This window comes from Methylobacterium sp. 2A, from assembly GCF_009806555.1.
Taxonomy (GTDB): Bacteria; Pseudomonadota; Alphaproteobacteria; order Rhizobiales; family Beijerinckiaceae; genus Methylobacterium.
Genome location: NZ_VUOK01000058.1, coordinates 1 through 226,005, shown reverse-complemented (window position 1 = coordinate 226,005; position 226,005 = coordinate 1). Strand labels below are relative to the sequence as shown.

Below are 226,005 nucleotides of genomic sequence, written 5' to 3'. Positions count from 1 at the left end.
AACGGCGCCATGGCGGACCGGACCTTCATCGAGTGGGACAAGGACGACATCGACGCGATCGGCCTGATGAAGGTCGACGTGCTGGCGCTCGGCATGCTGACCTGCCTCAAGCGCGGCCTGGACTTTTTGGAGAAGGATCACGGCACCTTCTACGCGACGCTCGCCGACCTGCCGCAGGAGGATTCCGAGACCTACGCGATGCTGGCGAAGGCCGATTCCGTCGGCGTGTTCCAGGTCGAGAGCCGGGCGCAGATGTCGATGCTGCCGCGCCTGAAGCCGAAGGAATTCTACGACCTCGTGGTGCAGGTGGCGATCGTGCGCCCCGGCCCGATCCAGGGCGACATGGTCCATCCCTACCTGCGGCGGCGCTCCGGGATCGACCCGGTGGAGTATCCCTCGCCCGATCCTGCCCACGGCGACCGCGACGAGCTGAAGGAAGTCCTTCAGAAGACTTATGGCGTGCCCCTCTTCCAGGAGCATGCCATGCAGATCGCCATCACGGCGGCGGGCTTCAGCCCGGCCGAGGCCGACGGCCTGCGCCGGGCCATGGCGACCTTCCGCCATGTCGGCTCGATCGGCGGCTTCGCGGACAAATTCGTGGGCGGCATGACCCGCCGGGGCTACCCCCAGGACTTCGCCGAACGCTGCTTCGCGCAGATCCGCGGCTTCTCGACCTACGGCTTCCCGGAAAGCCACGCGGCGAGCTTCGCGCTCCTCGTCTACGCCTCGGCCTGGATGAAGTGCCGGCACCCCGACGTCTTCCTGGCCGCGATCCTCAACGCCCAGCCGATGGGCTTCTACCAGCCGGCCCAGCTCGTGCGCGACGCCCGCGCCCACGGGGTCGAGGTGCGGGGCGTCTGCGTCAATGCCAGCGACTGGGACTGCACCCTGGAGCCGGCCGGGGATCCGGAGAGGCACGCCGTGCGGATCGGCCTGCGCGTCGTGCGCGGCCTGCCCGAGGCCGCGATGCGCCGGCTCGTGCGGCTGCGGGCCAACGGCTATGCCAGCATCGAGGGCCTGCAGGCGTCCCTCGCCCTGCCCCGCAACGCCCTGGAGCGGCTGGCCGAGGCGGATGCGTTCCGCTCGCTCGGCCTCGACCGGCGCGCCGCCCTGTGGATGGTCCGCACCCTGGAGGGGACGTCATCCCGCAAGGCCGCCAAGGGGGATCTTGCGGCCGACGGCTCCAAGCGCCGCGCCCATCTCCTCGACGCGCCCCTGCCGCTCTTCGCGTGGCACGCCGATGACGGCCTGTTCCGGCACGAGCCGGCGGTGGACCTGCCGGCCCTGGCCCCGTCCGAGGCGGTGGCCGAGGATTACGCCGCCACCGGCCTGTCGCTCCAGGGGCACCCGGTCGCCTTCTTCCGCGGCCGCCTCGCCCGGATCGGCGCGATCCCGGCCCGGGCCCATTGCGATCCGTCCCTGCCCCAGGGCGCGCGGGTGACGGTGGCGGGGCTCGTGCTGATCCGCCAGAGGCCGGGCACCGCCAAGGGCGTGGTCTTCCTGACGCTCGAGGACGAGACCGGCATCGCCAACGTGATCGTCTGGAAGGCGGTGTTCGAGGCCAACCGCCGGGCCGCCATGCAGGCGAGGTTCCTCGCGGTGCGCGGCCGGATCCAGCGGGCGGGCGGGGTGGTCCACCTCGTGGCCGAGGGGTTTCGCGATCTCACCGCATCGCTCCGCGACCTGCGCGAGGCCGGGATGAAGCTGCCGCCCGAGAATACGGATTTCGGCGTGCCCCCGGACCGGCGGGTGTATCGCAGCCGGGATTTTCATTGATCCTCACATCCTGGCCGAATCGGCCGGAATCGGTGGCGGTGCGGCACTCTGTCCATCGAAGTTCGTCAGGAAAGCGCTTCAGGTCCGAACTCTTGCCGCAGCTGACCCGTTAAGGTCGTGGTCTGCGGCAACGCGGCCAGGATTCGATTGCCGGAGGTGACGAACGCCGGGCAGGAGAGAGCAGGTTCCATGGAACAGCCCGACGCTTGGCATCAGACGGACCGGCTCGACGCCGAACAGGGCAAGGGCGATCCGTTCGCCGCCGCGGTCCGCGCCACGCGGATGCCGATGATCATCACCAATCCCCGGCTCCCCGACAATCCGATCGTCTACGCCAACGACGCCTTCCTGCGGATGACCGGCTACGGCCGGGACGAGGTGATGGGCCACAATTGTCGGTTGCTCCAGGGCAAGGATACCGACCGCGGCGCCGTCGCGCTGATCCGCCAGGCGGTCGAGGCCCGCACCGACATCTCGATCGACATCCTGAACTACCGCAAGGACGGGACGCCGTTCTGGAACGCGCTCTACCTGAGCCCGGTCTTCAACGAGGCCGGCGAATTGCTGTTCTTCTTCGCCTCGCAGCTCGACGTCACCGACCGGGTGGACGCCCATCTGCGGGTCCAGCAGGAGAAGGACCGGTTCGAGACCGAGGTCGCCAACCGAACCCGCGACCTGACCGAGGCGCTCGCCACCCAGACCATGCTGGTCCACGAGGTCGATCATCGGGTCAAGAACAACCTCCAGATGATCGCGGCGCTGCTGTCCATGCAGACCCGGGCGATCACCGATCCGGCGGCACGCACCGCCATGGAGGCGATGCTGACCCGGGTCGAGGCCCTGGGGACGGTCCATCGCCGGCTCTACCAGTCCAACAACGTCGAGCGGTTCGACGTGGCCGAGTTCGCCCGCGACCTCGCCACCGACCTCGTCCGCGGCTCCGGCGACCGGATCCGCCTGCACCTGGACCTGGAGGCCGTGGAGATCCCGGTCGCCAAGGCGCCCCCCGTGGCGCTGATGATGAACGAGCTGATCACCAACGCCCTCAAGCACGCCTTCCCGGACGACCGGCCCGGCCGGCTCTCCGTGACGGTGGCGCCGGACGAGGGCTATTTCACCATCAAGATCGCCGATGACGGCGTCGGCATGCCCGTTCAGGTGATGGAGCAGCGCTCCTTCGGGAAGCGCCTGATCGGCACGCTCTGCCGCCAGCTCAGCGCCAGCATCGCCTGGATGACCAACGATCCCGGCACGATCGTCAGCATACGCCTGCCGCGCGAGATGGCCGGCGGTCTGGAGGCCCCGTGACCGAGCCGCTGAGGATCCTCGTCGTGGAGGACGAAGCCCTCATCCTGATGCAGATCGAGATGATGCTGGAGGAGGCCGGCCACCACGTCGTCGGCACGGCCATGACCGCCCGGGAGGCCATCGCCCTCGTCCGCGAGACCCGGCCCGAGCTGGTCCTGATCGACCTGCGCCTCGGCGACGGCTCCTCGGGGCTCGACGTGGCGCAGGCCGTGCGCGACCTCGGCGGCATCACGGCCGCGTTCATGACCGCCAACGGTCAGGCGCTCAGCGACGACATGGCGGGGGCGACCGCGGTGATCGCCAAGCCGTTCACCGGCACGGTCCTGGAGGAATCCCTGACCTATCTGGAGGATTGCGTGCGCCGACCGCCGCCGGCCGAACTCGTCCCCCCGGGGATGCGCGTCGCTCCGGCGTGGCTCGCGAGCTTCGCCCAGATGCGGGCTGCCGCCCCTCGACAGTAGCCGCGCCGCAGCTAGAGTGCCGCCATGCCGAGCTCGACCGTTCCGCGGCTCCTCGCCGCCCTGGCCTGCCTGCCGCTCCTGGGGGGCGCGGCCCACGCCGATACCTGCGACGACCTCGCCCGCCAGATCGCCGGGGCGATCGGCGGCAAGGTCGGCAAGCGCGCCGGCCCCAGCATCGACCTCCGCCTCGCCGGGCCGATCAAGTTCGACGTGACCTGCCGGGCCGAGCCGATCGTGCAGGCGACCTCGGCCGAGCCCGCCCCCTCGGCGACCTTCTTCCGCGACCTGTCGGTGGCCTCCGAGATCCTGATCGGCGAATCGGCCTCGACGGTCGAGCCGATCATCGCCAACGCCTACCGGACGTCCCTGTCGGAGCGGCGCAAGTCGTTCATCCAGCAGAACGGCTGGTCGGCCTCCTGCTACACCGATCCGGGCAGCACCACGATGCGCACCCTGTGCTCGGTGGGACGCATCCCGCCGGGATAGGGCGCCCTTGACCGGGTGGGGCGCCAGCGGAATAGTTGAGTTCACGTCGACTCGGCCCGGGCTGTCCCATGACGATTCTCGAGACGACACGCGCTCCTGGCATTGATCCCCATCGGAACTTCTGGGACTTCATCGGGACGCGACCCGATGAGGAAAAGTGGGAGCTCGTCGAGGGCCAGATCGTGATGCAGGCCCGGCCGAGCCTCATCCATCAGGTCGTGGTCGTGAATCTCCAGCGCCTGCTGAACGAGTCTCTGGAGCGGTCGGGCTCGTCGTGGATTGCCATCCACGATCCCGCCATCGACCTCAGGCCGTTCATCACCGGCCACACCTACGTCCCGGATGTCGCAGTCATCGATGCGGCGTCCATAGAGCCTGATCAGAACGTGGTCGAGGGCTGTTACCTTGCCGCCGAGATCCTCTTGCCGAGCGACCATCGGAAGCTGCCCGGCACGCGCCGGACGAAGATCGACGTCAAGCGTGACGGCTACGAAGCGCTGCCGCTCTGTCAGGCCGTTCTCCTGATCGAGCAGAAGCGCCCCGCGCTGACCCTTTCGGTGCGAACCGGCGAGACCTGGACCCGCACCCGCCTGACCGGGGATGACCGTCTGGTCCTCCCCGGCTTCGGCCTCGACTGCGCCGTGGCCGACCTCTACGCCCGCACGCCCGTGGCGCGCGGCTGATCAGTACTCGATCACGCCGTCCAGCGCGTAGTGCTTCACGGTCTTCCGGTTGGCGATCAGCTCGTCCACCGTCGGCTCGCCCCTGAGGGCGCGGGCGATGGCGAGCTTCGTCGCCTCGTAGTTGGTCCGGTAGAGGTCCTTCTGGTCGAGGTCGTCGTCCTCGGCGCAGCGCGGGTCGAGCCAGATCATGATGATCATGCACAGCTCGTCGAGCCCGTCCTTGGGCAGGATGCCTTCGATGATGCAATCCACGATCGCGTCGCCGGTGGCGGCCTGGACCACGCCGCCGAGGAGCTCGACATACTCGGCCGTGTGGATCGTGGCCTTGGTGGTCATCATCGTGGCCGGACGCACCAGCTGGTTGAGGTCGCGGACCACGAACATCCGCGTATGGCCCTGCACCTGCCCCATCATCGATGCGAAGGCCTGACCCACCGGCCCGCGCACGGAGCCGATCAGCACCTCCGGCATCGCGTCCGTGTACTGGCCCTCGGCCGCCAGCACCGTGGCCTCGCCCGTGCGGAACCAGATCTCTTGCATGTGTCGACTCCACCTGATCGGAGCCCGCGGGAGACATCATCGCGCCGCCCGCGTCAATCGCTCAGAGCAGGCCGACCCCGTCGAGCACGCCGACCAGGGCGAAGGCGATCGTGACGCCCGAGACCGCGTAGACCACCCACTTGTAGGCGCCGTCCACGCGCTTGCCCTCCGGCAGGGCGCGGGTGGCGAGCAGGATCAGGAGGCCGAGCGCGAGCGGCAGGAGCAGGGCGTTCATCACCTCGACCGCGATGTTGAGCGCCACGAGGTTCGGCACGAGCTGGACGGAAGCGGCCCCCGCCACCACCGCCAGCGCGAAGGCGCCGTAGAAGGCCGGCGCCTCCCGGGGCGACTGCTCCAGCGAGTGCGCCTTCCCGGTCACGTCGCCAAACCCCCAGGCCAGCGCCAGCGCCACGACGTTGAGCGCCACGAAGGCCGCCGCGATGATCCCGATCCCGAAGACCGCGTGGCCGAGCCAGGGTCCCAAAGCCGGCGTGAAGGCGCCCGCGAGGTCGCCCACGGTCTCCAGCCCGGTCTTGGTCCCCTGCCCGGCCTTGCCGATCGTGGCGGCGGCCGCGATCAGGATCGCCCCCATCACGCATTGCGAGACGACCGCGCCCGCGATCGTGTCGAGCCGCGAGGTCCGCGCGTGGTCCCAGCCGAGGCCTTTGTCGACGATCGCCGATTGCTGGTAGAAGATCATCCACGGCATGATCACCGCGCCGATATTGGCGGCGATCAGCACCCGGAACTGGCCGTCGCCGAGCGGCATGTGGGCGAAGGACGCCACGATATTCGAAGGGTTCGGCCGCGCCGCGATGGCGAGGCCGATGAAGACCAGTTCGAACAGGCCGACGACGATCGCGACCCGCTCGACGCGCCGGTAGCTCCCGGTGAAGACCAGCCCGAGCAGCAGGAGCGCCGGCAGGCCGAGGCTCACGAGCCGGGGCACCCCGAACAGGTCGCCGATGCCGGCGATGCCGGAAAATTCGGTGACGATGGCGCCGATCCCGGCGACCACGAGGCCGCCATAGGAGATCCAGGCCCAGACCGGCCCGTAATGCTCCCGGATCAGTTCGCCGTGGCCGCGGCCGGTGGCGGTGCCGAGCCGCACGGTCAGCTCCTGGACGACGTAGAGGATCGGGATCAGCAGGATCTGTAGGAGCAGCAGTGAATAGCCCCAGCGGGCGCCGCTCTGGGCCGCCGTGATCAGGCTGCCGACATCCGTATCGGCCAGCATCACCACCAAGCCGGGGCCTGCGGTCTTGAGGAACGTCGCGAGGCGGGGCAGGGAAGCGCTGGGCACGGCTCGGGAACAGTCCCGGGTGCAGGCGGTTCCGGCGGGGGCCTGCGGCGTTTTCCCGTGTGCGGAAGGGGTTGAACGATGGCGGAGAGCGCGGAGCGGGGGCCCGGCTGGAGCCTTCAGGCGAGCGCCGTCCCCGAGGGGGTGCGGCTCGAACTCGCCCTGTCCGACCTCGGCGGCGGGCCGGTCACCGCCGCGATCGTGCTGGAGCGGGCCGAGGCCCGCGCCTTCGCACGCGCCCTCCTGGCGGCGGCCGGCGACGCCACCGAGCGCACCTTCCCGAAGCCCGGGACCTGAGCCGGCCTCAGCGCTGGGCCGGGCCCGGGTTGCGGCCCGGCAGGCGCGGCACCACCGTCCCGCGCTTCTCGATCGGCGCGTCGCAGGCGTAGGCGAACTCGGATTTCAGCGGATCGAACACGGTCTCGCCGGTGATCCGGCAATCCTCCCGCACGGTCTCGTCCAGATAGGCCCGGGCGGCCGTGCGGAAGCGCGTCACCCGGGTCGCCCCCGGCTCCGGATCGAGGCGGACTTCGCTCAGGTTGCAGCCGGCATATTCGCGCAGGGCGTTGGAGACGATCAGCATCCGCCGCAACTGCCGGTTGTCGTAGACCTCGTAGGGCTCCTTGCAGCCGATCGTGACCACCTGCGGCGTGAGCGCCACGTAGTTCCGCGAGATGTAGGAAAATCCGGTGGCCGTGCAGCCGGCGAGTGCCGAGCCCAGGATCAGGGCGCCGAGCGGGAGCCGGAGGGGCCGGAGAGCCGCGCGCTGTCGCATCCTCGTCATCTCAAGCCCGATACCGCTCCGCCGCGCTCCCCGGCGGGGCACGGGACGCATTGAAACGGCTCCGCTTGTGCCGTCAATGCGTTTGTGATCCGCCTCATCCGGACCGCAATCAGCGTGGCCATAACGCGCTTGCGGAACACTTCCGGAACGTTTAACCTGTTCGCGATTTGTTTCAGAGGCCGCCCCCGGGGCAGCCCGCCAAGCCGCGAGACCCCCGTCGATGCTCACGCGCAAGCAGCTGGACCTCCTGCGGTTCATCCAGAGCCGCATGCAGGAATGCGGCGTTCCCCCCTCCTTTGACGAGATGAAGGATGCCCTCGACCTCAAGTCGAAGTCGGGCATCCACCGGCTGATCACGGCCCTGGAGGAGCGCGGCTTCCTGCGCCGCCTGCCGAACCGGGCGCGGGCGATCGAGGTGATTCGCATCCCCGAGAGCCTGTCGCAGACGGCGCCCGCGCCGGAGCCGCGCCGCTTCACCCCGAGCGTGGTCGAGGGCGGCAAGTCCCGGCAGCCGGCCGCGCCGCCGATGCCGGCGAGCGCCCGGATGATCGACGAATCCGGCCGGGCGGTCTCGATCCCCGTCATGGGCCGGATCGCGGCCGGTACGCCGGTCTCGGCGATCCAGAACCAGAGCCACGCCATTACCCTATCGCCGGACTTCCTGGCGGGCGGCGAGCACTACGCCCTGGAGGTGCGCGGCGATTCGATGGTCGAGGCCGGGATCCTCGACGGCGACCTCGTGGTGATCCGCAAGCAGGACACGGCCAATACCGGCGACATCATCGTGGCGCTGATCGACGACGAGGAGGCGACGCTGAAGCGCCTGCGCCGCCGCGGCTCCTCGATCGCGCTCGAAGCCGCCAACCCGGCCTACGAGACCCGCGTCCTGGGTCCCGATCGGGTCCAGATCCAGGGCCGGCTCGTCAGCTTGGTGCGCCGCTACTGAAGCGGCTCGGCCGGAGCTTCGGCGGCATCCGCCGGGGCCCGGGGCGCTTCGGTTGAGGCCATGCCGCCGGCCGCCTCGGCGGCGGGATCCGCTTTGGGTGCAGGCCGCGGGCGCCAGGGGACAGACCGGCCGTCGCCATGGGCTGACTGGATCCTGAATCCGGTCCCGTCGGCCCGCAGGGCGACGGCCCCGTGCGCGGCCAGCACCCGGCGGTCGATCACCAGCGGCCCCGTACAGGTCGGCGGTGCGGTGAGGCTCGTGACCAGCACGGCGGCGCGGGCGCAATCCTCCGGGAAGGCACGCCGGTCGCGGACCAGGGCGACGGCTCGTCCGTCCGGCAGGAGGGCGGTGCAGCCGAGCCGGTCGCAATTGCCGCCGGGCGCCGAACCGGACCCGCGCTCGGGCCGCCGCCCGTCGCCGTCCGCCTTCAGCCATTGCTCCAGCACGAAGCCCGAGGGGCTGCCGAGGACCGCGAGGCTTCCGTCCGGGCCTCGCACGGCCGCACCCCAGCCCTGGCGGTCGACGTAGAGGTCGTGGCGCTCCGGCCGGGCCAGCAGGCCGAGCCCGAGCAGGGCCGGCGGCAGGGCGAGCCAGCGCAGCCGCGAGACGGGCAGCGTCGCCAGCAGCAGGGCCGCCGTCAGGGCGGCGAGCGCCCCGGTGCCGAAGGCCGGCACCACCAGGCTCGCCCGCTCGAATCCGGCGATCCAGTGCGAGATCGCCAGCATCCCGCCCACCGCCTGCCCCATCAGCCACCAGACCGGCCGGTCGAGGGCGAAGGGATAGGCGAGGCACCCGATCACGGCCGCGGGCATCACCACCAGCGAGACGAGGGGCAGCGTGAGGGCGTTGCCGACGAGGCCGAAGGGCTGGATCGTCTGGAAGTGGTAGGTGGCGAAGGGCGCGGTCGCGATCTGCGCCACCAGCGTCGTCGCCAGGGTGCCGGTGACCGCCGACAGGCCGGTCCCGACGAGCCGGCCGATCCGCCCCGCCCCGGGCCGCACGAACAGGCGCCCGTCGATCAGCCGGGCGCAGGCGATCAGCCCCGCCACCGCGCCGAACGACATCTGGAAGCTCGGCCCGAGCAGGCCCTCCGGCTCGCGGGCCAGCGCGATCAGGGCGGCCAGCGCGAGGTTGCGTATCGACAGGGCCGGCCGGTCGGCCAGGATCGCGCCCAGCATGATCAGCGTCATGATCAGCGAGCGCTCGGCCGCGATGTCCCAGCCCGAGAAGGCGCAGTAGGCGGTGACGCCCACCATGGCGAAGCCCGCCGCGATCTTCTTGATCGGCCAGAACAGCGCGCAATGCGGCACGAGGGCGAGGCCGGCCCGCACCAGCCAGAACACGACGCCTGCGGCCAGCACCATGTGGAGGCCCGAGATCGAGACCACGTGGTAGATGCCGGCGGCGCGCAGCGCGTCGTTGGAGGCCGGGCCGATCAACCCGCGCTTGCCGGTCACCAGGGCGGCCGCCACCGCCCCGGCCTGTCCGCCCTCAGCCTCCGCGATCCGGCGGGTCAGGGCGTTGCGGGCCTCGTCCAGCAGCGCGGCGAGGCGCAGGGGCAGGGGCGGCGGTTCGGTCGGCGCCCGGACCGTGACCGCGCCGAGGAGCGAGCCGACAGCGCCGATCCCCTGGAAATACGCGTCCCGGGCGAAGTCGTAGCCGCCCGGCCGGGCCGCCTCCGGGGGCGGCAGCAGCCGGGCGGTCGCCGCGACGGTCTCGCCGGGCCGTGGGATCGGTGTCTTGCGGAACGAGACCCGCGCCCGGGCCGGCCGCGCCTCGGGCCCGAGGCCGGCAAAGCTCTCCACCCGGATCACCAGCCTCGCGCCGACCTCGCGCTCATCGAGCGCTTCGACCGTCCCGATGAGCGGCCCGATCGTGGTCCGGGCCAGGATCGGCGCGGCGACCTGCGAGACCCGCCACGTCGCCGCCGCGAAGCCGAGGAACGCGAAACCCGCCGCCAGCGCCAGGGCCGTCGCCACCGGCCGCGCGCCCAGGAACGGCACCGGCGCGAGCGCGAGGGCGGCTCCGATCAGCGGGGCGGCCAGGGCCGGCGTGCCGTCGGCCGCCCCGAAATAGACGAGGATCCCGGCCCCGAACGCCACCGCCAGCCAGGGGAACAGGCGGCGCTGCTCCGCCTCCCGGGCGAGGCCCTCGGCCACCCAGTGACGGAGAGCCGGCAGCGCGGGCACGCGTGGGCCGGCGAGCGCCAGGGCGCCCCCCGTCAGCCTCGCGCCGATCCGCCGCATTGCCCCTGCCCCGATCCGCGCGACCTGTCGTCGGCGGCCGGGCGATTCCTTGGCCGATTCTTAACGCATCCGTGGCCTCGTGCTACAGGCGGCGCTTCGTGCTACGGGCGCCTCCATCGGGCACCCTCGTCGAGCCCGCCCTTTCCGCGCTCCCCGCCTCGCCCCGAACACACCGGACCGATGTCCTCAGCCGTCGTCACGCGCTTCGCCCCCTCGCCCACCGGCTACCTGCATATCGGCGGGGCCCGCACGGCTTTGTTCAACTGGCTCTACGCCCGCCACACCGGCGGCAAGATGCTGCTGCGCATCGAGGATACCGACCGGGAGCGTTCGACCAAGGGCGCGATCGACGCGATCCTCGACGGCCTCACCTGGCTCGGCCTCGATTGGGACGGGGACGTGGTGTTCCAGTTCGCCCGGGCCGAGCGGCACCGCGCGGTGGCCGAGGAACTGCTGGCGGCGGGCCGCGCCTATCATTGCTACGCCACCGCCGAGGAACTCGCGCAGATGCGCGAGACCGCCCGCGCGGAAGGGCGCGCGCCCCGCTACGACGGCCGCTGGCGCGACCGCGACCCGTCCGAGGCGCCGGCCGGCGTGAAGCCGGTGATCCGCCTGCGCGCGCCGACCGAGGGCGAGACCGTGGTGGAGGATGCCGTCCAGGGCCGGGTGACCTGGGCCAACAAGGATCTCGACGACCTCGTTCTGCTGCGCTCGGACGGCACGCCGACCTACATGCTCGCCGTGGTGGTGGACGATCACGACATGGGCGTCACGCAGGTGATCCGCGGCGACGACCACCTCACCAACGCCGCCCGCCAGACCCAGATCTTTTCCGCCTTGGGCTGGGACGTGCCGAAGATGGCCCATATCCCGCTGATCCATGGGGCCGACGGGGCGAAGCTCTCGAAGCGCCACGGGGCGCTCGGCGTCGAGGCCTATCGCGACCTCGGCTACCTGCCGGCGGCGTTGCGCAACTACCTCGTGCGGCTCGGCTGGAGCCACGGCGACCAGGAGGTGTTCTCCACCGAGGAGATGGTCGCGGCCTTCGATCTCGGCTCGGTCGGGCGCTCGGCGGCGCGATTCGACTTCGCCAAGCTCGCCAACCTCAACGGCCTCTACATCCGCGGCAGCGCGGATGCCGACCTCGTTTCGGCGATCGAGACCATCCTGCCGCAGGTCGGTCCGGAGCGCGGCCTGTCGGCGCCGCTGCCGCCGGATCTGAAGGCCAAGCTCACCCAGGCCATGCCGGGCCTGAAGGAGCGCGCCAAGACCCTGATCGAACTCCTCGACAGCGCCTACTACCTCTACGCCCAGCGCCCGCTGGGGCTCGACGACAAGGCCCGCGCCCTGCTCTCCGACGAGGGCCGCGCGCGCCTCGCCGGGGTGAAGCCGGCCCTGGAAGCTCTTCCTGACTGGAGCGCGGCCTCGACCGAGGGCGCCGTGCGCCAGTACGCGGAGGAATCGGGCTGCAAGCTCGGGCAGGTGGCCCAGCCCCTCCGGGCGGCGCTCACCGGCCGGACCACCTCCCCGCCCCTGTTCGACGTGATGGCGGTGCTCGGCCGGGACGAGACCCTGGCCCGCCTCGGCGATCAGGGGCCGCAGGGCTGAGGTCGCCGGCCGGGCCGGGAACCGCCGGCTCCGGCCCGGATTTCGCTTGGTGGCATTCATTTAACGATTTCGCTTGGCGTCGGGGGCCGGTTGTCACCGACGCCGTTGCTGCTGCAGTGCCGTTTGAGTAACCCATGCCTGTGAGCACCCGCAGCATAACACGGGTGCTTGAGGCCCCCGGGGCCGTTCGGCGCAGCCCGGGGCCCGCACCCGCCACGTCGCCAGAGAAGGGTCCACGATCCATGAGCGCACCCAGCACCATCACCGTGGGCGGCAAGACGATCGATTTGCCGGTGAAATCCGGCACGATCGGGCCGGACGTCGTCGATATCGGCAAGCTCTACGCCCAGACCGGTGCCTTCACCTTCGATCCGGGCTTCACCTCGACGGCGAGCTGCGAATCGAAGATCACCTACATCGACGGCGACGAGGGCGTGCTGCTCTACCGCGGCTACCCGATCGAGCAGCTCGCCGAGAAGGGCGACTTCCTCGAGACCTGCTACCTGATGCTGTTCGGCGCCCTGCCGACCGCTGCCCAGCGGGCCGATTTCGAGTACCGGGTCACGCGCCACACCATGGTGCATGACCAGATGAACCGGTTCTTCACCGGCTTCCGCCGCGACGCGCATCCGATGGCCGTCATGGTGGCCTCGGTGGGCGCCCTCTCGGCCTTCTACCACGACTCGACCGACATCACGGACGAGAGCCAGCGGATGATCGCCTCGATCCGCATGATCGCCAAGATGCCGACGCTGGCCGCGATGGCCTACAAGTACTCGATCGGCCAGCCCTTCGTGTATCCGAAGAACGACCTCGACTACACCTCGAACTTCCTGCGCATGTGCTACGCGGTGCCCTGCGAGGAATACGAGGTGAACCCGGTCTTCGCGCGCGCCCTCGACAAGATCTTCATCCTGCACGCGGACCACGAGCAGAACGCCTCGACCTCGACGGTGCGGCTCGCCGGCTCCTCGGGCGCCAACCCGTTCGCCTGCATCGCGGCCGGCATCGCCTGTCTGTGGGGCCCGGCCCATGGCGGCGCCAATGAGGCGGCGCTCAAGATGCTGATGGAGATCGGCACCCCGGAGAACGTCGGCAAATACGTCGCCAAGGCCAAGGACAAGAGCGACCCGTTCCGCCTGATGGGCTTCGGCCACCGGGTCTACAAGAACTACGACCCGCGCGCCCGGATCATGCAGAGCACGACCCACCAGGTGCTCAAGGAGCTCGGCAAGACCGACGACCCGCTGCTCCACGTCGCCATGGAGCTGGAGCAGATCGCCCTCAAGGACGAGTACTTCATCGAGAAGAAGCTCTACCCGAACATCGATTTCTACTCGGGCATCACCCTCAAGGCGATGGGCTTCCCGACCGACATGTTCACGGTGCTGTTCGCGGTGGCGCGCACGGTCGGCTGGATCGCCCAGTGGGCCGAGATGATCGAGGATCCGTCGCAGAAGATCGGCCGCCCGCGCCAGCTCTATGTCGGCCCGGCGCAGCGCGACTACGTGCCGGTGGACCAGCGCGGCTGAGGCGGGACCTGTCCCGGGACACGATCAGCGGGGCGGCCGGGAGGCCGCCCTTCGCGTTTGTGGGGGCGTGCGATCTCCGCCTCTCCTACCGGCCGCCCTACGACTGGGCGGCGATCCGCGCCTTCCTGGCCAAGCGGGCGATCCCGGGCGTCGAAGCGGCGGACCCGGCGGCCTACGCGCGCACGGTGAGCCTCGCGGGGCGCCACGCCATCCTGATCGTGCAGCCCGGGGCGGCGGGCCTGCAGGTCGGGCTCCGCGGCGTCGATCCGGGTGATGTCCCGACCGTGACCGCGCGCCTGCGCCGCCTGTTCGACTGCGATGCCGACCCGGCCGCCATCGCGGACCGCCTCGCCGGGGACCCGGTTCTGGCGCCCCTCGTGGCGGCGCGGCCGGGCTTGCGGCTGCCCGGCGCCTGGGATCCGTTCGAGACCGGCTGCCGGGCAATCCTCGGCCAGCAGGTCTCGGTGGCCGCCGCGATCGGGCTCGCGGGCAAGCTGGTCGCGGCCTTCGGGACGCGGCTCGCCGAGCCTGTCGGCGGCCTGACCCATGTCTTCCCGGCGCCGGCCGATCTCGTCGAGGCGGATGTCGCCCTGGCGCTCAACATGCCCCGCGCCCGCGGCGCGGCGATCCGGGCGCTGGCGGCGGCTGCGCTCGCCGATCCGGACCTGTTCGCCCCGGCCGAGTCGCTGGAGGACGCGGTGCTGCGCTTCACGGCGATCCGCGGGATCGGGCCCTGGACGGCGCAGTACATCGCGATGCGGGCGCTCAAGCTGCCGGACGCCCTGCCGGTGGGCGATGTCGGGCTGCTGCGGGCGCTGGAGGACGGCACCGGGCGACCGAGCGCGGCGGCGCTCCTGGACCGGGCCGAGGCGTGGCGGCCGTACCGGGCCTACGCGGCGCAGCACCTCTGGGCGGCGGACGAGGCGGCCGTGAAGGGGCGGTGAGGCGAGGGGCGTCGTTCATTCCCCGCATCGCCAGGGTGGGTTAATTCCATGGCCGGGGGGCTCGGATTCGATGTCGGACGGGGACGAGGACGCGCGCGACAAGCTCGTCGCGAACGAGCGCATCAAGTTCTCCGCTACCTATGCCAACGGTCTCGCCGTCGCGATCTTTGCCGTGGGCGGTTTCGCACCGTTCATATCAACCGCTCTATCGGACCGGCCGCATTTCGAGCCCGTGCTCTTCGCTACGGTGGTTTGTTGGATCATGAGTGGCGCCAAACATTGGGGTGTGCGGCACGCGCTTCGGGATCTTCGCCCATGACGACAGCCCAGTTCCTCCTTCTGCTTTCGGTTCCAGTTGCCGGAGGCGTCCTGGCCTTTGGCGCGCTTTGGCTCAATCAGCGTTCGCACTGAAACAGGGTTTGCCCCCCCCGCGCCCTCATTCTGAGGCGCCGGAGCGTAGCGGAGGCCTCGAAGGAGGGCTCCAGGAACCGCGCGGCCGGCTGGAGGGCTCCTTCGAAGGCCGCTGACGCGGGCACCGCAGGACGAGGGAACGAGGGCGCGGGCTGGATGCCCGTCACCCACCCGCCCTCCTTCAGCGCCCGAACCGCTCGAATTTCGGGAAGCTGCGCGCCATCATCAGCCCAACCTCGGCCCGATGGCCGAGCCACTTCTCCAGCACCGCCGCGTTGGCGAGCCGGCCTTCCGGAGAGCCGTCCTGCCAGGGCAGGCCGTCGGCCAGCTTGAACACATGCGCGTCGAGGAGCCCGCCGCTGCGGCACCGCTGGAGCCGGACCCCCTTGCCGCGGGCGAGTTCCGCCACCTCGGAGATCGGGAAGATCAGCAGCAGCTTCTCGGTGTTCACCACCGCCACGTGGTCGCCCTCGGCCGGGACCAGCACCGCCGCTTTGGCGTCGCCGTCGAGGCCGAGCACGCTCTTTCCCTTGCGGGTGTTGGCCACCAGCGCGTCGGCGGGCGCCACGAAGCCGCGGCCGTCCGAGCCCGCGATCAGCAGCTTGGTCTCCGGCCGGTAGGGCAGAGCCGCCACGATCTCGGTACCGTCGTCGAGGTCGGCCATCAGCCGCACCGGGTCGCCGAAGCCGCGGCCGCCCGGGAGCTTCGAGGCCTCCAGGGTGAACACCTTGCCGTTCGTGGCGAGCAGCAGGATCTTTTGCGTGGTCTCAGTCGGGAAGGCGATCTTCAGGGTGTCGTCGCCCTTGAAGGCCACGCCGGAGAGATCGGCCACGTGGCCCTTCAGCGCCCGGATCCAACCCTTGGTCGAAACGATCACGGTGATGGGCTCGCGCTCGACGAGCGCCGCGGTGAAGTCGATGCCGCCGACATCCGGCGGGCTCGCCAGCTCCGTGCGGCGCTTGCCGAGCTTCGTCTCGGGTCCGAAGGTCTTCTTCACGGCGCGGATCTGCGCCTGGATCGCCTTCCACTGCGCCGGCTCGGAGGCGAGGAGCGCATCGATCTCGGCCTTCTCGGCGGTGAGCGCATCGAACTCGCGCTTCAGCTCCATCTCCTCCAGCTTGCGCAAGCTACGCAGGCGGGTATCGAGGATGGCGTTCGCCTGGATCTCGGTCAGCTCGAACCGGGCCATGAGGGCGGGTTTCGGCTCGTCCTCCTCGCGGATGATGCGGATCACCGCGTCGAGGTCGAGATAGACGATGAGCAACCCGCCCAGGATCTCCAGGCGCCGGTCGATCTGGCCGAGGCGGTAGCGCGAGCGGCGCTGAAGCACCACGCGGCGGTGGTCGACCCATTCGCGCAGGCACTCGGCGAGCCCGATCACCTTCGGCACGAGGCCGCCGACCAGGACGTTGAGGTTCAGGGGGATCCGCGCCTCCAGTTCGGTGAGCCGGAACAACGATTCCATCAGGATCACCGGATCGACCGTGCGGGAGCGCGGCTCCAGCACGATGCGCACGTCCTCGGCCGATTCGTCGCGCACGTCGGCGAGCAGCGGCAGCTTCTTCTCCTGCAGCAGCTCGGCCATCTTCTCGATCAGCCGGCCCTTCGGGATGCCGTAGGGGATCTCGGTGACGACGATGTTCCAGGTGCCGCGGCCGAGATCCTCCTTGGCCCAGCGGGCGCGGACCCGGAAGGCGCCGCGGCCGGTGCGGTAGGCCTCGGCGATCGACTCGGCCGAGTCCACCAGGATGCCGCCGGTGGGGAAGTCCGGCCCCTGGACGAACTTGGCGAGCTGGCCCGAGGTCGCCTCGGGGTGGTTGATCAGGTAGAGCGCCGCGTCGCACAGCTCGGCGGCATTGTGCGGCGGGATCGAGGTCGCCATGCCGACCGCGATGCCCTGGCTGCCGTTGGCCAAGAGGTTCGGGAAGGCCGCCGGCAGCACCACCGGCTCCTCCTTCTCGCCGTTGTAGGAGGGCCGGAAATCGACCGTGTCCTCGTCGATCCCGTCGAGGAGCAGGCGCGCGACCTCGGTCAGCCGCGCCTCGGTGTAGCGGTAGGCGGCCGGGCCGTCGCCGTCGATGTTGCCGAAATTGCCCTGTCCGTCGACCAGCGGGTAGCGCTGGGCGAAGTCCTGGCTGAGCCGCACCAGCGCGTCGTAGATCGCCTGGTCGCCGTGCGGATGGAAATCGCCCATCACGTCGCCGACGATCTTGGCGCATTTCTTATGCGCGGTGTTCGGGTCGAGGCGCAGCAGCCGCATCCCGTACAGGATGCGCCGATGCACGGGCTTGAGCCCGTCGCGGGCATCCGGCAGCGCGCGGTGCATGATCGTGGAGAGCGCGTAGGCGAGATAGCGCTCCTCCAGCGCGGATTTCAGCTCGACGCTCTCGATCCCGTCGCCGGACGGCGGCTCGAAGGGCTGGCCCATGACGGCTCCTCAAATTCCTATCGCCTTTGCCGGCCGGGCCATCGGTCCCGGGTGCGGCGGGGCACGAGGTCCGATCGCACCGCCTGCGCCGAACGATGCCGGGGCATCGCGCGCTGGAGGAATCCGGATCCCGGGCTTCGCCTGCGGCCCCGGACCGATTGCCGGCGGTGCGCAGAACATAACGCGAACATTACCCGGCCTCGCGGCCGAGCGCAACGAATCGCGCCCGCTCCTCGGGCATTCCGAGGCCGCGGGGGCCCCAGACGTGCCGGTCGAGGAAGTACCCCGTCAAGGTAAACCCTTGCGCAACGCCGTCGGGCCCGGGGGATCCGCCCGCATGCAGGAAGGTCGGCAGCGCCAGCAGCCGGTCGCGGTAGGGCTCGCCCGCCGAGGCGCTGACCGCCCGCCCGCTCTTCGGCGAGACATAGGCCAGGGCATCGTTGCCGCCGGTCGCCGCGCAGGCGGTGAGATCCAGCCCGAAGCCGAGTTCCGACAGGATCGCCAGTTCGAACCGCACCATCAGGGGCGGCGCGATGGCCGGATCGTCGAGATGTTCGATGAGGATCCCCGCGGCTTCGTAGAGTTCCGGATGCGGATCGCGCTCGGGAAGCAGCCGCAGCAAAGCCGCGAGATGCCCGATGCCGTACAAAGCGAGGCTCGACCCGATCAGCCGCGAGACTTGCGATTCGAGGGGCTCCACCGCGAAGGCGCCGAGCCCCTCGTCGAGCCGCGCCCGCCAGGTCAGGCGGACCCGGTTGCCGGGCTGGAGCACCGGCTGCATCCGGCGCGAGCGCCCGCCATGCACGAGGCCGAGATGGCGCCCGTGGGATTCGGTCATCGCCTCCAGGATGACGCTGCTCTCCCCGTGCCGGCGCAGGCCGAGCACCAGGGCATCGTCGGTCCATTGCATCGAAAGTCGCGTCGCGGGGGTGTGAGGGGCGCGGTTGGCCGGGATAGCCTCATATAGGCATTCGCGCCGCCCGGCGCTCCAGCCTCGGGCAGCCTTGTCCGGGTAGCGTTGGCGGATGCCGCCCCGTGCCGCCCTCGCCCTTGTGCTTCTCCTCGCCGCCGCCGCGGCACAGGCCGCCCCGCGGAAGGCGGCGGCCGGCTCGGAGGATGCGCCCTCCCCGGCCCTGCTCCAGCGGATCGCCGCTCTGGTGCTGAAGCAGGTCGAATTCGGCTCGGTGTCGCTGCTGCCGGTGCGGTTCGAGGGCAGCCGGATCGCCGGGCCGATCGAGGAGAGCGGCAAGGTGATCTACTGCGTGACGGGCCACATGTACGGCCGGACCTTCGGCAAGCCCGAGAAGCCGAGGGTGGCTCTGCGCTACGAGGCCGACCGGCTCACGGTGCTGGACGACGACGAGGTCTGCACCGGGCACCGCACCCGCCCCTTCCCCGAGCTCGACGCCCTGGGCAACGCCCGGTGAAGCCGCCGCGTTGAGGGCCCATGCCCTCTGACCAGCCCCTCGCCCGCACCCTCGATCTCAACCTCGACCTGATCGCCCGCGCCCATTCCGTCCCGGTGCCCGACGACCCGAGCGCCCTCGACGTGCTGTCGGACGCGGAGCTGCGCCCGGGTCTGGAGGAGATCGTCGCCGGCCGCGAGGGCGGCGCCGTCTGGGTCTTCGCCTACGGCTCGCTGATGTGGAATCCGGAATTTCCGGTGGCCGAGCGCCGGATCGGGACGGTCCGCGGCTTCCACCGGCGCTTCTGCCTGCTCCAGCGGCGCTTCCGCGGAACGCCGGAGCGGCCGGGCTTCGTCCTGGCGCTCGACCGGGGCGGCCTCTGCCGGGGCGTCGCGTTCCGCCTGCCCGATTCGGAGATCCGCGCGGCGCTGATGCCGGTCTGGCGGCGGGAGATGCGCGGCCGGGGCTACGTCGCCCGCTGGCTGCCGGTCGCCACTGAGGCGGGCACGGTCTCGGCGCTGACCTTCCTGGCCAACCGCGCCAGCGACCGCTACGCCGGCCGCCTCTCGGATGCCGAGATCGCGGACAAGATCGCGGCCGCCTGCGGTCATAAGGGACCGAGCGCCGAGTACCTGTTCCGGACCGTGGAGGCCTGCGAACGCCTCGGCATCCATGACCGACACCTCTGGAGCCTCCAGGCCCTCGTGGCCGAGCGGCTGAGGGCCTGCGCGCCTGAACCGTGAAGCTCAGGCCCAGGCGCGCTTCATCACGACGGCGACGCGCCCGCCCGCATGCTCCGCATCCGGGTTGCGCGGCTCGCGGATGCCGGGGGCGCGGCCGGTCGTGACGTAGACGACCAGGGTGAGGACGAGCAGGATCTTCGTGCGCATCGCGACGCTCAAGCTTGAGCGAGCGTGCATAGGATCGATCGGTTTTTACGGAGTTGCTGCAACGTACGCGGGTGCTGTCGCGGTGCAGTTCGCGTGATCATGGTGAAGGAAGGGTTGCGGCGAGGCCGCGATCGTCTATGCCGCCGGCCCGGGATCTCCACAGGCGAGGACAGGATGCGGCTTCGGATCGGCGTGGGCTTGGGCGTCGTGATCATCGCGGCCGTGGCCCTCCTCGCGGGACCGTTGAGCCGTGGCGAGCGGCTGTCCGACATCCTCACGGGGCAGACGCCGCTGTTCGGCGGCAACCGGGCGCCCGGCGGCAGCGCGGACCTCACCGGCGCCGCCGATCTGGGGACGGATCAGAGGTCGGCGACCCTGCATCTCGCCTGCGATCCGGGCGGAACCGGCCTGTCGGCGGCGCTGATCGTGCCGCGCTTCGCCGAGCTGGCGCCGCGCTTCGACTTCGCCGGGCTCGAAGGCTCCGCCAGCGAGACGCCGCTCACCGGCATCCTGGTCTCCAGCGCCGGCAGCGTGCGCTCGGTGCGCATGCCGGTCCGGGGGGCTGCGGCCGGCGCGGATTCGGGCTTCACCCTGACGGTGACCGGGGCCCGCCGCGGCGAGGATCCGCTGCGCGGGGTCGCGCTGGCGCTGACCCAGCCCGGCACCAAGCTCACCTGGACGCAGGCGAGCCCGCGCAGCGGCGATCCGGCCCTGACGGCGGTGTTCACGGTGGCGGAGGGCGACGCCGCCGCGCTGAAGGGTGCGCTCGGCGGGTGCCTCGCGGCACCGTTCTGACCCGCCGGCCGGGCGGCTGCCCCGTGTCAGGCGGTCGGGCTGATCCCCTCCACGGCGCGGATGCGCGGCACGGCAAAATCCGTGAAGGCCCGCACCGCCGGGCGCATGTGGCGCACCGACGGATAGACCAGATAGGCGTCCGTCGAGCGCAGCGCGTAGTCCGGCAACACCCGGACCAGCCGGCCGGCGGCCAGATCTTCCGCGACCAGCAGGTGCTGCACCGGCCCCATCAGCCGGCCCTCGCGCAGGGTCGCGAGCAGGATCTCGGCGCTGTTGGTGCGCAGGGCCGGGCGGACCGGGACGCTCACCGTCTCGCGCCCACGCTGGAGGACGAGGAGGTCGCGGCTATCGGCGGCCGCATTGGTCACGACGCGGGCGGTGGTGCTGGCGGCGAGCGGGACGGCGCCTCTGGTCCTGTAAGCCTCGCCCTTTCCCGGACAGGTGGAGCGTCAGCGGAACCTGATCCGGGATCCAGCACAGGAAGCGCCGCGCAGGCGGCACGAGTTTATCCAGTTGGACGCTTCCCGGGGTCCCGTGCTGGGTCCCGGGTCGCATTCCGCTGACGCTGCATGCGCCCGGGAAAGGGCGGGTGCGCCGCCCCTCAGCTCACCTCCACCTGCACCACCCCCGGCACGGTCCGGAGCTGGCCGGCCAGCGCCGGGCTCGCCTGGAATTTTCCGGGCAGCCGGATCTCCACTTCGCGCTCGCCGCCGTCGAGCTTGAGGATCAGCGAGACCTCGCTCTCGCCGCGCATCGACAGCCGCTGCTGCACCGGCGCGACGCCGCGCGGGTCGCTCAGATGAATCCGGATCCCCTTCTGGTGGCGGGCCACCGCCTGATCGAGGGGTTCCGCGGTGAGGATCCGGGCGCGCACGTCCTCGCCCTCGAGGTTCGCCTGGAGCTGGAGCACCAGCGGCCGGCCCGGCTCCAGGATGTCGCGGTACTGGCCCAGCCCCTCGGAGAAGATGATCGCCTCGAAATGCGCGGTCCGGTCCGACAGGGTGACGATGCCCATCTTGTTGCCGGTCTTGGTCCGCCGCTCCGCCCGGTCGAGCACCGAGGCCGCCACCCGGCCGACGCTCGAGGTCCCGGCCCGCACCGCGCGGCAGAAATCCGTCCAGCTCTGCACCCGCAGCTTGTCGAGAAGGTCGCCGTACTCGTCGAGCGGATGGCCCGAGATGAAGAACCCGATCGCCGCGTATTCGCGCTTGAGCGTGTCGGCCATCGGCCAGATCTCGTGGGGCGGGATGCGCAAGCTCACGTCATCGGCCACGACGCCGCCGAACATGTCGGTGACGCCGGCCGATTCCGCCTCCGCCGCGCTGGCGGCGAGCTTCATCATCGGCTCCACCGCCGCGAAGGCGCGCGCCCGGTCGGGCTCGATGCAGTCGAGCGCCCCGGCCTGGACGAGGCTTTCGAGCGTCCGCTTGTTGATCATCCGCGGATTGAGCCGGCGGGCGAGGCAGGCGAGGTCCTTGAACGGCCGGTCGCCCCGGGCCTCCACCAGCGCCCGCACCGCCTCGCGGCCGACGCCCTTGATGGCGGCCAGCGCGTAGAAGATCTTGCCGTCGCGCACTTCGAACACCTCGCCCGACGTGTTGATCGAGGGCGGCTCGACCACGATCTTCAGGCGCTGCGCGTCCTGGCGGAATTCGGCGAGCTTGTCGGTGTTGTCGATGTCGAGCGTCATGGCGGCGGCCAGGAACTCGACCGGATAGTTCGCCTTCAGGTAGGCGGTCTGATAGGTCAGCAGCGCGTAGGCCGCCGCGTGGCTCTTGTTGAAGCCGTAATCGGCGAACTTGGCCAAGAGGTCGAAGATCTCGTTCGCCTTCGCCTTGGTCAGGCCGCGCTCGGTGCAGCCCTTGAGGAAGCGGTCGCGCTGCGCATCCATCTCGGCGCGGATTTTTTTACCCATGGCGCGCCGGAGCATGTCGGCCTCGCCGAGCGAGTAGCCCGCCAGGACCTTCGCGATCTCCATCACCTGTTCCTGGTAGACGATGATGCCGAACGTCTCCTTCAGCATCGGCTCCAGCTTCGGGTCCGGATACCAGGACATCTCGTTGCCGGCGTCGCGGCCGAGCTTGCGCTCGCAATAGACCGGGATGTTGGCCATCGGGCCCGGCCGATAGAGCGCCACCAGGGCGATGATGTCCTCCAGCCGGTCGGCCTGCATCTCGCAGAGCGCCTTGCGCATGCCGGCCGATTCCACCTGGAACACACCGACCGTCTCGCCCCGGCCCATCGGCCCGTAGGTGTTCGGGTCGTCGAGCGGCAGGCTCGCGAGGTCGATGTCGATGCCGCGCTGCTTCAGCAGATCCGTGCAGCACCGCAGCATGGTCAGGGTCTTGAGGCCCAGGAAGTCGAACTTCACCAAGCCGGCCTGCTCGACCCACTTCATGTTGAACTGGGTCACCCGCATCCCGGTCTTCGGGTCTCGGTAGAGCGGCACCAGCTCTTCGAGCGGCCGGTCGCCGATCACCACGCCGGCGGCGTGGGTCGAGGCGTGGCGGTGCAGGCCCTCGAGCTTCTTGGAGATGTCGATGAGCCGGGCGACGACCGGCTCCTCCTCCATGGCCTGCTGGAGCTTCGGCTCGCCCTCGATCGCCTGGGCGAGGGTCACGGGGTTGGCCGGGTTCTGCGGCACGAGCTTCGTCAGCTTGTCGACCTGCCCGTAGGGCATCTCCAGCACGCGGCCGACGTCGCGCAGCACGCCGCGGGCGAGCAGCGTACCGAAGGTGATGATCTGCCCGACCTGCCCCTCGCCGTAGCGCTGCTGCACGTAGCGGATCACCCGCTCGCGGCCCTCGACGCAGAAGTCGATGTCGAAATCCGGCATCGAGACGCGCTCGGGGTTGAGGAAGCGCTCGAACAGCAGGCCGAAGCGCAGCGGGTCGAGGTCGGTGATGAGCAGCGACCACGCCACCAGCGAGCCCGCGCCCGAGCCGCGGCCCGGACCCACCGGGATGTCGTGGTCCTTGGCCCACTTGATGAAGTCGGAGACGATCAGGAAGTAGCCCGGGAACTTCATCTTGACGATGACGTCGAGCTCGAATTCGAGGCGCTTGCGGTAATCCTCCTCCGAGAAGCCCGGCGCCGTGCCGTGCTGCTTCAGGCGCAGCTCCAGCCCGGCCTCGGCCTGCCGGCGCAGCTCGGTCGGCTCGTCGGCCGAGACCGCCTGCACGCCGGCAGCCGCCCCCTCCGCCAGGGCGTCGGCCATGGGCGGCGCCGCGCCGGCCGCCACCGCGCCGAAATTGGGCAGGATCGGCTTGCGGGTCCGCGCCCGCACGGCGCAGCGCATGGCGATCTCGACCGAGGCCTGGAGCGCGTCCGGCAGGTCGCGGAACAGATCGGCCATCTCGGCGCGGGTCTTGAAGGCGTGGCTCGGCGTCAGCCGGCGGCGGCGCTCGTCCGAGACCAGGCGGCCTTCGGCGATGGCGAGCAGGGCGTCGTGGGCGTCGTAATCGTCGGGCTTGGCGAAATAGGGCTCGTTCGTCGCCACGATGCCGAGGCCGTGCCGCCCGGCGAGGTCGAGGAGCGCGGTCTCGATCCGCCCCTCCTCCGGCAGGCCGTGGCGCTGCAGCTCGACATAGAGCCGATCCTCGCCGAACGCGGCCTTGAGGCGCTCGAGGCGGGCCAGCGCCAGCTCCGGCCGGCCGGCCCGGAAGGCGGCGTCGAGGGGACCGGACGGGCCGCCCGTGAGCGCGATCAGCCCGTCCGAGGATCCCGCGAGCGCGGCCGCATCGAGCCGGGGAGACTCACCCAGCGCCGTATCGAAATAGGCCCGGCTCGCCAGCCGCAGCAGGTTGGCGTAGCCGGCCTCGTCCTGCGCGAGCAGCACGATACCGTGGCTCGTCGGCGCCTGCCGCTGATGCGGATCCGCCGCCTCGAACCCCACCGAGAGCTGCACGCCGGCGATCGGCTGCACGCCTTCGCCTGCCGCCTTCTCGGAGAATTCGAGCGCCCCGAACAGGTTGTTGGTGTCGGTGAGCGCCAGCGCCGGCTGCCGGTCGGCCACCGCGGCCTTGATCAGGGAGCCGACCTTCAGGGCACCTTCGAGCAGGGAATAGGACGAGTGGACGTGGAGGTGGACGAATCCGACCTCCTTGAGCTGGCGTGGCATGGCCGACCTTGTTCCGGGGACGGACACCATCCCCGCTCGACCGGCCGGAGTCGACGGATCAGGAGCCGTCTCGGCATGATATCCACCGGTCGTGCCCCGGGGGCATCAGTTCAGGCCACCTCTGTGGACAATCGACCTCAGCGGGCCGATCGGCTGTGCATAACCCCATCCCGGCGGGAACCGGCACGGAATCCGCAGCTGCGGGCTAATGAACCGGTGCCAAGGCTATCGCCCAGGCGCCCAAAGCCGCGAACAGCATTCCGAACGCCATGAACTCGACCATGAGCTCGACCATCCCGGTCAGGACCAACCGCTTCAGCATCGTCGTGCCTCCGTATTGCCGCTCCAGTATGTTCATGTTTTGTTCTAGCGAAAGGGGGCAGGCGCGATCGGCGGCGGCGTCTTTTTCAGTACAGTAAAAAGTGTCTTGATACCGGCCCAACGGGCTGGCATGCCCCGCGCTCAGACGCACTCGTCACTGGGGTCGGGGGGTCGAAGGAGCAGGCTATTCCCGCGCAACGGACCGTCGAACGGCAGCACGTCGCCCTCGTGGCTGTCGGTACGCACGGTGACGTGCTGCCGTTCATCGCGCTGGGCCACGAACTCCTCGCGCGCGGCCACTGGGTCTCGCTGGCCGCGCCGGCGCCGTTCGAGTCGATGGCGCGCCGGGCCGGCCTCGACTTCCAGCCCCTCGGGACGGTGGCGGATTACGAGGCGGTGATCCGCAGGCCGGACCTGTGGGATCCGCAACTGGGCTTCCGGCCGATGTTCGACTACGCCCTGCAGGTGGCCGAGCCCGCCTGCCTGTGGCTCGGTGCGACCTGGGCGCGGGGGCTCGACGTGCTGGTCGTGGCCTCGCCGCTGGCCTGGGGGGCGCGGCTCGCCCAGGATCTCTACGATCTCCCGACGGCGACGCTGCACGTGATGCCGTTCCTGATCGAGAGCCGGTTCGATCCGCCCGTCCTGCCGGGCCTGCCGCTGCCGCGGTTCCTGCCCGCCGCGTTCCGCGCCTATCTCAACCTCGGCGCCGACGCGGTCGCGGTGGGACCGTTCACGCTGCCGCCGTTGAACGCCCTGCGCGCGCGCCTCGGCCTCGACCCGGTGCGCCGGCTCCGGCACTGGTGGAACAGCCCGACGCGCCTTCTGCTGATGTTTCCGGACTGGTACGCCGCGCCGCAGCCGGACTGGCCGGCCCAGGCGATCCAGCTCGGCTTCCCGCTGGTCGATCGGTTCGGCGATCTGCCGGCGATGCCGCCGGAACTGGAGACCTTCCTGGCCGCGGGTGAGCCGCCGCTGGTGTTCACCTACGGCTCGGCCATGCGCCAGGGGGCGAATTTCTTCGGCACCGCGGTGCAGGTCTGCCGCCGGATGGGCCGGCGTGGGGTGCTGCTCGCGCCGCAGGGCGGCCAGATCCCGCAGCCGCTTCCGCCCGGGATCATCCATCTGCCCTATGCACCCTTGAGCGCGCTGCTGCCCCGGAGCGCCGCCCTGATCCATCACGGCGGCGTCGGGACGGTGGCGCAGGCGCTGGCCGCCGGGATCCCGCAGCTCGTGGTGCCGGTGGCGTTCGATCATTTCGACGAGGGGCGGCGGCTCAAGGACCGGACGCTCGGCACGACCTTGAGCCGCCGCGCCTTCCGGCCTGCCCGGGCGGCGCGCGTCCTCCGGCGGTTGCTCGCGGATCCGGCGGTCGCCCGCGCTTGCGCCGAGGCCCGAGACCGCATGGCCGTAGCGCCCGACGCCATCACGGAGGCCTGCGACCATGTCGAGGCGCTGGTCCGCGGCGTCGCGGACGGCCCGCACCGGGCGGTGGCCGGTCGCCGGCCGGGGCGCTGATCCCCGGCCGGGCACGGCAGTATCATGGGCCGAGCAGCACGCTCGCGGAGCCGACCAGGGTCATGAGGAGGCCGCTCACGAAAGCGCCGATCATGACGTACGAGAGGGGCTTGAGCTTCATCCGTCGTGAGATCGGATCAGCAGCGGTAGCCACCGGCGGTCTGGCCGTACTGCTTGAACGGGCGGGTCTGCTGATTGGCATTGCCCTCGGCGGCCGAGCTCATCGGGCAGCCCTCGTAGAAGGGCGCATCGTGGACCCCGAGGCCGATCGCGCCGGTGGTCTCGGGCGCGTAGGTGCTGAAGCCGGTCCAGCGGCCCTCATGGGGCGCGACATTGCCCGCGAAGGCCGACGACAGGGGCGCGGCGACAAGGACAAGCGCAGCGATGGCGGCGGGAATGCGGTTCTTCATGCGTTGGCTCCTGTATTGTTCTGAAAGATCGGGCTGATCTGCCTCGGCTTGTCTTTCACAAGACCAATATAGGAACCGAAGATGTCTCAGGACGTGATGCGGCGCACGCGGCGCAAGGGATTAAAAGATTGTCCGCGTCGGGGCGCACCGTACCGGTCAGACCGCCGAGAACGGCGCAGGTGATCGGCCGGCCGATGTGCCGCGAAGATGTGCCGATGCGAGGGCTGCCGCTCAGTCGAGCTGGGTGATCAGCCCGTCCCGGATGGTCACCCGCCGGTCCATGCGGGCGGCGAGATCCAGGTTGTGGGTCGCCACCAAAGCGGCGAGGCCCGAGGCGCGAACCAGGGCCATCAGCACCGAGAAGACGTGGCCGGCCGTGCCCGGATCGAGATTGCCGGTCGGCTCGTCGGCGAGCAGCAGCCGCGGCCCGTTGGCCACTGCCCGGGCGATGGCGACGCGCTGCTGCTCGCCCCCCGACAGTTCCGCCGGGCGGTGCGGCAGCCGCTCCTTGAGGCCGAGGAAGCTCAGGAGCTCGGTGGCGCGGGCTTTCGCCTCCGGGGCCTTCAGGCCGCGGATGAGCTGGGGCATCACCACGTTCTCCAGGGCCGAGAATTCCGGCAGGAGGTGGTGGAACTGGTAGACGAAGCCCATCTCCTCGCGCCGCAGGCGGGTGCGCTCGGCATCCGCCATGCCGGCGGTGGGCTGGCCGCCGATATAGATCTCGCCCCCGTCCGGCCGCTCCAGGAGGCCGGCGAGGTGCAGCAGGGTCGACTTGCCGGCGCCGGACGGCGCGACCAGCGCCACCAGCTCCCCCGGCCAGATGGCGAGGTCGGCGCCGCGCAGGATCTCCAGCGCGCCCTCGGCCTGGGCGTAGCGCCGCTCGACGCGGGAAAAGAACAGGGCCGGCACCGGCTGGCCGCCGGCTGTCTGGCTCGAATCGGTCATGGGGTCGGCCCGTCAGCCGTAGCGGAGGGCCTGCACCGGATCGAGCCGGGCGGCGCGCCAGGAGGGATAGAGCGTCGCCGCGAGCGACAGCAGCAGGGAGGTGACCACCACGGCGGTGATCTCCTTCGGGTTCATCTGGGCCGGGATCTCGGCGAGGAAGCGCACGGTCGGGTCCCAGGCGCCCGGAAACAGCACGTGCTGAATCGGCTTGATGTTGAGGGTGATCAGGATGCCGAGCAGCAACCCGCCGAGCGTCCCGACGACGCCGATCAGCGCGCCGTTGATCAGGAACACCCGCATGATCGTGCCGGGCGTCGCCCCCATGGTGCGCAGGATCGCGATGTCGCTCGACTTGTCGCGCACCAGCAGGATCAGGCCGGAGACGATGTTGAGCGTCGCCACCACGACGATCAGGCTGAGGATCAGGAACATCACGTTCCGCTCGACCTCCAGCGCCCCGAAGAAGGTCCGGTTGCGCTGGCGCCAGTCGGTCAGCAGGATCGGGCGCTCGGCCGCCATCTCCAGGGGCTCGCGCATGTCGCCGACATGGTCGGGATCGTCGACGTAGATCTCGATCATGCTGACGTCGCCGTCCTTGTTGAAGAAGGCCTGGGCCTCGGCGAGCGGCATGAACACGAAGGTCTGGTCGAACTCGGTCATGCCGACTTCGAAGACCGCCTTGACGGTGTAGCTCTTGGTGCGCGGCGCCGTCCCGAAGGGCGTGGACGAGCCCTTGGGCGTCACCAGCGTGATCGTGTCGCCGGCCTGCAGGCCCAGCGTGTCGGCGAGCCGCCGGCCGATCAGCACGCCGGTGCCGTCGTCGAAGCCCTCCAGGGTGCCGCCGCGGATCGAGGAGGAGACCGCCGCGAGCGCATCGAGATCGGCCGCCCGCACGCCGCGGATGATCACGCCCGAGCCGCCATATTGCGACGAGGCGAAGGCCTGTCCTTCCACCAGCGGCACCGCCGCGCGCACCCCCGCCACCTTGGACAGGCGGTCCGACAGGTCGGTCCAGTCGTTGAACGGCCGGTCGATCGGCGTCGCGAACAGGTGGCCGTTGATGCCGACGATCTTCGAGAGCAGTTCCGCCCGGAAGCCGTTCATCACCGACAGCACGATGATCAGGGTGGCGACGCCGAGCGCGATGCCCAGCACCGAGAAGAACGCCACCACCGAGACGCCCCCGCCCCGGCGGCGCGCCCGCAGGTAGCGGCCGGCGAGGATCCACTCGAACGGCGCGAAGGGCGCGGTCCCCTGGCGGAACGAGGCTGCGAAGTCCCTCACCCGGTCGATCGCCGCGGATGCCGCCATGTGGGGTCTCAGGCGCGCTTGATGCGCGCGAGCAGGTCGACGACCGCGAGGCTCTCGCGCTCGCCGCCGGCGCGCCGCTTCAGCTCGACCTTGCCCTCGGCCAGACCCTTCGGGCCGACGATCACCTGCCAGGGCAGGCCGATCAGGTCGGCGGTGGCGAACTTCGCGCCGGGCCGCTCGTCCCGGTCATCGTACAGCACCGACAGGCCGGCATTCTCCAGATCCGACTGGATCTGCGCGCAGGCGGCGTCGGTGGCGGCATCGCCGGTCTTGAGATTGATCAGCGCCACGTCGAAGGGCGCGACGGAATCCGGCCAGATGATCCCGGCCTCGTCGTGGCTCGCCTCGATGATCGCGGCGACCAGCCGGCTCGGGCCGATGCCGTAGGAGCCCATATGGACCGGACGCTCGATCCCATCCGGCCCGGCGACCTTGGCGCCCATCGGCTCGGAATACTTCGTGCCGAAGTAGAAGATGTGCCCGACCTCGATGCCGCGGGCGGCCAGACGGCTCTCCTCCGGCACCTCGGCGAAGGCCTCCTTCTCGTGCATCTCCTCGGTGGCGGCGTAATGCGAGGTCCAGGCATCGACGATGCCCTGGAGGCCGGCCACGTCCTCGAAATCGACCGTCTCCGGCGGGATGGCGAAGTCGAGATAGGCCTTGTCGCAGAAGACCTCGCTCTCGCCGGTCTTGGCCAGGATGATGAACTCGTGGGACAGGTCGCCGCCGATCGGGCCGGTATCGGCGCGCATCGGGATCGCCTTCAGGCCGAGGCCCGCGAAGGTGCGGAGATACGCCACGAACATCCGGTTATAGGCGTGGCGGGCGCCGGCCTGGTCGAAATCGAACGAGTAGGCGTCCTTCATCAGGAATTCGCGCGAGCGCATCGTGCCGAAGCGCGGCCGCACCTCGTCGCGGAACTTCCAGGAGATCTGGTAGAGGTTCTTCGGGAGATCCTTGTACGACCGGACGCTCGCACGGAAGATCTCGGTGACCATCTCCTCGGCGGTGGGGCCGTAGAGCATCTCGCGGTCGTGCCGGTCCTTCAGGCGCAGCATCTCCTTGCCGTAGGCATCGTAGCGGCCGGATTCCCGCCACAGCTCGGCGGATTGCACCGTCGGCATCAGGATCTCGATGGCGCCGGAGCGGTTCTGCTCCCGCCGGATCACCGCGCAGACGCGCTCCAGCACCCGGAGGCCGAGCGGCAGCCACGCGTAGATGCCGGCGGCCTCCTGGCGGACGAGGCCGGCACGCAGCATCAGCCGGTGCGAGACGATCTCGGCTTCCTTGGGCGTCTCGCGCAAGGTCGGCATGAAATAGCGGGAGAGACGCATGTCGTGAGGGTCTTGGACGTGGGGCAGCCGGGAGGAGCCGCGGCGCGCGGTCACACAACACGCCGGAGACGCAAATTACAAGCACTGCGCGACCACGGCGCGGCGTAATCGCGGCGAAGCCATGGCGCGGGAGCCGTCAAGGTCCGGTTGTGCTCGGCCCGAGAGCGGTCTGCCCATTTGCCGGCAAGAAAGCGCAGTTTTTTCTCACAGACCCGGTGACAACACGAATTGTTGTTCCTATAAGCATCCGGCGATGTTTGCGACGCCCGGAAGAGGTGGCGCAAGGTCCGAGTCTCGGGAGGAAAAACGACCGCCCCGCAAGCAATGCGGCGGATCTTCAAGGTCGAGCCACTGAAGCTTGAAAGCAAGGCCTCGGGCCTTGCTTTTTTTATGCGCGCCTGCGGACCGTGACATCGTGGGTCCCTGTGAAGAGCGTTGATAGCGCGGATAACGGACCGGCCGGCCGGGTTTTCGCCCCCCGCGGGCAACGCTTTAACCGGTCCGGGTTTTTGTGCGGCGCAGGGTAGTCCGGTCCAGCCCGGGTGAGCCCGCCATGCATTTCGAGATCCGCCGGGCCGACGCGCGCTGGGCCTGGGTCCTGCTCAACGACGTCAACGAGACGATCGCCGAGTCGGACCAGACCTATCCGTCGGCCGCACAGGCTTCCGCGGCGGCCCTGGCCTTCGCCCATCTGGTGGCGCGGGCGGGCAAGTCCCTGACCGTGGCACCGCCCTCCGGCACGCTGCTCTGAGCGCGCTACAATCCGGTCAAGGGGAACACCGCCAGCGCGATCAGGAACGCGGCCCCCGCCACCAGCGTCGTCCAGATCGCCTTCTCGCGGAGCCGCGGCGCCGCGGGCGCGCCGGGATCCTGCCCCGGCACGACATGGGTCGGCCGCGTCTCGGGCTGGTTGCGCAGCGGCAGGACCGCGAAGAGCAGCGTCCACCACACCACGAAATAGAGGGCGATGGCGCCCCCCACGGTCAGCCCGAACAGGCGGACCCCCGCCGCCACGAAGGCGGCGACCAGCAGCGTGACGACGGCCAGCGTCCTCGGCGTCGAGCGGACCAGCGCGGGCATCATCCGGGTCAGACCTGCTCCAGCTCGACCAGGGTACCCAGAAAGTCCTTCGGGTGCAGGAACAGGACCGGCTTGCCGTGGGCGCCGATCCGCGGCTCGCCCGTGCCGAGCACCCGGGCGCCCTGCTGTTTGAGCTTGTCGCGGGCCGCCAGGATGTCGTCGACCTCGTAGCAGACGTGGTGGACGCCGCCGCCCGGGTTGCGGGCCACGAAGGATTCGATCGGCGAGTTCTCGCCGAGCGGCGCCATCAGCTCGACCTTGCTGTTCGGCAGTTCCACGAACACGACCGTGACGCCGTGCTCGGGCTGCGGCAGGGGCGGCGTGACCGTGGCGCCGAGCGTATCGCGGTAGATCGCGCAGGCGGCGTCGAGATCCTGCACGGCGATGGCCACGTGGTTGAGACGGCCGATCATTCTCTCTTCCTCCCCGTTCGCGCACCGATCGGCAGGCTGCGGATCCCAAGAACAACCTCATCCTGAGGTGCCGGAGCGCAGCGGAGGCCTCGAAGGAGATCTCCAGGGATCGCGCGGCCGGCTGGAGGGCTCCTTCGAGGCCCGCTGACGCGGGCACCTCAGGATGAGGGTCTGGATTGGACCTGCCGTGGTCCGTTCTTCAGTCTTCGTACCCTAAACCTCCACAACCTGCACGTGGCAGGCGGGCTTCTTGCCCCAGACCTCGTTGACCGCGGTGCGCACCGCCCGGTCGACCGTCTTCTCGACGCCCTCCGAGTCCTTGAGCTTGCCCCGCGACATCCCCGACAGGGTCCGGGTGACCGCATCCACCACCGTCTCGATCAGCGGCTCGCCGGACCGGCCGCGGTTCGGCAGGCCGATGATGTCCACCGCCGGCTCGCCCAGTACGACGCCATCCTCGTCGATGGCGATCGCCACCGAGACGAGGCCCGCCTGCATCAGCTTGCGCCGCTCGGGGATCGCCCGGTCCTTCTCGTCGATCAGGACATCGCCGTCCTTGTACAGACGGCCGGCCTTCACGTAGTCGATCACCTCGGGCTTGCCGGGGCTGAGGCGGATCAGGCTGCCGTTGCGCGCCTTGACGATGTTCTGCACGCCCTGGGCGCGGGCGAAGCGGGCATGCTCGTCGAGATGGAGCGCCTCGCCGTGGACCGGGATCGCGGTGCCCGGGCGCGTCCACTTGTACATCTCGACCATCTCGTCTCGGCGCGGATGGCCCGACACGTGGACGAGGGCGGTGCGGTCGGTGATCACCTCGACGCCCTGCTCGATCAGGTCGTTGATGATCGCGCCGACATCGCGCTCGTTGCCGGGAATGGCGCGGGAGGAGAAGATCACCCGGTCGCCCGCGGTGAGGCTGATATCCGGGTGGTCGCGGCGGGAGACCCGGGCGAGCGCCGCCCGCGGCTCGCCCTGCGAGCCGGTGAGCAAGGCCACGACCCGCTCGCGCGGCAGGCTCTTCCACGAATCCGACCGGCGGAATTCGGGCAGGCCGTCGAGGTAGCCGCATTCGCGGGCCACATCGATCACCCGGTCCATCGCCCGGCCGACCGCCACGATCTCGCGGCCGCAGGCCACGGCCGCCTCGGCGACGGCGCGGATACGGGCGACGTTCGACGCGAAGGTGGTCACCGCCACCCGGTGGGGGGCGTCGGCGATCACCGTCTTCAGGGTCTCGGCGACCTCACGCTCGCTCGGGGAAAAGCCCTCGCGGACCACGTTGGTGGAGTCGCAGACGAGCGCCAGGATCCCCTCGTCGCCGAGTGCCGTGAAGGCCTCCGGCGAGGTCACCTCGCCGGCCACCGGCGTCGGGTCGATCTTCCAGTCGCCGGTGTGCAGCACGAGGCCGGCGGCCGTGCGGATCGCGATGGCGTTCGACTCCGGGATCGAGTGCGAGACCGGCACGTATTCGAGCTCGAACGGGCCGACGGTCACGCGGCGGCCGGGCTTGACCTCGCGCAGGTCGACCTTGGGCGCACCCGGATCCGAGAGCCGCCGGGTCTCCAGCAGGTTCTTGGCGAAGCGCGTCGCGTAGACCGGCGCCTTGAGGCGCGACCACAGCTCCGAGATCGCCCCGATATGGTCCTCGTGCGCGTGGGTGATGAAGATCCCGAGCAGGTCCTTGCGCTTCTCCTCGATGAAGGAAAGATCCGGGAACATCAGATCGATGCCCGGCATGTTCTCCTCGCCGGCGAAGCCCATGCCGCAATCGATCATGATCCACTTGCGGCCCTTCTCCGGGCCGAACCCGTAGAGCGCCGCATTCATCCCGATCTCGCCCACGCCGCCGAGCGGCAGGAAGACCAGCTCCTCCTGTCCTAGTGCCATCTGTGTCGTCGTCCAAACTCAGGCCGCCGTCGCGGCCGATCCGAAATGCACCTCGCCCGCCGTCACGGTATGCCGGTTCCCGTCGGGGGCGAGGATCACGAGCCGCCCCCCCTCGTCGATCGTCTCGAACACGCCCTTGAGGCTATGTCCGCCGCTGCGCACCGCGATCTCCGATCCGAGACCCGCGGCCCGCGCCAGCCAGTCGGCGCGCAGGGCAGCAAAATTCTGTCCCCGGTCCCAGGCGCGCGCCCGCGCTGCCATCCGGTCCGAGAGGTGTTCCAGTAGCGCTTCGGCGTCCGCGGCGTAACCCATAGCCGCCAAGCTTGTGGCGGGGAGGCCCTCCGGGGCTGCCGCCACGTTGACGCCGAAGCCGATCACCACGGCGCGCCGGCCGCCCGGCAGCGTCTCGGCTTCCAGCAGCAGGCCCGCCAGCTTGGCGCCGCCGAGCAGCACGTCGTTCGGCCATTTCAGCCGGAAAGATCGGGCGCCGTCGGCGGATCCGGTATCCGGCAGGGTGCCGCAGGCCGCCTCCAGCGCCTCGATCAGCGCGAGACCGGCCACGAAGCCGAGTTCGGCGAGGTGATCGGGCGCGACCCCGGCGACCGGCCACAGCACGCTCGCCGCGAGGTTGCCCGGCAGGGACGACCAGCTGTTGCCCCGGCGGCCCCTCCCCGCCTCCTGGCGGTGCGTCGCGACCCAGAGCGGCCCGGTCTCCCCAGCCCGCGCCTGCGCCATCGCCTCCGTGTTGGTGGAGCCGAGGCTGTCGTGGACATGCAGGCGGTGGCCCGCGGCGCGCGCCGCAGGCCCGAGGCGGTAGCTCAAGGCCGTCCTAGAACAGCGACCTGGCGGCCCGGCCGGCGGCGCCGACCAGCGGGCCGGGCAGCAGGAAGAACAGCACCACCACGACGCTCGACAGGGCGAGCACGACACGCAGGCCCGGCGCCATCGCCTCGTAGGGCTCCTTCGGCTCGTCGAAATACATGATCCGCACCACCCGCAGGTAGTAATAGGCGCCGACCACGCTGGTCACCACGCCGATCACCGCGAGCGTCACGAGGCCCGCCTTGATGGCGGCGGCGAAGACGTAGAACTTCGCGAAGAACCCGGCGAGCGGCGGGATGCCGGCCAGCGAGAACATCATCGCGGCGAGGCAGAAGGCCAGCCACGGATGAGTCCGGGACAGGCCCGACAGGTCCTCGATCTTCTCGAACATCACGTTCCGGCGCCGGAGCGACAGGATGATTGCGAAGGAGCCGAGCGTCATCGCGAGGTAGATGATCATGTAGGTGACGAGCCCGCTGATCCCCTCCTCCGAGCCGCAGGCCAGCCCGATCAGCGCGTAGCCGATATTGGCGATCGACGAGTAGGCCATCAGGCGCTTGATCGAACTCTGGCCGATCGCCGCGAAGGAGCCCAAAGCCATCGACACGACCGAGACGAAGATGAAGATCTGCTGCCAGACCGCCGTCACGTCCGGGAGGGCGCCGATGAAGACCCGCACCGTCATCGAGACGGCGGCCATCTTGGGCGCGGTGGCGAAGAAGGCCGTCACCGGGGTGGGCGAGCCCTCGTAGACGTCGGGCGTCCACATGTGGAACGGCACCGCCGACATCTTGAAGCAGACGCCGGCCGCCACGAACACGATGCCGAGCACGATGCCGAGGCCCGCATTGGCGTTCAGCGCCGAGACGATGCCGGGGAACGAGACCGTGCCGGTGAAGCCGTAGATCAGCGAGGCGCCGTAGAGCAGCATGCCCGAGGAGAGCGCGCCGAGCACGAAGTACTTCAGGCCGGCCTCGGTCGACTTGATGTCGTCCCGGTGGAAGGCGGCGATGACGTAGGCGGCGAGCGATTGCAGCTCCAGGCCGAGATAGAGCGCGATCAGATCGTTGGCCGAGACCATCACCATCATGCCGATGGTGCAGAGCACGATCAGCACGGGGAACTCGAACCGGTCGATGCGCTCGCGCTTGAAGAAGTCGTGCGCCAGCAGGATCGTCGCCGCGGAGCCGAGCAGCACCAGCGACTTCATCACCTTCGAGAAGGAATCGGACACGAAGGCGCCCGAGAGGGTCGTGATCCGGCCGTGGACCGGCTGGGAGATCACCACCGAGAGGGCGACGAGCAGGAGCGCGAGCGCGCCGATGCTCACGGTCTCGGCCGAGCGGTCGCCGCGCCACGCGCCGTAGAGGATCAGGAGCAGGACGCCGACGCCGAGGATCAGCTCGGGCAGGAGCGGCGCCAGCGAGGGCAGGACGGAGTGGACGGTTGTCATGGTGTCCGCCTCAGCGCGGGATCGGCAGCGCCGCGGCGGCCGTCTGGGTGTTCGAGAGCGCGGTCTTGATGCCCGCCATCAGCGCGTCGGTCGAGGGCGCGAACACGTCGAGCACGGGGGCCGGATGCACGCCGTAATAGATCGTCAGCGCCACCAGCGGGGCCAGGATGATCTTCTCGCGCAGATCGAGATCCAGGATGCCCTGGAGATTCGGCTTCTCCAGCTTGCCGTAGATCACCCGGGCGTAGAGCCACAGGGCGTAGGCCGCCGAGAGGATGATGCCGAAGGTCGAGAAGAAGGCGACGTTCGGGTTCGCCTTGAAGGCGCCGAGCATCGACAGGAACTCGCCCACGAAGCCCGAAGTGCCCGGCAGGCCGACATTGGCCATGGTGAACACCATCATGGCCACCGCGTAGAGCGGCATCCGCTTCACGAGGCCGCCATAGGCGGCGATCTCGCGGGTATGCATCCGGTCGTAGACCACGCCGACGCAGAGGAACAGCGCGCTCGCCACGATGCCGTGGGAGACCATCAGGAACAGCGCGCCCTGGATGCCCTGCTCGTTCAGGGTGAACAGGCCGAGCGTCACGAAGCCCATATGGGCCACCGACGAGTAGGCGATCAGCTTCTTGATGTCGGTCTGCATCATCGCGGTGAGCGACGTGAAGATGATCGCGATCACCGACAGGGCGAAGACCAGCGGCGCGAAGTCCTGGCTCGCCACCGGCAGCATCGGCAGCGAGATCCGGATGAAGCCGTAGCCGCCCATCTTCAGGAGGATGCCGGCCAGGATCACCGACCCGGCGGTCGGCGCCTCGACGTGGGCGTCCGGCAGCCAGGTATGGACCGGCCACATCGGCATCTTCACCGCGAAGGAGGCGAAGAAGGCGAGCCACAGCCAGGTCTGCATCTGCACCGGGAAGCGGTACTGCAGCAGGGTCGGGATGTCGGTGGTGCCGGCCTGCCAGTACATCGCCATCACGGCGAGCAGCATCAGCACCGAGCCGAGCAGCGTGTAGAGGAAGAATTTGAAGCTGGCATAGACCCGGCGCGCCCCGCCCCAGATCCCGATGATCAGGAACATCGGGATCAGGCCGGCCTCGAAGAACAGGTAGAACAGCAGCAGGTCGAGGGAGGCGAACACGCCGATCATCGTCGTTTCGAGCACGAGGAAGGCGACGAAATACTCCTTCACCCGGACGTTGATCGAATGCCACGAGGCACCGATGCAGAACGGCATCAGGAAGGTGGTCAGCAGGACCAGCGGCATCGAGAAGCCGTCGACGCCGAGCTTGAACCGGATCGTGTCGGTCAGCCACGCATGGCTCTCGACCAGCTGGAAGCTCGACGAGGCCGCGTCGTAGCGGCTCCAGGCCACCAGGGACAGGAGGAAGGTGACGATCGTGGTGGCGAGCGCGGCCCAGCGGCTGTTGCGCGCGACCGAGGCCTCGTCGCCGTTCAGCGTCAGGATGAAGGCCGCGCCGCAGAGCGGCACGATCAGCAGGCCGGAGAGGATGCCGAGGCCGAACATCAGTGAGCACCCTTGGGCAGGCCGGACATCAGGTACCAGCTGATCAGGCCGGCGACGCCGATGAGCATCACGAAGGCGTAGTGATAGAGGTAGCCGGTCTGGAGGCGGACCACGCCGCGGGTCACGTCCACGACGCGCGCCGCGATGCCGTTCGGCCCGAGGCCGTCGATGATCCGTCCGTCGCCCTGCTTCCAGAGGAACAGGCCGAAATCCTTGGCCGGGCGGACGAAGATCCGATCGTAGATCTCGTCGAAGTACCACTTGTTGAGCAGGAACCGGTACAGCGACGGCTGCTGCGCGGCGAGTTCACCCGGCAGTTCCGGCCGGCGGATATACATCCAGTAGGCCAGGACGAAGCCGAGGATCAGCATGATCAGCGGCGAATAGGAGACCAGCGCCGGGACCTCGTGGATCTCGTGCATGATGTGGTTGTGCGGCCCGTGCGCCAGGGCATGGCCCCAGAACGCGTCCATCCCTTCGCCGATGAAGCGGTTGTGGAAGATGATGCCGGCGAACAGCGCGCCGAAGGCGAGGATCGCCAGCGGGACCGTCATCACCAGCGGGCTCTCATGGGGCGTGTGGTCGCCGTGGTGGCCGTGCCCGTGATGGTCGTCCGCGACCACGTCGCTCCTGTGGGCCGGCTCGATGTCGTGGCCCTTGTCGTCGTGGGCGACGCCCTCGGTGTGACCGGGAGCCCCATCCGCCTCGTGCGCCATGGCGGCGTGTGCGACCGCGGGGGCGTCGTGATGGTCATGGGCCGCGTGATCGTGTGACCCATGGGCGCCCCAGCGGGCCGGACCCTCGAAGGTCATGAAGAACAGGCGCCAGGAATAGAACGAGGTGAAGAACGCCGCCACCACCACGCACAGGAAGGCGAGCGTGTGGCCGGGCCGGGTCGAGGCGTAGGCCGCCTCGATGATCGCGTCCTTCGAGTAGTAGCCGGCCGTGTAGGGGAAGCCGATCAGCGCGAGCGAGCCGATCGCCATCATGGCGCTGGTATAGGGGATGTAGCGGCGCAGGCCGCCCATGTTCCGCATGTCCTGCTCGTGGTGCATCGCGTGGATGACCGAGCCGGCGCCGAGGAACAGCAGCGCCTTGAAGAAGGCGTGGGTGAACAGGTGGAACACGCCGGCCGAGTAGGCGCCGACGCCGAGCGCCACGAACATGTAGCCGAGCTGCGAGCAGGTCGAATAGGCGATCACCCGCTTGATGTCGTTCTGCACCAGCCCGATCGTGGCCGCGAAGAAGGCCGTGATGCCGCCGATCACCGTCACGACGATCAGCGCGTTCGGCGCCTCCTCGAACAGCGGCGACAGGCGCGCGACCATGAACACGCCGGCGGTGACCATGGTGGCGGCGTGGATCAGCGCCGAGACCGGAGTCGGGCCCTCCATGGCGTCCGGCAGCCAGGTGTGCAGCAGGAACTGCGCCGACTTGCCCATGGCCCCCATGAACAGCAGCAGGCAGGCGAGCGTCAGGGCGTTCCAGTCGTAGCCGAGGAAGTGGAAGGTCAGCGTCTTGATCGCGTCGACCTTGCCGAAGATCGCGTCGAACGCCACCGAGCCGGTGAGCACGAAGGTCAGGAAGATGCCGAGCGAGAAGCCGAAATCGCCGACCCGGTTGACGATGAACGCCTTCATGGCGGCGGCGTTGGCCGAGGGCTTCTCGTACCAGAACCCGATCAGCAGGTAGGAGGCGAGGCCCACGCCCTCCCAGCCGAAGAACATCTGCACGAGGTTGTCGGCCGTCACCAGCATCAGCATGGCGAAGGTGAACAGCGACAGGTAGGCGAAGAACCGCGGACGGTGCGGATCCTCGTGCATGTAGCCGACGGAGTAGAGGTGCACGAGGGTCGAGACCGTCGTCACCACCACCAGCATCACCCGGGTCAGGGTGTCGACCTTGAAGGCCCAGTCGACCTGGAGGTCGCCGGCCGAGAACCAGGAGGCGACCTGCACCCGCTCGGCATGGCCGCCGTCGATGAATACGCCCCAGGCGATCAACGCCGTGAAGGCGAGGAACGCCGTGGTGATGTACTCGCAGGCCCGCGCCCCGATGTACCGGCCGAACAGGCCGGCGATCAGGAAGCCGATCAGCGGGAAGAAGACGATCGCGTGATACATCGCTCTCTTGCAGTCCGTCCTCCGGGCCGGCCGCGGGGCGGCGGCGTCCGGATGTGAATCGGGGCGGCGGGGAAGGAGGCCCTAGCCCTTCATCATGCTCACGTCCTCCACCGCGATCGAGCCGCGGTTGCGGAAGAACACCACCAGGATGGCGAGGCCGATCGCCGATTCGGCGGCCGCGACGGTCAGCACGAACAGGGCGAAGACCTGTCCGGTGATGTCGTTCAGCTGCGTCGAGAAGGCGACGAGGTTGATGTTGACCGAGAGCAGGATCAGCTCGACCGACATCAGGATGACGATGATGTTCTTGCGGTTGATGAAGATGCCGAGCACGCCGAGCGTGAACAGGATCGCCGCGACGGTGAGATAGTGGCTCAGGCCGATCATCGTTCGAAACCTCCGGCGGACATCAGACCTCGACACCCTGGCGCGACGGGACCTTGCGGGTCTCCACCGCCATCGCCTGGGTGCGGGCGTTCTGGACCGCGATGTTCTGGCGCTTGACGCCGGGCCGGTCGCGCAGGGTCAGCACGATCGCGCCGATCATGGCGACCAGCAGGATCAGGCCGGCGAGCTGGAAGAAATACGCGTAGTCCGTGTAGATCACCCGGCCCAAAGCCTGGGCGTTGGTCAGGTTCTCGGCCGAGGCGACGTTGCCGAGCGGCGCCTGGACGAGGCCCGGATCGATGCTCCAGGAGCCCACCACCAGCAGCAGCTCGACCAGGAAGATCGCGCCGATCAGGGCGCCGACCGGCAGGTATTGCTGGAAGCCCTGGCGCAGCTCGGCGAAGTCCACGTCGAGCATCATCACGACGAAGAGGAAGAGCACTGCCACCGCGCCCACGTAGACGACGACGAGGATCATCGCCAGGAACTCGGCGCCCATTAGGACGAACAGGCCGGCGGCGTTCACGAAGGCGAGGATCAGGAACAGCACCGAGGCGACGGGATTGCGCGAGGCGATCACCATGAAGCCTGACGCGACCGTGATGCTCGCGAACAGATAGAAGAAGGCGGCTGCTGCGGTCATGCGCTGGTCGGGATCGGCCGCCGGAGCGGCCCCTTCTGCCGTGCGTGGAGACGGTCCGCAGCGGGCGGGCCGTCTATAGAACCCGGTCGGCGGGGGCACAACAGCGCCCCCGGCATGAGTCAGCGATAAGGCGCGTCCATCGCGATGTTGCGGGCGATTTCGCGCTCCCAACGGTCGCCGTTCAGAAGAAGCTTTGCCTTGTCGTAGAGAAGCTCTTCCCGGGTCTCTACCGAGAATTCGAAGTTCGGACCCTCGACGATGGCGTCCACCGGGCAGGCCTCCTGGCACATGCCGCAATAGATGCATTTCACCATGTCGATGTCGTACCGAGTCGTGCGACGCGTGCCGTCGTTGCGGCGGGGACCGGCCTCGATGGTGATGGCCTGGGCCGGGCAGATCGCCTCGCAGAGCTTGCAGGCGATGCAGCGCTCCTCGCCGTTGGGATAGCGGCGCAGAGCGTGCTCGCCCCGGAAGCGCGGGCCGCGATGGCCCATCTCGAAGGGATAGTTGATCGTGGCCTTTGGCTTGAAGAAGTAGCGCATGCCGAGGATCATCCCCGACACGAATTCCTTCAGCAGAAGGCTTTTCGCAATCTGATCGAGCTTCATGCCGCGATCTCCGGTTTCATATGTCAGGCGCCCGGGGCCAGGCCGGTGAGCTTCAACACGAAGGCCACGACCACCACCGAGACGAGCGAAATGGGCAAAAACACCTTCCAGCCGAGGCGCATGAGCTGATCGTAGCGGTAACGCGGCACGATCGACTTCACCATCGCGAACAGGAAGAACAGGAAGCTCGCCTTCAGGACGAACCAGATCACGCCGGGCACCCAGGTGAAGGGCGCGAACGGGATCGGCGAGAGCCAGCCGCCCATGAACAGCACGGTGCCCAGCGCGCACATGCTCATGATGGCGACGTACTCGCCGAGCATGAACAGCAGGTACGGGGTCGACGAATACTCGACCATGTAGCCGGCCACGAGCTCCGATTCGGCCTCCGGCAGGTCGAAGGGCGGGCGATTCGTCTCGGCGAGCGCCGAGACGAAGAACACCACGAACATCGGGAACAGCCACAGCCAGTACCAGCCGAAGATCCCGAGGCTGGTGTCCTGCGCCATTACGATGCGCGAGAGGTTGAGCGAGCCGGCGCAGAGCAGCACGCAGATGATCACGAAGCCGAGCGAAACCTCGTAGGAGATCATCTGCGCCGCCGAGCGGAGCGCGCCGAGGAACGCGTATTTCGAGTTCGACGCCCAGCCGCCCATGATGACGCCGTACACGCCGAGGGACGAGATCGCGAAGATGTAGGTGATGCCGACATTGATGTCGGCGATCGCCCAGCCGTCGGCGAGCGGGATCACCGCCCAGCTCGACAAGGCGAGCATCGCGAAGACCAGCGGTGCCAGCAGGTAGATCGCCTTGTTGGCGCCCGCCGGGATCACCGGCTCCTTGAGCACGAACTTGATGAGATCCGCGAAGGATTGGAACAGGCCGAAGGGTCCGACCACGTTCGGGCCGCGCCGGAGCTGCACCGCCGCCCAGATCTTCCGGTCGGCGAGCAGCGCGTAGGCGATGAAGACGAGGAGCGCGGCCAGGAGCACGAAGCTCTTCAGCACGATCAGGAGCACGGTCCCGAGGATTTCGAGCGGCGTCATCGGTCAAAAAGCTCCTACTCGGCCGCCGCGAGGGGCCGCGCCTCGGCGGCGCGCTCCCGGGCGAGGCGCGAGCACTCCGCGAGGATGCGCGAGGCGCGGGCGATCGGGTTGGTGAGATAGAAGTCGGTCACGGGCGACGCGAAGGCCGGCCCGGTCAGGGTGCCGCCGAGGCCCGCGAGCCTGTCCACCGCCTCCGCGACATGGCCGGGCTCCACGGTTCCGACGGCCGCCAGATGCGGGTGGGCGGCGTAGAGCGCCCGGCGGAGCGCGCTGAGCGAATCGAACGGCAGGCGCTTGCCAAGCACGTCCGACAGGGCGCGCAGGATCGCCCAATCCTCGCGGGCATCGCCCGGCGGGAAGGCGGCGCGGTTGCCCATCTGGACCCGGCCTTCGGTGTTCACCCAGGTGGCCGACTTCTCGCTGTAGGCGGCACCCGGCAGGATCACATCGGCGCGCGAGGCGCCGCGGTCGCCGTGGCTGCCCTGGTAGACCACGAAGGCGCCGGGAGCCACGTCGCGCTCGTCCGCGCCGAGGTTGAACAGGACGTCCAGCGCCCCCGGCTCCAGCATCTGCCCGAAGGTCAGGCCGCCCGCCCCCGGCACGAAGCCGAGATCCAGCGCGCCGACCCGGGCGGCGGCCGTGTGCAGCACGCCGAACCCGTTCCAATCGCCCGAGACGGCGCCGATCTCGTCGGCGAGCTTGGCCGCCGCGGCCAGAATGCCCGGCTCGGCATTGGCACCGACGATCACGAGCGGCGCCTTCGCCTCCTTGAGGATTTCCAGGAAGCTGTGCTCGCCCCGCGCCAGTGCGGTCAGAGAATCGGGGCCGGCGCCGATGTAGTGGCTCGGGTAGGTCAGATCGACCGGCTCGCCGATGACGCCGACCGCCAGGGGCGCCATGCGCCAGCGCTTGCGGATGCGCACGTTCAGCAGCGAGGCCTCGGTGCGCGGGTTGGCGCCGACGATCAGGATCGCGTCCGCGGCCTCGATGCCGGGAATCGTCGGGTTGAAGATGTACGACGCGCGGCCGAGCGCCGGATCGAGGCCGGCATCTGTCTGGCGGCAGTCGAGATTCGGCGAGCCGAGGCTCCTGATCAGCTCGCGGAGCGCAAAGATCTCCTCGACACCCGCGAGGTCGCCGACGATGGCGCCGATGCGCTTCGGATCCGCACCCCTCACCTTGGTGGCGATGGCCTGGAAGGCCTCACCCCAGGAGGCGGGCCGCAGCCGGCCGTTCTCGCGCAGGTAGGGCCGGTCGAGGCGCTGCATCCGCAGCCCGTCGATGTGGTAGCGGGTCTTGTCGGAGATCCACTCCTCGTTGATCTCCTCGCTGATCCGCGGCTCGATCTGCATGACCTCGCGGCCGCGCGTATCGATGCGGATCGCGGAGCCGACCGCGTCCATCACGTCGACCGATTCGGTCTTGTTCAGCTCCCAGGGGCGCACGTTGTAGCTCTGCGGCCGGTGCACGAGGGCGCCCACCGGGCAGAGGTCGGCGACGTTGCCCTGGAGCTCCGAGGCCATCGACTGCTCGAGGTAGCTCGTGATTTCCATGTCCTCGCCGCGGCCGATGGCGCCGAGGTCGGGCACGCCCGCCACCTCGGCGAGGAAGCGCACGCAGCGGGTGCAGTGGATGCAGCGGTTCATCGCCGTCCGCACCAGCGGGCCGATATGCTTCTCCTCGACCGCCCGCTTGTTCTCCTTGTAGCGGGTCGAATCGACCCCGTACGCCATGGCCTGGTCCTGCAGGTCGCAATGGCCGCCCTGGTCGCAGATCGGGCAGTCGAGGGGATGGTTGATGAGGAGGAACTCCATCACCCCCTCGCGGGCCTTCTTGGTGCCCTGCGAGCGGGTCAGTACCTCCGGCGGCTCGCCGTTCGGGCCGGGGCGGCAATCCTTCACCGCATAGGCGCAGGAGGCCACCGGCTTCGGCGCGCCCTTCAACTCGACGAGGCACATGCGGCAATTGCCTGCGATCGACAGGCGCTCGTGGAAGCAGAAGCGCGGGATCTCGGCCCCCGCGGCCTCGCAGGCCTGGAGCAGCGTGTAATCGGCGGGGACGTCGACCTCGGTGCCGTCGACGAGAATCTTTGTCATCGGTGCAATCTCAGTGCGGGGCGTCGGCGAGATCGAGGCTGTGCTCGATCCGTTCGATGCGAAGCTCGACCCTGTCGATCCGCCGGTGGACGCCGGCCGAGTTCTCTTCGACCGCGGCCATTCGGCCCTTCAATTCACGGACATCATCGCCGAGGCGATCGACCTTCCCGTCGATCCGCCGCAGGTACACGAGCATCAGGTTGTCAGGCTGGCTCGTCATCGGATCACTCCGCGGCCATCGGCACAGGCTCGCTGTGCGGGTTCGCGGTGTAGCGGTCGATCCGCTTCTCGATCTCGGGCCGGAAATGCCTGATCAGGCCCTGGATCGGCCACGCCGCCGCGTCGCCCAGCGCGCAGATCGTGTGGCCCTCGATCTGCTTGGTGACCTCGAACAGCATGTCGATCTCGCGCTTCTGAGCGCGGCCCTCGGTCATGCGCTGCATCACCCGCCACATCCAGCCGGTGCCCTCGCGGCAGGGCGTGCACTGGCCGCAGGATTCGTGCTTGTAGAAGTACGAGATCCGCGTGATCGCCGCGACGATGTCGGTCGACTTGTCGAGCACGATCACCGCCGCCGTGCCGAGGCCGGAGCCCAGGCCGCGCAGGGTGTCGAAATCCATCTTGGCGTCGATGATCTGTTCCGCGGGAACAAGGGGAACCGAGGATCCGCCGGGGATGGAACACAAAAGATTGTCCCAGCCGCCGCGCATGCCGCCGCAATGGCGGTCGATGAGCTCGCGGAAGGTGATGCCCAGCTCCTCCTCGACGTTGCACGGCTTGTTGACGTGGCCGGAGACGCAGAACAGCTTCGTGCCGGTGTTGTTCTTGCCGCCGAGCCCCGCGAACCACGCGCCGCCCCGCCGCAGGATCGTGCCGGCGACCGCGATCGACTCGACGTTGTTGACCGTCGTGGGACAGCCGTAGAGGCCCATATTGGCCGGGAAGGGCGGCTTCAGCCGCGGCATGCCCTTCTTGCCCTCCAGGCTTTCGATGAGGGCCGTCTCCTCGCCGCAGATATAGGCGCCGGCGCCGTGGTGGACGTAGATGTCGAACGGGTAGTCGTGGATGTTCGACTGGCCGACGAGGCGGGCCGCGTAGGCCTCATCCACGGCTTTCTGGAGCGCGTGCTTCTCGGCGACGTACTCGCCGCGGATATAGATGTAGCAGGCATGCGCGCCCATGGCGAAGCAGGCCAGCATGCAGCCCTCGATCAGGAGATGCGGGTCGTGCCGCATGATCTCCCGGTCCTTGCAGGTGCCTGGCTCCGACTCGTCGGCGTTGACCACGAGGTAATGCGGCCGCCCGTCCGACTTCTTGGGCATGAACGACCACTTGAGGCCGGTCGGGAAGCCCGCGCCGCCGCGGCCGCGCAGCCCCGAGGCCTTCATCTCGTCGATGATCCAGTCGCGGCCCTGCTCCAGCAGGAACTTGGTCCCGTCCCAGGCGCCGCGCTTCTTCGCGGCTTCGAGGCCCGGGGAGTGCAGCCCATAGAGGTTGGTGAAGATGCGATCCTGATCCGACAGCATGTCAGGTCCTCACTGAGCCGGCGCCGACAGGGCCTTGGCCTGCCCCACCCAATCCTCCCGGTCGATGCGACCCGGGAACGCGAGGTAGGTGCCGACCCAGGTGATTTCGTCGCGGGTCCAGGCGGCGATCTGGTCGAAATGGTAGATGCCGAGCCCGTTCAGGCGCTGGCTGTTGCCCGGCCCGACGCCCTTGATCCGGGTCAGGTCGTCCGGCTGGCCGGCGCGGGCGGCGTCGAGCCCCGGCGGCCGGGTGCCGACCGCGTCAGCCTTCTGCTCCGGGCTCGCATCCTTCGGCAGGGCGGCCAGCGCCCCGGCGACCCGGGCCTCCTCGGCCTCGGCGGCCACCTCGGCGTCGCTCGCGCCGGAGGCCTCGGGCTGCTGCGGGACCGAATCGCGGTCCGGCCCATCCTGCTTCCCCTGCTCGCCCGCGGTGGGCTCGCCCTCGGCCACGCGCTTGGCCGGCGAATCGAGCACGTCAGCATCGCCCTGGCGGGCGCCGCCGGCCTTGGCGGTGGACCGGCCGCGCTCGGACGCGTCGGCGCGATCCTCGGGCTTGACCGGCGTCTCGCCATCAGCTGCGCGCTGGGCCGGCGCGTCGCTCACGGTCCGCTCGACCGGGCGTCCGGCATCGGGCCGGGCCGGCTTCGGGTTCGTCGCCGCCTGCTGGGCGCCGGCCGCCGCCTCTCCGGTCTGGGCCGCCGGCGCCTCGGTCTTCCCGGCCTCCTCGAAGCGCTTGCGCCACGCGCCGACCCGCGAGCCGTCGAAGAGCGTCGGGTCGGTGAGCGTGTTCACGGCGCCCTGGGGCTCGGAGGAGACGCGCCCGGTCTGCGAGCCGACCTTCACGGGCCGGCCGGCGGCGAGGTCGTCCATGAGCTGCCCGAGCGATTCGGGCGTCAGATCCTCATAATAATCCTGGTTGATCTGCACCATCGGCGCGTTGCAGCAGGCACCCAGGCACTCGACCTCGAGCCAGGAGAAGTTGCCGTCGGCCGAGACGTGGCCGGGCGGACCGAGCCGGTCCTGCAGCATCTCCTTCAGCCCGCGTGCGCCGCAGGAATCGCACGGCACCGTGCCGCAGACCTGGATCCAGAACCGGCCCACCGGCTCCAGGGCGAACATCGTGTAGAAGGTCGCCACCTCCAGCACGCGGATGTTCGGCATGCCGAGTTCGGCCGCGACCGCCTCGATCGCCGCGCGCGGCAGCCAGCCGCCGTTCTGCTCCTGCGCCTTCCACAGGAGCGAGATCACCGCGGAGGCCTGACGGCCCTCCGGGTACTTGGCGATCTGGGTCTTCGCCCACGCGGCGTTCTCGGGTGAGAACGCGAAGCTCTCGGGCTGCTCGGAGGCGGGGGCGAGTCTGCGGTTGGCCATCGCTCTGTCTTACCGATCCACTTCGCCGAACACGATGTCGAGCGTGCCGAGCACGCAGGAGACGTCGGCGAGAAGGTGCCCGCGGCACATCCAGTCCATCGCCTGCAGATGCGCGAAGCCCGGCGCGCGGATCTTGCAGCGATACGGCTTGTTGGTCCCGTCGGACACGAGATAGACGCCGAACTCGCCCTTCGGCGCTTCCACGGCGGCGTAGACCTCGCCCTCGGGCACGTGAAAACCCTCGGTGTAGAGCTTGAAGTGGTGGATGAGCGCTTCCATCGAGCGCTTCATCTCCCGGCGCGGCGGCGGCGCGAACTTGCCGTCGATCGAGGCGATCGGCCCCTGGCCGGCGGGCTCGCGCAGCTTGGCGATGCACTGCTTCATGATGCGCACCGACTGGCGCATCTCCTCCATCCGGATCACCTGGCGATCGTAGGTGTCGCCGTTCTTGCCCACGGGGATGTCGAATTCCATCTCCTCGTAGCACTCGTAGGGCTGCGCCTTGCGCAGGTCCCACGGGATGCCGGAGCCGCGCACCATCACGCCGGAGAAGCCCCACTGCATCGCCTCGTCCACCGACACGATGCCGATATCGACGTTGCGCTGCTTGAAGATCCGATTCGCCATGACGAGGTCGTCGAGATCCTGCACGACCTGCAGGAACGGGTCGCAGAACGCGTCGATGTCGTCGATCAGCTTCGGCGGCAGATCCTGATGGACACCGCCCGGCCGGAAATAGTTGGCGTGGAGCCGGGCGCCCGAGGCCCGCTCGTAGAAGATCATCAGCTTCTCGCGCTCCTCGAAGCCCCAGAGCGGGGGCGTGAGGGCGCCGACATCCATCGCCTGCGTGGTGACGTTGAGCAGGTGCGACAGCAGCCGGCCGATCTCGCAATAGAGCGTGCGAATCAGCTTGGCCCGGCGCGGCACCTCGATCCCGGCGAGCTTCTCGATCGCCAGGCAGAAGGCGTGCTCCTGATTCATCGGCGACACGTAGTCGAGCCGGTCGAAATAGGGCGTCGCCTGCAGGTAGGTCTTGTACTCGATCAGCTTCTCGGTGCCGCGATGGAGCAGCCCGATATGCGGATCGACCCGCTCGACCACCTCGCCGTCCAGTTCCAGCACGAGGCGCAGCACGCCGTGCGCCGCCGGGTGCTGCGGGCCGAAGTTGATCGCGAAGTTGCGGATGTTGTGTTCGGTCATCGGCCGGCTCCGCCGGAGAGCGAATAGGGAGTAGCGAATAGCGAGTAGGGATATGGGCTCATCGTCTACCCCTTTCGGCTCGCATCGTTTTTCTGGACCGCGCGGATCAGCGCGCGCAGCATCTTCCCGATCTCTTCACCACGTCCGAGAAGCGAATCGGCTGCCGCTGCTGAGACGAATCCGAGGCGGCTCGACAGGATGATATGTGTCTCAAGCTCCTTCAGGGAGCCTTGTGCGATGCGCAGGAATCGAACGAAGGCGCCACCGGTCTCCCGCCCGTGACCTTCCGCTATGTTGGCGGCGATCGACGTAGCGGCGCGGCGAATCGGTGCGGTCAGACCGAACATCTCCTCGCGCGGGAACGCCCGCGTCTCCCTGTAACATGCCTCAGCCAGCACCATGGCGTCCTGCCAAACCTTCAAATCCCGATAGGAGGCGATCGCAGACCGATCCACGACCGTACCCTATTCGCTACTCGCTATTCACTATTCGCTCTCATGCACTCTTCTTCTCGTCGCCCGGCAGCACGTAGTCCGTGCCTTCCCAGGGCGAGAGGAAATCGAAGTTCCGGAATTCCTGCGTCAGCTTCACCGGCTCGTAGACGACCCGCGCCTGATCCTGGTCGTAGCGGACCTCGACGAAGCCGGTCAGCGGAAAGTCCTTGCGCAGGGGATGCCCCTCGAACCCGTAATCGGTCAGGAGGCGGCGCAGGTCGGGATGGCCCGAGAACAGGATCCCGTAGAGATCGTAGGTCTCGCGCTCGTACCAGTTGGCGGCCGGAAACACCTCGATCACCGAGGGGACGGGCGTCACCTCGTCGGTCTGCACCTTCACGCGGATGCGTACGTTATGGCGCAGGGACAGCAGGTGGTAGACCACGTCGAAGCGCTTCTCGCGCTGCGGGTAGTCCACGCCGCAAATGTCGATGAAGTTGCGGAACGCGCAGGACGGGTCGTCGCGCAGGTAGGTCAGCGCGTAGACGATGTCGGAGGCCTGGACCTCCAGCGTCAGCTCGCCGAACGCGATTTTGTGCGCCACCACCGCCGGGCCGAGCGCGCCGACGACCCGCTCGGCCATCGCCGAGACGGCGTCCTCGCCGTAGGCCGGCTGGGTGTGGGGGAGGATCGAGATGCCGTTCGTCATGGCCGCCCCTCAGCGCTCGATCGTGCCGGTGCGGCGGATCTTCTTCTGGAGAAGCAGCACGCCGTAGAGCAGCGCCTCGGCGGTGGGCGGGCAGCCGGGCACGTAGATGTCCACCGGCACCACTCGGTCGCAGCCGCGCACCACCGAATAGGAATAGTGGTAGTAGCCGCCGCCATTGGCGCAGGAGCCCATCGAGATGACGTAGCGCGGCTCCGGCATCTGGTCGTAGACCTTGCGGAGCGCCGGGGCCATCTTGTTGGTCAGCGTGCCGGCGACGATCATCACGTCGGACTGGCGGGGCGAGCCGCGGGGCGCGAAGCCGAATCGCTCGCAATCGTAGCGCGGCATCGACATCTGCATCATCTCGACCGCGCAGCAGGCGAGACCGAAGGTCATCCACATCAGCGAGCCCGTGCGGGCCCAGTTGATCAGCTCGTCCGTGGTGGTGAGCAGGAAGCCCCGGTCGGCCAGCTCGTCGCTGATCGACAGGAAGGTCGGATCGTCCGCGCCGATCGGGCGGCCGGTGTTGGGATCGATGATCCCCTTCGGCTGGGGCGCGATCGCGGGGGCGCGGTTGGTTTCGGTGATCAGGGCCATCGGCGACTCAGGTGTTCGGTGCGGGCGGGGGCTGACGGGGCTCAATCCCACTCGAGGGCGCCCTTGCGCCACTCGTAGACGAAGCCGACGGTCAGCACGCCCAGGAAGACGATCATCGACCAGAAGCCGAACCAGCCCAGATCCCCGAAGGTGATCGCCCAGGGGAACAGGAATGCGACTTCAAGATCGAAGATGATGAACAGGATCGCGACGAGATAGAATCGCACGTCGAACTTCATGCGGGCATCGTCGAAGGCGTTGAACCCGCACTCGTAGGCCGAGAGCTTCTCCGGATCCGGGCTCTTGAACGCGACGAGGAACGGCACGACCAGCAGCGCCGTGGCGATGAACAATGCCACGCCGATGAACACGATGAGCGGCAGGTAATCCGCCAACAATCCGGTCATGCCAGGGCCTCGCGAGACAAGGAAAACCGCGGTGCGACGCTGACCCGGATTCGCCCGTGGAATTGTTCTTATGCCAGGATGCGCGCGGCCGGAGGCTTAGTCGAGCCGCCGGCCCGTGACAATGGCTTGCCGCGACGCACAAAGCACGCTGTCAGCGCTCCCCAGAGATGGGATCGCGCGGCGCGCCTGCAACACGACGGAAGCGCGCAGCCCCCCGGGTCGGGGTCCGTGCGAATCCGCGCCGGATGCGCTTGACAGGGCCGGGAGCGCCCCATAAACCCCGCCCCGTCGCCGGGCGAAACGCCCCTTCGAGGCGACCACGCCGTGCGGGCGTAGCTCAGTTGGTTAGAGTGCCGGCCTGTCACGCCGGAGGTCGCGGGTTCGAGCCCCGTCGCCCGCGCCACTTCACTGCATCTCCCCAAATGCGATCTGCAGGCTCCAGGCAGCTTGCCCGGGCCGCTCGGACTTCATGCCGCGCGGACATGGTCGATCCCGCGATCCTGCCGAGTCTGGAAACCCTGACGCCGCCGCTACCGCCCGTACGGTGCAGGAGCGGGTTTGGTTGTCGCCGCTCGGCAGCGCGGCGCAGCGTGTCTCGCAGAGGCTGATCGACGATTAGCGCGCGAAGGTCGCCGCATGGTCGCGTCAGGTCGATGCCTTCAAGGCACAGATCCAGGCGATCCGGCGTGCCGCACCGGAAAGCGCGGAGACCTTGGCGATCCTCGACCGCTTGATCGAGGACTACGAGGCCCAGGGGGATATCCGGGCTTTGCTGAGCGCACGCCTCGCCAAGCGGATCCGGCGCGACGTGACGGCGCTCTTCAAGATGGATCCATCGCTGGGAGCCGTCTGCCGAACCATCGGTGATACGCTGATCGCAACCGACAAGGGGATTGTCGAGCGCCTGCTCGGTTGTGCCCTCGTCCTGCGCGTCCTTCGCGCTGCAGCCTCAAGCGGGGATCGAGGCGCCCCGGCATGCGATGATCCCGGGGCGCTGAGACAGTACCTCGACGACCTTGCTGCGTGAGCATCCGGATCACGGGGGAGCCGGGTTATGCCCGTGGGCTGAAGGCGCTGCCGCCGGATCGCAGGAAGGCGGCCAACCAAGCGCTTCGTGTATCGCTGCTGGGGCCGGCAAATCTGTGCGCCCTGTGCCTCTGCGGCGAGGGTGAGGCGGCTCCTGGCTTGTGCGGAAGTGACGGCCGCTCCAGCAGCGCAGCCCGTGCGGCCTGCGCCTCGTCCGGGCAACCGCAGGGCGGCGCCGGCCCGCTCACCAACGCCATGTCGACCCCCGCGCGCTGCGGCGCTCCTCGCGGCGGCCGTTCAACAGGCCGACGGCATCGGAGACGCCCGGCCCGCAGGCATCCGCCACGTCCTGACGCGAGAGCCCGATATCCTTCAACTCGCGCTCCGACAGCGTCGAAAGCCGATGCAGCACGCGCCGATTCATCGCCGCACGTGACAGCCCGGTCCGGATCTCCGCGGCCGCCTCGACGATCGCCTGCGCCGCACGGACGATCCATTGAGGCCGGGCGCCGGCGGTCTGCGAAAGGCACTGGTCCATGATCCCCTCCTTCTCTCTGGGACGGGGCGATCCTGGCTTGGCAGGGCTGGCGGCGACAGGAACACTTCGGTACGGTTCGGACAAATTGTCCGGTCGGTCGAGCAGTACGGATGTCGGTCGCAGTCAGAAGCCCCGGGACGCGCGTCGAGGCCGTGGTCGGGGAGATCCGCGGGCGGATCGCGGCCCGGCAGCTCGTGCCCGGCGTCCGGATCCCGTCGGTGCGCGCCTTCGCGGAGGCGATGGGCGTGTCGAAATCCACCGTCGTCGAGGCCTATGAGCGGCTGGCTGCCGAGGGGGCGGTCGTGGCCCGGCCGGGCTCCGGCTTCTACGTGGCCGGCAAGACGCGGCCGCTCTCGCTCCAGGCAATGGGGCCGCAGCTCGACCGGATCGTCGACCCGCTCTGGATCACCCGGCAGGCGCAGCAGGCAGGCTCCGACCAGCTCAAGCCCGGGGCCGGCTGGCTGCCCGATTCGTGGATGCCCCATGAGGCGATCCGGCGGGGCCTGCGCCGGGTCGCCCGGGCCGACCTCGCCGAGATGACCAATTACGACCGGCCGCTCGGCTACGAACCCCTGCGCCGCCAGATCGCCCGCAAGATCGGCGAGAAGGGAGTCGGCGCCGAGCCCGATCAGATCGTGCTGGTCGAATCGGCCACCCAGGCGCTCGACCTCGTCTGCCGCTTCCTGCTCCAGCCCGGCGATACCGTGCTGGTGGACGATCCCTGCTACTTCAACTTCCTGGCGCTGCTGCGCGCCCAGCGGGTCACGGTGGTCGGCGTGCCGATCACCCCGGAGGGGCCGGACCTGCGGGCGCTCGCGAGCCTGCTGGAGCAGCACCGGCCGCGCTTCTACCTGACCAATGCCGCCCTCCAGAACCCCACCGGGGCGAGCCTCGCGCCGACCGTGGCGCACCGGCTCCTGAAGCTGTGCGAGGCGCACGACACGCTGATCGTCGAGGACGAGATCTTTGGCGATCTCGAGCCCGACGCGGCGCCGCGTCTCGCGGGCTTCGACGGGCTGGAGCGGGTGATCCAGATCGGCAGCTTCTCCAAGACGCTCTCGGCCGCCGCGCGCTGCGGCTGGATCGCGCTTCGGGCGGACTGGATCGAGCCGCTGGTCGATCTCAAGCTGGCGCTGAGCCTCGGCAACGGCCACGTCACCGCGGCCCTTGTGCACGCGCTGATCACCGAGGGGGCCTACCGGCGCCATCTCGCCGAGACCCGCCGCCGGCTCGCCTCCGCGATGGTGCAGGCCTCCGCGGAGTTGCGCGCCTGCGGCCTGGAGCCGTGGGCGCAGCCCCGGGGCGGGTTCTTCCTGTGGATGCGCCTGCCGGACGGGCGCGACGGCGCCGAGGTCGCCCGCCGGGCGCTGGCCCGCGGCATGGTGCTGGCGCCGGGCACCTCGTTCAGCCTGTCGGAGTCCTGGAACGGCTACATGCGCTTCAACGTCGCCCATTGCATCGACCCGCGCATCCGCCCGATCCTGCGGGAGGCGCTGAGTTAGGAGCGGGTTTCCAAAGGGCTCAGCCCAGCCCTTTTAAGGTGTTTGGGCTAGCTGCGAAAATCGCAAGTCGTGGCTCTAACGTCCTGAAAGAGCACCGCCTTTTCCCCTCCCCCTTGTGGGGAGGGGGCAGGGGTGGGGGTGGTGCAGGATGAGGCGCAGCGGTGCCGTCTGCACCACCCCCACCTCCAACTCCTCCCCACAAGGGGGAGGAGAGTGCGCTTGGCCCCTGTCTCGTTGCTTCCGCAAACACCTTAAAAGGGCTGGGCCTCAGCCCTTTGGCGGGGTGTCGGGGCGGAGCCCGGACGATCAGGCCGGAAGCCTCAGCTCCGAGCGCAGGCCGCCGAGATCCGAGCGGTCCAGGCTCAAACCCCCGCCGTAGAGTTCAGCGAGTTCCAGCGTGATCGGCAGGCCGAATCCGTGCCCCGGCACGCCCTCGTCGAGGCGCCGCCCCCGCGCCATGACGGCGGCCGCGGCTTCCGGGTCGAGGCCCGGCCCGTCATCCTCGACCCGCACCCGCACCGACCCGTCCTCGGCCGCCGCCGAGACCCGGACCCGCCCCCGGCACCAGCGGCAGGCATTGTCCACGAGGTTGCCGAGCATCTCGTCGAGGTCCTGGCCCTCGCACGACACCACGAGGCCGTCCGACACGGCCAGTTCGATCGCCACGCCCGTCTCGGCGTAGAGCCGCGCGAGGGCCTCACGCAGGTCCGCGAGCCGCGGCGCCAGGGGCGTGCGGGTGCGGGCCGAGCCTTCGAGCGCCGCTGCCCGAGCCCGGCGCAGGTGGTGGCGGACCCGGCGGTCCATATCCTCCACCTGCCGGCGGAGGTCTCCGTCCGGGTCGCGGGTGGGGGCTGCGAGCGCCATCGACAGGGTGGCGAGCGGCGTCTTCAGGGCGTGGGCGAGGTTGGCGACGTGGCCGCGGGCCCGCTCCAGGTTCCGGGCGTTCTGATCGAGGAGCGCGTTCAGTTCGGCCACCACCGGCGCGATCTCGGCGGGCTGCTCGGCCGGAACCCGCTCCCGCGTCCCGGCCCGGACCGCGGCGAGATCGGCCCGCAGGCGCCGCAGCGGCGCGAGGCCGAGCCGCACCTGAAAGGCCAGCCCGGCCAGCAGGCACAGGCCCAGGATCCCGAGCGCCAAAGCGAGGCTCGTCAGGGCCTCGCGCAGCGGTCCGTAGAGCTCGCCCTCCGGGGCCGCCACCACGATCGTGGCGGGGGACGGCCCCGGCAGGGTGAGCACGCGGGCGTAGAGCGGCTGGCCCCGGGGGCCGGTGCCCCAGGCCGGATGCGGGTGGCCGGGATCGTCCGCCGGCCCGGGATCGGTGAGCTGGATGTCGCCGCCGCGCAGGGAGCCCGAGCGGATCGTCCCGGACCCACGGCGCACGATCCAGGCCCAGCCGGGGCCGGGTCTGTCGTAGGGCGGCGCGTCGAGGTTTTCCGGCAGGATCCCCGCCTCGAGCCCGGCCCGGAGGGCGACGACCTGTGCGTCGAGCCGCCCGTCGAGCTGCCCGCGCACGAACCGGTGCAGGATCACCCCGATGGCGAGGCCCGCCACCACTAGGGCGGCCAGGACCAGCACGAGGGCGGCGGCGAGCAGGCGGGTGCGCAGCGAGCGGCGCGGGGTGCGCTGCCCCATCAGGCCGGCTCCGCGTGCAGGCGGTAGCCGTGGCCGCGCACGCTCTCGATCCGCGCCGGCGCAATCTTCCGGCGCAGGCGGGTGATGATCACCTCGACGGAGTTCGAATCGACGTCGGCGTCGCCCTCGTAGACCCGCTCGATCAGGTGCAGGCGCGGCACCACGGTCTCCCGGTTCAGCATCAGGCAGGACAGAACCCGCCATTCGAGGCCGGTGAGCTTGAGCGGGAGGCCGTCCTGCTCGAAGGCGCCGAGGCCGGGGTCGAAGCTCAGCGGACCGCAGGTGATCCGGCTGGCGCCCCCGCCCTGCGAGCGGCGCACCAGGGCGCGCAGGCGGATCACCAGCTCCTCCACCCTCACCGGCTTGACGAGGTAATCGTCGGCGCCTGCCTTGAAGGCCGCGACCTTATCGCTCCAGCCGTCCCGGGCGGTCAGCACCAGCACCGGCAGGGTCCGCCCGGCGCCACGCCACGCCCGCAGGACCGAGACGCCGTCGCCCTTCGGCAGGCCGAGATCGAGCACGACGGCGTCGTAGCCCTCGGTCTCGCCAAGATGCTGGGCGTCCTCGCCGGTGGCGGCGTGGTCGAGCACGAAGTTTTCGGCGCGCAGGACCTTGGCCACCTCGGCGGCGAGCGCCGCGTCGTCCTCCACCAGCAGGATCTTCACCTGTCCATCCTCCCCGCCCGAAACCGCGCCGGGGCAGGCATTTAGGGCCGGCTCCTCGCGTTGCCCGCCGGTCCGGACACGGTCGTGGCCCTGCTTCAACGGTCGCGGCCAAGTGCCTGCGGCCGCGAAGGCTTCGGCGCCAGATCGCCCTAAGCGGGCGGCTTTAACCGGGGCTGAACCGGGCGGTTCAGTCCGGATTGCCGAAGGCTCCTTACGAAGGGGCATCGGATCGGACGGATCCGGACCTTTTGAAGGACGACATCATGACCGACGACAAGACGATCGACGGCACCGCGCGGGAAATCCCCGGCCCCGCCAAGCCGACGCACCGGGTGATCTCCCGGCGGACCTGGGTGGTGGGTGCGCTGGCGGCTCCCTTGGCGATGGGCGCGCTCGGTCTGTCCCTGGCGCAGGGGACGAGCTTCCAGCCGACGCCGGTCGAGCCGGTGGCGATCCAGGCCCTGGCCCCATCGGGGGCGACCGCGATCCGCGGCACCGTCGCCGAGATTTTCGGCAACAAGTTCGTGGTCCAGGACCCGACCGGCCGCGCGCTGGTCGAGACCGGGCGCGAGGGCGAGGACGGCACGCTCGTCGCCAAGGGCGAGGCGGTCACGGTGCAGGGCCGGTTCGAGACCGGCTTCCTGCACGCCAGCGTGCTGACCCACGGGGATGGACGCACGATCCTGCTCGGTCCGGCCGGCGGCCCGCCCATGGGCAGCCTGGACTGGGCGAAGGACCGGATCGGCCTCGGACCGAAGCCCGACCTCCCCGCCCTGACGGCCGCCGTGCAGGCGGCCGGCTACAGCGACGTGCGCGTCACCGGCCGCGGTCCGCGCCACCTGGAGGTCGCCGCCAAGGATCGGGACGGGCGCGAGCACCAGCTCCATGTCGGCTTCGACGGGCAGGTCCGGGAGCAGCCGGTGCCGCCACGGCCGCCGGTGTGAGCCTGCCTCAAGCGGGAGGGCATGCAACCCTTCCCGCCCTGCCGCGTCCTCCTGTCTCTCAACCGGCAGGAGATGCGCGTCGTGGAGCCGATGAAACCGATGAAGCCCATGAAGGGGATGGAACCCATGAAGCCCATGGAGCCGATGAAGGGCATGGAGCCCTGGTGGCCGAAGGATCTCGGCGATCCCGCGACCAGCGGCGCGCAGAACGGGATGAAATACGCCGTCTTCCCCGACAAGCACCGTCTGCTGATCGAGCGCGACGGGCAGATCTCGACCTACGACAGCGGCGACCACCGGATCGGTGGTGTGTCGCAGGCGGACGGGTCCTCGAAGTCGCTGACCTTCTCCAGCCAGAACGGCGACGTGGATCTCGGCACGCTCAAGAAGCTGGACTGAGGCCGCCGTGGACAGGCCGGATCGGCGCCCTTAAGCCCGGCCCGGCCATGCGAGACGCCCGACCAAAGCCCCCGACGCCATGCGCGCGCTGATCGACCTCGTCCGCGCCATGCGGGCGCCCGACCGGCGGCGGCTGGCCCTGATCGCTCTGGGTCTCGCCGTGGCGGCGCTGCTGGAGGTGGTGGGCGTCGCCGCGGTGATCCCGTTCCTGACGCTGGTTGGCGATCCGGCGGCGGCGACCCGCATCCCCTATCTGGCGCAGGCGCGGGCCTTCCTCGGCCTGACCGACGAGCGCAGCTTCCTGCTGGTCACCGGCGGCGCGGCGCTGACGGCGATCCTGGTGACCGCCCTGGTCAATGCCGGGCTGACCTACGCGCAACTCCGGTTCACGCATCTGGCCGGTTACGGCTTCAGCCGGCGCCTGCTGTTCCGCTACCTCGACCGGGAGCGCCTGTTCTTCACGCAGGCCAACAGCGCCGAACTCGCCAAGAACGTGCTGTCCGAGACCGACCGGCTGGTGGTCGGCGCCCTGACGCCCGCCACCGTTCTGGCCTCGCGGGCGAGTTCGGCGCTCGCGGTGATCGCCTTCCTGCTGGCCTACGCGCCGCAGCTCGCGCTGATCCTCGGCGGCGGCTTCGGCGGGCTCTATGTCGGGATCTACCTCGTGATGCGGGCCCGCCTCGCCCGGCTCGGCGCGCGCACGGTGGCCGACAACGAGGCCCGCTTCCGGATCGTGCAGGAAACCTTCGGCGCCCTCACCGAGCTGAAGCTCTACGGCCGGGCGGAAACCTTCGCGGCCCGGTTCGACGCCCCGGCCCGCGCTTATGCGGTCGCCACCGCGGCGAGCCTGCTGACCGGCCAGATGCCGCGCTTCGTCATCGAGGCTTTGGCCTTCGGCGGCGTGATCGTGGTGGTGCTGTTCGCCCTGGCGCAGGGGCTCGACGTCGCTGGGATCCTGCCGCTGCTGGGGCTGTTCGCCTTCGCGGGCTACCGGATGCTGCCGGCCTTCCAGAACATCTTCACCTCGGTGGCGCTGATGCGCTTCACCCTGCCGGCGGTGCGGGTGATCGTCGACGAACTCGCCGACGAGCGCGCCCCCCTGCCCCGCACGGCCGAGCGCCTGCCCTTCGCGGAGGCGATCCGTCTGGACGGGATCGGCTTCGATTACGGCTCTGGCCGGCCGGCGCTGGCGGGGATCGATCTCACGATCCCGGTCAACACCACGATCGGCCTCGCCGGGCGGACCGGCTCGGGCAAGTCGACGCTCGCCGGCCTGATCCTCGGGGTGCTGAGCCCCGGCGCGGGGCGGATCACGGTGGACGGCCGCCCCCTCGACCCAGACACCCTCCCGGCTTGGCAGAACCGCATCGGCTACGTTCCGCAGGACGTTTTTCTGGTGGACGGCACGGTGGCGGAGAACATCGCGCTCGGCCTCGACGTGCCGGACCGGGCGGCCGTCGAGCGGGCGGCCCGGCTTGCGGGCGCGCACGACTTCATCGCGGCCCTGCCGCAGGGCTACGACGCGCGGGTCGGCGAGCGCGGGGCGCGGCTCTCGGGCGGCCAGCGCCAGCGCCTCGGGATCGCCCGGGCGCTCTATCACGACCCCGACGTGATCGTGTTCGACGAGGCGACCTCGGCCCTCGACGAGGAGACGCAGGGCGCGGTGATGCGGGCGCTGCGGGCGCTCTCGGGCCGGCGGACGCTGATCCTGATCGCCCACCGCCTTTCGACCCTGGAGGGGGCGGACGCGGTCCACGTGCTGGAGGCGGGGCGCCTCGTCGCATCCGGGCCGCCCGAGGCGGTGCTGCCGGGGTTGGGCACGGCGGCGTGACGAGGCCCTTGGTACCGTTCGGTGTGCTCAGGCGGCCCGACCGTCGATCCGTTCCGGATCGCGCCCCTTGGTTACGAAATCGGTCTCGATCGCGCCCCGCAGCCTGCGGACCAAGCCTTCCAAGCGCGGATCGATCGTCGGCGGCTGCGCACCGGCTTGGCCGAACCAGAACAGCGTGACCAGCGTGGACAGGCTGGCCGCTCCAACGGCGGACTTCAGGCGATCGAAGGTCTGATCCTTGTCCGCGCCCGCCAGGATATCCACGATGAAAGCAATGTGGTCGCTGAGCTCGGGCGTGCCGAGGCGATCCTTCGTATTGAGGAGCCAGTACCCGGTCTCCCCAATCTTCTCCGCGCCCCGCTTGCCAAGTCTGTACGGCTCGCCCTTTCGGTAGGCGAGCGTCGGCGTGACGCCCAGCATCTCCGACAGGGTAGACACATCAAGGCTGTCGCCCTCGAACCGGAGAGTCGCGAAGGCCTTCAGGGCCGGCGATGAATCAGTCCTCGTCATAGATGTTGCCGATCTCTTCGCCGCGTGAATCGGTTATGTCACCGTTGTCGTATATGATGATGCTGTCCGCTCCCCGGAGCCGGGCCGCCGCTTTGATCGCGTGGATTGCCGCACTGACATCCTCCTCTTGGAGCCCGAGCTTTTCGCTCACATAGGGGACGGGCTGTCCGCTCCTATTCCAGATGACCCGTCGGCGCGTGTGCTTCTGGGTCATGACGCGAAGACACGAGATCCCTGACCGGCGCGACTCGCGCCCCGGCTCGGCCGAGGATCTCGGCGAAGCCCTGCATGATCAAGTCTTTTGCAGCGGCGCATCCTCGACAGAGACCCCTTGCGTCCCGGCCGGCCTCCGTTACCTCGGCTCTCCGAAGCCTGACCGGGAGACCACCGTGAGCACGCGCATCGAGCTGACTGCCGCAGACGGCACCAGGGCTACGCTCGCCACGCACGGCGCCGAGCCGGTCTCCTGGCGGGTCGGTGGGACCGAATATCTCTGGGGCGGCGATCCGGCCCATTGGAACCGCCATGCACCCTGGCTCTTCCCGGTGGTCGGCGCCTCGGCGGGCGGGCGGGTCAAGGTCGGGTCCGAGAGCTACCCGATGGGTCAGCACGGCTTCGCCCGGGACCTGCCCTTCACGGTGGTGGAGCAGGGCGGCGACGCCGTGACCCTGCGCCTGACCGACGGGCCGGAGACCCGGACGCATTACCCCTTCGCCTTCCGGCTCGACGTCACCGCCCGGGTGCGGCCGGCGGGCCTCGACTTCGACGTCACCGTCACCAATTCCGGCGACACGCCCCTGCCCTACGCGCTGGGGTTCCACCCGGCCTTCCCCTGGCCCTTCGCGGGCGGGACGCGGGCGAAGGATGGCGGCTACGCGGTCGTCTTCGAGCATCCCGAGCGGCCCTTCGCTCCCCAGGTCGGCCCCGGCGGCCTGCTGCTGCGCGACGAGCAGCCGATCCCGCTCGCGGGCGACACCCTGCCCCTCGATCCGGCGATCTTCACCGAGGCCTTCGTGTTCCGGAATGCGCGCAGCCGTTGGATGCGCTTCACCGGGCCCGATAGGGCGATCCGCATGGAGATGGCGGATTTCCCGCATCTCGCCGTCTGGACCAAGCCCACGGCGCCGTTCCTCTCGCTCGAATGCTGGACCGGCTACGCCGACTGGGCCGACTTCTCGGGCGACCTGACCGAGCGGGATTCGCAGCGCCTGCTCCGGCCGGGGGCCGAGGCCCGCCACGGCGTCCGCCTGACCCTGGAAGGCTGAGGGTTGCGCGTCTGGGTGGCGCGGCCGGAGCCCGGCGCGACGCGGACCGGCGCGGCTTTGGCGGCGCGCGGCCACGCGCCGCTGGTCGCCCCGGTCCTCGCGGTGCGACCGACCGGCGAGCCGCCGCCCGATGGCCCGTTCGACGCGCTGCTGCTCACCAGCGCCAACGCGGTGCCGGCCCTGCGCGGCATAGCGGCCCTGCATGGACTGCCGGTCTTCGCCGTCGGTGCCCGCACGGCCGCGCTGGCGAGGGAGGCCGGGCTCGGGCCGGTGCACGAGGGGCCGGGCGACGCTGCCGGCCTCGCCGCCCTGGTGCGCCGGATGCTGCCGCCCGGCGCGCGCCTCGTCCACGCGGCCGGGGCTGAGCGCAAGCCCGAGCCCGCCGCGGCGCTCGCAGGGGGCGGGTTCCGGGTCGCGACCTTCGTGGCCTACGCGGCGGAGGCCCTTCCGATCCTGCCCGATTCGGTCGGCCGCGCGCTCGCCGGCGGAAACCTCGACGCCGTCCTGCATTACTCCCGGCGCAGCGCCGCGACCGCCCTCGCCCGCGCGGAAGAGGCGGGCCACGGCGGAGCTTTCCGCCGCCTGAAACATTACTGCCTGTCGGCGGATGTCGCCGCACCCCTGGAAGCGGCGGGTGTTCCGGTCCATTTCGTCGCGGCGCGTCCGCGGGACGTGGAGCTGCTGGACGCCCTTGCGCCGTCGCCCGGCCCGGCGTGCGGTGACAGGGAGGCTGGGCCGCCGTATCTCGCCCTCGCGCCCGGGGCCGGGGCGGTGCTAGGGGGGCGCGGCTGCGCCGAAGAGTTGGAGGACTTGCCTGTGACGCCACCACCCAGCGACGCCGACAAGCCCGGATCCGGCGGTCGCAAGCCGGATTCCGCGTCCGCCAAGCCCGGGCAACCCAATCCCGCCGGTGCGACGCCCCGGCCGGCGACCGAGCCGGTCGTCGCCGCCAAGCCCGGCACGACCGATGCGAAGCCCTCTTCCGGTCCGTCCGGGCAGCCGAATGCCGCCAAAGCCGATGCCCTGAAGACCGAAGCCGTCGGGACGATCCCGCCCAAGGACGCGTCCGCCAAGTCCGAGGCCGCCAAGTCCGAGGCCGCCAAGTCCGAGGTCGCCAAGTCCGAGGCTGCCAAGTCCGAGGCTGCCAAGTCCGAGGCCCCCAAGTCGGATCCGCCGAAGCCGGGACCCACCCCGGCGGCCGACGCCGCGAAGATGGCCGCCGCATCCGCCGCGTCCACGGCCTCGACCGCCTCGGCGACGGGCGCCGCGGCCGGCAAGCCGGAGGCCGCGCGGGCCGAGCCGCCGAAGCCCGGCCAGGCGGGTTCCGGGCCGCAGGCCGGCCCCCGTCCGGGCGGATCCCCCACGGGCGCCGCGGGCGCGGTCAGTAGCGGCACGGTCACGGCCGGGCCGATCCTCGACATGAAGGCCAAGCGCATCCCCGATCCGCCGAGCGCGGGCAGGGAGCCGAGCCAGGAGGCGAAGGCAGGCGGCAAGGAGCCGCCGAAGGATTCTGTGAAGGGGCCGATTCCGGGCGTCGCCGCCGGCACGACGGGTGCTGCGCCGGCGTCCCGGGCGCGGGCCGGGTTCGGCTCCCTGGCGGCCGCGGGCCTGCTCGGCGGCGTGATCGGCGCGGGGCTCCTGTTCGGGGCCGAGACGGCCGGGATCGGACCCGATCCGCGCCTGAACGCCCTGGACCAGAAGCTCTCCGGACAGATCGCCGCCCTGAGCGGTCGCCTCGATGGCCTCGCGCCCCGGGACGCGCTGGCGGCCCTCGACAAGCGGATCGGCACGGCCGAATCAACCGCCAAGCAGGCCCTCGACAAGGTGGGAAGCGCGCCGGCGCCGGACGGCTCCGCCTCCGGTCAGGCGCCGGCGGTGCCGGCCGATCTGGCGGCGCGCCTCGATAGCCTCGATCAGCGCGTGGCCGCGCTTCAGGAGGAGCCCGGCCGCGACCAGCCGGCCGATTCCAAGCTCAACGCCGTCCAGGACAACGGCACCCAGCTTGCCGATTTGGAGGCCCGTCTGAAGGCCCTGGAGGCGAACGGGGCCGACGCAGACGCCGCCAAGAAACTCGCCGCCCTGCAGAGCGAGGTGGAGCAGAAGACCAAGGCGAATGCCGATGCCGATGCCGCCCTCGGCCAGCGTCTCGACACGCTCCAGCAGACCCTCGAAGGCCGGGTGAAGGCCGCCACCGAGGCGGTCCAGGCGGCCACGCAGGCGAGCCGCACCGCCGCCGAGGCCGGGCAGGCCCAGGCCGCGGAGGCCGTGAAGGCGGTCGACCGGCGGCTTCAGGAGCAGGCCGACCGGATCGCCGCCCTGGACAAGAGCGTGGCGCAGCGTGCCGATGCCGGCACCGTCCGGGCGGCTCTCCGGGTGGTCGTCGCCGACCGTTTGGCCTCGGCGCTCGAATCCGGATCGGCCTATGCGGAGCCGCTGGCGAGCCTGCGCAAGCTCGATCCTTCGACGGAGGCGCAGGCCAAGGCGCTGGCCCCCTTCGCCCAGACCGGCGCGCCCACGGCGGGCCAGCTCGCCGACGAATTCCGGCCGATCGCCGAGCGCATCGCCGCCAAGCGGCGGGCGCAGCAGACCAAGGCTGCCGCCGAGACGGGCGATTTCCGCGCCAAGCTCCTCAGCATGGCCGACGGCCTCGTGCAGGTGCGGAAGGTCGATACCCCGGCTCCGGAGAGCGCCACCCAGCCGGAGACCAAGGTCCAGGCGGCGCTCGATCGGGGCGACCTGCCGGCGGCGGAAGCGGCCTTCGCGGCGCTGCCGGCGGACGCGCGGGACGAGGCCGGCGATTTCGGCGCCAAGCTCAAGGCGCGGGCCGAGGCCGAACAGGCCGCGCGGACGCTCATCGGAAACGCCTTCCAGGCCCTGCCGACCGGTGCGGAGTCCGGCACGCCGGCTTCCGCAACCAGCCGCTAGGATTGTGACGGCTTCGAGCCGCGCGCTGCGCGGCCGCAACTCCTCCGGGCGGGCGTGCAGGCGCCCTGCCCCTCCCGCACCCAGCGACCGTCGCCGCGCGGCCGTCGACAGGAGACTCTGACCCCATGTGGCGCGCCCTCGCCTTCCTGGCCCTGCTCGCACTCGCCGCCTTCGGGGCGGTCTGGATCGCCGACAGGCCCGGCACCGTCACCGTCGTGTGGAACGGCTACCAGATCGGCACCAGCCTGGCGGTGGCCCTCGTCGGCGTGATCGCCGCGGCCATCGTACTGGGTGTGCTCTGGGCGATCGTGCGCGGCGTGATCGGCCTGCCCGAGGCCCTGGTCCGCGGCTCCGCCGAGCGGCGCCGGACCAAGGGCCTCTCGGCCCTGTCCCGCGGCATGGTGGCGGTGGGCTCGGGCGATCCGATGGCCGCCCGACGCTATGCCGGCGATGCCGAGCGGCTGCTGGGCACCGAGCCGCTGACCCTCCTGCTCAAGGCGCAGGCGGCGCAGATCTCGGGCGACCGGGACGCGGCCGAGAGCGCCTTCCAGCGCATGGTCGACGATCCCGAGACCCGGGTGCTCGGCCTGCGCGGCCTGTTCGTGGAGGCCCGCCGCCGGGAGGACGAGACCGCCGCCCGCGCCTACGCCGCCGAGGCCGCGCGCCTTGCCCCAAGCGTCACCTGGGCCAACGAGGCCCTGCTGGAGGCCCAGAGCGCCGATGGCGACTGGGGGGCCGCCCTGGAGACCATCGAGCGGCGCTCCTCGCTCGGGCTGATCGACAAGGCGACCGCCCGGCGCCAGCGGGCCGTGCTGCTGACGGCGATCGCGGGCGAGCGCGAGGCCGGCGAGCCGGACCTCGCCACCGAGCGCGCCCTGCAGGCCGTGAAGCTGGCACCGGATCTCGTCCCGGCCGCCTGCATCGCCGGGCGGCTGCTCGCCCGCCGCGGCGACTTCCGGAAGGCCGCCCGCATCGTCGAGACGGCCTGGAAGGCGAACCCACATCCCGACCTCGCCAAGGTCTATCTCGGCCTGCGGACCGGCGACTCGGTGCGTGACCGCCTCGCCCGGGCCGAGGTCCTGGCGAAGCTGTCGGTCTGGGATCCCGAGTCGCGGCTCGCCCTGGGCCAAGCCGCCCTCGACGCACGCGATTACAAGCGTGCCCGGGAGGCCGTGAAGCCGCTCCTGGCCGACCGGCCGACGGCGCGCGCCTGCCTGATGATGGCCGCGATCGAGGAGGCCGAGCACGGGACCACCTCGGGCCAGGCCCGCGAATGGCTGGCCCGCGCCGCCCGCGCCCCGCGCGACCGCATCTGGATCGCCGACGGCATCGCGTCCGAGACCTGGGCGCCGGTCTCGCCGGTGAGCGGCCGGCTCGACGCCTTCGCGTGGCGGGAGCCGCCGAACACGCTGGCCTCGCCGGCCGCGGTCGAGCCGGAGGCCGAACGGAACGACGCGGCCGCGCCCGTCCTCGTCCCCGCCACACCGAACGGCGCCGGCCCGGCCCCGTCGCGGCCGAGCGCGACCGGGTCGGACCCGGTCGTGCTGCCGAAGGGCATCGCCCCGGCGCCCGGAACGGGGGCCAAGGCCACCGGTCCGGACCCGGTCTCGGCGGGGATGACGGCGGCCGCGCTGCCGCCCTCCAAGGCCGCCGAGCGTGCGGCGCTCAAGACCGGCTGATCTTCGCGCCAGAAACGGCTTCGAATTCGTTCTTGATGGGAGGCACAAGTCTTGTATCGGGGCTTGCAGTCCTAGTGTCTGGCGCGCAAGCGTCTGTACACGAGCATCGAGACCGTCATTCTGTGTGGCGCGCCGCTGCCACACCCGGAGGCCCGCTCATCCGCCCTCTGATGCCTGCTTCGGACACGCCGCCGGCGCGGTCGAATCTGAATCCCGTCCAGCACCGCGGGGTATGACCGTGATGAGTCTCGATGAGGACGGCGAGCCGCGGCGGCAGGTCGGCGCCCTTCCCTTCCGGTTCGGGCGGGACGGGAAGCCGAAGGTCCTGCTGGTGACGTCCCGGGAGAGCCGGCGCTGGGTCATCCCGAAGGGCTGGCCGATGAAGGGGCGCAAGCCGTTCCAGGCGGCGGCCCGCGAGGCCTACGAGGAGGCGGGGCTGCGCGGGGCGATCGGCAAGCGTCCGATCGGGCACTATCTCTATCAGAAGCGCCTGAAGAACCTCGACGCGGTCCAGTGTCAGGTGAAGGTCTTTCCGCTCAAGGTCCGCAAGCAGCTCAAGCACTTCCCCGAGGAAAATCAGCGGGATCTGCGCTGGTTCTCACCCGCGGAGGCCGCCGAGGCCGTCTCCGAGCCGGGGCTGGCCGCCCTCATCCGCGCCGCCTGCCGCTGGTAAAACCTCCGGATGCGGCGTTGCCAACGCGGCGGCGATCCGTTATGGCCCCACTCGACCGGACGGACACGCCCCGCGGGGCGCCCCGGCCACCGGCTGCGGTAGCTCAGTGGTAGAGCACTTCATTGGTAATGAAGAGGTCGAGAGTTCAATCCTCTCTCGCAGCACCATTCTCATCCCTCATCTCGGACGATTGACGACGCAGGCTCCATCAGAGTCTCGACGCTGACTTTTCGCGTCTGCGTCGACGATCGGGGCGCGGGCGGTTCATGCGGTCTGCCTGGGCGTCCGGTCGCTCGGGGGCGCGTGCAGGTTCGTCGCGCCGGATTTGGATCGGGACCCGCCGGTCCCATCGGAGCGAACCCCTCAGCGTGGCGGTACGCTCGGCCGTAGCGTCGCCGCGGCGGGACGGATCCGAACGGCAGGCAGATGCCCTCATGCGCCCTCCCTGGCCTCGGATGGGGAAGGGAGAGACGCGGAGTTGCCTTCCCCTCTCAGCGGAGACGTGCGCATCCGTGGGCTGATGGGGGCTTGGAGGCGCGGTCCACGGCCGTCGGGGCGCGGATCAGGTCGTGACCCGCGTCGCCCGCGAGACCGTGCTGCGGTTCGGCCAAGACGGCCAGCGGATCGGAGACGCGCAGGCCCGGGTGCGGGGACTGACGCTTGAACTCTTCCGCCGCGCCTGTTTATTGGACTTGGGACAATCGTGGAGGTCACGTCCCGTAGAGCCGCGGTCGTGCGGCCGCTCGTCAGGCGCGAGAGCCCGTTTCGAGCCTCGAACCGGCACCTGGGAGATCGGTCGCTCCGGAGCCGGACTGGATCCGCACCGAGCGCCAGAGGCGAAGGTCCCACGCATATGGCAGATCCCGGCGATGAGCCAGACAAGATGGCCGAAGTTGCCGGGCTGGCGGCGGCGATCGCCGATCGCATCCTCGATCAGCATGCGGCGGGCACGTCGATCCCGCCCGAGCAGTTCAGAATGCTCGTCCGCGCGGCCCGGATGCTGCTGGACCATGGGGTGCCCTGGCCGCACTCGGTCGAGCATGTCGTGATGGAGGTCGCCCGCCGCCTGGAAGGCGCCGAGGCGCCGTCCGCCGGGGCGCCGCCGATGGGCGACGACGTGGTCGTGCATCTGACGCGGAGCCTGGGCGCCGTGAAGCGGTCCTGACTGCACGCGATCCTCCGGGGGCGGCTTCTCCCTTGGGGGCTCCCTGGCGGGTTCTATCGCGGCGCGATGGCTCCGGACGGGATCCCTCGATCCGCGCTGCGGCCTCCGCACTGCGCGGCAGGCACCGCCCGATGGAGCAAAGCCTGCCGGATCTTCGTTGCGGTGGTCGAGGCAGACGGCGTCGCTTCCCCCGACGGTGCCGCCACGGGGCCAGGACATCTCGGTTGGGAGTGGGTCAGGAGGTCGGCCGGTTGGCTCATTTGACATCGATCGCCGCGGCGGGCGCGGCGGCCCTGATGATCTGCGGTTCCGCGCAGGCAGCCTCCGACATCACCATCGCGGCGATCGCGACGGGGCGGCTCTACGTGGTCGGCACGACCGATCAGCCGCACATGCCGGTGGTGCTGGACGGTCGATTCCGCACCGAATCCGACGATCAGGGCAAGTTCCAGTACGAGCTGGTCTATCATCCGCCGCGCTGCATCGTCTCGGCGGCGATCGACGGCCGGACTCACGAGGCTGTGGTCAGCAATTGCGGCGAGCCCTGTGCGCTCCCCGCGCCCGGCACGGGCAATGCCAGCGCCGACCGCGACATGCCGCGATCCGCAGCGCCGGAACCGGCCCGCTCGGCGGATTCGGCGGCCGGATCCGGTGGTCCGGCCGTGGGGGATCGTGAATCGCCGTCGCCCCGCTCCCGCATCGCGCGCCCCCCGCTCCCGCCGCAGAGGCCGACCTCGGGCCTCGGGACCTGAACGGCCTTTGCCGATGGGCCGGCCCGGCTCAGGCCGGTGAAGCGAGGGGCTTGCCCTCCTCCGCCGTGCAGGTCCCCGCCACGCGCGTGGCGCCGGCGGTCTGGCCGGCCGTGCCTGGACCGCGACCGCCGCGAAGCCGGCTCGGCGGCGTTCGCGCATCGTCGCCTCGGCCCCGGCACGTGAAAAAGCCCGCTCCGGCGAGCGAAGCGGGCTTGAGTCGGCCATTGGGGTTGGGAGGCGCCATGCGGCCACGGCGCACGCCAAGCCACATCACCCGTTTGAAGGAGGTTGGAAGCCGGCCGGCGCCGGGCCGCCGGCCGTCGCCTCCCTATCGGCTGCGGGCGTTCCGATCGCTCACGGCGCCCGCCGCGGCCGCGCTGAGCGCGGCACTGATCACGACGAGGAGACTTGTTGAGATCATGGAACAGGCTCCTTGGACTGTAATGAACCAGCGCCGAGGATCGTTAACGGTCCGTTAAACAGGCTCCCCCTTGGGCAGGTTTCATAAGGAATCATGGTCGTTTAGAGCGGTCGAGAACCATGCCGCCGCGCTTGCGCCACGGCGGGGCGGGCGCCCATAGCGTCGACAGGGAAAGATCGTCAACAGGAAAGCGGCCGCCGCCCCACCCGCCGTGTGCGCGGTGACGCCGATCTCAGAGCCAGCGCTCGTCGATGTCGGTGGCGTTTCGCTCGGCCAGGGGCTGCGTCTCGTCGCCCTCGGCGAAGACCACGATGTCGTCGGGGCCGACATCGCGGGTGGCGTAGAAGTCCCAGCGGCGATGGATGACCCGGGGGCCGCCGAAGATCCGGACGGCATTCCAGTAGCGGTCGTCCCGGAAGCCGACATAGTGGACGCAGGCCGTCGTCATCCGCCGCTCATGCGTCTCGCCGAGCCTCAATGGGCCGGCGGGACCAGGATCAGCTTCCCCTTGAAGGGCGCGCCCTGGTTGCGGATGCTGGTGCAGGCATACTCTTCCTGCCCGGCCTTCATGGTCCGCAGGCGCAGCGTGCCCTGGCCGTTCTGCTTGATCGTGTAGCCCTTCTCGCTCTCCACGTGGACGAGATCCCCGTCCGAATGCTGGACGAGGCCGTTCTCGAACTGGCCGGGCGCGGTGAGGATTACGGGGGCGTCGGCGCTGCTCCTGATGTGGAGCACGACGTTCGTATCCGCCGGGAGGCGCAGTTCGGCCGGATCGCAGACCGGCTTGCCATCCTTCAGGCTGACGGTCAGCTCCACGGGCGGCGTCGCATCGCTCGCCGCGGGCGGAAGGGGCTTGCCCTGCGCGAAGGCCGGCCCCGCGACGAGACAGGCGACGAGGGCTGCCGCGCCACGTGAGAAAGTCAGCATCAGGGGCCTCTCCGGGACAGGTTTTCGGCGCACGCCGAGGTCACCGTCAGAAAGGCCGCGCGCTCGGCACTGTTCCCGGTCGCAACGCCGCACCGGGGCGCCTCCGGCAGCGTCGTGCGGTTCAGTCGAGCGCGTAGCCGAGCAGCCCCTCGGTCGCCTGCCCCTCGCATCGTGCGTCGGTCGACACGAAGTGGTCCCGGCCGCCGGCGAGGCATCGGAAGATCGGATGGCTGCCCGGCTGCGCCGCTTCGTAGAGATAGCCGGTCTGCCCCAGCGGGGTCCGGCCCTCGCAGTTCGGATCGCGGCTGAGGAAGTGATCCGTGCCGGCGAGGCAGCTCATGAGCTGGGCGGTTCCCGGCCTCGGAAGGAGGAACAGCGTCCCGACCGCTCTTTCCAGCGTGTAGCCCGGGGCGATGTAGCCGGTCGTGACCCAGTGCCCGCCCGGTCCGACCGCCCGCTTCAGGGGCGCCCGGTCGGCGGACGGAGTCTCGGTCGCCGCGGCGATCCGCCAGGTGCCCGGATAGGGGTCGCCCCCGGAGAAATAGACCGTGATGGTCGGCAGGAACGGCGTGAGGCGGCCGAAGGGATCGCGCTGAAAGCCGGGGCTGTGATTGAGGTAGAACCCCGTCACGTCCGAGTTCAGAGAGCCGACCGGGGTCCAGGTCGCGGGCGCGCCGCTCAGCAGGGCCTTCAGCGGCATCCGGTAGAGACCCATCCGATAGGTCTCGCGGTCGGGGTTGCGGGCCGGATCCTTGCAGGCGACCTGCTGGCAATTGCGCCCCGGCAGGCCCGTGATCACGTAGATGTCGCCCGAGGACGCATCGTAGCCGAAATCGGAATTCGGATTGATGGTGGCACCGTCGCCGGCCCGGTTGGGCACCCGGACCGGCGGGTCGAAATGGACCGCGTCCGCGGTGCGCCGCACGTAGAGATCGCCGAAACCCGCCACACCCTGCGGGCCGGTCAGGTCGGTGGTGAACACGAGCAGGCTGGAGCGGCCGTCGAGGTTGATCGTCGCGGGTTGCCCGGCGCCGTAATTGCCCTGGGCGACCGCCGGATTGAGCGGGGCGATGACCGGCTCGGGATAATCGACCCAGGTCACCTTGTCGTTGGAGAAGGCCAGACCCGTGTGGTTGTTGTGGCCCGGCAGGTTGTCGGCGCCCGAATAGTACATGGCGTAGGCATAGGGCTGGCCGTCCGCGGGATTGCGGAAGCGGCCCCTGATCACGCTCGGATCGCAGACATACTGGCGGTTCCAGGACCCCGGCGTGGGTTGGAAGACGACCTGCGCCGGCGAGAAGCCGCCTTGAGCGGTGTAGGTCCGGTGGAAGATCACGTCGGTCTTGCCCTGGCCGCACCACCAGATGTCGGTCGTCCCGCCCTCGGTGATGAGGCTCGGGGCGTAGTTGTACCCGCTCGGATTGACCTCGTTGACGAACAGGGGCTGCGCCTCCGGCCCCTGCCAGCCCGCCTGGGCCGCCGAGGCGAACAGCGCCGCGACGGCGGCGAGGCATGAGAGGGGGAGCGTCCGTGTCACGGTCATCCTGTTCCGGCACCGGAGGGGGGCGACCGCCCGCGCCGCGCGGACCGGTGTCGCGGAGCCGGTTATACCGCGACGCGGTCGGGCGCCCAGCACGGCCGCGTCGCGACCCGGGCTCTCGCCCCGGCGACAGGCCGCGCGCTGTGGCGATCGGACCCGAAAGACACACACTCTCGCCATATCGGCATGGAAGTGCCTGCCCGGGCACGGGAACTGCGCCGGGGCGGGCGCGCCGTCCGGCCTCCGGGCGGGGTGAAGGGGAATCCCGTCAGGGGCTGCGGCGCCCCCGGGGCGCCGGATCGGCCGCGCCGCACTGACTCGCTGGAAGGACCGAGAGGACCGTGAATACGACAGCCCTGTTCACGATGGTGAGCCTCGTGCTCGGCTGGGCCGTCCTGGCCGGAGCCGCGCTCGCGAGCGGCCGGCTGCCGACCTTCGCGTTCCTGATCCTCACCCTGATCGCGCTCTATCTCTACGTGCCATGGGTTCGGCTCCGCGCCAGCGGGATCGACGGGTCCAGCCGGCCGGGCCGGTTCTGGACGAACGTCGCCATGCTGATCGTCACGGCGGCCGCTTGCCTCGCCTTCGTCGTGATGCTGGCCCGTCGGGCCGGATTGCTGTGAGCCGGGGCTGCGCCGCGGCGGATCAGGCGGGATTGGCCCAAAGTTCGAGGTAGGTCGGGTCGAACTGGGCCAGCTTCTCGAGGCGCGGCCGATCGAGGAGCGTCAGCTGGCCGCCCCGCAGATGGATCAGCCGGCCGTCGCGCAGGCCCTTCAGCACCCGGTTGACGTGGACCGGGGTCAAGCCCAGGGCGTCGGCGAAGTCGCTCTGTGTGATCCGCAACTCGAAGCTGTCCTCGGTGGCGAGGCCCACGGCCGCCAGCCGCCAGCGCAACTCGCACAGGAGATGCGCCATCCGCTCGATTCCGACACGCCGCCCCAGGCTGACGATCCATTCCCGGGCGATGGCCTCCTCGCGGCGCAGGCGATGGCTGAGGATGGCGAACAGGTCCTGATGATCGAGCGTGCCGATCCGCGCGAGGGGGATTTCGCCCACCGTGCATCGCGTGAGCGTATTGACCGCGTATTCGGTGCGGTGTGCCAGGATCGCCTCCGGATCGCAGATGTCGCCCGGGATCAGGATGGCGGTGATCTGCCGGCGCCCGTCCCGCAGCATGCGGTTGCGGCAGGCATGACCGGCGAGCAGCAGATGGGCGACATCCGGCTCGGCGCCGGGCAGCAGCAGATCGTGCTGCTTGGGAATGGCCCGTTCGCGCATGGGCAGGCCGAACGTTCGCGCGAAACCCTCCGGGGCCGCCGGACGGGTCATTCGTACCAGGGCGAAGGGGGCGCTCTGGGCAGTGAGCATTGGAAGCACTCCAAGCTGTTGTCGATGCGGCGCCTTGGGTTTTCACGCGTTCCCGGAACGAGGCATCTCCGTATACAAGTCGGTAGAGTGTAATTGGACCGCCGGTCGATCCGATATTCGGTGCAATGTCCGCGACCGGACACACAAGTATCGCGCCGTTCGAGAGCGCGTTGTTCCAGCGGTTGCCGCTGCGGTTCGATTGCGGGCGTGGGACCCGGATCCGCGCCGGCCGCTCCGCGTGCAAGCCTCCGCGCCGCGACGGGCCGATATACGATGCGCCTTCGGGCGGGAGCCGGATGACCCACCGGCAAGGCTTCCATCAGGCTATTGTGCGCCCAAGCTTCGACGACGCGCCCGCCGCCAACATGGATCGATGGGTGTAAACCTATGTTACCGAGCTAAAGCGCCGTCTTCTTGCGTGAAAATAGCGGCCTATAAAAAAATTATGCCTTGATTTCATGGCGTAAAATCGGATGCCGGGCACTTAAATCGTTCCAACTGCGTCCTTCGACTGAACCGATCTCCTGAGCCCGGGTTGGACAGGGTGCGAGGCCCGATGCTCCCGTGGAGTACGGGGCCCGCGCCCGATCGTGCGGTGGGCTTGAGCGCGCCGTGCCTCTCGCGAGGGACAGACATCATGTACTATCACGACAAGCGCCTGCAGTATCCGGTCAAGGTCGAGAGCCCCGATCCGGTCTACGCCCGCATGCTCCAGCAGGCGATCGGCGGCATCGAGGGCGAGATCCGCGTGGCGTTCCAGTACTTCTTCCAGGCCTGGGGCAACCGCGCCCCGACCACGAAGTACCGCGACATGCTCCTCAACACGGCTACCGAGGAGATCGGCCATATCGAGATGCTCGCCACCGCGGTCGCGATGAATCTCGAGACCGCCCCGACCAAGGTCCAGGAGGCCGGAGCGGCCGACGCGATCGTCGGTGCCGTGATGGGCGGCGAGAACCCGCGCCACGTCGCCGAGGGCATGCTGCACCGGCACCTGCTCTCCACCGGCATGGCGGCCTTCCCGGCCAATTGCGACGGCGTGCCGTTCGACATGAGCCACATCTACGCCAGCGGCAACATCGCGGCCGACATGTACTGCAACGTCGCCGCCGAGAGCACCGGCCGTGTCCTGGCGACGCGTCTGTATAACGCCACCAACGATCCCGGCATGCGCGACATGTGGAGCTTCCTCATCGCCCGGGACACGATGCACCAGCAGCAATGGCTGGCGGTGATCGAGGAACTGGGCGGCCACAAAGGGACGCTGCCGATCCCGAACTCCTTCCCGCAGGAGAAGGAGAACCAGAAGTTCAACTACAATTTCTTCGCGACTGCGGCGGACGGCACGCCGCCCCCGGCCGGCCGCTGGACCGAGGGACCCTCGCTCGACGGCAAGGGCCAGTACAGCGTCGTCCAGAATCAGCCGATGGGCGAGGAGCCGGTCCTCGGGCCGGCCCGTCCCGACAGCGGGGCTGAGACCCAGCAGATCGGCTGACGGCGGGGCGCTCCGGAGCACCGTCATCTCCTGGCGATCCGGGTCACGGCACCCGGATCGTCCCCGCCGCGAACGAGACAGGCAGGTCGCAGAACGGTGACGAGCGCCACATTCGTCGATGGTCGTGTATACTTGGCCCGCACCGAGGCGGAGCGCGCGCCGCTGATCCGGCGGCTCGGGCGGATCGAGGGGCAGGTCCGGGGCCTGCGGGCGATGATCGAGGCGGACCGGTACTGCCTCGACGAGATCCAGCAGATCCGGGCGGCCACCGCCGCGCTGCGCGAGGTGGGGCTCCTCATCATCGGCCAGCACCTCGCGGCGAGCCTCACCCTGGCGGCCCAGCCGCAGGATCGCGAGGCGGTGCTGGAGGATCTCCTGCGCGTCCTGCGGGCCGGCCTGGCGGAGACGCGCTAGGGCGGACGGGCCGCCGCGCTCAGTGCCGCGTGAGCGTCTCGATCACGGCGCCGGGCTCGACCGTCTCCGAGAAGCGGGCGAGGCGTTGCCGGCTCGCCTCGCCCAGGCCGCCGGCATGCGCGAAGGTGGTCAGCGCGATGCCGACGAGGAAGCGCGCCTCCTCCAACGTCACGGCCCGCCCGCTCAGGGTACTGGCCGCGCCGCGCACCGCCAGGACGGCCTGCTGGAAGGCCGGATCGTCTTCGAGGTCGGACAGGCGTGTCATAGGTGAAGTCCCGAGTTCGGCGTCCGGCTGCAGCGATACGGTCTAGCTAGGTTCGCCGGCCGTCGCCGCAATGTTCGTCCGCGCCCGTGGCTAGATGCGGCGCGGAACGGGACAGGTTTTCGCGAGGCACATCCGTATCCAAGTCGTGCCCACGGACCGTCCTTCAGCTCGGATTAGCAGTCGGTGCATCATGGATCAATCTTAAGATCTCGACCTTGGCTGATCTATGTTGCGGCGATTGTTCCGGAACCGGGTCCTAATGCCCGGACCGATACTCTTATTCCTCCCAGGCGATCGGCGATCATGCTTCAAGACGCGACCGACGGCGATACACTCGCCCCGCAGGTTCCCCGACTCCCGGACAGCGTCCAGTCTCACCTGGGTCATCTGCTGGCCGTGACCTACGCGCAGGATGCGGTCGAACCGGCCATCGCGGACCGCTTCGCCGATCTCCTGACGCTGCTGGACGCAGCCTTCGGCAAGGCCCAGGACGGCCGCGAGGCGGAGTTCCAGGCCGCCCTCCTGCGCCTGGTGCCGAACCTGCAGCGCTTCGCGCGCTCGCTGCTGCGCAACCATGTCGGGGCCGACGACCTCCTGCAGAACACGCTGCTGCGGGCGTGGCGCTCGCGGGCCAGCTTCGCGCCGGGCACGAATCTGGAGGCGTGGCTGTTCACGATCATGCGCAACCAGTTCTACAACGAGCACCGCAAGCGCGGCCGCGAGGTGCAGGACGAGGACGGCCAGCAGGCGGAGCGGATGGTGTCGCTGCCCGAGCAGGGCGGCCATCTCGACCTGAGCGACGTGCGCGCCGCCCTCGACCGGCTGGCGCCGTCGATGCGGCAGGCGCTGGTGCTCGTGGCGATCGAGAACCTGACCTACGAGGAGACCGCCGAGGTCATGCGCTGCCGGATCGGCACCGTGAAGAGCCGGGTCTGGCGGGCCCGGACCCAGCTCGCCGAGATGCTGGGCTATACCGGCCTGGAGGTCGGCACCGACGAGGTCATGCTGGCCGCGGCCGGGCCGCGGGGCCGGAGAGCGGCCACAATCTCCTGATTGCTGACCGGGTCGCGCCAGGCAACCTTGCACGCGTAGGGTGATGCAACCGTCACGCGCGCCAGGAGCCGCCGTTCCCGCATGCCATCGCTTGTCCCCGCCCGCCGGACCCTCCTTCTCGGTCTGGTCCTCGCCACCTGCGCGTCTCCGGTCGGGGCGATGCCCGGGCCGGCGGCGCGTGCCTGGCTCTCGGACCTCGTGACGCGGATCGATGCCGCGGACCGCGCCGAGCGGCGGGCGGGGTCCGGGCGGCGGGCCGGCACCGTGGTGGTCCATGTGGAGATCGGTGCCGATGGGGCGTTGCAGCGCGCCGAGGTCGAGCGCAGCTCGGGCTCCCCGGCGCTCGATCAGCGGGCGCTGCGCGCCGTCCGGGGCGTCGGCCCGCTCTCCGCGCCGCCGGCCGGTCTGTTGGGCAGCGCGGGCGTCGCCGACCTGAGCATCCCGGTCGAACTCGGCCGTTGAGCCGCGGGCAGGCGCGACAGCGCGACGGCGATCACCACCGGTGCCAGGCAGAGCGCCACGCGCAGCAGGATGCCGGCAAGGTCCCGGACCCATAGCCGCATCTCGTAGAGCGCGGCGCAGCCGAACGTGAAGGCGGCCGCCAGGAGGAGCGCGTCGGCTTGCCCGGTCATGGGGAGGTCTGCGGCATGGAACGGTCTCGCGACGGGCGGGGCACCAGGGTGGCGCGTCGCGGCCGCGCGTGCCTTGTCGCATGTTGAAAATGGCGGACAAATCTATGCTGCTCGGGCATAAGCTTGGCCATATAGTAATGATCTATGTTCGTATGAAAATATTCGCCTCAACAAACGATGTTATTTCTACGGGGGGACGGCTGCTGTACCTCGGGTCTCGTCCAGGGCGTCCCGCCGGGGCGGCCGCGGTGGCGGCTGGTTCGGCCGGTGAAGCGCCCCAGCGGTCGCCCCAGGGCGTCCGGGACCTGATCGGAGGCTCTGCATGGACGCTGTCCCGGCCCTGACTTCGCGCGGCACCGCCCGCTGCTCCGTGGCCTGACGCGCGATGCAGATCCGTTCCGTCCCTCCGCTCCGCCTCCTCCTGGTCGCCGCGGCGCCGGCGCTCCTCGGGGGCTGCCAGCAGCACAACCTCCTCGACGCGAAGGGCCCGGTCGGGGCGGCCGAGGCCAACATCCTGATCATCGCCACGATCATCATGCTGGCGATCATCGTGCCGACCATGATCGCCACGGTGATCTTCGCGCTCTGGTACCGGGAATCGAACCCCAAAGCCCTCTACCGGCCCGACTGGGCCTTCTCGGGCCGGATCGAGCTCGTCGTCTGGTCGGTGCCGTTCCTGACCATCACGTTCCTGGGCGGGATCGCCTGGATCGGCGCACACCGGCTCGACCCGGCGGTGCCGCTCGAATCCGACAGGAAGCCCCTCCAGGTGCAGGTGGTCTCCCTCGATTGGAAATGGCTGTTCCTCTATCCCGACCAGGGGGTCGCCAGCGTCAACGAACTGGTCGTGCCGGCCGCGACCCCGGTCACCTTCAAGCTGACGTCGAGCAGCGTCTGGAATTCGTTCTTCGTGCCCAAGCTCGGCAGCATGATCTACACGATGCGCGGCATGGTCACGACGCTCAACCTGATGGCCGATCAGGCGGGCGAGCTCCACGGCCTGTCGACCCATTTCAGCGGCGACGGCTTCGCCGACATGCACTTCCCCGTGCGGGCGGTCTCGGACTCCGACTTCGCCGCCTGGGTCAACGGGGCCAAGGGCTCGGGCGCTGCCCTCGACAAGGCCGCCTACGCCGAACTCACCAAGCAGAGCATCGCCGACCCGCCGCGCAGCTTCGGCTCGGTCGAGCCCGGCCTGTTCGACGGCATCGTCGCCCAGACCGTGCCCCCCGGGCCAGGACCGGCGGCGGGCGGCGTCGAGAACGTCCGGCCCAAGGGCGGGGCCTGACAGGCGCTCCGAAATCCGGCTCACGCGGCTCCCGACGGCGAGGACGACGATTCATGCTGGGTAAGCTCACCCTCGAAGCGATCCCGCTCCACCAGCCGATCCCGCTGATCGCGGGGGCGGTGGTGGTCGCCATCGTCCTCGGGGTCATCGCCTGGATCGTGCTCGCCGGGCACCTCCCCTATCTCTGGCGCGAATGGATCACGAGCGTCGATCACAAGCGGGTCGGCGTCATGTACTGCCTGCTCGCGCTGGTGATGCTGATCCGGGGCTTCTCGGACGCGATCCTGATGCGCTCCCAGCACGCCTTCGCCTACAGGGCCGCGGGCTACCTGCCCCCCGAGCACTACGATCAGATCTTCTCCGCCCACGGGGTGATCATGATCTTCTTCGGCGCGATGCCGTTCATGATCGGGCTGATGAACTTCGCGGTGCCGCTCCAGCTCGGCGTGCGCGACGTGGCCTTCCCGACCCTCAATTCCGTGAGCTTCTGGCTCACCGCCTCGGGGGCGCTCCTCGTCAACGCCTCGCTGGTGGTCGGCGAGTTCGCCCGCACCGGCTGGTGGCCGGCCCCGCCGCTCAGCGAGATGACCTACTCGCCCGGCGTCGGCGTCGATTACTACCTCTGGGCGATCCAGATCTCAGGCGTCGGCACGCTGATGACCGGGATCAACTTCGTCACCACCATCCTGAAGATGCGCGCGCCCGGCATGAGCTACCTGCGCATGCCGATGTTCTGCTGGACGGCGCTCGCCGCCAGCCTGCTGATCGTCGCGGCCTTCCCGATCCTCACCGCGACGCTGGCGATGCTGTCGCTCGACCGCTATCTCGGATTCCACTTCTTCACGGATTCCCACGGCGGGAATTCGATGATGTTCATGAACCTGTTCTGGGCCTGGGGACACCCGGAGGTCTACATCCTGGCCCTGCCCGCCTACGGGGTGTTCTCGGAGGTGATCTCGACCTTCTCGGGCAAGCCGCTCTTCGCCTACCGCTCGATGGTGCTGGCGACGATGTCGATCTGCCTGCTCTCGTTCACGGTGTGGCTGCACCACTTCTTCACGATGGGCCCAGGCGGCGACGTGAACGGCGTCTTCGCCATCACCTCGATGATCATCGCGGTGCCGACCGGCGTGAAGATCTTCGACTGGCTGTTCACGATGTACGGGGGCCGGGTCCGGCTCACCAGCGCGATGCTGTGGTCGCTCGGCTTCATGGTGACCTTCGTGGTCGGCGGCGCCACCGGCGTGCTGCTCGCGATTCCGCCCGCCGACTTCGTGCTCCACAACAGCATGTTCCTGGTGGCCCACTTCCACAACGTGATGGTCTCGGCCGTGCTGTTCGCGGCGTTTGCCGGCTACACCTACTGGTTCCCGAAGGCCTTCGGCTTCCGGCTCGACGAATGGTGGGGCAAGGCCGCCTTCTGGTTCGGGATCACCGGCTTCGTCATCGTCTTCGGCGCCTTCTACTGGCTGGGACTGCTCGGCATGACCCGCCGGATGCAGCACTACGACGTGGCCGACTGGCGGCCCTGGATCCTGGTCTCGGCCTTCGGGATCGTGGTGATGATCGCGGGCGTCGCCTGCACGATCATCCAGCTCGTGGTCTCGATCCGCCGTCGGGAAGAGCTGCGCGACGTCACCGGCGATCCCTGGGACGGCCGGTCGCTCGAATGGGCCACCGCCTCGCCGCCGCCGGTCTTCAACTTCGCGGCCCTGCCGGAGGTCCACGGCGAGGAGGCCTACTGGGCGATCAAGAGCCGCGCCCGGGAGCAGCTGCGCCTGCGCGAGGAGCCGGATTACGCGCCGATCGAGATGCCGCTCAACAGCGCGACCGGGTTCATCTGCGCCTTCTTCGCCACGCTGATCGGCTTCGCGATGATCTGGTACATCTGGTGGCTCGCCGCCGCGGGCCTCGTCGGCGCCTTCCTGACCTTCGTGGTCTTCGCCTGGCGCGACACGGTCGAGTACGAGATCCCGGCCTCCGAGGTCGCCAAGGTCAACCGCGCCAACCGCACGACCCGGCTCGAGGCGCTCCAGGGCATCGGGCAGCGGAGGGCGGCATGAGCGCCACCGCATCCCCCGGCTCCGTCACCGCGTTCCGCGGCGATCCCAACCATCTCGGCCACGGCCGGGACGGACGCGGCGAATCCCGCGCCACCGGGCGCGGGACCGGCGGCCCCTCGCCGAAGCGCATCGTCGTCGCCTACGGGTTCTGGATCTTCATCCTCAGCGACATCGTGATGTTCGCGTCGTTCTTCGCGAGCTACGCGGTGCTGCAGGGGGGCGTCTCGGACGGCCCGACGGGTCCGCAGATCTTCGACCTCACCAACACCGCCCTGGAGACGGGGCTGCTGCTCCTGTCGAGCTTCGCCTGCGGCATGGCGAGCCTCGCGCTCGGCGCCCGCCGGATGCTGTATTTCCAGGTCGCGATGGCGGTGACCTTCTGCCTGGGCGCGGGCTTCGTCGCCCTGGAGGTGATGGAATTCGCCGACCTGATCGCCCGGGGCATCGGGCCGTCCCGCAGCGCCTTCCTGTCGAGCTTCTTCACCCTGGTCGGCTGCCACGGTCTGCACGTCACCGTCGGCCTGCTCTGGCTGCTCACCATGATGGCCCAGGTGCTGACCAAGGGGTTCCGGTCCGACATCGTCCGCCGGACCCTGTGCTTCGCCCTGTTCTGGCACGCCCTCGACATCGTCTGGGTCGGGGTCTTCAGCATCGTCTACCTGATGGGGTCGATCACATGAGCCATGCGGATCAGGCCGGGGCGCACGAACTCGACCGGCACCAGACCGACCTCGCCCCGGGCGAGGAATACGGCGAGGAGGATATCGGCAAGGGTATCCGGGGCTATCTGATCGGCCTCGCCCTGGCGGTCCTGCTGACGCTCTGCTCCTTCGCGATCGTCCACACCAAGGTCGTCTGGGCGCCGGCCGTGCCCGTGGCGATCCTCATCTTCGCCATCGCCCAGATGGGCGTGCACCTCGTCTTCTTCCTCCACATCACCACGGGGCCGGACAACACCAACAACGTCATGGCGCTGGCCTTCGGCGTGCTGTTCGTGGTGCTGGTGGTCGGCGGCTCGGTCTGGATCATGAGCAACATGAATGCCAACATGATGCCGGCCATGCCCCATGCAGCCATGCCGAACTCGGCGACGCCCCATCAGCCGATGACCCAGCCGATGCAGCACTGAGATTTGTCCGGAATCAGACGCGCGGGTCTTTCCCTCCCCCTCTGCGCTGACGGAAGCGCGCATCTCTCCTGGAGAGGTGCCGGCCATCCCGTGGCAATGTTCCCGTTTTATCCTTCACGGCCGCGCCTGCTTGCGGCGCCTCGGGAGCGATCCCGAGGCGTGCTTCGGAGGCCTGCCCGCTGGCTGACCGGCTGGGTCCGGGGGCGGGGCGGTGCCCGCCTCGGTGGCTCTCAGCTGCCATCGTCCCGGGGCGGCGGAACCGGTATGGGGCATGTCTCGGATCTGGCGGGAGAAACGACGGGACCGCCCGGCCCGTTATTGATGTCATCAATTTTAGATATCGATACGATCTGTTTGGATCATGTTGCTCTGCAACGTAAATGTCTCCTCGACGCCGGGCCGTGACCCGGCCTTCGAGAGGATTGAGCATCATGACCCTTCGCACCCTTGTTCTCGCCGCCCTCATCGCCGCCCCCGGTGCCGCCCCGATGACCGGTGCGGCGCTCGCCGACGAGGCCCTCACCCTGACGCCGCCGCTGTACCGTGAGCAGGCCCGGACCACGGCCGCCACGCGTCCGGCCTCCGAACTCGTGACGACGCCGCGCCTCGTCCCGGCGGCGTCGGCCGCCAGGCGGGTCGTCGCCGCCGCGTTGCCGAATCGCTAATATCCGGCTCGACGATTGTCGTGAGCGCGCCCCTCCGCTCGCCGCGCATCGTTGCCATGCCCTGCGGGCGGGCGTTCGCCCTGCTCGCAGGGTGTATGGTTAGTCAACGATGGAGGGTGCGAGGGCCTACAGGATCTCGTTCCGGAAGGGGAAGCGGGTGAGCTTCACCAAGCTGTGGCCCTGCGATCTGGAGGCGGCCATCGCCCATGCCAAGGCTCAGCTCCCGGTTCAGCAAGCGCAGAACGGCGCGACCTCGGTGAATGTCGTCTGCGAGCGGACCGGTGCGGTCGTGTTCACCTTCACGGAGGAGCCCGAGACCGCCGACGAGACCGCCAATCCGTAACCGGCCGTCAGATGGTGCCCGGAAGGTGCACCGTCCAGGGCTGCGCGAAGGTGTGTTCCACAAGATTCGCGCCCGGTCCGCCGCGGTCGATCACCACGAAATCCTGCCGCGCTCCGAACGGCGTCAGCACGCCGTGCCACGTGCCGCGCGCGTAGCAGATCCCCTGGAACGGCCGGGTCGTGACGAAGGCCTGCGGCCGGCCGGGTTCGCCCCCCGCGTCCGGACAGACGACGACCAGGAACGGCGCAGGGCTCAACGGGACGAAGGCTTGGGCGCCGAGCGGATGCCGCTCGACGAGGCCGAGGCGCAGGGGCAGCGGATAGGGCTCCGCCTCGACGAGCCCGATCACCGCGCGGGCGCCCTCCCCCGTCACCTCGATCGCCGCGAGATCGTGGAAGCGGCGCGCCATGCCGCCATTCATCGGGCGCGGCGCGACCGCCGTCGTATCGATCACGGATCCGAACGGCGCGAAGGCCGCCTCCGTCAGGGGCTCGGCCGTGATGGATCGGTTCTCGGGCGCCATCCTCATCGCCCCGTCCCGCGCAAAGAAGCCAGGGCGGGATGCCGGTTGACGTCCTTGTAGAGCAGGTAGCGGAAGCGGCGGGGGCCGCCTGCGTAGCAGGCCTGCGGGCAGAAGGCGCGCAGCCACATGAAGTCGCCCGCCTCGACCTCGACCCAGTCGCGGTTGAGCCGGTAGGCGGCCTTGCCCTCCAGCACGAACAGGCCGTGCTCCATCACGTGCGTCTCCTCGAACGGGATCGTCCCGCCCGGCTGCATCGTGACGATGGTGACGTGCATGTCGTGGCGCAGGTCGTCGGACGCGACGAAGCGGGTCGTGGCCCAGGCGCCGTTGGTGCCCGGCATGGCGGCCGGTTCGACCTCCGATTCGTGGGTCACGAAGGCGTCCGGCACGCCGAGGCCCGGCGCGGGCTCGTAGCGCTTGCGGATCCAGTGGAACCGGGCCGGCGCGGCGCCGCCGTTGCGCAGCCGCCAGGAGGCGCCCGGCGGCAGGTAGGCGTAGCTGCCGGGACGCAGCGTGTGGACCTCGCCCGCCAGCTCCAGGCTCGGGCCGCCCGCCACCACGAACAGCACGCCCTCGGCCTGCGCGTCGGGCTCGGGGGACTCGCTGCCGCCGCCGGGGGCGACCTCCATCAGGTACTGGGCGAAGGTCTCGGCGAAGCCCGACAAAGGCCGCGCCAGGATCCAGGCCCGCGTCCCGTGCCAGCCGGGCAGGAAGCTCGTGACGATGTCGCTCATCACACCGTGCGGGATCACCGCGTAGGCCTCGGTGAAGACCGCGCGGCCGGTCATCAGCGTCGTCTGCGCCGGCAGGCCGCCGCAGGGGGGATTGTAGGGCGTCTGGGTCATCGCGATTCTCCGGCGGCGTTCAGGCCGTTTGGGGCGCGGCGGCCGGCCTGTCCAGGATCGCCGCCGTGTCGGTGGTCTGTTCGCCGTTCAGGACGCGGTGGGCCTGCGCCCGGTCGATGTCGCCCTCCCAGGCGGCGACCACGATCGTGGCCACGCAATTGCCGATCAGGTTGCCGAGCGCCCGGGCGATGCCGACGAACCAATCCACCGACAGGACCAGCACCAGACCGATCACCGGGATCTCCGGCACCGCCGACAGGGTCGCGGCCAAGACCACGATGGCGGAGCCCGGCACCCCATGAGCGCCCTTCGAGGTCAGCAGGGCGATGCCGAGGATCAGCATCAGGTGGCCGAAGGCGAGATCCGTGTTGGTCGCCTGGGCGATGAAGACCGTGGCGAGCGTCAGGTAGAGCGAGAAGGCGTCGAGGTTGAACGAGTAGCCGGTCGGGATCACGAGGCCGACCGTCGAATCCTTGATGCCGAGCCGCTCCAGCTTGCGCATCACCTGCGGCAGGACGCAGTCGGAGGAGGCGGTGGCGGCCACGACCGTCAGCTCCTCGCGCAGATAGGCCAGGAGCTTGACGATGCTGAATCCGGCCATCCGCAGGATGCCGCCGAGGACGACGAGCACGAAGAACGCGACGCCTGCGTAGAACAGGACGACCAGCAGGCTGAGCTGCTTCAGCGAGCCGATCCCGTACCGCCCCACCGTGAAGGCGACCGCACCCAGCACGCCGAGGGGCGCGAGCCGCACGATGAAGCCGACGATCTTGAACAGAACCTCGGTGATGCGCTCCAGGCCGTCGGCGAGCGGCTGGCCCCGCTCGCCGAGGAGGGCGAGCCCGGCGCCGAACAGGATCGCGAGGATCAGGACCTGCAGGATGTCGCCCTTGGCGAAGGCATCCACGAAGGTCGTGGGCACGAGGCGCATCAGGAAATCGACCGTGCCGGTGACCTGCCCGACGCGCTCCGTGTAGCCGGCGAGCGCCCTGGCATCCAGGGTGGCGAGATCGATGTTCATCCCGTGGCCGGGGGCGAACAGGTAGGCGAGGACGAGGCCGAGCAGGAGGGCGATCGTCGTCACCGCCTCGAAGTAGATCAGCGCCTTCAGGCCGACGCGGCCGACCTTGCGCAGGTCGCCGGCACCGACGATGCCGTGAACGACGACGCCGAAGACCAGCGGCGCCACCACCATCTTGATGAGCTTGATGAAGGCGTCGCCCAGCGGCTTGAGCGCGACCGCGAAGCCCGGCCAGACCATGCCGACCACGATGCCGAGCACGAGGGCGGCCACGACCTGCCCGAACAGCGACGCGAAGAATCGCCTCATCGCAACCTCCCTGGTGTGCTCGGGCCGGTCCGTCCCCGGGCCGTTCGGCTCCGATGGCGTGGGCGGATGACCGAGGCGTGCCGGCGACGCGCCGGTCGGCCGGTCGGCCGGGCGCCGACGCTGCGCGCCACCATTCCGCCGGTCGATCCAGACGTCAAATATCTGTTTCGTTGGCATCGAGACGGATGGTGTCTAGAAATCGGCGATGGAACTCCGGCACCTGCGCTACTTCCTGGCGGTCGCCAAGCACCTGAGCTTCACTACCGCCGCCGAGAGCCTCGGGGTCGCGCAGCCGCCCCTGAGCCAGCAGATCCGCGACCTTGAGGCGGAGATCGGCACGCCCCTGTTCGCGCGCACGACGCGGCGGGTCGCCCTGACCCCGGCCGGCCTGGACTTCCAGGCGCAGGCGACCGCGATCCTGGAACAGGCCGGCGCGGCGGTCGAGCGGGCGCGCGCCATCGGAGCCGGAGCGGCCGGAATCATCAATGTCGGCCTGACCGGATCGATGCTGGCCGGCCCCCTCGCCAAGGCGATCCGCACCTACGCCCGCACCCATCCGGCGGTCGACCTGCGCATCCACGAGATGGCGCCGGACCGGCAGATCGCCCTGCTCAAAGCCGGGCGGATTGATGTCAGCTTCCTGCGCTGCCCGCCGCCCGACGCCGACCTGATCCGCGAGCGCGCTTGGGCGGAAACCGTGCGCCTCGTGCTGCCGCGGGGCCACGGGTTGACCGACGCGGCGGTCGGCTTGGCGGATCTGGCCGGCGAGCGGTTCGTGTTCCTGCGCCTCGCGGACTCGCTGTTCGCGAAATACCTCTGGGATCGCTGCGTCGAGGTGGGATTCACGCCCAACATCACGCATCAGGCTGTGGAGGCCGCATCCCTGACGAGCCTCGTCGCCGCCGGATTGGGTGTCGCCATCATCCCGGAATTCGTCGCCCGGCTCGCACATGCGGACGTGGTCTACGTGCCGCTTCAGGGGCCGCCGATCCGCGCCGACGTCTACGCCCTGTGGACCCGCGCGAAGCAGCCCCTGATCGAGAATTTCGTTCGTCTCGTACAGGGCGGCGGCGCGGAAGCCTGACGGCGGGAATGCGCAACCGCCCGGTGCGATTCGGCTGATCCGGCCGGGGGCACGGTCCGGACCCTCCGGCGTCGCGCTTCCCCGCCGGCATGGCCCCGCCGGAGGGTATTAACCTAAGCGCCGGTCTCCGTGACCTCGCGGAAAAATTCATCATCTGCGCGATTGAGCCCGCTCGATCATATTGAGCTGACTAACTTTATGAATAGCAGAACTGAGGCGGAATCCATGGGGGAATTGGTTATATTTGAATGTGCTTGTCATTTTTGTTGTACAAAAATGCAATTTGTTTTGAAGTAAATCCGAGTTCAGCTTTGCATCGATCCGAAAGAATCGTCGAACAGTTTATTGATTTGAAACCAGATGCTTCGTATGACCTTGGCCGTGTAAGCGTTCTACGCGGTCGTCGCTGGCGGGCGGCCCTAACCTGAAATGAGCGGAAAGACGTCATGGCTCTCGTGAAAAAAACCGCCCTGCCCGGCCCCCAGACCTCGGTGCGGAAGAGCGAGCAGGCCAGCGTCAGCCAGCTCGGGCGGCTCAACGAGGAGAACCGGCGCCGGGCCCGGACCTTCGCCAAGCAGCAGAAGGCGGCCGAGCGTATCGCCGCCGCCACGACTCAGCTCGCCAGCGGCATCGCCGAGGCGTCCTCGGCGGCCGAGGAGCTGCGCAAGGCGATGGAGCAGATCGCCGCCGGGGCCGAGGAGGCGGCGGGCGCGTCCGAGCAGTCGCAGCGCGCCGTGACCACGGTGTCGGAGGCGATCGGCACGGCCCGCACCGAAGCCGAGATTTCCCGCCAGAAGACGGAGGCGTTGCAGACCCTGATCGCCGGGGTGAGCCAGCAGATCCGGCTCAGCATCGCCTCGATCGCCACCGCGGCCGAGCGTCAGACCGCCTCGGTCACGATGATCGTCGAACTGGAGCGGCAGGCCGCCAATATCGGCGACATCGTCCGCGCCGTCGCCCGGATCGCCGACCAGACCAACCTGCTCGCGCTGAACGCCGCCATCGAGGCGGCCCGCGCCGGCCAGCACGGCAAGGGCTTCGCGGTGGTGGCCGACGAGGTCCGCACCCTGGCGGAGACCTCCGAGAAGAGCGCGCAGGAGATCCAGGCGCTGATCGGCCGGATCCAGGAGGACGTGAAGGTCATCGCCGACGGGATCAACCGTTCGGCCGAGGGCGCCCGCCAGGAGGTCGAGAAGGGCCAGGCGGTCACGGCGCAGCTCGAGAGCGTGCGCGCCGCCATGGTCGAGGTCGCGACCGGCGCCGAGGCCATCGCCACCGTCGCGGTGGATGCCGAAAAGGGCGCCGTCGAGGCGCAGAAGGGGGCCGAGCTGATCGCCGCGGCCGCCGAGGAGCAATCCTCCGCCTGCCAGGAATCGCTCAAGACGATCGAGCAGCAGAGCACGGCGCTCGGCGAGAGCGAGCAGGCCGCCACCGAACTCTCGACGCTGGCCGACGAGCTGAAGAACGCCACCGATATCGGCAAGAGCGCCGAGGAGGTCGCCTCCGCGGCCGAGGAGCTGTCCTCCGCGGTGGAGGAGATCAACCGGGCGGCCGCGCAGATCACCACGGCCCTCGACCAGATCGACCGGGGCGCCCAGCAGCAGACCGCCGCCGCGCAGCAATCGGCGGCCGCCATCGCGCAGATCGAGCGGGGCGCGGGCATCGCCCAGGCCCGGGCCCAGGAGGCCCTGGACAAGGGCAACGCGGTGACCGGCCAGCTCCAGGAGAACCGGGCCGGGGTGGACGCCCTGGTGGCCGGCGTGACCCGGTCGCTCGCGGAGACCGACAGGAGCCGCGAGCAGATCCATGGCCTGGAGCAGGTGAGCCGGAAGATCGACAAGATCGTCGACGCGATCACCACGGTGGCGATCCAGACCAACATGCTGGCGGTGAACGGCTCGATCGAGGCGGCCCGGGCCGGCGAGTTCGGCAAGGGCTTCATGGTGGTGTCCACCGACATCCGGAACCTCGCCCGGGATTCCTCCGAGAATGCCGAGCGGATCAAGGACCTCGTCAAGGCGATCCAGGACCAGATCGTGGTGGTGAGCCGCGACCTGGAGGCGATCTCGGCGGCGGCCTCCAGCGAGGTCGAGAAGAACAAGGCGATCACCCGCGACCTGGAGACGACCGCCGACGACATGGCGGGCGTGCTCGACGGCAACCGGAAGATCCTCCAGGGCTCCGAAATCATCCTGCGCAACATCGAGGAGGCCAAGCGCGGCATCGACCAGATCGCCGCGGCGGCGCAGCAGGGCAGCCAGGCCGTCGCCGAGTCCCAGCAGGCGGCCCGCGAGCAGGCGAAGGGCGCGGAAGAGCTGGCGGCCGCGATCGAGGAGGTCGCCTCGCTCGCCGACGAGCTGCAGAACCAGGAGTAGGGGCGCCGCCCCAGGGTCCGGTTCCAAGCCCGCCCGCCGGCGCCGCCGCGGCGTCGAGGCCTGCCTATGCCGGCCGTCCCTTCAGGGGCGGTCCCTTGAACAAAGCTCTGCCCGGAGCCCGCCATGTCCAACGACGCCCTCGCCTCCATCGCACCGGAAGACCCGTCGGCGGGCGCGCATGTGCGGCAGTTCGTGACCTTCCACGTCGAGCGGGAGACCTACGCGGTGCCGCTCGCCGAGGTGCAGGAGATCATCCGCCTGCCCGAGATGGTCGACGTCCCGCTCGCGCCGCCCGCCCTCGCCGGCCTCGCCAACCTGCGCGGCTCGGTCCTGCCGGTCGCCAGCCTGCGCCGGCTGTTCTCCCTGCCCGACCGGAGCCACGACGACGCGACCCGGGTCGTGGTGATCAACCGGGGGGGCGGCCATGGGGGCGGCCAAGGGGGCGGCCAAGGGGGCGGTCACGAGAGCACGTCCGGCTTCGTGGTCGACCGGATGGCCAGCGTGATCACCGCCGAGGCCGGCGAGATCGAGGGGGCCGACGGGCTGACCGCCAGCGCCGAGGCCGATCTGCTCGCCGGGGTGATCAAGCGGGCGGGCGGCATGGTGATGATCATCGATCTCGGCCGCCTGCTGCAGCGGAGCGGATCGGGGCGCGCCACAGGCGGGCGGTCCGTCGACAATGCGATCGAGTTCGGCTCCGCGACCTCGGAGCGCGGTGCGGTGGAGGGCGCGGCCTCCGACGAGATCCAGCTGGTCTCCTTCGAACTGGCCGGCCAGGAATATGCCCTGCCGATCGAGCACGTTCAGGAGATCGTGCAGGTGCCGGAGGTCGTCAGCGAATTGCCGAACGCCGAGGCGCACGTGATCGGCGTGATCAACCTGCGCGACCGGCTGCTGCCGCTCGTGAGCCTGCGCACCCTGTTCGGCCTGCCGGCGGCGCCGCTCGGCGAGCAGAACCGGATCGTCGTCGTGTCCCTGGGGACCGAGGCGGCGGCGGTGGGCATCGTCACCGACACCGTGAAGGAGGTTCTGCGGGTGGCCCGCGCCGTGGTCGATCCGCTGCCGGACCTGCTGGCGAATGGCGGCTCGCTCCGCGAGGTCGAATCGATCTGCCGGCTCAACGGCGGCAAGCGGCTCGTCTCGATCCTGTCGGCCGGCCGGCTGTTCGCCAACACCCAATTGTCCGGCCCATCGTCCGGCGACTTGGCCGTCGAGGAGAGGATCATGCAGGAGACGCGCGGCGGGACCGAGGTGACACGGGCCGACGAGGAGGAGCAGTTCGTCGTCTTCCGCCTCGCCGACGAGGAATACGGCGTGCCGATCGAGGCGGTGCACGAGATCGTCCGCGTGCCCGAGCAGCTGACCCACGTGCCGCGGACCCCCGCCTTCATCGAAGGCGTGGTCAACCTGCGCGGGGCGGTGCTCCCGGTGGTCGATCAGCGGCGCCGCTTCCAGCTCCCGGATGCCGAGCGCAATGACCGCCAGCGGATCATGGTGTTCGCGATCGCCGGGGTGCGCACCGGCTTCATCGTTGATTCGGTCTCGGAGGTTCTGAAGATCCCGCGCTCGGCCATCGTGCCGGCGCCGGACCTCGCGCAGGACGACGACAACGCCGTCGAGCGGATCGCCAACCTCGCCGACGCCAAGCGCATCATCCTGATGGTGAACGTCGACCGGCTGCTGAGCCGGCACGAGGTCGCCGACCTGCAGGCGGCCTGAGACCGCCCCCGCCTGGCCCGCAGAGACCGTATCGCTGACCCGTCTTTCGCATCCCGATGCCCAAGCTCCTGATCGTCGACGACTCTGCCCTGATGCGCAAACACCTGCGCCTGATCTTCGAGGAGACCGGCCAGTTCGAGGTCCAGACCGCCCGCAACGGGCGCGACGCCCTCGATCAACTCGGCCGCTTCGAGCCCGACGTGATCACCCTCGACATCAACATGCCGGAGATGGACGGGCTCACCTGCCTGGGCGAGATCATGACCGTGAACCCGCGCCCCGTGGTGATGATCTCCTCGCTGACCAGCGAGAGCGCGGCCGTGACCCTCGAGGCGATGCAGCTCGGGGCCGTGGACTACGTGGAGAAGCCCGGCGGCACGGTCTCGCTCAACATCGCCGAGGCCCGCGACGAGATGGTCCAGAAGGTCCGCGCCGCGGTCGGAGCCAAGCCGCGGCGCGCCCGCGGCCTGGTCAACCGGGTCCGGCGCGGGCACAGCGAGATCGTGAGCCGGAAGGCCCCCAAGCCGGCGACCCGGGTCGAGGGCTGCGTCCTGATCGGGGTCTCGACCGGGGGGCCGCGCACCCTGGAGGAGATCCTGCCGGAGCTGCCCGGCACCCTACCCTGGCCGGTGGTGATCGCCCAGCACATGCCCGGCCCGTTCACCGGCCCCTTCGCGCAGCGCCTCGACCGGATCTGCGAGCTGAAGATCGTCGAGGTCGCCGGCCCGATGCCGCTGGCGACGGGGCACGTCTATATCGGCCGGGGCGACACCGACGTGGTGATCGAGCGCAAGCTCGGCCGGCTCGCGGTCAATTCGGTGCCGAGCGACCCGTCCCTGCGCTGGCATCCGAGCGTCGACCGCCTCGTGCGCAGCGCCCGGGACCACATGCCCGCCGAGGCCCTGATCGGCATCGAGCTCACCGGCATGGGCGATGACGGGGCCGCCGCCATGGCGGCGCTCAAGGAAGCGGGCGGACGCACCATCGCGGAGGCGGAATCCAGCGCCGTCGTCTTCGGCATGCCGGCCGAACTGATCCGGCTCGGCGGCGCGACCCTGACGCTGCCGGCCCGCTCCATCCCCGGCCAGCTCGTCGGCTGGCTGTCCTGAGATCGTCGCCGAGATCGCCATGGCCCTCGTCCGCAAGCATCCCGCCGCTCCCGCACCGGCCCCGGCCGCCGGGGATCCGCGCGCGGCCCTGGAGGGCGCGACGGCCGCCGAGCGCCGGGAGGCGGCCCACCTGTTGGCGGGCGATCCCGGCGCGGTCGACCCGCTGGCCGACCGGCTCGACCGGGAGGCGGACAAGAGCGTCCGCGAGGCGATCCTCCTCGCGCTCGGCCGCATCGGCACCGAGGCGGCGGCCGAACGCCTGTTCGATCTCCTCGGCTCCGAAGATGTCTGGCTGCGCAACGCCGCCATCGAGACCCTGTCGGAGATGGATGCGGCGGTGATCGGCGCCCTCGACCGGGCGCTCTCCGACCCCGACAGCGACCGGCGCATCTTCGCGGTCAACATCCTGGTCTCGCTGCGCCACCCGACGGCCGCGGACTACGCCCGCCGGGCCCTGGCCGAGGATGACCATGTGAACGTCGTCGCAGCGGCCATCGACGTCCTCGCCGAGATCGGTACCCCCGACATGATCCCGGAGATCGAGGCCGCGGCGGCGCGCTTCCCCGACGCGCCGTTCCTGACCTACGCGGCCCGCGCCGCGAGCCGCCGCATCGCCTGATCGGCGGCCCGGATGACCGCACCCTTCAACCCGCCGACGCCGGTCATCGCCGACAGCGACTTCGTGCGCTTCCGCGACTTCTTCTATCGCAAGACCGGCATCATGTTCGCCGACAACAAGCGCTACTTCGTCGACAAGCGCCTGCAGGAGCGGATGCAGGCCACCGGCCAGATCCAGTTCCGCGACTACTTCAACACGATCCGGTTCCAGGCGAGCGGCGAGGAGTTCCAGACGCTCGTCAACCTGATGACCGTCAACGAGACGTATTTCTACCGGGAGGAGTACCAGTTCCGCTGCCTCGTGCAGTCGATCCTGCCCGAGGTCACCCGCCGCAAGCGGCCCGGCGAGCCGGTGCGGATCTGGTCCGTGCCCTGCTCCACCGGCGAGGAGCCCTACTCGATCGCCTTCCAGCTCCTCGACACCTGGGCGGAGGTCGACCGCTACGACATCGAGATCGTCGCTACCGACATCGACACCACGGTGCTCGAACAGGCCAAGCGCGGGCTCTACGGCGACCGCGCGGTCCAGCACGTGCCCAAGGCGACGCTCGAGCGCTACACGCGGCGGGTGCGCGGCGCCTACGAGGTCATCCCCGACATCCGCGAGTCGATCGCCTTCGCGCGGGTCAACCTCTCCGACCCGCTCTCGACCCGGCAGTTCCGCGACTTCGACGTCGTGTTCTGCCGCAACCTGCTGATCTACTTCGACGACGCCTCCCGCCGGGACGCCGCCCAGACGATCTACGAGGCCCTGAGACCCGGCGGCTTCGTCTGCCTCGGGCACTCGGAATCGATGAGCCGGATCTCCTCGCTGTTCGATCTGCGCAAGTTCGCCGAGGCGATCGTCTACCAGAAACCCCTGAGCGCGGAGGCCTAGGATGGCCCGTATCCTCGTGGTCGACGATGCCACCACCGTGCGGATGTACTACCGCGACGTGCTGGAGGAGGCCGGCTTCGCGGTCGAGGAGGCCGTGAACGGGTTCGAGGGACTGGAGAAGGCCGTGGCCGAGAGCTTCGACCTCATTCTCGTCGACGTGAACATGCCCAAAATGGACGGCTACACCTTCCTGCGGCAGGGCCGGACCATGCCCGAGCTGCAGGCCGTGCCGGCCGTGATGATCTCCACGGAGAGCGCCGCGCAGGACCGCGAGCGCGCCTACGCGGCGGGCGCCAATCTCTACCTCGTCAAGCCCGTTCGCCCGGAGGTGCTGACCGAGGTCGCCACCGTGATGGCTGGAGTCGCGCCGTGACCAACGCCCTGCTCGCCCAGTTCATCCCGGAGGCGCGCGAACTGCTCGAGCGCGCCGGAAGCGGCATGCTGGCCCTGGAGAAGTCCCAGAGCGCCGAGGCGCTCGACGAGATCTTCCGGGCGGTCCATACCCTCAAGGGTACGTCCGGCCTGTTCGACATCGCGCCGCTGACCCATCTGGTGCACGCGGCCGAGGATCTGCTGGTGGAGGTCCGGGACGGCAAGCTCGCCCTGGAGCCCGAGATCGTGGACGGGCTCCTCGACAGCCTGGATCTCGTCGGCCACTGGATCGACGTGCTGGAGACCCGCGAGGTCCTGCCCGGCGACGCCGAGGACGCGATGGCGGGCCGGGTCGCGGCCCTGCGCGGCTGGCTTCAGGCCGGCGGCCCGGCGGCTGCAGCGAGCACGGCGGAGAGCCAGCCGGCGCCGGATTGGCTCGGCGCCCTGCCCGAGGCCGAGCGTCAGGCCGCCTACGCGGCGGGGCCGCCCCTCGTGGCCTGGAGCTACGAGCCCGACGAGAGCTGCTTCTTCCGCGGCGACGACCCGGCGCATCTCGTGGCGCAGGCGCCCGGGCTCCTCGGCCTGCGCGTGCTGCCCCAGGCGAGTGTGCCTCCGCTCGAAACCTGCGACCCGGTGCTGAGCTGGCTGCGCTTCGAGGTTCTCTGCGCCGCCCCTGTCGAGGCGGTGACCGAACACCTGCGCTACGTCAGCGATCAGGTGCAGCTGAGCCCGATCACCCCCGGGGATCTGATCGTTCTGGAGGGACCGGAGGACGCGGCCGAGGTGTTCGGCGATTTCGGCACCCGGGCCCGGGCGCTGGTGGCGGCGGGGGCGCGGGCCGAGCTCAAGGCCGCCGCTTCGGCGCTGCTGGGGATCATCGGCCCGGCGACCCGGCAGGCCGCCGCCCTGCGCTGGATCGCGGCTTTGGCCGCGACGGCCGCCGCCGACGCGCTGCTCCGTCTCGTCTGCGCCATCGATGGCGCGCCCCCCGGCGCGGCGCCGACGGTCCCCCCCGTGACGGCCGCCGCTGCCCCGGTTGCGGCTCCGGTCTCCACCGGCGCGGAAGCGCCCCTGCGTCAGCGCGCGGAGGCGATCCTGGCGGCCCAGGCCGAAATGCTGGCCGTGCCGGTCGAGGCGGCGCAGAGCGCGGGCCGGCTCGAATCCGTGCGGACGGTGGTGCGGCGCTGCCTCCGGTACCTCGCCCCGACCCGAGCGGAGGCGCTGAACGCCGCCCTGGCCCGGTCCGGCGACGCGGCCGCGCTCGTCGCCGCGCTCCGGCAGGCGGAAAACCCTGCCCCGGCCGCCGCAACGGCGCCGGTCCCGAAGGCTGCCCAGAAGCCGGCCGCGCCCGCGGCTCCGCTGCCGTCCGCCCCGGCCGCGGAGGCTTCGGAGAGTGGCGCGGGCGCGGGCCCGGCGCGGATGCTGCGGGTCGATCAGGCCAAGGTCGACACCCTGATGAATTTCGCGGCCGAGCTGGTGGTCGCCAAGAACGGCCTCGCCTACCTCGCCGGCCGGGTCGAGCAGGTCAGCGGCTCGCGCCAGCTCGGCCGGGAGATCAAGGAGCAGTACGCGGTCATCGACCGGATCGCCCAGAGCCTGCAGGTCGGCGTCATGGCGATCCGCATGATGCCGGTGAGCCAGGTTTTTCAGCGCTTCCCCCGGCTGGTGCGCGACACCACGCGCAAGCTCGGCAAGGAGGTCGAGCTGGTGATCCAGGGCGAGGACACCGAGGCCGACAAGAACGTGCTGGAGAGCCTCGCCGACCCGCTGATCCACATGGTCCGCAACGCCCTCGACCACGGGATCGAGACGCCGGCTGAACGCGTGGCCGCCGGCAAGCCGGCCCGGGGGACCTTGCGCCTCTCGGCCCGCCAGGAAAACGACAACGTCATCATCGAGGTGGCCGACGACGGGAAGGGCATCGATCCGGAGGTGGTGCGGGACAAGGCCCTGCGCGTCGGCCTGATCACCCCGGAGCAGGCGGCCCAGATGGCACCTGAGGAATTCGTCAACCTCGTCTTCGCGCCCGGCTTCTCGACCAAGGAGCAGGTCTCGGACCTCTCGGGCCGGGGCGTCGGCATGGATGTGGTGCGCAACGCCGTGCGCAAGGCCGGCGGCGACGTCTGGCTCGCGAGCCGGCTCGGCCAGGGCAGCTGCGTGACCGTGCAGCTCCCGCTGACCATGGCGGTGACCCGCATCGTCACCGTGGAAGCCCGGGGCCAGCAATACGGCGTCGCCATGGATACGGTCGCCGAGACCGTGAGGGTGCCGAGGGGCCAGATCCACCGGATCAAGCAGCGCGAGACCTTCGTGCTGCGCGACGCGGTGATCCCGCTGGTACGCCTCGCCGACAGCCTCGGGCTGGGGGCCGCTCCGGGCGAGCCGCCCGAGGAGGAGGCCGTGATGGTCGCCCGGATCGGGCGCGAGCGGGTCGGCATCGTGGTCGACGGGTTCCGCGAGCGCATGGAGGTCATCGTGCGGCCCCTCGACGGGCTGCTCGCCGGCCTCGTGGGCTTCTCCGGCACGGCGCTGCTCGGCGACGGCCGTGTGCTCCTGGTCCTCAACCTTCCGGATCTGATCTGATGGCCCTCGAACAAGACGGCGCGACCATCCGGCTCACGGGGCACTGCCCGGTCGAGGAGGCCGAGCCCCTGCTCGACGCCCTGCGGGCGGCCCCGGACGCCACGGTCGATCTCACCGGCGCCGCGTGGCTCCACACCGCCGTGCTGCAGGTGCTGATGGTGGCCGCCCCTGCCCTGCGCGGCCGCCCGGACGGTTTGGTGCCGGCCGCCTGCCTCGCCGGACTTCCGATTGCGGAGGCCGGATGAGCGCGCGGATCCTCGCCGTCGCCAACCGGAAGGGCGGCACCGCCAAGACCACCACGGTGGTGAACCTCGCCGCCGCCCTCGCGGATCGCGGCCAGCGGGTGCTGCTCGTCGACCTCGACACGCAGGGTCATACCGGCCTGGGCTTCGGGGTGCGGGGGGCGCCGGGCGAGCCGACGGTGCACGATCTCTATCGCGGCGCCGGGGTGACGGATCTCGGCCGCGCCATCCGCGGCACGAACGTGCCCCGGATCGACATCCTGCCGGCCGACCGCGGCTTCTCGGGTCCGGACGGTGCGGTCGCGCCGCTCGGGCTCGCGACGGCGCTGAAGCCCCTGGCGGCCTCCTACGCGATTACCCTGATCGACACCGCGCCGACCGCCGACGCCCTGCTGATCAATGCCTTGGCGAGCGCCCACCACGTCCTCGTCCCCACCCAGCTCCATCACCTCGCGGTCGATGGCGTCGGGCAGTTCGCCCGCTCGTATTTCCACGTCGCCACGAGCCTCAACCCGGAGCTGCGCGGCCTCTCGATCATGCCGGTCCAGGTCGATCTGCGGATCACGATGCAGCGCGAGGCGCTGCATCGGCTCGAGGCCCGGTTCGGGCGCGACCGCCTGCTGCCCGGTATTCGCTCGGACATTGCACTCGCGGAGGCCTTCGGCCGCGAAATGCCCCTCAAATACTTTAAGGCGCGGTCACGTGCTGTTCAGGATTTCGAGGCGCTATGCAGTCACGTCATGGAAAAAGTCTTTGCGATCTGAAAAGACCCATTGCTGGCAAACTTGTAACGAATGTAAAGTGCGTCGTCTTAGTGAAAGGTAGGTCGATGCACAAAGTATTACTTGTCGATGACTCGCCAACGATTTTGGCGAGCATGTCGGGAATTCTCGGAGGTGCGGGATATAGGACGGTGAAAGCCGCCAATGCAGAAGATGCTCTTGCGCAGATACGGGCCGGGCTCAACCCGGCTTTGGTCATCACGGACTATCACATGCCCGGCATGCACGGGGTTCAGCTGATCCAGGAACTGCGCAAGCTCACGCAGACCCGTTTCACGCCGATGCTCGTCCTGACGACCGAGTCCCAGCAGGAAAAGCGGGACGAGGCGCGCAAGGCGGGTGCCACCGGTTGGCTGGTGAAGCCGGTTCAGGCCGACAAGCTTCTGCAGGTGGTGAAGCAGGTGGCCCCGTCGCTCCAGGCCATCGCCGCCTGATCCCTGCGGCGACCCCTGCCGAAATCCGTACGCGGGCTTCGGCCCTCAACCCGTAACAGATCGCCGACCACGCTGGAGCGCTTGACCCCCCTTGATGCAAACCGCGGCCCCAGCCATTCCGAAAATCGAGATGAAGACGCTTCTGATCAGCGGCAGCGCCGGCTGTATCGTCGGGGTTCTACCGCTCATCCTCGGCGCGGCGCAGCCGGCTCATCTCGTGATCGCGGCGGCGTCGGCCGTCTGCGGCGGATTGGTGGCGCGCGCGATGCACCGTCCCGACCGTCCGGTCCCGGCCATGGGGGCGGCCCTGGCCCGGCCCATGGCTGCCGATGCCGCTGCCGATGTCGCGCCCCGGACAGCGCCGCCGGCTTCCGCAAGCCCGCCGGCCGAGGTGGCGCGCGTCGCGGCGCAGGATCTGGCCGACCTCGCCCCCTTCTTCTCCGTCACGCGCGAGCAGTTGCGCAGCATCGTCGGGCAGACCGAAGGTGCGGCCGACGCCATCATGGCGTCCCTGAACGCCCTCAACGCGGCGCAGATCCGAAGCGCCGGCTGCATCAACGACACGCGGGAGCGGATCGTCGGCGTCGCGGAGCAGAGCGACGCCGCCCTGCACGCCCTGGCACGGTCCCTCGGAACCTATCTCGACGGACGCCTCCGGGAGACCCAGGCGGAGCGCAGCGCGGTCGATGCCGCGGCGGCGCAGATGCGCGGCCTCGATACCCTGATCGTCTCCCTGGAGAAGGTCGGCGCCTCGACCCGGATGCTCGCTCTGAACGCCAATATCGAGGCCAGCCGCGCCGGCATCCACGGGGCCGGGTTCAAGGTCATCGCCCGGGAACTCCAGGACCTCGCCCAGGCGTCGCAGACCGCCATGGCGGAAGCCCGGGTCCAGGTCTCGAACGTGCAGCAGACGATCGGCCAAGTGCTCACCGTCGAGCATGACGCCGAGGGGACGCGTGGCGAGCAGCATCGCCTCCAGGCCCTGATGACGGAACTCGACACCATCGCCCAGACGACGACGCAGGTGCTGCTCGGGATGGTCCGGACCGACCTGACCGAGGTCGCGTCCCTGACCGGCGCGGTCGGCAACGAGGTGCTGTCGGTTTTCGGGCAGATTCAGTTTCAGGACGTGGTTCGCCAGCAGATCGAGGCGATCGACGAGGCGAATGCGATGCTGGAGCATTGCCTCGACGGGCTGCGGCAGAGCCTGAGCGGGAACGAGCCCGAGGCGCGGGTCCGACCCGCCGCCATCCTGGAGACGGCGCGGTCGCGCTACGTCACGCAGATCCAGCGCACCATCGACGCGCAGGCCCTCGGCCAAGCGACCGCACAGGCGGATACGCCGGACATCGAGCTGTTCTGAGATTGCCCGGGCACCGCATCGAGCCGCCCGTTTTCACGCCCGTATGAACCGCACGCGCCTGCGCGGACTTGCGCAGATATCCGAGACCCACGGAGGCGCGACATGACTGAGCCTGGGGACTTGGCGGATCAGCTCGCCGCCCTGCGCGCCGACAATGCCCGCCTGCGCCGCCTGCTCGACGAAGCCGGCATGCCCGACAGCCTGCGGCACGGGCTGCGCAACACGATGACGATGCTGCGCAGCATCATGCACCGGTCGGCCGAGAGCGCCGCGGATGTCGAGACCTACGTGACCCATCTGGACGGGCGCCTGAGCGCTCTGCTGCGGGTCCAATCCACCACGGACGCGCTCGGCGAGGCCGATCTGCACTCCCTGATCTCGGATGAGCTCATGGTTCATCTCGTGCGCGAGGGCGAGCAGGCGATGATCGCGGGGCCGCGCCTACGGCTTCGACCGAAGCCCGCCTTGAATCTGGCGCTGGCACTGCACGAACTGACGAGCAACGGGATCGAACACGGCGCCCTGGCCCTGCCGCAGGGCCGGGTGGCGGTGCGCTGGCAGATCGAGGCGGGCGGGTCCGGGCCGATCCTCGCGATGACCTGGACCGAGACGGGCGGAGCGGGCGTTGCGGAGCCCGCGCGCCGCGGCTTCGGCATGACCCTTCTGGAAGAGATGCTGGTCTACGAGCTCGACGCGCGCGCGACCCTCGCCTGCGGCCCGGACGGCCTGCATTACAGCCTTCAGATCCCGTTCACGCCCGAGATCGGACGTCTGGTCGGGACGGAGACGGCGCAGGAGGGCGAGGGCGGAAGCTAGCAGATGGGCGGTCGCCTGCATGGGCGCGGCGGGCGATTCATGGACCGCACGGGGTTTCGACCGTCCCGGGGCATGACGGGCTTGTCCGAGGCTGTCGAAAGCCGGTGAGACCGGATATGGGCCGGCATGCTGTCCGCCGGAGCCGACATGCCCTGACCGGCTGGCGATCTCGTGACAGGCTCTCGCCTCCAAGAGCGCCGGGCGCCGAAGGGGATGCCGGTTCGGCGCAGGAGAGCGCGTTGAAACAAAGGCTTAGAGCCGCGCTCGATAGCAACGCGATCGGGCACTGCTCTAATGCGGGGGTTTTATCCGTAACGGCTGCGGATATGATTGACCAACAGCCCAAGATCGAGCAAGAGGCTGCTGGATATATCAGCTTATCCGCACCATTCCATTGGGGCGTGCCAGCGGCCGTGTTCCACTACAACGGGTCTGCGCCGCATATTCAGATCCCGGAGTCCGGCTTCGAAGAGGTGTGGGTCTTCGCTTGGGACGCGCCGCAACAGGTGAGGGTATGCAGCCTCTTGAGAAGGAGCCGCCGATGAGGATCGCAGCACAGGGGTTCGGACGACCGAACCTGCTGACGTGGCCGATCGACCGGGTTCAGGATCGAAAGATCAGGCTTTTTACGGCGGCAAACGGATCTCTCTTCATCCTCATGGCGGCCGTTGCAATCTGGGCGGCTTGGCATCGCGGACCCTGGCTCGACGAATTCTGGACGCTCTGGCTCTCGCGGCACGATGTGCCGCTGGCGGACGCTGTCAGAGAGCGCTGGTTGATCGATGTCCATCCACCCTTCTTCACAGGTCTGAACTGGCTCGTCCAAACATGGGCCGGCGATTCGATATTCAGCCGTCGACTTATGAACTTCATCCCTCTGCTCGCCAGCCTCCTGTTCGCAGCGGCCCTGTGCAAGCGATACCCGAACACCAGAAATTTTATCATTGTCTGTGTATTTATGATCGCGACATCTCCCGTATTCTCATACAATATGACGGAGATCAGATCCTACTTCACGCAAATATGCTGCATGACGAGTTTGATCGTCTGCCTCTATGTGATGCTGACGTTGGACGGAGCGGCGCGTATCCGGGATCACCGCTTCCTCGCGGCCTCGCTCTTCTTCCTGGTCCTGCTGGCTCTCAATATTCACTACGTGACCACCGTCGTGGCCACCAGCATCGTCGCGACCTCCGGCCTGTGCATGCTCGTCCGGCGGCAAAGGAACTGGTTCTTTCTTCTGCTGTCGGCCGGCATCGTCGCGTCCGTGCCGCTGATGGCTTGGTTCATCACGCAGACCGCCTTCCTGGATCAGATTTCCGGAACCTTCTGGTTCCATGTGACCTCCCCGGTCGCCGTCAAGATTCTGCTCGCCCAGATCGCCAAAAGCTTTGGCTTCAACCTGGCGGTTCTAATCGCGCTCGGAATCCTCGTCTCCAACCTTCTGCAGGGCCGCAGGGATGGGGGGGGAACCGTCGATCACCTGCGGTCTGAGATCGATCCCCCGGGGGCGGGGCCGGGCCATGCCCTGTTCATCATCGCCATGAGTGCGGGCCTGGCCTGTGCGGCCGTGTTGCTGCTAGCCGTGAATATCAAGCATCCAAACTTGTTCGTTGCCCGGTACCTGTCCGCGATCGCCCTGACGACAATCGCCGTCGTCGCCGCGCTGATCGTAAACGTCGTCCGGCAACGGCGACGTCTGTTCGGTCTGCTGCTGCTTAACGGAGCGGTGATATACGGCGTCGTCGTGATTTCGCACGCCTTGGACCGCGGCTGGGACGGCGCGGCCTCTGCCATCCTGGCTCAGAAGACCCACTGTGCGTCGTCGCAGATCTTTGCGACGGAGTACCCGGCCACCTACGTGGTTCCCAATCAGGATCAGGTCATCGACTGGGCCTACCAGATCGAAGCGGCCCGTTATGGCTTCCCGGTTCACGTCCTGGCATCGCACGCGCACCTGGACCTGTCGGACGGTGGACGCTGCCCGGCCATGCTGTGGATCGACCATATCGATTGGAGCGAATTGCCCCAACCCGTCACATTGGATGCCATCACCAAAAGATTGTCGATCGCCCTGCCGCCCGGATTCCTGGACTCGGCGCGTATGATGCTGACGGGTTCCGGAATCGTCATCCTGGGAGGACCTCCGGCCCCGGCGCGGTGAGCCATTCCAAGGGCGTCAAACACGGCCTGAGGCTTCAGGACGGTCCCAAGCCTTCGCGCGCTCTCTTGCGCCGAACCGGGTTCTGCTTCGGCGGAGAGCGCTCTAAGTAGTGCCGCACCCGGTGGTTGTTGACGACATTCTCGGCGGCCGGTTGCGGAGTGGGGCAAAACCAATTAGCAAATTCTGGACCGTTTTTACAGCTTTTCGGCTCGAATTTCATGACACATGTAAGTCATAATTCTCAGCTGCCGCTTGTATCGATCATCATACCCACCAGACTGCGGCTTCACTTCCTGCAGTTGACTGTCGATGCGATCCGCGCTCAGACCTATCACAACTTCGAATTGATTGTGGTTGCGGATGGTCATCAACAAGATGTCTGCGCCTATATTCAATCCCTTCAGGATCCGCGCATAACATATGCGGCGTCCCAGTTCGCCGGAAGACCATCCGTGGTCCGAAATTTCGGCATCCGGCTCGCCAAGGGCGAGTTTATTGCTTTCTGCGACGATGATGATCTCTGGTTGCCCGACAAACTCGCGACCCAGGTCGCGTTCATGGAGCAGCGCGGTATCGATTTCTGCTTTACTGCAGCCGGCGTCATCGACGCGGACGGCAATAAAATCGAGCAACCGGCGATCGGCTATCGCAGGAAAATCTCGCTCGCATGGTTCTTGATGTCGTTGGGCGACAACATCTATCCCTCGACGATCATGTTGCGACGAAAAAGGCTCGATGCCATCAAGCTGTTCGATGAGTCTCCGAAGTTGCGGCAGGGCGAAGATTATGAATTCTTCGCACGTTTTCTGGAAATCAGTCCCGGCTACGGCATCGATCAGGAGCTTGTCCTGTATCGCGGTCACAGTGGGAGCATTCAGGAACGGAGCGTGATGCGATGGTTCCACAACCAATTGAACCTGCAGAAAGCACTCTACAGGACCAAGAGCTTCCCGCGTTCCGTGCTGCTCGTGAGGCTTCTGCGCGTCTTTTATTGGATGGCGCGTATCAGTACGGCTGCGCTATCCATGAGTGTGCAAAGTAAGATCCGCATGCTGAATGTGCGGCTGTTCCGCACCTGACGGATGGTTGCCGATGCGGACCGATGGTCCGGGCCGCAGGTCCATGAGCCCGTCACCGGCCGCGTTCGTCCGCGAAATTGCCGACGCCTGAGCTTGCCCCAGGATCAGCCTCAAGCTCGGCAGGAGGGGCGAGGATTGGAGGCGCTTTCGGTTTGATCTGTTTTTATAATTGAATATCAATCGAAGACATGCAAAAATCGCGCATGCGCGCGGGATATGGATCGTGGAGATGCTGTGCGGATGAGGGTTGAAAATGCATAAGCATAAATTGTTTACGGATGGGGCGCTTTTATATTTCGCGCATATATTCAGATACGTCTTTCCGATTGTCATCATCCCGCTGCTCGCACGGAAGCTCGGAGCGGAGCATTACGGTATCGTTCTGGTCGGGCTATCGCTCGCGACCCTCGTCAGCCTAATCGTCGAGTTCGGCTTCAATGTATCGGGCACCCGGGATCTGGCGACGCAGGACGCGTCGCAGCTCGATGGCGTCGTTTCGTCGATCTTGACGGCCAAACTGATCCTGATGGTTCCGGCCATCGCGTTCGGCATCCTGGTCATATCCACGTCGACCGTGCTGCAGAATGCCCCGGTCGTCGGGATCTTGTCGATCGTCTACGGCATCCTCCAGGGTACCAATCTCCTCTGGTACTTCCGCGCCCGGGGCCGGATGGCGCTCGTCGTCAAGATCGAGCTGGCCGCGCAATTGTTGAACATGCTGCTGATCGTTACCTTCGTCGGCGGCGAGAATTCCTACCCGTTTGTCATTCTGTTCTATATCCTGGCCTCATCGCTGACGCTCCTCATAACGGGCGTGATTCTTCTGCGAGAGGTCAAGGTCAGACTCTCGTCCTGGGCGGCTGCGCGGAATGCGCTGCGGGGCGGAGGCGCCATTTTCGTGCTCACAGGTGCCGTCGCAGCCTATACGGCGGCCTCGGGTCTGGTCCTCGGCTGGCTCTCGACGCCGGACCAGGTGGGTTATTTCGGTCCCGCGGACAAGTTGATCAATGCGGGCCTGCAATTGCTGAACCCGCTCTCGACCCTTCTGCTTCCCCATATGACGCGGGAATTGCGGAGCAATCCGGGCCAGGCCTACGTTCTCTTGAAGCGTACGACGTTCGTGCTGACGGCATGCTCATCATTGGCATCCGTCGCGATCCTGTTCCTGGGCCCGTTCATCATGAAGATCTTCTTGGGCCACGCTTATGCGGAGGCCGGGCAGATCTTTTCCGTCCTGAGTCTGACCCTGCCCCTCGGAACCATCAGCTATTGTCTCAGCATGCTGCTGCTTCTGCCGGCGCGGAAGGATCTTTCCGTCACCGTCATCGCGATCGTGGGCGGCGCGCTCAATCTTCTCTGTGCGGTCATCCTGACGCCGGAGCATGGGGCGATGGGGATGGCGATCAGTCGCGTGCTGGCGGAAGTGGCCATAACCATTTTGACGTTTTACGTGACCGTCAGGAGCGGGTTGTGGCGCGACGTGTGGAGCGCTCACGAATCCGTGCCGCGGACCGAGAGCCTCGTCGGGCGCTTCCGGACGATCAAGAAGAAAGTCCTGCGGAACCCGATGACGTTCAGATCCGGGTTGTGAATGCGTGAGCCGGCGGTGCGTCGGCAGGTACAGCGCGGTCCGATCGTCAGCCACGCCCCTGGAATGCCTGCCGATCGGACCGCACGGACGGCCTGTCCTTGCGCCCCCGCTCCGTCCACGCGGGCCATAAGGATCTGTCAGGCGCCCCGCGCGGCCGGGCGCAACTCTAACGCGTGATCTGCGCGGCGATGCCGTTCAGAGTCTTGACGATATCGTCCGGCGCATACGGCTTGGCGAAGAACAGGCCGTTCTCAGGCAGATCCGCCTTCGTCACCGTTCGCCGCCCCGACGTGACCAGGATGGCGACCGGCGACCAGCGCTCCCGGACGGCGTGGGCGAGCCTCAGCCCATCCATCGAGCCTTCCATCTCGATGTCGGTGAACAGGACGCGGATTTCGGAGTGCCGTTCGAGGATGCGGATGGCCTGGTCGGCGTTCCGCGCCTCGTAGGTTGTGAAGCCCGCCTCGATGCAGAGGTCGACGGCCTCGGCGCGAAGCAGGGCATCGTCCTCCACGACGAGGACGGCGACGGTGACCGGGTGAAATGACTGTCCCATCCTGCGCGATCCGAACCCTCACGCCTCGCCTACGGTGCCGCCGATCAAGCCCGTCAGCCTGAACCTGATGCCCGGCGGGTCGAAGTCCAGGCGGCCCTGGCCGTCGAAATAGGAGGCCACGATCCGCTCGATCAGCTTGGACCCGAAGCCGCGAGTCTCGGGCGGGACCACGGGCGGGCCGCCGGTCTCGACCCAGTCGAAGACGAAGGCCCCCTGCTCGACCCGCCAGCACATCACGACGCGTCCCGTCTCGTTCGAGAGCGCCCCGTATTTCGCCGCGTTGGTCGCCAGCTCATGGGTGGCGAGCGAGAGACCGAGCGCCTGCTGCGAGGTGAGGATCAGGCGCGGCCCGGACCACGCGATGCGCTCCTCCGCCACGCGATGCGGGGCGATGGCCGTCGCGACGACGTCGTGGATGTCGGCCTCGGTGAAGTTCGAGCGCGTGAGGATGTCCTGAGCCCGACCGAGCGCGGACAGGCGTTGCGAGACCGCGGTGCGGGCCTCCTCCATGGACTTCGCCTGGCGGAGCGTCTGCGTGACGATCGCCTGCACCATGGCGAGCGAGTTCTTCATGCGGTGGGCCAGCTCCTGGGCCAACACCGCGCGCGCCTCCTCGGCCGCCTTCAGGTCGGTGATGTCGCGCGAGATCGACAGGATCCGCTCCGGCTTCCCGCCCGCTCCGGGGATCGGCGAAACCTGCACGTCCCAGTAGCGCCGGTTGCCCTTCATCGTGTTGGCGTAGCCCTGGAAGCCCGAGGCGATTCCCGCCCGGGCCGCGGCGATCGCCTCCTTGGCGGCGAGGTTGCCCTCGCCCTCCCAGAAGCTCGGCCAGGGGCAGCCGTCGATGGCGTTGAAGTCCGAGACCTCCATGACCCGTTGGCCACCCTCGCTCATGAAGACGAGCTTGGCGTCGAGGTCGAGCACCTTGATGCAATCGTTGGAGGCGGCGAGCACGTTGCGCAGGAAGGCCTCGCTCTTCCGCAACTGCTCGACCGCATGACGACGGGCGGTCACGTCGGCGGCCATGCCGAACCATTCCACGACACGTCCCTCCGCATCCCTGACCGGGATGGCGCGGGAGAAGATCCAGCCCGCGCTCCCGTCGGCCAGGCGAACGCGGTGTTCCAGCTCGAAGGGCTCCGTCCGCGCGACCGCCGCCGCGATCACGCCGCGGACCTCGTCCTGATCCTCCGGGAAGAGATAGGCATCCATCCAGCGCACGCTCGGCGCGTCGGTGTCGGCGATGAAGCCGCGGCCCTGGAAGGTCCGCATCTCCTGCCAGTCGGGGCTCATGGAGTAGAGGCTGTCGGAGCTGGCCTCGACGAGGGCGGTCAGGCGTTCCTCCCCGGCCCGAAGTCGTTCCATCGCCACATCGCGCTCCCGTTGCGCCGTGACCCGGGCCGTGCAGTCGGAGGTCACGTTGAGCAGGCCGACGACCGCGCCGCACTCGTCGCGCACGGGCGAGTACGCGAAATCGTACCAGACCTGCTCCGCGAACCCGTTGCGCGTCATCGTGAAGGGCTGGTCGCGAAAGGCGAAGCTCTCCCCCTGGAAGGTCCGGTCGATCAACGGGGCCAGTTCGCCCCACAGTTCCGGCCAGACCTCCTCGGTTCGCATGCCCAGGGCGTTCGGGTGCCGCGCCCCCAGGATTTCGGCGTAGCCATCGTTGTAGAGGAAGATGCGTTCAGCGCCCCAGAGCACGCACATGGGATGCCGTGATGCAAGCATGAGGTCGATGGTGATCCGCAGGACCGGTTGCCATGATCCGCGCGCACCCAGAGGGGTCGACGCCCAATCGTGAACGCGGAACAGGTCCGCCATCTGCCCTGAACCGGTCTGCCCGACATCGGCGCCTGGCTCGGCGCCTGGCTTGGCGTGCAGTGTCATACCTCGTCCAAACACCGTGTTCGGCGAGCCCCCCGCCTTGCCGCACCCTAAGCCGACTTGCCGTGGCAGGCCAACGCTTCGTCCGCTCAGATCCTGGGCCGGTCGCAGGTTTCCGCCGCAAAATCGGCGACCACCTGTGCGGAACCTGCTTGGACGGCAGCAGGAAGAGAGGCGTGCGGACCTCTTCGTTCAGGCGGCGCGCATGCGAGACGGCGGGCGGAACGCGCCGCCCGGGACCGCATCCGTCCCGACCGACGCGCGTTGATCCGTGCTCCCCCCGGTGAGCGAATCGGGGGGACACGACATGCAATCCGATACGCCGCGTCCGGGCGACGACCCGTTGCCGCCCATCGGGGATCCGCCGCCCGATCCGGCACCGCCGGATGGCGATCCGCCGGGCGAGCCTCCGGCGCCGCAGCCGCCCGGCCCGATCAGCCGGCGCTCGGGTCCGAAGTCGGCATCGCGCACCAGAACCATGCCCCGGCCGCACCGGACGCCTTACGGGGCTTCGGTCCCGGGCCCGATCAGCTCACGGATTCGGGCGGCGAGGGCCTCGACCGCGAACGGCTTGGTCAGCACCGCCATGCCCGGATCGAGCTGGCCGTTCGTGAGCAGGGCGTTCTCGGCGTAGCCGGTGATGAACAGGACCTTGAGGCCCGGGCGGCTCACCCGTGCGGCGTCGGCCATCTGGCGGCCGTTCAGGCCCCCGGGCAGGCCGACATCGGTGACCAGCATGTCGATCCGCGCCTCGGATTGCAGGAGCTTGAGGCCGCCCGCCCCGTCCGCCGCTTCGACCGCGGCGTAGCCGAGCTCGTTCAGCACGTCCGTCACCAGCATGCGCACGGTCGGCTCGTCGTCCACGACCAGCACGGTCTCGCCCGCCTGCGCGACCGGATGCAGCCCTGCCTCCTGGGGTGCCTCCTCGTGCTCCGTCGCGCCCCGGTGGCGCGGCAGGTAGATGCCGACCGTCGTGCCTTCGCCCACACCGGAGTGGATGCGCACCTGGCCGCCGGACTGCTTGGCGAACCCGTAGATCATCGACAGGCCGAGGCCCGTCCCCTGTCCCAGGGGCTTCGTGGTGAAGAACGGGTCGAAGGCCTTGGCGACCACCTCGGGCGGCATGCCGGTGCCGGTGTCGGACACGCTGAGCGAGAGGTATTCACCCTCCGGCATGTCCTGCCTGCGGGCCGCCTGGCCGTCGATCCAGCGGTTGGCGGTCTCGATGACGATCCGCCCGCCGTCCGGCATCGCGTCCCGGGCGTTGATGCAGAGGTTGAGCAGGGCGTTCTCCAACTGGGACGGGTCGACCAGCGCTGGCCAGAGGTCGGCCGGCCCGACCGTCTCCACCTGTACGCCGGGCCCGACCGTGCGCCGGATCAGGTCGAGCATGCCCTCGACCAGCGCGTTCACATCCGTGCCCTTGGGCGCGAGTGTCTGCCGCCGCGAGAACGCCAGCAGCCGATGGGTCAGCGCCGCCGCCCGCTTCGTCGCCCCCTGCGCGGCGGCCATGTACCGGTCGACATCCTTGAGGCGGCCCTGCTCGATGCGGTTGCCCATCATCTCGAGGCTGCCGGAGATGCCCGCCAGCAGGTTGTTGAAGTCGTGCGCGAGGCCGCCGGTGAGCTGGCCGACCGCCTCCATCTTCTGGGATTGACGCAGCTGCTCCTCGGCGCGCATCAGCTCGGCCGTCCGTTCGTCGACGCGCTGCTCCAGGGTCTCGTTCAGGGCGCGCAACTGCGTGATGGCCCGGTCACGCTCCTGCTCGACGGCACGCCGTTCCTCGACGTCGAGCAGGACACCCGGGAAACTGAGCGGCGTCCCGTCCGGCCCGTGGTCGACCCGCCCGTTGGCCTCGATCCAGTAGTAGTGACCATCGGCCCGGCAGACCCGGTACTGATGCGCGTAGGCCCCGCCCCGGGCGATGACCGCGCTCATGGCGGCGGCGAGGTCCGCTTGGTCGTCGGGGTGCACGGTGGCGACGATCTTGGCGAGCGGGATGCCGTCGCGACCGAGCGCCGGGTCCAGGCCGAAGCAGCGGGCGAAGCCCTCGTCCACCGTAAATCGGTCGGTGGGCAAGTCCCAGTGCCACGTGCCGATGATGGCGCCGGCCGCCAGTGCGAGCTGCACGCGCTCGACATTGGCGCGCGCGAGGGCCTCGCTGGCGCGCAGGCGCTCCTCGGCCTCTCGCCGTGCGGTCACGTCGTTGAAGATGATGGCGATCTGCCGGTCCCGGGGGGCGCCGACGGGGACGGCCCGCACGTCGAACCAGCGCGAGAATGCCTCCGCATAGCTCTCGAAGTTCGCCGGCTCGCGGGTCTTGGCCACGCGTCCGTAGGTCTCGAACCAGAACCGTTCGAGGTTCGGGGCGAACTCGGTGACCCACTTGCCCCGCAGGTTGACGCCCGCTTCCCGCTCGAAAGCGGGGTTGGCCTCGAGGAACCGGTAGTCCACGGGCTTGTCGTCGGCGTCGAACTTGACCTGCACGATGGCGAAGGCCGCATCGACGGTCTCAAGGATCGCGCGGAAGCGCTCCTCACTGACGCGCAGGGTGGCCTCGGCCGTGCGCAGGCGCAGGATCTCCGCCTCGAGCTCCTCGCGGGAAAGGGAATGCAGACCGGCCCCAGACACCAACGCGACTTTCCTGATCCCCACCGCCGACCGCGCGGGCCTATGAAGGATGAATGCGGCAAGAGCCCGGATCGGACCTGGGACCGGGACGCTGCCGCGCTTGAGGCCCAGGGCGACCGGCGGAAGGTAGAGCGTGACGGTCGTGCCGTCGCCGACCGTGCTCGCCGCCGGATCGTCTGGCAAGGTCGAACACGTCACCAAGCCGAGGGCCCGTGACGTGGCCCCTGCCCCGGCCAACGATCTCGGTCGTGACGAACGGCTCGAAGATGCGCTTCGGGTTCTGCGGAGGAATCTCCGCGCCGGTTTCGGAGATCGAGACCGGCGCCTCCGCGGGCGCAGCTGACATCGAACCGCGACCCGATGAACGACGTCGTGGAGGCTTGGCTGGGGCGCCAGGATTCGAACCTGGGAATGGCGGTACCAAAAACCGCTGCCTTACCACTTGGCGACGCCCCAAGGCAGGCGGTCGCTGTCTAGACGGCGCCGTCCCCGCTGGCAAGCGTTTCGCCGGACGCCTCAGCGGCCTTCGGGAACCCCATCGATCCGGCGGGGCAGGCCCAGCGGATTGGCAGCCTGGAGCGCGAGCGGCAGCAGCGCGTCCGGGACGTCCTGATAGCTCACCGGGCGCAGGAACCGGTCGATCGCGAGGCTGCCGACCGAGGTCGTGCGCCCGTCCGAGGTCGCCGGATAGGGCCCGCCATGCACCATGGCGTGCGCCACCTCGACGCCCGTGCCGAACCCGTCCACCAGGATGCGGCCGACACGCCGTTCGAGGAGCGGCAGCAGGGCGCGCGCGTCTGCGTGATCCTCAGCGGCGAGGTGGAGCGAGGCCGTGAGCTGGCCCTCCAGACGCTCCAGAACCGCGCGCATCGCCGCGAGGTCCGGGCAGCGGACGACCAGCGCCGAGGCGCCGAACATCTCCTCCTGCAACGCGGGATCGGCCAGGAAGGCCGCGGCATCTGTGACGAACAGGGCGGCCCGCCCCTGGGTCGCCGTGCCCTCCGGCCCCTCCGCCAGCAGGGTGACGGCGTCGTGAGCCGCCACCCGGGCGACGCCCTCGCGATAGGCCCGCTGGATGCCCGGGGTCAGCATGGTGGCGGCCGGGCTTTCCCGCAGGGCCGCAGCGGCCGCTTCCAGGAAGGCGTCGAGGCCGGGTCCGGGCTGCGCCAGGATCAGGCCCGGATTGGTGCAGAACTGGCCGGCGCCGAGCGTCAGCGAGGCCGCGAAGGCCTTTCCGATCGCCGCGCCGCGCTCCGCCAGGGCACCGGGGAACAGCAGGACCGGGTTGATGCTGCTCATCTCGGCATAGACCGGAATCGGCTGCGGGCGCCCGGCGGCGATCGCCATCAGGGCCGTGCCGCCCCGACGCGAGCCGGTGAAGCCCACCGCGGCGATCCGGGGATCGGCGACCAAAGCCTGCCCGATCGACTGGCCGGCATCGAACAGCAGGGAAAACACCCCCTCCGGCAGGCCGCAGGACGCCACCGCCTTCTGAACGGCGCGTCCGACCAGCTCCGAGGTGCCGGGATGGGCCGGATGCGCCTTGACGATCACCGGGCAGCCGGCCGCCAGCGCCGAGGCGGTGTCGCCGCCCGCCACCGAGAAGGCCAGCGGAAAGTTCGAGGCCCCGAACACCGCCACCGGGCCGACCGCGATGCGCCGCAGGCGCAGGTCCGGGCGCGGCAGGGGCTTGCGGTCCGGCAGGGCCGGGTCGATCCGGGCCTCGACGGCGCTGCCCTCGCGCACCACGCCGGCGAACAGGCGCAGCTGCCCCATGGTGCGGGCGCGCTCGCCCTCGATCCGCGGACGCGGCAACCCGGTCTCCGCCATGCAGCGGGTCACGAGCGCGTCGCCGATTTCGAGGATGTTGGCCGCGATCGCTTCGAGGAAACCCGCCCGGGTCTCCGGATCAGTCTCGCGATAGGCGTCGGAGGCGGCTTCTGCCAGGGCGCAGGCCCGGTCGAGATCCGCAAGGCTGGCGCCCGCGAAATCCGGCTCCAGGGCCTCGCCGGTGGCCGCCTCCACGGCCCGGAAGGCCGCTTCCGTGCCCCGCCGGGCCTCGGCGCCGATCAGGTTCTCGCCGCGCAGGGTCATGGACTGGTCCATCGGCTGGTCCTCTTCGTCTCGCTGCGGGGGCGGCGGCTCAGCCCCGCTGGGCCGCCAGGGCCTTCTCGCGGATCGCCGCGAGGGTCATGGTCGGGGTGAGCGCTTCGGGGTCGACGCGGCAATGGATCAGCGCCGGCAGGCCTGAGGCGAGGCTGCGCTCGAAGGCGGGCGCGAAATCCTCGGTCCGCTCGACCGACTCGCCATGGCCGCCGCAGGCCCGGGCGAGGGCCGCGAAATCCGGATTGCGCAGTTCCGTCGCCGAGACCCGGCCGGGATACTCGCGCTCCTGATGCATCCGGATCGTGCCGTACATGCCGTTGTCGAGGACGACGACCAATATGGGCACGGCGTACTGCACGGCGGTGGCGAATTCCTGCACCGTCATCATCACGTCGCCGTCGCCCGCGAGCGCGACGACGATCCGATCGGGGTGGCTGCGCTTGGCCATCACGGCGGCCGGCAGGCCGTAGCCCATGGAGCCCGAGGTCGGCGCGAGCTGCGTGCCGTAGGCGCGGAACCGGTAATAGCGGTGGATCCAGGTGGCGAAGTTGCCGGCGCCGTTGCAGATCACCGCGTCCGGCGGCAGCCGCTCCCGCAGCCACGTGATCGCCTGACCGTACTGGAACGCCCCCGGCTTCGGCTCCGGGGTCTCGGACCATGCGCGGTAGGCGGCATGGGCCTCGGCGGCCCGGCCGGTGCCGGTCGGCGCGAAATCCGGCAGGACCGCGCAGAAGGCGGCCGGGCTCGCCTGGATCGCCAGGGTCGGCTGGTAGACCCGGCCGAGTTCCGCCGGGTCGGGGTGGACATGGACCAGGGGCAGGCCGGGATCGGGGATGCCGAGCAGGCCGTAGGATTGCGCCGGCATCTCGGAGAGGCGCCCGCCCACCATGAGCAACAGGTCGGACTCCTTGATCCGGGTGAGGAGGGCCGGATTCGGGCCGATCCCCAATTCGCCCGCGAAGTTCGGGTGGTCGGCCGGGAAGAGCTGCGCCCTCCGGAACGAGACCGCCACCGGCACGTCGTGGCGTTCCGCCCAGGCGGCCAGGGCGGCGACGGAGTCCGCGCTCCAGCGGGAGCCGCCGAGCAGCGCCACCGGGCGCCGCGCTTCCGCCAGCATCGCCCGCAGGCGCTCCGCATCGGCCTGGGACGGGGCGGGCTCGGCCGGGTCCACGCGGGGCGCGTCGCCCACCGTCGCCACGTCGTCCAGCATGTCCTCCGGCAGGGCGATCACGACCGGTCCGGGCCGGCCCTGCAGGGCCACCCGGAAGGCCCGCGCCAGGATCTCCGGGATGCGGGCTGCGTCGTCGATCTCCACCACCCATTTGGCGACGCCGCCGAACATCTGGCGGTAATCGATCTCCTGGAAGGCCTCGCGGTCGCGCATGCCCCGGGCGATCTGCCCGACGAACAGGATCATCGGCGTGGAATCCTGGCGGGCGATGTGAATTCCCGCCGAGGCGTTGGTGGCGCCGGGGCCGCGGGTGACCATACAGATCCCCGGACGTCCGGTGAGCTTTCCGGCCGCTTCCGCCATGATGGCGGCTCCACCCTCCTGGCGGCAGACGAGGACGTCGATGCCACTGTCGCGCAGCGCATCGAGCACCGCGAGATAGCTCTCGCCGGGGACGCAGGTGACCCGCTCGACTCCCTGCGCGAGCAGCTGATCGACGAGAATCCGCGCGCCGGTGCGTGGGGGCAATCCGCTCAAGCCGTCCTCCCTGGCGATCCCGCCATGCGGCCCTCGGCCGAAAAGGCCTGTGATCCGGTCTGAGATGCCGGTGATATCTCAGCCGAGGATAGAGGCCCGCGGGTTGCCGTCAACCTGTCAGACGAGCGGCCGCCGGTCGAGGGCTCTGCGTGTCATCCGGTCGAGAAAGTCGAACAGGGTCCCGATGCCGGCGAGCGCCGCGTCGGCATCGCGGGCCAGCACGCCGGCCACGATCCCCTCATGGATCCGGGCGCAGTCGAGGAAGCTCGCGGTCGGCTCGTAGGTGTACCAGAAGCGCCGGGACTGGGCGTGGAGCGCCGCCATCGTGCTGGTCAGGGTCGCGTTGTGGGCGGCATGGACCATCGCCTCGTGCAGCACCCGCTTGCTGCGGAAATAGGTCTCCCGATCCCCGCCCCCGGCGGCGGCGAGCAGCCCGGCGACGCCGTTCGTGAGCGCGGCGAGATCCTGGTCCGTGCCACGCGCGACCACGCAGCGCGCCACCGTCTCGTCCAGCGGGCGCCGGACTTCGAGCAGTTCGAGATGCGTGATGATATCGACCGGTGTGACCAGCACGCCCCGGCGCGGATGGACCTCGACGAAGCCGATGGTCTTGAGCCGCGCCAGCGCCTCGCGCACCGGGGTGCGGCCGAGCGCCAGCTCCTCGCCCAGTTCGCCTTCGGAGACCATTGCGCCGGGGGCGAGGCGGCGGCTGATGATCATCTGCTCGATGGCGTCGTAGGCGGTCTCCGCGAGGGAGCGCGGCCGACCCGTCACTGCGAGGCCGCTCAGGCCCGATCCTGCCGACACACGATTTACTCCGGCCAATACACGCTTGGTTGATTTCAGGATTTGTCTGACGCCATACGGAGGCATTGACAATGCCGAGGAACCCCATGCTACTCAACCCCTAAGATATCAGTCGGCGCTCACGGCGGTTCCTGCGGGATCGAGCTGCGGAGCGACACGACGACCAGGGAGGATGGGCGGATGTCGGGGCTGTCGCAGGAGACGCGCGCCAAGCTGAAGACCGTCAGCACGGCGACGCTGATGACCGCCCTGTACAAGCGCGGCTTCCGCAATCAGATGATCCAGGGCGTCCTGCCCTTGAAGAAGGGCGGCCCCACCATGGTCGGCGAGGCCTTCACGCTGCGCTACATGCCGGCCCGCGAGGACCTGAACCCGATCACCGTGTTCCGCGACCGGACCCACCCGCAGCGCAAGGCCGTGGAGGAATGCCCGCCCGGCGCTGTGTTCGTGATCGACAGCCGCAAGGATGCGCGCGCCGCCTCCGCGGGCTCGATCCTGGCGACGCGGCTGATGGTGCGCGGCTGCGCCGGCCTCGTGACCGATGGCGGGTTCCGCGATGCCGACGAGATCGCCGCCCTCGACATGCCGAGCTACCACGCGCGGCCGTCCGCGCCGACCAACCTCACCATCCATCAGGCGATCGACATCAACGTGCCGATCGGTTGCGGCGATGCTCCGGTCTTCCCCGGCGACGTGATCGTGGGCGACGGTGACGGCGTCGCGGTGATCCCCGCCCACCTCGCCGACGAGATCGCCGACGAGGCCGTCGAGATGACGGCCTACGAGGATTTCGTCACCGAGGAGGTCCGCAAGGGCCGCTCGATCCTCGGCCTCTACCCGGCCACCGACGAGCAGAGCCTCGCCGACTTCGCCGCGTGGCGCAAGCAGACCGGCCGCTGAGCCCTTGGCACCGGTCCAGGCCGGGACGGAAGACAATTCGCGGAGGGCGTCATGGCGGCGGGCATTCCAACAGTCTCGGCGGCCCCGGAGATCGAGCGGCGGACCATCTCCAAGGTCTCGTGGCGGCTTCTGCCGCTGATCGTGGTGATCTACTTCATCGCCTACATGGACCGGACGAATGTGGGCTTCGCCTCCTTCGGCCTGAACCGGGAGTTCGGCTTCTCGGCGACCCTCTACGGCTGGGGCGCCGGCATCTTCTTCCTCGGCTACTTCTTCTTCGAGGTGCCGAGCAACGTGCTGCTGGAGCGCACCGGGGCGCGGATCTGGATCGCCCGGATCATGATCACCTGGGGGCTGGTCGCGGGCGGCATGGCGTTCATCGCCGGCCCGGTGAGCTTCCTGGTGCTGCGCTTCCTGCTCGGCGTCGCCGAGGCCGGCTTCTTCCCCGGCATGATCCTGTACTTCACCTACTGGTTCCCGCGGAAATATCGGGCCCGGGTCGTGGCGGCTTTGTTCCTGGCGGTGCCGGGCTCGAACGCCCTGACGGCGGTGATCTCCGGGGCGCTGCTCCAGCTCGACGGGGTGTTGGGCCTGCATGGCTGGCAATGGCTGTTCATCCTGGAGGCGGCGCCCTCGATCGTGCTGGCCTTCGTGGTCCTCGCGCTGATGACCGACCGGCCCGCCAAGGCGACATGGCTCGCCGAGGACGAGCGCCGCTGGCTGGAGGACAGGCTGGAGGCGGAGCGCCGGAGCTCCGTGAAGACGCACGGGCACTTCACCCTCCGGCAGGCGCTCACCGATAGCCGGGTGCTGACGCTCGCGGCGATCTACTTCACCATCGTCACGGCGACCTACGGCATCACCTTCTTCATGCCGCCGATCCTCAAGAGCCTGAAGCTCACCGACTGGGAGACCGGTCTTGCCACCGCGGTTCCCTACATCGTCGGGACGATCGGCATGGTCTCGTGGAGCTGGTCGTCGGACCGGCGCAACGAGCGGCGCTGGCACTTCGTCATCGCGGCGATCGTGGCGGCGATCGGACTCATCGCCTCCGGCCCGCTGCTCGGCAGCCTCTGGGCGCTCGCCGCGATGTCGGTGGCGACCGTCGGGCTCTACGGCACCAAGCCGGCCTTCTGGCCCCTGCCGGCGGAGTTCCTGTCGGGCCCGGCCGCGGCCGGCGGCATCGCGCTGATCAACGCGATCGGCAATCTCGGTGGCTTCGTCGGCCCCTATGTCCTGGGCTGGCTGAAGGATACGACCGGCACCTATGAGGCCGGGCTCTACTTCCTGGCGGGCTGCGCGCTGGCCTCGGCGGTCCTGGCCTTCGTGTCGATCCGCCCGCAGGCGCCGGCCGCGGAGGCGGGCGCGCCCGGCGCCGTCCGCCCGAACGCGTGAGACGGAAAGGCATTGCAATGACCGCGCGCAAGAAGACTCTCGGCGAATTGCGCAGCCAGCGCTGGTTCGGCGCCACCGACCTGCGCAGCTTCGGCCACCGCTCGCGGATGCTCCAGATGGGCTACGAGCGCGCCGATTTCAGCGACAAGCCGGTGGTCGGCATCATCAACACGTGGAGCGACATCAACCCCTGCCACCAGCACTTCAAGGCCCGGGTCGAGCACGTGAAGCGCGGCGTCTGGCAGGCGGGCGGCTTCCCGATCGAGCTGCCGGCGCTCTCGCTGTCGGAAAACTTCGTGAAGCCGACCACGATGCTCTACCGCAACCTCCTCGCCATGGAGGTGGAGGAACTGCTGCGCCAGCATCCCGTGGACGGGGCGGTGCTGATGGGCGGCTGCGACAAGACCACGCCCGGCACCGTAATGGGCGGGATCTCGATGAACCTGCCGATGATCTTCCTGCCGGCCGGGCCGATGATGCGCGGCCATTTCGGCGGGACGATCCTCGGTTCGGGCTCGGACGTGTGGAAGTACTGGGCCGAGAAGGAAGCCGGGAACATCACCACGCAGGAATGGAACGACATGGAGGCGGGCATCGCCCGCTCGGCCGGCACCTGCATGACCATGGGCACCGCCTCGACGATGACGTCGATCGCCGAGGCCTTAGGGCTCACCCTGCCGGGCGCGGCCTCGATCCCGGCGGCGGATGCCGACCATCCCCGCATGGCCGGCGCCTGCGGCCGGCGGATCGTCGAGATGATCTGGGAGGACCTGAAACCCTCCGACATCCTCGACCGGCGGTCCATCGACAACGCGCTGGTGGTCCACAACGCGCTCGCCGGCTCGACCAACGCGATGATCCATCTCGTCGCCATGGCGGGCCGGGCCGGCATCCCGGTGAAGCTCACCGAGTTCGATGAGTTCGCTCAGAAGGTGCCGGTGATCGCGAACCTGCGGCCCTCCGGTCAGTGGCTGATGGAGGATTTCCACATCGCGGGCGGGATCCGGGCACTGATGGCGCGGCTCTCCCCCCTACTCCACCTCGACGCCCGCTCGGTCACCGGCGGCACGATCGGCGACGGGCTCGCCGGCATCCGGGTCTACAACGACGACGTGATCCGCCCGCTGGACCAGCCGATCGTCGCCATGGGCGGCACCGCGATCCTCTACGGCAACCTCGCCCCCGACGGCTGCGTGATCAAGCCGCCGGCCGCCGACCCGCGCTTCCTCCAGCATACCGGCCCGGCTCTGGTCTTCGACGATTACGACGCGATGAACGCGGCGGTGAACGACCTCGACCTCGACGTCACCCCCGACCACGTGATGATCCTGCGCAATGCCGGCCCGATCGGCGGACCCGGCATGCCGGAATGGGGGATGCTGCCGATCCCGAAGGTGCTGCTCCGGCAGGGCGTGCGCGACATGGTCCGGATCTCGGACGCGCGGATGAGCGGCACGAGCTACGGCGCCTGCATCCTGCACGTCTCGCCGGAATCGGCGGCCGGCGGCCCACTCGCTGCCGTGCGCAACGGCGATCTCATCACGGTCGACGTGCCCGGGCGACGGATCCACCTGCATATCGACGATGCCGAGATCGCCGAGCGCGTGAAGGCGTTCCGCCCGCCGGACCGGGCCTATCCACGGGGCTACAACCGCCTGTTCGCCCAGCACGTGCGGCAGGCCCATGAGGGTTGCGACTTCGATTTCCTGGAGGGCGCGGGCGGCATCCCAGAACCCGAGATTCACTGACCTGGTCCGAGCCGCCGGAGAGCGGCGGACCTGCATTACAGGGAGGCGACATGACGCTGATCGCGCGCAGGGGGCTGCTCGCCGGAGCGGCCCTCGTCGGCGCCGCGCGGGCGGCGGGGGCTGGGTGGGAGCCGTCGCAGCGGGTGCCCGACCCCGCCGTCGAGATCCTCGACCCGGCCTTCGCCAAGTACCGCCTCGCCTCCGCGACCGTGGAGCGGGTCGCCACGGGCCTGCGCTGGGCCGAGGGGCCGGTCTGGTTCGGCGATCGGGGATCGCTGCTGTTCAGCGACGTGGTCAACGACCGGATCATGACGTGGGAGGAGGCCTCCGGCGCGCTCTCCGTGTTCCGCAAGCCGTCGAACTACGCCAACGGCAACACCCGCGACCGGCAGGGCCGGCTGATCACCTGCCAGCACACGACGCGCAGCGTCACCCGTACGGAGCACGACGGCAGTATCACGACGCTGATGGACCGGTTCGACGGCAAGCCGCTGAACTCGCCGAACGACGTGGTCTGCCATTCCGACGGCGCGATCTGGTTCACCGACCCGGCCTTCGGGCCGAGCCCGCACGAGTCGATGGCGGCGCCGGAGCTTCCGGGGAATGTCTACCGGATCGACCCGAAGACGGGCCAAGCCAGCCTCGCGGTCGAGGGCGTGGCGGGGCCGAACGGGCTCTGCTTCTCGCCGGACGAGTCGAAGCTCTACGTCATCGAGGCCCGCGCCAAGCCCAACCGCCTGATCCGCGTCTACGACGTGGTCGAGACCGGCACCAAGACCGCCAACGGACGGGTGTTCTACGACGCCGGTACCGGCACGCCGGACGGGTTCCGCGCCGATGTCGATGGCAATCTCTGGTGCGGCTGGGGGATGAGCGAGGCCGAGGACGGGGTACTGGTGCTGTCGCCGCAGGCCAAGCCGATCGGCCGGATCCGCCTGCCGGAGCGCTGCGCCAACCTGTGCTTCGGCGGGCGCAACCGCAACCTGCTGCTGATGGCGGCGACGCACTCGGTTTATGCGCTGTATGTGAATACGCGGGGCGCGGGGACGTGCTGAGAGCGGCCTTTCGCGAGTCAGATCGTACGCACCACCGCGAGCTGTGCGAGCGGCACGATCGCTGCCATGAGCACATCATCGCCTGTTGGTGACATTGCCAACACGCGCGTCCGGCGGCATCCTGTCTCATCATGAAGGCCGAGCTGCTGCTCAGGGAGAGGATCGCGATCGTCCCTGAGCGGTCCTTCGCCGAACTGGTTGTCTGGAGCGTGCCGACTCCCGTCCGCGAAAGTGCCCACGGCTTCAAGTACAGGCTTGCGCTCGTGGTCGATGGCGTGTGCGTGCTGCGATACGATAACGAAGCCGGAAAGGGCGATCATAAGCATATGGGAGGACGGGAGATCCCCTATAGCTTCGTCAGCCCAGAGGCTCTGCTGGCCGATTTCTGGGCCGACGTCGAACCTTGGAGGCGGCCATGAGGACCGTGACGATCGGCGTCTCCTCCGTGGAAGAGGCTAGCGCACGAGCCCTGGCCGCTTTCCGCGGGGAGAAGCAGGGCGCGTTCATCTCTTTTCCGACTATCGAGGGACTGTGGACCGTCCTCACGCCGCGTCGCTGGGCGCTGCTCCGGGCCCTGGCGGGCCAGGAACCCATGTCGCTGCGCGCGGTGGCGCGGTTGCTCGACCGGGATGTGAAGAACACGCATGCCGACGTGCACGCGCTCCTGAATGCCGGCCTCCTCGATCGGACGGACGATGCGCGGATCGTGTTTCCATACGACGCCGTGCATGTCGATTTCACGATCGGAAAGGCCGCCTGACGGAGCGCCCTCACCGCGCCGACCGTTCGATGGCTTTACGAGAGCAGCGAAGCGACCCAGGGCGGCGGCACGCTGACCGATGTCGCGCTGCCCTGGGGTCGCTTCGCTATGCTCGCGATGACGGCGGTGCCCCGCCCCTACTCTGCGGCCTCCGCCAGATACCGCGCCGGGTCGTAGTTCAGGATCGGCCCGAGCCAGCGCTCGACCTCGCGGACATCCATCCCCTTGCGGGCGGCGTAATCCTCGACCTGATCCCGCTCCACCTTGGCGACGCCGAAATAATGCGCCTCCGGATGGGCGATGTAGATCCCCGACACCGACGAGCCCGGCCACATCGCGTAGGACTCGGTGAGCTTCACACCGATCCGGCTCTCGGCCTTGAGCAGGTCGAACAGGGTCGTCTTCTCAGTGTGATCGGGCTGGGCCGGGTAGCCCGGGGCCGGGCGGATGCCGTCGTACTTCTCCAGCACCAGCTCCTCGGGGGCGTAGGCCTCATCGGCCGCGTAGCCCCAGAACTCCTTACGCACCCGCTCGTGCATCCGCTCGGCAAACGCCTCGGCGATGCGGTCGGCGAGCGCCTTCACGAGGATCGCCCGGTAATCGTCGTTCGCCCGCTCGAAGCGCTCGGCGATCCGCACCTCCTCCAAGCCGGCCGTCACCACGAAACCGCCGACATAGTCGGCGATGCCGGTCTCGGCCGGGGCCACGAAGTCCGACAGGCAGGTGTTCGACCGCCCGTCGCGCTTCGAGAGCTGCTGGCGCAGCCCGTGGAAGGTGGCGAGCCGCTCCGACCGGCTCTCGCCGGTGTAGAGCACGATGTCGTCGCCGACGCTGTTGGCCGGCCAGAAGCCGATCACCGCCTTCGGGTTGAACCAGCGCTCCTCCACGATCTGCTTCAGCATCGCCTGCGCGTCCTCGTAGAGGGCGCGGGCGGCCGGGCCCTGCTCGGGATCGTCCAGGATCGCCGGGAAGCGGCCCTTGAACTCGTAGGTCTGCAGGAACGGCGTCCAGTCGATATAGGGCACGAGGTCGGCGACCTCGTAGGAGCCGTAGACCCTTGTGCCGGTGAAGGTCGGCTTGGCCGGCTTGTAGGAAGACCAGTCGATCCTGAAGGCGTTGGCGCGCGCCTTGGGCAGCGGCAGCCGCTGCTTGTCGGCCTCCGAGCGCTTGTGGGCGTCGGCGACCTTGGCGTACTCGGCGCGCACCTTCTCGATCGTCGGCCCACGGGTCTCCTTCGAGATCAGGCTCGACACCACGCCGACCGCGCGGCTCGCATCGGTGACGTAGACCGCCTGGCCCTTGGCGTAGGCCGGGTGGATCTTCACCGCCGTGTGGACGCGGCTCGTGGTGGCGCCGCCGATCAGAAGCGGCACGTCCAGACCCTCGCGCTCCATCTCGCCCGCCACATGGACCATCTCGTCCAGCGACGGGGTGATCAGGCCCGACAGGCCGACGATATCGACCTTCTCGGTCTTGGCGGTCTCCAGGATCTTGGCGGCCGGCACCATCACGCCGAGATCGATGATCTCGTAGTTGTTGCAGGCCAGAACGACGCCGACGATGTTCTTGCCGATATCGTGGACGTCGCCCTTCACGGTGGCCATCAGCACCTTGCCGGCGGCCTGGCGCTTGCCGTCGCCGCCATTGGCGCGCTTCTCCTCCTCCATGAAGGGCTCGAGATAGGCGACCGCCTGCTTCATCACCCGGGCGGATTTCACCACCTGCGGCAGGAACATCTTTCCGGAGCCGAACAGGTCGCCGACCACGTTCATGCCGGCCATCAGCGGCCCCTCGATGACGTGGAGCGGGCGCTCGGCCTGCTTCCGCGCCTCCTCGGTGTCGGCCACGATGTACTCGGTGATGCCGTTGACCAGCGCGTGCTCGATGCGCTTCTCGACCGGGGCCTCGCGCCAGGACAGGTCGGCGGTCTTGGCCTGAGCCGAGGCGCCGGTCTTGAAGCGCTCGGCGGCCTCCAGCAGGCGCTCGGTGGAATCGTCGCGGCGGTTGAGGACCACGTCCTCGCACAGCTCGCGCAGCTCCGCCGGAATCTCGTCGTAGACGGCGAGCTGGCCGGCATTGACGATGCCCATATCCATGCCGGCCTTGATGGCGTGGAACAGGAACACGGCGTGCATGGCCTCGCGCACCGGCTCGTTGCCGCGGAACGCGAAGCTGAGATTCGAGACGCCGCCCGAGATATGGGCGTGTGGCAGGGTCTCGCGGATCGTGCGGGTCGCCTCGATGAAGGCCACGCCGTACGGGTTGTGTTCTTCGATACCGGTGGCGACGGCAAAGATGTTCGGATCGAAGATGATGTCCTCGGGCGGGAAGCCGACCTGCTCGGTCAGGATCCGGTAGGCCTTGGTGCAGATCTCGACCTTGCGCGCGTAGGAATCCGCCTGCCCCTGCTCGTCGAAGGCCATCACCACCACGGCGGCCCCGTAGGAGCGGCAGACCTTGGCGGCCTCGATGAATTTTTGCTTGCCCTCCTTCATGGAGATCGAGTTCACGATCGGCTTGCCCTGGATGCACTTCAGCCCGGCTTCGATCACCTCGAACTTCGAGGAATCGACCATCACGGGCACCCGGGCGATGTCGGGCTCGGCGGCGACGAGGTTCAGGAACTCGACCATCGCCTTCTGCGAATCGAGCAGGCCCTCGTCCATGTTGACGTCGATCACCTGGGCGCCGGCCGCCACCTGATCGCGGGCGACGTCCAGCGCCGCCGCGTAGTCGCCGTTGGTGATGAGCTTGCGGAACTTGGCCGAACCGGTGACGTTCGTGCGCTCGCCGACGTTCACGAAGGGGATTTCCGGCGTGAGCACGAAGGGTTCGAGGCCCGACAGCCGCATCAGGCGCGGGATCTCGGGGATCGGCCGCGGCGCCTTGCCGGCGACCGCCTCCGCGATGGCGCGGATATGGTCCGGCGTGGTGCCGCAGCAGCCGCCGACCATGTTGACGAGGCCGGATTCGGCGAACTCGCCGACCAGCTTGCCCATCGCTTCCGGGCTCTCGTCGTAGAGGCCGAACTCGTTCGGCAGGCCGGCATTCGGGTAGGCGCAGACCAGCGTGTCGCAGATCCGCGACAGCTCGGCGATGTGGCCGCGCATCTCGCGGGCGCCGAGCGCGCAGTTGAGGCCGAAGGTCAGCGGCTCGGCATGGCGCAGGGAGTGCCAGAAGGCCGCCGGGGTCTGGCCCGAGAGGGTGCGGCCCGAGAGATCCGTGATCGTGCCGGAGATCTGGATCGGCAGGCGGATCCCGGTCTCCTCAAAGACCTGCCACGCCGCCGCCACCGCGGCCTTGGCGTTCAGCGTGTCGAAGATCGTCTCGATCAGGATCAGCTCGGCGCCGCCGTCGATCAGGCCGCGGATCTGCTCGACATAGGCCTGCTTGACCTGATCGAAGGTCACCGCCCGGAAGCCCGGGTTGTTCACGTCCGGCGAGATCGACAGGGTCCGGTTCGTCGGGCCGATGGCGCCGGCCACGAAGCGGCGGCGGCCATCCTTCTCCTCGGCGAGCCTGGCGGCTTCCCGGGCGAGCCGCGCGCCCTCGGCGTTCAGCTCGTGGATGATCGACTCCATGCCGTAATCGGCCTGGGCGATGGTCGTGCCCGAGAAGGTGTTGGTCTCGCAGACATCGGCGCCGGCCAGGAAATAGTCGAGGTGGATCTGCCGGATCGCGTCGGGCTGGGTCAGGATCAGGAGGTCGTTGTTGCCCTTCTGATCGTGGCCGTGATCCTTGAACCGCTCGCCGCGAAAGTCCTCCTCGGAGAATTTCAGCCGCTGGATCACGGTGCCCATCGCCCCGTCGAGGACGAGGATCTTTTCCGCCGCGCGCTGGCGCAGGGCCTTCGCGATCTCGGTGCCGTCGACGGGGGCAAAAGCGGTCATTCGGGTGATCCCATCAGCCACCTCATCCTGAGGTGCCGGAGCGAAGCGGAGGCCTCGAAGGAGGCTTCCAGAAGTCGTGGCGATCCCTGGAACCCGCCTTCGGGGCCGCTCGCGCGGCACCTCAGGATGAGGTGGCGGGTGGGATCGATCGGTGTTTCGGGTCGGCCGCGGTCAGCCCGCCTTTTCCAAGGCGCTGAGGCGCTTCTCGATCGCTTCGAGCCGCTCCTCGACCTCTGCGGCGGCGTAGCGGCCCAGGACCGATTCGCCGTTCACGGCTTCGCGCAGATTGTCGAAGCGGCGCTCAAGCTTGTCGAAACGTGCGTCGTGCTCTTCGAGCTTGCGGTCGACGTGTTCGAAACCTGCGCGCATCTCCGCTCTCATCTCCTTGAGGAGCGGAAGAATCATATCCTGCGGCTCAGCCATGGCAGTCACCCCCAGTCACGCCCGCACCGGGCGCAGCTGAAATCTAAGCCGCCGCCTTCGCGGCCGCCAGCTTCGGCGCCTGGGCGCGCAGGCCGAGCAGGTGGCAGATCGCGTAGACCAGATCCGAGCGGTTCATCGAGTAGAAGTGGAAGTCATTGACCCCCTCGTCCACCAGATCGAGCACCTGCTCGGCCGCCACCGCGGCAGCCACGAGGCGGCGCGTCTCCACGTCGTTCTCCAGCCCCTCGAACCGGGCGGCCAGCCAGTAGGGCACCGAGGCGCCGGTCCGGCGCGCGAAGTTCGCCGCCTGCTTGAAGTTCTGCACCGGCAGGATGCCCGGGATGATCGGGATGGTGATCCCGGCGGCCCGGACCTTGTCCAGGTAGCGCAGGTAGATCTCGTTCTCGAAGAAGAACTGGGTGATCGCCTGATCGGCCCCGGCATCGACCTTGGCCTTCAGGGCGTCGATGTCGGCGTCGAGGGAGGCCGCCTCGGGGTGCTTCTCGGGATAGGCCGAGACCGAGACCTTGAAGTCGCCGATCCGCTTGATCCCCGCGACCAGCTCGGCGGTCGAGGCGTAGCCTTCCGGATGCGGGCGGTAGGCATGTCCGACACCCTCGGCCGGGTCGCCGCGGAGCGCCACGATGTGGCGCACGCCGGCATCCCAGTAGGATTGGACCACCGCGTCGATCTCCTCGCGGGAGGCGTCGACGCAGGTGAGGTGGGCGGCGGGTTTCAGGCTGGTCTCGCGGACCATCCGGGCCACCGTGTTGTGGGTGCGCTCGCGGGTCGAGCCGCCGGCGCCGTAGGTCACCGACACGAAGCTCGGCTGGAGCGGGGCAAGGCGCTCGATCGAGGCCCAGAGGATCTTCTCCATCTCCTCGGTCTTCGGCGGGAAGAACTCGATCGAGACGCGGATCGGGTGGTAGCCGTCGCGGCTGGCGCGGTGGGTGGAGCGGCGCATCGGTCTCGTCCTCTCTGTCGGTCGGTTCAGACGATGGGTTGGGCCTCAGGCGACGGCGCGCCGGGGCTGTTCGGTTGTGGCGTCGGCCAGCCCGTCCTGAGCCAGCCAGAGGGTCACGGTGAGCTGGCCCGACTCGCGCGGCGCCAGATCGCGGGTGGCGAGTGTGGCGAGTCCGGCCTCGGCGAGCCAGCCGGAGACCTGATCGGCCGAGAAGCCGAGCCGCCGGTGGGCTTGGGCGGTGCGCAGGAATTCCAGCTCGTGGGGGGCGAAATCCACCACCAGCAGCCGGCCGCCCGGCGCCACGAGCCGCGCGGCGCCGCGGAGCGCCCGGGCCGGGTCGTCGAGGTAGTGCAGCACCTGATGCACCACCACGAGGTCGAAGCTCGCCCGGGCGAAGGGCGGCGCGTGGATGTCGCCCTGCCGCAGATCGACCCGCGACAGGCCCTGCCGCTCCAGGTTGGCCCGGGCGACCGACAGCATCGCGTGGCTCGAATCGAGCCCCGTGGCGCGGGCGGCGCGCGGCGCGAGCAGGCCGAGCATCCGCCCCGTGCCGGTGCCGAGGTCGATCAGGCTGCCGATCGGGCGGTCGCCCAGCGCATCGAGCACCGCCGCCTCGACGACGGTCTCGCACACATGCAGGGAGCGCAGCTCGTCCCATTTGGGCGCGAGGCGGGCGAAGAAGGTCTGGGCCGTCTCGGCCCGCTGCGTCCGGACGGCATCGAGCCGGGCGCGATCCTCCGAGAGGGGCGGCGCCGTCCGGTCGAGCCCGGAGAGCAGCGGGTCGGCGAGGCCGGCGCGGGCCTCGGACAGGCGGAAGAAGGCCCAGGCGCCCTCGCGATGGCGCTCCACGAGGCCGGCTTCCACCAAGAGCTTCAGATGGCGCGAGATCCGCGGCTGCGACTGACCGAGGATGTCGGTGAGATCGGAGACCGAGAGCTCCCCCTCGGCCAGCAGCGCCAGGATGCGCAGGCGCGTCTCCTCGGCGGCCGCGCGCAGGACGCCCAGGGCCTCCGGAAAGGGAATCGGTCCCGCCTCGTGCTCGGCTTGGTTAGACATAAAGATATGTTTATGTGCGTTTGGCGCGGGGCGCAAGCGCGAAACGTCATGGTTTCAAAAGGCCGGGGCCTTTTGCGGGTGCAGGGCAGAGCCATGCTGTCGGGCTGCGCCCGATCGTCGGGCGAAGCCTGATAACGGGCTCCGCCCCGATACCCCGCCAAAGGGCGCGCCCCAGCCCTTTTAAGGTGTTTGCGGAAGCAACGAGACAGGGGCCAAGCGCACTCTCCTCCCCCTTGTGGGGAGGAGTTGGAGGTGGGGGTGGTGCAGACGGCACCGCTGCGCCTCATCCTGCACCACCCCCACCCCTGGCCCCTCCCCACAAGGGGGAGGGGAAAAGGCGGTGCTCTTTCAGGATGTTAGAGCCACGACTTGCGATTTTCGCAGCTAGCCCAAACACCTTAAAAGGGCTGGGGCTCGCCCTTGGGAAACCCGTGACCGCCTCAGCGCAGCCAGTAGCCGTCCGGCGCCAGCGGCTCCGGCATCGGCTCGCCGAGCGCGTGGTGGACGATCCGGTCCACGGCGCGGACCATGGCGTCGAGGGGCAGGTCGTTCGGCTCGGTGCCGAAGGGCTCCTCCAGCTCGTCGCCGAGGGCGTCGAGGCCGAAGAATGTGTAGCCGACCAGCGCCACCACGATCGGGGTCCCCCAGCCCAGGGATCCGGCCAATCCCACCGGCAGGAGCAGGCAGTAGAGCCACGCCGTCCGGTAGACGAGCAGCGTGTAGGCGAAGGGCAGCGGCGTGTTGGCCAGGCGCTCGCAGGCTGTGTGGACCCCCGACAGCGCCTCGATCCGCGCCTCCAGGAGGCCGAACTGGATGTCGGTGAGCCGGCCGGCGCGCATGAGCCCGGCGAGGTCGCGGGTCATGGCGGCGAGCACCGCGTCGGTGGGATTGGGGCCGGACAGGTCCACGCCGGTGGCCTTGCCGTCGACGGCCGCGGCCTCGTCGAGAACGCGCAGGCGCACCCGCAGGCCGTGCGCGAAGGCCGAGAGCCGCCGGAGCTGGGGCGCCCCGTCCGGATCGGGCAACACGGCCGGCAGCGCGCGGGCGAGGTTGCGCACCTCGCCGATCAGGTTGCCCCAATGCTTCCGGGCCTCCCACCGACGCTCGTAGCAGGCGTTGTTGCGGAAGCTCAGGAAGATCGAGAGCGCGAGGCCCACCACCGTGAACGGCGTCACCCCCGCGCTGACCGGGAAGAAGCCGGGCCAGCGTGCCTCCGCCCACACCACCGCGCAGGACACCGCGACGATGCCGACGAGTTTCGGTGCCACTCGCGGCAGGATCGAGCCGCGCAGGGTGAACAGCAGGGTCAGCAGGTTGGGCCGCGTGCGGACGATCATGGGGGCATCGGGCTGAGGCGCGGCCCTCCTGCCCCGCCCCTCCCGCGCCCGCAAGGCTGCCGGCCCTACACGTCTGCGTCAGGGCCGGCAGCCGGGCGCCTCAGAACCCAACGGCCTCCCGCGGCCGGCAGACGTCGGACAGCGCCGGCAATGCCGCCCCCTCACCCTCCGCCGTGCTGGCGAGCAGGCGGACGGAGGCCGGGGACCAGCAGGCCGGGCGCTTGAACACGAAGGCGTTGCGCGCCCGGTGATAGGGCGAATCCGGCTGGAAGAAGTTCCGGTACATCTGCGTCAGCTCGGCGCGCCGATACTGCGCCAGCGGTCGCTGCGCCTCGTCGGCCGCCCGCGCCGCCTGCTTGCGCGCGGTGATCGCGGCGTGATCCTCCGCCTTGGCGGCGGCGAAGGACTGCACGGTCAAGTCGAACGCTTCGTTGGCGATCGCCCTGTCGGCGAGGCCGATCTCGGCGGCCCGGCGGGCGCTGATCGGCAGGCAGGATTCGGTCAGCGCGATGGCGCGCTCCCACCCGACCCGGCGGGGCAGCAGATAGGTCCAGTACTCCGAGCCGTAGAGCCAGCCCATGTTGCGGTAATGCGGGTTGAGCACCACGCCCTCGCGGACCAGCACGAAATCCGCGGCCAGGGGCAGGATCGCGCCGCCGGCGCCGACATTGCGGCCGACTGCCGCCACCACGACCGTGTCGGTCGCCAGGATGATCGCGCGGATCAGGTCGTCCATGGCCACGATGTTGGCCCAGGATTCCGTGGCGGCATCCGCGCTCGCCTCGATCGCGTTGAGGTGGATGCCGTTCGACCAGAGATCGTCACCGCCATCCAGCACGATGACCTTGGGCCCGCGTGCCCGGGCCTGCTCGAACGCGGCCTGGAGTTGGCGGCACTGCCCCGTGCTCATCGCGCCGTTGTGGAAGTCGAAGCGCAGGCGGATGATGTCGCCCTGGTGCTCGGCGCGGACCTCCTCCACCGGGTTCGGATAGGCGAGGTCCTCCGAGGGGGCGATCACCGGCAGGTCTGCCGGAAGGGCGTCGCCGAGCACCTGAACGGCGCCGAGCTTGATGCCGCCCTCCTGCTTCGGCTTCAGGCGGCCGATCCAGACCGCGCCGTCCACCGTCGCCCGGCAGATCGCGCCGCTCTCGGACCGGGCGATCACCTGGCCCGGCGCGCCCCGCAGGCGCGGCTCGGCGCAGGCGGCGTGCAGGTAGACCGGCCGGCCGTAGAGTTCGTCGAGGACGCCCGGCACCCCATCGGCCGCGTGGATATGCGCGAGGATTTCGGCCGTCTCGTGCCGGCTCCAGTCGATGCGGCGGTCCGCCTGCTTCATGGAGGGGCGCAGGCGCCCGAGGGCGGTCGGGGCCGCGTAGTCGAGCGGCCGCGGCTGGAATCCGGGCTGCTCGAGGTTGGCCAGCGCCTCCCACAGGCAGGATACAGCGCCGTCGATCACCTCGCGGCGGTAGATGCTGCTCTTGGGCGCTTGGCGCAGCGGGAAGGTCCGCGTCGCCCAGATCGGGCCGGCATCCATCTCGGCTTCGGCCTGCAGCAGGGTCACGCCCCAGACGTCCCACCGCTCCTGGATGGCCCAGTCGAGGGCCGAGGGACCGCGGTCGCCCTCGATCCCCGGATGCACGATCAGCGTGAGGTAGGAGCGCCAGAGCCGCTCCGGGATCGCCCGGGTGAGGAACGGAGCGATTGTCAGATCCGGGCGGAACGCGTCGAACGCGTCGGCCAGCCGATCCTCGTCGCCGCCGTAGATCTCGACCGCCACCTCGTGGCCGGCATCCGAGAGCTCGACGAAGAACCTCTGCGTCATGCTGTTGAACGCCGAGGAAACCAGAAGCACGCGCATTGCAATATCCGATAGGTTTTGGCCGCAGTCAAATACCGTCTCGGACTTCCTCCCGGCGCGGATAGTGTTTTTGACAGATTATGGAATGATACTCGGCAACGATATTCGATAAGGCATGCCGAATCAGTCAGATATCTGAACTGAACCGAATCTATGCTATCGCTTGACTTGGATCAAGGCGCGGTCCGGCGCGGGACCGCTTCACGCGGGCATCGACAGGGCGCACCCGTGGTGCGGAGCCCGCGCGCAGGTGGTTTTGGGCCTCGCTTGCCGCGCGACGCCCGCGTCAGACCGGCTCCGCTTCCCACAGCCACGCGGCCCCGCGCACGCCCGAGGCGTCGCCGTGCAGGCTCGCCCGGACCGGGGTGTCGAAGGCGTCGGAGAAGATGTGGGGGGCGATTGCCGCGGGCAGGCCGGCGATCAGCTCGGGGATCCGCGACAGGCCGCCGCCGATCACGATCACGTCCGGGTCGAGGAGGTTGACCACCTGCGCGGCGGCGCGCCCGAGCCGGTCGAGATGGGCGGCGAGCGTCGCCCGCGCGTCTGCATCACCGGCGCGGGCGGCGGCGACGATCGCCTCGGCGGTCCGGTCTCCCCCGTGCCGCCGCGCATGGTCGGCCGCGAGGCCGGGGCCGGACAGCCAGGTCTCGATGCAGCCGCGACGGCCGCAATAGCAGGGGGCGCCGGGCCGCTCGTCGCCCCGAGCCCCCGGAAGCGGGCCGTGGCCCCACTCGCCCGCGATGCCGTTGCGGCCCGTGAGGACCCGTCCGTCGATCGCGATACCCGATCCGACGCCGGTGCCGAGGATCACCGCCCAGACGACCCGCGCCCCGGCGCCGGCGCCGTCGATCGCCTCCGAGACGGCGAGGCAGTTGGCGTCGTTCTCGATCCGCAGCGGCCGCGCCAGGCGTCGCGCGAGGTCCGCTCCGAACGGATGTCCGTTGAGCCAGTGGGAATTGGCGTTGCGCACGCGGCCGGTCGCCGGGGACAGGCTGCCCGGCATGCCGATGCCGACGGTGCAGGGCGTGCCCGCCGCAGCCTCCAGCTCCAGGACCAGAGCCGCCACGGCTTCGAGGGTGGACCCGTAGTCGCCGCGCGGGGCCGCCATCCGGGCCTCAGCCAGCGTCGCGCCGTCCCGGCCGAGGACGATCCCGGCGATCTTGGTGCCGCCGAGATCGATGCCGAGGCGCGCCCCGGCCCTGGACGCCGCCATCACTCGGCGGCGGCCACCTTGCCGTTCGTCGCCATCGGCTGGGGCGTCTCGTCGGCGATATGGGTGCCGATCGAGACCGGGTGAGCCATCACCTCGTTGAGCTTGGCGACGTCGAGCTCGCCCTCCCAGCGGCTGACCACCACGCAGGCGACGCCGTTGCCCACGAGGTTGGTGAGCGCGCGACACTCGGACATGAACTTGTCGATGCCGAGCACGAGGGTCATGGCGGCCACCGGCACCGGGCTGTTGGGGATCGCCGACAGCGTCGCCGCCAGGGTGATGAAGCCCGCGCCGGTCACGCCCGAGGCGCCCTTCGAGGTCAGCATCGCCACCAGGATTATGGTCGCATACTGGCTGATGCTCAGGTCCGCACCCACCGCCTGCGCCAGGAACAGCGTGGCCAGCGTCATGTAGATGTTGGTGCCGTCGAGGTTGAACGAGTAGCCCGTGGGCACCACGAGGCCGACCACCGAATCCGAGGCGCCGAGCCGGCGCATCTTGGTCATCAGCTGCGGCAGCACCGTCTCGGACGAGGAGGTGCCGACCACGATCAGCAACTCGTCCTTGATGTAGGCGAGGAAGCGCAGGATCGAGAAGCCCGCCACCCGGGCGATCGCCCCGAGCACCACCACCACGAACAGGATCGCGGTGACGTAGAAGGTGCCGACCAGCCACGCGAGGTCGTAGACCTTCTGGATGCCGTACTCGCCGATCGTGAACGCCATCGCGCCGAAGGCGCCGATCGGCGCGAGCTTCACGATGATGCCGATGATCTTGAAGAAGATCTGCCCGGCTGTGTCGATCACGTGGTTCACGGCGGAGGCGCGCTCGCCCAGGCCCGTCACCACGACGCCGGTGAGGATCGAGATCAGCAGCACCTGCAGCAGGTCGCCGGTGGCGAAGGGATCGAAGAAGCTCTTGGGGATGATCGCCAGGATGTGGGCGACGGTGGAATCGGCCGCCGCCTTGCTGGCGTAGGTCGCGACCTTGCTGGCGTCGAGCTTCGCCGGGTCGGCGTTGAAGCCGGCGCCGGGCCGGATCACCTCGCCGACGAGGACGCCGATCAGCAGCGCCACGGTGGAGACCACCTCGAAATAGACGAGCGCCTTCAGGCCGACGCGCCCGACCTTCTTGAGGTCACCGATCGACGCGATGCCGTGCACGATCGTGCAGAAGATGATCGGGGCGATCATCATCTTGATCAGGCCGATGAAGGCGTCGCCGAGCCACTTCATCGCCTTGCCGGCGGCCGGATCGTACCAGCCCAGCAGGATGCCGAGCGCGATGGCGATCAGGACCTGGATGTAGAGGACCTTGTACCAGGGCTCGCGGGGCGCCGCGGCCGGACTCGTCGCGTGGATTGCCTGTGCCATGTCCTATCCGTGCGACTGCCGCGCACCCTCCCACTGTGGCCGGCACGCTAGCGGCTATTGTCCGGCGCCTCAACGGCACGTCGGTAATCTGCCGGGAACCAACCATGACAAAAATCTGTCGATCCCCGCCCTGAAGTACTGTTCGCGCCCGACATTCGCGCTCATCCCAAGATGCGCGGCGATTTGTTGCCGTCGCCGGATTTTCGCCGTCCGTCCAACGGCTTTCACAGACGGGCCGGAGGTTTTCGTGGCTGTGCTTCATTGGGCCGGAGCCGCGTTGCGCGGCGGAATTCTGGCCTGCGTCCTCTCGGCTCCGGCGACCGCCGGAGTCGTGGCCCAGATCGACCAGGCGCGCCAGCGGATGCGCGTCTTCGTCGACGGCTATCCCGCCTACGACTGGCCGGTCTCAACCGCCCGAAGCGGCTATGTCACGCCGAACGGCCGGTTCCGGGTCGGGCTGATGGCGCCGATGTGGCACTCGCACAAGTATCATGGCGCGCCGATGCCGCACGCGATGTTCTTCCGCGGCGGCTACGCGATCCACGGCACCTACGCGACGGGGTCGCTCGGGCGCCGGGCGAGCCACGGCTGCATCCGCCTGTCGCCGGGCCATGCGGCCGCCCTGTTCAGCCTCGCCCGCAGCCGCGGCGGCGCGGCGGTGGTGATCCGCAACTGAGGCGGGTGCGAGCGAGATCTCCGCTCGCATGAAAGAGGCCGCGGCGCGTGATGCGCTGCGGCCCCGATTCGTGCGTCGCGCCGGACGGACGGCCCGGATCTCAGGTCTGCTGCTGGCTGCGGCGGGGGCGCACGGTCCAGCGCTCGAACATCGAGCCCGGATCCTCGCCCTTCCCGTCCTTGACCTCGGCCCCGTGCTCCGGCTGCTGATGGATCGCCGCGCCGAGCGCCTGCGAGAGGCTCTCGATCACGTCGTCGATGCGCGTGTCGCCGTGCAGGGAATCCGGGGCGCCGGCCGGTGCCGCGGGGGCTTCCGCGTGGACAGGCTGATGGACGGGTTCGGGGGCGGGCGGCGGCGCCTCCGGCTCGGCGTGGTGCTCGGGCGCCGGCTCGACGTGCTCGGCGGCGACGGGCTCGGGCTCGACAGGCTCCGGCGCGGGCGGCGCCACGGCGGCGGCCGGGGCGGGGGCGGGCTGTGGCGCCGGGGGCGGTGCCACGATGCGGCGCATCGCGCCGAGCGCGCCCTCGTCGGACTCGGAGGACCGGCTGCTGCTGCCGTAGCGGCCGAAGCCGAACCGGGGTTCGATCAGGTCGAGCACGGCGTCGAGCGCCGCGTTGCTCAGGGGAACCTCCTCCTGGGCCGGCACGCCCTGGATCGCCAGGGCTTGCCGCTCGAAGGCCGGCTCGCCGCTGACCTCCCGCCCGAACCAGACCGGCGTCTGGAAGCCCGCCGCCTCGCCATCGTTGTCGAAGGTCACGCTGACCAGATCCAGGCTGCCGGGGGTGACGTAGCGGTCGATGGCGATCTCGCGCCCGCCGATCGTCATCGTGGTGCGGTCATAGGCGGCCTTGCCGGGGCAGACGTCGAGCAGCGCATCGCCGTGGGCGCGCGGCACGTCGGTGCGCTCCTCGACCGGGATGCCGTCCGGCCCCTTGTTGACCAGGACCAGCTGGCATTGTTGCCCATCGACCCGCACGAAGGACGAGCGGCCGCCCTGCGGCGCGAAATGTCCCTCGGTGATGCGGGCGCCGCCGCGCTCCTTGCGGATCAGGCGGACCAGGGACGGGGCGACCAGAAATCGGCGAACGGTGCTCATGGATTCAATACCCCTCCCGCTGTGTCGGCGGCGCGCCGATCCGGCGGACACCCTTCGGATCGCCGGCCCGGATGTGAGGAGGCAAGTGGAACGGCCGCGCACGGCGTATACGCGGAACCGCAACGCCGTATTGGACCGTACCCGACCGCTTCCGTCGCCATACTCCGGGCAGCGACAACATGAGAGAATAAAGCGCTAAGCAAAAACGTGCCGAAATCAAGACCGATCGCGGGTCCGGACTCGGTTGCGGCCGGTCCTGTCCCCGCTATCCCGCCTTTGCGCGCAGCTTTCGCAACCCAGGTTAAAGGAAGGGCGTAACCTCAGCCGGCCGGCTCGAACTTCATCGCGGCGCCGTTCATGCAGTAGCGCAGGCCGGTGGGCGCGGGGCCGTCGTCGAAGACGTGGCCGAGATGGCCCTGGCAGCGGGCGCAATGCACCTCGGTGCGGACCATCCAGTGGCTGCGGTCCACCGAGGTCTCCACGGCGCCCTCGATCGGCTCGAAGAAGCTCGGCCACCCGGTGCCGGACTCGAATTTGGTGCCCTGCTCGAACAGCGGCTGGCCGCAGCCGGCGCAGGTGTAGGTGCCGGGGCGCTTCTCGGCGAGCAGGCAGCTCGTGCCGGCCCGCTCGGTGCCGTGCTCGCGCAGGACCCGGTACTGCTCCGGCGTGAGGGTCTCGCGCCACTCGGCGTCGCTGCGGGTGTCGGGGCTGGTGGTCGGCGCATCCGCCATGGCAATCTCCCTTGTCGCAGCACCATATAGGTGGGCGCCGGGGTATTCGGCAGTCCTGCCGCTGACAGTCAGGCCGCCGCACCCACCGTATCGGCCATCCGCGCCCGCCGCTGGCCGATCGGCAGGGGCGCCCCCGTGGTGGTGTCGCGCCCGGTCTGGTGCTCCAGCTCGGCGTTGATCTCGCCGCCGACCAGCACGATCGTCGAGGAGATCCAGATCCAGGTCATGAAGCCGATGACGGCGCCGAGCGAGCCGTAGGTCTCGTTGTAGGTGCCGAAATTGGCGACGTACCAGGAGAACAGCAGCGAGGCGACGAGCCAGAGCAGACCCGCCACGACGCTGCCGACCCCGACCCAGCGCCAGCGGGCGCGCTCCCGGCTCGGGCCGAACCGGTAGAGCACCGAGAGGCCGCCGAGCAGCACGATCAGGATCGCCGGCCAGCGCAGGGCCGCGAGCAGCCACGCGGTGGAGCCGAGGCCCAGGAAGTTGAGCATCACCGGCACCACGACGATCACGTTGAGCGCGATGATGATGAACAGGAGGGCGCCGATCGTGAAGGTCAGGGAGCGGATGTTGAGCCAGAAGAAGTTCCGCTTCTCCTCCTCCTCGTAGACGACGTTCAGCGCGTCGAACATCGCCTTCATGGCGGCGTTGGCGCTCCAGATCGACAGCAGCAGGCTGGAGAAGAACGTCACGCTCAAGGAGCCGCTGCCCCTGGCGGCGATGCGCTTCACCTGATCGCCGATCAGCTCGACCGCCCCGGAGGGCAGCACCGCGTGGAGCTGCGCGAGGTGGTCGTTGATGACGTTCACGTCCGCGAACAGGCCGTAGCAGGTGACGAGCGCGGCGATCGCCGGGAACAGCGACAGCAGGGTGTAGAAGGTCACGCCCGCGGCGACCGCCAGGACCCGGTCCTTGTTGAATTCCAGATAGACCCGGACCGCGATGTCCTTCCAGCCGGCCCGCGTCATCTCGGCGGGCGTCTCGGCGGCGCGGCCGCGCTCGGCCTGCGTCGCCACGGTGAGCTGCGCGGCCCGGCCCGAGATCGAGCGCGCCCCGGGCGCCACGTTCCGGCGCGGATCCGTGTCGGCGGGCTCCGCGCAAGCGGGTTCGGGCTCGGCCGGCGGCTCCGCGACGGGACGGAGGGCCGGCTCGCCCCGCCGGGCCGCGGCCAGGGTGACCAAAGCCGACCCGAGCATGAGAATCCACAGGATCGAGCCGGTCTCCGAGGGGCCGGTCGAGCGCGAGGGCGGCGGGGTCATGGGTCGGGATGGGCCGTGCGCGCGGAACTGCCGCGCTCACGAGGGCAAACGTCGGCGCGCAGCCACCGTTCCGCCGATCCGCGCTTATCCCGCGGGGAACCCTGGGGTTTACGCGCGTTGTGCCTCTTATGGTCGATCAGCCCCGCCTCGGTTTCTGCTGCAAGTTCATCCTGGACGAGCCGCCCGGCACCCACGCCACGCTGAAGGCGGAGCGGGAGGCGACGCTCCACATGAACCTGACCAGCGTGACGATGGCCCACCTCGCCAAGCTGGACCCTTCGGCCCGACGGGCGAAGCTCTCCGGCCTCGTGGCGCATAACCTCGACGCGCTCGCCCGGCAGATCGCCTGGGTCGGCGCCCGGCCGCCCCTGGAGCGGCTGCTGCGCATGGCGAGCAACGTCCTGCCGGGCTACACCCACCCGATCGCGCAGGCGATCTATGCCGAGCCCGAGATGGCGGCGCTGGTCGAGCGCGGCCTCGCGGAGGCGGGCGCCCTGGCGCGGCGGCTCGGGGTGCGGCTGAGCTTCCATCCCGGCCCGTTCTGCCTGCTGGCGAGCCGGAACCCGGCGGCCATCGCCAACGGCCTGTCGGAACTCGACTACCATGCCGAGATTTTCGACCGGATGGGCTATGGCGGCGGCTGGCACCCGCATGGCGCCCATATCAACATCCATGTCGGCGCCGGCGACCCCGGGGTCGAAGGTTTCCGCGAGACCCTGCCCCGGGCGAGCCAGGTGGCGCGCGACCTCGTCACGGTGGAGAACGACGAGAACGTGTTCGGCCTCGACGCCGTGCTTCAGCTCGCCGACATCGTGCCGGTGGTGCTCGATCTGCACCATCACTGGGTCCAGAGCGGCGGCGAATACCTCGAACCGGATGATCCCCGCATCGCAGCCGTCAACGAATCCTGGCGCGGTGTGCGGCCGGTCGCCCATATCAGCGTGTCGCGGGAGGCGGTGATCGCGGATTCCGATCCGGAGATCCTGCCCGACTTCCCGGCCCTGCGCGAGGCCGGCTACGCGGTCCGGGACCTCGCCGCCCATTCCGACCTGATGTGGAACCGCGCGGTGAACGACCTCGTGGCCCGTCACCTCGCCTGGGCGGATTTCGAGATCGAGGCCAAGGCGAAGAACCGGGCCTCGATGCAGATCGCCGCCCACATCGCCGCGCTGGAGCGGGCCGCCCCGCTCGCCGCCGAATGAGGATGGGTCTCGACGCCCTGGCCGGAGCGCTTTAGGCAATCCGGCATGAAGACGGCCGATTGCGACATCCTCATCGTCCCGGGTCTCGGGGGCTCGGAGGAGGACCATTGGCAGGCCCGCTGGGCGGGCCGCCTCGCCACGGCGCGTGTGGTCGCGCAGGACGACTGGCACGCGCCGACGCCGGAGGCGTGGTGCGGGCGGATCGCCGAGGCGGTCGTGGCCGCCACGCGGCCGGTGATCCTGATCGCCCACAGCCTCGGGGTGGTGGCGAGCGTCGAGGCGGTGCCGCTGTTCCCCGCGGGCGTGGTGCGCGGCGCCCTGCTGGTCTCCCTCCCCGACGTGGAGGAGAACGCCGAGGTTCCCGAGGCGGCGCGCGCCTTCGCGCCGGTGCCGCGGGACCCCCTGCCCTTCCCGTCGCTGCTCGTCGCCAGCCGGACGGATCCGTATTGCCACTACGACCGCGCCGACGATTTCGCCCATGCCTGGGGCGCGCTGACGGTCGATGCGGGGGAATCCGGCCACATCAACGTGGCGAGCGGGCACGGGCCGTGGCCGGAGGGCCTGATGCGGCTCGCGGGGTTCCTGAAGGGCCTTTAGGTAACCCGGCGGGTGTGTCACGGGCCGCGTTAACGCGGCGTTTACCACCGCCCCGTTCAGTGGGGCCGCGGGCGGTCCTTCGGCCCGAGGCCGCCCCGGGAGAGAATCGTGACGCGCAAAGAGCTTCTGGAACGACTCGACGCGGTCCAGGCTGCCCTCGGGCCGCGGGCCCAGTCCAACTTCAACAGCTCGCTGTTCAACGACGTGGCGCTGCTCAAGCGCATCGAGGCCTTCGAGGCGAAGGTCGGCGAGCCCGAGAAGCCGAAGGTCGCCGACTACACCGGCAACATGTTTTCCCGCATCGCCAACCGCCGCGCCGCGGGCGTCAAGTAGCCTCTATTTCGATTCGGTCTCGGCCGCGCGCAGCAGCTCCCCGGCGACGTCGGCGAGCCGCGGCGGCGTCTCCCGCACGAAGGGGAGCGGCCGGCAGACGTTGAGGGCCGCGAGCCCGAACCGGGCGGTCATCAGCCCGTTGAGCACCCCCTCCCCCAGCTTGGCGGAGATCCGGGCCGCGATGCCGAGGCCCAGCACCTGCTGCATCACGCTCTCGCCGACCGCCATCCCGCCGGTGACGGTGAGATGCGCGACCGCCGCCCGCGCCAGCCGCAGGAACCCGAGGAAGCCGGGCCGTCCGCCGTAGATCGCGGCGATCCGGCGCAGCAGCCGCACGGCGGCGAAGACCACGAAGGCCACGTCCACGATGGCCCGCGGGCTCAAGGCCGTCACGGCCGAGACCTGCTTGGCCGAGGCCGCGATGGCGTTGCGCGCCTGCCGGTCGAGGCCCGCCAGCAATTCGTGCTCGGCGAGCCCGATCCGGTCGTCCACGTCGAGGATCGCGTCGGCGGCGGCGTCGATCCGGGCGCGGCCCGCCGAGAGGCTGTCGCGGTCGGCGTAGAAGGCCGAGAGCGTCTGGACCACCGCTTGCGCGCCGGTATGGTCACGGGTGCTCAGGGCATCGACGGCCGATTGGCGCAGGCGCTCGATCTTGCGCTCGCGCCGCAGGCCGGCGAGTTCGCGCACGACGATGGCCAGCAGCGCCAGCGCGGCGAGGGCGAGCAGGGCGAGCGCCACCCAGCCGAGCCAGGGCGCGGCCTGGAACAGGTCGGCAATCATCCGCTCGACCGAGAGGCCGATCCCGAGGGAGACGAGGCCGCCCACCGCCGACAGGAACAAAGCCCCCCAGGGCGAGCGTTGCCGCGGCGCCACCGGCACCGCGACGCCGTCGGCGGCATCGACGATCTCGAACGGTTCCTCGACGATCCGGGTCTGCGGTCCGGGGGAGAGGGGCGTGGTGGTCACGCTCGCATTCGCGGGCGGCTCCGGCGTGATCCGGAAGGCGCGGGGTTTCTGGCCCGAGGTCATGGGTGGGGGCTCCGCAGACACACAGACATCCTCACGCCAGCCTGTCCCCGATCAGGAACTGCATCGCCCGGTCGAGCCGGATCTGCGGCAGGTGTCCCGGCCGGCCGAGGCCGTCGGGGCGGACCAGCGGCGGACGGAAGCGCGGGAAGCGGAGCGAGCCCGGCTCCACCGCCCCCTCCAGCACCGCCTCGGCGCGGGCGGGCAGTTCCCCCGGGAAGATGGCGGCCTCGCTGTTGCCGTCAAAGACCTCGTCGCCCACCACCTCGCCGGCCTCCGGCGTGCCGGCGACCGCCCGCAGGGTCTCGGCGCCGTCGTGGACGGTGGTTTCCCGGGTCGCGCGCACGGAGGCCAAAGCCACGGTGCCGACGCGGGCGCCCGCGGCTTCCGTCCGCCGCATGGCGCGCGACACGAGGAGCCGCAGCAGGGCGTCCAGCCGGTCGTGGCTCGTCTGGTGGAGGTGGTCGGCCTTGGTGGCGGCGAACAGCACCCGGTCGGCCCGGGGCGCGAACAGCCGCGACAGCACCGTGTTGCGGCCGATGTTCAGGCTGAGCAGGACCGCGTCCAGCGCCTCCTCCAGCTCCGCCAGGGCGGTCGGGCCGGCATCGACCGCCGAGAGCACGTCGACCAGCACGATCTGGCGGTCGACCCGCTGGAAATGGTCGCGGAAGAACGGGGTCACGACCTTGCTCTTGTAGGCCTCGAAGCGCCGCTCCATCAGCCCGGCGAGGCTGTCAGGGGCGATGCTCTCGGGAAGCCGGTCGAGGGGTGCGAAGGTCAGCGCCGGCGAGCCGGCGAGGTCGCCGGGCATCAGGAACCGCCCCGGCGGCGTGGTCGCCACCGATTCCGGGCCGGCCCGCAGCCCCGCGAGGTAGGCCTTGAACGCGTCGCTCGCCCGCTCGGCCGCGATCTCGTCGAGGGGGCCGTTCGGGTCGAAGCCCTTCAGCGCGTCGAGCCAGGGAGCCGCCACCGTCGCGCGGCCCGGCCGCCGCGTGCCGTTGATCGTGGCCCGCGACCACGCCGTGTAGCTCGTCTCGATCAGCGCGAGGTCGAGGAGCCATTCGCCGGGATAATCGACCACGTCGAGCATCAGGGTGGCTGGGCCGGTGCGCCAGCCGGCGGCGCGCTCGTAGGCGATCTCGAGGCGGAACTGGCTGATCCGGTCGGTGGAACGCGGCCAGCGCCGGGCTTCGGTCAGGGTGCCGAAATGCTCCTCGAAGGGAAAGCGCGGCACGTCGTCGTCGGGCTGCGGCACCAGCTTGGCGCGGCGCAGGCGGCCCTCCTGCGCGGGCGCGAAGGCCGGCAGGGCGTGCGTCTCCACGAGGTGGTGGATCAGCGCCGTGGTGAACACGGTCTTGCCCGAGCGCGCGAGCCCGGTGACCCCGAGCCGGAGCGTCGGCTGGATCAGGAGATCGTGCGAGGCTTCGGCGAAGGCTTTGACGGCCGAGCCGGCGCGTGCGGCAAGGTCGGTCAGGGGCACGGGCGGGCTCGTCGTGAGGGGAACAGGCGGGGCAGAGGTGGCGCCACTTGAGTCGAACCGCAAGGCTTGTCGTTACGGCGGCGTGCCTCCGGCGGCCGGCGTCGGCGGCCTCAGACGGGCGATCGCGCCGGCGACAAGGTCGGGGCCGGCCCGGAGGGTCCCGAGTTCCACCGCCGACATCGCCAGCATCACCGGCGCGAGGTTGGCGCGCGGGGTGCCGTCCGGCCCAAACAGGTCGAGGTCGTCGCCGGGCTTCAACCCGACGCTGCCGCTGATCCGGGCGGCGTAGGCCTGGATCCGGGTCTCGTCGCCTGAGCAGAGCGGGGCCGGCAGGCGCAGGTCGAGGACCGGCAGGCCGGCCGCGAGGGCGGGCAGGAGCGCGGATTCGGCCACCATCCGGTCGGCGCTCGGCACCCGGCCCTCCGCCTTCCGGTCGAGGAGCGCCGACGGATCGGCGACGCCCCGGGCCGGGCGTGCCGTGGGGGAGATGTCGGACGCGATGTCGGGCACGGGCCGGAGCGCCGCGACGTGCGGGATGGCGGGGCGGCGGGCGGGCCGGCCGGCCATCCGGGCCAGCGGCGACCAGGGCTGCACGCGGAGGGCCGCCCGATTCCGGGGCGCGCCACCGGGGCGATGCGTGGCGAGGAAGCGCGCGCGCAGCGTCCGGCCGAGGCCCCGGGGCGCCAGTGCGGTCGAGACCGCCGGTGCCTTCACGCCCCGGCTCGCGGACGCGACCCGGCACTCGGCCGGCGCCCAGCGGCGCACGATGGCCAGCGCCGTGTGCCGGTTGTAGTCGCGGTAGTAGCGCCGCAGCAGGCTTGCCGCCGCGTCGGCCCCGTCATCGAGGGTGGCGAAGGCGGTGTGGCCTTCGGCGTCGGCGCCGATCTCGCCGGGCCAGCGGGCCGACTTGATGCACCAACCGTTGTTGAGCCGCACGCAGCGGGCGACGTAGGGCGGATTCTCCGCCAGCGAGGCCGTGAGGGCGAGTGCGCGTGGCAGCAGCTGCGCGCCGGTCTGGGCGTGCCAGTTCGAGACGGAGCGGGTGTCGGGGTCGAAGCGGGGGGCCGGTTCGGCTGGGGCGGCGGCTGCCGGGGTGGCCGGCGCGGCGTGCAGGAGGGCCTCCACGCGCTCCGTGGCGAGAGGCATCAGACTGGTGAGCAGGATGAGCGCGTTCAGCAGCACGCGGATCGGTCCTGAAGGTCTCTGAAAAGCGCGACCTTCTCCCTCCCCCCTCTGCGGGGGAGGGTGGCCCCCGAAGGGGGTCGGGAGAGGGGAACCCGGATTCCGGATGTAGCGCGACCTTCATGAAGGCTTTCGCGCTGTCCTGCGCCGTCGCTCCCCTCTCCCGACCCCTGCTGACGCAGGGGCCACCCTCCCCCGCAGAGGGGGGAGGGAGCGCGCTTGTCATAGGCGTAGGAGCCCGCGACGCCAGCCCGCCGCCCCATCCTCACGGGTTCAGCACCTTCAGCGCCGCCGCGTGCAGCCGCGGATCGCCCGCCGCCACGACGCGGCCGCCGCCGGCCGCGGAGCCGCCGTCCCAGGCGGTGACCCGCCCCCCCGCCCCCTCGATGATCGGGATCAGCGCCACGATGTCGTAGGGTTTCAGCCCCGCCTCCACCACCAGATCGATCTGGCCCGCCGCCAGCATGCAATAGGCGTAGCAATCGGCGCCGTAGCGGGACATCCGCACCCGTCCCTCCAGGGTCCGGAAGCGCTCGGCTTCCTCGCCGGCCGCGAACAGCCGCGGGTCCGTGGTGGCCAGGATCGCCTGCCCGAGATCGGCACACCGGCGGGTGAGCAGCGGGCGCTCGCCCGCGGGCCCGCGCAGGCGCGCGCTCTTCCCGTCGCCGGTGAAGCGCTCGCCGAGATAGGGCTGGTGCATCATCCCGCGCACCGGCACGCCGTTGCGGGTCAGCCCGATCAGCGTGCCCCAGGTCGGCAGGCCCCCGATGAAGGCCCGGGTGCCGTCGATCGGATCGAGGACCCAGACGCACTCGGCATCGGTCCGCTCCGAGCCGAATTCTTCCCCGAGGATGCCGTGGCCCGGGAAATGTTGGCCGATCATCTTGCGCAGCACGACCTCGGCGGCCCGGTCGGCCTCGGTGACGGGATCGAACGGCGCACCGCCGCGGGCCTTGTCGTCGAGCCCGAACTGGGCGCGGAAGAACGGCAGGATCGCCTTCCCGGACGCGTCCGCCAGATCGTCCAGGAACCGCCCGAGTTCGACGACGCTCATCGGATCACTACCCTGTCCATCTGAAGCCGGGCCGCTCGTCCGCCCGGCGCCTGACGAAACCGGTGCGTCCCCCCGGCCGTCAAGTCCCTGGGCCTCGCAAGGCGGCTTCATGGACCGGCCGCGATGGGCGCGGGCCGGGCTCGATCCCCGGTTTCCGAGCTCCGGACCGCTTCGTCACCGCCGGCCTCCGCCTCCTGTGCGGCGGCCAGGACGGCCTCCACGACCGCCCGCAGCGAGCCGGCCTGCGCGTCCGCGCCCGCCGACCGCTTCGCGCCCGACATGGCCCCATCATTGTCCTGGGCGAGCCAGAGGCCGAGCAGAACCGGCACGCCGGGCATCCGTTCCTTCAGACGCCGAATCAGGCGGCGCAGATGGGTCGGCTCGCCGTCGAGCGCGAGGGAGACGACGCAGGCCATCCGGGCCGGGCCGGGCTCGAAGCGCCCGATCCGCGCCGCCGACGCCTCGGCGAAGGGCACCGTCCGGGCGCCGATCCCGCGCTTTTCCAGGATCTGCGCCAGGATGGCGGCGGCGGCCTCGTCGAGGAAGCCCCGTCCGGAGATGCAGAGCACCGCGCCCTGCCGCCTCCAGGCCGGTGCGAGGCCGTCCGGCGCCGGGCCCATCGGCAGCGGGCTGCAGGCGGTCTCACCCGCGTTGCTTCCCCCCTGCCCCGCCGCCTCCGTGACGGTGTCGCTCCGCTCGGCGAGATCGGCGATCAGCTCGCCGAGCGCCGTGCGCATCGCCGCCTTCTGCCGGGCGGTGAGCACGCCCCGCGCGGCATCCCGGGCGGCGAGTTCGAGCGCCTTGAGGACCACCTCGTCGTAGTAGGACGAGAGCGCGCATTGCTGCAGGATCAGTTCGGCATGGCCCAGCACCTCCTCGGAATCGCCCGCCAGGATCCGCTGGTAGAAGTTCTGCACGGGGGTCAGTGCCGGCCGGTCGCCGAACAGCACGTCGAGGAATTCGAGGTGCTCCACGTAGCGGCCGAGCACCACGAGGCAGACGGTGAGCGGCGTCGAGAGCAGCAGGCCGACCGGCCCCCACAGCCAGGTCCAGAACAGGGCCGAGACCAGCACCGCGAAGGGCGAGAGCCCGGTCGACTGGCCGTAGACAATCGGCTCGAACACCTGACCGGTGAGCGGCTCCAGCACGACGAACAGGATCGCCACGGCGATCATCATGTTCCAGCCGGGATCGACCGCGGCGGCGAGCGCCATCGGCAGGATCGCCGACACGACGGCCCCGAGATAGGGCACGAAGCGCATCAGGGCCGCGAAGATCGCCCAGAGTACGGGGTTCGGCACGCCGATGACGTAGAGCCCGATGCCGACGACGACCCCGAAGGCGGCGTTGAGGGCGAGCTGCACCACGAAGTAGCGGCTCAGCCGCTTGGCGGCGTCGTCGATCGCCACGGTGGTGCGGTGCAGGTCGCTCGATCCCGCCAGCCGGATCATGCGGTCGCGCAGGTCCTCGCGCTGCATCAGCACGAACAGCAGCACCACGAAGACGATGCCCACGGTGGCGAGCGGGTGCATCACCGGCGTCAGCACGGTGGCGAGCATCTCCAGCGACCCCGGGGGGGGCGAGGCGACCTCGACGATCAGGGGCTTCTGGGGCGGCGCAGCCTGGTCCGACGCCGGCTGGGCCGGTGCCGCCTGCGCTTCCGCGCCGGCCGCCTCCTTGCCCGCCTCCTTGCCGCCGTTGTGGAGCGCCCGGCCGATATTGGCCACGTATGCGGTGACGTGCCCGACGGGAGAGTCGCGCAGGCCATTGATCTTGCGCTCGATCGTGGACCGGTAGCGCGGGACGTCCCCCGCGAGGTCGGCCGCCTGGATGCCGATCAGGGTCGCCAGCGCCGCCACGATGCCGAGGGTGAGGAGGACGCTGACGCCGACCGCCACCAGCCGCGGCAGACGCAGGCGCCGCAGGCGGTTGACCAGCGGCGTCAGCACGAAGGACAGGAGCAGCGCGATCGCGATCGGGATGAAGATATCGCGGCCGAAATAGAGGGCCGCGATGATGGTGGCGCCCACCACCACCGGCGAGGCCATCGCGGCCCGCGGGGTCTCGGCGGCGGCGACCCGCGTGGGGCGCGGCGGGATCAGGGACGCGCCCTGCCGCGCCGCCGGTTCACCCCCGACCGGGGTCGTCGTTCCCATGCCGCGATCCGCGCCCCGTACGCCACAGGCAGGCGCCCGCCGGGGTCTCACGGGGCGCGCACGAGGAACGGCATGGGAGGGGAAAACGATCCCGCGCGGTGCGATCGCGGGCGTGGCATGCGCTGCGGGCCACGGCGTGGCGCTGAAGGCTTCGTCACCCCCGCGGTTCGACGAGGAGCAGAGCGAGAAGATCGGTAAGTTCCACCGGGTCGATCGCGGCCAGGGCTTGAGCGGCGGCCTCGGCCCTGTCGCAGGCATCGACAGCGTCCGATCGCTCGAAGACGACCTGGGGATCGTAATCGGCCTTGTGCCGCAAATTCTGCAGGCTCACGAACACGGTGGCGAACGCCCGTGCCCCGGGTGAAACGCTGGTCCGCGGCAACAGCGTCTGATGCCGTTGCCCCAGAACCGGCCGGTCGATCGCCCTGCAGACGTCCTTCATCCGACCGTGGACGAAGCCGCGATAGATCAGAGCGTAGGCCGCTCTGTATGGCCGTGCGGCGCGCCCGCGAAGCGCAGGGCCGCCAATTTCAGCGTCGCGTGAAACAGCGCGTAGTAAGCTGACGAGATCGCGCGACGGAGCTCGGCATTGACCGGCGAAGGTCCGGCCGCGAGAGCGCGCGCGACCCGCAGCAGCTCATGGGGATCGAGCACGGGTGCGGGCGTCCCAGTCGTCGCGCGACAGGAAACGGACGAACGGATAGCGCTCGTCTCCGGCTTCGATCAGGGCATCCCGGATCTTCAGACTGATCCGAATCTTATCTGTCGGAGTCAGAATAGCCGGCTGGCCCGGCTCGAGTTGCAGCGTGATGTAGTAGGCGGGCTCGTCGGACGAATCGAGGCCGATGGCGACTTCAGCATCGCCGGCCTGAAAGCCGGCAATACTTCGAGCAGCATCGAGACTGATCGCGCGCATGTCTTTCATGGGCAGGTCGGCCATTGCGAGATCCTGCCGCCGTGACGGCAGGTCGTCGACGGCCGGCCTCACGCCCCCTGCACGCCGGCCCGCATCACATCGCCCGCATCCGTCAGCTCCGGCAGCGACCAGCACAGCTGCATCACCCGCTTGGCCTGCGCGTCCGGCAGCACGCCCGCCGCGAGGTCCGCGAACTTGGCCTCCAGTCGGGCATCCGACATCGGCTTCTCGACGCTGCCGATGGCGTGCTCGATGTGGCGGTGGAACGTCCGCCCGTCGTTCAGCGTCACGGTCATGTCGACCTGCGCGGGGTCGATGCCCGGGGTGATTACCGGCATCACCTTCCGGCGCAGCGCCACCACGCGTGGATCGTTCACCGCCCGGTCGCTGAACTGCTTCTCGCCGCCCGCCCCCTCGACGAAGGCCACCGCGGCGGCGTGGTAGATGCTGAACTTGCCCTCCAGCCCGGTCTTCGGCGCAGTCTTGCCGGTCAGTTCCAGCACCAGCGGATGGACCTTGAGATCAACGCGGCTGATGTCCTCCGGCCTGACGTGATCGTCGTCGCGGATCTGGATCGCGGCGTCGATCGTCGGGTGCATGACGATGCCGCAGGCGAAGGGCTTGTAGGTGTTGAGCTGCGATTCGTAGCGGCTGCCGAGCCCGTCGGTGATCTGCGACCAGTCCTGCTTGGTGGAGATCGTGTTGGCCCAGCCGCGCTTCGCCTCGATCATCCCGTCCGACGAGGTGAAGCCCTTCGCGGCCAGGATCGCCGCGAACAGGCCGTTCGCCGCCGCCCGGCCCGGGTTGAAGCTCTTGTTCATCGAGCCGAACGATTCCCGCAGGCCCACCGGCTGCGAGGCGGCAAGCCCCAGCGCGTAGACCATCTGCTGCTCGGTGAGCCCCATCAGCTTGCCGGCGGCGGCGGCCGCACCGAACGGCCCGCAGGTGCCGGTGATGTGCCAGCCGGCATCGTAGTGGTTCGGGTAGACCGCATTGCCGATCCGGCACTCGGTCTCGATGCCGACCACCAGGGCGCCGAGGAAGTCCTTGCCGGAGACCGGCTTCATCTCGGCATAGGCCAGGATCGCCGAGGCGACCGGCCCGGCCGGATGGATGATCGTCTTCAGGTGGGTGTCGTCGAAGTCGAAGATGTGGCTCGACACGCCGCTGAGGAAGGCGGCGTTCATGATGTCGAACCGCTCGGTCCGGCCGAACAAACCGGCCTGGGGCGGCCCGGAGAACGGCTGCAGCGCCGAGGCCGCCACGTCCACGGTCTCGTGGTGCGACCCGCCGATCGCCACGCCGACCCAGTTGAGGAAGCTGCGCACGCCCTCGCGGCGGACCGCCTCCGGCAGGGTGTCGTAGGACGAGCTGAGGATCCACTGCGCCAGGATCTTCGTGACCGGCGGCGGAGGTGCCTTGGCGGCGGGTTTTGCTGCTTCGGCGGCCTGGCCGGACTGCAGGGCGGGCGTCGTCAGGGCGAGGCCGGCGGCCCCGATCAGCGAGCGGCGATTCATCATCTGGGCGTTCTCCCGCGCAGGACCGCCCGTGGCGGCTCCGCTTGGTCGACATGATAATGAATTCGAGCGCCCGCCGTCAGCCCGCGTATTTCACCAGCGCGGGTCTGACACCGGGGTTCAAACAACCACCGGCAGCGCCTCCTGCTCGCCCACGGCGAACACCCGGCGGTAGCGGGCGATCTCCTCGGCCGGCCCTTGAGCCTTGGTGGGGTTGTCGGAGAGCTTCACGGTCGGCCGGCCGTTGGCCTCCGTGACCTTGCAGACGATGGAGACCGGATCGAGCTTGCCGTCCGGCAGGAGCCCGCGGAAATCGTTGGTGAGCAGCGTGCCCCAGCCGTAGCCGATGCGCATCCGGCCGTGGAACCGGGCATGGATGCGCTCGATCGCGTCGATGTCGAGCCCGTCGGAGAAGATCGCGAGTTTCTCGCGCGGATCGCGCCCGCGCTCCTGCCAGAACCGGATCGCCTCCTCGCCGCCCTCGATCGGGTCCTTGGAATCGATGCGGATCCCCGTCCAATCGCTGACCCAGTCGGGGGCCTTGGCCAGGAAGCCCGTGGTGCCGTAGGCGTCGGGCAGGGCCACCAGCAGGTTGCCGCCGTAATCCTCCTGCCAGTCGGCGAGCACCCGGTAGGGTGCGGCGGCGAGCGCCGCATCGTCCTCGGCCAGAGCCGCGTAGACCATCGGCAATTCGTGGGCGTTGGTGCCCACCGGCTCGACCTCCTGCCGGGCGGCGATCAGGCAGTTCGAGGTGCCGAGGAAGGCGCCGTCCAGGCCCTCCGCCATCGCCTGCACGCACCAATCCTGCCAGAGGAAGCCGTGGCGGCGCCGGGTGCCGAAATCCGCCACCGACAGGTCCGGCAGCTTCTGCAGCCGCTGGATCTTCTCCCAGACCCGGGTCATGGCCCGGGCATAGAGCACCTGAAGCTCGAGCTTGCCCATGCCCCGCAGCACGGCCCGCGCCCGCAACTCGTTGAGGATGGCGAGAGCCGGGACCTCCCACATCGTGGTCTCGACCCAGGGGCCGTGGAAGGTCAATTCGTACTGGCCGTCATGGACGGCGAGCTCGTATTCCGGGAGCTGGAAATTCTCGAACCAGCTCACGAATTCCGGCCCGAGGATCCGCCCCTGCCCGCGGAAGACGTTGCCGCGCAGCCACGTCACCTCGCCCTTGCTGAGGCGCAGCGTCCGGGCGTGGTCGAGCTGCTCGCGCAGGAGCCCGGCATCGACCTCGTCGGCGATGCGGATCCTCTGCGTCCGGTTGGTGATGCCGAAGGTCGCGCGGATGTCCGGGTGCCGGCGCAGGATCGATTGCGCCATCAGCAGCTTGTAGAAATCCGTGTCGAGCAGCGACCGCACGATCGGATCGATGCGGAAGCTGTGATCGTAGACCCGCTTAGCCAGATCGAGCATATTTTGAGGACTCTGCCGCGTCTTGCCGCCGCAGAGCGCATGCCGGGCCCGGATCCGTCAAGAAGACGGGCGGCCACCGTCCGATGACCGCCCGCGAACCTGTGCGTCGCGTGAGCGACGTTCAGGCCAGATCGACCTTCTTGGTCTCGGTCTTCGGGCTCTCGCCGGTCAGCGAGGCCTTCACGTAGCCGTAGAGGTGCAGCATCGTGCTGTTCGGGCTGTCCCAGTACTCGCCCTTCTCCGGATGGACCCGGATCAGAGCGACCTCGGGATCGTCCTTGCCGTTCGGGAACCAGGCCTTCAGGCTCTCATTCCACTTCTCATTGATCTTCGCCTGGTCGCGGACGATCTCGGCCTTGCCGGCCACCGAGACGTAGTTCTGGCTCGATGGGTCGGAATAGGCGAGGTTCACCTGATTGTCCTTGCTGATCTCGGCCGTCTTGGGCGAGTGCAGCTTGGTGAAGAACCACAGGTCGCCGTTCTCGTCGGCGTCGTTGTTCCACATCGGGCGGCTGTTGAGCGTGCCGTCGGAATCGACGGTGGTCATCATGGCGATCTTCACGTCCTTGATGAGCTCGAACAGCTTCTTCGCGCCCGCGTGGTCGCGGTGGTTGCCCTGATGCATGAACTTGGTCTCCTGATCGTCGGTCCGGGCGGTGAGTCCCGGGGGCGCGAAGGCGCTCCGGAGGGGTCCCCGCCTGAAGGCTGCCCCGACAACGGATCAATCTCCCGTTGGTTCAGCTTGCGTGTGCGGAGACGGAGGTTCGGATGACGCACGTCTCGGGGCGATGGCGGGCCGCCGTGCTCTCGGCGCTCGGCGCGCTCGCCCTCTCGGGTTCGCCAGCGGGCGCCGAGGTGCGGTTCGGTCCGGGCGTGCGCATCGGCGGCCACGACTTTTCCGATCGGCGCGCCGACAGCATCCATATCGAGCGCGTTAAGCGGCTGCGCGGCCCGCCGGGCTGCCGGCGCGGCCGCCAGGCATGGACCGGCGCGGCGACGGCACCGTGGTGCGCGGCCCGATGGAGGAAGGCAATCTGATCGCGAAGCCGCCGCCGCAGTAGCGCTCGGTCCGCTAAGAGCCTGTCCGTGCGAACAGCGCCTCGATCTCAGCCATCGGCTTGAAGAGCCGGTTCGGCAGATCGGGCAAGCGCAGGAACTCGTGCCGCTCGTAGAACTGGGCCGCGGCGGCGTCCTTCGCATCGACGATCACCGCCAGAGAGGCCGTCTCACTTCTCAGGCAGCGCCGCAGCGCGTCGAGGAGGAGCAGTGTACCGAAACCCTCGCCGCGCCGCCCTTTATCGACCGCCAACCGGCCGAGCAGCGTCGCGGGCAGCACAGGATAACGCGGCAGTTTCCTGACGAGGGCTGCCGGCAGATCGGCCGCCTGTATTGCGGTGTTCGAGAGCGTGTAGAAGCCGATCGCTGCAGGCGACGGTGGCTCCAACAAAACGTAGGGTGCCGCCACACGGCGCCGGGCGTCCTGTCCGGCCTGCACACGGAGGTAGCGGTCCAGCGCCTCGACGCCGCAGGTGAAGCAGGATCGGTCGTGCTGCGCCGGGTCAAGGGCGGTGATGACCGGCTTCGCCGTGCCGCTCACGGCCCGCTGTCGCCCATCCGCGTCTTGAAAGCGGCGACCCGCTCCCGCATGGGCTGGCTCGGTTCGCGGGGCTGGAGCAAGGCTTCTACGAAGGCACGAGAATCCCGCGCACCCAGCTCGATCATCGTGTGCTCGGCGATCGTGCGCTTGGCGGCATCCTGGACGCTGGTCAGGACAAAATCGGTGAGGCTGCGCCCTTCGAGCGCGGCGGCGCGCGTGATCAGCGCCTTCTGTTCGGCCGTGATGCGGGTCTCAAGCCGTTCGCTGCGGCGTCTAGGCGTCCGCCCGCCATCCGATCGTTCCGCGTTTGCCATTGCCGCTCCAGTCGTGCAGCCGAATGTACGGCCATGTGCCGGCCATTTCCAGCGGCTGTCGCGTCGTTTCCCAACCGCCTCCGATGTGAATCGCGGTTCGGGTCTGGTGTTCTGGGCAGGCTTGGTTACATGCACTGGCATACCCGCTTGCCCGCTGGAGAACGATTTTGGCGATCACCCGCGACGACGTGCTGAAGGCGCTCGCCGGCATCACGGTCGATGCCGCCGGCACCACCCTGCCCGGCTCGGGACGGCTGTCCCAGGTCGTGGTCGATCCGAACAACCGGGTGATGTTCTCGATCCTGGTCGATCCCAGCGAGGCCGAGCGGTTCGAGCCGGTGCGGCGGCAGGCCGAGGGCCGTGTCCTCCAGATGCCGGGCGTCTCGGGCGTGTTCGCGAGCCTCACCTCCGAGCGGACCCAGAGCCATCCGGCCCAGAGCAGCGCCGCCCCGCGCCCCGTGAGCCCGCCGCCGGTCGCTCCGCCCCGGCCCGGCGCGCCGCCGAACCAGGGCCCGCAGATCGCGGGCGTGCGCCACATCGTGGCGGTCGCCTCCGGCAAGGGCGGCGTCGGCAAGTCCACCACCGCCTGCAACCTCGCTTTGGCGCTCCAGGCGCAGGGGCTGAAGGTCGGCCTCCTCGACGCCGACATCTATGGCCCGTCGGTGCCGAAACTGTTCGGCCTCTCGGGCAAGCCGACCGTCGTCGACAACAAGGCCATGGAGCCGATGGTCGGCTACGGGCTCAAGGTTATGTCGATCGGCTTCCTGATCGAGCCCGAGACGGCGATGATCTGGCGCGGTCCGATGGTGCAGTCGGCCATCACCCAGATGCTGCGCGACGTGCTCTGGGGCGAACTCGACGTGCTCCTGGTCGACATGCCGCCGGGCACCGGCGACGCGCAGCTCACCATGGCGCAGGCGACGCCGCTCTCGGGCGCCGTGATCGTTTCGACGCCCCAGGACCTCGCGCTGATCGACGCGCGGCGCGGCGTGACCATGTTCAAGAAGGTCGCGGTGCCGATCCTCGGCGTGATCGAGAACATGGCGACCTTCGTCTGCCCGAATTGCGGCCATGCCTCGCACATCTTCGGGCATGGCGGCGCGCGGATCGAGGCGCAGCGCCTCGGCGTGCCGTTCCTCGGCGAGGTGCCGTTGAACATGACGATCCGCGAGACCTCGGATAACGGCCAGCCCGTGGTGGCGACGGATCCGGAGGGGCCGCACGCCAAGGTCTACCGCGACATCGCCGCCCAGCTCTGGGCGAACCTGTCCGGCGCGCCGGCCGGGCGGACGGCGCCGAAGATCGTCATCGAGTGAGACCATGGCGCCGCCGGTCCTGGGCCTGATCCTGGCCGGCGGGCAGGCGCGGCGGATGGGCGGGGGCGACAAGCCGCTGCTGCGGCTCGGCGGGCGGACGCTGCTGGAGCGGGTGGTCGAACGGCTCGGGCCGCAATGCGGGGCCGGGCTGGCGCTGAGTGCCAACGGCGATCCGGCGCGGTTTTCTGGTTTTCCCGGGCCGATCCTGCCGGATTCGCTGCCGGATCAGCCGGGCCCGCTTGCCGGGATCCTCGCCGGGCTGGATTATGCCGCGGCGCAGGGCCTCGCGCGGATGGTCAGCGTGTCGGGCGACGCGCCGTTCCTGCCGGAGGATCTGGTGGCGCGCCTGCACGCAGTTGGCTCGGAGACCGGCATCGCGCTCGCGGCTTCCGGCGCGCGACAGCACTACACGATCGCCCTCTGGCCGACGGTTCTGCGCGAAGATCTGCGGGATTATTTGCAGCGGGGCGAAAGGCGCGTCGGCGCCTTCATCGCGTGCCACGGGACCGCGACGGCGTCCTGGCCGGCAGAGCCGGTAGACCCGTTCCTCAACGTCAACACGCCGGAGGATCTGGCGGTGGCGGAAATCGCAGTGCTGAGATCGGACGCCGGTCGGGGCGCTGGGCGATCCGCGGGCGCGTGAGTCCGATCCGGATCCGATCCACGCCCTGATCCTGGCGGTGCCGGGCCGCCCGCAGGCTGCGGGTGGCCCGGAGATCAGGTGAGCCTCAGGCCGCCGCGACGCTCGCCTTCACGATCTTGTCCGGGGAGCGCGGCGGCTCGCCCTTGTTGATCGTGTCGACCACGTCCATGCCTTCCACGACCTTGCCCCACACCGTGTATTGCTTGTCGAGGAAGCGGGCATCGTCGAAGCAGATGAAGAACTGCGAGTTCGCCGAGTGCGGGAAGTTCGTCCGCGCCATCGAGCAGGTGCCGCGCACATGCGGCTCGGCGTTGAACTCGGCCTTCAGGTCCGGCAGGTCGGAGCCGCCCGAGCCTGTGCCGGTCGGGTCGCCCGTCTGGGCCATGAACCCGTCGATCACCCGGTGGAACGGCACGCCGTCGTAGAAGCCCTGCGACGCCAGCGTCTTGATGCGCTCGACGTGGCCCGGGGCGAGGTCGGGGCGCAGCGCGATCACGACGCGGCCCTTGGTGGTCTCAAGCACGATGGTTTCGTTGTCGGCCATGTCTTCATCCTTTCGGTTGAGGGACTTGTACGAGCGCGCGCCGGATCCGGCCAGCGCCCAAAGGGGAGTACCGATTTTCAGGCCGGCGGGCGGTAGACGAAGCGCAGCGCCACCGGGCGGCCCGCAATGGCCCTGCCCAGGCCCGCCGTGATGTGAGCCGGGGTGCAGCGCGACACCGCATCGAGCGTGCCACGCACGAGGGTCGCCCGCTGCGATCCCGCGACCCCCGCCGCGTAGGTGACGCGCGGCGGGCCGATCAGGCTGCCGTCCCGGCGCAGCGACAGCCGCAGGGTGATCTCGATGTCGTCCGAGCCCGCGCTCGGCCGTCCAAGGCCCGCCGGCACCTGCCAGCAGGCGGCGAGCGCCGGGTAGAGTTCCGCCAGGGTGTCGGCGGGCTTCGTCGCCATCCGCGACACCGGCACCGCGATCGTCGCCCGCAGCGTCTGCGGCAGGCTCAAGGGATAGCCGCCGCCGGGCTCGAAGGCATAGCCGTAGAAAGGACTGCCCTCGTAGGTCGCGGCCTGCGCCGGACCCAGGCTCAGCAGGAGGATCGCGGCGGCGCGCCAGCCCGGCATGCGGCCGCTACTTGCCCTTCTCGGCCAGCGTCATGCTGACGATCTTGTCGGGATCCTGCACGGCCCCGCCGGGCGCGCCGGGGGCGGCCTTCTTGATCTTGTCGAGCACGTCGAGCCCATCGGTGACGTTGCCGACGATCGTATACTGCCCGTTCAGGAACGGCGCGTCGCCGAGGCAGATGAAGAACTGCGAGTTCGCCGAGTTCGGATCGGACGAGCGGGCCATGCCCACCGTGCCGCGGCGGAACTCGGCCGATTGCGAGAATTCCGCCGGGATGTTCGGCAGGCTGGAGCCGCCGGTGCCGTTGCCCTTCGGGTCGCCGGTCTGGGCCATGAAGCCGTCGATGACGCGGTGGAACTTGAGGCCGTTGTAGAAGCCCTGGGCGACCAGCGTCTTGATCTGCTTGACGTGCTTGGGCGCCAGATCCGGCCGCAGCTCGATGGTGATCCGCCCGTCCTTGGTCTGGAGATAGACCGTGTTGGCGTCGGCGGCCTGAACGGTCGTGGCGGTGCCGAGCGTCAGGGCGAGCGCGAGGAGGGCGTGGCGTCGGTTCATCGAAATCCTTCCAGTCTTTTAGGAATGGGCGGCGAAGCGCTGCCGGAGCCGCGCCGCGACGGCGGCCGGAACGAAGGGCGAGACATCCCCGCCCATGCCGGCGATCTGGCGCACCAGCGTCGCGGTGATCGGGCGGGCCTGCGTCGAGGCGGGCAGAAAGACGGTCTGCACTTCGGGCGCCATGGCGCCGTTCATGCCGGCCAGCTGCATCTCGTAGTCGAGATCGGTCCCATCGCGCAGTCCGCGGATGAAGATCGTGGCGCCTGAGCGCCGGGCGGCCGAGACCGCGAGGTCGTTGAAGGTGACGATCTCCAGCGCCGCACCCTCGGTCTGGGCCACCGGCCCGCAGGTCTCGGTGAGGAGCGCCGCCCGCTCCTCGGCGGAGAAGAGCGGCGCCTTGCCGGGATGGACGCCGATGGCGATCACGAGGCGGTCCACCAGCCGGCAGGCTTGGCGGATCACGTCGAGATGGCCGTTCGTGACCGGATCGAACGAGCCGGCGTAGAGGGCGGTGCGGGTCATCGCGACCCGACCTAGAGCATTTTGGCGCCGGACGGAACCTGCCGCGCCGGCGCGGCGTGTCAGCCCTCGCTGCCGCCCTCCGCAGCGCCCTCCGTCCCGCCTTCGGCGGTGCCGGCTTCGGCGCCCTCGTCCTCGCCCTCGATGTGCTCCACCGAGACGACCTTCTCGTCCTTGGCGGTGTTGAACACCGTCACGCCCTGCGAGGCGCGGCCGACGATGCGGATGTCGTCCACCGGCACGCGGATCAGCTGGCCGCCATCGGTCACCAGCATGATCTGGTCCGAGGCTTCCACGGGGAAGGACGCCACGAGGCTGCCGTTGCGGGCATTGACCCGCATCGCCGTGATGCCCTTCCCGCCGCGCCCCGAGGTCCGGTACTCGAACGACGAGGAGCGCTTGCCGTAACCCCGCTCCGACAGGGTCAGCACGTATTGCTCGGCCGCTCCCATCTCGTTGTAGCGGTCGAGCGAGATCGCGGCCGCCTCGGTGCCGTCCTCGGCCTCCGCATCGCCGTTCTCCTCGGCCTCGCCGGTCACGGCGCGGCGCATCTTCAGGTAGCCGGCGCGCTCCTCGGCAGTGGCGTCGAAGGCGTTCAGGATCGTCATCGAGATGACCCGGTCGCCCGGGGCCAGCTGGATGCCGCGCACGCCGGTCGAATCGCGGCCCTTGAACACGCGCACATCCTCCACGGGGAAGCGGATGCACTGGCCGAGCGCGGTCGTCAGCAGCACGTTCTGGTCCGGACGGCAGATCTCGACATGGACGATGTGGTCGCCCGGATCGAGCTTCATGGCGATCTTGCCGTTGCGGTTCACCGTGGTGAAGTCCGACAGCTTGTTGCGCCGGACGTTGCCGGAGGCGGTCGCGAACATCACGTCGAGCGTCTCCCAGGACGCCTCGTCCTCGGGCAGCGGCATGATGGTGGTGATGCGCTCGGAGGTGTCCTGCAATTGCAGGATGTTCACCAGCGCCTTGCCGCGGGCGTTCGGGGCGGCCATCGGCAGGCGCCAGACCTTCTCCTTGTAGGCCTGGCCCTGGCTGGAGAAGAACAGCACCGGCGTGTGGGTGTTGGCCACGAACAGGCGGGTGACGAAATCCTCGTCGCGGGTCGCCATGCCGGAGCGGCCCTTGCCGCCGCGGCGCTGAGCCCGGTAGGTCGAGAGCGGCACGCGCTTGACGTAGCCGGCATGCGACACGGTCACCACCATGTCCTCGCGGGCGATCAGGTCCTCGTCCTCGACGCTGCCGTCGAAATCGACGATCTCGGTCCTGCGCGGGGTGGCGAATTGCTCGCGCACCTCGGCGAGCTCCGTCTTGACGATCCCCTGGATGCGGGCGCGCGAGCGCAGGATGTCGAGATAGTCGGCGATCTCGTCGGCGAGCGTCTTCAGCTCGTCGCCGACCTCGTCGCGGCCCAGAGCCGTGAGGCGCTGCAGGCGCAGGTCGAGGATGGCACGGGCCTGGGTCTCGGACAGGCGATAGGTCCCGTCCTCGGCGACCCGGTGGCGCGGGTCATCCACAAGCGCGATCAGCGGCGCGATGTCGTGGGCCGGCCAGTCGCGGCCCATCAGGGCCTCGCGGGCGGCGTTCGGATCCGGCGAGGTGCGGATCAGGCGGATCACCTCGTCGATATTGGCGACCGCGATGGCGAGGCCGCACAAGACGTGCGCCCGCTCGCGGGCCTTGCCGAGGAGGAACTTGGTCCGCCGGGAGACGACCTCCTCGCGGAAATCCACGAAGGCCTGGAGCAGGTCCTTCAGGTTCATCAGCTCGGGGCGGCCGCCGTTCAGCGCCACCATGTTGCAGCCGAAGGAGGTCTGGAGCGGTGTGAACCGGTAGAGCTGGTTCAGCACCACGTCCGCCATGGCGTCGCGCTTGATCTCGACGACGATGCGCATGCCCGTCCGGTCGGATTCGTCGCGCAGGTCGGAGATGCCCTCGACGCGCTTCTCCTTCACCAGCTCGGCGATCTTCTCGACCAGCGTCGCCTTGTTCACCTGATAGGGGATCTCGGTGACGATCAGCGCCTCGCGCTCCTTGCGCAGCTCCTCGACATGCGACTTGGCGCGCATGATCACCGAGCCGCGCCCCGTCGCGTAGGCCTGCCGCGTACCGGCGCGGCCGAGGATCATGCCGCCGGTCGGGAAATCCGGGCCGGGCACGATCTCGGTGAGCTGCTCGATGGTGAGCCCCGGATCGTCGATCAGCGCCACGCAGGCATCGATCAGCTCGCCGAGATTGTGCGGCGGGATGTTGGTCGCCATGCCGACCGCGATGCCGCCGGCGCCGTTGACCAGCAGGTTCGGGAAGCGGGCCGGCAGGACGGTCGGCTCCTCGCGCGACTCGTCGTAGTTGGGTCCGAAATCGACGGTGTTCTTGTCGATGTCGGTGAGCAGCGCCGTGGCGGGCTTGGCGAGGCGCGATTCGGTGTAGCGCATGGCGGCCGGCGGATCGCCGTCCACCGAGCCGAAATTGCCCTGCCCGTCGATGAGCATCAGGCGCATGGAGAAGTCCTGCGCCATCCGCACCAAGGCGTCGTAGATCGATTGGTCGCCGTGCGGGTGGTAGAGACCGATCACGTCGCCGACGATGCGCGCCGACTTGACGTATTTCCGCTCGGGCAGGTGCCCGGATTCGAAGGCGGAGTAGAGGATGCGCCGGTGCACCGGCTTCAGGCCGTCGCGCGCGTCGGGAAGCGCCCGGCTCACGATCACGCTCATCGCGTAATCGAGGTAGGAGCGGCGCATCTCGTCGGTGATGGAGACGGGGCGGATGTCGCTGGCGGGCGGGGCTGCGCCAGTCGGATCGTTCTCGGCCAAGTCGGTTTCCGTTCTGAAGCCCGGACGGGCGGTGCTCTCGGCCGTTCCCGGGTGGCGCGCGATGCGCCGGAACGGCCTCTCGGAAGAGCAGTGATATCAGACGGTTAAATAAGGTTTTCCAAGGCCGTACGCAAGGTCGCCGGCAAGCCCGCGGCCCGGCCGGATGGGGCCGGGCCGCGGGCCCTGCGGGTCAGTAGAACGTCAGGTGGCGGTGGCCCACCGCGCGGCCCGGGACGGCATGGTGCTGGCCGACGTGATGGCGGTATCCGAAGCGGTGATGCGCATGGTGCCGGTGCCCGTAATGCCGGTGCCCATAGTGCCGATGCCAATGGTAGCGCCGGTGCCAGTGGTGGCGGCGGTGATGCCAGTGGCGCCGCCAGTGATGGCGGCGGTGCCAGTGGCGGCGGTAGTGCCAGCGCGCGAGCTGCACCACCGGGGCGGGCGCCGCGGTCTCGGCGGTGACGGGGACCGGAAGGGGCGCCGCGCGGGCGGGCGCACCCGCCAGACCGCCGATCAGCGCGGCCAGGAGGGCCAGGATAGGCCAGGGTCGCATCGTCTCTCTCCCGTGTTGGCACCCGGATGATCCTGCGGATCCGGGCCGGTGCGACAGCCGCACCAAGCGCAGGAACGGCCAAGGTCGGCAAACGGTTCGGTCCGCGGGACTGCGCAGACGCACCACCCTTGCTTGGGGTTAAGGAACGCCCAGTTTCCGCTAGACCCATCCGGGCCGTTCCCCGCCCGATCTCAGTGAGCCGCGTAAGATCCCCATGGCGTTCGCGTTGTCCGAGTCCCTCCGCGCCCTCCTGCCACGCCGCTTCCGGGACCGCCGCCCGCGGGTCGCCGTGGTCCGGCTTGCGGGCACGATCGGGGCGGTCTCGCCGATCCGCCCGGGCCTCTCGATCGGCGGCGTGGCCGGCAGTCTGGAGCGGGCCTTCGGGATGCCCGGGGTCAAGGCGGTCGCGCTCGTGATCAACTCGCCGGGCGGCTCGCCCGCGCAGTCGCATCTGATCCACCGCCGCATCCGGGCGCTCGCCGAGGAAAAGAGCCTGCCGGTCATCGCCTTCGTGGAGGATGTCGCGGCCTCGGGCGGCTACATGATCGCCTGCGCGGCCGACGAGATCGTCGCCGACCCGACCTCGATCGTCGGCTCCATCGGCGTGGTCTCGGCCGGGTTCGGCTTCCACGGCCTGCTGGAGAAGCTCGGCGTCGAGCGCCGGGTGCACACCCAGGGGGAGGCCAAGTCGATGCTCGACCCGTTCCGCCCGGAGGACCCGGCCGACGTGGAGCGGCTGAAGCGCATCCAGGCCGACGTGCAGGACCTGTTCACGGGCCTCGTGACGGCGCGACGCCCGACCCTGTCGAAGGGCGAAAACCTGTTCACCGGGGCGGTCTGGACCGGCCGTCAGGCACTGCCCCTCGGCCTCGTCGACGCGCTGGGCGACGTGCGCACGGTGATGCGCGCCCGGTTCGGCGAGAAGGTGGATCTCCGGCCGATCGCTGAGGCCCGGGGCGGGTTCCTGTCCCGCCTGCTGCGCCGGGGCGGTGCGCCGGGCGGGATTGCGCTCGCCGAGGGAGCGATGGCGGCCCTGGAAGAGCGCGCGGCCTTCGCCCGGTTCGGGCTCTGAGCGCCGGCTCTTGTCCCAGAAAGGCTACGCGCCCTTCTCGCACGCCCCAACGATGTTCACCGTCGCCGGCGGACATTGCCGCTGACGACAGAGCGCGTCAGGACCCCTCTCCCGTCGGGAGAGGGGACCCACGCTCGATCCTGGGGCCACCCCGCTGAAGCGGATGTGTGAACCCCACAAGCTCCGTATGTGGGAAGGGCGCCGGCCGGTCCGCTTCCGCCTGCACCCTTTCGAAACGTAGGCGTCAGGCCGCCACCTGCGCCAGGAAGCGCTCGATCTCGCCCTCCAGCTCGGCCGCCACGGTATCGACCGTCTGAGCCGCCTCGGTGACGGTGGCGGCCATCCGGGCGGAGCGCCGGGCCGCACCCGCCACCGTGGTCAGCCCGCTGGCGATCGCTTCCGTGGCGCCGGCTGTCTCGGCGACGTTGCGGGAGATCTCGGCGGTGGCCGCACTCTGGGCGCTCATCGAGGCCGCGATGACGCCCGTTGTCGCGCTGACCGCGCGCATCCGCTCGCCCATCCGGCCGATCGCCGCCACGGTGGCCGCGGTCGAGGTCTGGACGCCGGCGATCTGGCCCGAAATCTCCTCGGTGGCCTTGGCGGTCTGCTCGGCGAGCGCCTTCACCTCGGAAGCCACCACCGCGAAGCCGCGGCCGGCCGTTCCCGCGCGGGCCGCCTCGATCGTGGCATTGAGCGCCAGCAGGTTGGTCTGCCCGGCGATCTGGCGGATCAGGCCGACCACGGCGCCGATGCGGCCCGCGGCCTCGGCGAGGCCGCCGATCTCGGCGTTCATCGCCTCCGAATCCGCGCTCGCGGTGGCGACCAGGGCCTCGGCCTGGTTGAGCTGCCCGCCGATCTCGCTGATCGAGGCGGAGAGTTCCTCGGCCGCGCTCGCCACGGTCTGGACGCTTGCCGAGGTCTCGTGCGAGCCGCGCTCGGTCTCGGCCACCGCGCCCTCGGCTTCAGCGGAGCTCGCCGCCATCTCGCCGGCCCGGTCGCGCATCGAGCCGGTGCTGGCGGTGAGCGCGCCCTTCAGCACGACCACCTGGCCGCGAAACGCCTCGATGGCGCGATCCAGCGCGGCGCGCCGCCGCGCCTCGCCGGCGGCGCCGGCGCTCTGCAGGCCTTCGAGTTCCCGCGTCCGCAGGCCGGCGACGCGCAGCACCTCGACCGAGCGGGCCACCGCGCCGATCTCGTCGCCGCGCCCGGCATGGGGGATCGGCGTCTCCAGATCACCGGCCGCCAGGCCTTCGATCCGGGCCGCAATCGTGGAGAAGGGCCGGAACAGGCGCGCCGCCGCGAAGCCCACCAGGGCACAGGCGAGCGCCGCGATGACTACGGCCGCGATGCCGAGGCTCGTCATGGTCTGGGCATGCGCGTCGAAATACATCTCGATCGGCAGGCCGACGAACAGGATCCCGTTCACCGCCCCGGCGGCATCGAAGGTCGGCTGATAGACGGTGAAGTAGCGGCGTCCGAACAGCAGGGCCGGCCCCTCGTAGGTCTTGCCGGCGCGCACGGCGGCCTGGGCCGGGCTGTCGGGGGCGAGTGCGGTGCCGACCGCGCGGGCGCCGTCCTCGCGGCGCACCGTCGTCTGGCGGCGCACGAAGCTGTCGGTCGCCGCCTCGAAGCTGAAGACCGTCGCCACGCCGCCGGAATAGGCGACGGCGTTGTCCACCACCGCGGCGTCCGCGAAACCGGAAAGGCTCGGCGCGACGACCCGGGCGACCCGAGAGCCCGACAGCTCGGTCGTCGCGCCCGTCAGCCGTTCCGCCAGCACGAGGGCGAGGGTGCGCAGGTTGCGATCGCCGTTGGAGCGCTGACGCTCCTCCATCTGCGACCAGGTCTGCCGAGACACGGTGATCGAGATCGCGCCCGCAGTGAGGGACACCGCGAGCATCGCCAAGAGGATTACTTTCGTGGACAAGGACATCGCGCGCAGCGAGACGGGCTGTCGAAACATATGCCGGTATCCGCACTAAGAGGCGCGGACACTGTAATGTTTCGTTGAACGGAGTCTTAATTTTCGTCTCTGGCGAGCAACGATGCGGCTGCACTCAACCCTGGCCTGCACGCCGTGCGGCGACGCGGGCGAGCGCCGCGAGGTCCTTCTCGCCATCGCCGTGGCTGATCGCCTCGATCAGGCCGTCGCGCAGGACGCTGGCGAAGGGCATCGGTACGCCGGCGCCCTCGGCGGCCTGGAGGGCGAGCCGCACATCCTTGGCGCCGAGCTTGAGGATGAAGCCCGGCGGCTCGTAGCGGTTCTGGGCGATCGAGGCGCCGTAGCCCTTGTAGACCGGCGAGGCGAACAGGGTGTTGGTCATCAGGTCGAGGAAGTCGGCGCCCGGCACCCCGTGGCCTTCGGTGAGCGCGCAGCCCTCCGCCATGGCCTCGATGGCCGAGACCAGCATGAAGTTGCCGGCGAGCTTGACGGCGTTCGCCCGCACCGGGTCCTCGCCGAACCGCCAGGTCTTGGCGCCCATGGCGTCAAGCAGCGGCGCGGCGCGGTCGATCAGATCCGACGCGCCGGCCGCCACGATGTTGAGCTTGCCGGCCTCCGCCACGTCCGGCCGGCCGAAGACCGGCGCCGAGATGTAGGGGACGCCCGCCCGCTCATGCACGGCGGCGAGCTGCCGGGCGAGCGCCACCGAGATCGTGCTCATGCCGATATGCACGCCCGGGCGCTCCGGCCGGTCGAGCAGGCCGCCGGCCACGATCACGGCCTCGAGGGCCGCGTCGTCGGCCAGCATGGTGATGACGGCATCCCCCGCGAAGGCCTCGGCGGCGCTGCCGACGGGCGTCACCCCCGCGATGCCCTTGGCCGCCTCCGGCGAGCGGTTCCAGGCGCGCACCGTGTGGCCGGACCGCGCGAGGCTGGCGGCCATGCCCCGGCCCATCCGCCCCATTCCGATGATTCCGACGTCCATGGCGTGCTCCTCGATTCCCTGTGCGGCATGACCAATCGGGGAAACCAGCTGGGCGGTCCGTGCCGCCCGCCGGGATTTGCGCCGATCGTCGGCCGTGGCAAGCTCTGCCGATGCTGCGCAATTGCATCACGGACATTCCCGGTTTGCGGGTCGGCCACGCGAGCGATCTGCGAATCGCCAGCGGCGTCACCGCGATCCTGTTCGATGAACCCGCGGTCGCCTCGGTGGATGTGCGCGGCGGCGGGCCGGGCACCCGCGAGACCGACCTGCTCGATCCCGAGCGCACCGTGGAGCGGATCGACGCCCTGGTGCTGTCGGGGGGCTCGGCCTTCGGGCTCGATGCGGCGGCGGGCGTGACGGCGTGGCTCGCCGAGGCCGGGCGCGGCTTTCCGGTCGGCGGGATGCGGGTGCCGATCGTGCCCGGGGCGATCCTGTTCGATCTGCTGAACGGCGGCGACAAGGATTGGGGCCGCTACCCTCCCTACCGCGAATTGGGTTTCGCCGCCGCCGCGGCGGCGGCCGAGGATTTCGCGCTGGGCTCCGTGGGGGCCGGGACCGGCGCGCGGACCGGGCGCCTGAAGGGCGGGATCGGCTCGGCCTCCGCGCTGGTGGCCGGCACGGGGTTCCGGGTCGGGGCGCTCGCGGCGGTGAACGCCTTCGGCAACGCGACGGTCGGCGACGGGCCGCATTTCTGGGCCGCGCCCTTCGAGGAGGGGGACGAGTTCGGCGGCCTGGGCTCGCCGGCCCGGGTGCCGGCCGACGCCCTCGCCTTCCCGGCCCGGGCGCTGCCGGGCGCGGCCACGACGCTCGCCGTGGTGGCGACCGACGCGGCGTTGACCAAGGCGCAGTGCCGGCGCCTCGCGGTGGCGGCCCAGGACGGCCTCGCCCGCGCCCTCGTGCCGGCGCATACGCCGCTCGACGGCGATCTGGTGTTTGCCGCCGCCACCGGCGCCGTGCCGCTGGCCGACCCGGTGGTGGCGATGGCGCGCCTGGGCGACGCCGCCGCGCGGGTGCTGGCGCGGGCGGTGGCGCGGGGGGTGTTTTCGGCGACGCGTCTGCCGGGGCAGACGGTGGCGTCGCCGCTGGCCTGGACGGGTTTGCCGCCGGCTTGGGGGGATGTGTTTCGTGGCGGTTAGTCTCAGCGGCAGCGCGCGAAACGCTGCATGCGCAGCCAATTTTAGTTCGGCGCCAGGAAGAACAACTTGCTCGGCGCGAATCTAAGCACCTTGCCCGCGAATAGATTATAGAACTCCGGCACCGTGTTGAACACGACTTCGCGGCCGGAAAGCATCTGAATGCCGTACGCGATTCTTTGTCGTTCCGATACGCTGAAGAAACTCACGACGACGTGGCTCCAGGATCGCCCGTCGTTCAAGATCGTTCTGCCCCAGCTGATTACGGGCACGTCGGCTTTATCCTCGAATTGGCTATCCCAGATATGCCGTATGCACCCGATTTCGTCCCATGCTTCAGCGGAGATCGTGACGTTGACGGGTAAGATCGGCTCATCCGTCATGGGCTCGCACCGTTCCGAATCGCCTGCGTGGATTGGCAAGATCTCCGGAAGATCTTTGCTGCGTCCACGATGCTGGGCGTATTATCTGTGTGGGCGCGATCGTGAGGCTGCACGCGGGCGTTTCGCCCAGTCAAGGAATACGGCTTCTGTTTGCCTTCGGCTGATGCCGCTCTCGTCGTCATCGCGAGCGCAGCGAAGTGACCCAGGGCACCCCGACCTTTGAGGACGTGGCGCGACACTGGATTGCCTCGCTCCGCTTGCAAAGACAGCGGCTTATAATTCTTAATCAGGTGAAAGGAAAAACCACTTGTCTTGCGCAAATATTATTACCTGACCTTCAAAAATTCCACAATACTTCGGAGTAATGAAAAATATAATTTCGCATCCATTCAGAATTTGAATGCCTCCTTCTATTTTATATCTTTCTGACTTTCTATAGAATCCAACAACGATGTTTTCCCATGATTTTCCGGAGTTTAGAATCGTTGTTCCCCACGCAATCGACAAAACATCAGCCTTGTCGTCGCTCCCCTCATCATATAAATTACGAATGGAATCTATCTCTTTCCAGGCTTCTGATGATATCGTAAAGTTTATCGGAAGAATAGGTTCTTTCTGCATATCTCACCTCCTAAAATTGTCGTTCAGTATAATTCCATGGCGGACAGCTGATGAAAGAACGCGATCTTGGCAACTGAAATTTGTTGGCCCCTCTACTCTGACCAATCCAAAATCAAAGTCATAAATGCAATACCGCCCTACGGTTTGGGTATTTCAGTTACGAGTGTTCCCCAGCTATACGACTGCGAAGCAAGGTGTAAATTTTCGCCTAGCTGAGTTGTGTCGGAGTCTGCCGAAGTCCCTGTCCACTGTCCGCCCTCTCGCTGACCGGCTGGAACGCGAGGCTGATTGGGGTTGAATTGCTTAAGCGCGAGCTTAAGCCAGGCAATCTTGGTAATGACTCTCGCTGCATCTAAATCATAACGAATTTTTTCAAGATTCAATGATTCGCCAAGGTTGCGCATCGTGATGCCCCTGTTCACATTCCTTATATAGGAATTTTAGCAGAAAGGCAAGTTTTTCGTTTGGATGCGCGAACGAGCGCGAAGCGATATTATTTGATCTTTTGTTCGGATAGTAAATAATGCGAACTGTTGTAAATGATAAATTATCTATACATCGCAGCAATCATCATTGATCTGCCGCTGAATGTACTGTCTTGCCCCCGGGGCGCTGCCTGCAGGCTTCTCGGCATAGCGATACAGCCGCCCAGCCTAAACGCTGGTGGGTATCACGCAGGATCACCCATCGCATCCATCATTTTGCAACATCGACAAACCCCTCATCGCAGCATTCAGCCCACGATGAGGGGCCGTCTCACACCTCCCCGCGCGCATCCGCGATCAGCTGCGCCAGCCCGGCATCGACCTCATCCGCCAGCATTGTCCGCTCCGCGTCGGTCAGATCCTTCGCCCAGGCACCACTCCCAAAACCCTCGGTGCAGCGCGCCCGCTCGGAGGCGATGTAGGCCTCGGTCTCGGCGGGCCGCATCTTCATGGCGTGGACCATGCCGAACCATGCCGCGCGCTCGACTACCGCCAGCCGCGCCCGCAGGCGGATCGCCACCGCCTTGTCGGGATCGATCCCCTCATCGCTCATGGCCGCTCCCCCGTCTCCTGCTCGGCGAGCCGCGCGATCAGGCCCTGGAGTTGTCCCGGCACCGGCTCGCTCGCCGAACGCGCGTAGAGCACCCGCAGTTGCCGGCCGATCTCCGCGAGGCTCATGGAGCCCTTGGCGATCACCCGGTCGGCCTGCCGGTTCAGGCTCTCCTTCTCGGCCTCCGTGACCTCCTTGGCGGTGAGCACCACCACGGGCACGTCGCCGTCGGGCCGTGCGCGCAAAGCCCGCAGGAAGCCGAACCCGTCCATCTCGGGCATCATCAGGTCAAGGAGGATCAGGCTCGGCCGCGCTTCGTTCACCCGCTCCAGGGCGATCCGGCCGTTCTCCGCCTCGTCGACGATCCAGCCCTCGCGGCCCAGCGACCGGCGCAGGCGCTCCCGGGCATCCGCGTCGTCGTCCACCACGAGGACCCGCGCCTCGTTCGGCGCCTCCGGCCGGTAGCGCTCCATCAGGCCCTTCAGCCGGTCCCAGTCGATCGGCTTCACGAAATAGTCGGTGGCGCCGAGCGCCTGCCCGAGCCCCTGCTCGGCCACCACCGAGGTCATGATCACCGGCGTCCCGGCGAGGTCGGGATCGTTGCGCACGGCGTGCAGCACCGCCCAGCCGTCCATGCGCGGCATCTCGACGTCGAGCAGGATCGCGCGGGGCTTGAGCGCCCGGGCCAGCGTCAGGCCGGCGCGGCCATCGTTGGCGCTGCGCACGTGAAACCCCTCGCGCTCCAGGAAGCGCTGGAGCAGCTCCCGGGCGGCCGGGTCGTCATCGACCAGCAGGACCGTCTCGTGCTGCTCGTGCGGCTCCACCGCATGGGCCTCGGCCTCGGCGGATGGCGCGTCCTCGGGGGCGAGGGTCGCGGGCAGGCGGATCGTGAAGGTCGAGCCTGTGCCGGGCGTGCTGGTGACGCCGATATCGCCGCCCATCGTCCGGCAGAAGGCGCGGGTGATGGCGAGCCCGAGACCCGTGCCGCCGAACTGGCGGGTGGTCGAGTCGTCGGCCTGGACGAAGCGCTCGAACAGCCGCCCGATCTGCTCTTCGCTCATGCCGATGCCGGTATCCGCGATGGCGAAGGACAGCCAGTCGGCCCCCGCCTCCCGGTGCCGGCGCACCGTCAGGGTGATGGTGCCGGTCTCGGTGAACTTGGCGGCGTTGCCGATCAGGTTCAGCAGGCACTGACGGATCTTGGTCTGGTCCTGGTGCATGGACCCGAGATCGGCCCCGTCCGTATCGAGGACGAAGCGGTTGCCCTTCTTCTCCACCAGGGAGCCGGTGGCGTCGGACACGTCCCGCAGCAGGTCGGTGACGGAAAAGGTCTCGGCCGAGGCGGTCATGCGCCCGGCCTCGATCTTCGAGATGTCGAGCACGTCGTTGATCAGCGACAGGAGGTGGCGGGCCGCCGCCTCGATCTTGCGCAGGTCCGGCAGGAGGGCGGCCTGGCCGATATCCTCCAGCTCCTCGCCGAGCATCTCGGAATAGCCGATCACCGCCGAGAGCGGCGTGCGCAGCTCGTGGCTCATGTTGGCGATGAACTGGCTCTTGGCGCGGTTGGCCGCCTCGGCGGCTTGGCGCGCCCGCTCCACCGCCTCCTCGGCCTCCTTGCGCTCGGTCACGTCGACGCAGGTGCCGACCCATTCGCGCAGGGATCCGTCCTCGGCCAGCACCGGAACGCCACGCACCTCCATGGCGCGCCAGACCCCATCGTGCCGGCGCAGGCGGTACTCGATCTCGTACGTGGCCCGCGCCTCCACGCAGGCCGCCCAGGCATCGGCGGCGTGACCCCGGTCGTCGGGATGGACCGCGTCGAGCCAGCCCCAGCCCTGGTAGGCCTCCTCGGTCTGGCCGGTGTAGATGCTCCAGCGGACCTGCGGCGGCGTCAGCTCGCCCGCGGCGTTGGTGTTCCAGATCACGGCCGCGGAGGCGTCCACCAGCGCGCGGAACCGCTGCTCGGAATGGCGCAGGCGCTCCTCGGTGGCGCGGCGGCCGGTGATGTCGGTGTTGGTTCCGTACCAGCGCAGGACCCGCCCGGATTCATCCCGATGCGGCCGCGCCTTCGACAGGAACCAGCGGTAGATCCCGTCCCGGCCACGCAGCGGGAACGTGTCCTCCCAGGAACTGCCAAGGGCGATGGCGGCCTGATAGCGCTCCGTCACCGCCGCGACGTGATCGGGATGGTGGACCTTGCGCCAGCCCCAGCCGCGCATCTCCTCCAGGGTCGTGCCGGTGTAATCGTACCAGCGCTGGTTGTACCAGATGATGGTGCCGTCAGCCTCGGCGATCCAGGCGAGCTGCGGCAGCGTCTCGGCGAGAATCCGGTAGTCGGCATCCGTGACGGCCTCGGCGCCGCCCTCACTCTCGCTCATCGGCTGCGCATCATCCCTCATCCGGCCCCGAAGGACCCGTACCGGTATGCCTTATACACGCATCGCGTCCGGATCCGATCGCATCGGCGGGGCCGCGATGGGATCCGCCTTCCGCCGGCCCCGGAAAGCGTCGAGGGTGTAGAGGGCGAGCGCCACCCAGATCAGCGCGAGCATCAGCGCCCGGTGCGGCTCCACGCGCTCGCCGAAGGCCAGCACGCTGAGGCCGAGCAGGCAGGTCGGGGCGACGTATTGCAGCAGGCCGAGGGTGGTCAGGCGCAGACGCACCGCCGCGGCGGCGAACCAGATCAGCGGCAGGGCCGTGGTGAGCCCCGTGAGCATCAGGAGCGCGCGGCCCGCGGGCTCGGCGGGCAGGATCGGCTCGGGCGTGAGGACGAGCCAGACGATCGCGGCCGGCAGGAGCAGCAGCGTCTCGGCCAGGAAGCCGACCAGCGCATCGACCCCGACGATTTTCCGGACGAGACCGTAGAGCGCGAAGGTCACGGCCAGCGACAGGGACATGAGCGGCACCTCGCCGGCCCAGATCACCGCGACCCCGACGCCCGCCGCCGCGACCGCGACGGAAGCCGCCTGCATCGGCCGCAGGCGCTCGCCGAGCACCACCCGCCCGAGCGCCACGCTGACCAGCGGGTTGATGTAATAGCCGAGGCTCGCGTCGAGCAGGTGCCCGCTGCTGACCGCGTAGAGGTAGAGCAGCCAGTTCACGCCGATCATCGCGGCCGAGAGCGCGAGCAGGGCGTGACGGCGGCGGAAGGGCCGCGGCAGGATCAGGCGGTGGCGCGCCGCCAGGACCAGGGCCAGGGTGCCGGCGAACAGGCTCGACCAGACGATGCGCTCCGCCAGGATGTGGTTCGGGCTGTAGGCCCCGAGCAGCCGGAAATGGACCGGGACCAGCAGGCCCCAGCTCAGATAGGCGGCGAGCGCGTAGACGAGACCCACGGGTTCCTCCCGGTCCGCCCGGACGGCCGGGCGGTGCCGGGGCTGTACGCCCGGCGGCCCGCGCGGGACAGGGGGGCGGACGCACGGCCGCCATCCCCGTCCCGGCCCCGCTTCGGTCAGGCGGCCCGGATCGTCGCCAGGAAGCGCTCGACCTCGCCGCTGAGATGCTCGGATTGCCGCGACAGTTCCGAGGCGGCACCGAGCACTTGGTCCGCCGCCCGGCCGGTCTCCGCGGCGGCCGAGGCCACGCCGGCGATGTTGCCGGTCACCTCGCCGGTGCCCTGCGCCGCCTGACCGACGTTGCGGACGATCTCCTGCGTCGCCGCCCCCTGCTCCTCGACCGCCGCCGCGATCGTGGTGGTCACCGCCTCGATCTCCCGGATGCGGGCGGTGATCCCGCCGATGACCGAGACGGCCGAGCCGGTGGATTTCTGGATCTGGCTGATCTGGCCGGCGACCTCATCGGTCGCCCGGGCGGTCTGGTTGGCCAGTTCCTTGACCTCGGCGGCGACCACCGCGAAGCCGCGTCCGGCCACGCCGGCCCGCGCCGCCTCGATGGTCGCGTTCAGCGCCAGCAGGTTGGTCTGGGCCGCGATATCGGTGATCAACCGCACCACGTCGCCGACCTTGGCGGCGGCTGCGCTGAGGTCCTGCACCAGGGCGGCGGTCTGGCCGGCCTCGGACACGGCGCTCTGCGCGAGCTTGGCCGAGCCGTCGACCTGCCGACCGATCTCCTGCACCGACGAGCCTAGCTCCTCGGCCGCGCTCGCCACCGTGTTGACGTTGGAGGCGGCCTGCTCGGCGGCGGCGGCCACGGTGGTGGACTGGCTGGCGGTCTGCGTCGCCGTCGCCGTCATGGTCTGGGCGGTGGCCTGGAGCTCGGTGGCCGCGGACGAGACCAGGCCGATGATCCGGCCGACCGTGTCCTGGAAGCCGTCTGCGAGTTCCAGCATGGTCCGGCGGCGCGCCTCGGCGGCCGCCTCGTCGGCGACGCGCCGGATCTCGGCCTCCTCGGCGGCCTTCCGGGCGACCAGCGCCTTGATGCCCTCGACGGCCCGGCCGATCAGGCCGATCTCGTCGCCGCGCCGGGCCTCTGTGATCTCGGCGTCGATCTCCCCGTCCGCCATGCGCTGCAGCTTGGCCGATAGCCGGCGGATCGGGCGCGTGACGCCGAAGATCACGACCAGGATACCCGCGACCATGCCGACGGCGATGCCGGCGAGCGAGACGGTCACCAGCAGCGAGCGCGTCCCGTTGACCTCGACGGTCAGGTCGTCCGACCGCTTCTGGAGCGAGGCATCCATGGCGTCGACGAGCTGGCGGGCGGACTCGGTCACCTCCTTCTGGACGCCGTCCGCGATCCGGCGCGTCAGCGACAGGGCTTCGTCCGCCTTGCCGGCATCGGCCAGATCGCGCATCTCGCGGACGGCCCGGATATAGGCGTCGAAATGGCCGACGATCTGGTCGATGCGCTCGCGGAAGGCCGGGGCTTCCCGGCGGGCTCCGTCGATCAGCGTCGTCGCCTCGGCCGCGAGGGTGTCGAGATTGCGGCCGACGCTGCGCCCATCGGCCGTGCCGGCCTCGGTCGCGGTGCGCAGGGCGACGTAGCCGAGCTGCGCCACGATACGGTTCAGGCGGGCGACCTTCACGACCGCCTTCGACTCCTTGTCGAGCAGGATTGTATAGGATGCGTCAATCTCGGCGATTTTCTGAGATGTGTACCACGCACATCCTAGAAATATTGCACCTGTCAAGGCAATAACTGCTACAAGTTTGGTCGGAATATTTATTTTTGATATCCAGTCCATGACCGTACCTATTGGCAAGATTTGAGTTATGCCAATAAGAACTAGGCCATTTTCATGCGTTGGCAAGAAATATGGTCGACATCTCGTTGGTACAAGCTTGGTGAGCGGAAGATAAATCTGCGGCTCTCCGGACAATTCGATGCCGTATGAGTGGAAAGGTCAGAAAATAAACGGCATTTTTTTAGAGAAAATTAAGCACAATCTTTATTCCGAACTCTGTCGTTTCGCCTGATCCGCGCGCTCGGCCGGATCAGGCCGCGATGCGGCCCCCGCCCGGTGATCGCCGAAAGGCAGCCGTCGGGCCGCTCGGCCTGCATCGGAACGGCTGTGGCACGCGGACGGCCCGGGCTCACGCGGCCCGGATCGTGGTGAGGAAGCGCCGGACCTCGCCGCCGAGCTCCTCCGACTGGCGTGCCAGCGCGGCGGTGGCAGCCAGGACCTGATCGGCGGCCGCGCCGGTCGCCTCCGACGCCTCGGCCACGCCCGCCATGTTGCTGGTCACCTCGCTGGTGCCGGTGGCGGCCTGGGCGACGTTGCGCACGATCTCCTGTGTTGCCGCCCCCTGCTGCTCCACCGCGGCGGCGATCGACGTCGCCACCGAGTCGATCTCGCGGATCCGTGCCGCGATCGTGGCGATCACCGAGACTGCTTGGCCGGTCGCCCCCTGAATGCGGCCGATCTGCGCCGAGATCTCCTCCGTCGCCCGGGCCGCCTGGCCCGCGAGTTCCTTCACCTCCCCCGCCACGACGGCGAAGCCGCGGCCTGCCGCGCCGGCCCGGGCCGCCTCGATCGTGGCATTGAGCGCCAGCAGGTTGGTCTGGCTGGCGATGGCGGCGATCAGCTCCACGACGGCATCGACCTTGCCGGCGGCGGCGCTGAGATCCTGCACCAGGGCGGCGGTCTGGTCGGCCTCCGTGACGGCGTTCTGCGCGAGCGTGGCGGAGCCGCTGACCTGCCGGCCGATCTCCAGGACCGAGGTGCCCAGTTCCTCGGCCGCGCTCGCCACTGTGTTGACGTTGGTGGCGGCCTCCTCGGCGGCGGCCGCCACGGTGGTGGACCGGGCGGCGGTGCGCGCGGCGGTGTCGGTCATGGTCCGGGCGGTGGCCTGAAGGCTGGCGACCGAGGCGGAGACGAGGCCGATGATCCGGCCCACCGTGGCCTCGAAGGCGTCGGCGAAACTCAGCAGCGTCCGGCTGCGCTCGGCGGCGGCGGCTTCGTCGATCAGACGCTTGGCTTCCGCCTGCTCGACCGCGTTGCGGGAGACCAGGGACTTGATCCCCTCCACGGCCTTCCCGATCGCGCCGATCTCGTCACCACGCCGCGCCTCCGGGATCTCCGCGTCCAGCTCCCCCGCCGCCATGCCCTCCAGGACGACCGTCAGCCGGCCGAGCGGGCGCGTGACGCCGAGATTGACCAGCAGCAGGCCGGCCAGGATGCTGACCGCGATCCCGGCCGCCGAGGAGCCGATCACCCAGACCAGGATCGTTCGGGTGTCCGCATCGAGCGTCGCGGCGCCGTTCCGGATCGCCGCGCCCAGATCGTCGGCAAAGGCGTCGATCTCGGCAAACAGCGTCTTCTGGACAGGATCCACCTTCTTGTGCGCGAGGGTCAGAGCCTGGGCACTCATGCCCTTCTTGATCATGGCGCACATCTCGCCGGTGAGCTTGGCGTAGGTATCGAGCAGGGCGGCGATCCGCTCGGTCCGGTCGTGGAAGGCCGCCGGGGCGTTCCGGCGCACGCCGTCGATGAGCTTGCCGGCCTCGGCCGGAAGCGGCTCGAAGGCGGCGCCGATCCGGTCCGATTCGTCCGGGTCGGCCTCGCCGAGGGCTCGGAACGCCACGTAGCTCATCTGATAGACGGTGCGGCCGAGGCGCGCCGCCATTGTGGCGGCCGTGGCATCATTGTCGAGATACGCACTATAGGCCGCGTCCGTCGCCACCATGCGCTTCGAGATATAGTAGAGATAGCCGACTGAACTCGCGGCGATAAAAGCGAACGCGAATGCAATTTTCAGCGATATTGAATTTCTGAACAAACGATTCACGGCCAAGTCCCCGGGACCGGCTCTGCTTACATCCGTCAAACTAAAGAAGTCTACAGAAAACTGGCGCGATGGTGCGCTTCGGATCAGAGATGGGACAGTCTCGACGGACCTGTCATTTGAGATTGTTGAACTGATCCAAGTCGCATCTTTCGGTAGTTTGTCTTAGAGCGCTCTCCGCCGAAATGGATGCCGGTTCGGCGCAAGAGCGTGCGCTGCGACAAAGGCTCAGAGCCGCGCTCGATTGTGACGCGATCGGGCGCGCGGCTGTAAGTCTTCCTCACGGTTTCAGACAGCGCCCATGCGGGTGCGGCACACGATACGAGCCGGGAAAGCTTCGTGTCGGCCGATTCATCCTCGATCTACCCCGCAGCGGCACCCGCGCAGCGGACGGGGTTGCGAGCGGGCGAATCCGATCAGGGCGCGAGCCAAGCCGCGTGCCAACCGGCCTCGCGGCGATGCCACGCCGCCCGGCGATGACCGCGGCGATCGAGGAAGAGGAAGTCCAGTCGCGCGGCCCGGACCAGCACGGCGGCGAAATGCGGCCGGCCGGTCGTCGCGGCGGCGGACTCGTCCGGCAGCGTGTAGGCGCCCCCCGCCGGGAGCGCGGTGCCGGGGGCGGGCTCGGCCGCGTAGCAGACCCGGCTCATCGCCCGGGATCCGGCCCAGGCTGCCTCGGCCACGGCATCGTCGGTGTGGAGGGTGGCGTGGCCCTCCACGCGGATCTGGATCTTGGCCGCCGCATCGTACGCCATGAGGGCGCAGGCCGGGTTGTCGGCGATCTCGGCCGCCTTGTCGGAGCGGCGGTCGCAGTGGAACCGGAGGGTGCCGGTTTCCGGGTCGGCCTCGCGCAGCACCACGGTGCGCAGCCGTGGGACGCCGTCGGCGCCGAGGGTCGCGAGCGCCGGCAGGTGGAATCCGCTGCGCCCCAGAGCGGCGCCCTCGGCCAGGAGCCGCCACGCTTCGGCGAAGCTCGCGTCGAGGTCGTCGTAGAAGGCCGGCAGCGGCGCGCGGGTCATGCCGAGCCCCGTTTCCGCCGCCGCTCGCGAAAGATCAGCGCGAGGTTGCGCAGGTAGATGCCGGTCGACAGCCCCTGGCCGATGATGATCACCGGCTCGCGCCGCACGAAGCCGTAGACCAGGGTCATGAGGCCGCCGAGGATCGACAGGAACCAGAAGGACAGCGGCATCACGCTGCGCCCCGCCCGTTCGCTGGCGATCCATTGCAGGATGAAGCGCGAGCCGAACACCACCTGGGCGACGATGCCGAACACCAGCCAGAAATCCATCCGCGTGACGAACACGTCGTAGAAGTAGTCCGGCAGGTCGTGGGCGAGCTGGATCAGCATCCGACGTCCTGATCTGCCGGCGTCCCGGCCGGCGCGGCGATCTCTTCCGGGCGCGGATCGGCGCGCTTGCGCCGGATCAGCCACCAGACGCCCGCGAGATCGAGGAGCCCGACCCAGAGGCGGTCGAACAGCCCGTAATTCGAGACCCCCGTCATCCGCGGCCGGTCGACCACGTCGCGGTGGACCACGGCAAAACCCTCCCGCGCCACGAGCGCCGGCATGAACCGGTGCAGGGCGTCGAAATACGGGAGCCGCAGATAGACGGCGCGGCGGAAGACCTTGAGGCCGCAGCCGGTGTCGCGGGTCGCGTCCTTGAGGATGCGCCCGCGCACGCCGTTGGCGATCCGCGACTGGAGCATCTTGAACGGCCCGTCCTTGCGCCCGCGCCGCTGGCCCTGGGCGAGCCCGGCCCCGGGGCCGGCTTCGTCGAGGGCGGTGAGCAGGACCGGGATGAAGGCCGGATCGTTCTGGCCGTCGCCGTCGAGGGTCGCGACGATCTCGCCCCGCGCCGCGAGGACGCCGCTGCGCACGGCGGCGGATTGGCCGCCGCTGCGGGCATGGCGCAGCACCCGAAGCCAGGGCCGCCCGGCCCGGGCCGCCGCCAGCGCCGCCGGGGTGCCGTCGGTGGAGCCGTCATCGACGCAGATCAGCTCGACGGCGAGGCCCGCGCAGGCCGCCTCGATCTCGGCCACGAGGGGGGCGACATTGCCGGCCTCGTTGCGCATCGGCACGACGATGCTGAGACGGGGGGCCTCGCTCACGGGGTCACCCCATAGGCCGTCACGAAGACCCGCCGGCCGGTGTTCAGGTTGAAGCCATCGACCTCGGCCAGCGGTGCCGGCGCCCCGCCTCCCACCGGCCAGGCGGCGTTGAAGTCGTCGCGATCCCTGGCCTCGACGAACAGCAGCCGGCAGCCGCCGGCAGCGAGGAACGCCTTCGCCGCGGCGCCGTCCGGCGGCAGGGCAAGCCCGGTGCCGATCAGGAACACGAGGCTCGGCTCCCGGTAGCCGAGGCTCGCGACCTGGGGATCGGCGCAGGGCATCCGGTCGCGCAGGGCGGCGAGGCGCGGGGAGACCTTCAGGGCCGGCAGCGAACGCTGCGCCACGCCCAGCACCGCCGGCCCGAGGAGGCACGAGGCCAGCACGCCGAGCACCAGGGCGCGCTCCGCGGATCCCTCCACCGGCCCCCGCGCGAAGGCCAGCCACGCCAGTGCCGCGACCGCACAGGCGGCGGCGAGCAGCGGCAGGGCCGGCCACGGAATCGTGTGGCCGTCGAGGCGCCAGCCGACGACGCACAGGCCGATCGTCAGCGCGACGGGGATCGCCGGCACCAGCAAAGCGGTCAGGCGCGCGCCGCGCAGCCGGGGATCCAGCGCACCCCGCGACAGGGCAAGCCCGGTGAGGATCGCGAGCCACGGCATCAGCGGCAGGACGTAGTGGGGCAGCTTGGTCGGCATCGCCTCGAAGATCAGCCAGGCCGGCAGCACCGTGGCGATCAGGAAGGCGGATGCGGGCTCGCGCCGGGCCCGCCACGCGAAGGGCAGGCTCATGGCGGCGAAGGCGGCGCCGGGCCAGAAGGTCGCGAAGAAGGCGAGCGTGTAGGCCCCGGGCGGTCCCCAGTGCCGCTCGGCCGCGCCGCCGACCTTGCCGAGCATGTCGTGCCCGATCGCCTCGGCGTAGAAGGCGCCGCCGCTCTTCCACGCGATGGCGGCGAACCAGGGGGCGACCAGGGCGAGCGTCAGGGCGAGGCCCGGCAGCGGCCGCAGGGGCAGCAGCCAGCGCGCGGAGCGCGCGACGATCGACAGGAACAGTGCCGGCAGCGCGACGAAGAGCGGGACCATCGGCCCCTTCACGAGGATGCCCAGAGCCATCCCGAGCCAGAAGGCCGCGAAGACCGGGCCTGAAGGGGGCCGGCCCGCGCGCGCGGCCAGCCACGTCCGTGCGAGCGCGCCGAGGCTCGCCGTGGCGCAGGCCGCCAGCAGCGCGTCGGTCTTGGCGAGATGCGCCTCGGCGTTGAGCATCAGGCAGGCGCCGTAGAGCGCGGCGGCGAGGAGCGCCCCGCGGCGGGGCAGGACGGCGAGCGCGGCCCAGTAGGCGAGCAGCACCGAGGCGGCGGCGCCGATCAACGAGGGGATGCGGTAGAGGGCGATCTGCGTGCGGGCCTCCGGCACGCCAAGCGCTTCCCCGGTCGCGACCGCGGCGGCCTGGGCCCAGTAGATGCCCACCGGCTTCTTGTTGCGCGCCTCGCCCTGGAAGCGGATGTCCACGAAATCGCCGGTCTCCAGCATCTGCTTCGAGGCCTGGGCGAAGCGCGGCTCGTCCCGGTCCATCGGCTGCAGCGAGATCTGGCCGGGCAGGAACAGGACGAGGCAGAGCGCCAGCAGGGCGGCAACCGCGCGGGCATGGGTCAGGCTCAGCGCGTCGAGCCCGCGGCCGATCCGGTCGGCGGGTGCGAGGCGCGCGGTGCCGCCGGCTGAGAGGCTCGTGGTCATGCCGGGCGGGTCAATCAGGATCGCGCGGGAAGGTCAAATGCACCGGGTCTCTTGAAGGCGCGGATCGCCGTATCGGGACGGGTGTTCGGTGCCGCTTTGCGGCGCTTCGCAGCCCCGGTCCCGGGGCGCATTCCGCCGGCGCCGCCTGCGCCCGGAAAAGGGACGCGTACCATCCTGAACCGCCCCTTGTCCCGGCAGGTGGCGCGGGGGCGGAACCTGATCCGGCACCGTCGCGACCCCCCGGACACCGGCGCCCTGGATCGGGCGGCGCCGGCTCGGCTCGCTCACGCGGCGGCCCGCAGGCGCGCGAAGCCGGCATCGAGATCGGCCTTGAGATCCTCGACGTCCTCGAGCCCGATGTGGAAGCGCAGGGCCGGCCCGCCCGGCGCCCATGTCGTGGCGGTCCGGTAGCCGGCGCAGTCGAACGGGATCACCAAGCTCTCGAAGCCGCCCCAGGAAAACCCCATCCCGAACAGCTGCAGCCCGTCCAGCATGGCGGCTACGCCCGCCTCCGGCACGGGCTTCAGGATCACCCCGAACAGCCCGGAGGCGCCGGAGAAGTCGCGCTTCCAGATCGCGTGGCCGGGATCCTCCGGCAGGCCGGGATGGAGCACCCGCAGCACCTCGGGCCGGGCCTGGAACCAGCGGGCCATCTCCAGCCCGGCGCGGCCGTGCTCGCGCAGCCGGAGGTTCATGGTGCGCATGCCCCGGAGCGCCAGGAAGATGTCCTCCGCGCCCGCGCACATGGCGAACTGGTCGAAGGTGCGGCGCACCGCCGGGAAGTACTTCGCGTTGGCCGAGGTCAGGCCGATCAGCAGGTCCGAGCCGCCGCTCAGATACTTGGTCCCGGCCTCGACCGCGATGTCGACCCCACGCTCGTGCGGCGGGAACAACAGCGGCGTCGCCCAGGTGTTGTCCATGATCACGCAGGCGTCGCGGGCATGCGCCTCCGCGGCGATGGCCGGGACGTCCTGCATCTCGAAGCTTTGCGAGCCGGGCGCCTCGACCAGCACGGCCTTCGTGTTCGGCCGCATCAGCTCGGCGATGCCGGCGCCGATGACCGGGTCGTAATAGGTGACCTCCACGCCGAACCGGGCCAGCACGCCGTCGCAGAACTGGCGGGTCGGCCGATAGGCGGAATCGGTGACGAGGAGGTGGTCGCCGGCTGAGACCGCCGCCATCAGCGCGACGGTCAGCGCCGCCAGCCCCGAGGGCGTCACGACGGTGCCGGCGGCGCCCGCGAGGTCCGTCCAGGCGCTCGTCAGCGCGTCCATGGTGGGCGTGGCCGAGGTGCCGTAATTGTAGCGCCCGCGCCGGTGCTTGATCGCGTCGTAGGTCGGATAGAGGACGGTCGAGCCGCGATAGATCGGCGTGTTGACGAACCCATGCTGCTCGCCCGGATCCCGGCCCGCATGGACGAGGCGCGTCGCGGGCGCGAAATTCTTTTCGGACTCGGGCGGGGGCTTCAGGGACATCGGGACTCGTGGACCGGGCTGCGCTGCACCGCACGAAGCGCCGCCCGCCCGGCAAGGTCAAGCGGAGCGCTCGCTCTACGGTCTTCGGACGCCTGCGTTTCCCCGGATCACGGCTTCTCGGGCGGATCCGAGTTCACGGCCTCCTCGTAGGCTTCCATCCAGGCGGCACGCTCCTCGGAGCCCTCCGGATAGGGGCATTCGCTCACGGGCTTGCCGTAGAGCCGGGCATTGCGTCCCTGGATGAACGGGCTGTCGCTCGCGGTGGCCTGGGCGTTCGTCACTATCGCCTCCCGAAGACTTGTTCCCCGTCAACGATCAGGGGTGGGGCTTCGTTAACGGCCGCGGCGCTATTCTGTTGCCGTCTCAAGTCGCGTCCCGGGTCGTCGCGTGCGTATCCTGCGTTCCCTCATCGGCGGCGTCCTCGTCCTCGCCTCCACGGCGACGGTCGTGTTCGTCAGCGCAGACCGGCTCGCGCATCTGGCGCCGGCGCCGATGGTCCGCGCCGCCCAGGCCGAGCCCTCCGCCACCGGGTCCCTGCCCGCGCCCGTCAAGGCCGCGCCGGCGCCGAAGCCGGCTGCGCCGAGCATCCCGAACGGGTTCGACACCGAGCGGTTGCACGCGTTGATGCGCGGCGACCCGATTCTGCCGGGGCGGTGAGCGCAGGCGCGATCGCGCTCATCCCACCCGCAACCTCATCCTGAGGCGCCGGAGCGTAGCGGAGGCCTCGAAGGAGCCCTCCAGAAGATGCTGCGATCCTTGGCGCCCTCCTTCGAGGCTGCTGCGCAGCACCTCAGGATGAGGGGGATGGGTTGGATCAGGCTGAGAAGTTCTACCGCGCCGTGCGAAACACCTGCAGGTCGAGGTCGCGCACCTTCTTGCGCAGGGTGTTGCGGTTGACCCCGAGCAGTTCCGCCGCGCGGATCTGGTTGCCGCGGGTGGCGGCGAGCGCCGCGCCGATCAGCGGGCCTTCGATCTCCCGCAGGATCCGGTGATAGAGCCCCGGCGGCGGCAGCGTGTCGCGATACCCGGAAAAGTAATCCGAGAGGTGCCGCTCCACGGCGCTCGACAGGCTCTCCGACTCGGCTCCGGCCTTGCGGGCGGCGCCGTTGGCCGCGGGCGCCGCGGGGGTGGCCAGCGGCAGGGTGTCGAGCTCGGCCTCGATCACCGGGCCGGTGATCGTGTCCTGCGGGTAGAGGGCGGCGAGCCGCCGGACGAGATTCTCCAGCTCGCGGACGTTGCCCGGCCAGCGGTAGCGCTTGAGCCGCTCCATGGCGTCGCCGTCAAGCGACTTCCGGGTCAGGCCCTCGCGCTCGACCAGCACGAAGAAGTGGCGGACGAGGTCCGGCACGTCCTCCGAGCGCTCGCGCAGGGCCGGCAGCCGCAGCGGCACCACGTTCAGCCGGAAGAACAGGTCCTCGCGGAAGATCCCCTGCTGGATCGAGATCCGCAGATCCTTGTTGGTCGCCGCGATGATCCGGACGTTGGTCTTGATCGGCACCCGGCCGCCGACCGTGGTGTACTCGCCCTGCTGGAGCACGCGCAGCAGCCGCGTCTGCGCCTCCATGGGCATGTCGCCGATCTCGTCGAGGAACAGCGTACCGCCCTCGGCCTGCTCGAACCGGCCGGCCGAGCGCTGGAGCGCGCCGGTGAAGGCGCCCTTCTCGTGGCCGAACAGCTCGGATTCGATCAGGTCGCGCGGGATCGCCGCCATGTTGACCGGCACGAACGGGCCGGTGCGGCGGCGGCCGTAATCGTGCAGCGCCCGGGCGACCAGCTCCTTGCCGGTGCCGGACTCGCCGGTGATCATCACCGTGAGGTCGGTGGGCATCAGCCGGGCGAGCGCCCGGTAGATCTCCTGCATCGCCGGCGAGCGGCCGACCAGCGGGATATCCTCGTTCTCCGGCCCCGCCCCGGCCGGCGCCGCGCCGCGGGGCCGCGAGAGCGCCCGGCCCACGATGGCGATCAGCTCCTTCAGGTCGAAGGGTTTCGGCAGGTACTCGTAGGCACCGCGCTCCGAGGCGCGGATCGCCGTCATGAAGGTGTTCTGCGCGCTCATCACGATGATCGGCAGCTCCGGCCGCACCCGCTTGATGCGCGGCAGCAGGTCGAACACGTTCTCGTCGGGCATGACCACGTCGGTGATGACGAGGTCCCCCTCCCCCTGCGCGACCCAGCGCCAGAGGGTGGCGCAGTTGCCCGTGGAGCGGACCTCGTAGCCCGCCCGGGACAGGGCCTGGTTGAGCACGGTGCGGATCGCGGCGTCGTCGTCGGCGACGATGATGTGGCCGTTGGGCATGACTCTCTACTCAGACCTCCGACGGGGGCCGGAAAGGGGGAAACCACATTACGGATCGACCGCCGATTCGCGCCCGTCGCGGGCGCTCGACATCGGCAGGAGGATGCGGAACGTCGTGCGGCGGGGGGCGGGATCGCACTCGACGATCCCTCCGTGATCGCCGACGATCTTGGCCACCAATGCAAGACCGAGGCCGGACCCCTGCGCCTTGGTGGTCACGAACGGGTCGAACAGGTCCTGCAGCAGCTCGGCCGAGATGCCGGGGCCGTTGTCGCGCACCGCCACCTCGATCGGCAGGCTGACGCGCTCGCGCGAGCCCGGCACCTGCAGGCGCAGGCCGGTGCGGAAGGCGGTCGACAGGGTGATCTCGCCCTCGACCGCATCCGGCCCGATCGCCTCGGCGGCGTTCTTCACGAGGTTCAGGATCACCTGGATCAGCTGGTCGCGGCTGCCGAGCACCGGCGGCAGCGACGGGTCGTAGGTCTCGACGAAGCGGATGTGGCGCGCGAAGCCCGACTGCGCCGAGCGCTTCACCTGATCGAGCACCCCGTGGACGTTGACGGCGCCGCGCTCGGCCGGGCGCTCGTCGCCGAACAGCTCCATGCGCTCGACGATGCGCACGATCCGGTCGGATTCGTCGCAGATCAGGCGGGTCAGCAGCCGGTCCTCTTCGGCGCCGGTGCTCTCCAGGAGCTGCGCCGCGCCGCGGATGCCGGCGAGCGGGTTCTTGATCTCGTGGGCGAGCATCGCGCCGAGCGCCACCATCGAGCGCGCGGCGCCGCGATGGGTGAGCTGGCGGTTCATCTTGTCGGCGATGGTGCGCTCCTGCAGCATCATCACCACGGCGTCGCCGTCGTCGCCGAGCGGGGTGGCGAACACGTCGACGCTGCGCTCCAGCCCGAGGCGGGGCTGGGTCAGCTCCACCCGGTACTCGCTGACGCTGGCGCGGCGGCGGCGCACCTCGGCCACCAGGGCGATGATCGGCGAGGCGAACGGGATGATGTCGCGCAGGCGGCGGCGCTGCATCAGCCGGGCGGAATAGTCGAAGAACGCCTCGGCGGCGTGGTTGCAGTGGAGGATCTGCTCGTCGCCGCCGATGGTGAGAACCGGCAGTGGCAGGGCGTTGAGCACGGCCTCGGCGGCGGTGTCGCGCTTTGTACCGGGATCCTGCTGGGGAAGTTCGTCGCTCACGCGGCCTCCCGCACCGTGTCGGCCGGTCCCGCGAAGGCCCGGGCCAGGAGGGACAGGACAACCTCCGGATCGGAGGTGGTCAGCAGCGCCGACCGCTCGGCCGGCTCCAGCGCGCCGCCGGTCGCGGCATAGGCGGCGAGGTGTTTTCGCGCGTGGCGCACGCCCATGTGTCGACCATAGAGGGACAGGAGGCCGGCATAGTGCTCGGCGGCGAGCGCCGCCTGCTCGGCCCGCGACGGCTCCGGGACCTGCCGGCCTGCGAGGGCCGCCGCGACCTGCCCGACGAGCCAGGGCCGGCCGGTCGCCGCCCGGCCGATCATCACCCCGGCGGCGCCGGAGGCCGCGAGGCAGGCGCGGGCGCTGGCGAGATCGGTCACGTCGCCGTTGGCGATCACCGGGATCGACACCGCCTCCACCACCGGGCGGATCGCCGCCCAATCGGCCGTGCCGGTGTAGAATTGCTGCCGGGTCCGGCCGTGGACCGTGACGGCGTTGAGCCCCAGCCGCTCCGCCCGGGCCGCGAGGTCGGCGGCGTTGCGGGTCGCGTCGTCCCAGCCGAGGCGCATCTTGACGGTGACCGGCACCGAGACGGCGTTCCGGACCGCGGCGAGAAGCCGCTCGGCATGGTCGAGGTCGCGCATCAGGGCCGAGCCGGAGGCGATGCCGGTCACGATCTTGGCCGGGCAGCCCATGTTCACGTCGATCACGTGGGCGCCGCCGGCCTCCGCGAGGCGCGCGGCCTCCGCCATCGGCCCCGCCTCGCAGCCCGCGAGCTGCACCACGTGGAGGTCGACGCCCGACCCGTCCGCGCGCAACGTAGCCTCGCCGGCGCCCCGGGCCAGCTCGCGGGCCGCCACCATCTCGGAGACCACGGCGTCGGCGCCGCAGCGGCGGGCGATCCGGCGCATGTGCAGGTCGGTCACGCCGGAGAGTGGGGCCAGCAGGCAGAGCGGTGCGGGCTGTGCCCCGCCCCCCGTCGGCCGTCCCCCGCGCAGCGCGCTCAAATAATGATCAGTCGCCATTCTGCACAACAATGAGGCAAACCCGGGCCGCTGGCAAGCGGGGCCGCGCATTGATTTCGCGCCCTCCCCCGCTTAAACGACGGGCCTGCTCACCGGCAGGGCAGCGGCGGCACGGCTGGCCCGCGCCCGGCCGCGATCCCGCCCTCCCCGATCCCACGAGTTCACCGCCCATGTCCGCCACCGGCACGCCTGCCACCGGACCCGCCGATGCGGGCACCGGCGTCGCCGCCGTGGTGGTGGCGGCCGGCCGCGGCATCCGCATCGGCGGCGGGACGCCCAAGCAGTATCGCCGCGTCGGCGGTCAGGCGGTTCTGACGCGCACGCTCGCCGCGCTGGCCGCCCAGGACGCCATCGACCGGATCCAGCCGGTGATCGCCGCCGACGCGGCCGATTTCTTCCGGACTTGCCTCGACGAGCTTGACGCCGGGCTGCGCGAAAAGATCGCCGAGCCGGTCGAGGGCGGGGCGACGCGCCAGCTCTCCGTCCGGGCCGGTCTCGAAGCGCTGGCCGGCGCGGCGCCCGAGATCGTGCTGGTCCACGACGCCGCCCGCCCCTACGTCGATGCGCCGCTGATCGCGCGGGCGATCGCGGCCGGGCGGGACCACGGCGCGGCCGTGCCTGGCGTGCCGGTGACCGACACGGTCAAGCGCGTGGTCGACATTGCCCCGGGCATCGGGCGGGTCCACGAGACGCCGCCGCGCGAGCACCTGCGCGCCGTCCAGACGCCCCAGGCCTTCGCGTTCGGCCCGCTGCTGAACGCCCATCGCGACGCCGCGGCCCAGAACCTCGACGGCTTCACCGATGACGGGGCGCTCGCCGAATGGGCGGGCCTGCCGGTGGTTGTGTTCGCGGGCGATATCGCCAACCGCAAGATCACCCAGCCCGCCGACCTGATCGAGGCCGACCGCGCCTTCGCGGCCGGCACCGCCGAAACCCCAGCGCCGGGAGCCCGCGCCATGACCCATTACGTCACCCGCCTCGGCACCGGCTTCGACGTCCATGCCTTCACCACCGGCGACCATGTCTGGCTCGGCGGCGTGAAGATCCCGGCCGATCGCGGCGTGCTCGCCCATTCCGACGGCGACGTGGCGCTGCACGCGCTCACCGACGCCCTGCTCGGCGCCATCGCGGACGGCGATATCGGCACCCATTTCCCGCCCTCCGATGAGCGCTGGCGCGGGGCGTCCTCGGACCAGTTCCTGGCCCATGCCTGCGGGTTGGTCCGCGCCCGGGGCGGGAAGATCGACCACCTCGACATCACCGTGCTGGCCGAGGCGCCGCGCATCGGGAAGCACCGCGAGGAAATCCGGGCGCGCATCGCCGCCATCGCGGGGGTGCCGCTCTCGGCGGTCTCCATCAAGGCGACCACCACGGAAAAGCTCGGCTTCGTCGGCCGCGCCGAAGGGCTCGCCGCCCAGGCCGCCGCGACGGTGCGGCTGCCCGAGGCGGACCAGCCTGTCTGACGGGTGTTCGACGTCGCGCGCAGCGCGCGAAGTCTTGGTTTCGAAAGGTCGAGACCTTTCGCGGGTCCAGGGCAGAGCCCTGGAATCTGTCAGGTCTCTGCCCTGACAACCCACCAAAGGGCACAGCCCTTTGGAAACCCAAACCCTGGACTCAGCCCGCCCGCAGCAGCAACGCGATCGCGGCGACGGCGAGCACCGCCAGCGTCAGCAGGATGCCGCCGCCCCGGCAGGCGAACTGGCGCGGCGAGTTCGCGGCCGCGAACATCCCGATCGGGTGCAGGATCCGGCCGACCAGCAGGGCCACCAGCAGCCCCAGCACCAGCCCGTGACGGCTGCCGCCGGCTTCCAGCAGGCCGATCAGGATCAGCGCCAGCGGCACGTACTCCGAAAAGTTCGCGTGCGAGCGGATGCGCTTGAGCACCGCGTCGTCGCCGCCGTCTCCGAACAGCACGTTCCCGGAGACGCGGGCGCCGATCACCCATCCCGACAGGCCCAGATAGACGAGGGCGAGCAGCCCGGCAAAGAAAGCCGTGGTGGCGGGGAAGATCATGGACGCGGTGTCTCCTGTCGTGTCCGGCCGTCCTTGAGCGGAGGCCGGCGCTGGTCCACATCATGAGATAGGGCGCGGCCGCCCATTGGGAGCCTGTTCGCGATGATCGACGACACGGAACTCCTGACCCGCGCCGCGGCGCTGGTGGCGGCCTACACGGCGGCCAAACGTACCATCGCCACGGCGGAATCCTGCACGGGCGGCCTCGTGGCCGGCCTGCTCACCGCGGTGCCGGGCTCCTCGGCGGCGGTCGAGCGCGGCTTCGTCACCTACTCCAACGCGGCCAAGGCCGAGGCGATCGGCGTCCCCATGGACTGGATCCGGCAGCACGGCGCCGTCAGCGAGCCGGTGGCGCGGGCGATGGCCGAAGGCGCGCTCGCCGCCTCGCGGGCCGATGTGGCGGTGGCGATCACCGGGATCGCCGGCCCCGGCGGCGGCAGCGCCGAGAAGCCGGTCGGCCTCGTGCATTTCGGGCTCGCCCTGCGGGATGGCGGCGTGCGCCATCTGGAGCGGCGCTACGGCGATCGCGGGCGTGCGGGCATCCGCCGGGCCGCCGTCGCCGACGCGCTCGGCCTTCTGGAGGAGGCGCTTGGCCCCTGACCTTGGCCCCTGACCTTGGCCCGTGACGACGGGAGGGACGCCCATGGACACGGTGACGACCCGCCTCTGCATCGTCGGGGGCGGCCCCGCCGGGATGATGGCCGGCCTGCTCTTCGCCCGCGCCGGAATCGAGACAACCGTGCTGGAGAAGCATGCGGATTTCCTGCGCGACTTCCGCGGCGACACGATCCACCCCTCCACCCTCGACCTGATGGACGAGCTGGGCTTCACGGAGCGCTTCCGCGCCCTGCCCCAGCGGCGCGTCGAACATTTTTCCGGGGTCGTCGCCGGGCGGAGCTACCGGATCGCTGATTTCAGCCGGCTGCCGACCCGCAACCGCTTCCTGTCCTTCATGCCGCAATGGGATTTCCTGGATTTTCTGGCCGGAGAAGCTGAGCGTCTCCCGGCCTTCCGGCTGATCCGGCGCACCGAGGCCCGGGAGTTGATCGAGGCCGATGGCCAGGTCTTGGGCGTGCGCGCCGAGGGGCCGGACAGGCCTGTCGAAATCCGAGCCGACCTCGTGCTGTGTGCGGACGGCCGGCACTCGCGGATGCGGGACTGCGCGGGCTTCACGCCCCGGGCCTTCGGGGCGCCGATCGACGTTCTGTGGTTCCGCCTCCCGCGCCGGGACGGCGACCCCGAGGCGGCGGCCGGGCGCTTCGGGCCGGGGCGGTTCCTCGTGACCCTCGACCGGGGCGATGCGTGGCAATGCGCCTACGTGGTGCCGAAGGGCGGCGACGCGGCGCTGCGGGCGAAGGGCCTGCCGGCTTTTCGGGAGGCGGTGGCGCAGATCGCGCCGTTCCTGGCCGACCGCGTCGCGGAGATCGCCGACTGGGATGCGGTCAAGCTCCTGACCGTCACGGTCGACCGGCTGGAGCGCTGGCACCGGCCGGGGCTGCTCTGCATCGGCGACGCGGCGCACGCCATGTCGCCGGTGGGCGGCGTCGGGATCAATCTCGCGATTCAGGATGCGGTGGCGGCAGCCAACCATCTGACGGGGCCGCTGCGGGCGGGGCGTCCCTCAAACGCCGACCTCGCCCGGATCCAGGCTCGGCGGATGTTGCCGGTGCGGGTCACGCAGGCGCTGCAGCGGGTGATCCAGTCACGCGTGATCGCGGCCTCGCTCAAGACCGATGCGCCGTTCCGCGCACCGCTCGCGCTGCGGATCCTCGATGCCGTGCCGCCGTTGCAGGTCCTGCCGGCGCGGATGATCGGGATGGGCGTGCGGCCCGAGCACGTCCGAGCCACCGCGCCATCGTGAGACCAACTCGCGAGGACGCGCCGCTACGCCCGCGCGCCGTACATCCGATCCGCCCGCCCCTCGAAGGCGTCGGTGAACTTGCGGAAGGCCCGGTCGAACATCGTGCCCATCAGGAGCCCGAGCGTCCGGCTCTTGAACTCGTAGGTGATGAAGAAATCGACGTTGCAGCCGGCGTTCGGGCCGTCCTTGAACAGCCAGCGGTTCTCCAGGTGCCGGAACGGGCCGTCGATGTATTCGGCCACGATCTTGAGGTTCGCCGGATCGAGGCTGACCCGGGTGGTGAAGCGCTCGCGGATCGCCTTGTAGCCCACCCCCATCTCGGCGATCAGCACCTGGCCACCCTCGGGCATGTCCTGCCGGCGGATCACCCGCAGGGAGTCGCAGAGCGGCAGGAACTCGGGGTAGCGCTCCACGTCGGCGACGAGGTCGTACATCTGCTGCGGCGAGTGCTTCACCGCGCGGGTGACCCGGAAAGACGGCATGGTGTTCGGTTGTCCTCAGGCCGAGAGCGCGGGCGACAGTTTTGCCAGACGCGCCGCCTGAAGGCGCGCGAAGTCCTCGCCCGCATGGTGCGACGAACGCGTGAGCGGCGTGGCCGAGACCAGCAGGAAGCCCTTGGCGTAGGCGGTGGTCTCGTAGGCCTTGAACTCGTCGGGGGGGACGAAGCGCACCACCTCGTGGTGCTTCTTCGACGGCTGCAGGTACTGGCCGATGGTGAGGAAATCGACGTCGGCCGAGCGCAGGTCGTCCATGAGCTGGAGCACCTCGTTCCGCTCCTCGCCGAGGCCGACCATGATGCCCGACTTGGTGAAGATCGCCGGATCGAGCTCCTTCACCCGCTGGAGCAGGCGCACCGAGTGGAAGTAGCGGGCGCCGGGCCGCACCGTGAGGTACTTGGCCGGCACCGTCTCCAGGTTGTGGTTGAACACGTCGGGCTTGGCGGCGACCACGGTTTCGAGCGCGCCGTCCTTGCGCAGGAAGTCGGGGGTCAGGATCTCCACGGTGGTGCCGGGGCTCGCCCGCCGGATCGCCGCGATGGTCCGGGAAAAATGCGCGGCGCCGCCGTCCTTCAGGTCGTCGCGGTCGACCGAGGTGATCACCACGTGGTGCAGGCCGAGCTTGGCGACCGAGTCGGCGATCTTTTCGGGCTCACCCGCGTCGAGGGCGTCGGGCAGGCCGGTGCGCACGTTGCAGAAGGCGCAGGCCCGCGTGCAGGTGTCGCCCATGATCATGAAGGTGGCGTGCCGCTTCTCCCAGCACTCGCCGATATTCGGGCAGCCGGCTTCCTCGCAGACCGTGACGAGGCCGTGCTCGCGCACGATCTTCTGCGTCTCGGTCCAGGCCTTGGAGCCCGGCGCCTTTACGCGGATCCAGTCCGGCTTCTTGGCCTGGACGGGCTGGTCGGGCCGGTGCGCCTTCTCGGGATGGCGGACCGGCCGCGGATCGTTCTTCAGGATGTCGAGGACGACGGCCATGGGTCGGGGTCTGCCACACCGCGTGGAGGCGCCCGGAGGCGCGATCGGGATCGCCCTGACTTAAGGCCCGAGGCCCCGCGCCGCAAACCGCCGCGACGCAGGGACGCCCCGCGGCGGTTGAGGGTATGGGGGTTCCGTCAGATCCCGAGCGCCCGGACGAACAGCCCGGCCAGAGCCGCCCCGACCACGGGGGCGGCCACCGGGATCAGGGCGTAGCCCCAATCCGAAGAGCCCTTGCCGGCGATCGGCAGCACCGCGTGGGCGATGCGCGGCCCGAGATCGCGGGCCGGGTTGATCGCGTAGCCCGTGGTGCCGCCGAGCGACAGGCCGATGCCCCAGACCAGCATGCCGACCATGTAGGGCGCCACGCCCCGCGGGATCGCGCCGCTCGCGCCCAGCGTGTTGGTGACGAGGGCGGAGATCGTGAGGATCAGGAAGAAGGTCGCGATGATCTCGGAGATCCAGTTGGACTTCGCATCGCGGATCGCCGGACCCGTGCAGAAGCAGGCGAGCTTCAAATCCTGCTCCGGGGTCGCGGCCCAGTGCGGCAGGTAGTGCAGCCAGACGATCACGGCGCCCACGAAGGCGCCGAGCATCTGAGCCGGTATGTAGACCGCCAGCTTGCTGAAATCGCCGGAACTCACCGCCCCCGCCACCGTCACGGCCGGGTTGAGATGCGCGTCAGGGCTGCCGGTGGCATTCGCGACGAAGATGCCTGCCAGCACCGCGAAGGCCCAGCCTGCCGTGATGGCGATCCAGCCCGCATTCTCGCCCTTGGATTTCTTGAGCAGGGCGCCGGCCACGATCCCGTCGCCCAGCACGATCAGCGTCATCGTGCCCAGGAATTCGCCCAGGAAGGGTGATGCCATGGTCTCGTCTCCCCCGTTTATTGTTGGTTTTCGACGTCTCGGCCTCGCGCAAACGCGCTCTCCTCCCCCGTGCGGGGAGGCGTTGGAGGTGGGGGTGGTGCAGAAGGCACCGGACCGCTCGATCCTGCACCACCCCCACCCCTGCCCCCTCCCCACAAGGGGGAGGGGAAATCGCCTCACGCCTCGTCGGTCTTCCAGTCGAACGACCGCTGCACCGCCCGGCCCCAGGCGGCGGCGATCTTTTCGCGCTGGCCGGCATCCATCTTCGGCGTCCAGCGCTTGTCGACGCCCCAGTTGCGCTTGAGGTCGTCGAGCCCCTTCCAGTAGCCGACCGCCAGACCCGCCGCGTAGGCTGCGCCGAGCGCCGTGGTCTCGGCCACCTTCGGGCGCACCACCGGCACGTCGAGCAGATCGGACTGGAACTGCATCAGCGTGTTGTTGGCCACCATGCCGCCATCGGCGCGCAGCTCCTTCACGGGGATCCCGGAATCCTTCGCCATGGCCTGCAGCACCTCGCGGGTCTGGAAGGCGGTCGCCTCCAGCACCGAGCGCGCGATGTGGCCGCGATTGGCGTAGCGGGTCAGGCCGATGATCAGGCCGCGGGCGCCCTCGTTCCAGTGCGGCGCGTAGAGCCCCGAAAAGGCCGGCACGAAGTAGACGCCGCCATTATCCTCGACCGTGGTGGCGAGCGTCTCAACCTCGGCGGAATCCTTGATCATGTGCAGGTTGTCGCGCAGCCACTGCACCAGGGCGCCCGTGATGGCGATCGAGCCCTCCAGCGCGTAGGCCGGCTTCTGCCCGTCGAGGCGGTAGGCCAGCGTCGTGACGAGGCCGGCCTGCGACGGGACCGGCTCGGCGCCGGTGTTCATCAGCGCGAAGCAGCCGGTGCCGTAGGTGTTCTTGGCCTCGCCCGGGGTGAAGCAGGTCTGGCCGAACAGGGCCGCCTGCTGGTCGCCCAGGATGCCGGCGATCGGCACGCCCGCGAACGGCGCCCTGGTCTCGCCGTAGACCTCGCTCGACGAGACGATCTTCGGCAGCATCGCCTTCGGGATGCCGAAGGTCGCCAGCATGCCGTCGTCCCAGTCCAGGGTCTTCAGCGACATGAGCTGCGTGCGGCTGGCATTGGTCACGTCGGTGACGTGAAGGCCGCCCTCGGTGCCGCCGGTGAGGTTCCAGACGAGCCACGTGTCGATGTTGCCGAACAGGACGTCGCCGGCCTCGGCCTTCTCGCGGGCGCCCTCGACATGGTCGAGGAGCCAGCGAAGCTTGAGGCCCGAGAAATAACTCGCCAGCGGCAGGCCCGTCAGGTCGCGGAACCGGTCGCGGCCGCCGTCGCGGGCGAACTCCGCCACCAGACGGTCGTTTCGGGTGTCCTGCCAGACCAGGGCGTTGTGGAGCGGCTTGCCGGTCGTCCGGTCCCAGATGACCGTGGTCTCACGCTGGTTGGTGATGCCCACCGCGGCGAGGTCGGACGGCTGGAGGCCGCCCTTCTCCAGCGCCTCGCGCATCACGGCTTGCGTTCTTGTCCAGATCTCGGTGGCGTCGTGCTCGACATGGCCCGGGGCCGGGTAGATCTGCGCGTGCTCGGCCTGGGCCAGCGCGATGACGCTGCCCGCCCGGTCGAACACGATGAAGCGGCTGCTGGTGGTGCCCTGGTCGATGGCCCCGACGTAACGGCTCATCGTTCCCTCCCCTGTTATGCCCGACCGGTCTGCGCCGGATCGGCACCGAAACAATCAGGCCGCCTCGGCCTTGCGGTCGAGATAGGCGGCAAGGCGCGCTGCACTCTCGGCGCTGGTGCGCAGGCCGAGCTTCGAGCGCCGCCACAGGATGTCCTCGGCGGTGACCGCCCATTCCTCGATGCGCAGGTAATCGACTTCCGCCGCCGTGAGCCCGCCGTCGAAGGCCTCGCCGAGATCCGCCATGGAGCGGGCGGTTCCGACGATGTCGCGCGCCCGCGTCCCGTAGGCGCGGGCGAGGCGGCGCGCCGTCTCCTCCGGCAGGAACGGCTTTTCTGACCGGAGCTTCGCCAGGAACTGGTCGAAATCGGCATCCGTCATGGCGCCGCCGGGCAGCACCGCGTCTCCCGTCCAGGCCTTCCTGAGATGCGGGAAATAGGGCTTCAGCTTCTCCAGCGCGTGCTCGGCGAGCCGCCGGTAGGTCGTGATCTTGCCGCCGAACACCGAGAGCACGGCGGCCTTCCCGCCCTGGTCCTCGACGTCGAGCACGTAGTCGCGGGTCACCGCGGAGGCATTCTCGGCCGCGTCGTCGTAGAGCGGGCGCACGCCCGAATAGCTCCAGACCACGTCGGCCGGGCTGATCTTGGTGTCGAACGAGCGGTTGATGCAGCCGCAGAGGTAGTCGGTCTCCTCCTGCGAGATCGAGACCGGGCCGGGCTCGCCGTCATAGGGCACGTCGGTGGTGCCGATCAGCGTGAAGTCCCGCTCGTAGGGGATCGCGAAGATGATGCGCTTGTCGGGCTGCTGCAGGATGTAGGCCTGATCGCCCGCGAACAGGCGCTTGACCACGATGTGGCTGCCCTTGATCAGACGCACCGCCGCGCGGCTGTTGATGCCGAGCGTGCCGCCGAGCGTCGCGCTGACCCAGGGACCGGCGGCGTTGACCACGGCCTTCGCGCGGATCGTCCGCTCAGGCCCGCCGCGCTCGTCCCGGAGCGTCGCGACCCAGCCCTCACCGTCGCGCCTTGCCGAAACGACGCCGGTGCGCGTCAGCACCGTGGCGCCGCGCTCGCGGGCATCCATGGCGTTGAGCACCACGAGGCGGCTGTCCTCGACCCAGCAGTCAGAATAGACGAAGCCGCGCTTCAGGCGCTGCTGCAGCGGCGCGCCATAGGCCGAGCTGCGCAGGTCGACGCCGTGCGAGCCCGGCAGCGTGCGCAGCCGCGCGAGGTGATCGTACAGGAACAGGCCGAGGCGCAGCATCCAGGCCGGACGCAGCCCCTCGTCGTGCGGCAGGACGAAGCGCAGGGGCCAGATCACGTGGGGAGCGAGCCGCAGCAGCCGCTCGCGCTCGGCCAAGGCCTCGCGCACGAGGCGGAACTCGTAATATTCGAGGTAGCGCAGGCCGCCGTGGATCAGCTTCGTCGAGGACGAGGAGGTGAAGCCCGCGAGATCCCCGCGCTCGGCCAGCAGGACCGACAGGCCGCGGCCGGCCGCATCCCGGGCGATGCCTGTGCCGTTGATGCCGCCGCCGATGACCAGAAGATCGTAGGCGTCGGACGGCTCGCGCTGGCGCGTTGCTGCCGCCATGGGTCCTCCTTCCCCGCCCTGATGGCAGGTTGGCACTATATTGACTCGGCTCACTGCTTTCGCAAGCGAAAACTTCTTCGTTCGTTAGGTTTCGTTGGCCTCGTCGGCCACCGCCAGGGTGACGCCCACCCGGTCGAGCAACGCGGTGATCTCCGGCGGCGGCGGCCGATCGGTGAAGAAGGTGTCGATCTGGTCGAGCCGTCCGACCTGAACCATCGGGCGCCGGCTGAACTTGGTGTGGTCCGCCACGAGGAAGGTTTTCCGGGCATGCGCCAGGATGGTCTGCGTCGCCCGCACCTCCTCGTAATCGTAGTCGAGGAGCGCCCCGTCGGCGTCGATGCCGCTCACGCCGATCACCGCCACGTCGACCCGGAACTGGCTGAGCGTGTCGCAGGTGAGCTGGCCGAGCACCGCCCCGTCGCGGTTGCGCACCGTGCCGCCGGCCACGACGATGCGGAACTCCGTGGCCTCCGCCAGGGAGAGCGCGACGTTCAGGTTGTTGGTGATGATGCTGAGATCGTCATGCCGGGTCAGCTCACGGGCGACCGCCTCGGGCGTCGTGCCGATGTTGATGAAGACCGAGCAATGCGACGGGATCCGGCTCGCCGCGAGGCGCCCGATCCGGGTCTTCTCCGGCAGCAGGGTCACCCGGCGGTCGGCATAGTCGATGTTCTCGACGCTCGACGGCAGGCCGCCGCCGCCGCGGTAGCGCTCCAGCCGGCCCTCCGCGCTGAGTTCGTTGAGGTCACGCCGGATCGTCTGGACGGTGACGCCGAACTGCGCCGCCAGCGCCTCGATGGTGACGAAGCCCCGCTGGCGCACCGAAGCCACGATGGCGCTGCGCCGCCCCTCGACGCCGGTCGTCTCGATCCTGTCCTCGGCTTTCCGGTCGAGCGCGCGCGACATCCATCCTCCCCCGCGCCGTCTCGTATCTCCCCGATCGTACCGGGAGCAAGGATGTTCGTTTTCGAACATGCCGGGATCGAGCTGGCTGCGCGCACGAGCGTGAACCGCGCGCGCCCGTCCGGCAAGGCCCATCGGCAACGGCCGGCTGACGCGCGCTGTAGAACTATGTTGCCGGGAGGCGTATCCCGCCGTGCAGCGACGGTTCGGGCACGAAAAAGGGCCTGCCCCATCCGCGGCAGGCCCCGTCATCCCAGCTCGACCACCCTGCGGCGGCGGAGCCGGGACCGATCACATGTGGTGACGCATCCGGCGATGATGCTTCATCCGCTTGTGCTTCATCGTGCGCTTGCGCACCACGGGCTGGGCAGCCGGAGCGGCGCCCTGCTCCATCGCGGCCCCCTCGCCGGCGCGCTCGATGCCGCCACGCGGGCCGCCTGCCTGCGAGCCGGAATTGTTGTAGGGCGAGTTACCCTGGGCATAGGCGGAGCCCGCAAGGAGCGTCAGCGACGCCGCGGCCAACAGAAGTTTCCTCATCGTCAATCCCTGGCATAGACCGGCGCATGCGAGGCGCCGGCCGTCCTATAACCGGTGCTGCTGCGTCGGAAAATAAGCGGCTGAGCCGAGACTTGGTTCCCCGGGGCGAACCCGCGCACGGGGCGATTGCCGGAAGCGCTGACTCGGCCTATTGCGCCATCCGTCCCGGTTGGGATGCAACGGCAATTCGGGGGGCGGGGGCCTTGGCCAGCAGCGTGACGGCCTATCTCCTGCTCGACGTCGCCGGCACGCCCTGTGCCCTGCCCCGCGCCGCGGTGGCCGAGGTGCTGCCGCTGCCGGATCTCCACGCGCCGCCGGCAACTGGCGGCTGGCTGATCGGCTTCCTCAACCTCGGCGGCAGGCCCATTCCCGCCATCGATCTCGCCTCCCTGCTCGGCCTGCGGCCGGCCCAGAGGCCGGCCGGTCTCTACGCGCATCTCGTCCTCGTCCGGGGCGAGGCGGTCGCGTATCTGGTGGATCGGGCCGCCGACCTCGTGACCGTTGCCGAAGCCGCGATCCGGCCGGCCGGCGAGGCCGGGACGCTCAACGGCTGCGTGGCGGCCGAACTCGTCCTCGGCGAGCGCCTCGTCCACGCGCTGGCGCCGGAGCGCCTCCTGACCGCGCAGGAGCAGGCGCGGGTCGCGGCGCTCGCCCGGGTCGCCGCCGAGCGTCTCGCGGCGCTTCCCGAATCCGCCTGATCCACGATGCGCCGTCCGGGGCCTTCCTATCCCGATCCGGGTGCCGATCCCGCCTACGCGACGCTGAAGGCGCGGATCATCGCGCGCACCGGCCACCACTACTATGCCGACAAGGACGACCTCCTGATCGAGCGTCTGCGCCGGCGCTTCCGCGACGCCGCGGCGGCCGATTGCGCGGCCTACGCCGCCCTCCTGTCGGACGGGACGCTGGGCGAGGCCGAATGGGCGCGCCTGGAGGCCGAGATCACCGTCGGCGAGACGTTCTTCTTCCGCTACGCCGAGCAGTTCCAGGCCTTGCGCGAGCGGATCCTGCCGGCGCTGATCGCGGCCCGGGCCTCCGAGCGCACGCTGCGGATCTGGAGCGCCGGCTGCTCGACCGGGGCGGAGCCCTATTCCCTGGCGATCCTGGTCCGGGAACTCCTGGGCGAGGCGCTGCCGGACTGGCGCGTCTCGATCCTCGGTACCGACATCAGCGCCGCGGCGCTGGCCACCGCCCGCGCTGCGGAATACGGCCGCTGGGCCCTGCGCACGATGCCGCCTGAGGAGCGGCTGCGCTACTTCACCCGCCTGCCCCCCGCCCCCGGCATCCGGCGGGAGGGCGGCTACGCCCTGCGCCCGGAATTCCGCGGATTGGTGCGGTTCGAGCGCGGCAACCTGCTCACCCTCGCCGAGCCGATGGCGCGGGAGGGCGATCTCTTCGACCTGATCCTCTGCCGCAACGTGCTGATCTACTTCGACGCCCGGACGGTCGCCGCGGTGGTGCGCGGCCTCGGCCGCAGGCTGCGGCCGGACGGCTGGCTGCTCCTCGGCCATGCCGAGCCGAGCCCCGCCTTCGCGGGATTCCTCGATGCCGTCAGCCTGCCCGGAACCGTGGTCTACCGCCCCCGGCCGGAAACGCCCGCCCTCCTCGTACCGGCGGGGCTGGTCCTGCCGGTGCCGCCGCTGGCCCCGCGGGGCCTCGGCGGAGATCCCGCGGACGCGGCGGCTCCGGACGGCGCAGGATTCCTCCCGCTCGCGGCGGACGCTCGGGCGCCGGGCGCCGGACCCGCGGGCGACGCAGCGCCGCGCGCCGAGGCCATCCTGCCGCCTGTCCTGCCGGCCGGGGCCGGGGATGGCGCGCCGATCGTGGCCTCCGACCGCGACCGGATCCGCGCACTCGCGGATGCCGGGGATACCGGGGCCGCGTGGCGGGCACTGCGCGTCGCCCTCGACGGCGACCCGACCGACCCGGCCCTGCGCTTCTACGAGGGCCTGCTCGCCCGGGCGCTCGGCCGCGACGCGGAGGCCGAGCGGGCGCTGCGCGCGACCCTCTATCTCGACCGGGGCTTCGTGATGGCCCACTACCATCTCGGCCTGCTGCTGATCGCCCTCGATCGCCGGGACGAGGCGGCCCGCGCCCTCGACAACGCCATCGCGTTGAGCCAAGCCGTCTGCGAAGCCCTGGGGCCGGATACGGCGCTGCCCGAGGGCGACGGCGCGTCCGCCGCCGAGATCGCCGCCGGTGCGTCCGCGGCCCGCGCAGCGCTCGACCGCAGGAGTCTCTGATGGAGGCACGCCAGGGCACGCATGGGAGCCGCGCGCCGACGCGGCCCCGGACGGAGCGCGACCTCCGGGCCGAGCGCGCCGCCGCGCTGGCGCGGCGCGGCGTCGCCGTTGCGGAAGCCGATGCCGGGCTCGATCACCTCGTCTGCGCCTGCGGCAGCGAGCGCTACGGCCTGCCGTTGACGGCGGTGGCGCAGGTCCTGCCGATGCGTCCGCCCACGCCGATGCCGGGCGCGGTGCCGGCGCTGATCGGCCTCATCGCCCTCTCGGGGCGGATCGTCGGCGTCCTCGGCCTCGCCCGGGCCCTCGGCCGGCCGGATCCCGCCGGGGAGGCGGCGCATCTGGTGGTGCTGCGCGGGTCCGCGACGCCGCAGCCCCTCGCCCTGGCGGTCGACCGGGTGCTGGGGATCGCCCCCGCGGCGACAGCCTCGGGATCCGCGGATCCCGACGGGTTGGGCAACGCGGCCGCTTCGGGCTATGCCCCCGGGGCGGCGGGCGCCGGCCGGCCGGATTTCGTCACCGTCGATCTTCCCCGCCTCCTGCGCCGCGCCCTGCCCTGACGGGCCCGCCGGACTTCAAGCCAGACGTCAACCGGAGCCAGCCCGACCGTGAACCTCTCGATCGGAAGACGCATCCTCCTCGGCTTCTTCGCCGTCACGGTGGTGATCGTGGCGCTCGGGCTCTACGCGCTGGAGCAGATCGGGGCGGTGCGCGACACGACCGACGCGATCGTGCGGCGCGACATGACAATCCTGCGCCAGCTCGACGACCTCGGCAACGAGGCCCGCGACCTCGGGCTCCTGCGCCGCACGGCCGTGATCGCCATGCTGACGCAGGGCCAGGGACGGGCGGCACGCACGGAGGACACCTTGGCCACGTGGCGCCAGACCGCCACCCAGATCGAGAACCGGCTCACCACCACGATCCAGCTCGCCACCGAGTACCGCGCCTATTCGGCCACCGCCGAGCGCGTGGCCTCCTGGGACCGCATCGCGGCGGCGGCCGCCGACGTGCAGCGCGCCTTCCGTGAGGTCCGGAGCCTCGGCGAGGCGCAGTTCGCCGCCATCGCGAAGCAGGATTCCGGCGCCGTGGAGGCCCGCAACGACGAGATCACGCGCCTTCAGGGTCCCTTCCTGGAGGGGATCAGGAACCTGAGGACCCTGCTCGACGGCGGGATGGCGCTCGGCCAGCGCGCCGCCCAGCAAGTCTATGACCGCTCGCGCCTTTCGATCTACCTGACGCTCGCCGCCGCGGTCGTGCTGGCGATCTTGATCACGTGGCTGATCAGCCGCGCGGTGGTGCGCCCGCTCGAGACCATCATGGCCTTCGTGGAGCGGGTCGGCGGCGGCGACCTTTCGGGCCAGCTGGCGGTGGGCGGGCGCGACGAGATCGGGCGGCTGGCCACCACCCTCAACACGATGGTGGCGGGCCTCTCGGACCTCGCCAAGACCAACCGGGCCGCGACCACCGACCTGAACGCCGCCGCGGCCGAGATCCGCGCCTCGGCGCAGGAGCAGGCCGCCTCGGTCGAGCAGCAATTCGCCGCCGTGCAGGAGACAGCCGCCACGGTCGACGAGATCACCCATTCGGGCGCCCAGATCAGCAAGCGCGCCACCGAGGTGATCGCCACCGCCCAGGCCACCGCCCAGACCTCCCGCCAGGGCCTGCGCGCCGTCTCGGACACCGCCAAGGCCATGGACGCGATCCGCGAGCAGGCCGAGGCGGTGGCCGGCAACATCGTCAGCCTGTCGGAGAAGACCCAGACGATCGGCGACATCATCGAGACGGTCAACGACATCTCGGAGCGCACGCACCTGCTCGCCCTCAACGCCGCCATTGAGGCGGCGGCGGCGGGCGAGAGCGGGCGCAGCTTCTCGGTGGTCGCCTCGGAGATGAAGCTTCTGGCCGATCAGGCCAAGGCCGCCACCGGCCAGGTGCGCGGCATCCTGGGCGAGATCCAGCGGGGCATCAACACCTCGGTGATGCTGACCGAGGAGGCGGTCAAGCGGGCCGCCGCCGGCAAGACCCGCTCCGACACGACGCAGCGGACCATCGAGGAGATCACCGCCCGGGTGGAGGAGAACGTCCAGACCTTCCAGCAGATCGTCGCCTCGACGAACCAGCAGCAGCTCGGCATCGAGCAGGTGATGGGCGCGCTCCAGAACATCCGGCAGGCGAGCCAGCAGACGGCGGCCGGCACGCGGCAGGTGGAATCGGCCTCGGCCAACCTGACGGAGCTGGCCCAGGCGCTGATGGCGCTCGCCGAACGCTACCGGCACTGAGGCCGGCGGCGTCTTGACCCAGGACATCCGCCAGCTCCTGCTCGCCGCCTTCGATGTCGAGCATCGGGAGCACGTTGCGGCGATCCGCGGCGCGCTGGGCAGCGCCAGCCCGGACTGGAACGACGTGTTCCGCCGCGCCCACAGCCTGAAGGGGGCGTCGCGCGCCGTCGACCTGCCCGCCGTCGAGGCGGTGGCGCACCGCCTGGAGACCCTGTTCGAGAAGGTCCGGACCGGCGCCTCCGCCCTCGACCGGGAGGCGGCCAACGCCGTCCACCTCGCCCTCGACCGGATCGAGTCCTACGTCGCCGGCCTGCAGGACGGGGCCGGGCCGGACATGCCGCCGGACGCCCTGGCGGCCCTCGGGCAGGTTCTCGGGCTGCCGGGCGAGGGCACGGCTGCCAAGCCGGCTCCGAAGCCCATCGCGGAACCGGCCGTCGCGCCCTCCCCGCCCCCTGCCCCGCCTTCTGCCCCATCCCCCGCCGCGCCGGCCCCGGAGCCCGCCCAGAAGAATGCCGAGCCGGCCGATCCCGGCGCCGCCCTGCTGCGGGTTCCCGTGGAGGCCGTGGAGGCGATGGCCCGGGCCAGCCACGACCTCACCAGCACGCTGGCCGGGCGCACCTCGGCGGCCGAGAGCCTTGCGCGGCTGGCCGGGCTCGCCCGGACCCTGCGGGCCGGCGCGGAGGCGCTGGCCGACGGGGCCGACACCGACAGGACCGCATGGCGCACCTTCGCGGCCGAGGTCGGCGCCTTCGCCCGGGAGGCGTCGGACCTGTCCCGGCGCCACGCGGTGGCGAGCAGCACCATCGACGGGGTGGCCGCCCGGGTCCGCGCCGCCGCCGAGCGTCTCGCCCTGGTGCCGGCCGAGACGGTCCTCGCCCCCCTGGCGCGCTCCCTGCGCGAGACCGCCCGGGAGCAGGGCCGCGAGGTGGATCTCGACCTGCGCGGCCTCGACCTGCCGGTGGAGCGCGGCACGCTTCAGGCGCTGAAGGACCCGCTGCTCCACGCCCTGCGCAACGCCCTGAGCCACGGCTGGCAGAGCCCGGAGCGGCGCCGCGCCGCCGGCAAGCCGGAGGCCCTGGGGCTCGGGCTGGAGGTGGCGGTGCGCGGCGCGCGGCTTCAGGTCACGGTGTTCGACGACGGTCCCGGGCCGGACCTCGCCCGGATCGAGGCCGTCGCGCGGGATCGCGGCCTCCTCGCGCCCGAGGAGAGCCCCGATCCCGAGACCCTGCTGCGCCTCGTCTTCGAGCCGGGCTTCTCCACCGCGGAGGCGGTCGACACCCTGTCGGGGCGCGGCTACGGCCTCTCGGTGGCGGCGGATGCGGCCCGCCAGCTCCTGGGCAGCGTCCGCCTGGAGCCGCGGACGCCGTCCGGCACCGCCCTGGTCTTCAGCCTGCCGCTCTCGGCGGCAAGGCGCAGCCTGCTGCTGGTCGAGGCGGCCGGACGCAGCTACGCGCTGCCGGGCAACGCCGTGGAACGCCTGCTGCGCCTGAAGCGGGCCGAGCTGCCGGTGGCGATGGGCCGCCCGATCCTGCGGCTCGGCACGGGCGACACGGCCACCAGCCACCCGGTGAGCGACCTCGCCGCGATCCTGGGCGAGGCCGCCGATCCGGACGATCCCGACGCCCTCCGCGCCGTCGTGCTGCGGACCGATGGCGGCCGCTTGGCGCTCGCCGTCGACCGCCTGCACGACGTCCGCCCGCTCCTCGTCCTGCCGGCCCCCGCCTTCGGGTCCGATCCGGGCCTGATCGCCGGCACCGCCATCCTGCCGGGCGACGTCCCGGTCCTGGTCCTCGATCCCGAAGGTCTCGCGGCGCGCGCGGCTGTCGCACCCTCGTCCGGAACGATGGGGCAAACTCCACGTTCGACGACACACGCGACGGGCGGTGCCGCAATGCGGGCCGCCGCGCGGGCGACCATCCTGGTCGTCGACGATTCGATCACCACCCGGACGTTGGAGAAGGGCATCTTGGAAGCGGCCGGCTACCGCGTGGTCGTCTGCGTCGACGGCCAGGACGCCCTCGACCGGCTGCGTGCCGAGGTCGAGCCCGTGGACCTCGTCCTCGCCGACGTGGAGATGCCGCGCCTCGACGGGTTCGGCCTGCTGCAGGCCCTGCGCGCCGATCCGCGCTTCGCCCGGCTGCCGACGATCCTGATGACCTCCCGCGGGGACGCCGCCGACGTGGCCCGGGGCCTCGACCTCGGCGCCGACGCCTACCTGACCAAGCAGAAGTTCGACCAGCGTCAGCTGCTCGACACGATCGGACAGTTCCTGTGACCCCGGTCCGCGTCATGCTCGTGGAGGACAGCCTCGTGGTGCGCGAGCTGTTGCGCCACATCGTGTCCCGCGATCCCCGCCTTGAACTCGTGGCCGCGGTCGCTTCCGGCGAGGAGGCCCTCGACAAGCTCCAGTCCGTCCGGCCCGACGTGATCTCCATGGATATCCGCCTGCCCGGCATCGACGGGCTGGAGACCACCCGCCGGATCATGGCCGAGCATCCGACCCCGATCGTCGTGGTGGCGGATTCGGTCGAGGATTCCTCCCTGCGCATCTCCATGAACGCGCTGCGCGCCGGCGCCCTGTCGGTGGTCGAGAAGCCGGTGGCCACGACCCATGCCGGCTACGAGGCGGTGGCCGGCGAGATCTGCACGCAATTGCGGATCATGGCCCAGGTCCCGGTGATCCGCCGCCGCCCGATCGGGACCGAATGGGCGGGCCGCACCGCCTCGGTCTCCTACGCGCCGCCGGCCGAGCCGTCCGGTCTGGCGCCGAGCCTCCTCGGGATCGCCGCCTCCACGGGCGGGCCGCCGGCGCTCGCCCGGGTAATCGGCGCGCTGCCGCGGGATTTTTCCCTGCCGGTGCTCGTCGTTCAGCACATGGGACCCGCCTTCATGGACGGGTTCGCGGCCTGGCTCGACAGCGTCGTGACCCTGCCGGTCGGCATCGCCCGGGACGGGGAGCGGGCCGAGTCCGGCCGGGTCTACGTGGCCCCCGGGGACCGGCACCTGGAGCTCGGATCGGGCCGGGTCCTGCGGGTCGTCGACTCGGCGCCGGTCTCGGGTCAGCGCCCGGCCGCCACGGTGCTGTTCCGCTCGATGGCCCGGCAGGCCGGCGCCACCGGGATCGGCGTGCTGCTCACCGGCATGGGCGAGGATGGGGCCGTCGGCCTCGCCGACATGCATAAGGCCGGCGCCCAGACGGTCGCCGAGCACGAGAGCACGGCGGTGGTCTACGGCATGCCGGCGGCGGCGGTGCGCCTCGGGGCCGCCCGCGCGGTCCTGCCGCTCGACCGGATCGGCGACCACGTCCTGCGCCTCGTGGACCCGGGGGCGCGGCCGTGATCCAAGCCGAGGCCGGCTTGCCCGTGGGCCCCGCGCGGATCCTCCTGGTGGAGGATTCGGAGACGCAGGCCCTGGAATTCCGCCTGCTCCTGGAGACGCACGGTTTCGCGGTGGAGCGCTGCGCCTCCGCCGAGACTGCCCTCGATCACCTCAACCGCCAGCAGCCCGATCTCGTGGTGGCGGATTACCATCTGCCCGGCATGAACGGCGATGAGCTGATCCGGCAGATGCGCCTGTCCCTGCGCACCCGGGCGCTGCCGGTCCTGATGCTCACCGGCGGCAACGGCGGGGAGCGCCAGGGATTGGAGAGCGGCGCCGACGCCTATCTGCCGAAATCCGCCGACCGCGACCTGATGATCCTGCGCATTCGCGCCCTGTTGCGTGAGCGCCGCCCGGCCGGCGACGGCGAGGGGCCGGGTGCCGCCGCGTTCCGGAGGGGGCGCATCCTCGTGATCGACGGCAGCGTCACCTACCGGACCTTCCTGGCCGGTCTGATGGGGCAGGACGGGCACCATGTCGTGAGCGTCGACGGGCCCGCGGCCGCCCTCGCCGCCCTGGATGCGGCCGCCGGGGGCGAGGCGTTCGACTGCGTCACGGTCGATCTCCTCGGCCACGCCTATGACGGGCTCGCCCTGTGTCGGGCGATCAGCCAGCGCCGGTCCGGACAGGCGGCGGGGGCGGGGTTCCACCTCGTCGGCATCGCCGGCAGCGACCCAGCCAAGGATTTCCTGGTCGAAGCCTTCGCGGCCGGGGCCGACGACGTAGTCTCGAAGACCGATGCCGAAGTGCTGGCGCTGCGGGTGCGCGGCTTCGTGCGCCGCCGCCTGCTGGAGGAGGACGACCGGCGCATCGCCGGCCAGTTCGGCGAGCGCGAGCGGGCCGTGGAGCGCGCCCGTGCGGAGGCCGAGGCCGCCGAGGGCCGGGCGCGCCTCGCCGACGCCCTGGAGCGGGCCAATCGCGACCTCGCCGACGCCAACCGGCAGCTCACCGACGCGCAGGCCAAGCTGGTCCAGGCCGCCAAGATGGCCTCGCTGGGCGAGTTGGTCGCCGGCATCGCCCACGAGATCAACAATCCCCTGGCCTTCATCCTGGCCCATCAGGGCACGGTGGAGCGCCTCCTCGGGGACTTGCCGGAGGCGCCGCCCGAGGCCGCCGGCCGCCTCATCGACAAGGCCCGCCAACGGGTCGGCTCGATGCGGATGGGCCTGACGCGCATCCAGGATCTCGTGCTGAACCTGCGCAAGTTCTCGCGTCTCGACGAGGGCGAGCGCGCCCTCGTGAACGTGCCCGAAGCGATCGAGACCGTGCTGGCCCTGATCCAGCACAAGCTCGGCGACCGGATCGCGGTGGAGCGCAGCTTCGCGGGCCGGGCCGAGATCTGCTGCACCCCGGCGCTCCTCAACCAGGTGGTGATGAACATCCTGGGCAATGCCGCCGACGCCATGCCGGAGGGGGGCACCATCCGAATCACCACGGAATCGAGCCCGGATTTCGATGAGATCCGGATCAGCGATACCGGCCCGGGCATACCCGAAGACCTACGGGAGAAAATCTTCGAGCCGTTCTTCACGACGAAGCCGGTCGGATCCGGTACGGGGCTCGGTCTTGCGATTGCCTACAGCGTCGTTCAAGCGCATAGCGGCTCGCTCACCGTGGAGACGGCCCCGGGTGGGGGAGCCTGCTTCGTCATCGGGATCCCGCGGCAGGCGGCCAGTGCATGAGTGACGGTACGGCAGGTGTAGGGACGATCCTGGCCGTCGACGACGAGCCGGATATCCTGATCGCCCTGGAGGATCTGTTCGAGGATTCCTACCGGGTGCTGACGACCTCGCGCCCCGCCGAGGCGCTGGAGATCCTGCGCGCCGAGCCCGACATCGCCGTGGTGGTCTCGGACCAGCGCATGCCGGGCCTGACCGGCGACGCCCTGCTCGCCGAGGCCCGCAGCTTCCACGACGCCCAGGCGATCCTGCTCACCGGCTACGCCGACATCACCGCGGTGATCGCCGCGCTCAACCGCGGCGGCATCGTCGGCTACGTGACGAAGCCCTGGGATGCGGGCCTGCTACGCTCGACCGTGCGGCAGGCCTTCGAGCGCCACCGCCTGGGCCGCGATCTGGCCACGGAACGGGCGCTCCTGCGCGGCCTGCTCGATCACGCCCAGGACGCGATCAGCTTCAAGGACGCGCGAGGGCGCTTCGTGCGGCTCAACGCCCGCAAGGCGGCGCTCCTCGGCCACGACGTCGCCGCCTGCCTGGGCCGGCGCGAGGACGAGCTGCTCGGGCCCAAGGGGGCGCCCATCGCCGAGGCCGATGCGGCCGCGATCCGGGCAGGCACGGTGGCGGAAATCCTCACCAGCGACGGCCCGGCCGGCGCCGAGCAGTGGAGCCACGTGACCCGGGTGCCGATCCGCGACGCGGGCGGCGCGATCAGCCACCTCGCGATGATCGAGCGGGACGTGACCGAGCAGCGGACCCTGGAGGCGCGGCTGCGCCAGTCCGACAAGATGCAGGCGCTCGGCACCCTGGCCGGGGGCATCGCCCACGACTTCAACAACCTGCTGACCGCGATCCTCGGCAGCCTGGAACTCGCCGGGCCCCGGGTCGCGGACCAGCCCCGGGTCCAGCGCCTGATCGAGAATGCCCGCGGGGCGGCCGAGCGCGGCGCGTCGCTGACGAAGCGCCTCCTCAGCTTCAGCCGTGCCCATGACCTCCAGGCCCGGGCGGTCGACGTGAACGCCCTGATCGTCGGGATGAGCGACCTGTTCGGGCGCAGCCTCGGCGGGCTCGTCACCGTGCGAACCGATCTCGGAGCGGATCTCCCCGCGGTCCAAGTCGATCCCGAACAGCTCGAACTCGCCGTCCTCAACCTGTGCATCAACGCCCGGGACGCGATGCCCGAGGGCGGCACCATCACGGTGGCGACCCGGCGGCTCGACATCACCGGGGATCCCGAGATCGCCGACGGGACCTATCTCGGCGTCAGCGTGACCGACGAGGGCACCGGCATTCCGGAGGAGATCCTGCGGCGGGTCTGCGAGCCGTTCTTCACCACCAAGGCGGTGGGCCAGGGGACCGGGCTCGGGCTCGCCATGGTGTTCGGCCTCGCCCAGCAATCGAAGGGCCGGCTGGCGATCGACAGCGAGGTCGGCCGGGGCACCCGCGTCGAACTCGCCCTGCCCTTCGCGGCCGAGGCGCCGCAGCAGGCCGCCGCTGTGGCCGGGACGGCGCCGGCGACCGGGCGGCGCGCCCGTGTCCTCATCGTCGATGACGACCCGCAGGTGCGGCATGTGACGGCCTCGTTCCTCACGGGGTTCGGCCACAGCGCCACCGAGGTCGGCGACGGCGAAGCGGCCCTGCAGCACCTCCGGCACGACCGCTGCGACATCGTCGTGGCCGATCTCGCGATGCCCGGCATGAGCGGCGTCGAACTCGCCGCGGCGATCCGCGAGCGGAGCCCGGGCCTGCCGGTGCTGATCCTCACCGGCCATGCGGATGCGATGCAGATCCCCGAGGATCTGCCGGTCCTGGCCAAGCCGTTCCGCTCGGCCGACCTCGCCGACCGGGTCGCCGCGCTGCTCGATGCCGCGGATTCCGGATCCCGCTGAATCGCCCGGGAACCGGCCGGTTGCCGGCTCATTGTCTCCTCGTGGGAGCCCGCGGCTCCCGGGTATCGAAGAGGAGGTGGACCATGAGCAATCACGGCATCTTCCCGCGCCGCAGGCGCGACAACGACCCGGACCAGGACGGTCCACCGGACGCGTATCAGCAGGGATAGGGGTTTTCGGATCGCGGCGCGGTCGAGATCCCGGCCCCTTCCGACACGGGCCGCCTTGAGCGAACTCCCGCGACCATCCGAGACGTGGACCCTGCTCCAGACCCGTCGGCGCGAGCCGGCGGGTTCCTTTTTGTGATCTTGTGAGCCGCATCGCGCTGCCCTGACCCGTTGGCCTGCGCGCGCGCAACGGGTCTCGGAATGCAGAAAGCCGCCCCGATGGCTCGGGGCGGCTTCGCAAAGGTCAGCTGCGCTGAAGCGCCCCGATAGGCGATCAGGCGGCCTCGGCGACCTGGCTCGGACCGGAATCCTTGCCGCGGGCCTCGACGTCGCGATCCACGAACTCGATCACGGCGAGCGGCGCGTTGTCGCCCTGGCGGAAGCCCGCCTTCATGATCCGGCAGTAGCCGCCCGGACGACCGGCGTAGCGCGGCCCGAGCACCGTGAAGAGCTTCTTGACCATGTCGGCGTCGCGCAGCTGCGCCATCGCCAGACGGCGGGTGTGCACGCTGTCGATGCGGCCCAGCGTGATCAGCTTCTCGACGACCGGACGCAGGTCCTTCGCCTTCGGCAGCGTGGTGATGATCTGCTCGTGCTTGATCAGCGCGGCGGACATGTTGGCGAACATCGCCTTGCGATGCTCGGCGGTGCGGTTGAAACGGCGGCCGCGATAGGCGTGACGCATGGTGCTGGCTTCCTTCTCGTCTCGGCCGCCGTGCCACGGTACGGCCGGGTGCCCCGAGGCGGGGCTGTTGCTCTCCGCTTGACCCCGCGGCGGGAACTCCAATCCGGAGCCCTCATCCTGAGGTGCTGCGCAGCAGCCTCGAAGGAGGGCTCCAGGGATGACTTTGGTTTCCGGAGGCCTCCTTCGAGGCCTCCGCTACGCTCCGGCACCTCAGGATGAGGGTGGAGCGTCGGAACGAGCGACCTAGTAATGTTCCTCGAAGCGCTTGGCGAGGTCCTCGATGTTCTCCGGCGGCCAGCCGGGGATGTCCATGCCGAGGTGCAGGCCCATGCCGGCGAGCACTTCCTTGATTTCGTTGAGCGACTTGCGGCCGAAATTCGGGGTCCGCAGCATCTCGCCCTCGGACTTCTGGATGAGGTCGCCGATATAGACGATGTTGTCGTTCTTCAGGCAGTTCGCCGAACGGACCGACAGCTCCAGCTCGTCCACCTTCTTGAGCAGCGCCGGGTTGAAGGGCAGCTGCGGCGCGAGCGGTGCGGCCTCTTCCTTGCGCGGATCCTCGAAGTTCACGAAGACCTGCAGCTGGTCCTGGATGATGCGCGCCGCGTAGGCCAGCGCATCCTCCGGCGAGACCGCGCCGTTGGTCTCGACCGTCATGGTCAGCTTGTCCTTGTCGAGATCCTGGCCCTCGCGGGTCGTCTCGACGCGATAGCTGACCTTCGTGACCGGCGAGAACAGCGAATCGACCGGGATCAGGCCGATCGGCGCGTCCTCGGGGCGGTTGCGCTCGGCCGGGACGTAGCCCTTGCCGGTGGCGACCGTGAACTCCATGCGGATCTCGGCGCCGTCGTCCAGCGTGCAGATCACGAGGTCGGGGTTCAGGATCTGGATGTCGCCGACCGTGCCGATGTCGCCCGCAGTGACGAGGCCCGGGCCGGTCTTGCGCAGGGTCATGCGCTTCGGCGCGTCCGTCTGCGAGCGGATCGCGATGGTCTTGATGTTGAGGACGATGTCGGTGACGTCCTCGCGCACGCCCGGGATCGACGAGAACTCGTGCAGCACGCCGTCGATCTGCACCGAGGTCACGGCCGCGCCCTGGAGCGAGGACAGGAGCACCCGGCGCAGGGCGTTGCCCAGCGTCGTGCCGAAGCCGCGCTCGAGCGGCTCGGCGACGACGGTGGCGACCCGCTTCGGGTCGTCGCCGGTCGTGACCTGCAGCTTGTTCGGCTTGATCAGTTCCTGCCAATTCTTCTGAATGACCACGATCCTACCTCTCGTCCTTGCCCGGGATCCGCGACGCCCGTTCCCGCGCTTCGGCCGTCCGGCGCAGCCCCCTGGCGCCCCGAACGGTCCCTGAATGTCTGTCCGTCGTTACTCGCCGCCGACCCACAGCACCGGCACGAAGCTGTAGCCCGCCCCGTCCCGATCCACGTAGCCGAGAGCCGGGAATTCGAGATGGCCGCCGGCGATGAGCGTGCGCTCGCTGGCCACCTCGTCCAGGATGCGCTTGCGCGTCTCCCGCGCCTGGTCGCCATCGACATCGAAGGCGACGCCAGCCTCCGGGTTCTTGAACTGGATCGCCGGCAGGTGCACCACGTCCGTCCACATCATCAGCGACTGTCCACCGGAGACGATGCGGAAACCGCAATGGCCCGGCGTATGGCCGGGCAGGTGGATTGCCGTGATCCCCGGAAGAACCTCGCCGCCCCGGTGTTCGCGCACCTTGCCGGCATAGGGCGCCACGGCCTTGCGGGCGCCCTCGAAATAGGGCTTCGCCTCGTCCGGCGCCCCCGCGAGGGCTTCGTCCGGCAGCCAGTGCGCCGCCTCATCGGCATGCAGCACGATCTCGGCGTTCGGGTAGCGCGCCGCGCCGTCCTTCACGAGCCCGCCGACATGGTCGGGGTGCAGGTGCGTGACGAGCACCGTGCCGATCTCCTCGGGCTTCACGCCCGTGGCCGCCAGCGCCGCCCCGGCCCGGCCGAGGGTCGGAGCGGGCGCCAGATCGCCGTAGCCCGTGTCGATCAGGGTCGGCTTGAGGCCGGGTCCCGTGATCAGGAAGGCGTTCAGCGTGATCTTGGGCTGCTCGGTGCGGAAGCCGGCCCGCTGGAGCCGCCCGGCCTCCTCCTTGGAGATGCCCGTGACCAGATCGAGGCTGGCCTGAAACCAGCCGTCGTTGAGCGCGGTGACCGTGAGGTCGCCGAGGTTCCAACGCAGCACGCCCGGAAGCGGCTTCGATCCCGTCATGAGCTTCTCCGTCAAAGGGCTTCGGGACTCTGGATCAGACGCGGCGGCGCTTGCGCGGCCGGCAGCCATTGTGCGGGATCGAGGTGACGTCGCGGATCGAGGTCACCGTGAAGCCCGCGGCCTGGAGGGCGCGCAGCGCCGATTCGCGGCCCGAACCCGGACCCGACACCTCGACCTCAAGGGTGCGCATGCCGTGCTCGGCGGCCTTGCGGCCGGCATCCTCGGCGGCGACCTGGGCGGCGTAGGGGGTCGACTTCCGCGAGCCCTTGAAGCCCATCGCGCCGGCCGACGACCACGAGATCGTGTTGCCCTGCGCGTCCGTGATGGTGATCATCGTGTTGTTGAACGAGGCGTTCACGTGGGCGACGCCCGACACGATGTTCTTGCGCTCGCGGCGGCGGACGCGTTGCGGTTCCTTGGCCATTCTGGTCTCACTCTTCCTTCAGACACGCCCGTAACACCAGGCGCTCGGGATTCTTTTAGGACTTGGCCGGCGCGTCCGTGCAGGATCGTCGTGCCAAAGCCGGGCTCCTCGCGGGGCACCCGGCGCGACGGGAAGGAGGCCGAGCAAAGCACGGCCTCCCAATCCCAGAAAATTACTTCTTCTTGCCGGCGATCGGCTTCGCCTTGCCCTTGCGGGTGCGGGCGTTGGTGTGGGTGCGCTGGCCGCGGACCGGCAGCTGCTTGCGGTGACGCAGGCCGCGATAGGCGCCGAGATCCATCAGGCGCTTGATGTTCATCGAGACTTCGCGGCGCAGATCGCCCTCGACGAGGTAGTCACGGTCGATCGTCTCGCGGATCGCGAGAACCTCGGCGTCGGTCAGCTGGTTGACCCGGCGCTCGGCGGGGATGTTCACCTTCTGGGTGATCTCCTCGGCCTTCTTGGCGCCGATGCCGTGGATGTACTGAAGCGCGATGACGACGCGCTTGTTGGTCGGGATGTTGACGCCTGCGATACGGGCCACGATCACTCTCCATATGGGACCCGGGGAACCGGGCCTGTCTTGTGCGCGTCCGGTGGAGGCCGGCCCCTGCGCACGCGAAACGACAACGCGGCCCGTGGGCAACCCTGGACAGGGTACCTCGGACCATCGTTCGGTTGGACGAAGGAGCGCCTGCTAGCGCGCATGCGCGGCGATGTCAACGAAGAATGGGCAGAACCCTGCCCGGCCATGCGTCGCGCGGTGCGACGCGTGAGGTGAACGAGGAGCGAAGATGGCGGTTCTGACCAGCGACGGTGCCACCCTGCGGGCCTTCGCCGATGCGGTGCTCCGCGCCGCGGAGGAGACGCTGGTGGAGGTCCTGCCGGTAACCCTGGCGGTGATCGGCGGCGTCCTGGCCGAGGCGGAGCCGGGGTCCGTCGCCCTCCAAGAGGGGGAGGATGGGCCGGGCCTGCTTTGGGCGACCTTCGCCGGGCGGCGGATGGTGTTCCGCTATAATGCGATGACGGCCATGATCGAACTGCGCGACGGCACCACGGAGGGCTATCCCCTCCGCCTGTTCGGCCATCGGTCGCTTCAGATGGATGTCGTGAACTTCTTCGGCAGCCTGCGCCGCGAGGGGCGGATCTGAGCGGAGTCCGGCAACTCAGCGGAAGCCCTGGTTGCGCAGCCGACAATAGCCGCCCGTGTTCTGGTAGCCGGCCGGGCAGCGGCGGACGCACGCGCCGGCCGCGAATTTCAGGGGTGGTCGGCAGGCGTGCCGGAACTGCTTCTGCCGATACACGAAGGATTGCGCCGGGCTCTGCGCCAGGGCCGGCAGGGACGAAACCACCAGGGCCGAGGCGATCACGCTCGTGAGCAGGTGCCGGAGGGTCATCGTGGACTCCAGAACGGGTTGCGCGGACAACGCCGCGTGCCGGTCGTGGTTCACGCCCCCTGTCCGCGCCGGGCTGCTCCACGCCTCCCGTGAAGTCGGCTGGGTTGCTGTGTGTTGTCCCGATGTTGCAGGGCACTTGCCGCCGGCTGGGCCGATAATCCGGCCCGCAGGATGACCCGGCTCATTTTCTTCTGTTTTATGATGCTAATATCCATACGTAGCCCCGTATCTCTCTAAATGTACAAGATATTTTTCGCGAAAACACATCTTTAGCGAATAAATAAAGCAAATTGACCGGCGTTCTGCCTGATACGGACATCTTGGCGTGTTCGGATCCGTCATTGTGTTATGTTGTCTAGCAAAATCAGCCATTTCGTTATTTGATTTATTATGGCGAGCGTGACGCTCATGGATGAGTCAAACGATCTTTCTTGCGATCCATCGATTTATAGAGCGGGCGGATTCCCCGGTGATCAACACCACCTCGAAGGTTTGCGAGCGCGAAAGGCGCCGGAAATCGTGACGGTGGCGACCCTCTACGAGCCGTCCCGGTACGGGCGCTCGCTCGATCAGGCGGCGATCTTCGGAGATGCCGCCCTCAAACCGCGCTTGGCGGCGGCCCTGGCGGCGGCGGGGGGCGGACCGGTCGTGGCGCCCGCTTGTGTCGTCGTCCGCATCGAGGGGGCCTGCATCCGCGACCGCGGCATCACCATCCAGCGAGACGGCGCCAGCCTGCCGCTGTTCGAGACCTATCGCCCGGCCGACCTGTACGCGGTCGGGATGCCCGGCCCCTGTCACGCCCCGCAGGTGCTGCCGGACACGCACGCGTATCTTCTGCTGACGTCCTCGGGCACCTTCAACTGGGGCCATTGGCTGGCGGAGGATCTTCCCCGCTTCCGGGCCGTCTCACGGATCGCCGCCGGCCGGCCGCTCTGCGTGCTCATGCACGGCTTCGTTCCAGCGATCGATCGCAGGAAGATCGAACTCATGCGCGCCCTCTCAGAACGCGCTGACGTGCAACTGCGCCTGCTCCGCCCGGATACCGCTTATCGCGCCGCGGACCTGTACTTCGTATCCCCGGTCAGCGGCCAGCCGGGTCCGAAGCATCCGGACGCGCTCGCCGACCTCGCGGCCGCCGGCGAAGCGCTGATTCGACGTCAGGCGAAGCGCTGGTGGCGCCTGATACCCGTCCGCCCGAAGCGGATCTTCGTGACGCGCCGCGCCGCGCGGGGCCGGGTACCGGTTGCCTGGGACGAGATCTGCACGCTGTTGCAGGCGCGAGGCTATCGGCCCTTCGATCCGGAGGGCGCCCCGGCGCTGGAGCAGGTCGCGGTCTTCGCCGGCGCGGAGGCCGTCGTCGGCTGCATGGGCGCCGCGATGGTCAACACGCTGTTCTGCCGGCCGGGAACGCCGGTGCTCCATTTGGCACCGGACAGCTTTCCCGACCCGTACTTCCTGGATCTCGCGGCCGCCCGAGGCCACCGCTACGGCGTCTGTTACGGGACGGCCCTCGACCCCACACGGCCGAGCCAGACGACCTACGTCCTGGATCCCGCCCATCTCGACAGAGCGCTCGCGTGGCTCGACGGGGGCGCTCAACGAAGCGCCGCCTGAGCCGCGCCGTCAGGACGCGACCGGCTCCGCATGCGGCTCCAGCAAGGCCATCAGGTCAGCCGTGACCTTGTCGATCGGCTGCATGCCGTCGACGGTCTGAAGCATGCCCTTCTCGGCGTAGTAGGCCGAGAGCGGTGCCGTCTGGGCGCGGTACGCCTCCAGGCGCTGCTTGAACACCTCCGGCGTGTCGTCCTTCCGCACGGCCTGGCCGCGGGCCAAAGTCTCCGCCGCGCGATTCTCGATCCGGCCGATGAGCGCGTCCTCGTCCACCTTCAGCTCGATGACGGCGGACAGCTTGAGCCCCTTGCCGGCCAGCATCTCGCCCAGCGCTTCCGCCTGCGCGACCGTGCGCGGGAAGCCGTCCAGGATGAAGCCGCGGCGGGCATCCGGCTCCTCGATCCGGTCGGCCACGATGCCGACGACGATCCGGTCGGAGACGAGGCCGCCCGATTCCATCACGGCCTTGGCCTCCAGCCCGACCGGCGTGCCGGCAGCGACCGCCGCCCGGAGCATGTCGCCGGTGGAGAGCTGCGGGATGCCGAAGCGCTGTACGATCCGCTCGGATTGCGTCCCCTTCCCCGCGCCGGGCGGCCCGAGCAGAATGATGCGCATGGCGTTATCCTCGTTCGACCCACGCTCCGTGGGCCCATCGGCAGTGGCGAAGCCTCCCTGGCATCGCCGGGTTCGGGATTTCTAGCGGGTCCCGGGCGCGGAGGCACCCGGACCTTTGTGCCAGAGGCGGGAGGTTCCTTGTTTCCGTCCCGTCTCTGTATCAGCCTCAGCGCCGACGTTGCGTGGTCGAGGCGCCACGCAGCTTGGCCTTCTTCACGAGGCCCTCGTATTGGTGGGCCATCAGGTGCCCATGGATCTGGGCCACCGTATCCATCGTGACCGAGACCACGATGAGCAGCGAGGTGCCGCCGAAGCCGAGGCTCGCCGCCGCGTAGGACGACAGGATCTCCGGGCACAGGCACACCAGGGTCAGGTACAGGGCGCCGATCACCGTGATGCGGGTCAGCACCTTGTCGATGAAGGCGGCGGTGCGCTCACCGGGGCGGATGCCCGGGATGAAGCCGCCATGCTTCTTCAGGTTGTCGGCCGTCTCCTGCGGGTTGAAGACCACCGCGGTGTAGAAGAACGTGAAGAAGATGATCAGCGCCGCGTAGAGCACCATGAACAGCGGCGTGCCGTGGCCGAGATAGGCCGTGACCGTGCCGAGCCAGCCGGTGGCGCCGCCATTGGCCGAGAAGCTGGCAGCAGTGGCCGGCAGCAGCAGCAGCGACGAGGCGAAGATCGGCGGAATCACGCCCGAGGTGTTGAGCTTGAGCGGCAGGAACGAGGTCTGGCCCTCGTACATGCGGTTGCCGACCTGACGCTTCGGGTAGTTGATCAGGAGCCGGCGCTGGGCGCGCTCCATGAACACGATGAAGTAGACGAGCGCCACGGCGGCCACGGCCACGCCCAGGATCACGGCCGGGGACAGCGCGCCGGTACGGCCCAGCTCAAGGGCGCCCGCGATCGCCACCGGCAGGTGGGCGACGATGCCGGCGAAGATGATCAGTGACGAGCCGTTGCCGATGCCGCGCGAGGTGATCTGCTCGCCGAGCCACATCAGGAACAGGGTTCCGCCGGTCAGCGTGATCACCGTCGAGGCCAGGAAGAACGGGCCGGGGTCGATGGCGGCCGAGGAACTCTGCAGGCCGATGGCGATGCCCCAGGACTGGACCAGCGCCAGCACCACCGTCAGGTAGCGGGTATACTGGTTGATGACCTTGCGGCCGGACTCGCCCTCCTTCTTCAGCGCCTCCAGGCTCGGGATCACCGAGGTCAGGAGCTGCACGATGATCGAGGCCGAGATGTAGGGCATGATGTTCAGGGCGAAGATCGCCATGCGCTCGACGGCGCCGCCCGAGAACATGTTGAACAGGCCCAGCACGCCGCCCGACTGCTGCTGGAAGTTGCGGGCGAACTGCTCCGGATCGATGCCGGGAATCGGGATGTACGTGCCCAGCCGGAACACCACGAGGGCGCCGAGGGTGAACCAGATGCGCTTCTTCAGCTCATCGGCCTTGGCGATCGCACCGAAATTGAGGTTGGCGGCAAGCTGCTCGGCGGCTGAGGCCATAAGCGTCGCGTCCTGGACATGTCGCCGGGCGAGTAGGCCCGGATGAAACGAAAAACGGCGGCCCGCGTGGTCGCAGGGCCGCCGCTCGAAGGATCTGCTTAAAGGGTGCGCCGGGCCCGTGCAACGGGTCCAGGCGTCGCCCCGTCAGGCCGAGGCCGCCTCGCTGCCGCCGCGGGTCGAGGCACCCTGGGCGTAGACGGTGGTGACCGAGCCGCCGGCCTTCTCGACCGCCTCGACGGCGGACTTGGAGGCGCGGGTGACCTCGAAGCTGAGCTTCGCGGTCAGCTCGCCGACGCCGAGCAGCTTCACGCCGTCGCGGGGACGGGCGATGATGCCGGCGGCGACAAGGCTCTCCACCGTCACGGTGGCGGCCTTGTCGAGCTTGCCCGCGTCGACCGCCTCCTGGATCCGGCCGAGGTTCACCTCGTTCAGGTCCTGGGCATAGAGGTTGTTGAAGCCGCGCTTGGGCAGGCGACGATGCAGCGGCATCTGACCGCCCTCGAAGCCCTTGATGGCCACGCCGGTCCGGGCCTTCTGACCCTTCACGCCGCGGCCCGCGGTCTTGCCCTTGCCGGAGCCGATGCCCCGGCCGACGCGCATCCGGTCCTTGGTGGCGCCGGGATTGTCGCTGATCTGGTTGAGCTTCATCGGGACCTCCTCACGCCACGTCGCCGTGGACGCGCACGAGGTGCGCAACCTTGCGGATCATGCCGCGCACGGAGGGGGTATCCTCCAGCTCGGACACGCGGTGGAGCTTGTTGAGCTTGAGGCCGATCAGCGTCTGGCGCTGGCTGGCCTCGCGGCGGATCGGCGAGCCGATCTGCTCGACGCGGAGAGTCTTGTTTGCCATCGGACCCTCCCCTTACGCGACCGCGGCTTCGGACTGGTCGGCCGGATCGGCATCGCGGCGACGCGACTGGAGCGTCGACACCTTGATGCCGCGGCGGGCCGCCACGGAGCGCGGGCTGTCCTCGTTCTTGAGCGCCTCGAAGGTGGCGCGCACGAGGTTGTAGGGGTTCGACGAACCCAGCGACTTGGCGACGACGTCCTGCATGCCGAGCGTCTCGAACACGGCGCGCATCGGGCCGCCGGCGATGATGCCGGTGCCCTGCGGGGCCGCGCGGAGGATCACCTTGCCGGCGCCGTGGCGGCCGTTGACGTCGTGGTGCAGGGTCCGGCCCTCGCGGAGCGAGACGCGGATCAGGCCGCGCTTGGCGGCTTCCGTCGCCTTGCGGATGGCCTCCGGCACCTCACGGGCCTTGCCGTGGCCGAAGCCGACGCGGCCCTTCTGGTCGCCGACGACGACGAGGGCCGCGAAGCCGAAGCGACGGCCGCCCTTCACCACCTTGGCGACGCGGTTGATGTGGACGAGCTTGTCCACGAATTCGCTGTCGCGCTCCTCGCGCTCCTCGCGGCGGCCGCGGCCCCCGCCCTCACGTTCACGTGCCATTTTTTGCAACCTATCTCACTAGCGCGGATCATCCGATCCGCTCGCTCGATCCCCTCCCCCTTGCGGGGAGGGGTTAGGGGTGGGGGTCGTGCAGGACCCAGCGTACCGGTTCCTTCTGCACCACCCCCACCACCGGCTCCTCCCCGCAAGGGGGAGGAGAGAGGCCCGTTGGAGGCCTTAGAACTCCAGGCCACCCTCGCGGGCGGCTTCGGCCACGGCCTTGACGCGGCCATGATAGATGTAGCCGGAGCGGTCGAAGATCACCTTCGTGACGCCGGCGGCCTTGGCGCGCTCGGCGACGAGCTTGCCCACCGCGGTCGCGGCGGCGACGTCGGCGCCGGTCTTGAGTTCGCCCTTGAGGGCCTTGTCGATCGACGAGGCCGAGGCCAGCGTCTTGCCGGCGACGTCGTCGATGACCTGCACGTAGATCTGCTTCGACGAGCGGAACACCGAGAGCCGCGGGCGGCCATTGGCGGCGGCCCGCAGCGCGCGGCGGACGCGCGCCTTGCGGCGATCGAGGGCTTCGAGCTTGCGAGACATGATGCCCTCCTTACTTCTTCTTGCCTTCCTTGCGGAAGATGAACTCGCCCGCGTACTTCACGCCCTTGCCCTTGTAGGGCTCGGGTCCGCGGTATTCGCGGATCTCGGCGGCGACCTGACCGACCTGCTGGCGGTTGATCCCGGAGATCGTGATCTCGGTGGGCTTCGGGGTTGCGATCGTGATCCCGGCCGGGATCTCGTATTCGATGTCGTGGCTGTAGCCGAGCGACAGCTTGAGGGCCTTGCCGGCCATCGCGGCGCGATAGCCGACGCCGGTGATCTCAAGCTTCTTCTCGAAGCCCTTCGATACGCCCTCGGCGATGTTGGCGATCTGCGCGCGCGACGTGCCCCACAGGGAGCGCGCCGGCTTGGACTGGTTGACGGGCTGCACCTCGATGGCGCCGTCCTTCATGGCCACGTTGACGAGGGCCGGAACGACGAACGACAGCTCGCCCTTCGAACCCTTCATCTTCACCGTCTGACCGGTGACCGTGGCGGTAACGCCGGCCGGCACGGGGACCGGCTTCTTGCCTACGCGAGACATGGGATAACCTCCTCCGTCCCGATCAGAACACGGTGCAGAGCACTTCACCGCCGACGTTGCGCTCGCGCGCCTCGTGGTCGGCCATGACGCCCTGCGGGGTGGAGACGATGGTGACGCCGAGGCCGTCGGCCACGTGCGGCAGCTCGCCGACCGACGAGTAGACCCGGCGGCCCGGCTTCGACACGCGCTTGATCTCGCGGATCACGGGGCGCCCGTCGTAGTACTTGAGCTCGATGGCGAACTCGGTGCGGCCGTTGCCGAGGTCGGTTGCCGCGTAGTCGCGGATATAGCCCTCGGCCTTCAGCACGTTCAGGACGCTGGCGCGCAGACGCGAGCCGGGGGTCTGAACGACGTTGCGACGGCGCAGCTGGCCGTTGCGGATGCGGGTGAGCATGTCGCCCACGGGATCGTTGACCATGGGGACCTCCTTACCAGCTCGACTTGACCAGGCCGGGGATCAGGCCCCGGTTGCCAAGCTCGCGCAAAGCCACGCGCGAGATGCCCATCTTGCGGTAGTAGGCGCGCGGTCTGCCGGTCATGCCGCAGCGATTGCGGATGCGGGTGGCCGACGAGTTGCGCGGCAGTTCCGCGAGCTTGAGGCGCGCCTCGAAGCGCTCCTCCATCTCGAGGGCGTCGTTGTTGGCGATCTCGAGGAGCGCCTTCCGCTTGGCCGCGAAGCGCTTCACCAGCGCCTTGCGGGCCTCATTCTTCTCGACTGAGCTTTTCTTCGACATATCGTCTATCTCCGGTGTCCGCGTCTGAAGCCGTCAGGCTTCACTGCCGGAACGGGAACTTGAAGGCGGCGAGCAGGGCCTTGGCCTCGGCATCGGTCTTGGCGGTGGTCGCCACGACGATGTCCATGCCCCAGGTCTGCTCGGCCTTGTCGTAGGAGATCTCCGGGAACACGAGGTGCTCCTTGAGACCCAGCGCGTAGTTGCCGCGGCCGTCGAACGAGCGCGGGTTCAGGCCGCGGAAGTCACGCACGCGCGGCAGCGCGATGGTGATCAGCCGGTCCATGAACTCGTACATGCGCTGCTTGCGCAGCGTCACCTTGCAGCCGATCGGCATGCCCTCGCGGACCTTGAAGGTCGCGATGGCCTTGCGGGCGCGGGTGATGACCGGCTTCTGGCCGGCGATCAGGGCGAGGTCGCCCGCCGCCACGGAGGCCTTCTTGGAATCCGCGGTGGACTCGCCGACGCCCATGTTGATCACGATCTTCGTGATCTGCGGCACTTCCATCGGGTTCTTGTAGCCGAACTCTTCGATCAGCTTCTGGCGAACCACTTCGTCGTAGTGCTTGCGCAGGCGCGGGGTGTAGGCGTTCTTGTCGGCCTCAGCCATCGATCTGATCCCCCGTGGTCTTGGCGAACCGGACCTTGCGCCCGTCTTCGAGGATGCGGAAACCCACGCGGGTCGGCTTGCCGTTGGCATCCGCCACCGCGATGTTCGAGAGCTGGATGGCGGCCTCCTTGGAGATGATGCCGCCCTCCTGGTTCTGGGTCTGCTTCTGGTGCTTCTTGACCAGGTTGATGCCGCGCACGAAGGCCCGGCCTTCCTTCGGCAGAACCTGGATAACCTCGCCGGAGCGACCCGAGTCGCGGCCGGTGAGCACGACGACCGTGTCGCCCTTCTTGATCTTGGCAGCCATTACAGCACCTCCGGAGCCAGGGAGATGATCTTCATGTGGTTGCGGGCGCGGAGCTCGCGCGGAACCGGTCCGAAGATACGGGTGCCGATCGGCTCCTTCTGATTGTTGATCAGAACGGCGGCGTTCTTGTCGAAGCGGATCACCGAACCGTCGGCGCGCTTCACGTCCTTGGCGGTGCGGACCACGACCGCCTTCATGACGTCGCCCTTCTTGACGCGACCGCGCGGGATCGCCTCCTTGACGGAGACGACGATCACGTCGCCCACGCCGGCATATTTGCGCTTCGACCCGCCGAGGACCTTGATGCACATAACGCGGCGTGCACCCGAGTTGTCGGCGACGTCCAGATTCGTCTGCATCTGGATCACGTGCGTGACTCCTTGTTTCAGGCGGGTTTCCGCACGCGGGCGGTATTGCCCGGCGGACGACGCCTGATGGGGATCTGACGTCCCCGGCTCATGTGTTCGACCGCGCTGGCGGTGTCGAAAGGACACCGGCGCGGTCACCGCGTTCACAGGGTGCGAGCACCCATCGAATTTCTCGCGAAGGCCGGGCGGATACTACGGGCGGACCCGGAAGGCAAGCCGAGCGGCGGGATTTTCGGCGCCACCGCTCATGACGCGTGCCCTTTCCTGGACAGGTGGAGCGGCAGCGGAACCTGATCCGGGAACCAGGACGAGAAGCGCCGCGCGCGCGGCACGGGCTGATCCAGGCAGACGCTTCGCGACGTCGTGTGCTGCACGGTACACGACAGCACCGCATGGCAAGCGCATCGGGCGGTCCCACTCTCGACCTCATCCTGAGGTGACCGCGAAGCGGGCCTCGAAGGAGGGCTCCAGCCAGCCGCGCGATCCCTGAAGGGCTCCTTCGAGGTCTGCGCTACGCTCCGGCACCTCAGGATGAGGTGGAGGGTTGGACAGCCGGTCCGGGGCATCCGAATGTATGCCGTGGACCGTGTGTGCTGGCTCCCGGGTCGCATTCTGCTGGCGCTACATGCGCCCGGGACAGGGGCGGCGGTTGATCTTGCGCCGAGCTTCATGCCGACAGGTGGGCCGACAGCCGAACCTGCTGGCGCCTATCGCGAGGATCGGCCACCGGAGCGGCGCGACCAGACAAAAAGAGCCGGTGCGCAGATCTGCACACCGGCCCATATCCCGCAACGGCGATTCGGCTCAGGCCGGCTGGCCGGCCGATTCGAACAGGAATCCGTCGAGGCTCGGGATCGTCACCGACGCGCCGCAGGCCGGTTTCGACAGGCGCCAGGGCCGCTCGCCCCGGGCGCGGATCGCCTCGGACGGGCGCAGGCGGCGCATGGTGCCGTCCTCCCGCACCTCCTCGATCGCCAGGAAGCCGTAGACCTGCAGGCGCGAGGCCGTGAGCTTGGTGGCGCGATCCTCGGCGGCCAGGATCATGCTGCCGGTGGCGTAGACCGCATCCAGCAGAGAGCGCTGCTCGCTGCGCCGCCGGTCGCGCGCGTCCCGCTCGCCCGGTGCCTGGGTAGGAAGGGGCCGCCGAAACGGCACGACGTTGCTGACCGCGACGCAACCCATACGCAACACCCTCGACGCGCACTCAGGGGCGGTCCGGCCGCCCGTTGATCGCGACATTTCGACGGTTTGCTTTAAACTTCCGTAGACCAAGGCGGGGCGCCCCTGCCCCGATCCGGCACGCCGGGGGTTATGCGGGGGTGGCGCGGCTCAGCCGCGGGGCCCGCCGAGCCCCCTGCGCCAGCGCCGCCGCCAGCCGATCGAGGGTCAGGCAGAGCGCGCCGTAGACCGCGCCGATGAAGAGGAAGATCTCGGCCGGGTAGACCATCGCGCGGTTGTTCACCTGCGCGGCCACGAAGGACAGCTCGGGCACGCCGATCACGTAGGCGAGCGACGTGTCCTTGATCAGCGCGGTCCATTGATTGACGAAGGACGGCGCCATGGCGCGCAGCGCCTGCGGCAGGACGATGGTGCGCAGCACCTGCCAGCGGCCGAATCCCAGCGCGAGGCCGGCCTCCCACTGGCCGCGGCCGATGCTCTCGATCCCCGCCGCGACCCCGTAGGCGAGGTAGGCGCCGCCGACGAGCGCGAGCGCCGTCACCACGGTGCCGATCTCCGGAACCGACACGCCGAACAGGATCGGCAGCAGAAAATAGCTCCAGAAGATCAGCATCACGATCGGGATCGCCCGGAAGAAGCCGAGTCCCAGGACGAGCGCCCGCCGCGCCGCCCCTGCGCTCATCGCGAGCCCGATCCCCAGGATCAGCCCGAGCGCCGCCGAGGCGAGACCCGAAAGGCCGGAGAGAATCAGCGTCAGCGCGAGCCCGCCGACCGGCCCGTCGGGCCAGGCTCCGACCAGCAGGTAGCCGAGATTGTCGGTGATGACCGCGCGGTTCATGCGCGTGACCCGGCGGGCGCTGCGCGGCGGGCCAGGGCCTGCCCGCCCGCCTCCACCAGGGCGACCGCGCCGATATAGAGGAGCGTCGCGATGCCGAAGGCCTGGAAGGTCTTGAACGTCTCGGTCTCCACCTGCCGGGACGCGTAGGACAGTTCGGCGAGTCCGATCGTCATGGTCAGCGACGTGTTCTTGATCGTGTTGAGGTACTGGCCGACGATCGGCAGCCACGCGATGCGCAGGGCCTGCGGCAGGACGATGTGGCGGAAGGCCTGGATCGGCGTGAGGCCCAGGGCGAGGGCCGCCTCCCGCTGGGCGGGCCGCACGCCGTTGATCCCGGCGCGGCCCTCCTCGGCGATATAGGCGGCCGCGTAGAGCGTCAGGCCGACGAAGCCGGCCAGCGTCTCGTAGGCGGGCCAGTGCAGGGCGCCGAACCCCAGATCCAGGGTGTGCGGCGTGTTCAGCCATCCGGTCAGGCCGCTCGGCAGAAGGGCCGCGACCGCAAAATACCAGACGAAGAGCTGCACCAGCAGGGGCGTGTTGCGCACGAGGCCGATGAAGCCCGCCACCGCGCGCCGCGCCGCGGGGCCGCCCACCTCCCGCAGGCAGCAGGCCGCGAGTCCCAGCACCGTGCCGGCGAGGCAGACAGCCGCCGACAGGGCCAGGGTGATCCCGAAACCCTGCAGCAGCCAGACGAGGTAGCGCGGCGCCAGAAGATCGCCGAACAGGCTCACGGCGTCGATCCGATCAGTCGTGTTCCCCGATCCGGAACAGGCGCGGCAGCGGCTGCTCGGTGTTCGGGCCGAACCAGCGGTCGTAGATCGTGGCTGCCTTGCCGCTCTTCTCCAGCTCCCGCAGCGTCTCGTTCACGAGGTCCCGCAAACGCGTCTCGCCCTTCGGGATGCCGACGCCGATATAATCGTTGGAGATGCTGAAGGCCGGGATCTCGTAATTCTGCCGGTCCGGCACCTTCGCCAGCAGCCCGACGAGCTTCGGCCCGTCCTGGGTGATCGCCTGGACGTTGCCGTTTCGCAGGGCCGTGAACGCGAAGGGCGTATCGTCGAAGGCGACCACCATGGCCTTCGGGAAGTCCCGGCGCAGCACGATCTCGTTGGTGGTGCCCTTGTCGGCGCCGATGCGCAGGCCGTTCAGCTGATCGGGCGACGACAGCGTGCCCTTCTTGGCCAGGAATTGCTGGCCGGAGGCGAAGTACGGGATGCTGAAATCGAGTTGCTTGGCCCGCTCCTCGGTGATGGTGAAGTTCGCCAGCACCAGATCGACCTTGCCGGAGGTGAGCAGCGGGATGCGATTCGCCGGGTTGGTCGGCCGGACCTCCAGCTTCACGCCGATCTTGTCGGCGATGGCCTGGGCGAAATCGACGTCGAGCCCGGTGATCTGCTTGGTGGCCGGGTCCACGGAGCCGAAGGGCGGGTTGCTGTCGAAGGACGCGACGCGCAGGACGCCGTCCTTCTTGATGTCGTCGAGGCGGTCGGCCTGGGCCGCGCCCACCGACAGGAGGGTTGCGACGGCAAAAGCGAAAAGTTTACGCACTCAAGTCTCCATTTGGTGTGATGAGGCGGGTGCCGGCAGGCGGTATGTCGCCAGGTCTATTGACGAGCGGCGGGGCGGCGGGGCCGCGTACTCCGTCCGCCAAGCGGATGGCGCGATCTGGTGCGCCCGCGGGACCGGATCGCTGAATCGGTTCCCCTCCGAGGATGTACTCTTCACCAAGCAGAAATTTTTCTATCAATATTTTGGATTTTTTCGGCCCTCGTAACGCTTTGACTCTCTTCGCGCCAACAAAAAGTCTAGTTTTAATGCATAAAAAATTTTAGATAACCTGCAATATCCGCCATCTCTCTGAAATAAGTCTCGCAGATTTCCCGAACAGCGATGCAAATAGCATGGAAAAATTTAGAGCTGCAATCAATAGGACAGTATTCCATTTGTGCGCCATCATGTAGAACGCCGATTTCGCTCCGCGGTGCTGGCTAGCGTCGATGTCCTTGGCCGCTTGCTCGCAATTGGCAGGCATCTTTCCGAGAACGGGATAGCGCTGTTGCTGGGATTCGGATCGCAACGCACGAAAGCATATCTGACAACGTCGGCCGTGATGTCAAATCGAGTATTGACCGAATTATTGCTCTCGATTCGCGTCGTGGCAGTTTATATCTGCGTAAATTTGCAATATGCGCGAAATAATGGTAATATAAAGATCTCTTGGGTTTTTATTCCAAATTTCCAAGAAATCCACATGTTGACGACAAAAATTTCTTGTTCGATTTTCTGTGATATCCGCACCGGCAAAGCATCGTGCGGGCAATGAGGGTTTTGCGAGAGATGCGCGGGAATGTATTGGCAATGCCAAATGCCGACAAGCTCGGTGTGATTTCAGGCGATGACGGTCAGCGCTATAATTTTTTAGAGAGCGAACTACATGGCCCCCCGGTCAGACTCGGACAGACGGTGGATTTCATTGCCCGTGACGGGGGCGCGTCCGAGATCTATCCCGTCCTCGGGCGGGCGGCCTCGTCGGTGCCGGCCGTCGCTGAGGTGCTCGCGCGGCGGGATTGGGCGGCGTTCTACCTCAGCCCATCTGGCCGCGTCGGGCGAAGCGATTACTGGCTGTTCGGCGTCCTCGTTTTGCTGGTGGTCGATGCCGTTCTGGGTCTCATCCCGGGACTTAACGCTATCGTCTTCATTGTGACCGCGTGGTGCGGTTTGGCCCTGCTGATCAAGCGTTGTCACGATGTCGGGCGTTCCGGCTGGTGGAGCCTGATCGCATTCCTCCCGCAACTGGTGCTCTTCGTCGCGACACCGGCCGCTCTCTTCTCGAAGCACGGCGGCGGCGCCGCGATAGTCGCCGCAGTTGCGAGCTTGGCGGCAATTGTCTGGTTCATCGCGTCGGTTCTCGTGAAGGCGGGCGATGCGGGGCCGAACCGCTTTGGTCCAAGCCCCAACGCCGTCAAAGCGTAGGAGCGCCATCAGGTCCCGCTGGGCGCGCTCGTTAGACGTATGGCTGCCCAGACGCGCGGTCGGAAGAATATTTACGCAAGCCGTTGACCGGCTGCGCTAATGCGTCTAGAAGCGCGCCACTTCGGACGGCCACCGGCTGCCGACGGCCCCCTCGGACATGCTCCGGACGCCGCCGCAAACGCCCCGCGCGCTCCGAGGAATCAAATCGCCTGACGCTGTAAGTCAGATCCGTAGGTATGAGCGCGTTCGGTTTCGGGCGTGCTCCTCTGCCCACACCGCGCCGAGGGGCTCTGACCAGCCCTCCGGCGCATATTCGTTTTGCGGACTGCTCTTCGCGGTCCGGACTAGGTGACCGAGGAAGAGGGCACAGGATGCCGACGATCAACCAGCTGATCGCCCAGCCGCGGAAGATCCAGCGGAGCCGCAACAAGGTTCCGGCGCTTGACGCTTGCCCGCAGAAGCGCGGCGTCTGCACCCGCGTCTACACGACGACCCCGAAGAAGCCGAACTCGGCGCTCCGCAAGGTCGCCAAGGTGCGGCTCACCAACGGCTTCGAGGTGATCGGCTATATCCCGGGTGAGGGCCACAACCTTCAGGAGCACTCCGTGGTGATGATCCGCGGCGGCCGCGTGAAGGATCTTCCGGGCGTGCGCTACCACATCCTGCGCGGCGTGCTCGACACGCAGGGCGTGAAGAACCGCAAGCAGCGCCGGTCGAAGTACGGCGCCAAGCGTCCGAAGTAAGTTCTTTCGGACGTCACGTTTCCACTGCCTGACAAGGATGTCGCCGGCGAAAGCTCAAGGCGGCCTGCGTCAGGTGCTTAAGACCATATTGTTCGAGAGCTGAAGCCAATGTCCCGTCGTCACTCAGCCGAGAAGCGCGAGATCATCCCGGACCCGAAATACGGGGACGTGGTGCTGACGAAGTTCATGAACTCCATCATGTACGAGGGCAAGAAGTCGACCGCCGAGCGGATCGTCTACGGTGCCTTCGACATCGTCGAGAACCGCGCCCGGGCCAACCCGATCGAGGTGTTCCGCGCCGCCCTCGACAACGTCGCCCCGATGATCGAGGTCCGCTCCCGCCGCGTCGGCGGCGCGACCTACCAGGTTCCCGTCGAGGTCCGCACCGAGCGCCGTCAGGCGCTCGCCATCCGCTGGCTGATCCAGGCCGCCCGCTCGCGCAACGACCGCACCATGGTCGAGCGCCTCTCGGCCGAACTGCTCGACGCCGCCAACAACCGCGGCAACGCCGTCAAGAAGCGCGAAGACACGCACCGGATGGCGGAAGCCAACCGCGCCTTCTCGCACTACCGCTGGTAAGCGGTTCCGCCGTCTCTCAGGAGCAATCCGATGCCCCGCACGCACGCGATCGAGGACTACCGTAACTTCGGCATCATGGCCCACATCGATGCCGGCAAGACCACGACCACGGAGCGGATCCTCTACTACACCGGAAAGTCCCACAAGATCGGCGAGGTCCATGAGGGCGCCGCCACCATGGACTGGATGGAACAGGAGCAGGAGCGCGGCATCACGATCACGTCCGCCGCGACGACCTGCTTCTGGCGCGACAAGCGCCTGAACATCATCGACACCCCCGGCCACGTGGACTTCACCATCGAGGTGGAGCGCTCGCTGCGCGTGCTCGACGGCGCCGTGTGCGTGCTCGACGGCAACCAGGGCGTCGAGCCGCAGACCGAGACCGTGTGGCGTCAGGCCGACAAGTACGACGTGCCGCGCGTCGTGTTCGTCAACAAGATGGACAAGATCGGCGCCGACTTCTTCAAGTGCGTGGCCGACATCATCGACCGCGTCGCCGGCAAGCCGGTCTGCCTGCAGCTGCCGATCGGCTCGGAGTCCAACTTCCAGGGCGTGATCGACCTCATCAAGATGAAGGCGATCGTCTGGTCGGGCGAGGCGCTGGGCGCGAACTACAGCGAGGTCGAGATCCCGGCCGACCTGAAGGATCAGGCCGTCGAGTATCGCACCAAGCTGGTCGAGGCCTGCGTCGAGCTCGATGACGACGCCATGTCGGCCTATCTCGACGGCACCGAGCCGGACGAGGATGCCATGCGCAAGCTCGTGCGCAAGGCCGTGCAGCTGCGCGCCTTCCATCCGGTGCTCTGCGGCTCGGCGTTCAAGAACAAGGGCGTGCAGCCGCTCCTCGACGCCGTCGTGGACTACCTGCCCTCCCCCGCCGACCGCGGCGAGATCAAGGGCATCGACTTCAAGACCGAGGAAGAGACCGTCCGTCACCCGACGGATTCAGATCCCTTCTCCATGCTCGCGTTCAAGATCATGGACGATCCCCACGTCGGCACGATCACGTTCTGCCGCGTGTACTCGGGCAAGGTCGAGTCGGGCGCCAACGTGCTCAACTCCTCGCGCGACAAGAAGGAGCGCGTCGGCCGCATGCTGCTGATGCACGCCAACAACCGCGAGGACATCAAGGAGGCCTATGCCGGCGACATCGTCGCCCTGGCCGGCCTCAAGGAGACCCGCACCGGCGACACCCTCTGCGATGCGCAGAAGGCCGTCATCCTCGAGAAGATGGAGTTCCCGGAGCCGGTGATCGAGATCGCCGTCGAGCCGAAGTCGAAGGCCGACCAGGAGAAGCTCGGCATCGCGCTCGCGAAGCTCGCCGCCGAGGATCCGTCCTTCCGCGTCTCCACCGACCAGGAATCGGGCCAGACCATCCTCAAGGGGATGGGCGAGCTCCACCTGGACATCAAGGTCGACATCCTGCGCCGCACCTACAAGGTCGACGCGAATATCGGCCAGCCGCAGGTGGCCTACCGCGAGAAGCTGACCCGCCGTCAGGAGATCGACTACACGCACAAGAAGCAGACTGGCGGTACCGGCCAGTTCGCCCGCGTGAAGTTCGTGGTCGAGCCGAACGAGCCGGGCGCCGGCTTCTCGTTCGAGTCGAAGATCGTCGGCGGTGCGGTGCCGAAGGAGTACATCCCCGGCGTCGAGAAGGGCCTCAACTCGGTCCTCGGCGCGGGCGTGCTCGCCGGCTTCCCGGTGGTGGACGTGAAGGTCGAGCTGATCGACGGCGCCTACCACGACGTCGACTCGTCGGCGCTGGCCTTCGAGATCGCCTCCCGCGCGGCCTTCCGTGAGGCCCTGCAGAAGGGCGGCTCGGTCCTGCTCGAGCCGGTGATGAAGGTCGAGGTCGTCTCGCCGGAAGAGTATACCGGCTCGGTCATCGGCGACCTGAACTCCCGCCGCGGCCAGATCCAGGGCCAGGACATGCGCGGCAACGCCAACGTCATCAACGCGATGGTGCCGCTGGCCAACATGTTCGGCTACGTCAACAACCTGCGCTCCATGTCGCAGGGCCGGGCGAACTTCACGATGCAGTTCGACCACTACGAAGAGGTGCCGCGCGGCGAGGCCGACAAGGTCATCGCCAAGTACGCCTGAGGCTCACGCCTAGGTATCTCTTCTTCCGCAACGCGAATTCGAATTTAGGAGGCTCTGATGGGCAAGGAAAAGTTCTCCCGCACCAAGCCGCACTGCAACATCGGGACGATCGGCCACGTCGATCACGGCAAGACGTCGCTGACGGCGGCGATCACGAAGGTGCTGGCTGAGACGGGCGGCGCGACGTTCACGGCCTATGACCAGATCGACAAGGCGCCGGAG

216 protein-coding genes, 3 tRNA genes and 2 pseudogenes (1 of these 221 only partly in view) are annotated in these 226,005 nt (G+C 69.7%); 90 read left to right on the top strand and 131 right to left on the bottom strand.

The annotated features are described in order from the left end of the window. The 5 genes from FVE89_RS26015 to FVE89_RS25995 all read left to right on the top strand — a co-directional run. Positions 1 to 1,776, top strand: partial view of an error-prone DNA polymerase gene (locus FVE89_RS26015; RefSeq protein WP_161393043.1) — the 3' portion only. The gene continues 1,521 nt to the left of window position 1, outside the view; 1,776 of the gene's 3,297 nt are visible here — the last part of the coding sequence; its start codon lies beyond the left edge, outside the window; its stop codon occupies positions 1,774 to 1,776. Positions 1,777 to 1,965: 189 nt separating this feature from the next. Further along, positions 1,966 to 3,084, top strand: a complete 1,119-nt coding sequence (locus FVE89_RS26010) for a histidine kinase dimerization/phosphoacceptor domain -containing protein (RefSeq protein ID WP_161393042.1) — start codon at positions 1,966 to 1,968, stop codon at positions 3,082 to 3,084. Then, complete coding sequence (locus FVE89_RS26005; RefSeq protein ID WP_161393041.1) at positions 3,081 to 3,545, top strand: response regulator; 465 nt, start codon at positions 3,081 to 3,083, stop codon at positions 3,543 to 3,545. The genes FVE89_RS26010 and FVE89_RS26005 overlap by 4 nt, the downstream gene beginning before the upstream one ends. 24 nt (positions 3,546 to 3,569) lie before the next feature. Beyond that, positions 3,570 to 4,031: a hypothetical protein gene (locus FVE89_RS26000; RefSeq protein ID WP_161393040.1), complete on the top strand. Its 462-nt coding sequence runs from the start codon at positions 3,570 to 3,572 to the stop codon at positions 4,029 to 4,031. Between the two features lie 68 nt (positions 4,032 to 4,099). After that, positions 4,100 to 4,714 carry a Uma2 family endonuclease gene (locus FVE89_RS25995; protein WP_161393039.1) on the top strand — a complete coding sequence of 205 codons (615 nt, stop codon included), beginning with the start codon at positions 4,100 to 4,102 and terminating at the stop codon, positions 4,712 to 4,714. On the opposite strand, the gene fae is transcribed toward FVE89_RS25995, so the two are convergent. Beyond that, entirely contained in the window at positions 4,715 to 5,254 is a 540-nt protein-coding gene (gene fae / locus FVE89_RS25990; RefSeq protein WP_161393038.1) for a formaldehyde-activating enzyme, read from the bottom strand. Between the two features lie 61 nt (positions 5,255 to 5,315). Next, a complete protein-coding gene (locus FVE89_RS25985) occupies positions 5,316 to 6,557 on the bottom strand; it encodes a divalent metal cation transporter (RefSeq protein ID WP_161393037.1) in 1,242 nt (413 codons plus the stop codon). Positions 6,558 to 6,635: 78 nt separating this feature from the next. Here FVE89_RS25985 and FVE89_RS25980 point away from each other — a divergent pair, with 78 nt between their 5' ends. After that, positions 6,636 to 6,851 (top strand): hypothetical protein, encoded by a 216-nt coding sequence (locus FVE89_RS25980; RefSeq protein ID WP_161393036.1) that lies wholly within the window; start codon positions 6,636 to 6,638, stop codon positions 6,849 to 6,851. A 7-nt stretch (positions 6,852 to 6,858) separates the two neighbouring features. On the opposite strand, the gene FVE89_RS25975 is transcribed toward FVE89_RS25980, so the two are convergent. Continuing rightward, complete coding sequence (locus FVE89_RS25975; protein ID WP_161393107.1) at positions 6,859 to 7,329, bottom strand: hypothetical protein; 471 nt, start codon at positions 7,327 to 7,329, stop codon at positions 6,859 to 6,861. Between the two features lie 229 nt (positions 7,330 to 7,558). Here FVE89_RS25975 and lexA point away from each other — a divergent pair, with 229 nt between their 5' ends. Further along, entirely contained in the window at positions 7,559 to 8,284 is a 726-nt protein-coding gene (gene lexA / locus FVE89_RS25970) for a transcriptional repressor LexA (RefSeq protein WP_161393035.1), read from the top strand. Here the strand turns inward: lexA and FVE89_RS25965 are convergent. Continuing rightward, positions 8,278 to 10,530, bottom strand: coding sequence for a ComEC/Rec2 family competence protein (locus tag FVE89_RS25965; RefSeq protein ID WP_161393034.1), 2,253 nt, complete (start codon positions 10,528 to 10,530; stop codon positions 8,278 to 8,280). The genes lexA and FVE89_RS25965 overlap by 7 nt on opposite strands. Before the next feature lie 180 nt (positions 10,531 to 10,710). On the opposite strand from FVE89_RS25965, the gene gltX reads away from it, so the two are divergent. The 4 genes from gltX to FVE89_RS25945 all read left to right on the top strand — a co-directional run bounded on the left by gltX (position 10,711) and on the right by FVE89_RS25945 (position 14,933). Continuing rightward, the gene (gene gltX, locus FVE89_RS25960) at positions 10,711 to 12,138 is read left to right on the top strand and encodes a glutamate--tRNA ligase (RefSeq protein ID WP_161393033.1); all 1,428 of its coding nucleotides are present in this window, start codon (positions 10,711 to 10,713) and stop codon (positions 12,136 to 12,138) included. Positions 12,139 to 12,380: 242 nt separating this feature from the next. Next, positions 12,381 to 13,670 (top strand): citrate synthase, encoded by a 1,290-nt coding sequence (gene gltA / locus FVE89_RS25955; protein WP_161393032.1) that lies wholly within the window; start codon positions 12,381 to 12,383, stop codon positions 13,668 to 13,670. A 59-nt stretch (positions 13,671 to 13,729) separates the two neighbouring features. Beyond that, positions 13,730 to 14,614 (top strand): AlkA N-terminal domain-containing protein, encoded by an 885-nt coding sequence (locus tag FVE89_RS25950; RefSeq protein WP_161393031.1) that lies wholly within the window; start codon positions 13,730 to 13,732, stop codon positions 14,612 to 14,614. A 70-nt stretch (positions 14,615 to 14,684) separates the two neighbouring features. Continuing rightward, the gene (locus FVE89_RS25945) at positions 14,685 to 14,933 is read left to right on the top strand and encodes an amino acid transporter protein (protein ID WP_161393030.1); all 249 of its coding nucleotides are present in this window, start codon (positions 14,685 to 14,687) and stop codon (positions 14,931 to 14,933) included. 273 nt (positions 14,934 to 15,206) lie between these two features. Here FVE89_RS25945 and parC read toward each other — a convergent pair whose 3' ends face one another. Together parC and recO are read right to left on the bottom strand one after the other, a co-directional pair. Further along, the gene (gene parC / locus FVE89_RS25940; RefSeq protein WP_161393029.1) at positions 15,207 to 17,453 is read right to left on the bottom strand and encodes a DNA topoisomerase IV subunit A; all 2,247 of its coding nucleotides are present in this window, start codon (positions 17,451 to 17,453) and stop codon (positions 15,207 to 15,209) included. A 190-nt stretch (positions 17,454 to 17,643) separates the two neighbouring features. Next, a complete protein-coding gene (gene recO / locus FVE89_RS25935; protein ID WP_161393028.1) occupies positions 17,644 to 18,363 on the bottom strand; it encodes a DNA repair protein RecO in 720 nt (239 codons plus the stop codon). Positions 18,364 to 18,478: 115 nt separating this feature from the next. On the opposite strand from recO, the gene FVE89_RS25930 reads away from it, so the two are divergent. Together FVE89_RS25930 and FVE89_RS25925 are read left to right on the top strand one after the other, a co-directional pair. Further along, positions 18,479 to 18,880: a hypothetical protein gene (locus tag FVE89_RS25930; RefSeq protein ID WP_161393027.1), complete on the top strand. Its 402-nt coding sequence runs from the start codon at positions 18,479 to 18,481 to the stop codon at positions 18,878 to 18,880. Positions 18,881 to 18,900: 20 nt separating this feature from the next. After that, positions 18,901 to 19,602 carry a gamma-glutamylcyclotransferase gene (locus FVE89_RS25925; protein WP_161393026.1) on the top strand — a complete coding sequence of 234 codons (702 nt, stop codon included), beginning with the start codon at positions 18,901 to 18,903 and terminating at the stop codon, positions 19,600 to 19,602. Between the two features lie 3 nt (positions 19,603 to 19,605). Here FVE89_RS25925 and FVE89_RS30705 read toward each other — a convergent pair whose 3' ends face one another. After that, complete coding sequence (locus FVE89_RS30705; RefSeq protein ID WP_202131067.1) at positions 19,606 to 19,749, bottom strand: hypothetical protein; 144 nt, start codon at positions 19,747 to 19,749, stop codon at positions 19,606 to 19,608. A 174-nt stretch (positions 19,750 to 19,923) separates the two neighbouring features. On the opposite strand from FVE89_RS30705, the gene FVE89_RS25920 reads away from it, so the two are divergent. Further along, a complete protein-coding gene (locus FVE89_RS25920) occupies positions 19,924 to 20,544 on the top strand; it encodes a hypothetical protein (RefSeq protein WP_161393025.1) in 621 nt (206 codons plus the stop codon). A gap of 26 nt (positions 20,545 to 20,570) precedes the next feature. Here FVE89_RS25920 and FVE89_RS25915 read toward each other — a convergent pair whose 3' ends face one another. Together FVE89_RS25915 and dnaE are read right to left on the bottom strand one after the other, a co-directional pair. Continuing rightward, positions 20,571 to 20,912: a LysR substrate-binding domain-containing protein gene (locus tag FVE89_RS25915; protein WP_342389479.1), complete on the bottom strand. Its 342-nt coding sequence runs from the start codon at positions 20,910 to 20,912 to the stop codon at positions 20,571 to 20,573. 233 nt (positions 20,913 to 21,145) lie between these two features. After that, on the bottom strand, positions 21,146 to 24,664 hold the full coding sequence (gene dnaE, locus FVE89_RS25910) for a DNA polymerase III subunit alpha (protein ID WP_161393024.1): 3,519 nt from the start codon (positions 24,662 to 24,664) through the stop codon (positions 21,146 to 21,148). A 549-nt stretch (positions 24,665 to 25,213) separates the two neighbouring features. Here dnaE and FVE89_RS25905 point away from each other — a divergent pair. Then, entirely contained in the window at positions 25,214 to 26,500 is a 1,287-nt protein-coding gene (locus FVE89_RS25905) for a nucleotide disphospho-sugar-binding domain-containing protein (RefSeq protein WP_161393023.1), read from the top strand. A gap of 137 nt (positions 26,501 to 26,637) precedes the next feature. Here FVE89_RS25905 and FVE89_RS25900 read toward each other — a convergent pair whose 3' ends face one another. The 4 genes from FVE89_RS25900 to proS all read right to left on the bottom strand — a co-directional run bounded on the left by FVE89_RS25900 (position 26,638) and on the right by proS (position 30,500). Then, on the bottom strand, positions 26,638 to 26,910 hold the full coding sequence (locus FVE89_RS25900; protein WP_161393022.1) for a hypothetical protein: 273 nt from the start codon (positions 26,908 to 26,910) through the stop codon (positions 26,638 to 26,640). 231 nt (positions 26,911 to 27,141) lie between these two features. Beyond that, the gene (locus FVE89_RS25895; protein ID WP_161393021.1) at positions 27,142 to 27,855 is read right to left on the bottom strand and encodes an ABC transporter ATP-binding protein; all 714 of its coding nucleotides are present in this window, start codon (positions 27,853 to 27,855) and stop codon (positions 27,142 to 27,144) included. 12 nt (positions 27,856 to 27,867) lie between these two features. Then, positions 27,868 to 29,166, bottom strand: a complete 1,299-nt coding sequence (locus FVE89_RS25890) for a lipoprotein-releasing ABC transporter permease subunit (protein WP_161393020.1) — start codon at positions 29,164 to 29,166, stop codon at positions 27,868 to 27,870. An 8-nt stretch (positions 29,167 to 29,174) separates the two neighbouring features. Beyond that, the gene (gene proS / locus FVE89_RS25885; protein ID WP_161393019.1) at positions 29,175 to 30,500 is read right to left on the bottom strand and encodes a proline--tRNA ligase; all 1,326 of its coding nucleotides are present in this window, start codon (positions 30,498 to 30,500) and stop codon (positions 29,175 to 29,177) included. 553 nt (positions 30,501 to 31,053) lie between these two features. Here proS and FVE89_RS25880 point away from each other — a divergent pair. Then, on the top strand, positions 31,054 to 31,251 hold the full coding sequence (locus tag FVE89_RS25880; protein ID WP_161393018.1) for a hypothetical protein: 198 nt from the start codon (positions 31,054 to 31,056) through the stop codon (positions 31,249 to 31,251). A gap of 5 nt (positions 31,252 to 31,256) precedes the next feature. Here FVE89_RS25880 and FVE89_RS25875 read toward each other — a convergent pair whose 3' ends face one another. The 20 genes from FVE89_RS25875 to FVE89_RS25780 form a co-directional block, all read right to left on the bottom strand. Continuing rightward, a complete protein-coding gene (locus FVE89_RS25875; RefSeq protein ID WP_161393017.1) occupies positions 31,257 to 31,583 on the bottom strand; it encodes a DUF1467 family protein in 327 nt (108 codons plus the stop codon). Positions 31,584 to 31,588: 5 nt separating this feature from the next. Next, complete coding sequence (gene mce / locus FVE89_RS25870) at positions 31,589 to 31,993, bottom strand: methylmalonyl-CoA epimerase (RefSeq protein WP_161393016.1); 405 nt, start codon at positions 31,991 to 31,993, stop codon at positions 31,589 to 31,591. 213 nt (positions 31,994 to 32,206) lie between these two features. Then, positions 32,207 to 33,880, bottom strand: coding sequence for a ribonuclease J (locus FVE89_RS25865; RefSeq protein ID WP_161393015.1), 1,674 nt, complete (start codon positions 33,878 to 33,880; stop codon positions 32,207 to 32,209). A gap of 18 nt (positions 33,881 to 33,898) precedes the next feature. Further along, positions 33,899 to 34,702 carry a biotin--[acetyl-CoA-carboxylase] ligase gene (locus FVE89_RS25860; protein WP_161393014.1) on the bottom strand — a complete coding sequence of 268 codons (804 nt, stop codon included), beginning with the start codon at positions 34,700 to 34,702 and terminating at the stop codon, positions 33,899 to 33,901. A gap of 7 nt (positions 34,703 to 34,709) precedes the next feature. Next, a complete protein-coding gene (gene nuoN, locus FVE89_RS25855) occupies positions 34,710 to 36,155 on the bottom strand; it encodes an NADH-quinone oxidoreductase subunit NuoN (protein WP_161393013.1) in 1,446 nt (481 codons plus the stop codon). Between the two features lie 10 nt (positions 36,156 to 36,165). Continuing rightward, the gene (locus tag FVE89_RS25850) at positions 36,166 to 37,686 is read right to left on the bottom strand and encodes an NADH-quinone oxidoreductase subunit M (RefSeq protein ID WP_161393012.1); all 1,521 of its coding nucleotides are present in this window, start codon (positions 37,684 to 37,686) and stop codon (positions 36,166 to 36,168) included. Further along, a complete protein-coding gene (nuoL, locus tag FVE89_RS25845) occupies positions 37,686 to 39,809 on the bottom strand; it encodes an NADH-quinone oxidoreductase subunit L (protein WP_161393011.1) in 2,124 nt (707 codons plus the stop codon). Before nuoL ends, FVE89_RS25850 begins: the two co-directional genes overlap by 1 nt. Positions 39,810 to 39,890: 81 nt before the next feature. Then, positions 39,891 to 40,196, bottom strand: coding sequence for an NADH-quinone oxidoreductase subunit NuoK (gene nuoK / locus FVE89_RS25840; protein WP_010686008.1), 306 nt, complete (start codon positions 40,194 to 40,196; stop codon positions 39,891 to 39,893). A 22-nt stretch (positions 40,197 to 40,218) separates the two neighbouring features. Then, the gene (locus FVE89_RS25835; RefSeq protein WP_161393010.1) at positions 40,219 to 40,839 is read right to left on the bottom strand and encodes an NADH-quinone oxidoreductase subunit J; all 621 of its coding nucleotides are present in this window, start codon (positions 40,837 to 40,839) and stop codon (positions 40,219 to 40,221) included. Positions 40,840 to 40,958: 119 nt separating this feature from the next. Continuing rightward, positions 40,959 to 41,447, bottom strand: coding sequence for an NADH-quinone oxidoreductase subunit NuoI (gene nuoI, locus FVE89_RS25830; protein WP_161393009.1), 489 nt, complete (start codon positions 41,445 to 41,447; stop codon positions 40,959 to 40,961). A gap of 23 nt (positions 41,448 to 41,470) precedes the next feature. After that, the gene (nuoH, locus tag FVE89_RS25825) at positions 41,471 to 42,493 is read right to left on the bottom strand and encodes an NADH-quinone oxidoreductase subunit NuoH (protein ID WP_161393008.1); all 1,023 of its coding nucleotides are present in this window, start codon (positions 42,491 to 42,493) and stop codon (positions 41,471 to 41,473) included. A 14-nt stretch (positions 42,494 to 42,507) separates the two neighbouring features. Continuing rightward, positions 42,508 to 44,589 (bottom strand): NADH-quinone oxidoreductase subunit NuoG, encoded by a 2,082-nt coding sequence (nuoG, locus tag FVE89_RS25820; protein WP_161393007.1) that lies wholly within the window; start codon positions 44,587 to 44,589, stop codon positions 42,508 to 42,510. 10 nt (positions 44,590 to 44,599) lie between these two features. Further along, complete coding sequence (locus FVE89_RS25815; protein WP_161393006.1) at positions 44,600 to 44,809, bottom strand: hypothetical protein; 210 nt, start codon at positions 44,807 to 44,809, stop codon at positions 44,600 to 44,602. A 4-nt stretch (positions 44,810 to 44,813) separates the two neighbouring features. Then, the gene (nuoF, locus tag FVE89_RS25810; RefSeq protein ID WP_161393005.1) at positions 44,814 to 46,115 is read right to left on the bottom strand and encodes an NADH-quinone oxidoreductase subunit NuoF; all 1,302 of its coding nucleotides are present in this window, start codon (positions 46,113 to 46,115) and stop codon (positions 44,814 to 44,816) included. Between the two features lie 9 nt (positions 46,116 to 46,124). Continuing rightward, a complete protein-coding gene (gene nuoE / locus FVE89_RS25805; RefSeq protein WP_161393004.1) occupies positions 46,125 to 47,486 on the bottom strand; it encodes an NADH-quinone oxidoreductase subunit NuoE in 1,362 nt (453 codons plus the stop codon). Between the two features lie 9 nt (positions 47,487 to 47,495). Further along, positions 47,496 to 48,686, bottom strand: coding sequence for an NADH-quinone oxidoreductase subunit D (locus FVE89_RS25800; RefSeq protein WP_161393003.1), 1,191 nt, complete (start codon positions 48,684 to 48,686; stop codon positions 47,496 to 47,498). Positions 48,687 to 48,751: 65 nt separating this feature from the next. Further along, entirely contained in the window at positions 48,752 to 49,141 is a 390-nt protein-coding gene (locus FVE89_RS25795; protein ID WP_161393002.1) for a four helix bundle protein, read from the bottom strand. 40 nt (positions 49,142 to 49,181) lie between these two features. After that, a complete protein-coding gene (locus tag FVE89_RS25790) occupies positions 49,182 to 49,829 on the bottom strand; it encodes an NADH-quinone oxidoreductase subunit C (RefSeq protein WP_161393001.1) in 648 nt (215 codons plus the stop codon). A gap of 9 nt (positions 49,830 to 49,838) precedes the next feature. After that, positions 49,839 to 50,426: an NADH-quinone oxidoreductase subunit B gene (locus FVE89_RS25785; RefSeq protein WP_161393000.1), complete on the bottom strand. Its 588-nt coding sequence runs from the start codon at positions 50,424 to 50,426 to the stop codon at positions 49,839 to 49,841. Between the two features lie 41 nt (positions 50,427 to 50,467). After that, a complete protein-coding gene (locus tag FVE89_RS25780; RefSeq protein ID WP_007560754.1) occupies positions 50,468 to 50,833 on the bottom strand; it encodes an NADH-quinone oxidoreductase subunit A in 366 nt (121 codons plus the stop codon). A gap of 326 nt (positions 50,834 to 51,159) precedes the next feature. Here FVE89_RS25780 and FVE89_RS25775 point away from each other — a divergent pair. Together FVE89_RS25775 and FVE89_RS25770 are read left to right on the top strand one after the other, a co-directional pair. Next, positions 51,160 to 51,236 (top strand) — tRNA-Asp (locus FVE89_RS25775). A 309-nt stretch (positions 51,237 to 51,545) separates the two neighbouring features. Then, positions 51,546 to 51,860 carry a hypothetical protein gene (locus FVE89_RS25770; protein WP_161392999.1) on the top strand — a complete coding sequence of 105 codons (315 nt, stop codon included), beginning with the start codon at positions 51,546 to 51,548 and terminating at the stop codon, positions 51,858 to 51,860. A 243-nt stretch (positions 51,861 to 52,103) separates the two neighbouring features. Here the strand turns inward: FVE89_RS25770 and FVE89_RS25765 are convergent, their stop codons facing one another. Next, the gene (locus tag FVE89_RS25765) at positions 52,104 to 52,397 is read right to left on the bottom strand and encodes a DUF1127 domain-containing protein (protein WP_161392998.1); all 294 of its coding nucleotides are present in this window, start codon (positions 52,395 to 52,397) and stop codon (positions 52,104 to 52,106) included. Positions 52,398 to 52,507: 110 nt separating this feature from the next. Between FVE89_RS25765 and FVE89_RS25760 the strand changes: the two genes are divergently transcribed. Beyond that, entirely contained in the window at positions 52,508 to 53,899 is a 1,392-nt protein-coding gene (locus FVE89_RS25760) for a PLP-dependent aminotransferase family protein (RefSeq protein ID WP_161392997.1), read from the top strand. A gap of 306 nt (positions 53,900 to 54,205) precedes the next feature. On the opposite strand, the gene FVE89_RS25755 is transcribed toward FVE89_RS25760, so the two are convergent. After that, positions 54,206 to 55,531 (bottom strand): HAMP domain-containing sensor histidine kinase, encoded by a 1,326-nt coding sequence (locus tag FVE89_RS25755; RefSeq protein WP_161392996.1) that lies wholly within the window; start codon positions 55,529 to 55,531, stop codon positions 54,206 to 54,208. After that, on the bottom strand, positions 55,531 to 56,196 hold the full coding sequence (locus tag FVE89_RS25750; protein ID WP_161392995.1) for a response regulator transcription factor: 666 nt from the start codon (positions 56,194 to 56,196) through the stop codon (positions 55,531 to 55,533). The genes FVE89_RS25755 and FVE89_RS25750 overlap by 1 nt, the downstream gene beginning before the upstream one ends. A 263-nt stretch (positions 56,197 to 56,459) precedes the next feature. Between FVE89_RS25750 and FVE89_RS25745 the strand changes: the two genes are divergently transcribed. The 3 genes from FVE89_RS25745 to FVE89_RS25735 all read left to right on the top strand — a co-directional run bounded on the left by FVE89_RS25745 (position 56,460) and on the right by FVE89_RS25735 (position 59,370). Beyond that, positions 56,460 to 57,140: a DNA-binding protein gene (locus tag FVE89_RS25745; RefSeq protein WP_161392994.1), complete on the top strand. Its 681-nt coding sequence runs from the start codon at positions 56,460 to 56,462 to the stop codon at positions 57,138 to 57,140. Positions 57,141 to 57,212: 72 nt separating this feature from the next. Then, complete coding sequence (locus tag FVE89_RS25740; RefSeq protein ID WP_348644738.1) at positions 57,213 to 57,539, top strand: hypothetical protein; 327 nt, start codon at positions 57,213 to 57,215, stop codon at positions 57,537 to 57,539. Positions 57,540 to 57,618: 79 nt separating this feature from the next. Further along, positions 57,619 to 59,370 carry an ABC transporter ATP-binding protein gene (locus FVE89_RS25735; RefSeq protein WP_161392993.1) on the top strand — a complete coding sequence of 584 codons (1,752 nt, stop codon included), beginning with the start codon at positions 57,619 to 57,621 and terminating at the stop codon, positions 59,368 to 59,370. Between the two features lie 27 nt (positions 59,371 to 59,397). Here FVE89_RS25735 and FVE89_RS25730 read toward each other — a convergent pair whose 3' ends face one another. Both FVE89_RS25730 and FVE89_RS25725 read right to left on the bottom strand, forming a co-directional pair. Further along, positions 59,398 to 59,880, bottom strand: coding sequence for a DUF4279 domain-containing protein (locus FVE89_RS25730; RefSeq protein ID WP_281409014.1), 483 nt, complete (start codon positions 59,878 to 59,880; stop codon positions 59,398 to 59,400). Continuing rightward, complete coding sequence (locus tag FVE89_RS25725; protein ID WP_161392991.1) at positions 59,867 to 60,094, bottom strand: hypothetical protein; 228 nt, start codon at positions 60,092 to 60,094, stop codon at positions 59,867 to 59,869. Before FVE89_RS25725 ends, FVE89_RS25730 begins: the two co-directional genes overlap by 14 nt. A 175-nt stretch (positions 60,095 to 60,269) precedes the next feature. On the opposite strand from FVE89_RS25725, the gene FVE89_RS25720 reads away from it, so the two are divergent. The 7 genes and pseudogenes from FVE89_RS25720 (at position 60,270) to FVE89_RS25690 (ending at position 68,339) form a co-directional block, all read left to right on the top strand. Next, on the top strand, positions 60,270 to 61,145 hold the full coding sequence (locus FVE89_RS25720; protein WP_161392990.1) for an aldose 1-epimerase family protein: 876 nt from the start codon (positions 60,270 to 60,272) through the stop codon (positions 61,143 to 61,145). Between the two features lie 3 nt (positions 61,146 to 61,148). After that, positions 61,149 to 61,847: pseudogene (locus FVE89_RS30700) on the top strand (uroporphyrinogen-III synthase); the annotation flags it as partial. 2,348 nt (positions 61,848 to 64,195) lie between these two features. Beyond that, on the top strand, positions 64,196 to 65,749 hold the full coding sequence (locus FVE89_RS25710) for a heme biosynthesis HemY N-terminal domain-containing protein (protein WP_161392988.1): 1,554 nt from the start codon (positions 64,196 to 64,198) through the stop codon (positions 65,747 to 65,749). 232 nt (positions 65,750 to 65,981) lie between these two features. Then, a complete protein-coding gene (locus tag FVE89_RS25705) occupies positions 65,982 to 66,422 on the top strand; it encodes an NUDIX hydrolase (RefSeq protein ID WP_161392987.1) in 441 nt (146 codons plus the stop codon). Positions 66,423 to 66,514: 92 nt separating this feature from the next. Beyond that, a tRNA-Thr gene (locus FVE89_RS25700) sits at positions 66,515 to 66,589 on the top strand. Positions 66,590 to 67,275: 686 nt separating this feature from the next. Further along, complete coding sequence (locus FVE89_RS25695) at positions 67,276 to 67,587, top strand: hypothetical protein (protein WP_161392986.1); 312 nt, start codon at positions 67,276 to 67,278, stop codon at positions 67,585 to 67,587. 251 nt (positions 67,588 to 67,838) lie between these two features. Next, positions 67,839 to 68,339: a hypothetical protein gene (locus FVE89_RS25690; RefSeq protein ID WP_161392985.1), complete on the top strand. Its 501-nt coding sequence runs from the start codon at positions 67,839 to 67,841 to the stop codon at positions 68,337 to 68,339. 653 nt (positions 68,340 to 68,992) lie between these two features. On the opposite strand, the gene FVE89_RS25685 is transcribed toward FVE89_RS25690, so the two are convergent. The 3 genes from FVE89_RS25685 to FVE89_RS25675 all read right to left on the bottom strand — a co-directional run bounded on the left by FVE89_RS25685 (position 68,993) and on the right by FVE89_RS25675 (position 71,224). Further along, complete coding sequence (locus tag FVE89_RS25685; protein WP_161392984.1) at positions 68,993 to 69,208, bottom strand: hypothetical protein; 216 nt, start codon at positions 69,206 to 69,208, stop codon at positions 68,993 to 68,995. Positions 69,209 to 69,234: 26 nt separating this feature from the next. Continuing rightward, positions 69,235 to 69,687, bottom strand: a complete 453-nt coding sequence (locus tag FVE89_RS25680; protein WP_161392983.1) for an anaerobic typically selenocysteine-containing protein — start codon at positions 69,685 to 69,687, stop codon at positions 69,235 to 69,237. A 121-nt stretch (positions 69,688 to 69,808) separates the two neighbouring features. Then, complete coding sequence (locus tag FVE89_RS25675) at positions 69,809 to 71,224, bottom strand: hypothetical protein (protein ID WP_348644736.1); 1,416 nt, start codon at positions 71,222 to 71,224, stop codon at positions 69,809 to 69,811. A gap of 344 nt (positions 71,225 to 71,568) precedes the next feature. Between FVE89_RS25675 and FVE89_RS25670 the strand changes: the two genes are divergently transcribed. Beyond that, complete coding sequence (locus FVE89_RS25670; RefSeq protein WP_161392981.1) at positions 71,569 to 71,850, top strand: hypothetical protein; 282 nt, start codon at positions 71,569 to 71,571, stop codon at positions 71,848 to 71,850. A 22-nt stretch (positions 71,851 to 71,872) separates the two neighbouring features. Here the strand turns inward: FVE89_RS25670 and FVE89_RS25665 are convergent, their stop codons facing one another. After that, positions 71,873 to 72,595: a Crp/Fnr family transcriptional regulator gene (locus FVE89_RS25665; RefSeq protein WP_161392980.1), complete on the bottom strand. Its 723-nt coding sequence runs from the start codon at positions 72,593 to 72,595 to the stop codon at positions 71,873 to 71,875. Positions 72,596 to 73,232: 637 nt separating this feature from the next. On the opposite strand from FVE89_RS25665, the gene FVE89_RS25660 reads away from it, so the two are divergent. Both FVE89_RS25660 and FVE89_RS25655 read left to right on the top strand, forming a co-directional pair. Further along, complete coding sequence (locus FVE89_RS25660; RefSeq protein ID WP_161392979.1) at positions 73,233 to 74,090, top strand: manganese catalase family protein; 858 nt, start codon at positions 73,233 to 73,235, stop codon at positions 74,088 to 74,090. A gap of 96 nt (positions 74,091 to 74,186) precedes the next feature. After that, on the top strand, positions 74,187 to 74,504 hold the full coding sequence (locus FVE89_RS25655; RefSeq protein ID WP_161392978.1) for a metal-sensitive transcriptional regulator: 318 nt from the start codon (positions 74,187 to 74,189) through the stop codon (positions 74,502 to 74,504). A 19-nt stretch (positions 74,505 to 74,523) separates the two neighbouring features. Here the strand turns inward: FVE89_RS25655 and FVE89_RS25650 are convergent, their stop codons facing one another. Next, on the bottom strand, positions 74,524 to 74,769 hold the full coding sequence (locus FVE89_RS25650; protein ID WP_161392977.1) for a hypothetical protein: 246 nt from the start codon (positions 74,767 to 74,769) through the stop codon (positions 74,524 to 74,526). A gap of 303 nt (positions 74,770 to 75,072) precedes the next feature. Between FVE89_RS25650 and FVE89_RS25645 the strand changes: the two genes are divergently transcribed. The 8 genes from FVE89_RS25645 to FVE89_RS25610 all read left to right on the top strand — a co-directional run bounded on the left by FVE89_RS25645 (position 75,073) and on the right by FVE89_RS25610 (position 81,942). Beyond that, entirely contained in the window at positions 75,073 to 75,822 is a 750-nt protein-coding gene (locus tag FVE89_RS25645; protein ID WP_161392976.1) for a sigma-70 family RNA polymerase sigma factor, read from the top strand. Between the two features lie 81 nt (positions 75,823 to 75,903). Continuing rightward, a complete protein-coding gene (locus tag FVE89_RS25640) occupies positions 75,904 to 76,284 on the top strand; it encodes a TonB family protein (protein WP_161392975.1) in 381 nt (126 codons plus the stop codon). A 555-nt stretch (positions 76,285 to 76,839) separates the two neighbouring features. Then, on the top strand, positions 76,840 to 77,742 hold the full coding sequence (cyoA, locus tag FVE89_RS25635) for a ubiquinol oxidase subunit II (RefSeq protein WP_161392974.1): 903 nt from the start codon (positions 76,840 to 76,842) through the stop codon (positions 77,740 to 77,742). A 53-nt stretch (positions 77,743 to 77,795) separates the two neighbouring features. Then, the gene (locus tag FVE89_RS25630; protein WP_161392973.1) at positions 77,796 to 79,805 is read left to right on the top strand and encodes a cbb3-type cytochrome c oxidase subunit I; all 2,010 of its coding nucleotides are present in this window, start codon (positions 77,796 to 77,798) and stop codon (positions 79,803 to 79,805) included. Beyond that, positions 79,802 to 80,485: a cytochrome (ubi)quinol oxidase subunit III gene (locus FVE89_RS25625; RefSeq protein WP_161392972.1), complete on the top strand. Its 684-nt coding sequence runs from the start codon at positions 79,802 to 79,804 to the stop codon at positions 80,483 to 80,485. The genes FVE89_RS25630 and FVE89_RS25625 overlap by 4 nt, the downstream gene beginning before the upstream one ends. Continuing rightward, positions 80,482 to 80,934: a cytochrome o ubiquinol oxidase subunit IV gene (gene cyoD, locus FVE89_RS25620; protein ID WP_161392971.1), complete on the top strand. Its 453-nt coding sequence runs from the start codon at positions 80,482 to 80,484 to the stop codon at positions 80,932 to 80,934. The genes FVE89_RS25625 and cyoD overlap by 4 nt, the downstream gene beginning before the upstream one ends. A gap of 431 nt (positions 80,935 to 81,365) precedes the next feature. Then, entirely contained in the window at positions 81,366 to 81,599 is a 234-nt protein-coding gene (locus FVE89_RS25615; protein ID WP_161392970.1) for a hypothetical protein, read from the top strand. Positions 81,600 to 81,756: 157 nt separating this feature from the next. Further along, complete coding sequence (locus tag FVE89_RS25610; protein WP_348644734.1) at positions 81,757 to 81,942, top strand: hypothetical protein; 186 nt, start codon at positions 81,757 to 81,759, stop codon at positions 81,940 to 81,942. 7 nt (positions 81,943 to 81,949) lie between these two features. Here the strand turns inward: FVE89_RS25610 and FVE89_RS25605 are convergent, their stop codons facing one another. Genes FVE89_RS25605 through FVE89_RS25595 form a run of 3 tightly spaced genes read right to left on the bottom strand, consistent with a single transcriptional unit; the run spans position 81,950 to position 84,640 of the window. Continuing rightward, complete coding sequence (locus FVE89_RS25605; protein WP_161393105.1) at positions 81,950 to 82,465, bottom strand: ureidoglycolate lyase; 516 nt, start codon at positions 82,463 to 82,465, stop codon at positions 81,950 to 81,952. Between the two features lie 2 nt (positions 82,466 to 82,467). Next, on the bottom strand, positions 82,468 to 83,310 hold the full coding sequence (locus FVE89_RS25600) for a bifunctional allantoicase/(S)-ureidoglycine aminohydrolase (RefSeq protein ID WP_161392968.1): 843 nt from the start codon (positions 83,308 to 83,310) through the stop codon (positions 82,468 to 82,470). Positions 83,311 to 83,329: 19 nt separating this feature from the next. Next, positions 83,330 to 84,640, bottom strand: a complete 1,311-nt coding sequence (locus FVE89_RS25595; protein ID WP_161392967.1) for a dicarboxylate/amino acid:cation symporter — start codon at positions 84,638 to 84,640, stop codon at positions 83,330 to 83,332. Positions 84,641 to 84,845: 205 nt separating this feature from the next. On the opposite strand from FVE89_RS25595, the gene FVE89_RS25590 reads away from it, so the two are divergent. The 16 genes from FVE89_RS25590 to FVE89_RS25515 all read left to right on the top strand — a co-directional run bounded on the left by FVE89_RS25590 (position 84,846) and on the right by FVE89_RS25515 (position 103,848). Next, entirely contained in the window at positions 84,846 to 85,724 is an 879-nt protein-coding gene (locus tag FVE89_RS25590) for a LysR family transcriptional regulator (protein WP_161392966.1), read from the top strand. Positions 85,725 to 86,170: 446 nt separating this feature from the next. Beyond that, complete coding sequence (locus FVE89_RS25585; protein WP_161392965.1) at positions 86,171 to 88,099, top strand: methyl-accepting chemotaxis protein; 1,929 nt, start codon at positions 86,171 to 86,173, stop codon at positions 88,097 to 88,099. 123 nt (positions 88,100 to 88,222) lie between these two features. Then, positions 88,223 to 89,818 (top strand): chemotaxis protein CheW, encoded by a 1,596-nt coding sequence (locus FVE89_RS25580; RefSeq protein ID WP_161392964.1) that lies wholly within the window; start codon positions 88,223 to 88,225, stop codon positions 89,816 to 89,818. Between the two features lie 56 nt (positions 89,819 to 89,874). Then, positions 89,875 to 90,927: a chemotaxis-specific protein-glutamate methyltransferase CheB gene (gene cheB / locus FVE89_RS25575; RefSeq protein WP_161392963.1), complete on the top strand. Its 1,053-nt coding sequence runs from the start codon at positions 89,875 to 89,877 to the stop codon at positions 90,925 to 90,927. A gap of 19 nt (positions 90,928 to 90,946) precedes the next feature. Then, on the top strand, positions 90,947 to 91,546 hold the full coding sequence (locus FVE89_RS25570) for a HEAT repeat domain-containing protein (protein WP_161392962.1): 600 nt from the start codon (positions 90,947 to 90,949) through the stop codon (positions 91,544 to 91,546). A 12-nt stretch (positions 91,547 to 91,558) separates the two neighbouring features. Next, entirely contained in the window at positions 91,559 to 92,422 is an 864-nt protein-coding gene (locus FVE89_RS25565) for a CheR family methyltransferase (RefSeq protein WP_161392961.1), read from the top strand. A gap of 1 nt (position 92,423) precedes the next feature. Continuing rightward, on the top strand, positions 92,424 to 92,795 hold the full coding sequence (locus FVE89_RS25560) for a response regulator (protein WP_161392960.1): 372 nt from the start codon (positions 92,424 to 92,426) through the stop codon (positions 92,793 to 92,795). Continuing rightward, positions 92,792 to 95,377, top strand: a complete 2,586-nt coding sequence (locus FVE89_RS25555; protein ID WP_161392959.1) for a chemotaxis protein CheA — start codon at positions 92,792 to 92,794, stop codon at positions 95,375 to 95,377. Before FVE89_RS25560 ends, FVE89_RS25555 begins: the two co-directional genes overlap by 4 nt. Then, on the top strand, positions 95,377 to 95,622 hold the full coding sequence (locus tag FVE89_RS25550) for a hypothetical protein (protein ID WP_161392958.1): 246 nt from the start codon (positions 95,377 to 95,379) through the stop codon (positions 95,620 to 95,622). Before FVE89_RS25555 ends, FVE89_RS25550 begins: the two co-directional genes overlap by 1 nt. Then, positions 95,619 to 96,383 (top strand): ParA family protein, encoded by a 765-nt coding sequence (locus tag FVE89_RS25545; RefSeq protein ID WP_161392957.1) that lies wholly within the window; start codon positions 95,619 to 95,621, stop codon positions 96,381 to 96,383. Before FVE89_RS25550 ends, FVE89_RS25545 begins: the two co-directional genes overlap by 4 nt. Before the next feature lie 65 nt (positions 96,384 to 96,448). Next, complete coding sequence (locus FVE89_RS25540) at positions 96,449 to 96,835, top strand: response regulator (protein ID WP_161392956.1); 387 nt, start codon at positions 96,449 to 96,451, stop codon at positions 96,833 to 96,835. Positions 96,836 to 96,965: 130 nt separating this feature from the next. Continuing rightward, on the top strand, positions 96,966 to 98,198 hold the full coding sequence (locus FVE89_RS25535) for a methyl-accepting chemotaxis protein (protein ID WP_161392955.1): 1,233 nt from the start codon (positions 96,966 to 96,968) through the stop codon (positions 98,196 to 98,198). Between the two features lie 102 nt (positions 98,199 to 98,300). Beyond that, positions 98,301 to 99,014 (top strand): HWE histidine kinase domain-containing protein, encoded by a 714-nt coding sequence (locus FVE89_RS25530; RefSeq protein ID WP_161392954.1) that lies wholly within the window; start codon positions 98,301 to 98,303, stop codon positions 99,012 to 99,014. Positions 99,015 to 99,555: 541 nt separating this feature from the next. Then, positions 99,556 to 101,178, top strand: coding sequence for a hypothetical protein (locus FVE89_RS25525; protein WP_161392953.1), 1,623 nt, complete (start codon positions 99,556 to 99,558; stop codon positions 101,176 to 101,178). Positions 101,179 to 101,306: 128 nt separating this feature from the next. Next, entirely contained in the window at positions 101,307 to 102,257 is a 951-nt protein-coding gene (locus tag FVE89_RS25520; protein ID WP_161392952.1) for a glycosyltransferase family A protein, read from the top strand. A gap of 253 nt (positions 102,258 to 102,510) precedes the next feature. Then, the gene (locus FVE89_RS25515; RefSeq protein ID WP_161392951.1) at positions 102,511 to 103,848 is read left to right on the top strand and encodes an oligosaccharide flippase family protein; all 1,338 of its coding nucleotides are present in this window, start codon (positions 102,511 to 102,513) and stop codon (positions 103,846 to 103,848) included. Between the two features lie 166 nt (positions 103,849 to 104,014). Here the strand turns inward: FVE89_RS25515 and FVE89_RS25510 are convergent, their stop codons facing one another. The 7 genes from FVE89_RS25510 to FVE89_RS25480 form a co-directional block, all read right to left on the bottom strand. Then, entirely contained in the window at positions 104,015 to 104,404 is a 390-nt protein-coding gene (locus FVE89_RS25510; protein ID WP_161392950.1) for a response regulator, read from the bottom strand. A gap of 18 nt (positions 104,405 to 104,422) precedes the next feature. After that, positions 104,423 to 106,132: a PAS domain-containing protein gene (locus FVE89_RS25505; protein WP_210254072.1), complete on the bottom strand. Its 1,710-nt coding sequence runs from the start codon at positions 106,130 to 106,132 to the stop codon at positions 104,423 to 104,425. Positions 106,133 to 106,789: 657 nt separating this feature from the next. Next, a complete protein-coding gene (locus FVE89_RS25500; RefSeq protein ID WP_161392948.1) occupies positions 106,790 to 108,919 on the bottom strand; it encodes an ATP-binding protein in 2,130 nt (709 codons plus the stop codon). A 381-nt stretch (positions 108,920 to 109,300) separates the two neighbouring features. After that, positions 109,301 to 109,375, bottom strand: a tRNA-Gln gene (locus FVE89_RS25495). A 60-nt stretch (positions 109,376 to 109,435) separates the two neighbouring features. Then, entirely contained in the window at positions 109,436 to 111,013 is a 1,578-nt protein-coding gene (locus FVE89_RS25490; protein WP_161393104.1) for an aldehyde dehydrogenase (NADP(+)), read from the bottom strand. A 49-nt stretch (positions 111,014 to 111,062) separates the two neighbouring features. After that, positions 111,063 to 112,733, bottom strand: a complete 1,671-nt coding sequence (locus FVE89_RS25485) for a thiamine pyrophosphate-binding protein (protein WP_161392947.1) — start codon at positions 112,731 to 112,733, stop codon at positions 111,063 to 111,065. Positions 112,734 to 112,850: 117 nt separating this feature from the next. Further along, positions 112,851 to 113,540, bottom strand: coding sequence for a GntR family transcriptional regulator (locus FVE89_RS25480; RefSeq protein WP_342389589.1), 690 nt, complete (start codon positions 113,538 to 113,540; stop codon positions 112,851 to 112,853). 180 nt (positions 113,541 to 113,720) lie between these two features. Between FVE89_RS25480 and FVE89_RS25475 the strand changes: the two genes are divergently transcribed. The 6 genes from FVE89_RS25475 (at position 113,721) to FVE89_RS25450 (ending at position 119,398) form a co-directional block, all read left to right on the top strand. Continuing rightward, the gene (locus FVE89_RS25475) at positions 113,721 to 114,440 is read left to right on the top strand and encodes a ribonuclease activity regulator RraA (RefSeq protein WP_161392945.1); all 720 of its coding nucleotides are present in this window, start codon (positions 113,721 to 113,723) and stop codon (positions 114,438 to 114,440) included. A gap of 51 nt (positions 114,441 to 114,491) precedes the next feature. After that, a complete protein-coding gene (locus FVE89_RS25470) occupies positions 114,492 to 115,835 on the top strand; it encodes an MFS transporter (protein WP_161392944.1) in 1,344 nt (447 codons plus the stop codon). Between the two features lie 17 nt (positions 115,836 to 115,852). Next, positions 115,853 to 117,583, top strand: coding sequence for an L-arabinonate dehydratase (gene araD, locus FVE89_RS25465; protein WP_161392943.1), 1,731 nt, complete (start codon positions 115,853 to 115,855; stop codon positions 117,581 to 117,583). Between the two features lie 50 nt (positions 117,584 to 117,633). Continuing rightward, positions 117,634 to 118,638, top strand: a complete 1,005-nt coding sequence (locus FVE89_RS25460) for an SMP-30/gluconolactonase/LRE family protein (RefSeq protein ID WP_202131063.1) — start codon at positions 117,634 to 117,636, stop codon at positions 118,636 to 118,638. 131 nt (positions 118,639 to 118,769) lie between these two features. After that, positions 118,770 to 119,057, top strand: a complete 288-nt coding sequence (locus FVE89_RS25455) for a DUF6516 family protein (protein WP_161392942.1) — start codon at positions 118,770 to 118,772, stop codon at positions 119,055 to 119,057. Between the two features lie 5 nt (positions 119,058 to 119,062). Beyond that, positions 119,063 to 119,398, top strand: a complete 336-nt coding sequence (locus FVE89_RS25450; RefSeq protein WP_202131062.1) for a helix-turn-helix domain-containing protein — start codon at positions 119,063 to 119,065, stop codon at positions 119,396 to 119,398. 137 nt (positions 119,399 to 119,535) lie between these two features. Here FVE89_RS25450 and metH read toward each other — a convergent pair whose 3' ends face one another. The 8 genes from metH to FVE89_RS25410 form a co-directional block, all read right to left on the bottom strand. Further along, complete coding sequence (gene metH, locus FVE89_RS25445) at positions 119,536 to 123,288, bottom strand: methionine synthase (RefSeq protein ID WP_161392940.1); 3,753 nt, start codon at positions 123,286 to 123,288, stop codon at positions 119,536 to 119,538. Between the two features lie 171 nt (positions 123,289 to 123,459). Then, positions 123,460 to 123,711 (bottom strand): hypothetical protein, encoded by a 252-nt coding sequence (locus FVE89_RS25440; protein ID WP_161392939.1) that lies wholly within the window; start codon positions 123,709 to 123,711, stop codon positions 123,460 to 123,462. A 43-nt stretch (positions 123,712 to 123,754) separates the two neighbouring features. Then, positions 123,755 to 124,675 (bottom strand): methylenetetrahydrofolate reductase [NAD(P)H], encoded by a 921-nt coding sequence (metF, locus tag FVE89_RS25435; protein WP_161392938.1) that lies wholly within the window; start codon positions 124,673 to 124,675, stop codon positions 123,755 to 123,757. A gap of 45 nt (positions 124,676 to 124,720) precedes the next feature. Beyond that, the gene (locus tag FVE89_RS25430) at positions 124,721 to 125,731 is read right to left on the bottom strand and encodes a metalloregulator ArsR/SmtB family transcription factor (RefSeq protein WP_161392937.1); all 1,011 of its coding nucleotides are present in this window, start codon (positions 125,729 to 125,731) and stop codon (positions 124,721 to 124,723) included. Positions 125,732 to 126,171: 440 nt separating this feature from the next. After that, positions 126,172 to 127,068: a bestrophin family protein gene (locus FVE89_RS25425; RefSeq protein ID WP_161392936.1), complete on the bottom strand. Its 897-nt coding sequence runs from the start codon at positions 127,066 to 127,068 to the stop codon at positions 126,172 to 126,174. 100 nt (positions 127,069 to 127,168) lie between these two features. After that, positions 127,169 to 128,926, bottom strand: coding sequence for an enoyl-CoA hydratase-related protein (locus FVE89_RS25420; protein WP_161392935.1), 1,758 nt, complete (start codon positions 128,924 to 128,926; stop codon positions 127,169 to 127,171). Positions 128,927 to 129,212: 286 nt separating this feature from the next. Then, on the bottom strand, positions 129,213 to 130,139 hold the full coding sequence (locus FVE89_RS25415) for an ROK family protein (RefSeq protein ID WP_161392934.1): 927 nt from the start codon (positions 130,137 to 130,139) through the stop codon (positions 129,213 to 129,215). Then, positions 130,139 to 131,512 carry a dicarboxylate/amino acid:cation symporter gene (locus FVE89_RS25410; RefSeq protein WP_161392933.1) on the bottom strand — a complete coding sequence of 458 codons (1,374 nt, stop codon included), beginning with the start codon at positions 131,510 to 131,512 and terminating at the stop codon, positions 130,139 to 130,141. Before FVE89_RS25410 ends, FVE89_RS25415 begins: the two co-directional genes overlap by 1 nt. A 247-nt stretch (positions 131,513 to 131,759) precedes the next feature. Between FVE89_RS25410 and FVE89_RS31400 the strand changes: the two genes are divergently transcribed. Then, positions 131,760 to 132,188, top strand: coding sequence for a L,D-transpeptidase (locus tag FVE89_RS31400; protein ID WP_342389590.1), 429 nt, complete (start codon positions 131,760 to 131,762; stop codon positions 132,186 to 132,188). Between the two features lie 100 nt (positions 132,189 to 132,288). Here the strand turns inward: FVE89_RS31400 and FVE89_RS25400 are convergent, their stop codons facing one another. The 3 genes from FVE89_RS25400 to FVE89_RS25390 all read right to left on the bottom strand — a co-directional run bounded on the left by FVE89_RS25400 (position 132,289) and on the right by FVE89_RS25390 (position 135,277). Beyond that, positions 132,289 to 133,284 (bottom strand): hypothetical protein, encoded by a 996-nt coding sequence (locus FVE89_RS25400; protein ID WP_161392931.1) that lies wholly within the window; start codon positions 133,282 to 133,284, stop codon positions 132,289 to 132,291. A gap of 320 nt (positions 133,285 to 133,604) precedes the next feature. Continuing rightward, positions 133,605 to 134,015, bottom strand: a complete 411-nt coding sequence (gene msrB, locus FVE89_RS25395; protein WP_161392930.1) for a peptide-methionine (R)-S-oxide reductase MsrB — start codon at positions 134,013 to 134,015, stop codon at positions 133,605 to 133,607. A gap of 68 nt (positions 134,016 to 134,083) precedes the next feature. Further along, positions 134,084 to 135,277, bottom strand: a complete 1,194-nt coding sequence (locus tag FVE89_RS25390) for a YihY/virulence factor BrkB family protein (RefSeq protein ID WP_161392929.1) — start codon at positions 135,275 to 135,277, stop codon at positions 134,084 to 134,086. 128 nt (positions 135,278 to 135,405) lie between these two features. On the opposite strand from FVE89_RS25390, the gene FVE89_RS25385 reads away from it, so the two are divergent. The 3 genes from FVE89_RS25385 (at position 135,406) to FVE89_RS25375 (ending at position 137,409) form a co-directional block, all read left to right on the top strand. After that, positions 135,406 to 136,479, top strand: coding sequence for a UV damage endonuclease UvsE (locus FVE89_RS25385; RefSeq protein WP_161392928.1), 1,074 nt, complete (start codon positions 135,406 to 135,408; stop codon positions 136,477 to 136,479). Positions 136,480 to 136,524: 45 nt separating this feature from the next. Then, entirely contained in the window at positions 136,525 to 137,076 is a 552-nt protein-coding gene (locus FVE89_RS25380) for an alpha/beta hydrolase (RefSeq protein ID WP_161392927.1), read from the top strand. Positions 137,077 to 137,184: 108 nt separating this feature from the next. Beyond that, positions 137,185 to 137,409, top strand: a complete 225-nt coding sequence (locus tag FVE89_RS25375) for a hypothetical protein (RefSeq protein WP_161392926.1) — start codon at positions 137,185 to 137,187, stop codon at positions 137,407 to 137,409. 3 nt (positions 137,410 to 137,412) lie between these two features. On the opposite strand, the gene FVE89_RS25370 is transcribed toward FVE89_RS25375, so the two are convergent. From FVE89_RS25370 to FVE89_RS25320, 11 genes are all read right to left on the bottom strand, one after another. Beyond that, complete coding sequence (locus FVE89_RS25370; RefSeq protein ID WP_161392925.1) at positions 137,413 to 138,438, bottom strand: TIGR01620 family protein; 1,026 nt, start codon at positions 138,436 to 138,438, stop codon at positions 137,413 to 137,415. Between the two features lie 31 nt (positions 138,439 to 138,469). Then, positions 138,470 to 139,915 carry a YcjX family protein gene (locus FVE89_RS25365; protein WP_161392924.1) on the bottom strand — a complete coding sequence of 482 codons (1,446 nt, stop codon included), beginning with the start codon at positions 139,913 to 139,915 and terminating at the stop codon, positions 138,470 to 138,472. Between the two features lie 72 nt (positions 139,916 to 139,987). Then, positions 139,988 to 141,097, bottom strand: a complete 1,110-nt coding sequence (locus FVE89_RS25360; RefSeq protein WP_161392923.1) for a hypothetical protein — start codon at positions 141,095 to 141,097, stop codon at positions 139,988 to 139,990. A 265-nt stretch (positions 141,098 to 141,362) separates the two neighbouring features. Beyond that, positions 141,363 to 142,151 (bottom strand): histidinol-phosphatase, encoded by a 789-nt coding sequence (gene hisN, locus FVE89_RS25355; RefSeq protein ID WP_161392922.1) that lies wholly within the window; start codon positions 142,149 to 142,151, stop codon positions 141,363 to 141,365. Positions 142,152 to 142,258: 107 nt separating this feature from the next. Beyond that, positions 142,259 to 144,307 carry an AI-2E family transporter gene (locus tag FVE89_RS25350; protein WP_161392921.1) on the bottom strand — a complete coding sequence of 683 codons (2,049 nt, stop codon included), beginning with the start codon at positions 144,305 to 144,307 and terminating at the stop codon, positions 142,259 to 142,261. Between the two features lie 154 nt (positions 144,308 to 144,461). Then, complete coding sequence (locus FVE89_RS25345; RefSeq protein ID WP_210254071.1) at positions 144,462 to 144,689, bottom strand: hypothetical protein; 228 nt, start codon at positions 144,687 to 144,689, stop codon at positions 144,462 to 144,464. 86 nt (positions 144,690 to 144,775) lie between these two features. Then, on the bottom strand, positions 144,776 to 144,961 hold the full coding sequence (locus FVE89_RS25340; protein WP_161392919.1) for a hypothetical protein: 186 nt from the start codon (positions 144,959 to 144,961) through the stop codon (positions 144,776 to 144,778). After that, a complete protein-coding gene (locus FVE89_RS25335; protein WP_161392918.1) occupies positions 144,945 to 145,247 on the bottom strand; it encodes a hypothetical protein in 303 nt (100 codons plus the stop codon). The genes FVE89_RS25340 and FVE89_RS25335 overlap by 17 nt, the downstream gene beginning before the upstream one ends. 44 nt (positions 145,248 to 145,291) lie before the next feature. Beyond that, positions 145,292 to 146,743 (bottom strand): MmgE/PrpD family protein, encoded by a 1,452-nt coding sequence (locus FVE89_RS25330; protein WP_161392917.1) that lies wholly within the window; start codon positions 146,741 to 146,743, stop codon positions 145,292 to 145,294. 117 nt (positions 146,744 to 146,860) lie between these two features. After that, complete coding sequence (pncB, locus tag FVE89_RS25325) at positions 146,861 to 148,153, bottom strand: nicotinate phosphoribosyltransferase (protein WP_161392916.1); 1,293 nt, start codon at positions 148,151 to 148,153, stop codon at positions 146,861 to 146,863. Positions 148,154 to 148,274: 121 nt separating this feature from the next. Next, positions 148,275 to 148,778 (bottom strand): pyridoxamine 5'-phosphate oxidase family protein, encoded by a 504-nt coding sequence (locus FVE89_RS25320; RefSeq protein ID WP_161392915.1) that lies wholly within the window; start codon positions 148,776 to 148,778, stop codon positions 148,275 to 148,277. Positions 148,779 to 148,921: 143 nt separating this feature from the next. Here FVE89_RS25320 and FVE89_RS25315 point away from each other — a divergent pair. Continuing rightward, a pseudogene (locus FVE89_RS25315) lies at positions 148,922 to 149,214 on the top strand (hypothetical protein). Between the two features lie 11 nt (positions 149,215 to 149,225). On the opposite strand, the gene FVE89_RS25310 reads toward FVE89_RS25315, so the two are convergent. Further along, complete coding sequence (locus tag FVE89_RS25310) at positions 149,226 to 149,750, bottom strand: GNAT family N-acetyltransferase (protein ID WP_161392914.1); 525 nt, start codon at positions 149,748 to 149,750, stop codon at positions 149,226 to 149,228. Continuing rightward, complete coding sequence (locus tag FVE89_RS25305) at positions 149,747 to 150,064, bottom strand: DUF1778 domain-containing protein (RefSeq protein ID WP_161392913.1); 318 nt, start codon at positions 150,062 to 150,064, stop codon at positions 149,747 to 149,749. Before FVE89_RS25305 ends, FVE89_RS25310 begins: the two co-directional genes overlap by 4 nt. Positions 150,065 to 150,231: 167 nt before the next feature. Here FVE89_RS25305 and apbC point away from each other — a divergent pair, with 167 nt between their 5' ends. Together apbC and mobA are read left to right on the top strand one after the other, a co-directional pair. After that, positions 150,232 to 151,380, top strand: coding sequence for an iron-sulfur cluster carrier protein ApbC (gene apbC / locus FVE89_RS25300; protein ID WP_161392912.1), 1,149 nt, complete (start codon positions 150,232 to 150,234; stop codon positions 151,378 to 151,380). A gap of 4 nt (positions 151,381 to 151,384) precedes the next feature. Further along, on the top strand, positions 151,385 to 152,023 hold the full coding sequence (mobA, locus tag FVE89_RS25295; RefSeq protein ID WP_161392911.1) for a molybdenum cofactor guanylyltransferase MobA: 639 nt from the start codon (positions 151,385 to 151,387) through the stop codon (positions 152,021 to 152,023). Between the two features lie 85 nt (positions 152,024 to 152,108). On the opposite strand, the gene FVE89_RS25290 is transcribed toward mobA, so the two are convergent. The 6 genes from FVE89_RS25290 to FVE89_RS30690 all read right to left on the bottom strand — a co-directional run bounded on the left by FVE89_RS25290 (position 152,109) and on the right by FVE89_RS30690 (position 157,592). Continuing rightward, a complete protein-coding gene (locus FVE89_RS25290; RefSeq protein ID WP_161392910.1) occupies positions 152,109 to 152,567 on the bottom strand; it encodes a peptidylprolyl isomerase in 459 nt (152 codons plus the stop codon). 77 nt (positions 152,568 to 152,644) lie between these two features. After that, a complete protein-coding gene (locus FVE89_RS25285) occupies positions 152,645 to 153,142 on the bottom strand; it encodes a hypothetical protein (RefSeq protein WP_161392909.1) in 498 nt (165 codons plus the stop codon). 7 nt (positions 153,143 to 153,149) lie between these two features. Beyond that, positions 153,150 to 153,698: a peptidylprolyl isomerase gene (locus FVE89_RS25280; protein WP_161392908.1), complete on the bottom strand. Its 549-nt coding sequence runs from the start codon at positions 153,696 to 153,698 to the stop codon at positions 153,150 to 153,152. A gap of 18 nt (positions 153,699 to 153,716) precedes the next feature. Further along, positions 153,717 to 154,220, bottom strand: coding sequence for a pantetheine-phosphate adenylyltransferase (coaD, locus tag FVE89_RS25275; protein ID WP_161392907.1), 504 nt, complete (start codon positions 154,218 to 154,220; stop codon positions 153,717 to 153,719). Between the two features lie 59 nt (positions 154,221 to 154,279). After that, positions 154,280 to 157,039 (bottom strand): DNA gyrase subunit A, encoded by a 2,760-nt coding sequence (gene gyrA / locus FVE89_RS25270; RefSeq protein ID WP_161392906.1) that lies wholly within the window; start codon positions 157,037 to 157,039, stop codon positions 154,280 to 154,282. 190 nt (positions 157,040 to 157,229) lie between these two features. Next, complete coding sequence (locus FVE89_RS30690; protein WP_202131061.1) at positions 157,230 to 157,592, bottom strand: hypothetical protein; 363 nt, start codon at positions 157,590 to 157,592, stop codon at positions 157,230 to 157,232. A 214-nt stretch (positions 157,593 to 157,806) separates the two neighbouring features. Here FVE89_RS30690 and FVE89_RS25260 point away from each other — a divergent pair, with 214 nt between their 5' ends. Next, entirely contained in the window at positions 157,807 to 158,664 is an 858-nt protein-coding gene (locus tag FVE89_RS25260) for a S49 family peptidase (protein ID WP_161392905.1), read from the top strand. A 244-nt stretch (positions 158,665 to 158,908) separates the two neighbouring features. Here FVE89_RS25260 and FVE89_RS25255 read toward each other — a convergent pair whose 3' ends face one another. Both FVE89_RS25255 and FVE89_RS25250 read right to left on the bottom strand, forming a co-directional pair. Continuing rightward, positions 158,909 to 160,564, bottom strand: a complete 1,656-nt coding sequence (locus FVE89_RS25255) for a methyl-accepting chemotaxis protein (protein ID WP_246731181.1) — start codon at positions 160,562 to 160,564, stop codon at positions 158,909 to 158,911. Positions 160,565 to 160,721: 157 nt separating this feature from the next. Further along, positions 160,722 to 161,627: an NAD(P)-dependent oxidoreductase gene (locus FVE89_RS25250; RefSeq protein WP_342390052.1), complete on the bottom strand. Its 906-nt coding sequence runs from the start codon at positions 161,625 to 161,627 to the stop codon at positions 160,722 to 160,724. Positions 161,628 to 161,701: 74 nt separating this feature from the next. On the opposite strand from FVE89_RS25250, the gene FVE89_RS25245 reads away from it, so the two are divergent. Next, a complete protein-coding gene (locus FVE89_RS25245; protein ID WP_161392902.1) occupies positions 161,702 to 162,727 on the top strand; it encodes a P1 family peptidase in 1,026 nt (341 codons plus the stop codon). 41 nt (positions 162,728 to 162,768) lie between these two features. Here FVE89_RS25245 and FVE89_RS25240 read toward each other — a convergent pair whose 3' ends face one another. The 13 genes from FVE89_RS25240 to FVE89_RS30685 all read right to left on the bottom strand — a co-directional run bounded on the left by FVE89_RS25240 (position 162,769) and on the right by FVE89_RS30685 (position 177,542). Then, complete coding sequence (locus FVE89_RS25240; RefSeq protein ID WP_161392901.1) at positions 162,769 to 163,107, bottom strand: hypothetical protein; 339 nt, start codon at positions 163,105 to 163,107, stop codon at positions 162,769 to 162,771. Between the two features lie 282 nt (positions 163,108 to 163,389). Further along, positions 163,390 to 163,728, bottom strand: a complete 339-nt coding sequence (locus FVE89_RS25235) for a hypothetical protein (RefSeq protein WP_161392900.1) — start codon at positions 163,726 to 163,728, stop codon at positions 163,390 to 163,392. 756 nt (positions 163,729 to 164,484) lie between these two features. Beyond that, a complete protein-coding gene (locus tag FVE89_RS25225) occupies positions 164,485 to 164,766 on the bottom strand; it encodes a hypothetical protein (RefSeq protein WP_161392898.1) in 282 nt (93 codons plus the stop codon). Continuing rightward, complete coding sequence (locus tag FVE89_RS25220; protein WP_161392897.1) at positions 164,763 to 167,141, bottom strand: response regulator; 2,379 nt, start codon at positions 167,139 to 167,141, stop codon at positions 164,763 to 164,765. Before FVE89_RS25220 ends, FVE89_RS25225 begins: the two co-directional genes overlap by 4 nt. Before the next feature lie 51 nt (positions 167,142 to 167,192). Next, complete coding sequence (gene rarD, locus FVE89_RS25215; protein WP_161392896.1) at positions 167,193 to 168,098, bottom strand: EamA family transporter RarD; 906 nt, start codon at positions 168,096 to 168,098, stop codon at positions 167,193 to 167,195. A 116-nt stretch (positions 168,099 to 168,214) separates the two neighbouring features. After that, complete coding sequence (locus tag FVE89_RS25210) at positions 168,215 to 169,906, bottom strand: HAMP domain-containing methyl-accepting chemotaxis protein (RefSeq protein ID WP_161392895.1); 1,692 nt, start codon at positions 169,904 to 169,906, stop codon at positions 168,215 to 168,217. A 349-nt stretch (positions 169,907 to 170,255) separates the two neighbouring features. Beyond that, positions 170,256 to 171,950, bottom strand: a complete 1,695-nt coding sequence (locus FVE89_RS31600; RefSeq protein ID WP_348644731.1) for a HAMP domain-containing methyl-accepting chemotaxis protein — start codon at positions 171,948 to 171,950, stop codon at positions 170,256 to 170,258. A 413-nt stretch (positions 171,951 to 172,363) separates the two neighbouring features. Beyond that, positions 172,364 to 172,966, bottom strand: a complete 603-nt coding sequence (locus tag FVE89_RS25200; RefSeq protein ID WP_161392894.1) for a pyridoxamine 5'-phosphate oxidase family protein — start codon at positions 172,964 to 172,966, stop codon at positions 172,364 to 172,366. Beyond that, entirely contained in the window at positions 172,963 to 173,295 is a 333-nt protein-coding gene (locus tag FVE89_RS25195) for a lipid-A-disaccharide synthase N-terminal domain-containing protein (RefSeq protein ID WP_161392893.1), read from the bottom strand. Before FVE89_RS25195 ends, FVE89_RS25200 begins: the two co-directional genes overlap by 4 nt. Further along, positions 173,289 to 174,056: a glycosyltransferase gene (locus tag FVE89_RS25190; RefSeq protein WP_161392892.1), complete on the bottom strand. Its 768-nt coding sequence runs from the start codon at positions 174,054 to 174,056 to the stop codon at positions 173,289 to 173,291. The genes FVE89_RS25195 and FVE89_RS25190 overlap by 7 nt, the downstream gene beginning before the upstream one ends. After that, on the bottom strand, positions 174,053 to 175,786 hold the full coding sequence (locus FVE89_RS25185; protein WP_161392891.1) for a glycosyltransferase family 39 protein: 1,734 nt from the start codon (positions 175,784 to 175,786) through the stop codon (positions 174,053 to 174,055). The genes FVE89_RS25190 and FVE89_RS25185 overlap by 4 nt, the downstream gene beginning before the upstream one ends. A gap of 284 nt (positions 175,787 to 176,070) precedes the next feature. Continuing rightward, positions 176,071 to 177,261 (bottom strand): cystathionine beta-lyase, encoded by a 1,191-nt coding sequence (gene metC / locus FVE89_RS25180; protein WP_161392890.1) that lies wholly within the window; start codon positions 177,259 to 177,261, stop codon positions 176,071 to 176,073. Between the two features lie 107 nt (positions 177,262 to 177,368). Then, the gene (locus tag FVE89_RS30685) at positions 177,369 to 177,542 is read right to left on the bottom strand and encodes an Rmf/CrpP family protein (RefSeq protein ID WP_202131097.1); all 174 of its coding nucleotides are present in this window, start codon (positions 177,540 to 177,542) and stop codon (positions 177,369 to 177,371) included. Between the two features lie 106 nt (positions 177,543 to 177,648). Here FVE89_RS30685 and FVE89_RS25175 point away from each other — a divergent pair, with 106 nt between their 5' ends. Further along, positions 177,649 to 177,918, top strand: a complete 270-nt coding sequence (locus FVE89_RS25175; RefSeq protein WP_161392889.1) for a hypothetical protein — start codon at positions 177,649 to 177,651, stop codon at positions 177,916 to 177,918. A gap of 172 nt (positions 177,919 to 178,090) precedes the next feature. On the opposite strand, the gene ntrC is transcribed toward FVE89_RS25175, so the two are convergent. The 3 genes from ntrC to dusB are packed head-to-tail and all read right to left on the bottom strand — an operon-like array spanning position 178,091 to position 181,770. Then, on the bottom strand, positions 178,091 to 179,557 hold the full coding sequence (ntrC, locus tag FVE89_RS25170) for a nitrogen regulation protein NR(I) (protein WP_161392888.1): 1,467 nt from the start codon (positions 179,555 to 179,557) through the stop codon (positions 178,091 to 178,093). 48 nt (positions 179,558 to 179,605) lie between these two features. After that, the gene (locus FVE89_RS25165) at positions 179,606 to 180,748 is read right to left on the bottom strand and encodes an ATP-binding protein (protein WP_161392887.1); all 1,143 of its coding nucleotides are present in this window, start codon (positions 180,746 to 180,748) and stop codon (positions 179,606 to 179,608) included. Further along, positions 180,745 to 181,770: a tRNA dihydrouridine synthase DusB gene (gene dusB, locus FVE89_RS25160; RefSeq protein WP_161392886.1), complete on the bottom strand. Its 1,026-nt coding sequence runs from the start codon at positions 181,768 to 181,770 to the stop codon at positions 180,745 to 180,747. The genes FVE89_RS25165 and dusB overlap by 4 nt, the downstream gene beginning before the upstream one ends. A gap of 170 nt (positions 181,771 to 181,940) precedes the next feature. On the opposite strand from dusB, the gene FVE89_RS25155 reads away from it, so the two are divergent. Further along, a complete protein-coding gene (locus FVE89_RS25155; protein WP_161392885.1) occupies positions 181,941 to 183,233 on the top strand; it encodes a bifunctional 2-C-methyl-D-erythritol 4-phosphate cytidylyltransferase/2-C-methyl-D-erythritol 2,4-cyclodiphosphate synthase in 1,293 nt (430 codons plus the stop codon). A 151-nt stretch (positions 183,234 to 183,384) separates the two neighbouring features. On the opposite strand, the gene FVE89_RS25150 is transcribed toward FVE89_RS25155, so the two are convergent. Beyond that, positions 183,385 to 183,783 carry an MAPEG family protein gene (locus FVE89_RS25150; protein WP_161392884.1) on the bottom strand — a complete coding sequence of 133 codons (399 nt, stop codon included), beginning with the start codon at positions 183,781 to 183,783 and terminating at the stop codon, positions 183,385 to 183,387. Between the two features lie 102 nt (positions 183,784 to 183,885). Between FVE89_RS25150 and FVE89_RS25145 the strand changes: the two genes are divergently transcribed. Beyond that, positions 183,886 to 184,383: a CinA family protein gene (locus tag FVE89_RS25145; protein ID WP_161392883.1), complete on the top strand. Its 498-nt coding sequence runs from the start codon at positions 183,886 to 183,888 to the stop codon at positions 184,381 to 184,383. A 43-nt stretch (positions 184,384 to 184,426) separates the two neighbouring features. After that, entirely contained in the window at positions 184,427 to 185,644 is a 1,218-nt protein-coding gene (locus tag FVE89_RS25140; RefSeq protein ID WP_161392882.1) for an FAD-dependent oxidoreductase, read from the top strand. Between the two features lie 23 nt (positions 185,645 to 185,667). On the opposite strand, the gene FVE89_RS25135 is transcribed toward FVE89_RS25140, so the two are convergent. The 7 genes from FVE89_RS25135 to FVE89_RS25105 all read right to left on the bottom strand — a co-directional run bounded on the left by FVE89_RS25135 (position 185,668) and on the right by FVE89_RS25105 (position 192,697). After that, positions 185,668 to 186,126, bottom strand: a complete 459-nt coding sequence (locus FVE89_RS25135; protein WP_161392881.1) for a type II toxin-antitoxin system RatA family toxin — start codon at positions 186,124 to 186,126, stop codon at positions 185,668 to 185,670. A gap of 15 nt (positions 186,127 to 186,141) precedes the next feature. Further along, positions 186,142 to 187,119 (bottom strand): lipoyl synthase, encoded by a 978-nt coding sequence (lipA, locus tag FVE89_RS25130; RefSeq protein WP_161392880.1) that lies wholly within the window; start codon positions 187,117 to 187,119, stop codon positions 186,142 to 186,144. A gap of 137 nt (positions 187,120 to 187,256) precedes the next feature. Next, a complete protein-coding gene (locus tag FVE89_RS25125; protein WP_161392879.1) occupies positions 187,257 to 187,988 on the bottom strand; it encodes an MIP/aquaporin family protein in 732 nt (243 codons plus the stop codon). A 176-nt stretch (positions 187,989 to 188,164) separates the two neighbouring features. Next, positions 188,165 to 189,670 carry a glycerol kinase GlpK gene (gene glpK / locus FVE89_RS25120; RefSeq protein WP_161392878.1) on the bottom strand — a complete coding sequence of 502 codons (1,506 nt, stop codon included), beginning with the start codon at positions 189,668 to 189,670 and terminating at the stop codon, positions 188,165 to 188,167. A 54-nt stretch (positions 189,671 to 189,724) separates the two neighbouring features. Next, complete coding sequence (gene glpD, locus FVE89_RS25115; RefSeq protein WP_161392877.1) at positions 189,725 to 191,257, bottom strand: glycerol-3-phosphate dehydrogenase; 1,533 nt, start codon at positions 191,255 to 191,257, stop codon at positions 189,725 to 189,727. 84 nt (positions 191,258 to 191,341) lie between these two features. After that, a complete protein-coding gene (locus FVE89_RS25110) occupies positions 191,342 to 192,163 on the bottom strand; it encodes a DeoR family transcriptional regulator (protein WP_161392876.1) in 822 nt (273 codons plus the stop codon). 288 nt (positions 192,164 to 192,451) lie between these two features. Next, positions 192,452 to 192,697, bottom strand: a complete 246-nt coding sequence (locus FVE89_RS25105) for a hypothetical protein (protein ID WP_161392875.1) — start codon at positions 192,695 to 192,697, stop codon at positions 192,452 to 192,454. A 203-nt stretch (positions 192,698 to 192,900) separates the two neighbouring features. Here FVE89_RS25105 and FVE89_RS25100 point away from each other — a divergent pair, with 203 nt between their 5' ends. Genes FVE89_RS25100 through FVE89_RS25065 form a run of 8 tightly spaced genes read left to right on the top strand, consistent with a single transcriptional unit; the run spans position 192,901 to position 204,162 of the window. Next, entirely contained in the window at positions 192,901 to 193,395 is a 495-nt protein-coding gene (locus tag FVE89_RS25100) for a chemotaxis protein CheW (RefSeq protein ID WP_161392874.1), read from the top strand. Between the two features lie 6 nt (positions 193,396 to 193,401). Then, complete coding sequence (locus FVE89_RS25095; RefSeq protein ID WP_161392873.1) at positions 193,402 to 194,940, top strand: protein-glutamate O-methyltransferase CheR; 1,539 nt, start codon at positions 193,402 to 193,404, stop codon at positions 194,938 to 194,940. Further along, positions 194,940 to 195,497, top strand: a complete 558-nt coding sequence (locus FVE89_RS25090) for a chemotaxis protein CheW (protein ID WP_161392872.1) — start codon at positions 194,940 to 194,942, stop codon at positions 195,495 to 195,497. The genes FVE89_RS25095 and FVE89_RS25090 overlap by 1 nt, the downstream gene beginning before the upstream one ends. A 48-nt stretch (positions 195,498 to 195,545) precedes the next feature. Beyond that, positions 195,546 to 197,219, top strand: coding sequence for a methyl-accepting chemotaxis protein (locus tag FVE89_RS25085; protein WP_161392871.1), 1,674 nt, complete (start codon positions 195,546 to 195,548; stop codon positions 197,217 to 197,219). Between the two features lie 13 nt (positions 197,220 to 197,232). Next, the gene (locus FVE89_RS25080) at positions 197,233 to 199,494 is read left to right on the top strand and encodes a response regulator (protein WP_161392870.1); all 2,262 of its coding nucleotides are present in this window, start codon (positions 197,233 to 197,235) and stop codon (positions 199,492 to 199,494) included. A 14-nt stretch (positions 199,495 to 199,508) separates the two neighbouring features. Continuing rightward, positions 199,509 to 200,558 (top strand): chemotaxis-specific protein-glutamate methyltransferase CheB, encoded by a 1,050-nt coding sequence (cheB, locus tag FVE89_RS25075; protein WP_161393101.1) that lies wholly within the window; start codon positions 199,509 to 199,511, stop codon positions 200,556 to 200,558. A 17-nt stretch (positions 200,559 to 200,575) separates the two neighbouring features. Then, positions 200,576 to 202,279 carry an ATP-binding protein gene (locus tag FVE89_RS25070; RefSeq protein WP_202131060.1) on the top strand — a complete coding sequence of 568 codons (1,704 nt, stop codon included), beginning with the start codon at positions 200,576 to 200,578 and terminating at the stop codon, positions 202,277 to 202,279. Beyond that, positions 202,276 to 204,162 carry a response regulator gene (locus tag FVE89_RS25065; RefSeq protein ID WP_161392868.1) on the top strand — a complete coding sequence of 629 codons (1,887 nt, stop codon included), beginning with the start codon at positions 202,276 to 202,278 and terminating at the stop codon, positions 204,160 to 204,162. The genes FVE89_RS25070 and FVE89_RS25065 overlap by 4 nt, the downstream gene beginning before the upstream one ends. 441 nt (positions 204,163 to 204,603) lie before the next feature. Here the strand turns inward: FVE89_RS25065 and rplQ are convergent, their stop codons facing one another. The 5 genes from rplQ to rpsM all read right to left on the bottom strand — a co-directional run bounded on the left by rplQ (position 204,604) and on the right by rpsM (position 208,223). Then, on the bottom strand, positions 204,604 to 205,014 hold the full coding sequence (rplQ, locus tag FVE89_RS25060) for a 50S ribosomal protein L17 (RefSeq protein ID WP_161392867.1): 411 nt from the start codon (positions 205,012 to 205,014) through the stop codon (positions 204,604 to 204,606). A gap of 243 nt (positions 205,015 to 205,257) precedes the next feature. Beyond that, positions 205,258 to 206,277, bottom strand: a complete 1,020-nt coding sequence (locus tag FVE89_RS25055) for a DNA-directed RNA polymerase subunit alpha (protein WP_010686165.1) — start codon at positions 206,275 to 206,277, stop codon at positions 205,258 to 205,260. 108 nt (positions 206,278 to 206,385) lie between these two features. Further along, positions 206,386 to 207,258, bottom strand: coding sequence for an MBL fold metallo-hydrolase (locus FVE89_RS25050; protein ID WP_161392866.1), 873 nt, complete (start codon positions 207,256 to 207,258; stop codon positions 206,386 to 206,388). A 34-nt stretch (positions 207,259 to 207,292) separates the two neighbouring features. Next, entirely contained in the window at positions 207,293 to 207,682 is a 390-nt protein-coding gene (gene rpsK / locus FVE89_RS25045) for a 30S ribosomal protein S11 (protein WP_010686167.1), read from the bottom strand. Between the two features lie 172 nt (positions 207,683 to 207,854). Next, the gene (rpsM, locus tag FVE89_RS25040) at positions 207,855 to 208,223 is read right to left on the bottom strand and encodes a 30S ribosomal protein S13 (RefSeq protein ID WP_161392865.1); all 369 of its coding nucleotides are present in this window, start codon (positions 208,221 to 208,223) and stop codon (positions 207,855 to 207,857) included. Positions 208,224 to 208,473: 250 nt separating this feature from the next. On the opposite strand from rpsM, the gene FVE89_RS25035 reads away from it, so the two are divergent. Further along, positions 208,474 to 208,830, top strand: a complete 357-nt coding sequence (locus tag FVE89_RS25035; protein ID WP_161392864.1) for a hypothetical protein — start codon at positions 208,474 to 208,476, stop codon at positions 208,828 to 208,830. Positions 208,831 to 208,845: 15 nt separating this feature from the next. On the opposite strand, the gene FVE89_RS25030 is transcribed toward FVE89_RS25035, so the two are convergent. Beyond that, positions 208,846 to 209,076 carry a hypothetical protein gene (locus FVE89_RS25030; protein WP_161392863.1) on the bottom strand — a complete coding sequence of 77 codons (231 nt, stop codon included), beginning with the start codon at positions 209,074 to 209,076 and terminating at the stop codon, positions 208,846 to 208,848. A gap of 525 nt (positions 209,077 to 209,601) precedes the next feature. On the opposite strand from FVE89_RS25030, the gene FVE89_RS25025 reads away from it, so the two are divergent. Then, on the top strand, positions 209,602 to 210,690 hold the full coding sequence (locus tag FVE89_RS25025) for a glycosyltransferase family 61 protein (protein WP_161392862.1): 1,089 nt from the start codon (positions 209,602 to 209,604) through the stop codon (positions 210,688 to 210,690). Between the two features lie 9 nt (positions 210,691 to 210,699). Here the strand turns inward: FVE89_RS25025 and FVE89_RS25020 are convergent, their stop codons facing one another. The 16 genes from FVE89_RS25020 to FVE89_RS24945 all read right to left on the bottom strand — a co-directional run bounded on the left by FVE89_RS25020 (position 210,700) and on the right by FVE89_RS24945 (position 220,930). Continuing rightward, positions 210,700 to 211,302 carry an adenylate kinase gene (locus tag FVE89_RS25020; RefSeq protein WP_161392861.1) on the bottom strand — a complete coding sequence of 201 codons (603 nt, stop codon included), beginning with the start codon at positions 211,300 to 211,302 and terminating at the stop codon, positions 210,700 to 210,702. 166 nt (positions 211,303 to 211,468) lie between these two features. Further along, positions 211,469 to 212,815: a preprotein translocase subunit SecY gene (secY, locus tag FVE89_RS25015; protein ID WP_161392860.1), complete on the bottom strand. Its 1,347-nt coding sequence runs from the start codon at positions 212,813 to 212,815 to the stop codon at positions 211,469 to 211,471. Between the two features lie 144 nt (positions 212,816 to 212,959). Then, entirely contained in the window at positions 212,960 to 213,463 is a 504-nt protein-coding gene (rplO, locus tag FVE89_RS25010; protein WP_161392859.1) for a 50S ribosomal protein L15, read from the bottom strand. A 10-nt stretch (positions 213,464 to 213,473) separates the two neighbouring features. Further along, positions 213,474 to 213,665 carry a 50S ribosomal protein L30 gene (rpmD, locus tag FVE89_RS25005; protein ID WP_161392858.1) on the bottom strand — a complete coding sequence of 64 codons (192 nt, stop codon included), beginning with the start codon at positions 213,663 to 213,665 and terminating at the stop codon, positions 213,474 to 213,476. 12 nt (positions 213,666 to 213,677) lie between these two features. Continuing rightward, entirely contained in the window at positions 213,678 to 214,265 is a 588-nt protein-coding gene (gene rpsE / locus FVE89_RS25000) for a 30S ribosomal protein S5 (protein WP_091715660.1), read from the bottom strand. Between the two features lie 177 nt (positions 214,266 to 214,442). Continuing rightward, positions 214,443 to 214,805 (bottom strand): 50S ribosomal protein L18, encoded by a 363-nt coding sequence (gene rplR, locus FVE89_RS24995; protein ID WP_012319174.1) that lies wholly within the window; start codon positions 214,803 to 214,805, stop codon positions 214,443 to 214,445. Positions 214,806 to 214,815: 10 nt separating this feature from the next. Beyond that, positions 214,816 to 215,349, bottom strand: coding sequence for a 50S ribosomal protein L6 (gene rplF, locus FVE89_RS24990; protein WP_161392857.1), 534 nt, complete (start codon positions 215,347 to 215,349; stop codon positions 214,816 to 214,818). A 22-nt stretch (positions 215,350 to 215,371) separates the two neighbouring features. Further along, a complete protein-coding gene (gene rpsH / locus FVE89_RS24985) occupies positions 215,372 to 215,767 on the bottom strand; it encodes a 30S ribosomal protein S8 (RefSeq protein WP_091715665.1) in 396 nt (131 codons plus the stop codon). Between the two features lie 10 nt (positions 215,768 to 215,777). Continuing rightward, positions 215,778 to 216,083: a 30S ribosomal protein S14 gene (gene rpsN / locus FVE89_RS24980; protein ID WP_010686179.1), complete on the bottom strand. Its 306-nt coding sequence runs from the start codon at positions 216,081 to 216,083 to the stop codon at positions 215,778 to 215,780. Between the two features lie 40 nt (positions 216,084 to 216,123). Then, the gene (gene rplE, locus FVE89_RS24975; protein WP_043348261.1) at positions 216,124 to 216,690 is read right to left on the bottom strand and encodes a 50S ribosomal protein L5; all 567 of its coding nucleotides are present in this window, start codon (positions 216,688 to 216,690) and stop codon (positions 216,124 to 216,126) included. After that, on the bottom strand, positions 216,683 to 216,997 hold the full coding sequence (gene rplX / locus FVE89_RS24970) for a 50S ribosomal protein L24 (RefSeq protein ID WP_161392856.1): 315 nt from the start codon (positions 216,995 to 216,997) through the stop codon (positions 216,683 to 216,685). Before rplX ends, rplE begins: the two co-directional genes overlap by 8 nt. Beyond that, on the bottom strand, positions 216,997 to 217,365 hold the full coding sequence (gene rplN / locus FVE89_RS24965) for a 50S ribosomal protein L14 (RefSeq protein WP_010686182.1): 369 nt from the start codon (positions 217,363 to 217,365) through the stop codon (positions 216,997 to 216,999). Before rplN ends, rplX begins: the two co-directional genes overlap by 1 nt. A gap of 804 nt (positions 217,366 to 218,169) precedes the next feature. Next, positions 218,170 to 218,547, bottom strand: a complete 378-nt coding sequence (locus tag FVE89_RS24960) for a hypothetical protein (protein WP_161392855.1) — start codon at positions 218,545 to 218,547, stop codon at positions 218,170 to 218,172. A gap of 127 nt (positions 218,548 to 218,674) precedes the next feature. Beyond that, entirely contained in the window at positions 218,675 to 219,382 is a 708-nt protein-coding gene (locus tag FVE89_RS24955) for an amino acid ABC transporter permease (RefSeq protein WP_161392854.1), read from the bottom strand. Further along, on the bottom strand, positions 219,379 to 220,113 hold the full coding sequence (locus FVE89_RS24950) for an amino acid ABC transporter permease (RefSeq protein ID WP_342389599.1): 735 nt from the start codon (positions 220,111 to 220,113) through the stop codon (positions 219,379 to 219,381). Before FVE89_RS24950 ends, FVE89_RS24955 begins: the two co-directional genes overlap by 4 nt. A 13-nt stretch (positions 220,114 to 220,126) precedes the next feature. After that, positions 220,127 to 220,930 carry an ABC transporter substrate-binding protein gene (locus FVE89_RS24945; RefSeq protein ID WP_161392853.1) on the bottom strand — a complete coding sequence of 268 codons (804 nt, stop codon included), beginning with the start codon at positions 220,928 to 220,930 and terminating at the stop codon, positions 220,127 to 220,129. Between the two features lie 810 nt (positions 220,931 to 221,740). Between FVE89_RS24945 and FVE89_RS24940 the strand changes: the two genes are divergently transcribed. The 5 genes from FVE89_RS24940 to FVE89_RS24920 form a co-directional block, all read left to right on the top strand. Next, on the top strand, positions 221,741 to 222,355 hold the full coding sequence (locus FVE89_RS24940; RefSeq protein WP_161392852.1) for a DUF805 domain-containing protein: 615 nt from the start codon (positions 221,741 to 221,743) through the stop codon (positions 222,353 to 222,355). Between the two features lie 371 nt (positions 222,356 to 222,726). Beyond that, positions 222,727 to 223,098 carry a 30S ribosomal protein S12 gene (rpsL, locus tag FVE89_RS24935; RefSeq protein WP_007557568.1) on the top strand — a complete coding sequence of 124 codons (372 nt, stop codon included), beginning with the start codon at positions 222,727 to 222,729 and terminating at the stop codon, positions 223,096 to 223,098. Positions 223,099 to 223,206: 108 nt separating this feature from the next. After that, complete coding sequence (rpsG, locus tag FVE89_RS24930) at positions 223,207 to 223,677, top strand: 30S ribosomal protein S7 (RefSeq protein WP_012319183.1); 471 nt, start codon at positions 223,207 to 223,209, stop codon at positions 223,675 to 223,677. A 30-nt stretch (positions 223,678 to 223,707) separates the two neighbouring features. Then, positions 223,708 to 225,783, top strand: a complete 2,076-nt coding sequence (fusA, locus tag FVE89_RS24925; protein WP_161392851.1) for an elongation factor G — start codon at positions 223,708 to 223,710, stop codon at positions 225,781 to 225,783. Positions 225,784 to 225,840: 57 nt separating this feature from the next. After that, a partial coding sequence (locus FVE89_RS24920) for a GTP-binding protein (protein WP_246731177.1) occupies positions 225,841 to 226,005 on the top strand: 165 nt, incomplete at its 3' end.

Coding starts and splice junctions, on each gene's coding strand:
- FVE89_RS25210 (WP_161392895.1), bottom strand. CDS start 169,906: ATGGACTGGATATCAAAAATAAATATTCCGACCAAACTTGTAGCAGTT.
- FVE89_RS25535 (WP_161392955.1), top strand. CDS start 96,966: ATGAAGACGCTTCTGATCAGCGGCAGCGCCGGCTGTATCGTCGGGGTT.
- FVE89_RS25505 (WP_210254072.1), bottom strand. CDS start 106,132: ATGCTTGCATCACGGCATCCCATGTGCGTGCTCTGGGGCGCTGAACGC.
- FVE89_RS25705 (WP_161392987.1), top strand. CDS start 65,982: ATGACCGTGATGAGTCTCGATGAGGACGGCGAGCCGCGGCGGCAGGTC.
- FVE89_RS25200 (WP_161392894.1), bottom strand. CDS start 172,966: ATGACCCGCGCGCCGCTGCCGGCCTTCTACGACGACCTCGACGCGAGC.
- FVE89_RS25335 (WP_161392918.1), bottom strand. CDS start 145,247: ATGGCCGACCTGCCCATGAAAGACATGCGCGCGATCAGTCTCGATGCT.
- FVE89_RS25220 (WP_161392897.1), bottom strand. CDS start 167,141: ATGAGCGAGAGTGAGGGCGGCGCCGAGGCCGTCACGGATGCCGACTAC.
- metH (WP_161392940.1), bottom strand. CDS start 123,288: ATGACCGCTTTTGCCCCCGTCGACGGCACCGAGATCGCGAAGGCCCTG.
- FVE89_RS25645 (WP_161392976.1), top strand. CDS start 75,073: ATGCTTCAAGACGCGACCGACGGCGATACACTCGCCCCGCAGGTTCCC.
- cyoD (WP_161392971.1), top strand. CDS start 80,482: ATGAGCCATGCGGATCAGGCCGGGGCGCACGAACTCGACCGGCACCAG.
- rpsH (WP_091715665.1), bottom strand. CDS start 215,767: ATGGTCAACGATCCCGTGGGCGACATGCTCACCCGCATCCGCAACGGC.
- FVE89_RS25780 (WP_007560754.1), bottom strand. CDS start 50,833: ATGACCGGATTGTTGGCGGATTACCTGCCGCTCATCGTGTTCATCGGC.
- FVE89_RS25470 (WP_161392944.1), top strand. CDS start 114,492: ATGGCGGCGGGCATTCCAACAGTCTCGGCGGCCCCGGAGATCGAGCGG.
- FVE89_RS25880 (WP_161393018.1), top strand. CDS start 31,054: ATGCATTTCGAGATCCGCCGGGCCGACGCGCGCTGGGCCTGGGTCCTG.
- FVE89_RS25815 (WP_161393006.1), bottom strand. CDS start 44,809: ATGACGAGCCAGCCTGACAACCTGATGCTCGTGTACCTGCGGCGGATC.
- FVE89_RS25370 (WP_161392925.1), bottom strand. CDS start 138,438: ATGACCTCGGGCCAGAAACCCCGCGCCTTCCGGATCACGCCGGAGCCG.
- FVE89_RS25475 (WP_161392945.1), top strand. CDS start 113,721: ATGTCGGGGCTGTCGCAGGAGACGCGCGCCAAGCTGAAGACCGTCAGC.
- FVE89_RS25125 (WP_161392879.1), bottom strand. CDS start 187,988: ATGGCATCACCCTTCCTGGGCGAATTCCTGGGCACGATGACGCTGATC.
- FVE89_RS25235 (WP_161392900.1), bottom strand. CDS start 163,728: ATGCAGAAAGAACCTATTCTTCCGATAAACTTTACGATATCATCAGAA.
- rpsL (WP_007557568.1), top strand. CDS start 222,727: ATGCCGACGATCAACCAGCTGATCGCCCAGCCGCGGAAGATCCAGCGG.
- pncB (WP_161392916.1), bottom strand. CDS start 148,153: ATGCTCGATCTGGCTAAGCGGGTCTACGATCACAGCTTCCGCATCGAT.
- FVE89_RS26010 (WP_161393042.1), top strand. CDS start 1,966: ATGGAACAGCCCGACGCTTGGCATCAGACGGACCGGCTCGACGCCGAA.
- FVE89_RS25420 (WP_161392935.1), bottom strand. CDS start 128,926: ATGCGCGTGCTTCTGGTTTCCTCGGCGTTCAACAGCATGACGCAGAGG.
- rpsK (WP_010686167.1), bottom strand. CDS start 207,682: ATGGCCAAGGAACCGCAACGCGTCCGCCGCCGCGAGCGCAAGAACATC.
- FVE89_RS25425 (WP_161392936.1), bottom strand. CDS start 127,068: ATGATCGTCCGCACGCGGCCCAACCTGCTGACCCTGCTGTTCACCCTG.
- FVE89_RS25730 (WP_281409014.1), bottom strand. CDS start 59,880: ATGACGAGGACTGATTCATCGCCGGCCCTGAAGGCCTTCGCGACTCTC.
- rpsG (WP_012319183.1), top strand. CDS start 223,207: ATGTCCCGTCGTCACTCAGCCGAGAAGCGCGAGATCATCCCGGACCCG.
- FVE89_RS25385 (WP_161392928.1), top strand. CDS start 135,406: ATGGTCGATCAGCCCCGCCTCGGTTTCTGCTGCAAGTTCATCCTGGAC.
- FVE89_RS25240 (WP_161392901.1), bottom strand. CDS start 163,107: ATGACGGATGAGCCGATCTTACCCGTCAACGTCACGATCTCCGCTGAA.
- FVE89_RS25530 (WP_161392954.1), top strand. CDS start 98,301: ATGACTGAGCCTGGGGACTTGGCGGATCAGCTCGCCGCCCTGCGCGCC.
- FVE89_RS25865 (WP_161393015.1), bottom strand. CDS start 33,880: ATGGCACTAGGACAGGAGGAGCTGGTCTTCCTGCCGCTCGGCGGCGTG.
- FVE89_RS25600 (WP_161392968.1), bottom strand. CDS start 83,310: ATGACCCAGACGCCCTACAATCCCCCCTGCGGCGGCCTGCCGGCGCAG.
- rplX (WP_161392856.1), bottom strand. CDS start 216,997: ATGGCTGCCAAGATCAAGAAGGGCGACACGGTCGTCGTGCTCACCGGC.
- FVE89_RS25580 (WP_161392964.1), top strand. CDS start 88,223: ATGTCCAACGACGCCCTCGCCTCCATCGCACCGGAAGACCCGTCGGCG.
- FVE89_RS25290 (WP_161392910.1), bottom strand. CDS start 152,567: ATGGCCGACAACGAAACCATCGTGCTTGAGACCACCAAGGGCCGCGTC.
- FVE89_RS25245 (WP_161392902.1), top strand. CDS start 161,702: ATGCTGCGCAATTGCATCACGGACATTCCCGGTTTGCGGGTCGGCCAC.
- hisN (WP_161392922.1), bottom strand. CDS start 142,151: ATGAGCGTCGTCGAACTCGGGCGGTTCCTGGACGATCTGGCGGACGCG.
- FVE89_RS25560 (WP_161392960.1), top strand. CDS start 92,424: ATGGCCCGTATCCTCGTGGTCGACGATGCCACCACCGTGCGGATGTAC.
- FVE89_RS25050 (WP_161392866.1), bottom strand. CDS start 207,258: ATGACGGGATCGAAGCCGCTTCCGGGCGTGCTGCGTTGGAACCTCGGC.
- metF (WP_161392938.1), bottom strand. CDS start 124,675: ATGCGCCGCTCCACCCACCGCGCCAGCCGCGACGGCTACCACCCGATC.
- FVE89_RS25140 (WP_161392882.1), top strand. CDS start 184,427: ATGGACACGGTGACGACCCGCCTCTGCATCGTCGGGGGCGGCCCCGCC.
- FVE89_RS26000 (WP_161393040.1), top strand. CDS start 3,570: ATGCCGAGCTCGACCGTTCCGCGGCTCCTCGCCGCCCTGGCCTGCCTG.
- FVE89_RS25410 (WP_161392933.1), bottom strand. CDS start 131,512: ATGGCACAGGCAATCCACGCGACGAGTCCGGCCGCGGCGCCCCGCGAG.
- fae (WP_161393038.1), bottom strand. CDS start 5,254: ATGCAAGAGATCTGGTTCCGCACGGGCGAGGCCACGGTGCTGGCGGCC.
- FVE89_RS25640 (WP_161392975.1), top strand. CDS start 75,904: ATGCCATCGCTTGTCCCCGCCCGCCGGACCCTCCTTCTCGGTCTGGTC.
- FVE89_RS25900 (WP_161393022.1), bottom strand. CDS start 26,910: ATGAAGAACCGCATTCCCGCCGCCATCGCTGCGCTTGTCCTTGTCGCC.
- FVE89_RS25995 (WP_161393039.1), top strand. CDS start 4,100: ATGACGATTCTCGAGACGACACGCGCTCCTGGCATTGATCCCCATCGG.
- FVE89_RS25925 (WP_161393026.1), top strand. CDS start 18,901: ATGCCCTCTGACCAGCCCCTCGCCCGCACCCTCGATCTCAACCTCGAC.
- rpmD (WP_161392858.1), bottom strand. CDS start 213,665: ATGGCAAACAAGACTCTCCGCGTCGAGCAGATCGGCTCGCCGATCCGC.
- rpsN (WP_010686179.1), bottom strand. CDS start 216,083: ATGTCGAAGAAAAGCTCAGTCGAGAAGAATGAGGCCCGCAAGGCGCTG.
- FVE89_RS25195 (WP_161392893.1), bottom strand. CDS start 173,295: ATGCTGATCCAGCTCGCCCACGACCTGCCGGACTACTTCTACGACGTG.
- FVE89_RS25285 (WP_161392909.1), bottom strand. CDS start 153,142: ATGCCGGGCTGGCGCGCCGCCGCGATCCTCCTGCTGAGCCTGGGTCCG.
- FVE89_RS25835 (WP_161393010.1), bottom strand. CDS start 40,839: ATGACCGCAGCAGCCGCCTTCTTCTATCTGTTCGCGAGCATCACGGTC.
- rplR (WP_012319174.1), bottom strand. CDS start 214,805: ATGTCTCGCAAGCTCGAAGCCCTCGATCGCCGCAAGGCGCGCGTCCGC.
- FVE89_RS24955 (WP_161392854.1), bottom strand. CDS start 219,382: ATGAACCGCGCGGTCATCACCGACAATCTCGGCTACCTGCTGGTCGGA.
- FVE89_RS25590 (WP_161392966.1), top strand. CDS start 84,846: ATGGAACTCCGGCACCTGCGCTACTTCCTGGCGGTCGCCAAGCACCTG.
- FVE89_RS25490 (WP_161393104.1), bottom strand. CDS start 111,013: ATGACCCTGCGCGGCGAGAACCTGATCGGCGCCGAGGCCCGGCGGGGC.
- secY (WP_161392860.1), bottom strand. CDS start 212,815: ATGGCCTCAGCCGCCGAGCAGCTTGCCGCCAACCTCAATTTCGGTGCG.
- gltA (WP_161393032.1), top strand. CDS start 12,381: ATGAGCGCACCCAGCACCATCACCGTGGGCGGCAAGACGATCGATTTG.
- FVE89_RS25965 (WP_161393034.1), bottom strand. CDS start 10,530: ATGCGGCGGATCGGCGCGAGGCTGACGGGGGGCGCCCTGGCGCTCGCC.
- FVE89_RS25850 (WP_161393012.1), bottom strand. CDS start 37,686: ATGTTCGGCCTCGGCATCCTCTCCGGCCTGCTGATCGTGCCGCTCTGC.
- FVE89_RS25765 (WP_161392998.1), bottom strand. CDS start 52,397: ATGGACCAGTGCCTTTCGCAGACCGCCGGCGCCCGGCCTCAATGGATC.
- nuoH (WP_161393008.1), bottom strand. CDS start 42,493: ATGACGCCGCTCGAAATCCTCGGGACCGTGCTCCTGATCGTGCTGAAG.
- lexA (WP_161393035.1), top strand. CDS start 7,559: ATGCTCACGCGCAAGCAGCTGGACCTCCTGCGGTTCATCCAGAGCCGC.
- FVE89_RS25755 (WP_161392996.1), bottom strand. CDS start 55,531: ATGGGGCAGCGCACCCCGCGCCGCTCGCTGCGCACCCGCCTGCTCGCC.
- cheB (WP_161393101.1), top strand. CDS start 199,509: ATGCTCGTGGAGGACAGCCTCGTGGTGCGCGAGCTGTTGCGCCACATC.
- mobA (WP_161392911.1), top strand. CDS start 151,385: ATGGCGCCGCCGGTCCTGGGCCTGATCCTGGCCGGCGGGCAGGCGCGG.
- FVE89_RS25030 (WP_161392863.1), bottom strand. CDS start 209,076: ATGACCCTCCGGCACCTGCTCACGAGCGTGATCGCCTCGGCCCTGGTG.
- FVE89_RS25305 (WP_161392913.1), bottom strand. CDS start 150,064: ATGGCAAACGCGGAACGATCGGATGGCGGGCGGACGCCTAGACGCCGC.
- ntrC (WP_161392888.1), bottom strand. CDS start 179,557: ATGCCCAACGGCCACATCATCGTCGCCGACGACGACGCCGCGATCCGC.
- FVE89_RS25260 (WP_161392905.1), top strand. CDS start 157,807: ATGGCGTTCGCGTTGTCCGAGTCCCTCCGCGCCCTCCTGCCACGCCGC.
- FVE89_RS25980 (WP_161393036.1), top strand. CDS start 6,636: ATGGCGGAGAGCGCGGAGCGGGGGCCCGGCTGGAGCCTTCAGGCGAGC.
- nuoN (WP_161393013.1), bottom strand. CDS start 36,155: ATGACAACCGTCCACTCCGTCCTGCCCTCGCTGGCGCCGCTCCTGCCC.
- FVE89_RS25585 (WP_161392965.1), top strand. CDS start 86,171: ATGGCTCTCGTGAAAAAAACCGCCCTGCCCGGCCCCCAGACCTCGGTG.
- FVE89_RS25660 (WP_161392979.1), top strand. CDS start 73,233: ATGTACTATCACGACAAGCGCCTGCAGTATCCGGTCAAGGTCGAGAGC.
- FVE89_RS30690 (WP_202131061.1), bottom strand. CDS start 157,592: ATGCGACCCTGGCCTATCCTGGCCCTCCTGGCCGCGCTGATCGGCGGT.
- FVE89_RS25540 (WP_161392956.1), top strand. CDS start 96,449: ATGCACAAAGTATTACTTGTCGATGACTCGCCAACGATTTTGGCGAGC.
- FVE89_RS25380 (WP_161392927.1), top strand. CDS start 136,525: ATGAAGACGGCCGATTGCGACATCCTCATCGTCCCGGGTCTCGGGGGC.
- FVE89_RS25790 (WP_161393001.1), bottom strand. CDS start 49,829: ATGACGAACGGCATCTCGATCCTCCCCCACACCCAGCCGGCCTACGGC.
- rpsE (WP_091715660.1), bottom strand. CDS start 214,265: ATGGCACGTGAACGTGAGGGCGGGGGCCGCGGCCGCCGCGAGGAGCGC.
- dnaE (WP_161393024.1), bottom strand. CDS start 24,664: ATGCCACGCCAGCTCAAGGAGGTCGGATTCGTCCACCTCCACGTCCAC.
- FVE89_RS24960 (WP_161392855.1), bottom strand. CDS start 218,547: ATGGGTTGCGTCGCGGTCAGCAACGTCGTGCCGTTTCGGCGGCCCCTT.
- FVE89_RS25920 (WP_161393025.1), top strand. CDS start 19,924: ATGCGGCTTCGGATCGGCGTGGGCTTGGGCGTCGTGATCATCGCGGCC.
- FVE89_RS25930 (WP_161393027.1), top strand. CDS start 18,479: ATGCCGCCCCGTGCCGCCCTCGCCCTTGTGCTTCTCCTCGCCGCCGCC.
- dusB (WP_161392886.1), bottom strand. CDS start 181,770: ATGGCGACTGATCATTATTTGAGCGCGCTGCGCGGGGGACGGCCGACG.
- FVE89_RS25570 (WP_161392962.1), top strand. CDS start 90,947: ATGGCCCTCGTCCGCAAGCATCCCGCCGCTCCCGCACCGGCCCCGGCC.
- FVE89_RS25255 (WP_246731181.1), bottom strand. CDS start 160,564: ATGCTCGCGGTGTCCCTCACTGCGGGCGCGATCTCGATCACCGTGTCT.
- nuoL (WP_161393011.1), bottom strand. CDS start 39,809: ATGTATCACGCGATCGTCTTCTTCCCGCTGATCGGCTTCCTGATCGCC.
- FVE89_RS25800 (WP_161393003.1), bottom strand. CDS start 48,686: ATGACCGAACACAACATCCGCAACTTCGCGATCAACTTCGGCCCGCAG.
- recO (WP_161393028.1), bottom strand. CDS start 18,363: ATGCAATGGACCGACGATGCCCTGGTGCTCGGCCTGCGCCGGCACGGG.
- FVE89_RS25695 (WP_161392986.1), top strand. CDS start 67,276: ATGGCAGATCCCGGCGATGAGCCAGACAAGATGGCCGAAGTTGCCGGG.
- coaD (WP_161392907.1), bottom strand. CDS start 154,220: ATGACCCGCACCGCCCTCTACGCCGGCTCGTTCGATCCGGTCACGAAC.
- lipA (WP_161392880.1), bottom strand. CDS start 187,119: ATGGCCGTCGTCCTCGACATCCTGAAGAACGATCCGCGGCCGGTCCGC.
- glpK (WP_161392878.1), bottom strand. CDS start 189,670: ATGAGCCGTTACGTCGGGGCCATCGACCAGGGCACCACCAGCAGCCGC.
- FVE89_RS25320 (WP_161392915.1), bottom strand. CDS start 148,778: ATGCATCAGGGCAACCACCGCGACCACGCGGGCGCGAAGAAGCTGTTC.
- FVE89_RS25150 (WP_161392884.1), bottom strand. CDS start 183,783: ATGATCTTCCCCGCCACCACGGCTTTCTTTGCCGGGCTGCTCGCCCTC.
- FVE89_RS25785 (WP_161393000.1), bottom strand. CDS start 50,426: ATGGCCCTGATCACCGAAACCAACCGCGCCCCCGCGATCGCGCCCCAG.
- FVE89_RS25615 (WP_161392970.1), top strand. CDS start 81,366: ATGACCCTTCGCACCCTTGTTCTCGCCGCCCTCATCGCCGCCCCCGGT.
- araD (WP_161392943.1), top strand. CDS start 115,853: ATGACCGCGCGCAAGAAGACTCTCGGCGAATTGCGCAGCCAGCGCTGG.
- FVE89_RS25725 (WP_161392991.1), bottom strand. CDS start 60,094: ATGACCCAGAAGCACACGCGCCGACGGGTCATCTGGAATAGGAGCGGA.
- FVE89_RS25890 (WP_161393020.1), bottom strand. CDS start 29,166: ATGGCGGCATCCGCGGCGATCGACCGGGTGAGGGACTTCGCAGCCTCG.
- FVE89_RS25430 (WP_161392937.1), bottom strand. CDS start 125,731: ATGTCTAACCAAGCCGAGCACGAGGCGGGACCGATTCCCTTTCCGGAG.
- metC (WP_161392890.1), bottom strand. CDS start 177,261: ATGTCCCTGAAGCCCCCGCCCGAGTCCGAAAAGAATTTCGCGCCCGCG.
- FVE89_RS25440 (WP_161392939.1), bottom strand. CDS start 123,711: ATGGCTGAGCCGCAGGATATGATTCTTCCGCTCCTCAAGGAGATGAGA.
- FVE89_RS25145 (WP_161392883.1), top strand. CDS start 183,886: ATGATCGACGACACGGAACTCCTGACCCGCGCCGCGGCGCTGGTGGCG.
- FVE89_RS25095 (WP_161392873.1), top strand. CDS start 193,402: ATGCGCCGTCCGGGGCCTTCCTATCCCGATCCGGGTGCCGATCCCGCC.
- FVE89_RS25595 (WP_161392967.1), bottom strand. CDS start 84,640: ATGAGGCGATTCTTCGCGTCGCTGTTCGGGCAGGTCGTGGCCGCCCTC.
- rplF (WP_161392857.1), bottom strand. CDS start 215,349: ATGTCTCGCGTAGGCAAGAAGCCGGTCCCCGTGCCGGCCGGCGTTACC.
- FVE89_RS25350 (WP_161392921.1), bottom strand. CDS start 144,307: ATGGGAACGACGACCCCGGTCGGGGGTGAACCGGCGGCGCGGCAGGGC.
- nuoE (WP_161393004.1), bottom strand. CDS start 47,486: ATGGCCAACCGCAGACTCGCCCCCGCCTCCGAGCAGCCCGAGAGCTTC.
- nuoI (WP_161393009.1), bottom strand. CDS start 41,447: ATGAAGCTCGATCAGATTGCGAAAAGCCTTCTGCTGAAGGAATTCGTG.
- FVE89_RS25020 (WP_161392861.1), bottom strand. CDS start 211,302: ATGCGCATCATTCTGCTCGGGCCGCCCGGCGCGGGGAAGGGGACGCAA.
- FVE89_RS25945 (WP_161393030.1), top strand. CDS start 14,685: ATGTCGGACGGGGACGAGGACGCGCGCGACAAGCTCGTCGCGAACGAG.
- FVE89_RS25895 (WP_161393021.1), bottom strand. CDS start 27,855: ATGACCGATTCGAGCCAGACAGCCGGCGGCCAGCCGGTGCCGGCCCTG.
- FVE89_RS25680 (WP_161392983.1), bottom strand. CDS start 69,687: ATGCTGACTTTCTCACGTGGCGCGGCAGCCCTCGTCGCCTGTCTCGTC.
- FVE89_RS25760 (WP_161392997.1), top strand. CDS start 52,508: ATGTCGGTCGCAGTCAGAAGCCCCGGGACGCGCGTCGAGGCCGTGGTC.
- FVE89_RS25625 (WP_161392972.1), top strand. CDS start 79,802: ATGAGCGCCACCGCATCCCCCGGCTCCGTCACCGCGTTCCGCGGCGAT.
- FVE89_RS25525 (WP_161392953.1), top strand. CDS start 99,556: ATGAGGATCGCAGCACAGGGGTTCGGACGACCGAACCTGCTGACGTGG.
- mce (WP_161393016.1), bottom strand. CDS start 31,993: ATGATCGGCCGTCTCAACCACGTGGCCATCGCCGTGCAGGATCTCGAC.
- FVE89_RS25185 (WP_161392891.1), bottom strand. CDS start 175,786: ATGACCACGAGCCTCTCAGCCGGCGGCACCGCGCGCCTCGCACCCGCC.
- FVE89_RS25090 (WP_161392872.1), top strand. CDS start 194,940: ATGGAGGCACGCCAGGGCACGCATGGGAGCCGCGCGCCGACGCGGCCC.
- nuoK (WP_010686008.1), bottom strand. CDS start 40,196: ATGATCGGCCTGAGCCACTATCTCACCGTCGCGGCGATCCTGTTCACG.
- FVE89_RS25460 (WP_202131063.1), top strand. CDS start 117,634: ATGACGCTGATCGCGCGCAGGGGGCTGCTCGCCGGAGCGGCCCTCGTC.
- FVE89_RS25740 (WP_348644738.1), top strand. CDS start 57,213: ATGCGCGTCGTGGAGCCGATGAAACCGATGAAGCCCATGAAGGGGATG.
- proS (WP_161393019.1), bottom strand. CDS start 30,500: ATGCGTCTCTCCCGCTATTTCATGCCGACCTTGCGCGAGACGCCCAAG.
- rplQ (WP_161392867.1), bottom strand. CDS start 205,014: ATGCGTCACGCCTATCGCGGCCGCCGTTTCAACCGCACCGCCGAGCAT.
- FVE89_RS25225 (WP_161392898.1), bottom strand. CDS start 164,766: ATGAGCGATGAGGGGATCGATCCCGACAAGGCGGTGGCGATCCGCCTG.
- FVE89_RS25415 (WP_161392934.1), bottom strand. CDS start 130,139: ATGGCGGCGTCCAGGGCCGGGGCGCGCCTCGGCATCGATCTCGGCGGC.
- FVE89_RS25105 (WP_161392875.1), bottom strand. CDS start 192,697: ATGAGGAAACTTCTGTTGGCCGCGGCGTCGCTGACGCTCCTTGCGGGC.
- FVE89_RS25745 (WP_161392994.1), top strand. CDS start 56,460: ATGACCGACGACAAGACGATCGACGGCACCGCGCGGGAAATCCCCGGC.
- FVE89_RS25665 (WP_161392980.1), bottom strand. CDS start 72,595: ATGCTCACTGCCCAGAGCGCCCCCTTCGCCCTGGTACGAATGACCCGT.
- msrB (WP_161392930.1), bottom strand. CDS start 134,015: ATGGCGGATGCGCCGACCACCAGCCCCGACACCCGCAGCGACGCCGAG.
- cheB (WP_161392963.1), top strand. CDS start 89,875: ATGCCCAAGCTCCTGATCGTCGACGACTCTGCCCTGATGCGCAAACAC.
- fusA (WP_161392851.1), top strand. CDS start 223,708: ATGCCCCGCACGCACGCGATCGAGGACTACCGTAACTTCGGCATCATG.
- rplO (WP_161392859.1), bottom strand. CDS start 213,463: ATGAAGCTCAACCAGATCAGCGACAATCCCGGCGCCACCAAGGACCGG.
- cyoA (WP_161392974.1), top strand. CDS start 76,840: ATGCAGATCCGTTCCGTCCCTCCGCTCCGCCTCCTCCTGGTCGCCGCG.
- FVE89_RS25550 (WP_161392958.1), top strand. CDS start 95,377: ATGGCCCTCGAACAAGACGGCGCGACCATCCGGCTCACGGGGCACTGC.
- FVE89_RS25710 (WP_161392988.1), top strand. CDS start 64,196: ATGTGGCGCGCCCTCGCCTTCCTGGCCCTGCTCGCACTCGCCGCCTTC.
- FVE89_RS25630 (WP_161392973.1), top strand. CDS start 77,796: ATGCTGGGTAAGCTCACCCTCGAAGCGATCCCGCTCCACCAGCCGATC.
- FVE89_RS25065 (WP_161392868.1), top strand. CDS start 202,276: ATGAGTGACGGTACGGCAGGTGTAGGGACGATCCTGGCCGTCGACGAC.
- FVE89_RS25510 (WP_161392950.1), bottom strand. CDS start 104,404: ATGGGACAGTCATTTCACCCGGTCACCGTCGCCGTCCTCGTCGTGGAG.
- FVE89_RS25035 (WP_161392864.1), top strand. CDS start 208,474: ATGGCGGTTCTGACCAGCGACGGTGCCACCCTGCGGGCCTTCGCCGAT.
- FVE89_RS25605 (WP_161393105.1), bottom strand. CDS start 82,465: ATGGCGCCCGAGAACCGATCCATCACGGCCGAGCCCCTGACGGAGGCG.
- FVE89_RS25565 (WP_161392961.1), top strand. CDS start 91,559: ATGACCGCACCCTTCAACCCGCCGACGCCGGTCATCGCCGACAGCGAC.
- FVE89_RS25280 (WP_161392908.1), bottom strand. CDS start 153,698: ATGAACCGACGCCACGCCCTCCTCGCGCTCGCCCTGACGCTCGGCACC.
- parC (WP_161393029.1), bottom strand. CDS start 17,453: ATGGGCCAGCCCTTCGAGCCGCCGTCCGGCGACGGGATCGAGAGCGTC.
- FVE89_RS25455 (WP_161392942.1), top strand. CDS start 118,770: ATGAAGGCCGAGCTGCTGCTCAGGGAGAGGATCGCGATCGTCCCTGAG.
- rplE (WP_043348261.1), bottom strand. CDS start 216,690: ATGGCTGAGGCCGACAAGAACGCCTACACCCCGCGCCTGCGCAAGCAC.
- FVE89_RS25650 (WP_161392977.1), bottom strand. CDS start 74,769: ATGACACGCCTGTCCGACCTCGAAGACGATCCGGCCTTCCAGCAGGCC.
- nuoG (WP_161393007.1), bottom strand. CDS start 44,589: ATGACAAAGATTCTCGTCGACGGCACCGAGGTCGACGTCCCCGCCGAT.
- gltX (WP_161393033.1), top strand. CDS start 10,711: ATGTCCTCAGCCGTCGTCACGCGCTTCGCCCCCTCGCCCACCGGCTAC.
- glpD (WP_161392877.1), bottom strand. CDS start 191,257: ATGGCGGCAGCAACGCGCCAGCGCGAGCCGTCCGACGCCTACGATCTT.
- FVE89_RS25875 (WP_161393017.1), bottom strand. CDS start 31,583: ATGATGCCCGCGCTGGTCCGCTCGACGCCGAGGACGCTGGCCGTCGTC.
- FVE89_RS25155 (WP_161392885.1), top strand. CDS start 181,941: ATGTCCGCCACCGGCACGCCTGCCACCGGACCCGCCGATGCGGGCACC.
- FVE89_RS25735 (WP_161392993.1), top strand. CDS start 57,619: ATGCGCGCGCTGATCGACCTCGTCCGCGCCATGCGGGCGCCCGACCGG.
- FVE89_RS25330 (WP_161392917.1), bottom strand. CDS start 146,743: ATGATGAATCGCCGCTCGCTGATCGGGGCCGCCGGCCTCGCCCTGACG.
- FVE89_RS25975 (WP_161393107.1), bottom strand. CDS start 7,329: ATGCGACAGCGCGCGGCTCTCCGGCCCCTCCGGCTCCCGCTCGGCGCC.
- FVE89_RS25685 (WP_161392984.1), bottom strand. CDS start 69,208: ATGACGACGGCCTGCGTCCACTATGTCGGCTTCCGGGACGACCGCTAC.
- nuoF (WP_161393005.1), bottom strand. CDS start 46,115: ATGCTGTCGGATCAGGATCGCATCTTCACCAACCTCTATGGGCTGCAC.
- FVE89_RS25400 (WP_161392931.1), bottom strand. CDS start 133,284: ATGAGCACCGTTCGCCGATTTCTGGTCGCCCCGTCCCTGGTCCGCCTG.
- FVE89_RS25135 (WP_161392881.1), bottom strand. CDS start 186,126: ATGCCGTCTTTCCGGGTCACCCGCGCGGTGAAGCACTCGCCGCAGCAG.
- FVE89_RS30705 (WP_202131067.1), bottom strand. CDS start 19,749: ATGCGCACGAAGATCCTGCTCGTCCTCACCCTGGTCGTCTACGTCACG.
- FVE89_RS25390 (WP_161392929.1), bottom strand. CDS start 135,277: ATGACCCCGCCGCCCTCGCGCTCGACCGGCCCCTCGGAGACCGGCTCG.
- FVE89_RS25110 (WP_161392876.1), bottom strand. CDS start 192,163: ATGTCGCGCGCGCTCGACCGGAAAGCCGAGGACAGGATCGAGACGACC.
- FVE89_RS25545 (WP_161392957.1), top strand. CDS start 95,619: ATGAGCGCGCGGATCCTCGCCGTCGCCAACCGGAAGGGCGGCACCGCC.
- FVE89_RS24940 (WP_161392852.1), top strand. CDS start 221,741: ATGCCAAATGCCGACAAGCTCGGTGTGATTTCAGGCGATGACGGTCAG.
- FVE89_RS25515 (WP_161392951.1), top strand. CDS start 102,511: ATGCATAAGCATAAATTGTTTACGGATGGGGCGCTTTTATATTTCGCG.